This window comes from Cytobacillus kochii (genome assembly GCF_044790165.1).
Classification (GTDB): Bacteria; Bacillota; Bacilli; order Bacillales; family Cytobacillaceae; genus Cytobacillus; species Cytobacillus kochii.
This window is the reverse complement of the sequence record NZ_CP085254.1, coordinates 2,709,295-2,939,980: the sequence shown is the minus strand read 5'-3', so window position 1 is coordinate 2,939,980 and position 230,686 is coordinate 2,709,295. Positions and strand designations below refer to the sequence as shown.

At 36.1% G+C, this 230,686-nt stretch carries 230 protein-coding genes, 1 other RNA gene, 3 pseudogenes and 4 riboswitches (2 of these 238 running past the window's edge); of the genes and pseudogenes, 198 read left to right on the top strand and 36 right to left on the bottom strand.

Annotated elements, in window-relative coordinates; genetic code table 11:
- The 18 genes from LG276_RS15015 to LG276_RS14930 form a co-directional block, all read left to right on the top strand.
- Positions 1-341 carry the 3' end of a demethylmenaquinone methyltransferase gene (locus LG276_RS15015; protein WP_281202323.1) on the top strand. Its footprint begins 361 nt before the window's first position, so only the last 341 of its 702 coding nucleotides appear in the window; the start codon falls outside the window, past its left edge; it ends in the stop codon at positions 339-341.
- A 77-nt stretch (positions 342-418) separates the two neighbouring features.
- Positions 419-1,381: a heptaprenyl diphosphate synthase component II gene (gene hepT / locus LG276_RS15010; RefSeq protein WP_224937429.1), complete on the top strand. Its 963-nt coding sequence runs from the start codon at positions 419-421 to the stop codon at positions 1,379-1,381.
- Positions 1,382-1,492: 111 nt separating this feature from the next.
- The gene (gene ndk / locus LG276_RS15005; RefSeq protein ID WP_341106868.1) at positions 1,493-1,939 is read left to right on the top strand and encodes a nucleoside-diphosphate kinase; all 447 of its coding nucleotides are present in this window, start codon (positions 1,493-1,495) and stop codon (positions 1,937-1,939) included.
- A 429-nt stretch (positions 1,940-2,368) separates the two neighbouring features.
- Complete coding sequence (locus LG276_RS15000) at positions 2,369-3,166, top strand: protein-glutamate O-methyltransferase CheR (protein WP_224937430.1); 798 nt, start codon at positions 2,369-2,371, stop codon at positions 3,164-3,166.
- 135 nt (positions 3,167-3,301) lie between these two features.
- A complete protein-coding gene (aroC, locus tag LG276_RS14995) occupies positions 3,302-4,474 on the top strand; it encodes a chorismate synthase (protein WP_224937431.1) in 1,173 nt (390 codons plus the stop codon).
- A gap of 2 nt (positions 4,475-4,476) precedes the next feature.
- The gene (gene aroB, locus LG276_RS14990; protein WP_224937432.1) at positions 4,477-5,559 is read left to right on the top strand and encodes a 3-dehydroquinate synthase; all 1,083 of its coding nucleotides are present in this window, start codon (positions 4,477-4,479) and stop codon (positions 5,557-5,559) included.
- 2 nt (positions 5,560-5,561) lie between these two features.
- On the top strand, positions 5,562-5,936 hold the full coding sequence (aroH, locus tag LG276_RS14985) for a chorismate mutase (protein ID WP_095372762.1): 375 nt from the start codon (positions 5,562-5,564) through the stop codon (positions 5,934-5,936).
- A gap of 20 nt (positions 5,937-5,956) precedes the next feature.
- Positions 5,957-7,057, top strand: a complete 1,101-nt coding sequence (gene hisC, locus LG276_RS14980; protein WP_224937433.1) for a histidinol-phosphate transaminase — start codon at positions 5,957-5,959, stop codon at positions 7,055-7,057.
- A gap of 150 nt (positions 7,058-7,207) precedes the next feature.
- On the top strand, positions 7,208-8,314 hold the full coding sequence (locus tag LG276_RS14975) for a prephenate dehydrogenase (protein WP_224937434.1): 1,107 nt from the start codon (positions 7,208-7,210) through the stop codon (positions 8,312-8,314).
- Between the two features lie 26 nt (positions 8,315-8,340).
- Positions 8,341-9,636 carry a 3-phosphoshikimate 1-carboxyvinyltransferase gene (gene aroA / locus LG276_RS14970; protein ID WP_224937435.1) on the top strand — a complete coding sequence of 432 codons (1,296 nt, stop codon included), beginning with the start codon at positions 8,341-8,343 and terminating at the stop codon, positions 9,634-9,636.
- Between the two features lie 155 nt (positions 9,637-9,791).
- The gene (locus tag LG276_RS14965) at positions 9,792-10,691 is read left to right on the top strand and encodes a hypothetical protein (protein ID WP_224937436.1); all 900 of its coding nucleotides are present in this window, start codon (positions 9,792-9,794) and stop codon (positions 10,689-10,691) included.
- 21 nt (positions 10,692-10,712) lie between these two features.
- Positions 10,713-11,975, top strand: a complete 1,263-nt coding sequence (locus tag LG276_RS14960; protein ID WP_224937437.1) for a lipopolysaccharide assembly protein LapB — start codon at positions 10,713-10,715, stop codon at positions 11,973-11,975.
- 75 nt (positions 11,976-12,050) lie between these two features.
- Complete coding sequence (locus LG276_RS14955; RefSeq protein ID WP_224937438.1) at positions 12,051-12,593, top strand: ReoY family proteolytic degradation factor; 543 nt, start codon at positions 12,051-12,053, stop codon at positions 12,591-12,593.
- A gap of 401 nt (positions 12,594-12,994) precedes the next feature.
- Positions 12,995-13,459: a YpiF family protein gene (locus tag LG276_RS14950; RefSeq protein WP_224937439.1), complete on the top strand. Its 465-nt coding sequence runs from the start codon at positions 12,995-12,997 to the stop codon at positions 13,457-13,459.
- Positions 13,460-13,608: 149 nt separating this feature from the next.
- The gene (locus LG276_RS14945) at positions 13,609-14,106 is read left to right on the top strand and encodes a ubiquinol-cytochrome c reductase iron-sulfur subunit (protein ID WP_095372769.1); all 498 of its coding nucleotides are present in this window, start codon (positions 13,609-13,611) and stop codon (positions 14,104-14,106) included.
- A gap of 13 nt (positions 14,107-14,119) precedes the next feature.
- Positions 14,120-14,794 (top strand): menaquinol-cytochrome c reductase cytochrome b subunit, encoded by a 675-nt coding sequence (gene qcrB / locus LG276_RS14940; RefSeq protein WP_191810886.1) that lies wholly within the window; start codon positions 14,120-14,122, stop codon positions 14,792-14,794.
- Positions 14,795-14,830: 36 nt separating this feature from the next.
- Positions 14,831-15,598, top strand: a complete 768-nt coding sequence (locus LG276_RS14935) for a menaquinol-cytochrome c reductase cytochrome b/c subunit (protein WP_095372771.1) — start codon at positions 14,831-14,833, stop codon at positions 15,596-15,598.
- 75 nt (positions 15,599-15,673) lie between these two features.
- The gene (locus tag LG276_RS14930) at positions 15,674-16,279 is read left to right on the top strand and encodes a DUF1405 domain-containing protein (protein WP_251161924.1); all 606 of its coding nucleotides are present in this window, start codon (positions 15,674-15,676) and stop codon (positions 16,277-16,279) included.
- Positions 16,280-16,832: 553 nt separating this feature from the next.
- Here LG276_RS14930 and LG276_RS14925 read toward each other — a convergent pair.
- Positions 16,833-17,267: pseudogene (locus LG276_RS14925) on the bottom strand (IS1595 family transposase); the annotation flags it as partial.
- A 359-nt stretch (positions 17,268-17,626) separates the two neighbouring features.
- Here LG276_RS14925 and ypjB point away from each other — a divergent pair.
- Positions 17,627-18,418 carry a sporulation protein YpjB gene (gene ypjB / locus LG276_RS14920; RefSeq protein ID WP_251161923.1) on the top strand — a complete coding sequence of 264 codons (792 nt, stop codon included), beginning with the start codon at positions 17,627-17,629 and terminating at the stop codon, positions 18,416-18,418.
- A gap of 388 nt (positions 18,419-18,806) precedes the next feature.
- Complete coding sequence (locus LG276_RS14915) at positions 18,807-19,484, top strand: zinc metallopeptidase (RefSeq protein ID WP_095372775.1); 678 nt, start codon at positions 18,807-18,809, stop codon at positions 19,482-19,484.
- A gap of 65 nt (positions 19,485-19,549) precedes the next feature.
- Here LG276_RS14915 and LG276_RS14910 read toward each other — a convergent pair whose 3' ends face one another.
- Positions 19,550-20,419, bottom strand: a complete 870-nt coding sequence (locus LG276_RS14910; RefSeq protein ID WP_095372776.1) for a YitT family protein — start codon at positions 20,417-20,419, stop codon at positions 19,550-19,552.
- Positions 20,420-20,660: 241 nt separating this feature from the next.
- Between LG276_RS14910 and LG276_RS14905 the strand changes: the two genes are divergently transcribed.
- From LG276_RS14905 to LG276_RS14815, 19 genes are all read left to right on the top strand, one after another.
- Positions 20,661-21,011, top strand: coding sequence for a nucleotide pyrophosphohydrolase (locus LG276_RS14905; protein ID WP_224937442.1), 351 nt, complete (start codon positions 20,661-20,663; stop codon positions 21,009-21,011).
- Positions 20,998-21,798 (top strand): 4-hydroxy-tetrahydrodipicolinate reductase, encoded by an 801-nt coding sequence (gene dapB / locus LG276_RS14900; RefSeq protein WP_224937443.1) that lies wholly within the window; start codon positions 20,998-21,000, stop codon positions 21,796-21,798. Before LG276_RS14905 ends, dapB begins: the two co-directional genes overlap by 14 nt.
- 17 nt (positions 21,799-21,815) lie before the next feature.
- Positions 21,816-22,220, top strand: a complete 405-nt coding sequence (gene mgsA / locus LG276_RS14895; protein ID WP_224937444.1) for a methylglyoxal synthase — start codon at positions 21,816-21,818, stop codon at positions 22,218-22,220.
- A 2-nt stretch (positions 22,221-22,222) separates the two neighbouring features.
- Entirely contained in the window at positions 22,223-22,933 is a 711-nt protein-coding gene (gene bshB1, locus LG276_RS14890) for a bacillithiol biosynthesis deacetylase BshB1 (protein WP_404292258.1), read from the top strand.
- A 2-nt stretch (positions 22,934-22,935) separates the two neighbouring features.
- Entirely contained in the window at positions 22,936-24,075 is a 1,140-nt protein-coding gene (gene bshA / locus LG276_RS14885) for an N-acetyl-alpha-D-glucosaminyl L-malate synthase BshA (protein WP_224937446.1), read from the top strand.
- Entirely contained in the window at positions 24,075-25,271 is a 1,197-nt protein-coding gene (locus LG276_RS14880; protein WP_289434060.1) for a CCA tRNA nucleotidyltransferase, read from the top strand. Before bshA ends, LG276_RS14880 begins: the two co-directional genes overlap by 1 nt.
- Entirely contained in the window at positions 25,256-26,236 is a 981-nt protein-coding gene (locus LG276_RS14875; protein ID WP_289434059.1) for a biotin--[acetyl-CoA-carboxylase] ligase, read from the top strand. The genes LG276_RS14880 and LG276_RS14875 overlap by 16 nt, the downstream gene beginning before the upstream one ends.
- 254 nt (positions 26,237-26,490) lie before the next feature.
- Complete coding sequence (gene panB / locus LG276_RS14870; RefSeq protein ID WP_404292256.1) at positions 26,491-27,327, top strand: 3-methyl-2-oxobutanoate hydroxymethyltransferase; 837 nt, start codon at positions 26,491-26,493, stop codon at positions 27,325-27,327.
- Entirely contained in the window at positions 27,324-28,169 is an 846-nt protein-coding gene (gene panC, locus LG276_RS14865; protein WP_289434057.1) for a pantoate--beta-alanine ligase, read from the top strand. The genes panB and panC overlap by 4 nt, the downstream gene beginning before the upstream one ends.
- Positions 28,170-28,190: 21 nt before the next feature.
- Positions 28,191-28,574, top strand: a complete 384-nt coding sequence (gene panD / locus LG276_RS14860) for an aspartate 1-decarboxylase (RefSeq protein WP_095372786.1) — start codon at positions 28,191-28,193, stop codon at positions 28,572-28,574.
- Positions 28,575-28,845: 271 nt separating this feature from the next.
- Positions 28,846-30,216, top strand: coding sequence for a VWA domain-containing protein (locus tag LG276_RS14855; RefSeq protein WP_281202325.1), 1,371 nt, complete (start codon positions 28,846-28,848; stop codon positions 30,214-30,216).
- 224 nt (positions 30,217-30,440) lie between these two features.
- Positions 30,441-33,242, top strand: coding sequence for an ATP-dependent DNA helicase DinG (gene dinG, locus LG276_RS14850; protein WP_251161913.1), 2,802 nt, complete (start codon positions 30,441-30,443; stop codon positions 33,240-33,242).
- Between the two features lie 103 nt (positions 33,243-33,345).
- A complete protein-coding gene (locus tag LG276_RS14845) occupies positions 33,346-33,516 on the top strand; it encodes a YpmA family protein (protein WP_191810924.1) in 171 nt (56 codons plus the stop codon).
- 12 nt (positions 33,517-33,528) lie between these two features.
- Positions 33,529-34,008, top strand: a complete 480-nt coding sequence (locus LG276_RS14840) for a DUF5590 domain-containing protein (RefSeq protein WP_251161912.1) — start codon at positions 33,529-33,531, stop codon at positions 34,006-34,008.
- A gap of 77 nt (positions 34,009-34,085) precedes the next feature.
- The gene (locus LG276_RS14835) at positions 34,086-35,276 is read left to right on the top strand and encodes a pyridoxal phosphate-dependent aminotransferase (protein ID WP_251161911.1); all 1,191 of its coding nucleotides are present in this window, start codon (positions 34,086-34,088) and stop codon (positions 35,274-35,276) included.
- A 144-nt stretch (positions 35,277-35,420) separates the two neighbouring features.
- On the top strand, positions 35,421-36,713 hold the full coding sequence (gene asnS / locus LG276_RS14830) for an asparagine--tRNA ligase (RefSeq protein ID WP_224937644.1): 1,293 nt from the start codon (positions 35,421-35,423) through the stop codon (positions 36,711-36,713).
- 130 nt (positions 36,714-36,843) lie between these two features.
- Complete coding sequence (locus tag LG276_RS14825; protein ID WP_224937455.1) at positions 36,844-37,551, top strand: DnaD domain-containing protein; 708 nt, start codon at positions 36,844-36,846, stop codon at positions 37,549-37,551.
- Between the two features lie 18 nt (positions 37,552-37,569).
- On the top strand, positions 37,570-38,223 hold the full coding sequence (gene nth, locus LG276_RS14820) for an endonuclease III (RefSeq protein ID WP_224937456.1): 654 nt from the start codon (positions 37,570-37,572) through the stop codon (positions 38,221-38,223).
- 6 nt (positions 38,224-38,229) lie between these two features.
- Positions 38,230-38,709, top strand: coding sequence for a YpoC family protein (locus LG276_RS14815; RefSeq protein WP_251161910.1), 480 nt, complete (start codon positions 38,230-38,232; stop codon positions 38,707-38,709).
- Between the two features lie 123 nt (positions 38,710-38,832).
- On the opposite strand, the gene LG276_RS14810 is transcribed toward LG276_RS14815, so the two are convergent.
- Together LG276_RS14810 and recU are read right to left on the bottom strand one after the other, a co-directional pair.
- Positions 38,833-41,481 (bottom strand): transglycosylase domain-containing protein, encoded by a 2,649-nt coding sequence (locus LG276_RS14810; RefSeq protein ID WP_404292254.1) that lies wholly within the window; start codon positions 41,479-41,481, stop codon positions 38,833-38,835.
- Positions 41,482-41,508: 27 nt separating this feature from the next.
- Positions 41,509-42,129, bottom strand: a complete 621-nt coding sequence (recU, locus tag LG276_RS14805; protein ID WP_251161908.1) for a Holliday junction resolvase RecU — start codon at positions 42,127-42,129, stop codon at positions 41,509-41,511.
- Between the two features lie 325 nt (positions 42,130-42,454).
- Here recU and LG276_RS14800 point away from each other — a divergent pair, with 325 nt between their 5' ends.
- Positions 42,455-42,709 carry a hypothetical protein gene (locus LG276_RS14800; RefSeq protein WP_404409895.1) on the top strand — a complete coding sequence of 85 codons (255 nt, stop codon included), beginning with the start codon at positions 42,455-42,457 and terminating at the stop codon, positions 42,707-42,709.
- A gap of 80 nt (positions 42,710-42,789) precedes the next feature.
- A complete protein-coding gene (locus tag LG276_RS14795) occupies positions 42,790-43,152 on the top strand; it encodes a DUF1798 family protein (RefSeq protein WP_224937461.1) in 363 nt (120 codons plus the stop codon).
- 179 nt (positions 43,153-43,331) lie between these two features.
- Here the strand turns inward: LG276_RS14795 and LG276_RS14790 are convergent, their stop codons facing one another.
- Positions 43,332-43,544, bottom strand: coding sequence for a YppF family protein (locus tag LG276_RS14790; protein ID WP_095372800.1), 213 nt, complete (start codon positions 43,542-43,544; stop codon positions 43,332-43,334).
- Positions 43,545-43,842: 298 nt separating this feature from the next.
- Here LG276_RS14790 and LG276_RS14785 point away from each other — a divergent pair, with 298 nt between their 5' ends.
- Positions 43,843-44,418: a YppG family protein gene (locus tag LG276_RS14785; protein ID WP_251161907.1), complete on the top strand. Its 576-nt coding sequence runs from the start codon at positions 43,843-43,845 to the stop codon at positions 44,416-44,418.
- A 21-nt stretch (positions 44,419-44,439) separates the two neighbouring features.
- Here the strand turns inward: LG276_RS14785 and LG276_RS14780 are convergent, their stop codons facing one another.
- Positions 44,440-44,667 (bottom strand): tyrosine-type recombinase/integrase, encoded by a 228-nt coding sequence (locus tag LG276_RS14780; protein ID WP_404294437.1) that lies wholly within the window; start codon positions 44,665-44,667, stop codon positions 44,440-44,442.
- 365 nt (positions 44,668-45,032) lie between these two features.
- On the opposite strand from LG276_RS14780, the pseudogene LG276_RS14775 reads away from it, so the two are divergent.
- A pseudogene (locus tag LG276_RS14775) lies at positions 45,033-45,613 on the top strand (site-specific integrase).
- Between the two features lie 459 nt (positions 45,614-46,072).
- Complete coding sequence (locus LG276_RS14770; RefSeq protein WP_289434050.1) at positions 46,073-46,303, top strand: hypothetical protein; 231 nt, start codon at positions 46,073-46,075, stop codon at positions 46,301-46,303.
- Between the two features lie 195 nt (positions 46,304-46,498).
- On the opposite strand, the gene LG276_RS14765 is transcribed toward LG276_RS14770, so the two are convergent.
- Positions 46,499-47,161 carry an ABC transporter ATP-binding protein gene (locus LG276_RS14765; protein ID WP_251161904.1) on the bottom strand — a complete coding sequence of 221 codons (663 nt, stop codon included), beginning with the start codon at positions 47,159-47,161 and terminating at the stop codon, positions 46,499-46,501.
- Positions 47,158-48,378 carry a peptide ABC transporter permease gene (locus LG276_RS14760; protein WP_404292252.1) on the bottom strand — a complete coding sequence of 407 codons (1,221 nt, stop codon included), beginning with the start codon at positions 48,376-48,378 and terminating at the stop codon, positions 47,158-47,160. The genes LG276_RS14765 and LG276_RS14760 overlap by 4 nt, the downstream gene beginning before the upstream one ends.
- A 1,244-nt stretch (positions 48,379-49,622) precedes the next feature.
- On the opposite strand from LG276_RS14760, the gene LG276_RS14755 reads away from it, so the two are divergent.
- The 5 genes from LG276_RS14755 to LG276_RS14735 all read left to right on the top strand — a co-directional run bounded on the left by LG276_RS14755 (position 49,623) and on the right by LG276_RS14735 (position 54,613).
- Positions 49,623-49,730 carry a hypothetical protein gene (locus tag LG276_RS14755; RefSeq protein ID WP_404294434.1) on the top strand — a complete coding sequence of 36 codons (108 nt, stop codon included), beginning with the start codon at positions 49,623-49,625 and terminating at the stop codon, positions 49,728-49,730.
- Positions 49,731-50,249, top strand: a complete 519-nt coding sequence (locus LG276_RS14750; protein ID WP_404292250.1) for a hypothetical protein — start codon at positions 49,731-49,733, stop codon at positions 50,247-50,249.
- 357 nt (positions 50,250-50,606) lie between these two features.
- On the top strand, positions 50,607-50,861 hold the full coding sequence (locus tag LG276_RS14745) for a hypothetical protein (protein WP_404292248.1): 255 nt from the start codon (positions 50,607-50,609) through the stop codon (positions 50,859-50,861).
- Between the two features lie 574 nt (positions 50,862-51,435).
- Entirely contained in the window at positions 51,436-52,302 is an 867-nt protein-coding gene (locus LG276_RS14740) for an ABC transporter permease subunit (protein ID WP_404292245.1), read from the top strand.
- A complete protein-coding gene (locus tag LG276_RS14735; protein ID WP_404292243.1) occupies positions 52,295-54,613 on the top strand; it encodes an ABC transporter permease subunit in 2,319 nt (772 codons plus the stop codon). Before LG276_RS14740 ends, LG276_RS14735 begins: the two co-directional genes overlap by 8 nt.
- 28 nt (positions 54,614-54,641) lie before the next feature.
- On the opposite strand, the gene LG276_RS14730 is transcribed toward LG276_RS14735, so the two are convergent.
- Positions 54,642-55,088: an Hsp20/alpha crystallin family protein gene (locus tag LG276_RS14730; RefSeq protein ID WP_224937472.1), complete on the bottom strand. Its 447-nt coding sequence runs from the start codon at positions 55,086-55,088 to the stop codon at positions 54,642-54,644.
- A 174-nt stretch (positions 55,089-55,262) separates the two neighbouring features.
- Here LG276_RS14730 and LG276_RS14725 point away from each other — a divergent pair, with 174 nt between their 5' ends.
- Entirely contained in the window at positions 55,263-57,527 is a 2,265-nt protein-coding gene (locus LG276_RS14725) for a DEAD/DEAH box helicase (protein ID WP_224937473.1), read from the top strand.
- A gap of 16 nt (positions 57,528-57,543) precedes the next feature.
- Positions 57,544-58,800, top strand: a complete 1,257-nt coding sequence (locus tag LG276_RS14720; protein WP_289434042.1) for a ribonuclease H-like domain-containing protein — start codon at positions 57,544-57,546, stop codon at positions 58,798-58,800.
- A 24-nt stretch (positions 58,801-58,824) separates the two neighbouring features.
- Here the strand turns inward: LG276_RS14720 and LG276_RS14715 are convergent, their stop codons facing one another.
- Positions 58,825-59,238 carry a VOC family protein gene (locus tag LG276_RS14715; RefSeq protein ID WP_404292241.1) on the bottom strand — a complete coding sequence of 138 codons (414 nt, stop codon included), beginning with the start codon at positions 59,236-59,238 and terminating at the stop codon, positions 58,825-58,827.
- Between the two features lie 443 nt (positions 59,239-59,681).
- On the opposite strand from LG276_RS14715, the gene LG276_RS14710 reads away from it, so the two are divergent.
- From LG276_RS14710 to LG276_RS14660, 11 genes are all read left to right on the top strand, one after another.
- Positions 59,682-59,933 (top strand): CotD family spore coat protein, encoded by a 252-nt coding sequence (locus LG276_RS14710; protein WP_404292239.1) that lies wholly within the window; start codon positions 59,682-59,684, stop codon positions 59,931-59,933.
- 418 nt (positions 59,934-60,351) lie between these two features.
- Positions 60,352-60,915, top strand: a complete 564-nt coding sequence (locus LG276_RS14705) for a DUF1273 domain-containing protein (RefSeq protein WP_404292237.1) — start codon at positions 60,352-60,354, stop codon at positions 60,913-60,915.
- An 86-nt stretch (positions 60,916-61,001) separates the two neighbouring features.
- On the top strand, positions 61,002-61,310 hold the full coding sequence (gene gpsB / locus LG276_RS14700; protein WP_224937478.1) for a cell division regulator GpsB: 309 nt from the start codon (positions 61,002-61,004) through the stop codon (positions 61,308-61,310).
- Positions 61,311-61,387: 77 nt separating this feature from the next.
- Positions 61,388-61,775: RNase P RNA component class B (gene rnpB / locus LG276_RS14695), an RNA gene on the top strand.
- A gap of 178 nt (positions 61,776-61,953) precedes the next feature.
- Positions 61,954-63,102: a class I SAM-dependent RNA methyltransferase gene (locus tag LG276_RS14690; RefSeq protein ID WP_404292236.1), complete on the top strand. Its 1,149-nt coding sequence runs from the start codon at positions 61,954-61,956 to the stop codon at positions 63,100-63,102.
- 108 nt (positions 63,103-63,210) lie between these two features.
- On the top strand, positions 63,211-63,378 hold the full coding sequence (locus LG276_RS14685; protein WP_157733946.1) for a hypothetical protein: 168 nt from the start codon (positions 63,211-63,213) through the stop codon (positions 63,376-63,378).
- Between the two features lie 98 nt (positions 63,379-63,476).
- Positions 63,477-65,408 (top strand): ATP-dependent DNA helicase, encoded by a 1,932-nt coding sequence (locus LG276_RS14680; protein ID WP_404292234.1) that lies wholly within the window; start codon positions 63,477-63,479, stop codon positions 65,406-65,408.
- A gap of 165 nt (positions 65,409-65,573) precedes the next feature.
- Entirely contained in the window at positions 65,574-67,094 is a 1,521-nt protein-coding gene (locus LG276_RS14675) for a carboxypeptidase M32 (RefSeq protein ID WP_404292232.1), read from the top strand.
- Positions 67,095-67,120: 26 nt separating this feature from the next.
- On the top strand, positions 67,121-68,032 hold the full coding sequence (locus tag LG276_RS14670) for a DMT family transporter (RefSeq protein WP_404292230.1): 912 nt from the start codon (positions 67,121-67,123) through the stop codon (positions 68,030-68,032).
- A gap of 306 nt (positions 68,033-68,338) precedes the next feature.
- Positions 68,339-68,440: riboswitch (purine riboswitch) on the top strand.
- Between the two features lie 119 nt (positions 68,441-68,559).
- Positions 68,560-69,159 (top strand): xanthine phosphoribosyltransferase, encoded by a 600-nt coding sequence (locus LG276_RS14665; protein WP_251161891.1) that lies wholly within the window; start codon positions 68,560-68,562, stop codon positions 69,157-69,159.
- Positions 69,156-70,466 (top strand): nucleobase:cation symporter-2 family protein, encoded by a 1,311-nt coding sequence (locus LG276_RS14660; protein WP_224937483.1) that lies wholly within the window; start codon positions 69,156-69,158, stop codon positions 70,464-70,466. Before LG276_RS14665 ends, LG276_RS14660 begins: the two co-directional genes overlap by 4 nt.
- Positions 70,467-70,754: 288 nt before the next feature.
- Here the strand turns inward: LG276_RS14660 and LG276_RS14655 are convergent, their stop codons facing one another.
- Positions 70,755-71,369 (bottom strand): PH domain-containing protein, encoded by a 615-nt coding sequence (locus LG276_RS14655; protein WP_224937484.1) that lies wholly within the window; start codon positions 71,367-71,369, stop codon positions 70,755-70,757.
- A 379-nt stretch (positions 71,370-71,748) separates the two neighbouring features.
- On the bottom strand, positions 71,749-72,885 hold the full coding sequence (gene spoIIP, locus LG276_RS14650; protein WP_404292228.1) for a stage II sporulation protein P: 1,137 nt from the start codon (positions 72,883-72,885) through the stop codon (positions 71,749-71,751).
- 386 nt (positions 72,886-73,271) lie between these two features.
- Here spoIIP and LG276_RS14645 point away from each other — a divergent pair, with 386 nt between their 5' ends.
- A complete protein-coding gene (locus LG276_RS14645; protein ID WP_404292226.1) occupies positions 73,272-74,066 on the top strand; it encodes a hypothetical protein in 795 nt (264 codons plus the stop codon).
- Between the two features lie 516 nt (positions 74,067-74,582).
- Here the strand turns inward: LG276_RS14645 and LG276_RS14640 are convergent.
- Both LG276_RS14640 and fdhF read right to left on the bottom strand, forming a co-directional pair.
- Positions 74,583-75,065 carry a DUF1641 domain-containing protein gene (locus tag LG276_RS14640; RefSeq protein WP_251161888.1) on the bottom strand — a complete coding sequence of 161 codons (483 nt, stop codon included), beginning with the start codon at positions 75,063-75,065 and terminating at the stop codon, positions 74,583-74,585.
- Positions 75,066-75,086: 21 nt separating this feature from the next.
- On the bottom strand, positions 75,087-78,026 hold the full coding sequence (fdhF, locus tag LG276_RS14635; protein ID WP_251161887.1) for a formate dehydrogenase subunit alpha: 2,940 nt from the start codon (positions 78,024-78,026) through the stop codon (positions 75,087-75,089).
- A 446-nt stretch (positions 78,027-78,472) separates the two neighbouring features.
- Here fdhF and LG276_RS14630 point away from each other — a divergent pair, with 446 nt between their 5' ends.
- From LG276_RS14630 to LG276_RS14565, 14 genes are all read left to right on the top strand, one after another.
- Entirely contained in the window at positions 78,473-78,823 is a 351-nt protein-coding gene (locus LG276_RS14630) for a DUF2294 domain-containing protein (protein WP_095372820.1), read from the top strand.
- A gap of 14 nt (positions 78,824-78,837) precedes the next feature.
- A complete protein-coding gene (fdhD, locus tag LG276_RS14625) occupies positions 78,838-79,629 on the top strand; it encodes a formate dehydrogenase accessory sulfurtransferase FdhD (protein ID WP_404292224.1) in 792 nt (263 codons plus the stop codon).
- Positions 79,630-79,883: 254 nt separating this feature from the next.
- Positions 79,884-80,684, top strand: coding sequence for a formate/nitrite transporter family protein (locus LG276_RS14620; RefSeq protein ID WP_224937491.1), 801 nt, complete (start codon positions 79,884-79,886; stop codon positions 80,682-80,684).
- Between the two features lie 61 nt (positions 80,685-80,745).
- Entirely contained in the window at positions 80,746-80,868 is a 123-nt protein-coding gene (locus LG276_RS14615; RefSeq protein ID WP_263624244.1) for a hypothetical protein, read from the top strand.
- A 224-nt stretch (positions 80,869-81,092) separates the two neighbouring features.
- Positions 81,093-82,178 carry a type III polyketide synthase gene (locus tag LG276_RS14610; protein ID WP_404292222.1) on the top strand — a complete coding sequence of 362 codons (1,086 nt, stop codon included), beginning with the start codon at positions 81,093-81,095 and terminating at the stop codon, positions 82,176-82,178.
- Between the two features lie 5 nt (positions 82,179-82,183).
- Positions 82,184-82,735: an isoprenylcysteine carboxyl methyltransferase family protein gene (locus LG276_RS14605; RefSeq protein WP_281202333.1), complete on the top strand. Its 552-nt coding sequence runs from the start codon at positions 82,184-82,186 to the stop codon at positions 82,733-82,735.
- Between the two features lie 18 nt (positions 82,736-82,753).
- Positions 82,754-82,927 (top strand): hypothetical protein, encoded by a 174-nt coding sequence (locus LG276_RS14600; protein ID WP_281202334.1) that lies wholly within the window; start codon positions 82,754-82,756, stop codon positions 82,925-82,927.
- 194 nt (positions 82,928-83,121) lie between these two features.
- A complete protein-coding gene (locus LG276_RS14595; protein ID WP_404292220.1) occupies positions 83,122-86,772 on the top strand; it encodes a dynamin family protein in 3,651 nt (1,216 codons plus the stop codon).
- A gap of 28 nt (positions 86,773-86,800) precedes the next feature.
- Entirely contained in the window at positions 86,801-86,995 is a 195-nt protein-coding gene (locus LG276_RS14590; protein WP_251162026.1) for a hypothetical protein, read from the top strand.
- Positions 86,979-87,812 carry a sulfurtransferase gene (locus LG276_RS14585; RefSeq protein ID WP_224937495.1) on the top strand — a complete coding sequence of 278 codons (834 nt, stop codon included), beginning with the start codon at positions 86,979-86,981 and terminating at the stop codon, positions 87,810-87,812. Before LG276_RS14590 ends, LG276_RS14585 begins: the two co-directional genes overlap by 17 nt.
- A 210-nt stretch (positions 87,813-88,022) precedes the next feature.
- Positions 88,023-88,871 (top strand): 5'-3' exonuclease, encoded by an 849-nt coding sequence (locus tag LG276_RS14580; RefSeq protein WP_251162025.1) that lies wholly within the window; start codon positions 88,023-88,025, stop codon positions 88,869-88,871.
- A 190-nt stretch (positions 88,872-89,061) separates the two neighbouring features.
- Positions 89,062-89,310 carry a transcriptional regulator SplA domain-containing protein gene (locus LG276_RS14575; protein ID WP_224937496.1) on the top strand — a complete coding sequence of 83 codons (249 nt, stop codon included), beginning with the start codon at positions 89,062-89,064 and terminating at the stop codon, positions 89,308-89,310.
- Complete coding sequence (splB, locus tag LG276_RS14570) at positions 89,307-90,332, top strand: spore photoproduct lyase (RefSeq protein WP_224937497.1); 1,026 nt, start codon at positions 89,307-89,309, stop codon at positions 90,330-90,332. The genes LG276_RS14575 and splB overlap by 4 nt, the downstream gene beginning before the upstream one ends.
- A 76-nt stretch (positions 90,333-90,408) precedes the next feature.
- Positions 90,409-90,678 (top strand): DUF6123 family protein, encoded by a 270-nt coding sequence (locus tag LG276_RS14565; protein WP_224937498.1) that lies wholly within the window; start codon positions 90,409-90,411, stop codon positions 90,676-90,678.
- Between the two features lie 84 nt (positions 90,679-90,762).
- Here the strand turns inward: LG276_RS14565 and LG276_RS14560 are convergent, their stop codons facing one another.
- Positions 90,763-91,674: a DMT family transporter gene (locus LG276_RS14560; protein WP_404292217.1), complete on the bottom strand. Its 912-nt coding sequence runs from the start codon at positions 91,672-91,674 to the stop codon at positions 90,763-90,765.
- Positions 91,674-92,066, bottom strand: coding sequence for a reverse transcriptase-like protein (locus LG276_RS14555; protein WP_281202340.1), 393 nt, complete (start codon positions 92,064-92,066; stop codon positions 91,674-91,676). The genes LG276_RS14560 and LG276_RS14555 overlap by 1 nt, the downstream gene beginning before the upstream one ends.
- 200 nt (positions 92,067-92,266) lie before the next feature.
- Here LG276_RS14555 and LG276_RS14550 point away from each other — a divergent pair, with 200 nt between their 5' ends.
- Complete coding sequence (locus LG276_RS14550; protein WP_404292215.1) at positions 92,267-92,923, top strand: reverse transcriptase-like protein; 657 nt, start codon at positions 92,267-92,269, stop codon at positions 92,921-92,923.
- 15 nt (positions 92,924-92,938) lie between these two features.
- The gene (locus tag LG276_RS14545) at positions 92,939-93,118 is read left to right on the top strand and encodes a zinc-finger domain-containing protein (protein ID WP_095372834.1); all 180 of its coding nucleotides are present in this window, start codon (positions 92,939-92,941) and stop codon (positions 93,116-93,118) included.
- A gap of 40 nt (positions 93,119-93,158) precedes the next feature.
- Here LG276_RS14545 and cspD read toward each other — a convergent pair whose 3' ends face one another.
- Positions 93,159-93,359 (bottom strand): cold-shock protein CspD, encoded by a 201-nt coding sequence (gene cspD / locus LG276_RS14540; RefSeq protein WP_053476725.1) that lies wholly within the window; start codon positions 93,357-93,359, stop codon positions 93,159-93,161.
- A 387-nt stretch (positions 93,360-93,746) separates the two neighbouring features.
- On the opposite strand from cspD, the gene LG276_RS14535 reads away from it, so the two are divergent.
- From LG276_RS14535 to LG276_RS14495, 9 genes are all read left to right on the top strand, one after another.
- Positions 93,747-94,073, top strand: a complete 327-nt coding sequence (locus LG276_RS14535) for a hypothetical protein (protein WP_251161879.1) — start codon at positions 93,747-93,749, stop codon at positions 94,071-94,073.
- A 263-nt stretch (positions 94,074-94,336) separates the two neighbouring features.
- Complete coding sequence (locus LG276_RS14530) at positions 94,337-95,254, top strand: metal ABC transporter solute-binding protein, Zn/Mn family (RefSeq protein WP_224937503.1); 918 nt, start codon at positions 94,337-94,339, stop codon at positions 95,252-95,254.
- Positions 95,255-95,292: 38 nt separating this feature from the next.
- Positions 95,293-96,048 carry a metal ABC transporter ATP-binding protein gene (locus LG276_RS14525; RefSeq protein ID WP_224937504.1) on the top strand — a complete coding sequence of 252 codons (756 nt, stop codon included), beginning with the start codon at positions 95,293-95,295 and terminating at the stop codon, positions 96,046-96,048.
- An 8-nt stretch (positions 96,049-96,056) separates the two neighbouring features.
- The gene (locus LG276_RS14520; protein WP_281202399.1) at positions 96,057-96,968 is read left to right on the top strand and encodes a metal ABC transporter permease; all 912 of its coding nucleotides are present in this window, start codon (positions 96,057-96,059) and stop codon (positions 96,966-96,968) included.
- Positions 96,969-97,859 (top strand): metal ABC transporter permease, encoded by an 891-nt coding sequence (locus LG276_RS14515; RefSeq protein ID WP_224937505.1) that lies wholly within the window; start codon positions 96,969-96,971, stop codon positions 97,857-97,859.
- Between the two features lie 192 nt (positions 97,860-98,051).
- The gene (locus LG276_RS14510) at positions 98,052-100,202 is read left to right on the top strand and encodes a DNA topoisomerase III (protein WP_404292213.1); all 2,151 of its coding nucleotides are present in this window, start codon (positions 98,052-98,054) and stop codon (positions 100,200-100,202) included.
- Positions 100,203-100,398: 196 nt separating this feature from the next.
- Positions 100,399-100,821, top strand: coding sequence for a transcriptional regulator MntR (gene mntR / locus LG276_RS14505; RefSeq protein ID WP_095372840.1), 423 nt, complete (start codon positions 100,399-100,401; stop codon positions 100,819-100,821).
- Between the two features lie 118 nt (positions 100,822-100,939).
- A complete protein-coding gene (locus tag LG276_RS14500) occupies positions 100,940-101,620 on the top strand; it encodes a class I SAM-dependent methyltransferase (RefSeq protein WP_251161877.1) in 681 nt (226 codons plus the stop codon).
- Positions 101,621-101,624: 4 nt separating this feature from the next.
- A complete protein-coding gene (locus LG276_RS14495) occupies positions 101,625-102,317 on the top strand; it encodes an AIM24 family protein (RefSeq protein WP_404292210.1) in 693 nt (230 codons plus the stop codon).
- A 392-nt stretch (positions 102,318-102,709) separates the two neighbouring features.
- On the opposite strand, the gene metA is transcribed toward LG276_RS14495, so the two are convergent.
- A complete protein-coding gene (gene metA, locus LG276_RS14490) occupies positions 102,710-103,618 on the bottom strand; it encodes a homoserine O-succinyltransferase (protein WP_224937508.1) in 909 nt (302 codons plus the stop codon).
- 188 nt (positions 103,619-103,806) lie between these two features.
- Here metA and LG276_RS14485 point away from each other — a divergent pair, with 188 nt between their 5' ends.
- The 28 genes from LG276_RS14485 to LG276_RS14350 all read left to right on the top strand — a co-directional run bounded on the left by LG276_RS14485 (position 103,807) and on the right by LG276_RS14350 (position 132,850).
- Positions 103,807-105,489 (top strand): formate--tetrahydrofolate ligase, encoded by a 1,683-nt coding sequence (locus tag LG276_RS14485; protein ID WP_289434028.1) that lies wholly within the window; start codon positions 103,807-103,809, stop codon positions 105,487-105,489.
- A gap of 24 nt (positions 105,490-105,513) precedes the next feature.
- Positions 105,514-106,020, top strand: coding sequence for a hypothetical protein (locus tag LG276_RS14480; protein ID WP_251161874.1), 507 nt, complete (start codon positions 105,514-105,516; stop codon positions 106,018-106,020).
- 239 nt (positions 106,021-106,259) lie between these two features.
- Positions 106,260-108,143, top strand: coding sequence for an ABC-F family ATP-binding cassette domain-containing protein (locus tag LG276_RS14475; RefSeq protein WP_251161873.1), 1,884 nt, complete (start codon positions 106,260-106,262; stop codon positions 108,141-108,143).
- Between the two features lie 83 nt (positions 108,144-108,226).
- Positions 108,227-109,351 (top strand): conserved virulence factor C family protein, encoded by a 1,125-nt coding sequence (locus LG276_RS14470; RefSeq protein ID WP_251161872.1) that lies wholly within the window; start codon positions 108,227-108,229, stop codon positions 109,349-109,351.
- A gap of 442 nt (positions 109,352-109,793) precedes the next feature.
- A complete protein-coding gene (locus LG276_RS14465) occupies positions 109,794-110,144 on the top strand; it encodes a hypothetical protein (RefSeq protein WP_251161871.1) in 351 nt (116 codons plus the stop codon).
- 558 nt (positions 110,145-110,702) lie between these two features.
- The gene (locus tag LG276_RS14460) at positions 110,703-111,137 is read left to right on the top strand and encodes a BrxA/BrxB family bacilliredoxin (RefSeq protein WP_224937519.1); all 435 of its coding nucleotides are present in this window, start codon (positions 110,703-110,705) and stop codon (positions 111,135-111,137) included.
- Between the two features lie 98 nt (positions 111,138-111,235).
- The gene (locus tag LG276_RS14455) at positions 111,236-112,012 is read left to right on the top strand and encodes a class I SAM-dependent methyltransferase (RefSeq protein ID WP_251161870.1); all 777 of its coding nucleotides are present in this window, start codon (positions 111,236-111,238) and stop codon (positions 112,010-112,012) included.
- Between the two features lie 270 nt (positions 112,013-112,282).
- The gene (locus LG276_RS14450; protein ID WP_251161869.1) at positions 112,283-113,449 is read left to right on the top strand and encodes an LL-diaminopimelate aminotransferase; all 1,167 of its coding nucleotides are present in this window, start codon (positions 112,283-112,285) and stop codon (positions 113,447-113,449) included.
- Positions 113,450-113,474: 25 nt separating this feature from the next.
- The gene (locus tag LG276_RS14445) at positions 113,475-114,059 is read left to right on the top strand and encodes a YpjP family protein (protein WP_373370919.1); all 585 of its coding nucleotides are present in this window, start codon (positions 113,475-113,477) and stop codon (positions 114,057-114,059) included.
- A 90-nt stretch (positions 114,060-114,149) separates the two neighbouring features.
- On the top strand, positions 114,150-114,920 hold the full coding sequence (locus LG276_RS14440; RefSeq protein WP_224937523.1) for a TerC family protein: 771 nt from the start codon (positions 114,150-114,152) through the stop codon (positions 114,918-114,920).
- A 131-nt stretch (positions 114,921-115,051) separates the two neighbouring features.
- The gene (locus LG276_RS14435; RefSeq protein ID WP_251161867.1) at positions 115,052-116,263 is read left to right on the top strand and encodes an HpcH/HpaI aldolase/citrate lyase family protein; all 1,212 of its coding nucleotides are present in this window, start codon (positions 115,052-115,054) and stop codon (positions 116,261-116,263) included.
- On the top strand, positions 116,172-117,530 hold the full coding sequence (locus LG276_RS14430) for a phosphoribosyltransferase family protein (RefSeq protein WP_404292207.1): 1,359 nt from the start codon (positions 116,172-116,174) through the stop codon (positions 117,528-117,530). Before LG276_RS14435 ends, LG276_RS14430 begins: the two co-directional genes overlap by 92 nt.
- A 25-nt stretch (positions 117,531-117,555) precedes the next feature.
- Positions 117,556-118,641, top strand: a complete 1,086-nt coding sequence (locus LG276_RS14425; protein ID WP_251162024.1) for a cysteine protease StiP family protein — start codon at positions 117,556-117,558, stop codon at positions 118,639-118,641.
- Entirely contained in the window at positions 118,638-119,483 is an 846-nt protein-coding gene (locus LG276_RS14420) for a hypothetical protein (protein ID WP_251161865.1), read from the top strand. The genes LG276_RS14425 and LG276_RS14420 overlap by 4 nt, the downstream gene beginning before the upstream one ends.
- A gap of 436 nt (positions 119,484-119,919) precedes the next feature.
- Complete coding sequence (locus LG276_RS14415) at positions 119,920-121,551, top strand: YceG family protein (RefSeq protein ID WP_404292205.1); 1,632 nt, start codon at positions 119,920-119,922, stop codon at positions 121,549-121,551.
- 28 nt (positions 121,552-121,579) lie between these two features.
- The gene (locus LG276_RS14410; protein ID WP_373370918.1) at positions 121,580-122,674 is read left to right on the top strand and encodes a toxic anion resistance protein; all 1,095 of its coding nucleotides are present in this window, start codon (positions 121,580-121,582) and stop codon (positions 122,672-122,674) included.
- Between the two features lie 22 nt (positions 122,675-122,696).
- Complete coding sequence (locus LG276_RS14405; RefSeq protein ID WP_224937529.1) at positions 122,697-123,308, top strand: TerD family protein; 612 nt, start codon at positions 122,697-122,699, stop codon at positions 123,306-123,308.
- A 118-nt stretch (positions 123,309-123,426) separates the two neighbouring features.
- Entirely contained in the window at positions 123,427-124,137 is a 711-nt protein-coding gene (locus LG276_RS14400; RefSeq protein WP_251161863.1) for an anthrax toxin lethal factor-related metalloendopeptidase, read from the top strand.
- A 26-nt stretch (positions 124,138-124,163) separates the two neighbouring features.
- Entirely contained in the window at positions 124,164-125,144 is a 981-nt protein-coding gene (locus LG276_RS14395; protein ID WP_251161862.1) for a thymidylate synthase, read from the top strand.
- A gap of 133 nt (positions 125,145-125,277) precedes the next feature.
- The gene (locus LG276_RS14390) at positions 125,278-125,763 is read left to right on the top strand and encodes a dihydrofolate reductase (protein ID WP_095372864.1); all 486 of its coding nucleotides are present in this window, start codon (positions 125,278-125,280) and stop codon (positions 125,761-125,763) included.
- Between the two features lie 655 nt (positions 125,764-126,418).
- Positions 126,419-127,687 (top strand): threonine ammonia-lyase IlvA, encoded by a 1,269-nt coding sequence (gene ilvA / locus LG276_RS14385; protein WP_224937532.1) that lies wholly within the window; start codon positions 126,419-126,421, stop codon positions 127,685-127,687.
- A gap of 85 nt (positions 127,688-127,772) precedes the next feature.
- Entirely contained in the window at positions 127,773-127,961 is a 189-nt protein-coding gene (locus LG276_RS14380; protein WP_095372866.1) for a twin-arginine translocase TatA/TatE family subunit, read from the top strand.
- 199 nt (positions 127,962-128,160) lie between these two features.
- A complete protein-coding gene (gene tatC, locus LG276_RS14375; RefSeq protein ID WP_224937533.1) occupies positions 128,161-128,904 on the top strand; it encodes a twin-arginine translocase subunit TatC in 744 nt (247 codons plus the stop codon).
- Between the two features lie 86 nt (positions 128,905-128,990).
- Positions 128,991-129,245, top strand: coding sequence for a DUF2535 family protein (locus tag LG276_RS14370; RefSeq protein ID WP_095372867.1), 255 nt, complete (start codon positions 128,991-128,993; stop codon positions 129,243-129,245).
- 308 nt (positions 129,246-129,553) lie between these two features.
- Positions 129,554-130,399, top strand: coding sequence for a DegV family protein (locus LG276_RS14365; protein WP_224937534.1), 846 nt, complete (start codon positions 129,554-129,556; stop codon positions 130,397-130,399).
- Between the two features lie 155 nt (positions 130,400-130,554).
- Positions 130,555-131,130: an SCO family protein gene (locus tag LG276_RS14360; RefSeq protein WP_289434019.1), complete on the top strand. Its 576-nt coding sequence runs from the start codon at positions 130,555-130,557 to the stop codon at positions 131,128-131,130.
- Positions 131,131-131,440: 310 nt separating this feature from the next.
- Positions 131,441-132,256, top strand: a complete 816-nt coding sequence (locus LG276_RS14355; RefSeq protein WP_233435227.1) for an SGNH/GDSL hydrolase family protein — start codon at positions 131,441-131,443, stop codon at positions 132,254-132,256.
- 12 nt (positions 132,257-132,268) lie between these two features.
- Positions 132,269-132,850, top strand: a complete 582-nt coding sequence (locus LG276_RS14350) for a YpmS family protein (protein ID WP_251161860.1) — start codon at positions 132,269-132,271, stop codon at positions 132,848-132,850.
- Between the two features lie 83 nt (positions 132,851-132,933).
- On the opposite strand, the gene LG276_RS14345 is transcribed toward LG276_RS14350, so the two are convergent.
- Entirely contained in the window at positions 132,934-133,605 is a 672-nt protein-coding gene (locus LG276_RS14345) for a DUF4397 domain-containing protein (RefSeq protein ID WP_251161859.1), read from the bottom strand.
- 196 nt (positions 133,606-133,801) lie between these two features.
- On the opposite strand from LG276_RS14345, the gene msrA reads away from it, so the two are divergent.
- The 3 genes from msrA to LG276_RS14330 all read left to right on the top strand — a co-directional run bounded on the left by msrA (position 133,802) and on the right by LG276_RS14330 (position 135,705).
- A complete protein-coding gene (gene msrA / locus LG276_RS14340; RefSeq protein ID WP_251161858.1) occupies positions 133,802-134,347 on the top strand; it encodes a peptide-methionine (S)-S-oxide reductase MsrA in 546 nt (181 codons plus the stop codon).
- Positions 134,340-134,777, top strand: coding sequence for a peptide-methionine (R)-S-oxide reductase MsrB (gene msrB / locus LG276_RS14335; RefSeq protein ID WP_251161857.1), 438 nt, complete (start codon positions 134,340-134,342; stop codon positions 134,775-134,777). The genes msrA and msrB overlap by 8 nt, the downstream gene beginning before the upstream one ends.
- Positions 134,778-134,925: 148 nt before the next feature.
- On the top strand, positions 134,926-135,705 hold the full coding sequence (locus LG276_RS14330; RefSeq protein WP_224937541.1) for an IclR family transcriptional regulator: 780 nt from the start codon (positions 134,926-134,928) through the stop codon (positions 135,703-135,705).
- 11 nt (positions 135,706-135,716) lie between these two features.
- Here LG276_RS14330 and LG276_RS14325 read toward each other — a convergent pair whose 3' ends face one another.
- A complete protein-coding gene (locus LG276_RS14325) occupies positions 135,717-136,805 on the bottom strand; it encodes a DUF3500 domain-containing protein (protein WP_251161856.1) in 1,089 nt (362 codons plus the stop codon).
- Positions 136,806-136,883: 78 nt separating this feature from the next.
- Entirely contained in the window at positions 136,884-137,972 is a 1,089-nt protein-coding gene (locus LG276_RS14320; protein ID WP_251161855.1) for an SGNH/GDSL hydrolase family protein, read from the bottom strand.
- A gap of 206 nt (positions 137,973-138,178) precedes the next feature.
- On the opposite strand from LG276_RS14320, the gene LG276_RS14315 reads away from it, so the two are divergent.
- The 21 genes from LG276_RS14315 to LG276_RS14215 all read left to right on the top strand — a co-directional run bounded on the left by LG276_RS14315 (position 138,179) and on the right by LG276_RS14215 (position 162,365).
- The gene (locus tag LG276_RS14315) at positions 138,179-138,352 is read left to right on the top strand and encodes a YjcZ family sporulation protein (RefSeq protein ID WP_095372875.1); all 174 of its coding nucleotides are present in this window, start codon (positions 138,179-138,181) and stop codon (positions 138,350-138,352) included.
- Between the two features lie 182 nt (positions 138,353-138,534).
- Positions 138,535-139,509 carry an LD-carboxypeptidase gene (locus LG276_RS14310; protein ID WP_224937544.1) on the top strand — a complete coding sequence of 325 codons (975 nt, stop codon included), beginning with the start codon at positions 138,535-138,537 and terminating at the stop codon, positions 139,507-139,509.
- Between the two features lie 332 nt (positions 139,510-139,841).
- Positions 139,842-141,212, top strand: a complete 1,371-nt coding sequence (locus LG276_RS14305) for an aspartate aminotransferase family protein (RefSeq protein ID WP_251161854.1) — start codon at positions 139,842-139,844, stop codon at positions 141,210-141,212.
- Positions 141,213-141,271: 59 nt separating this feature from the next.
- On the top strand, positions 141,272-141,901 hold the full coding sequence (locus LG276_RS14300) for a CoA transferase subunit A (RefSeq protein WP_251162022.1): 630 nt from the start codon (positions 141,272-141,274) through the stop codon (positions 141,899-141,901).
- On the top strand, positions 141,886-142,548 hold the full coding sequence (locus LG276_RS14295; protein ID WP_224937547.1) for a 3-oxoacid CoA-transferase subunit B: 663 nt from the start codon (positions 141,886-141,888) through the stop codon (positions 142,546-142,548). The genes LG276_RS14300 and LG276_RS14295 overlap by 16 nt, the downstream gene beginning before the upstream one ends.
- A 116-nt stretch (positions 142,549-142,664) precedes the next feature.
- Complete coding sequence (locus LG276_RS14290) at positions 142,665-143,933, top strand: peptidase (RefSeq protein ID WP_251161853.1); 1,269 nt, start codon at positions 142,665-142,667, stop codon at positions 143,931-143,933.
- Between the two features lie 90 nt (positions 143,934-144,023).
- Positions 144,024-145,445 (top strand): aldehyde dehydrogenase family protein, encoded by a 1,422-nt coding sequence (locus tag LG276_RS14285; RefSeq protein WP_251161852.1) that lies wholly within the window; start codon positions 144,024-144,026, stop codon positions 145,443-145,445.
- A gap of 70 nt (positions 145,446-145,515) precedes the next feature.
- Positions 145,516-146,376, top strand: coding sequence for a putative beta-lysine N-acetyltransferase (gene ablB, locus LG276_RS14280; protein WP_251161851.1), 861 nt, complete (start codon positions 145,516-145,518; stop codon positions 146,374-146,376).
- 75 nt (positions 146,377-146,451) lie between these two features.
- A complete protein-coding gene (locus LG276_RS14275; RefSeq protein ID WP_306470008.1) occupies positions 146,452-147,876 on the top strand; it encodes a sigma-54-dependent Fis family transcriptional regulator in 1,425 nt (474 codons plus the stop codon).
- A 208-nt stretch (positions 147,877-148,084) separates the two neighbouring features.
- Entirely contained in the window at positions 148,085-149,500 is a 1,416-nt protein-coding gene (gene ablA / locus LG276_RS14270; protein ID WP_095372884.1) for a lysine 2,3-aminomutase, read from the top strand.
- 10 nt (positions 149,501-149,510) lie between these two features.
- Complete coding sequence (locus LG276_RS14265) at positions 149,511-149,801, top strand: YokU family protein (RefSeq protein ID WP_251161849.1); 291 nt, start codon at positions 149,511-149,513, stop codon at positions 149,799-149,801.
- 68 nt (positions 149,802-149,869) lie between these two features.
- Positions 149,870-150,088 carry a YozE family protein gene (locus tag LG276_RS14260; RefSeq protein ID WP_095372886.1) on the top strand — a complete coding sequence of 73 codons (219 nt, stop codon included), beginning with the start codon at positions 149,870-149,872 and terminating at the stop codon, positions 150,086-150,088.
- A gap of 683 nt (positions 150,089-150,771) precedes the next feature.
- A complete protein-coding gene (locus LG276_RS14255) occupies positions 150,772-151,578 on the top strand; it encodes a GntR family transcriptional regulator (protein WP_251161848.1) in 807 nt (268 codons plus the stop codon).
- A gap of 37 nt (positions 151,579-151,615) precedes the next feature.
- Positions 151,616-152,635 (top strand): tripartite tricarboxylate transporter substrate binding protein, encoded by a 1,020-nt coding sequence (locus LG276_RS14250; RefSeq protein ID WP_251161847.1) that lies wholly within the window; start codon positions 151,616-151,618, stop codon positions 152,633-152,635.
- Between the two features lie 71 nt (positions 152,636-152,706).
- The gene (locus LG276_RS14245) at positions 152,707-153,159 is read left to right on the top strand and encodes a tripartite tricarboxylate transporter TctB family protein (protein ID WP_251161846.1); all 453 of its coding nucleotides are present in this window, start codon (positions 152,707-152,709) and stop codon (positions 153,157-153,159) included.
- A 28-nt stretch (positions 153,160-153,187) separates the two neighbouring features.
- Entirely contained in the window at positions 153,188-154,693 is a 1,506-nt protein-coding gene (locus LG276_RS14240) for a tripartite tricarboxylate transporter permease (RefSeq protein WP_224937557.1), read from the top strand.
- Positions 154,694-154,771: 78 nt separating this feature from the next.
- Positions 154,772-155,941 (top strand): acyl-CoA dehydrogenase family protein, encoded by a 1,170-nt coding sequence (locus LG276_RS14235; RefSeq protein WP_281202373.1) that lies wholly within the window; start codon positions 154,772-154,774, stop codon positions 155,939-155,941.
- A gap of 27 nt (positions 155,942-155,968) precedes the next feature.
- Positions 155,969-157,558 (top strand): class I adenylate-forming enzyme family protein, encoded by a 1,590-nt coding sequence (locus LG276_RS14230; protein WP_404292199.1) that lies wholly within the window; start codon positions 155,969-155,971, stop codon positions 157,556-157,558.
- Between the two features lie 48 nt (positions 157,559-157,606).
- Positions 157,607-159,487, top strand: coding sequence for an alkyl/aryl-sulfatase (locus LG276_RS14225; protein ID WP_404292197.1), 1,881 nt, complete (start codon positions 157,607-157,609; stop codon positions 159,485-159,487).
- 94 nt (positions 159,488-159,581) lie between these two features.
- Positions 159,582-161,297 carry a SulP family inorganic anion transporter gene (locus LG276_RS14220; RefSeq protein ID WP_281202376.1) on the top strand — a complete coding sequence of 572 codons (1,716 nt, stop codon included), beginning with the start codon at positions 159,582-159,584 and terminating at the stop codon, positions 161,295-161,297.
- Between the two features lie 351 nt (positions 161,298-161,648).
- Entirely contained in the window at positions 161,649-162,365 is a 717-nt protein-coding gene (locus LG276_RS14215) for a hypothetical protein (RefSeq protein ID WP_251161841.1), read from the top strand.
- Here the strand turns inward: LG276_RS14215 and LG276_RS14210 are convergent.
- On the bottom strand, positions 162,340-162,510 hold the full coding sequence (locus tag LG276_RS14210; protein ID WP_251161840.1) for a hypothetical protein: 171 nt from the start codon (positions 162,508-162,510) through the stop codon (positions 162,340-162,342). The two genes, LG276_RS14215 and LG276_RS14210, sit on opposite strands and share 26 nt — an antisense overlap.
- A gap of 147 nt (positions 162,511-162,657) precedes the next feature.
- On the opposite strand from LG276_RS14210, the gene LG276_RS14205 reads away from it, so the two are divergent.
- Positions 162,658-162,840 carry a YozD family protein gene (locus tag LG276_RS14205; protein ID WP_095372896.1) on the top strand — a complete coding sequence of 61 codons (183 nt, stop codon included), beginning with the start codon at positions 162,658-162,660 and terminating at the stop codon, positions 162,838-162,840.
- 74 nt (positions 162,841-162,914) lie between these two features.
- Here LG276_RS14205 and LG276_RS14200 read toward each other — a convergent pair whose 3' ends face one another.
- Positions 162,915-163,793 (bottom strand): glycerophosphodiester phosphodiesterase, encoded by an 879-nt coding sequence (locus LG276_RS14200; protein ID WP_404292195.1) that lies wholly within the window; start codon positions 163,791-163,793, stop codon positions 162,915-162,917.
- Between the two features lie 185 nt (positions 163,794-163,978).
- Here LG276_RS14200 and LG276_RS14195 point away from each other — a divergent pair, with 185 nt between their 5' ends.
- From LG276_RS14195 to LG276_RS14150, 10 genes are all read left to right on the top strand, one after another.
- On the top strand, positions 163,979-164,287 hold the full coding sequence (locus LG276_RS14195; protein WP_224937564.1) for a YodL domain-containing protein: 309 nt from the start codon (positions 163,979-163,981) through the stop codon (positions 164,285-164,287).
- Between the two features lie 90 nt (positions 164,288-164,377).
- Positions 164,378-165,079, top strand: coding sequence for a purine-nucleoside phosphorylase (gene deoD / locus LG276_RS14190; RefSeq protein ID WP_095372899.1), 702 nt, complete (start codon positions 164,378-164,380; stop codon positions 165,077-165,079).
- A 354-nt stretch (positions 165,080-165,433) separates the two neighbouring features.
- Positions 165,434-166,291, top strand: a complete 858-nt coding sequence (locus tag LG276_RS14185; protein ID WP_224937565.1) for a D-alanyl-D-alanine carboxypeptidase family protein — start codon at positions 165,434-165,436, stop codon at positions 166,289-166,291.
- 498 nt (positions 166,292-166,789) lie between these two features.
- Positions 166,790-168,283 carry a S41 family peptidase gene (locus tag LG276_RS14180; protein WP_281202378.1) on the top strand — a complete coding sequence of 498 codons (1,494 nt, stop codon included), beginning with the start codon at positions 166,790-166,792 and terminating at the stop codon, positions 168,281-168,283.
- Between the two features lie 361 nt (positions 168,284-168,644).
- Positions 168,645-169,880 (top strand): multidrug effflux MFS transporter, encoded by a 1,236-nt coding sequence (locus LG276_RS14175; RefSeq protein ID WP_404292193.1) that lies wholly within the window; start codon positions 168,645-168,647, stop codon positions 169,878-169,880.
- 5 nt (positions 169,881-169,885) lie between these two features.
- Positions 169,886-171,091 carry an MDR family MFS transporter gene (locus tag LG276_RS14170; RefSeq protein ID WP_404292191.1) on the top strand — a complete coding sequence of 402 codons (1,206 nt, stop codon included), beginning with the start codon at positions 169,886-169,888 and terminating at the stop codon, positions 171,089-171,091.
- Positions 171,092-171,268: 177 nt separating this feature from the next.
- Positions 171,269-172,168, top strand: a complete 900-nt coding sequence (locus tag LG276_RS14165) for an LCP family protein (RefSeq protein WP_251161835.1) — start codon at positions 171,269-171,271, stop codon at positions 172,166-172,168.
- Between the two features lie 56 nt (positions 172,169-172,224).
- The gene (locus LG276_RS14160; RefSeq protein ID WP_224937570.1) at positions 172,225-172,587 is read left to right on the top strand and encodes a hypothetical protein; all 363 of its coding nucleotides are present in this window, start codon (positions 172,225-172,227) and stop codon (positions 172,585-172,587) included.
- Between the two features lie 22 nt (positions 172,588-172,609).
- Positions 172,610-173,539 (top strand): CobW family GTP-binding protein, encoded by a 930-nt coding sequence (locus LG276_RS14155; protein ID WP_404292189.1) that lies wholly within the window; start codon positions 172,610-172,612, stop codon positions 173,537-173,539.
- A 213-nt stretch (positions 173,540-173,752) separates the two neighbouring features.
- Positions 173,753-174,571 carry a hypothetical protein gene (locus tag LG276_RS14150; protein WP_404292187.1) on the top strand — a complete coding sequence of 273 codons (819 nt, stop codon included), beginning with the start codon at positions 173,753-173,755 and terminating at the stop codon, positions 174,569-174,571.
- Positions 174,572-174,663: 92 nt separating this feature from the next.
- On the opposite strand, the gene LG276_RS14145 is transcribed toward LG276_RS14150, so the two are convergent.
- A complete protein-coding gene (locus LG276_RS14145) occupies positions 174,664-174,906 on the bottom strand; it encodes a DNA alkylation repair protein (protein WP_095372909.1) in 243 nt (80 codons plus the stop codon).
- A gap of 100 nt (positions 174,907-175,006) precedes the next feature.
- Between LG276_RS14145 and LG276_RS14140 the strand changes: the two genes are divergently transcribed.
- From LG276_RS14140 to LG276_RS14110, 7 genes are all read left to right on the top strand, one after another.
- Positions 175,007-175,270: a hypothetical protein gene (locus tag LG276_RS14140; RefSeq protein WP_404292185.1), complete on the top strand. Its 264-nt coding sequence runs from the start codon at positions 175,007-175,009 to the stop codon at positions 175,268-175,270.
- A 74-nt stretch (positions 175,271-175,344) separates the two neighbouring features.
- Positions 175,345-176,319, top strand: coding sequence for a YncE family protein (locus LG276_RS14135; RefSeq protein ID WP_404292183.1), 975 nt, complete (start codon positions 175,345-175,347; stop codon positions 176,317-176,319).
- Positions 176,316-176,996: a response regulator transcription factor gene (locus tag LG276_RS14130; RefSeq protein WP_281202385.1), complete on the top strand. Its 681-nt coding sequence runs from the start codon at positions 176,316-176,318 to the stop codon at positions 176,994-176,996. Before LG276_RS14135 ends, LG276_RS14130 begins: the two co-directional genes overlap by 4 nt.
- Positions 176,993-178,396 (top strand): sensor histidine kinase, encoded by a 1,404-nt coding sequence (locus LG276_RS14125; RefSeq protein ID WP_404292181.1) that lies wholly within the window; start codon positions 176,993-176,995, stop codon positions 178,394-178,396. Before LG276_RS14130 ends, LG276_RS14125 begins: the two co-directional genes overlap by 4 nt.
- Before the next feature lie 479 nt (positions 178,397-178,875).
- Positions 178,876-179,751, top strand: coding sequence for a CAP domain-containing protein (locus LG276_RS14120; protein ID WP_251161829.1), 876 nt, complete (start codon positions 178,876-178,878; stop codon positions 179,749-179,751).
- Positions 179,752-180,096: 345 nt separating this feature from the next.
- The gene (locus LG276_RS14115; protein WP_251161828.1) at positions 180,097-180,741 is read left to right on the top strand and encodes a GntR family transcriptional regulator; all 645 of its coding nucleotides are present in this window, start codon (positions 180,097-180,099) and stop codon (positions 180,739-180,741) included.
- Between the two features lie 104 nt (positions 180,742-180,845).
- The gene (locus tag LG276_RS14110) at positions 180,846-181,616 is read left to right on the top strand and encodes an SDR family NAD(P)-dependent oxidoreductase (protein ID WP_224937579.1); all 771 of its coding nucleotides are present in this window, start codon (positions 180,846-180,848) and stop codon (positions 181,614-181,616) included.
- Between the two features lie 267 nt (positions 181,617-181,883).
- Here the strand turns inward: LG276_RS14110 and LG276_RS14105 are convergent, their stop codons facing one another.
- Complete coding sequence (locus LG276_RS14105; protein ID WP_404292178.1) at positions 181,884-183,338, bottom strand: flavin monoamine oxidase family protein; 1,455 nt, start codon at positions 183,336-183,338, stop codon at positions 181,884-181,886.
- 18 nt (positions 183,339-183,356) lie between these two features.
- Entirely contained in the window at positions 183,357-183,821 is a 465-nt protein-coding gene (locus LG276_RS14100) for an Hsp20/alpha crystallin family protein (RefSeq protein ID WP_224937581.1), read from the bottom strand.
- Between the two features lie 189 nt (positions 183,822-184,010).
- On the opposite strand from LG276_RS14100, the gene LG276_RS14095 reads away from it, so the two are divergent.
- Both LG276_RS14095 and LG276_RS14090 read left to right on the top strand, forming a co-directional pair.
- Positions 184,011-184,784: an SDR family oxidoreductase gene (locus tag LG276_RS14095; RefSeq protein ID WP_224937582.1), complete on the top strand. Its 774-nt coding sequence runs from the start codon at positions 184,011-184,013 to the stop codon at positions 184,782-184,784.
- A gap of 56 nt (positions 184,785-184,840) precedes the next feature.
- Entirely contained in the window at positions 184,841-184,996 is a 156-nt protein-coding gene (locus LG276_RS14090) for a DUF2639 domain-containing protein (protein ID WP_095372920.1), read from the top strand.
- A 21-nt stretch (positions 184,997-185,017) separates the two neighbouring features.
- Here the strand turns inward: LG276_RS14090 and LG276_RS14085 are convergent, their stop codons facing one another.
- The 3 genes from LG276_RS14085 to LG276_RS14075 all read right to left on the bottom strand — a co-directional run bounded on the left by LG276_RS14085 (position 185,018) and on the right by LG276_RS14075 (position 188,081).
- On the bottom strand, positions 185,018-185,578 hold the full coding sequence (locus LG276_RS14085; RefSeq protein ID WP_404292176.1) for a GNAT family N-acetyltransferase: 561 nt from the start codon (positions 185,576-185,578) through the stop codon (positions 185,018-185,020).
- 493 nt (positions 185,579-186,071) lie between these two features.
- Positions 186,072-187,199 (bottom strand): amidohydrolase, encoded by a 1,128-nt coding sequence (locus LG276_RS14080; RefSeq protein ID WP_251161825.1) that lies wholly within the window; start codon positions 187,197-187,199, stop codon positions 186,072-186,074.
- A gap of 102 nt (positions 187,200-187,301) precedes the next feature.
- Positions 187,302-188,081 carry an undecaprenyl-diphosphate phosphatase gene (locus LG276_RS14075; RefSeq protein ID WP_095372923.1) on the bottom strand — a complete coding sequence of 260 codons (780 nt, stop codon included), beginning with the start codon at positions 188,079-188,081 and terminating at the stop codon, positions 187,302-187,304.
- Positions 188,082-188,294: 213 nt separating this feature from the next.
- Between LG276_RS14075 and LG276_RS14070 the strand changes: the two genes are divergently transcribed.
- Entirely contained in the window at positions 188,295-188,618 is a 324-nt protein-coding gene (locus LG276_RS14070) for a DUF4870 domain-containing protein (protein WP_095372924.1), read from the top strand.
- 444 nt (positions 188,619-189,062) lie between these two features.
- On the opposite strand, the gene LG276_RS14065 is transcribed toward LG276_RS14070, so the two are convergent.
- Both LG276_RS14065 and LG276_RS14060 read right to left on the bottom strand, forming a co-directional pair.
- Positions 189,063-189,938, bottom strand: coding sequence for an NAD-dependent epimerase/dehydratase family protein (locus LG276_RS14065; RefSeq protein WP_251166473.1), 876 nt, complete (start codon positions 189,936-189,938; stop codon positions 189,063-189,065).
- A gap of 104 nt (positions 189,939-190,042) precedes the next feature.
- Positions 190,043-190,651: a TetR/AcrR family transcriptional regulator gene (locus LG276_RS14060; protein ID WP_251161823.1), complete on the bottom strand. Its 609-nt coding sequence runs from the start codon at positions 190,649-190,651 to the stop codon at positions 190,043-190,045.
- A 726-nt stretch (positions 190,652-191,377) separates the two neighbouring features.
- On the opposite strand from LG276_RS14060, the gene LG276_RS14055 reads away from it, so the two are divergent.
- From LG276_RS14055 to LG276_RS14040, 4 genes are all read left to right on the top strand, one after another.
- Positions 191,378-192,220: a patatin family protein gene (locus tag LG276_RS14055; RefSeq protein ID WP_224937588.1), complete on the top strand. Its 843-nt coding sequence runs from the start codon at positions 191,378-191,380 to the stop codon at positions 192,218-192,220.
- Positions 192,221-192,385: 165 nt separating this feature from the next.
- Positions 192,386-193,156 (top strand): hypothetical protein, encoded by a 771-nt coding sequence (locus tag LG276_RS14050; protein ID WP_224937589.1) that lies wholly within the window; start codon positions 192,386-192,388, stop codon positions 193,154-193,156.
- A gap of 79 nt (positions 193,157-193,235) precedes the next feature.
- Positions 193,236-193,808 (top strand): TlpA disulfide reductase family protein, encoded by a 573-nt coding sequence (locus LG276_RS14045; protein WP_224937590.1) that lies wholly within the window; start codon positions 193,236-193,238, stop codon positions 193,806-193,808.
- A 74-nt stretch (positions 193,809-193,882) separates the two neighbouring features.
- Positions 193,883-194,194, top strand: coding sequence for a hypothetical protein (locus LG276_RS14040; protein ID WP_095372929.1), 312 nt, complete (start codon positions 193,883-193,885; stop codon positions 194,192-194,194).
- Between the two features lie 51 nt (positions 194,195-194,245).
- On the opposite strand, the gene LG276_RS14035 is transcribed toward LG276_RS14040, so the two are convergent.
- Positions 194,246-194,992 (bottom strand): SDR family NAD(P)-dependent oxidoreductase, encoded by a 747-nt coding sequence (locus LG276_RS14035; RefSeq protein ID WP_251161822.1) that lies wholly within the window; start codon positions 194,990-194,992, stop codon positions 194,246-194,248.
- 205 nt (positions 194,993-195,197) lie between these two features.
- On the opposite strand from LG276_RS14035, the gene LG276_RS14030 reads away from it, so the two are divergent.
- The 14 genes and pseudogenes from LG276_RS14030 to dapF all read left to right on the top strand — a co-directional run bounded on the left by LG276_RS14030 (position 195,198) and on the right by dapF (position 207,547).
- The gene (locus tag LG276_RS14030; RefSeq protein WP_251161821.1) at positions 195,198-195,818 is read left to right on the top strand and encodes a TetR/AcrR family transcriptional regulator; all 621 of its coding nucleotides are present in this window, start codon (positions 195,198-195,200) and stop codon (positions 195,816-195,818) included.
- Between the two features lie 281 nt (positions 195,819-196,099).
- A complete protein-coding gene (locus tag LG276_RS14025) occupies positions 196,100-197,074 on the top strand; it encodes a LacI family DNA-binding transcriptional regulator (RefSeq protein WP_251162021.1) in 975 nt (324 codons plus the stop codon).
- A gap of 23 nt (positions 197,075-197,097) precedes the next feature.
- Positions 197,098-198,006: a ribokinase gene (rbsK, locus tag LG276_RS14020; protein ID WP_251161820.1), complete on the top strand. Its 909-nt coding sequence runs from the start codon at positions 197,098-197,100 to the stop codon at positions 198,004-198,006.
- On the top strand, positions 197,981-198,370 hold the full coding sequence (gene rbsD / locus LG276_RS14015; protein ID WP_224937594.1) for a D-ribose pyranase: 390 nt from the start codon (positions 197,981-197,983) through the stop codon (positions 198,368-198,370). The genes rbsK and rbsD overlap by 26 nt, the downstream gene beginning before the upstream one ends.
- A complete protein-coding gene (locus tag LG276_RS14010; protein WP_251161819.1) occupies positions 198,370-199,866 on the top strand; it encodes a sugar ABC transporter ATP-binding protein in 1,497 nt (498 codons plus the stop codon). Before rbsD ends, LG276_RS14010 begins: the two co-directional genes overlap by 1 nt.
- Positions 199,863-200,807 carry an ABC transporter permease subunit gene (rbsC, locus tag LG276_RS14005; RefSeq protein WP_095372933.1) on the top strand — a complete coding sequence of 315 codons (945 nt, stop codon included), beginning with the start codon at positions 199,863-199,865 and terminating at the stop codon, positions 200,805-200,807. The genes LG276_RS14010 and rbsC overlap by 4 nt, the downstream gene beginning before the upstream one ends.
- A 39-nt stretch (positions 200,808-200,846) precedes the next feature.
- Positions 200,847-201,779: a ribose ABC transporter substrate-binding protein RbsB gene (gene rbsB, locus LG276_RS14000; RefSeq protein ID WP_251161818.1), complete on the top strand. Its 933-nt coding sequence runs from the start codon at positions 200,847-200,849 to the stop codon at positions 201,777-201,779.
- Positions 201,780-201,922: 143 nt separating this feature from the next.
- Positions 201,923-202,483 carry a hypothetical protein gene (locus tag LG276_RS13995; RefSeq protein WP_224937597.1) on the top strand — a complete coding sequence of 187 codons (561 nt, stop codon included), beginning with the start codon at positions 201,923-201,925 and terminating at the stop codon, positions 202,481-202,483.
- 107 nt (positions 202,484-202,590) lie between these two features.
- The gene (locus LG276_RS13990) at positions 202,591-202,788 is read left to right on the top strand and encodes a hypothetical protein (RefSeq protein ID WP_095372936.1); all 198 of its coding nucleotides are present in this window, start codon (positions 202,591-202,593) and stop codon (positions 202,786-202,788) included.
- An 89-nt stretch (positions 202,789-202,877) separates the two neighbouring features.
- On the top strand, positions 202,878-203,342 hold the full coding sequence (locus tag LG276_RS13985; RefSeq protein ID WP_224937598.1) for a hypothetical protein: 465 nt from the start codon (positions 202,878-202,880) through the stop codon (positions 203,340-203,342).
- 932 nt (positions 203,343-204,274) lie between these two features.
- A riboswitch (FMN riboswitch) is annotated at positions 204,275-204,417 on the top strand.
- A 260-nt stretch (positions 204,418-204,677) separates the two neighbouring features.
- Positions 204,678-205,319 carry a riboflavin synthase gene (ribE, locus tag LG276_RS13980; protein ID WP_373370917.1) on the top strand — a complete coding sequence of 214 codons (642 nt, stop codon included), beginning with the start codon at positions 204,678-204,680 and terminating at the stop codon, positions 205,317-205,319.
- Between the two features lie 10 nt (positions 205,320-205,329).
- Positions 205,330-205,920, top strand: a pseudogene (gene ribB / locus LG276_RS13975) (3,4-dihydroxy-2-butanone-4-phosphate synthase); the annotation flags it as partial.
- Positions 205,921-205,961: 41 nt separating this feature from the next.
- Positions 205,962-206,429 (top strand): 6,7-dimethyl-8-ribityllumazine synthase, encoded by a 468-nt coding sequence (gene ribE / locus LG276_RS13970; protein WP_224938495.1) that lies wholly within the window; start codon positions 205,962-205,964, stop codon positions 206,427-206,429.
- 128 nt (positions 206,430-206,557) lie between these two features.
- Complete coding sequence (gene dapF / locus LG276_RS13965; RefSeq protein WP_251161815.1) at positions 206,558-207,547, top strand: diaminopimelate epimerase; 990 nt, start codon at positions 206,558-206,560, stop codon at positions 207,545-207,547.
- Between the two features lie 321 nt (positions 207,548-207,868).
- Here dapF and ligD read toward each other — a convergent pair whose 3' ends face one another.
- On the bottom strand, positions 207,869-209,074 hold the full coding sequence (gene ligD / locus LG276_RS13960) for a DNA ligase D (protein WP_251161814.1): 1,206 nt from the start codon (positions 209,072-209,074) through the stop codon (positions 207,869-207,871).
- A 111-nt stretch (positions 209,075-209,185) separates the two neighbouring features.
- Here ligD and LG276_RS13955 point away from each other — a divergent pair, with 111 nt between their 5' ends.
- From LG276_RS13955 to LG276_RS13910, 10 genes are all read left to right on the top strand, one after another.
- The gene (locus LG276_RS13955; RefSeq protein WP_251161813.1) at positions 209,186-210,091 is read left to right on the top strand and encodes an RNA ligase family protein; all 906 of its coding nucleotides are present in this window, start codon (positions 209,186-209,188) and stop codon (positions 210,089-210,091) included.
- A gap of 94 nt (positions 210,092-210,185) precedes the next feature.
- Positions 210,186-210,440, top strand: a complete 255-nt coding sequence (locus LG276_RS13950; RefSeq protein ID WP_233435229.1) for a spore coat protein — start codon at positions 210,186-210,188, stop codon at positions 210,438-210,440.
- A 194-nt stretch (positions 210,441-210,634) separates the two neighbouring features.
- Positions 210,635-211,495 carry a Ku protein gene (locus tag LG276_RS13945; protein WP_224938490.1) on the top strand — a complete coding sequence of 287 codons (861 nt, stop codon included), beginning with the start codon at positions 210,635-210,637 and terminating at the stop codon, positions 211,493-211,495.
- A gap of 66 nt (positions 211,496-211,561) precedes the next feature.
- A complete protein-coding gene (locus LG276_RS13940; protein ID WP_095372947.1) occupies positions 211,562-212,203 on the top strand; it encodes a phosphatase PAP2 family protein in 642 nt (213 codons plus the stop codon).
- A gap of 15 nt (positions 212,204-212,218) precedes the next feature.
- On the top strand, positions 212,219-213,709 hold the full coding sequence (gene glpK, locus LG276_RS13935; protein WP_224938489.1) for a glycerol kinase GlpK: 1,491 nt from the start codon (positions 212,219-212,221) through the stop codon (positions 213,707-213,709).
- Positions 213,710-213,746: 37 nt separating this feature from the next.
- On the top strand, positions 213,747-215,393 hold the full coding sequence (locus tag LG276_RS13930; RefSeq protein WP_251161812.1) for a glycerol-3-phosphate dehydrogenase/oxidase: 1,647 nt from the start codon (positions 213,747-213,749) through the stop codon (positions 215,391-215,393).
- 732 nt (positions 215,394-216,125) lie between these two features.
- Positions 216,126-216,208, top strand: a riboswitch (ZMP/ZTP riboswitch).
- 39 nt (positions 216,209-216,247) lie between these two features.
- Entirely contained in the window at positions 216,248-217,090 is an 843-nt protein-coding gene (locus LG276_RS13925; RefSeq protein ID WP_224938487.1) for a bifunctional 5,10-methylenetetrahydrofolate dehydrogenase/5,10-methenyltetrahydrofolate cyclohydrolase, read from the top strand.
- A 241-nt stretch (positions 217,091-217,331) separates the two neighbouring features.
- Positions 217,332-217,532 carry a cold-shock protein gene (locus LG276_RS13920; RefSeq protein ID WP_095372951.1) on the top strand — a complete coding sequence of 67 codons (201 nt, stop codon included), beginning with the start codon at positions 217,332-217,334 and terminating at the stop codon, positions 217,530-217,532.
- Between the two features lie 183 nt (positions 217,533-217,715).
- Positions 217,716-219,182, top strand: coding sequence for a DEAD/DEAH box helicase (locus tag LG276_RS13915; RefSeq protein ID WP_281202505.1), 1,467 nt, complete (start codon positions 217,716-217,718; stop codon positions 219,180-219,182).
- Positions 219,183-219,266: 84 nt separating this feature from the next.
- Positions 219,267-219,467: a cold-shock protein gene (locus tag LG276_RS13910; protein ID WP_095372953.1), complete on the top strand. Its 201-nt coding sequence runs from the start codon at positions 219,267-219,269 to the stop codon at positions 219,465-219,467.
- Positions 219,468-219,606: 139 nt separating this feature from the next.
- Here the strand turns inward: LG276_RS13910 and LG276_RS13905 are convergent, their stop codons facing one another.
- Positions 219,607-220,425, bottom strand: a complete 819-nt coding sequence (locus tag LG276_RS13905) for a GNAT family N-acetyltransferase (RefSeq protein ID WP_251161811.1) — start codon at positions 220,423-220,425, stop codon at positions 219,607-219,609.
- 132 nt (positions 220,426-220,557) lie between these two features.
- Here LG276_RS13905 and LG276_RS13900 point away from each other — a divergent pair, with 132 nt between their 5' ends.
- Positions 220,558-220,953: a cytosolic protein gene (locus LG276_RS13900; RefSeq protein ID WP_224938484.1), complete on the top strand. Its 396-nt coding sequence runs from the start codon at positions 220,558-220,560 to the stop codon at positions 220,951-220,953.
- A 42-nt stretch (positions 220,954-220,995) separates the two neighbouring features.
- Here the strand turns inward: LG276_RS13900 and LG276_RS13895 are convergent, their stop codons facing one another.
- Positions 220,996-221,289 (bottom strand): DUF6509 family protein, encoded by a 294-nt coding sequence (locus LG276_RS13895; RefSeq protein WP_224938483.1) that lies wholly within the window; start codon positions 221,287-221,289, stop codon positions 220,996-220,998.
- A 267-nt stretch (positions 221,290-221,556) separates the two neighbouring features.
- On the opposite strand from LG276_RS13895, the gene LG276_RS13890 reads away from it, so the two are divergent.
- Both LG276_RS13890 and LG276_RS13885 read left to right on the top strand, forming a co-directional pair.
- Complete coding sequence (locus tag LG276_RS13890; protein ID WP_095372957.1) at positions 221,557-221,760, top strand: cold-inducible protein YdjO-related protein; 204 nt, start codon at positions 221,557-221,559, stop codon at positions 221,758-221,760.
- A 223-nt stretch (positions 221,761-221,983) separates the two neighbouring features.
- The gene (locus LG276_RS13885; RefSeq protein WP_224938482.1) at positions 221,984-223,411 is read left to right on the top strand and encodes a sodium:alanine symporter family protein; all 1,428 of its coding nucleotides are present in this window, start codon (positions 221,984-221,986) and stop codon (positions 223,409-223,411) included.
- 280 nt (positions 223,412-223,691) lie between these two features.
- Here the strand turns inward: LG276_RS13885 and LG276_RS13880 are convergent, their stop codons facing one another.
- On the bottom strand, positions 223,692-224,135 hold the full coding sequence (locus LG276_RS13880) for an Rrf2 family transcriptional regulator (RefSeq protein WP_251161810.1): 444 nt from the start codon (positions 224,133-224,135) through the stop codon (positions 223,692-223,694).
- Between the two features lie 174 nt (positions 224,136-224,309).
- On the opposite strand from LG276_RS13880, the gene hmpA reads away from it, so the two are divergent.
- The 6 genes from hmpA to LG276_RS13850 form a co-directional block, all read left to right on the top strand.
- Positions 224,310-225,464 (top strand): NO-inducible flavohemoprotein, encoded by a 1,155-nt coding sequence (hmpA, locus tag LG276_RS13875; RefSeq protein WP_224938480.1) that lies wholly within the window; start codon positions 224,310-224,312, stop codon positions 225,462-225,464.
- Positions 225,465-225,727: 263 nt separating this feature from the next.
- Positions 225,728-225,910: an H-type small acid-soluble spore protein gene (locus LG276_RS13870; RefSeq protein ID WP_095372961.1), complete on the top strand. Its 183-nt coding sequence runs from the start codon at positions 225,728-225,730 to the stop codon at positions 225,908-225,910.
- Positions 225,911-226,053: 143 nt separating this feature from the next.
- Entirely contained in the window at positions 226,054-226,389 is a 336-nt protein-coding gene (locus LG276_RS13865; RefSeq protein ID WP_281202509.1) for a metal-sensitive transcriptional regulator, read from the top strand.
- 13 nt (positions 226,390-226,402) lie between these two features.
- Positions 226,403-226,612: a copper chaperone CopZ gene (gene copZ / locus LG276_RS13860; protein WP_224938479.1), complete on the top strand. Its 210-nt coding sequence runs from the start codon at positions 226,403-226,405 to the stop codon at positions 226,610-226,612.
- An 83-nt stretch (positions 226,613-226,695) separates the two neighbouring features.
- Complete coding sequence (locus LG276_RS13855; RefSeq protein WP_251161809.1) at positions 226,696-229,116, top strand: heavy metal translocating P-type ATPase; 2,421 nt, start codon at positions 226,696-226,698, stop codon at positions 229,114-229,116.
- Positions 229,117-229,645: 529 nt separating this feature from the next.
- Positions 229,646-229,826, top strand: a riboswitch (cobalamin riboswitch).
- Between the two features lie 164 nt (positions 229,827-229,990).
- Positions 229,991-230,686 carry the start of a ribonucleoside-diphosphate reductase subunit alpha gene (locus LG276_RS13850; RefSeq protein WP_251162020.1) on the top strand. Its footprint extends 1,512 nt past the window's final position, so only the first 696 of its 2,208 coding nucleotides appear in the window; it begins with the start codon at positions 229,991-229,993; its stop codon lies off the right edge, out of view.

The following is a 230,686-nucleotide window of genomic DNA, read 5'->3' as shown; positions in this document are numbered from 1 at the left end:
CAATTGGATTCGGCTTACGGAATGTTCCTGATTATATGCAAGTCTTAAAGGAAATGTATCGTGTAGTGAAGCCTGGTGGTATAGCTGTTTGCTTAGAAACTTCTCAACCGACAATGATTGGCTTTAAACAAGGCTACCGTTTTTATTTCCGTTTTATTATGCCGGCATTTGGTAAAATCTTTGCAAAAAGCTATGAGGAATATTCATGGTTACAAGAGTCTGCTAAAGATTTTCCTGGTATAAAAGAATTAGCGGGAATGTTTAAAAAAGCAGGTTTTCGTGATGTTGAGTATAAGCCATATACTGGTGGCGTTGCGGCGGTCCATATTGGACATAAATAATAATTTGTTCTGAAATGTAATTCATCATTGACAAGTATGAATGTGCATGAAGGATTTAAAGCTGGGTGAGTATCGATATGAAATTAAAGATGATCTATTCTTTTTTGAATGCTGACATCAATATTATTGAAAAAGAATTAGAGGACACTATACAGGCTGAATCGCCTTTGCTTCATGAGGCATCCCTTTCATTATTACAGGCTGGTGGAAAAAGATTACGACCCGTATTTGTTTTACTTGGTGGTAAATTTGGCAACTATGATATTAATAACATAAAAAATGTAGCAGTTTCATTAGAACTCATCCATATGGCGTCACTTGTTCATGATGATGTAATTGATGATGCAGATTTGCGTCGCGGACAGCCGACAATTAAATCTAGGTGGGATAACCGGATTGCTATGTATACCGGTGATTATATTTTTGCGAGAGCCCTGGATGTTCTCTCTAACATTAATAAACCGATTGCGCACCAAATTTTAGCTCACACGCTTGTGGAATTATGTTTAGGTGAAATTGAACAGATTGAGGATAAATTTCAATTTAATCAAAATTTGCGAAAGTACTTACGTCGAATTAGAAGAAAAACCGCTATACTCATTGCAGCGAGCTGTCAATTAGGAGCAATCGCAGCTGATGTAGAGGATGAGTTACATAAAAAGTTATATTATATAGGTTATTATATTGGAATGAGTTATCAAATTATTGATGATGTGCTTGATTTTGTAGGGACAGAAAAAGAGCTAGGGAAACCTGCTGGTGGTGATTTGAAGCAAGGGAATATTACTTTACCTGTTTTACTGGCTATGGAAACACCTGCCATTAAAGACGATTTAGTAAAAATAACTGACCATTCAACAGAAGCAGAAATTGAGCGAGCATTAGAATTGATAAAAAATTCCGATGCGATTGATCGTAGCTTAACATTAAGTGAATTATACCTTGAAAAAGCGCTAAATTTAATTGCTGAGCTTCCACAAAACCGCGCAAAAAATTTACTGCGAGATATTGCGAAAACAATTGGTAAAAGAAAGTTTTAACCGAAACGGTCATTTTATCAATTGGAAGTTGCTAAATTGTCAAAACAATGATAATATTTTTGATGGATTATGGATGATAAATAATACATAGAGCAAGAGGAGTGTTTGAAAATGGAACAAACTTTTTTAATGGTTAAACCAGATGGTGTACAACGTAATTTAATTGGAGAAATCGTTTCTCGTTTTGAAAAGAAAGGCTTCCAACTAAAAGGCGCTAAGTTAATGAGTATTCCTACTGAGCTTGCAGAAGAGCATTATGGGGAGCATAAAGAGCGTCCTTTCTTTGGTGAATTAGTAGACTTTATTACTTCTGGACCCGTTTTTGCAATGGTTTGGGAAGGTGAAAATGTGATTGCCACAGCTCGTCAAATGATGGGTGCAACTAACCCTAAAGATTCTGTACCAGGTTCTATCCGTGGTGATTTCGCAGTAACTGTTGGTAAGAATGTTATTCATGGTTCAGACTCAAAAGAAAGTGCAGAACGTGAAATCGGTCTGTTCTTTAAAGAAGAGCAAATTGTCGAATACAAAAAGTTAATCAACGATTGGTCTAACTAATCTATTCACTCTAAAAACGTCTGGCAATTGCCAGGCGTTTTTTTGTTTAAATAATGGCTCTATTAATTTTTGTGTTTATATACAGTTGAGGAGAAGGGATTACCGCGTCCATATGGAGTGAAAAAGAGAAAGATAGCTGAGCAAAAGGGATTAGTGTGTCCACATTTAAGAATAACTTCACCAAAAGGGATAAACGCATCCATCAAGAGTAAAAAAGAAAAAATTTGGCTGTGCAAAGTCGTTTAAGGACAATTCATTAAGCTACTCTATCAAGAGTAGAGTGAAAACGATAAACTCTCCCCTGAATTTTTGTACTTTTTATAAAGCAAATCGAATTATTTACGGCAATTCAAAAAAATTTCAACATTATTTGCACTTTTGTTTTATACTAGATAGAAAATGTAGCTTTATAAGGGAGGTGTACACCTCATGTACGAACATGAATATGAGCAATTTATTGAAAAGGTTAACCAATATACGGGCATTGATTTGGCTCAATATAAAGAAACACAAATGAAAAGGCGACTTCAAGCTTTCTATGATAAAAAGGGGTATACATCTTTTAACCAGTTATATCTTGCGATGGTTAAAGACAAAAAGCTGTTGGCTGAGTTTTTAGATCGTATGACGATTAATGTCTCTGAGTTTTACCGAAATCGAAAGAGGTGGGAAGTGTTAGAAAAAGAAATACTACCTCTATTGTTACAGAAGAAAGAGCCATTGAAGTTATGGAGTGCTGCCTGTTCAACAGGAGAGGAGCCATACACACTAGCGATGATCTTATCTAAGTATTTACCTCTTTCAAAAATCCGAATTTTTGCTACTGATATTGATGAATCTGCACTACTGAGAGCAAAAACAGGCATTTACCATGAACGATCTCTTCAGGAGATACCTGATGAAATGAAAAAGAAGTATTTTTTTCAAGAAGGAAAACAATATATTCTATCAGATGAGATTAAACAAACAGTAGTCTTCCAAAAGCAAAATTTACTTGCCGATTCTTTTTTAAAAGACTATGACTTAATTATTTGTCGAAATGTCCTTATTTATTTTACCGAAGAAGCAAAAGCAATGATTTATAGCAAATTTAGTAAAGCACTTAAAAATGGTGGTTACTTATTTGTTGGAAGTACGGAACAAATATTTAATCCCTCTCTATATGACTTGAAAAATCAGCAATCTTTCTTTTATAAAAAGACAAGCGGACTGCCGTTAATAAAATAAATAGGCTTTTCAACCTAATTAGTTACATATTTTTTATAGAAATAAAAGATTATTTTTAAATTTATACTATGTTTATGGATGTTCATATGTTATATTGATACATAATCCTTTAAAGCGTTGAAGGGGGAAAGAGTAATGAGATATTTAACTTCTGGGGAATCACATGGACCCCAATTAACAACAATTATTGAAGGCTTGCCTGCAGGGTTGCCATTACTAGAAACAGATATTAATGAGTCACTTGCAAGAAGGCAAAAAGGATATGGTCGTGGCCGTAGGATGCAAATTGAAAAAGATACTGTCCAGATTACATCCGGCGTTAGACATGGATATACATTAGGATCACCGGTTGGACTTGTCGTTGAGAACGATGATTGGAAGCATTGGACTAAGATTATGGGGCAAGCACCAATCGAACCGGAGGAATTAGAAGAAGTAAAAAGAAAAATAACAAGACCGAGACCAGGTCATGCGGATTTAAATGGTGCTGTAAAATACGGTCATAGAGATATGAGAAATGTATTAGAACGTTCATCAGCTCGAGAAACAACAGTAAGAGTAGCAGCGGGTGCAGTAGCGAAAAAGTTATTATCATCTTTAGGCATTGAAGTTGTGGGTCATGTTGTGGAGATCGGTGGAATCGTCTCAAATGTGAAAAGTTATTCTTCAATGGAAGAATTAAAAACAATAACTGAAGAGTCTCCAGTTCGTTGTTTAGACAGTGTAGCAGCAGAAGAGATGATGGCAGCGATTGACAATGCCAAGAAGAATGGTGATTCTATTGGTGGTGTCGTTGAAGTAGTTGTAGAAGGTATGCCTTCGGGAGTTGGTAGTTATGTTCATTATGATCGTAAACTAGATGCAAAACTTGCTTATGCGATGTTGAGTATAAACGCCTTTAAAGGTGTTGAATTTGGTATTGGCTTTGAAGCCGCTAAAAAGCCAGGTAGTCAAGTACATGATGAGATTGCTTGGAGTGAGGAGAAAGGTTATTATCGTAAAACCAATAATCTTGGTGGTTTTGAAGGAGGCATGACAACTGGTATGCCGATTGTTGTTAAAGGTGTAATGAAACCTATACCAACACTATATAAACCATTAGAAAGTGTAGATATTGATACGAAAGAACCTTTTAATGCTAGTATTGAACGTTCAGATAGTTGTGCAGTACCAGCGGCGGCAGTAGTGGCAGAGCATGTAATTGCTTGGGAGTTAGCAAGCGCGATTGTTGAACAATTCTATGCAGATCGCTTTGAGACGTTAAAGGATATAATTGCCGATCAAAAACGGTATGCAAAGGAGTTTTAAAGATGGTGCAGCTGCAAATTTCAACTCAACATCACTCTTATCCAGTCGTTATTGGTAGCGGCGCTATTCATGGTGTACAAGCATTCATTCAAGAAAATATGAAGGAAGTCACCAATATTGGCATCATTATTGATGAAAAGGTAGCGGATATTTATTGGAACGACTTAAAGGCAGCTTTTAATGAGCTGCCCTTCTCCGTTTACATTGCACCTAGCGGAGAAAATGCAAAGACTTTTGATGTCTATTATGACATTACCGGCTTTTTGCTTGAGAAAAAGCTCGATAGAAAATCGCTTATTATTGCTATAGGTGGAGGGGCAATTGGTGACTTGGCAGGGTTTGTTGCTTCTACGTTTATGAGAGGTATCCCTTTTATACAGATCCCAACAACCATTCTTGCCCACGATAGTGCAGTAGGTGGTAAAGTAGCCATCAATCATCCTTTAGGAAAGAATATGATTGGTGCTTTTCATCAGCCGGAAGCAGTTTTTTATGATTTAGAATTTTTGCAATCACTATCTTTGCAGGAAAAACGCTCAGGGTTCGCTGAAGTAATTAAGCATGGACTCATTCATGATGAAGTGTTTTATGCACAGATGCGTAGTGAACTCCATACGCTAGAAGAACTTTCTCCTACGTTACTTTCATCCTTTTTAACAAGAGGCATAGAAATAAAAGGAGAGTTTGTCGCAGCGGATGAAAAAGAAAAAGGTGTGCGAGCATATTTAAACTTTGGTCATACATTAGGTCATGCGATTGAGGCAGAAATGGGCTACGGCGGTTGGACGCATGGTGAATCGGTCGCAGTTGGAATGATTTTTGCTCTTAAATTAAGTCAGAAAAAATTAAATCTTTCATTTAATGTAGAAGATTTCACACAATGGTTACAGATTTTAGGATATACAACCACGATTCCTGTTCATATAAGTCATGAAAATCTATTAAAAAGAATGAAACAAGATAAAAAGAGTGTTGCAGGCCAAGTAAAGTTTGTGTTGTTAACCAGAATCGGGAAACCAGTTTTAGAGGATATTTCCGATGAAATCATACTAGAAGAATTGGCAAGCTTTCATAAGGGGGGATAAAGGTGATACGTGGGGTGAGAGGTGCGGTTACTGTTGAAAAGAATGAAGAAAAAGAAATAGTGGCAGCTACCGAGCAGTTGCTACGAGAAATGATTAAGGAGAATCATATAGATGCACATTCTGTCGTAAGTGTATTTATTTCTGTAACAGATGACATCACAGAAGCCTTTCCAGCAAAGGCGCTCCGGGCAATTGAGGGATGGACATATGTGCCCGTTATGTGTATGAGAGAAATTCCTGTTCCAAAAGGTTTAACAAAATGTATTCGGGTGATGATGCATGTGAACACGGAGATTGCTCAAGAAAAAATTTCTCATATTTATTTAGGAAATGCAGTATCATTACGACCGGATTTACAACAAGAATTAAATAGATAAAGAAGAGGAGTATGAGGAAAATGAAGTGGAAGCAGCAAATATTAAATTTGACCCCTTACCAACCTGGAAAATCTATAGATGAAGTAAAAAAACAATATGGACTAAGTGAAATAACAAAACTTGCTTCTAATGAAAATCCCTTCGGTTGTTCACCAAAAGCGTCAGAGGCAATTCAGCAACCTTCTGCATTTTTTGCTTTATATCCGGACGGATATGCTGCAAATTTGCGTGAAGCCCTAGCTAGTCATCTTGGTGTGAGTCAGGATCAATTAATCTTTGGAAATGGCTCGGATGAGACAATTATGATGCTTTCTCGTGCATTATTAAGTCCTGAAACAAATACTGTTATGGCTACACCAACCTTTCCTCAATATAAACATAATGCAATCATTGAAGGAGCAGAGGTACGTGAGGTACCGCTAAAAGAAGGGCAGCATGATCTAGAGAATATGTTAGCGCAAATTGATGAGCAAACAGCAATCGTTTGGGTTTGTAGTCCGAACAACCCAACTGGCACCTATATTCCCAACGATGAACTAGTGTCGTTTATTAGTAAAGTTCCTGAAGATGTATTAGTTGTACTAGATGAAGCGTATTGTGAATATACGACAGCAGAAGATTACCATGATTCCATTAAAATTGTTGAGGCTTTTCCACATGTCATCGCTCTTCGTACTTTCTCTAAGATTTATGGACTTGCTAGCCTACGTATTGGTTACGGGATTGCTCAAGCACCACTCATTCGCGCGTTAGAGCCAGTCAGGGAACCATTCAATGCCAACCGCTTCGGTCAAGAAGTAGCTATACAGGCGTTATCTGACGATGTGTTCATTGAAAAATGTAGACAAGAGAATCGTAGTGGATTAGCGCAATTTTATCAATTTTGTGAGGAAAACGGATTAGATTACTATCCATCCCAAGGAAATTTTATTTTAATTGACTTTGCTGTGGAGGGAAATCGCGTCTTTCAATCACTATTAGAAAAGGGCTATATTGTTAGATCGGGTCAAGCATTAGGTTTTCCTACAGCTGTTCGGGTAACAGTTGGATCGAAGGAACAAAATGATGGTGTTATACAAGCGATGTCTCAATTTCTATCAGAAATCAAGACAGTATCTTAATTAGGAATTTTTTATTTCAGAGGCGAAAATCGTCTCTGAAATTGTTTTACATGAAAAAGTATTTGTAGGGTAGTGGTATTTTTCTATTTAGCAATTTAACCTCATACCTTCGTCAATCAATGAGTTTTCTAACAAGAGGTGTGTTAAAACATGAATGGACAAGTATTTGTTATTGGTCTAGGATTAATCGGTGGTTCTATTGCACTTTCAATTAAGCATACTCATCTTGAAGCCAAATGTAGCGGTTATGATGTAAATAAAGAACAGTTAAAACTCGGTAAGATGTTGGGTGTAATTGATGAGTCAGTTTCAACTATTCGTGAAGGTGCTGAGAAGGCTGACCTGATTATTATTGCTACACCAGTAAATGAGACAAAAAGAATAGTAGAAGAGCTCGCATACATGGATCTTAAAAGAGATGTAATTATAACAGATGCGGGAAGTACGAAGAAAGAAATTATATCATCTGCCAATGATTTAAAACAAAAAGGTTTTACATTCATTGGTGGTCATCCGATGGCCGGTTCACATAAGAGTGGTGTATCTGCAGCCAGACGACTTTTATTTGAGAATGCCTTCTATCTTTTAACACCTGAACCGCATATTACGGAAGAGAAAATCGATCGTTTAAAAGAGTGGCTGACTAGTACAAAGGCAAAGTTTATTACAGTGACACCACATGAGCACGATTACTTAACAGGTGTGATTAGTCATTTTCCGCATATTATTGCTGCTTCTCTCGTTCGTCGAGCCGAAGAGAGTAGTCAAACACAAAAGCTGATTCCCCGCCTTGCTGCAGGTGGATTTAGGGATATTACAAGAATTGCTTCTAGTAGCCCAGCGATGTGGCGTGATATTCTCTTGCAAAATAATGAGGTGTTGTTAGATTTATTAGAAGACTGGAAGAAAGAAATGAACTATGTCTATGAAATGCTTACTACTGCGGATAATGAAGAGATCTTTCAATATTTCCAATCTGCCAAAACCTTTCGTGATGAAATGCCACAAAAACAAAAAGGAGCCATTCCGGCCTTTTATGACCTATTTGTCGATGTCCCTGATTATCCAGGTGTCATTTCGGAAATTACTGGATATTTAGCAAAGGAAGAGATTAGTATCACAAATATTAGTATTAGAGAAACGAGAGAAGAAATAACTGGCGTGCTTGTGATTAGCTTTCAAACAGAAGAGGATCGTGATCGTGCGATAGATTGCATAAATAGACAAACATCTTTTGAACATACAATTGGCATGTAACAATGTTAAAAAAAGGGTGATTAAGTGTGAGCGTAAAGAATTTGAATTTTACACATAATGGATTATCTGGTGAGATTCATATCCCTGGTGATAAATCGATTTCTCATCGGTCGATTATGTTCGGTTCAATTGCAAAAGGGAAAACAGTCGTTAAGAATTTTTTAGCTGGTGAAGATTGCCTTAGTACAATTGCTTGTTTTAGAAAACTTGGTGTTAAAATAGAGCATGAAAATCAAACAGTTATTATTCATGGTGAAGGTATGGACGCCCTAAAAGAACCAGAAGAAGTACTTGATGTCGGTAATTCAGGAACAACCATTCGTCTCATTATGGGTATCCTTTCTGGGCGCCCTTTTCATAGTGTTTTAATCGGTGATTCGTCAATTGGTAAACGTCCTATGACAAGAGTGGTTGGACCCTTAAAGGAAATGGGTGCTAAAATTGAGGGACGTCAATCAGGTGAGTTCACTCCCTTATCTGTTACAGGTGGTGAGCTTGAATCAATCACCTACACTTTACCAGTAGCCAGTGCTCAAGTGAAATCTGCCATCATACTTGCTGGATTACAAGCAAAAGGGACAACAAAAATTATTGAACCTGAAAAAACGAGAGATCATACAGAAAGAATGATCCATGCCTTCAGTGGAAAAGTGTCAAATGATAATGGAATGATTTCAGTTGAAGGTGGTCAATCATTTAAAGCAACGAATCTTATCGTACCAGGAGATATTTCCTCAGCTGCCTTTTTCCTAGCAGCAGGAGCTATCGTACCTAATAGTAAAATCGTCCTCAAAAATGTGGGTTTAAATCCAACAAGAACAGGTATCATTGATGTACTAAAAGAAATGGGTGCAAAAATGACGATTGAGCCTTATGAGAGTAACGGTCACGAGGAGCCTGCAGGTGATATTTTTATTGAAACATCTGAACTTAAAGGTGTCACAATTGATGGAGAAATGATTCCGAGATTAATTGATGAAATACCAATTATTGCCCTACTTTCGACACAAGCTACCGGGAAAACGATTATTAAAGATGCGCAAGAATTAAAAGTAAAAGAAACGAATCGTATTGATACAGTTGTGAATGAGTTGAAAAAACTAGGTGCAAATATTGAAGCAACTGATGATGGGATGATTATTGAAGGTCAAACTTCTCTATCGGGAGGAACTGTCGAGAGCTATGGTGATCATCGTATTGGTATGATGCTGTCCATTGCTTCATTAATTTCAGACGGGGATATAGAACTCTATCAGCCAGATGCTATCGCTGTTTCTTATCCAAGCTTCTTTGATCATATTGATCATTTATTAGTAAAGTAAATATAAATCATATCTATTCGCTTGTGGTACATGCCAATGATGACATACGGTATGCACCACAAGTTTTTCTTTTTGTGAGCGAAATGTAAAAACTAATCATATATTCTTGTTTTCATCATAGCTTGTCTAAAAAGATGAGATAAGGATGATGATAAATGGTATATATGATTGAGAACGTTTATCGACAGAATAAAAGCAAGGGCGCCTATGTTCCTACCTCTTACGTTATCGGTAATGAGAAAATCCTTTCCGTTAGAGAAGCACCCTTTAGGCAATATACGTATATGAAAATAGACGGAGATCCGTACGTGATTTCTCCTCCCCTCGTTAAGTATGTTGAGACAATACCTGACGATATGCCTAACTTCTTTCTTTCTGAGCTGATTTTAAAGGGATGTTTAGTGTTCATGACGAAAGTGGAAATAAGCTATAAACATCAATTAAAGTCAGCTATCCAACTGTTGGATGATAAGCTGAAAATTTCTCCAATTGATTATTTGTTAGGGGTGCAATTGCCATTGGCTTCACTGCAGCCAGACATGATAAGATTATTAAGAAAAGAAAAAATTCCTGCTGTTTTTGTGGAAATAACGGGAATCAATGATTTAGACGATATGCCATGGGGATGGGTGAAAGAAGCGTTCTTTCCTTACTTTAGTAACTTAATCCCTATTTTTAAGCATGTTGATAATGAAAAAGACTACCGTTTACTGCAACAAAAGTGGGTGTATTATATGAAAAAGCATCGCCTGCCATATGTGGCTCATCCATTGAAAAATGGTGAATTAATCAATGAGCAAACGCAAGCAACAATCGGTATATACCCTTTTAAAACACAATTACAACCTGGATTAGAAGCGAATTATAATTTTTACAAACGAGGCAGGGAAATCACAAATATTGAAGAATTAGATGTATATCATTATCATAGAGAGAGGCTGGTCATCTCATGTTTACGTGGGAGAGTCTTACGGGCAGGTGATTGGCATCATCCGCTTGAAGGATTTGGTAAGAGAGTCATGATTAAGACACCATCATACTACCAGCTATCATAATTGTATTGAAAGGATATAGATATGGATAAAGTAAAAAAGATTATAGCCTTGTTAGAAAATGGGTTACATGATGAGGCATTAGAAAAATATAAAGAAATACTTTCTCATGGTACACATGAAGAGAGGTTTGTTTTAGCGGAAGAACTGATGCAATATGGGTTTCTAAAAGAGGCACACCAACTAATAGAGAGGCTGTTAGATGCCTACCCTGAGGAAGGCGAACTGCTTGTAATGAAAGCAGAAATCTTCATTGATCTAGGAAATGAAGAAGAAGCAGTGCTCGTATTAGAGCAAGTAAATCAACAAGATGCTAGTTATCCACAAGCCTTATTATTGTTGGCAGACTTATATCAGATGGAAGGTTTATATGAGGTAAGTGAAAGAAAGTTATTAGATGCGAAAGCGATACTTCCCGAGGAGCCAATTATCGATTTTGCCTTAGGTGAGTTGAGTGCAGAACAAGGAAAATTTTTAGAAGCAGTTAAATTATATGAAAAAGTACTGACAAAAAAGGAGCTTATTGGCGGTGTAAACGTTAACCAAAGAATGGCTGAAAGTTTAAGTGCAGGGGGTGCTTTTGAAGAAGCATTGCCTTATTATGAAAAAGCGCTTGAAGAAAAGTTGGAAATACATACGCTATTTAGCTATGCATTCACAGCTTTACAAGCTGGTTATAATCAAGTAGCCATTGAGAAATTTAATGAGCTCAAAGAAATAGATCCAGAATTTCACTCGCTGTATTTACATCTCGCAAAGGCATATGAACGTGAAGAACAAGTTCAAGAAGCTTTAGCAACAGTAAAACTGGGAATTAAACAAGATGAATATAATAAAGAACTTTATTTTTATGGTGGTAAGCTAGCCTTGAAAATTCCAGATGAACAACTAGCAGTTGACCTCCTAAGAGAAGCGTTAGCGATTGATCCAGAATATATTGATGCTGCTATTGTGATTAATAAAGTTTTTATGAATAACGAGCGTTTCAATGATGTAATTGAAATTGCAGAATTAATGCAAAGCGCAGAAGTGATTGATCCACAACTATTATGGGATGCAGCAAAAAGTTATCAAGAAATAGAAGAATATTCACAGGCATTAAACAAATACAATGAAGCATATACTTATTTTAAACAGCAGCCGGATTTCTTGGCAGACTATGGATATTTTCTAATTGAAGAAGGAAAACGAAAGGAGGCTGCCGAACTTTTTAGTAAGCTTACTCGTTTGGAACCTCACAACGAAGAATATCAGGATATCCTGCAGCGGCTTTCAGATGAGTCGTAGAGGTTTGCATCATCAGAAAGTCTACCTGAAGCTTAAGTGAAAAAAATTAAAGCTGCAGCAGAGGAGGGAATCAAAATGACGGCCCCTGTATCTGTCAATGAAAAGAAAGACTTTATTCGTTGGTTTCTTAATCATTATCAGTTAAAAAGAAGAGAGTGTGTTTGGATTCTTAACTACTTAATGAGTCATGATCAATTAATGGAGAAGGTTCATTTTGTGGAACAGGCTCAGTATTGTCCGAGAGGATTAATTATGTCTACACATTGTGTCGATGAAGCGCCTTTTCGTTTTTACAAAGAGAATGTAATGACAACTGACGCAGAAAAGTCATTTCATGATATCCGCTTAAATAGAGAAGAAGATATATTTATTCAGTTGAACTTCCATGCTGCCAATAAAGCTCATCAATATGCAGCGGTGTTAGAAGAAAATCCTTTTATGCCAAAGACATTAAGAATAAGTGAAAAAGACCGTATGATAGCTGAAAGATTCTTAACAGAGAGCTTAGCGCGTTTTCAAAAGGAAAAATTACTCAAAGAAATTGATGAGGCATTAGATAAACAAGATAAAGAAAGATTTATTCTATTAACAACGAAATTGAATAAACTTCAAACATAGGTTTTTATTTATAGAAAAGTACAGACAAAAAAGATATGCTTCCTATTTTTTTAAGGGAGTCATATCTTTTTTTGATTTCATTATATGTTGAGACGGAAGAGGATGAAATGAAAACAGGGGACATATGATTCTTGTGAAAGCGAATAGGGAAGTCATAATATAGCACACCAAGCTTTTAGAGTTTAATTCTCACATTAAGAGTTTTAAAGTTTTAATTAAAATAATGGGCGTGACGAACCTCAGGAATATTAATAATACCTATACCATCTTCCTCTAAGTATAAAAAATATATTTAATGAATTCTGAAATGTTCAAAAAATAGACACTGTTGCTTTTTGATAGAAGGTCATTTCCGTGGTATGATAAATAAGGAATATTAAGGCGTAATTGGAGTGATTAGGATGAAGTGGCATACACAGGATATACAATTGTTTTTGAAAGAAAGAGATTATATTGATACAGTCATACTTCCTCTTTATCCGGTATCTTTTGCAGATGATATCCAGCAAACAGTGGCAATGACCGAATTTATTAACCTCTTATCTGGGCAACTTGAAAAGCAATTTAAAGGCAGAATTCTTATGTTACCAGGAATGAGCTATCTAAAGACCATTTCTGAGGAAAAACGGCTTGCAGATTTAATAGAATGGGAAAAAGAATTAATTTCTCAAGATTTTAAACATATTTTTTACATAACTTCTGATAGTGATTGGAAAACTGTAGAAGAACAGTTAGATGGAGGGTTAATTTGGATGCCTTCAATTCCGCTTGATAACATGGATGATCAGTACAAGCTTTCAATTTTAGAAGATCAGGTAAAACAATTACTGAATGTATTTGTGAAGAAATGGCAGAATAATGATTGAAGAGTCACATAAATCTCATAGTTGTGATGATTCAGTGAAGGATTATATTGACCTTCCATAAAGATTGATATATCATTGGTATGTCCTAGTTTTATATTGTGTTGAACTTTGTCCGTTGGACTTAACTTCATAATAGAGGGGGGAAAAGTATGAGCAAAAATCGTGTGACAAGACGTCAATTCCTTAATTACACACTCACAGGTGTAGGCGGGTTCATGGCAGCAGGAATGTTGTTACCTATGGTGCGGTTTGCAGTAGATCCGGTCCTACAAAAGAAAGGTGAAAGCGATTTTATTGCAACAAATCAGAAGGTTGCTGACCTAACAACAGAGCCTACTAGGGTTGACTATTCGTTTGAACAACAAGATGGCTGGTATTCTTCGGAAGAAACTGGAACTGCATGGGTTTACAAAGATGAGAATGATAAAGTTGTCGCATTATCACCTGTATGTAAACATTTAGGTTGTACAGTTAACTGGAATGGAGATAAGGCAAATGAAAATCATTTCTATTGTCCTTGTCACGGAGGTCTTTATACAAAAGATGGTACAAATGTTCCAGGTACACCACCAATTGCAGCACTTGATGTTTTTCCAACAAAAGAAGTAGATGGGTTCTTACACTTAGGTAAGGCAGAACCGCGATAAGGAGGCGTAATCATTGTTCAATAAAATTTATGATTGGGTTGATGAACGTTTGGATATTACGCCAATTTGGCGAGATATTGCTGACCATGAAGTACCTGAGCATGTAAACCCAGCGCATCACTTTTCGGCGTTTGTTTACTGCTTCGGAGGTCTAACGTTCTTTGTAACTGTCATTCAAATCTTGTCTGGAATGTTCTTAACGATGTACTATGTTCCAGATATCAAAAATGCTTGGGAGTCTGTGTATTATTTACAAAACCATGTAGCATTCGGACAAATTGTTCGTGGCATGCATCACTGGGGAGCTAGCTTAGTTATTGTTATGATGTTCTTACATACTTTACGCGTATTCTTCCAAGGTGCTTACAAAAAACCACGTGAATTAAACTGGCTCGTTGGAGTAGGAATATTCTTTGTAATGTTAGCACTTGGATTAACAGGCTATCTATTACCATGGGATATGAAAGCTTTATTTGCAACAAAAGTTACCATTCAAATTGTCGAATCAACTCCATTTATTGGTGAAATGTTAAAAACACTTATTGCTGGGGACGCATCTATTGTCGGAGCTCAAACGATAACACGATTCTTCGCCATTCACGTTTTCTTCCTACCAGCAGTATTATTTGGCTTAATGGCTGCTCACTTTATTATGATTCGTAAACAAGGTATTTCTGGTCCATTGTAAAATGAAATCTTCTATTAAAAGGAGGGGAATTATTACATGCATCGCGGAAAAGGAATGAAATTCGTAGGTGATTCCCGTATATCTGCTGAACGTAAGACTTTCATTCCGAAAGATTATTCGGAATATCCAGGCAAAACAGAAGCTTTCTGGCCAAACTTCTTACTGAAAGAATGGATGGTAGGAGCCGTTTTCCTAGTAGGTTTCTTATGTTTAACAATTGCGCACGAACCACCGCTTGAAAAAATCGCGGATCCGAGTGATACAGCTTATATTCCGCTACCAGACTGGTATTTCTTATTCTTATATCAATTGCTAAAATACACATATGCATCAGGACCATATAATGTTATTGGTGCATTTATTATTCCAGGATTAGTATTTGGTGCACTTGCATTGGCGCCATTTATCGATCGCGGTCCTGAACGTAGACCATCAAAACGTCCTTTTGCCACAGGTTTTATGTTACTTGCATTGGCGGGGGTTACCTTCCTAACATGGGAATCAGTTGCTCACCATGACTGGGAGGCTGCAGCAGAACAAGGAAAAATCGTCGCAGATGCTGAAGTCGATACCGAGGCAGAGGGGTATAAGCTCATGGAAGCGAATACTTGTTTAACTTGCCACGGTAATGAATTGCAAGGTGGTGCAGGTGCACCTGCTTTAATCGATGTTGAATTATCACCTGAAGAGATTAAAGATGTGATTCAAAACGGCCGTGGAGCTATGCCAGCAGGTATATTCACAGGTAGTGATGAAGAACTTGATAAAGTGGTCGAATTTATCGACAGTATAGAATCTGAATAAAGTGAAAAAGAAGCTGACCAGCAGTTGTCAGCTTCTTTTCGTATCGTACATAAAAAGTAGTAAGTGAGGTAGTCTATGAAACAAATATATACGATATTGGGTAATCGAAGCTTTTTAATTCTTCTATTAATCATCAATATTGCCGGGACTGTATATGGTTACGATTGGTATATGTGGCAATTAGTTGATACACCAGCAATATTCCTTCCATTTGTTCCTGATAGTCCAACTGCTAGTTTGTTTTTCGTTATTGTTCTTATTGCTTTTTTATTAGGTAGAAATTGGCCTATTTTTGAAGCACTCGCAATTGTTACACTTGTGAAATACGGTATCTGGGCAGTGGTGATGAATTTACTTGTGTTCCAAGTGACAGGTGAAGTGGAGATAACGGCACTCATGCTTATTATTTCCCATGGTGCTATGGCTGTACAAGGTGTGCTCTATGCCCCTTTTTATCGCATAAAAGCTTGGCATCTTATAATTGCTGCTATTTGGACTTTGCATAATGATGTGATTGACTACGTTTTCTTTATGTTACCGAGATATTCTGTACTTAATGAATATATTCCGCAAATCGGTTATTTTACTTTCTGGCTTAGCCTATTTTCTTTAGGTCTGACCTATCTATTATGTATTCGAAAAGGGCGATATCAGCTAAAAATGCCCTCCATTCATCAATAACCTTTTATCAATAGGTTATGTTAAAAATTAATGTTGATAGTTATAGAAAACAAAGGAACTTCCAAGTAATGGAAGTTCTATTGCTTAATGTTTGCTTCTTCTATTATCCCAACCGTTAATTAAACACTTGTTACCTTGTTAATTCTAAAAAAAATTCATAACGAAAGGGTATATGTATAGTAAAGTGAGAATAAAAAAAGCAATCAAGCCTATTACGGATATTAAAAACACCCAAACTTTTTTTATCCTTAACTGTACATAAGCAGATACCAACACAAGAAACATAAAAATACCAATCAATGAACCCCAACCCCAATTATAAATTGCGGCTCGGTCTGGGTCTGGTGCTGCAATGCTAAACATTGGACCTATACCAAAAAGAGCTACGAATATGAATATTAATAGGTGTACCAAATATACTGCTGACCTAAACAATGAAACCACCTACTCTCTCCAGTCTCAATTATTAGTAAAAACAATCCTTTCTCCCTTAATTGGCCGTTTGCCGAATGAAAATAATTTCTATATCGTGAATTACTTAACTTTAATGTACATTGTTTTGATACTGTATGCTTTCTAAGACTTGAAACCAAGTGAGATAATTTTCTGAATATTTGGTTGCCACACCGTTAAAACGTTGTATCAACCTTTTAGCATTTCTTGATAATTGTTTACGTTCTGAATGTGATAAAGACCTTTTGTGCGTACTTTTCCATCTGATTTGAATTGATATATTTCCATTCCCTTTTCATTCGCGTAAACTTTAAAAGCTCTCCAGGCATCAGTACATCATACATTACCTTTTGAAAGCTTATGCCCAATTGCTTTATCTAAATTCCCTTTGGTTATTCTATCCATACCCAATGTACGTGATAATTGCTAATTTATCACGATCTGTTGCGACTAGAACACATACTTGTTCTTTGCTTATGCCACGTTTCTTTGCAGCACCACCACGCTTACGAGGCTGTCTTCCTTTTATCTCCTTAGATGATGCAGTAAGTTTTTCAATTAGGTATTCTCTTAATCGGTGTTTCTCAGCTGGATTTAGTTTAGGAATTGCTTTTAAAATATCAGTTACCTTCACCTTCATCACCAACCTCGCTATTCATAGCTTATTCATAGCCTGTTTGTTCGATTATAACGAATATCAACAACAAAGATTAACATAGCCTATCAATAGAAAAATAAAGTTAGAACTTCCAATAGAAGTCTTCTGGTTTTATTTCCTCTTTATTGCCAATATTGCTTCTAGTGTTTCGTAGATAAATCTATTGATTAATGGTCTAACCTTGTCCACATCGTCATACAATGCTATTAGCAATCCGATAAGGAGGACAGGTACGTATGAAATGGAGAGTTGTGGCTATTATTTTAGTTATTGCACTCATTTTCCCTTACATGATAGTAGCAGAGACAGAAAATGACGATGGCATGATGAATCAATTGGATCTATTATCAGATGAAGTTCTACACTTGGTTAAAGCGCAAAAATATGAAGAGGCTAGTAGAATGTTGAATTATTTCACAGACCAATTTGTATTGGCTACAAGCACATCAACTGCGATAACGAGGGAAAGTTTGAGAACTGTCACATCTGTTCACCAAGAAGTAGTTGAAGAAATAAAGAAAGAACAAAGCTCGTATGAGTCGAAAGTACAAAAAGCAACCAAACTTCGGATATTAATGGACGCCCTATCTCCTGCAAAAGAACCGATGTGGCATGAAATGAAAGGACCGATGTTAAGTACACTTGGGGAAGTAAGGGAGTCAATAGAAGCGGGTGATAGCGAGAGCTTTCATACACAGTACAATACCTTTCTCTCTCTTTATGATACAATTTACCCTTCATTAAAATTAGAAGTAGAGCCAGCAACTATTCAACAATTGCATACACGCATTCAATATATTGATCAATATCGTCGAGATGTAATGGTGAAAGAAGAAGGTAAAAGAGAACTAGAATTATTGAATAGTGAGCTAGAAGATATTTTCGATACAATTACGGATGATGAAGCTGATCCATCACTTTGGTGGGTAATTATTTCAACTGGAAGTATTATTATATTAACGCTTTCGTATGTCGGTTTTAAAAAATATAAGGGCGGAAAGAAAAAAGAAAAAAATCCAGAGAGCTAAGGCTAAACGCTTGAATTGTCTTATAAGAAAAAGGTAAAATGAAATCAAAGCATAAACATGATAAGCTTTTCCTTAAGGTAGATTAAAGAAGGAAAAGGCAATGGGAGAATGAGATGGCAGGAAAAATGGACTTTCATCTTGAGGCATCTAGAGACGAAGCTACCCATTTTTTTTTGAATTGTTTGTAAGCAAGAATGTACCAATTATCAAGTTTTTTTTAGAAACAAGCATCCATGTAAAGTCGTGTTTTCACTATTTACAAAGCCATTCTGTCATACTGAGTGACTAACTAAAAGCTTTTAGCTTAGTATGTGAATATTTCTTCCAGTGTTTGTCTACATGATGCACATGTAGATGAGAAGCTTATACTTTATTAGGAGGTTCACCTATGTCGTTTTTGATTTACTTTATCATTATTATGATTGTCCCGATTGCTATTCAAATGTACTTGAAGAAGACGTATAAGAAACATTTACAAATATCTACTTCTTCAAATATGACTGGAGCAGAAGCGGCTAGAAAAGTTTTAGATGAAAATGGGCTTTATAATGTCTCTATCGAACCAGTAAAGGGGCAACTTTCAGACCATTATGATCCGAGGGATAAGACCGTGAGATTATCTGAGGATAATTATTATGGATCTTCCATTGCTTCCGTATCAGTGGCGACACACGAAGTGGGTCATGCCATTCAAGATGCTGAAGACTATGCTTTCTTACGCTTTAGACATGCGCTTGTTCCAGTTGCAAACATTGGCTCTAACTTATCCTTCTTTTTCATCTTAGGAGGATTGTTGTTTCAATTTACTGGTATGATGTTACTTGGTATCATTTTCTTTGCTGCAGCGGTATTATTCCAGGTAATTACATTACCGGTTGAGTTTAACGCCTCATCTAGAGCACTCAATGTTATGGTAAGCTCGGGTGTGATTAGAAATGATGAAGAGTCTGGCGCTAAAAAGGTATTAAATGCAGCAGCTCTAACTTATGTAGCGGCAACAGTTATCGCTGTTATGGAATTACTGCGTTTTGTTCTTGCTTTTATTGGCATGAACAATGATGATTAATATATTTTAAATGTAAAAGCAACTGCTCACTTGAGGTAGTTGCTTTTTGTTAGTTTTTAGTAATCTCAGCGTTCTAAAGGTTTTTTGTTTTCATCCAATGTGAATCCTTCTCCTAAGACATCGTGCACTTGTGATACGGTGACAAATGCATTAGGATCAACTGAATGGATAAGGTTCTTCAATTTAGTTAGTTCATTTCTAGCTACTACGCAATATAATACTTCACGATCCAGCTTAGTAAAAGACCCTCGACCTTTTAAAACTGTGACTCCTCTCTCCATTTCATAGAGAATTTTCGCTGATATCTCTTCATTTTTCTCAGAGATAATCATTGCACCTCTTGCAGAATAAGCTCCTTCTTGGATAAAGTCAATCACTTTCGCGCCAACAAAAACGGCAACTAGAGTATACATTGCCTCATAATATTTGAGATAAAAAATCAGTGATAATGCAATCACACAAAAGTCAAACACAAACATCGTTTTACCCATGGAAGTACCGGTATACTTATTAACAAGTCGTGCAATAATATCAACGCCACCCGTAGTTCCACCATACCTGAAAATTATACCGAGACCAACACCGATAAAAACACCTGCGAACAGTGCAGCTAAAGTAAGATCATTCTTTAATGGCATATGTATTTGATATCTTTGGAATATTTCAAGGAAAAGAGAAACGCCTAGCGTACCAATAATCGTATAGATAAATGCTTTTTTACCTAGTAGTTTCCATCCTATAAAAAATAAAGGAATATTTAATATCAAATTCGTATAAGATGGATTCCAATCAAATAGGAAATACAATAAGAGCGTGATACCTGTAAAGCCACCTTCTGCTAAGTTGTTTTGCATATTAAAGTGAACAATACCGAAAGAGAATATACTAGCGCCAAACAGAATAAGGATAATATTCTTAATTTTCAATCCAAACATTCACAGTGCCCTCCGAAATGATGAAATATATTACTTGCCATCTCATTATATAGATTCAATAGAGGATAAGCAATCACACTTGATAGGGGAGCAAGGCAGCACATTCTCTCATACATAGACTATTTTTATGGGACAGAAATAAAGAATTAAACGATAGGAATTGTAAAAATGGCTATGTTTAGCTAACATGGAGAGTGTGAATAAAATGATTTGAAAAGGTATGTATATGAGGTGAGAAGCAATGAGTAAGTCGATGGAAGAATTACAGAGGGAAGTAGATACCTATATTGGGCAATTTAAAGAGGGGTATTTTAGTCCACTTGCTATGGTGGCAAGATTGACAGAGGAATTAGGGGAGCTGGCAAGAGAAGTCAATCATACATATGGTGAAAAACCAAAAAAGAGTACAGAAAAAGAAAAGGCAATAGAAGAAGAAATGGGAGACATGCTTTTTGTTTTAATTTGTCTTGCTAATTCTCTAAATATAGATTTAGCAAAAGCGCATGACCAAGTAATGCACAAGTTTCAAACGCGCGATAAAGATAGATGGACACGTATTGAAGAAGGGGGAAAAAATAATGAACACAATTAAAATCGTGATTGCAGGTCCAAGAGGTAGAATGGGGAGTGAGGCAGTTAAGTTAGTTCAGAACAAAGATAATTATGAATTAGTAGCAGTTGTAGATCATAAAAATGATGGTGGCATTTTAAGTGATTTTAAAGGTTTTGAGGGAATCGATGTTCCTGTTTATTCTGATATAGAAAAATGTTTTAAAAATGAAGCGTGTGATGTTCTTATTGATTTAACCACGCCTGAAGTTGGTATGCATCATACGAAAACAGCGCTTACTTATGGAGTGAGACCAGTTGTTGGTACAACTGGATTTACCAAAGAGAACTTACAAGAACTAGAGGATTTATGTCATGATACCAGTTTAGGTGCGATTATTGCGCCAAACTTTGCTGTTGGTGCTGTGCTTATGATGAAGTTTTCTCAAATGGCAGCTAAGTACTTTAATGATGTAGAGATTATTGAAATGCATCATGATCAAAAATTAGATGCGCCATCTGGCACTGCTGTTAAAACAGCTGAGATGATTCGTGATGTAAGAGAGAGTAAGCAGCAAGGACATCCTAATGAAAAGGAAACGCTAGCTGGAGCTCGTGGGGCGGATTTTGATGGAATGCATATTCACTCCGTTAGACTTCCTGGCTTAATTGCACATCAACAAGTAATGTTTGGTTCTAGTGGACAAACACTGCAAATTCGCCATGATTCATACAATCGCGAATCATTCATGAGTGGTGTAGCATTAGCTGTCGATACTGTAGTTAAAATTGATACGTTAGTTTACGGATTAGAAAATATTATGGAGTAAGTATGGAGGCGGTGCCGATGAACATTGCATTAATTGCTCATGATAAAAAGAAGAATGATATTGTGAATTTTTCTAAAGCGTATCAAGTTATTCTTTCACAGCACCAATTATTTGCAACTGGTACGACGGGTTTAAGGTTACAGCAGGAAGCTAATCTAACTGTGCATCGTTTTCAATCTGGACCACTGGGTGGGGATCAGCAAATTGGAAGTATGATTGCGCAAAATAAAATGGATCTCGTCTTGTTTTTTCGAGACCCGCTCACCGCACAACCACATGAACCAGATATTACGGCGTTAATCCGATTATGTGATGTTTACGCTGTACCCTTAGCGACAAATATGGGCACAGCGGAAGTCTTAATAAAAGGACTTGAACGAGGAGATTTTTCCTGGAGAGAAATTATAAAAGAGAGTGAATAGAAATGAACGAAATAAAGCTTGATATCCTTGCTTTCGGAGCGCATGCCGATGATGTAGAAATCGGCATGTCAGGAACAATAGCGAAGTATGTGGAAAAAGGTTATAAAGTAGGGATTTGCGATTTAACAGAAGCCGAGTTGTCTTCTAACGGTAATCCTACTCTGAGGAAAACAGAAGCAATTGCAGCAGGGCGAATATTAAATGTGTCTGTAAGAGAAGGACTTCATTTAGGTGATAGACAGTTATTTTTAACAAGTGAGCGTATCAAACAGGTAGTAGAAATAATTAGGAAGTATCAGCCGACAATTGTCTTTGCACCATATGAAATAGATAGGCACCCAGATCATGCGAATGCAACGAAAATTGTCGAGGAAGCAGTCTTTTCTGCAGGTATTCGTAAATATCAAACGAATGAGTATCAAACGGATCATAAAGTGAAAAGCTTTTACTATTATATGATTAATGGATTTCACCAACCTGATTTTATGATAGATATTACATCAACAATAGACAAAAAGATCGCCAGTTTAAACGCTTACCAAAGTCAATTCACGAAAACGGAGGGAGCTGTCGATACTCCGTTAACAAATGGCTATGTGGAAATGGTTGAAGCTAGAGAACGCCTATTTGGACAGCAAGTTGGTGTTAAATATGCAGAAGGTTTTATGGTGAAAAAACCTTTGATGATCGAAAACGATTTATTTGGAGTGTAAGAATGAATAGAAAACTTAAAATAGGGATTACTTGCTATCCGACTGTTGGTGGATCAGGGGTAATTGCCACAGAACTCGGAAAAATGCTGGCAGAAAGAGGACATGAAATACACTTTATTTCTTCAAGCATTCCTTTTCGTTTAAATAAGATATATCATAATATTTTTTACCATCAAGTAGAGGTTAATCAATACTCCGTTTTTCAATATGCGCCTTATGACATCGCGTTAGCAAGCAAGATGGCAGAAGTCATTAAAAGAGAAAATCTTGACTTACTTCATGTACATTATGCGGTGCCACATGCGATCTGTGCCATATTAGGGAAGCAAATGAGCGGGCGGGATGTTAAAATCGTTACAACTTTGCATGGAACAGATATTACGGTTCTTGGTTATGACTCATCATTAACTGATGCAATAAAGTTTGGAATTGAACAATCGGATCGTGTTACTGCTGTTTCCAATGCATTAATTGCACAAACTTACGACTTAATCAATCCACAGAAAAAAATTGTTCCCGTATACAATTTTATTGATGAGCGTGAATATGTAAAAAAAGATGTAGATTACTTGAAAGAAGAATTTCAAATAGCTGAAGACGAGAAGGTTATTATTCATGTGTCTAACTTTCGTGGTGTAAAAAGGGTAGATGATGTCGTGCGTTCGTTTGCTAAAATTGCCGAACATATAAAAGCTAAGCTCCTACTTGTAGGTGATGGTCCACAGATGAGTGATATTTCAAAATTAGTAGACCAATTATCCTTAAAACACCAAGTCATTTTTCTTGGCAAACAAGACAACTTAGCGGAACTTTATTCCATTAGTGACTTGATGCTTTTATTGTCCGAAAAGGAAAGCTTTGGTTTAGTCGCACTTGAGGCAATGGCATGCAATGTACCATGTATAGGGACAAATGTTGGAGGGATTCCGGAAGTTATCCAAGATGGTGTGAATGGCTATATTTGTGAACTGGGTGATATAGAAAGTATTGCAGCAGTCGCATTAGATATTTTACAAGATGAAAAATTACATACAAAATTATCATTACAAGCAAAAGAATCTGTACTGACAAGTTTCCATGCCGATAAGATTGTTTCACAATACGAGCAGCTTTATTTTGATCTATTAAGTGAGGCGAAATGATGAAACCAATTTTTCAAAGAGCTATTCCGATTGTTGAAAAGCTTGAGGAAGCAGGTTATGAAGCTTATTTTGTCGGTGGTGCAGTGAGGGATCTTCTAATTGGTCGTGAAATAGCAGATGTAGATATCGCTACATCTGCTACACCGATTGAAATGAAAGCGATTTTTTCTAAAACGGTTGATGTAGGTATTGAGCATGGTACCATACTTATTCTCCTAAAAGGTGAAGCATATGAAGTAACAACATATAGGGCAGAGTCAACGTATAGTGACTTTAGAAGACCAGATGAAGTCCGTTTTATCCGTCATTTAAAGGAAGATTTACAGAGAAGAGACTTTACTATGAATAGCATTGCTATGGATAAAAATGGTGAATTAATTGACCCCTTCGCTGGAAGGGAATCAATTCAAAATAGAGAAATAAAGACCGTTGGTTCAAGTGAAGAACGCTTTAATGAGGATGCCTTAAGAATGATGCGAGCGCTTCGCTTTAAAAGTCAATTAGGTTTCCTGCTCGAAGAAGGAACATATGATGCATTAAAAAAGAAAGCCCATCTACTGCAACATGTGGCAGTTGAAAGGAAGCTTGTTGAATTTAATAAATTATTACAAGGAGACTATCGAGTAGATGCCTTGACGCTTCTGCAAGACTCAAACTTGCATCACTATTTACCAATGCTTTCGCAAAAGGAGAAGGGACTTGATCAGCTCGTCACTTATCCTCTTCAATCATTATCCTTGCTTGAAATATGGGTTCTGCTCTTAAAGGTTTTTCAATTAAATGAGCATGAAGCAAAGTTAGGATTAAAAGAATGGAAGATGTCAAGTAAAGACATGAAAGAAATACTCAATCTATATCAGTGGTTCCAAAAAAGACTTTCAACACCTTTTCAAGCTACTACAATTTACCACAGTGGTTTATCAGTAGCAGTGAGTGCTGAAAAACTTCATCAAGTATACAATCATGAAAGAGTAGAATATCCTGATCATTTAGTTGAAATGTATAGCAAATTGTCGATTACTTCAAGAAAACAATTAGCAGTCAATGGCAATGATATTATCACTTGGAGTCAACAATCAGCTGGCCCTTGGCTAAAGGAATTATTAGCAAAAGTTGAGGAAGCAATTATACTTGGAGAATTACAAAATAATAAAGAAGATATCAGGGAGTGGCTGTTTCAATGGAATCAGAAATAAGGAAGAAGTTATTAAATGCCTTCACGACTCACCAAGATGATTATTTGTCCGGGCAAGCTATTGCAGATTTACTCGGTTGTTCACGCACAGCAGTGTGGAAGCATATAGAGAATCTTCGGAAAGAAGGGTTTGAATTTGAAGCGGTGAGAAGAAAAGGATATCGCATCATTGCTACACCCAAAAAAGTGATTGCTGATGAAATACGTTATGGTTTGAAAACAAATGTACTTGGTAGTCATATCCATTATGAGGAATCAGTGGACTCCACACAAAAAGTAGCCCATCAATTAGCAACAGATGGTGCATGTGAAGGTACGATTGTAGTAGCAGAAGAGCAAATTAGCGGTAGAGGGAGAATGGACCGAAAATGGATATCCCCTAAATATACGGGTGTTTGGATGAGCGTCATTCTTAGGCCACAGCTTCCCCCTCATCGTGCACCCCAATTAACACTTATTGCGGCTGTTGCAGTTGTTCAGGCAATCGAGGAAGTGACCGGTTTAACAGCTGAAATTAAATGGCCTAATGATGTGTTGATTAATGGTAAAAAAGTAACAGGGATATTAACAGAGATGCAAGCAGATGCAGATCGAATCGTTTCTATAATTATGGGAATTGGTATTAATGTGAATCAGAAATTAGAAGACTACCCCGAGGAGATTCAACCTATCGCCACCTCCCTTGCAATTGAAAAGAAAGAAGAAATTTCGCGCGCACAAATTATTCAAACACTTTTATTCAACCTCGAAAAACTTTATCAACTTTATTTACAGAATGGTTTTCAACCGATAAGAATTTTATGGGAAAGTTATGCCATTAGTATAGGAAAAAATATAAAAGCGCGTACACTATCTGGTACCATAGCGGGTAAAGCGATAGGAATTACAGATGAAGGCATATTGCTTTTAGAAGATGAGGCTGGTGTGCGACATCAAATTTATTCTGCAGATATTGATTTAGAATAATAGATATTTTTTATAGAAAGTTAACACAATTATTGATATACTTTGTGTGGGCAGTATCGGTAAGAACTGCACCTGTTTGACCATCATTTATACGCGAAATCTGCCTAGATCCATTTAGGACCAGGACAGAGGGATGAGTTTAATAATGAGAACATACACTATCCTTCTGCACTTTTTTTGTAGAAGGTTATTTTTATGTCTTTCTCATTATCAGTAGATCATCACCTCTTCCTATTAAAAAAGGAGGAAGTAGGATGAAACAAACGACTGATTTTTTGAAAATGAAAAGTAAAGGTGAGAAAATAGCCATGCTCACGGCATACGATTTTCCACAGGCTAAATTATCAGAGCAAGCTAATGTCGATATGATTCTTGTCGGCGACTCACTAGGAATGGTTGTATTAGGTTATGATTCAACGATTCCGGTCACAATGAATGATATGATTCACCACGCTAAAGCTGTGAAGCGCGGGGCAAAAGACACTTTTATCGTGGTAGATATGCCGTTTATGAGCTACCATATTTCCATGGAAGATGCGCTCATAAATGCGAAAACCCTGATTCAAGAAACTGGTGCTCATGCAGTTAAGGTTGAGGGTGGAGATGAAGTAATAGATAAAATTGCTGCAATGACAAATGCAGGTATACCAGTTGTCGCACATTTAGGTTTAACACCACAATCAGTTGGTGTGTTAGGTGGTTATAAAGTACAGGGTAAAGATGCAAAAGCAGCCCAAAAACTAATCAATGATGCAAGAAAATGTGAACAGGCGGGGGCTTTTGCTCTTGTTCTTGAATGTGTGCCGCAACAGCTATCTAAAGAAGTATCATTAATCTTAAATATCCCGACAATTGGGATTGGTGCGGGTGTGCATACAGATGGGCAAGTACTTGTGTACCACGACATTCTCACATATGGCGTGGAGCGGGTACCAAAGTTTGTTAAGCGCTATTTAAATAGTGGAGAAATGATGGAAGAAGCCATTTCTGCGTATGTAAAAGAGGTTAAGAGTGGACAATTTCCAGAGGATAGCCATTCTTTTAATATGAAAGAAGAAGAACTTTTAAGTCTCTACGGAGGAAAGAAATGAAAAAAGTGACAAGCATCAAAGAAATGCAGAAAATCATCAAAGACTTCCAAAGAGAAGGGAAATCAATTGGGCTTATCCCGACTATGGGTTATTTGCATGAAGGCCACTTAACACTAGCTAAAAAAGCACGTTTACAGAATGATATAGTCGTCATGAGTGTTTTTGTAAATCCGCTACAGTTCGGAGAAAATGAAGATTTGGCCACTTATCCGAGGAATTTAGACAGAGATATGCAATTAGCAGCAGAAGTGAAGGTAGATTACCTGTTTCATCCAACAGCAGAAGAAATGTATCCGCAGAAGCAAGCGATAACAATGCATGTTGAAGAAAGAACAGAAAGACTTTGTGGTGCTTCTAGACCTGGACATTTTGACGGTGTTGTGGTGGTTGTTTCTAAATTATTTAATATTATTCAGCCGGAAAGAGCTTACTTCGGTAAAAAAGACGCACAACAACTTGCAGTAATAGATTTGCTTGTAAAAAATTTAAATTTTCCGATTGAACTCATTGCGGTGGATACGGTGAGAGAAAGTGATGGCTTGGCAAAGAGCTCAAGAAATGTATTTTTAACAGAAATAGAACGCAAAGAGGCGGCTGTGCTTTTTGAGAGTTTACAGGCAGCGGAAGCAATCATCACAGAAGGAGAAAGAAATACAGCTCGTATAATTGAAGTGATGAAAACAATGCTCCATGAGAAGACAAGTGGTGAAGTCGATTATATTGAAATTCTTTCTTATCCAGAATTACAACCAAGCAATGAAGTTAACGGTGTAATCATTATTGCGTTGGCCGTGAAATTTTCCAATGCCCGCTTAATCGATAATATCATCATTACAGCATGAGGTCATAGAGGAGGGTTTAATATGTACAGAACAATGATGAATGGCAAAATTCATAGAGCAACAGTAACAGAAGCGAACCTAAACTACGTCGGCAGTATTACGATTGATAGTGATATTTTAGATGCTGTTGATATGTTACCAAATGAGAAGGTACAAATCGTTAATAATAATAATGGAGCAAGATTCGAAACGTATATTATCCCTGGTGAAAGAGGGAGTGGTGTTATTTGTGTTAACGGCGCTGCCGCACGTCTCGTGCAACAAGGGGATATTGTGATTATCATTTCATATGCTCAAGTAGCGGAGGAAAAACTCAAAGGTCATCAACCAAAAGTAGCGATTATGGGAGCAGATAATCAAATAATTGATATGCTTCACCAGGAACCAGCTAGTACGATTTTGTGAAAATGCCTGAACTGTTTGAGAAAAATGCTTGATTGAATAAGCACGAACAAATTCTGTTTTAAAAAGGATTTGTTTGTGCTTTTTATTTTATTGTGTTTATCGACACAAATGGTTACTAATTTATTATTAGCCGAAAGGGGTCATTGCAGACTTGTTATTTTCATAGTTTCTTTTTGTACAAAATGACAACAGTTTTAGTTAATAATGGTAAAATAATTCGTATGAGTATGAAGGGATAAAGAGAAATAAACCATTGAAGGAGACGATCAAGGTGAAAAAAACCGCGTTTTTATTTGCATTAGCAGTGTTGTCGATATTTATCATTGTTGCATGTAGTAACGAAGAGACAAAAAAAGAAGAAGTTATAGATGAGGATAAATCAATTGAGGCTGTAGCAGATAAAGCAAATGATATAAAAGATGAAGAAAATCCAGTTTCTCAAACTTTGTTACCTATTCCCCAATCGTTTAAGGAATCAGTTGACTATGGTTACACAGGGGAATGGGCGATGAAGGAATTTTCCAATGAAGTAAAGTCGGCACTTGATCAGCTACCCTCTATTACGATGGAGGCTACAGAAGAAGAGATTGATGCCTATGAACGTGAAATCTTTTCCCTATTTAAAGAGAATTTAAGTATGCCAAATGTACCGATTAATCAATGGCAAGCAATGAAATTTGCAGATCCAACCGTTACTGAAGAGGAAAGCCAATTAAAGAAAAATTATAATGTAGCTATATTACTTGATGCTAGTGGTAGTATGGGTGCTCTAGAAAATGGAAAAACAAGAATGGGACTTGCAAAAGAAGCGATTAATCAATTTGTTGATAGTTTGCCAGAAAAAGCGAAAGTTTCATTAACTGTATATGGACATAAAGGAACAGGAGATGAAGCAGATAAAGAGGTTTCATGCAGTACCGTAGAACAAGTGTATTCTCTTTCAGCCTATGATAGTAAAGAGTTTACAAATGCCCTAGGTAAATTTAATCCAGCTGGATGGACACCAATGACAAAAGCAGTTGAACAAGCAATGGTTAATTTAGAATCACATGATGGTTCAGAGAATACGAATATTATTTATCTTGTGAGTGATGGAATCGAAACTTGTGGAGGAAATCCTGTACAGGCAATGGAAAAACTGAGTGATTCTAACTTAAGTCCAGTCGTTCAAATCATTGGCTATCAAGTTAATAACGATGGTTTAACGCAATTGAAAGAAATGGCAAGGGCTGCAAATGGACAGTTTATTAATGTCCAAAATCAAGAGGATCTAAAGGCAGAATTTAAACGAACCACGGAAATGGCTGAAGTATGGTCAGAATGGCATAGAAATAGCAATGATGCCATTAATAATCTTAATAAAACGGTGCAAAAACAATTAAATGACTGGCATCAAAAAGAGCAGGAAAAGATGAATAGAGAGCGTAAAAATCTACAATTGGCTATCAATTATTTAAATGAGGAAAACAAGATAGATACCGATGTTTTCTTACGCTTAGATGAAAACTATCGGGCATACTATTTACAAGTCGATAAAGAAGCACGTAATCTTTATCTTGAACTGGATCAACTGAACAGGGAATCATTTCTTGATAACTGGGAAGAGATTAGTGAGATATTCTTAAAAAATGTGAGTGAATAAGAAGATAAAATGTACAATTTGCAAAAGTATTCAGAAGAGGAGTAAATGCTCATTTGGTAGGGTGTAAATTGATAAGGTTATGCAAATTTATTATATTTATTTACTATAAACAAAGGTATTTTTTTGATGATTAAAACCCTCATTTGCGAAATAAAGAAAGATAACTTTCTCTTTTATCCTTTTTATGATAACGTTTTGTGTGACAGAATGTTCGAGGTGTAACCATGAGTAATAAATATGTTGTCGTAGATTTAGAAACAACAGGAAATTCACCTAAAAAGGGTGATCAAATTATACAATTAGCAGCAGTAGTGATTGAAAATGGACAGATAACTGAACAGTACGCTTCACTTGTACAACCAAGTCACAGTATCCCTCCATTTATAGAAGAACTAACCGGACTAACAGACGAAATGGTGGCCTCTGCACCTAAATTTTCAGAGATTGCCAAGAAAGTGGAGCAAATGCTTGAAGGTGCCTACTTCGTTGCACATAATGTCCTTTTTGATTTATCGTTTTTACAGGAAGAGTTTAAAATGGCTGGTTTAGCAGGTTTTTATGGCCCAATTATAGATACAGTTGAACTGGCAAGGATTTTTTTACCAAGTGAGGATAGCTATAAGCTATCTGATTTATCGCTAAACTTAGGGCTCTCTCATGAGAGACCACATCAAGCGGATAGCGATGCTTATGTAACAGCAGAATTACTTTTAATATTAGAACAGAAAATGAAAAGCTTACCATTGCTTACTTTGAAACAATTAAAAGAGATTTCCTTTGGCTTAAAAAGTGACTTAGATTTATATTTAGATGATTGGATTCAATGGAAAGAGGAGAGCCATCAATCCCTTCCTAGCAATTTAGAAATTAATCATGGGATCGCTCTTCGTAAAAGTCAAAACAAGCAAGTAGGGAAATTAAACAAATCTGGTATCTTGTATCCTTATACAAAAGAAGAAAAAGAAGCTTATTTGCAAAAAGTGTTCAAACCTTTTGAATCACGAGAGGGACAATATCAGATGATGGATGCCGTTTATAAGGCATTTATTTCCGAACAACATTCACTTATTGAAGCAGGAACTGGTGTAGGTAAATCATTGGCTTATTTACTTCCTTCGATTATTTTTTCTTTGCAGGAAAACGAAAGAATCGTGATTAGTACCTTCACAACTCAACTTCAAGATCAATTGCTTCAGAAGGACTTACCCTTACTAACGCAAATGATACCAATGCCCATCAAGGCAAGTATTCTAAAGGGAAGAAATCATTATATTAGTTTAGCAAAGTTTATTCATACACTTAGAAGTCATGATGATAACTATGATACATGCTTAACGAAGATGCAAATTTTAGTATGGTTAACAGAAACAACAACAGGCGATGTCGACGAACTTAATTTATCTAGTGGCGGTCAATTGTATTGGAATCAAATTAAAAATAACCGCATGTTATTTATTAACGACAAGGACTTTAGAGAAAAAGACTTTTATAATCGTGCAAAGAAGCAAGCTGAGTCAGCACAATTGATTATTACGAATCACAGTATGTTACTTTCTGATACAATCAGTGATTATGATATATTGCCATCATATCAATATGCAATTATTGATGAGGCTCATCATTTTGTAAAAGCTGCATCTCCTTATTTTGGACGCATGCTAGATTTTATGACTGTTCGGCTCACAATTAATAAATTAGGATTATTCGAACAAAAAGAGTGGATCTTTCAGCTTGAGCAATTGCTAGAAGAAGTCGGTGTTTCAAATGAGGTTATTCATTCATTTGAGGTCAATGAAATGATGGAGAGCTTACATAGAGAAATGGATGAGTTCTTTTACTTAATTTCGAAGCTTGTGCAAAAATCTAGTCCTAAGAAGAGTAAATTAGTGCGAGTGAAAATGAATGTCCAAAACCTAATCGCTAAATATGGGCGTCAAATTGACATCCAAGTGGAGAGGTTTTCTTCTATTCTAAAAGAGGTTATACAAATGTTGACAGCAAGGTTACATGCTATTCAGAATGGACCATCTCCTATTGCGGAGAAGTCGCAGCCTTTATTAGAGGATGTCTCATCTGCTGTAAGGGAATTAGAAGGTTATGTCAATTCGTTGCACTTCTTTTTTAAAAACAGCCAAAATTTCCCCTTAGCATCTTGGGTAGAAGTTGATTTACGTGCAATTCAGAATGTCACTTCTATTTATGCGGAACCATTAGATGTCTCTGAACGACTAAGTCAGTCCTTTTTTACCAAGAAAAAAAGCGTTGTTTTAGCCTCTGCTACAATGACCGTAAATCAGTCGTTTCAATATATGGAGAAAGAATTGGGCCTAGAAGGTTTACCTTGTACTAGTCAGCAAATCCCTTCACCATTTCAATATGAAAGACAAGTGAAAATGATTATACCGAAAGACTTACCAGATATAAAAACGGTGAAAATGGAAGAGTATATTGCCAGTATCGCAGAGCAAATTATTTCCATTGCTGAAGTAACCAAGGGACGTATGCTCATTTTATTCACTTCATTTGAAATGCTTAAAGAAACATATCAACTCATAAAGGAATCGGACTTTCTTAGTGATTATGCGATCTTTGCTCAAGGAATCTCAGGAGGTAGTCGTTCGCGATTGACAAGAAATTTCCAAAAGTTTGATAAAGCAATATTATTAGGCGCAAGTAGTTTTTGGGAAGGTGTAGATATTCCTGGAGAAGACTTATCGTGCTTGATTATCGTTCGCCTACCATTTGCACCGCCAGATGACCCTGTAGCTAGTGCGAAAGCCGCAAAGATGAAAAGAGATGGGGGAAATCCTTTTAAAGAGCTCGCCATACCGGAAGCTGTGATTCGTTTTAAACAAGGGTTCGGCCGCTTAATTCGTTCGAGTACTGACAGGGGTGTTGTGATTGTATTTGATAGAAGAATTAAAACCGCAAGTTATGGAAAAGCTTTTCTACAATCGATACCGTCTGTAGAAGCAAAAGAGTGTGATTTGAATGAAACGATTCATATCATTGAACAATGGTTATAATTTTTAAAAACTAATCGTCTAATATTTATGCAAACCACTTTTACTGGTATACTATTAGACGTAACAAAGAAAATGGGCCTTACTTGTCAAGGAGGAAATACAGATGGAAAGCAAGATTGAGATCTTATCAACAGTAACGATTCAAAATAGTCCAGATTTATACAAAATTGTTGATAGTTTAAACAGAACACTAAAAGAAAAAGATTTAATGTTCGGCTTAGCATTGGATAAGGATGATGATAGCAAAGCTGTTTTTACAATATATCGTACATAGGTAGTGAAAAGAATGAAAAAAATACTAATCATCGTACTAGCCATTATGGTTGTCATTATCGGTTTTTCGGCAAAAGTTTATATAAAAGCGATGGAGCCGATAAATCAAGCGGAAAAAGTGGCAAAAGAAAAAGCGGAAAATGAGGCGAATCTACAGACCGTAAAAAGAGTAACTCTATATAATGGTAATGAAACGTATTACATTATTGATGGAATTACAAAAGAAGATGAAGAGGTGTATGTATGGGTTTCAGCCGATTCTGAGGATGAAGTAATCATAAAAAATAAAAAAGATGGGATTTCGAAAGAAGAAGCAATCGAAAAGGTAATGAATAAAAAAAATCCCACTGATATTATTTCTGTCAACCTTGGAATGGAAAAATCTATCCCTCTGTGGGAGATTTCCTATAAAACTGGCGAAGGTCTTCTTAATTATTATGTAATAGATTATGAGACAGGTAACGAAGAATTAAAAATATTAGAAAATCTTTAAATAAGTGGTTCGGCTGACTATTCCATGGTCAGTTCATATATAAAATGATAGATTACACATTCTGGAGGATTAGGATAATGAACTTTGAACTAGCACAAAGAGTGCAATCACTGACACCATCTACAACTTTAGCAATTACAGCTAAGGCAAAAGAAATGAAGGCACAAGGAATTGATGTTATTGGTTTAGGTGCGGGTGAACCAGACTTTAATACACCCCAGCATATTATTGATGAAGCTGTTCAATCAATGAATGAAGGATATACGAAGTATACTGCAGCTGCAGGACTACCAAAACTCAAAGAAGCCATTTCTAACAAGTTTAAACAAGATCAAGGGATTGATATTCCAGCGTCAGATATTATTGTTACAAGTGGTGCTAAGCATGCGTTATACACTTTATTCCAAGTCATCTTAAATAAAGGTGATGAGGTCATTATTCCAACTCCGTATTGGGTAAGTTATCCAGAGCAAGTTAAACTAGCAGGCGGAAAGCCAGTATTTATTGATGGTCTTGAAGAAAATGAATATAAGGTCACACCTCAGCAGTTAGAGAGCGTTATAACAGATCGCACAAAAGCTGTGATCATTAATTCACCTAGTAACCCTACAGGCATGCTATATAGCAAGCCGGAACTAGAAGCGATTGGTGAGTTTTGTTTGAAACATAATATCTTAATTATTTCTGATGAAATCTATGAAAAGTTGACTTATGATGGACATCAGCATATTTCGATCGCACAAATCAGTCCAGAATTGAAAGAGCAGACGATTATCATTAATGGCGTTTCAAAGTCTCATTCAATGACAGGTTGGAGAATTGGTTATGCTGCCGGAAATACAGCCATTATAAAAGCAATGACAAACCTAGCAAGTCATAGTACGTCTAATCCAACTACTCCTTCTCAATACGGCGCGATTGCGGCGTATAATGGTTCACAGCAACCTGTAGAAGAAATGAAAAATGCGTTTGAAGAACGTTTAAATATTATCTATCAACAATTAGTAGCTATTCCAGGTTTCACATGTATTAAACCACAAGGTGCTTTTTATCTATTCCCTAACGTAGAAGAAGCAGCAAAGCTTACAGGTTATGAAGATGTTGATGCGTTTGTAAAAGGTTTATTAGAAGAAGCGAAGGTAGCTGTTATTCCTGGTTCTGGTTTTGGATCTCCGAAAAATATTCGTTTATCCTATGCAACATCACTGGACCTATTAGAAGCCGCTGTTCGTCGAATACATGAATTTGTGAATCATAAACTGCAGTAATCGTTAAAGGAAGTGGAGCCCTTCACTTCCTTTTCCCATGCAAGAGTTATGTATGATGAAAAGTTGCCTCGAGAATCAGAGAAGGGTATAATAAAGGCGACTTGAATCTAATTGGTAAATGTTTTTGGAAGGGGTATTAAATTGATTAAAACGACAATTGCTGAAACGTATAAATATGTTGATCAAGAAGTGAAAATTGGTGCATGGATTGCTAATAAACGCTCCAGTGGGAAAATTGCCTTTCTACAGCTACGTGATGGGTCTGGCTTTATCCAAGGTGTGGTCGTAAAAGCAGATGTATCTGAAGAAGTATTTAAAGCAGCAAAATCGGTTACACAAGAATCTAGTGTGTACGTAATAGGGAAAGTACAAAAAGAAGATCGTTCACCTTTAGGATATGAATTACTCGTTACAGGTGTAGAAGTGATTCATGAATCTACTGATTATCCAATTACACCGAAAAATCATGGAACAGAGTTTTTGATGGATCACCGCCACCTATGGTTACGCTCACGAAAACAACATGCTGTCATGAAAATTCGAAATGAAATCATTCGTGCTACATATGAATTCTTTAATGAAAATGGTTTCTCAAAGGTTGATCCACCAATTCTAACAGGTAGTGCACCTGAAGGGACATCTGAGTTATTTGCTACTAAGTACTTCGATGAAGATGCATACTTATCTCAGAGCGGTCAATTATATATGGAAGCTGCGGCGATGGCTTTAGGAAAAGTGTTCTCGTTTGGGCCAACATTCCGAGCTGAGAAGTCAAAAACGAGACGCCATCTAATCGAATTTTGGATGATTGAACCGGAAATGGCTTTTTATGAGTTTGAAGACAATTTGAAAGTGCAAGAAGAATATGTCTCCTATATTGTCCAAGCTGTTGTGAAAAACTGCCAAGTTGAATTGAAGACATTAGACAGAGATGTGTCTAAATTGGAGAAAATTCAAGCACCATTCCCAAGAATTTCATATGATGAAGCCATTACATTTTTACAAGAAAAAGGGTTTGATGATATCACATGGGGAGAAGACTTTGGCGCGCCACACGAAACAGCGATTGCCGAGAGCTATGATAAACCCGTTTTTATTACACATTACCCAACAAAAATCAAGCCTTTCTACATGCAGCCAGATGCTGAAAGAGAAGATGTTGTCCTTTGTGCGGATTTAATAGCGCCAGAAGGATATGGTGAAATTATTGGCGGATCAGAGCGTATCCACGATTACGAGCTATTGAAACAAAGATTAGCAGAACATGAATTAGATATGGATGCATACAAATGGTATTTAGAATTAAGACAATACGGTTCAGTTCCTCATTCTGGTTTTGGATTAGGTCTAGAGCGAACAGTTGCTTGGATTAGTGGCGTGGAGCATGTGAGAGAGTCGATTCCATTCCCAAGACTTTTAAACCGCTTATATCCGTAAGCTTTTCACAATAACAAACGAAAAAGAGTCATTTTGTGGCTCTTTTTCACTTTTTTACACCTTTTATTTGAATACATTTCTATACTTTTCTTAAAAGGGTTCATGATATACTTGTATGGAGGTGTGTATGATGCCAAAGAAGATATTATTAAAATGGTTACAGGAAAAAGACATTACAATTCCTGGAGCTTTATTAACGCAGTACAAAGCAATGAACCTAAAAGAAGAAGAAGTAGTCCTTATCCTCCATTTGATTTCAATTAGTGACAAGGGAAATGACTTCCCAACACCTTTTGAACTTGCAGAAGTAATGACTTATTCAGCAGAGGACTGTGCGGGGATGCTTCGCCGTTTAATACAAAAAGGGTTAATCACTATAAATGAGGGTTATAGTGAAGAAGGTATTCGCTTTGAAAAATACTGTTTAGATAGTTTTTGGGAAAAATTAGCAGATGCTTTTTTAATTGCAGATAAAAGAAAAGAAGCAAAAGAAAATCAGCAAGACGAAATTGATTTGTATTCAGTGTTTGAAAGTGAATTTGGCAGGCCACTTTCTCCTTTTGAATGTGAAACTCTAGCCCTTTGGTTAGATGATGACCATCATGAGGTGAAAATCATTAAGGCGGCCTTAAAAGAAGCGGTGATATCTGGTAAATTGAATTTCCGCTATATTGATCGCATCTTGTTTGAGTGGAAAAAGAATGGTATAAAAACAGTAGAACAAGCAACAAATCAAGGGAAGAAATTTAGACAAAACCAAGTGAAGAGAATGAAAAGTGTAGAGAATAGTGATAAGAGAAATGAGTCGCTACCTTTTTATAATTGGTTAGAACAATAGTTTGAATGGTGATGATATATGTTAAATAAGAAAGACATTAGATATTGTTTAGATAAAATGGGAGAAATGTTTCCCGATGCTCACTGCGAGCTCGTTCATAAGAATCCTTTTGAACTTGTCATTGCGGTGGCATTATCAGCGCAGTGTACCGATGTATTAGTGAATAAAGTGACGAGCAAGCTTTTTTTAAAGTACAAAACACCAGAGGATTATTTAAATGTATCCATTGAAGAATTACAACAGGATATCCGCTCGATTGGTTTATATAGAAATAAGGCAAAAAACATTCAAAAACTATGTCGCATGTTAATAGATGACTATGATGGTGTGGTTCCTGCTGATCGCGATGAATTAACAAAGTTACCAGGAGTCGGAAGGAAGACAGCGAATGTGGTTGTATCAGTGGCCTATAATGTCCCTGCAATAGCTGTTGATACACATGTGGAGAGGGTAAGTAAACGTCTTGGCTTTTGTAGATGGAAGGATTCAGTTCTAGAGGTCGAAAAAGCACTTATGAAGAAAATACCAGAAGAAGAGTGGTCTGTGACCCACCATCGCTTAATTTTCTTTGGGCGTTATCATTGCAAAGCACAAAATCCAAAGTGCCAAGAATGTCCAGTTCTTGATATTTGTAGAGAAGGTAAAAAGAGAATGAAAAGTTTAGGTGCGTAAAATAATATGAATGAGCGGTTAAAAAGATTACATCATCCTTTTTTTAATAATATACAGGATCAAGTAGGGGAGTTTGTCCCATTTTATTACGAAAGACAGTTGTATCAAGAAATAGCTTCTGAAAAACCCTGGGAAGAGTCAGAGCGATTCATCGCAATGATTCTTAAAGAATGGGATCAATTAAAGATCAGGCTAAAATCAGCCCATCAACAAAGAGATAAGCAGGAAGCAGAGCAACTCATGGTTTTGGGAGTTGCCCTTTTAGTTCAATATGTGTATTGGTTAAATGAAAAACCAGTATCACTGGATGAACAACAAATAGGTGATGGTTTGGTACATCTCCCATTCAACTTTGCCGATCGATTACAATTTATTATGGGGCAACCTGCACTTCATTTAGCTTTTATTCAATTAATAGAACTCATGAATGAAGTAATTAAATTAGATGCTAAGAATAGGGTTAGAAAAAAACACTCGAAGCAATAAAAATGCGAAGAGTGTTTTTTATTATGCAGAAGCTTTAGCAAATGCCTTCTTGAATATTTTGAAACAATCACACAGGTAAGATAAAAGGCAGAGAAGATAGCTTCTCTGCCTTTAACATAACGATTATTCCTCAGGGTTTTCATCTGGTGGTGATGGTGGTTGTTCTTCTTCAGGTGATTGATTTTCTTCTTCACTATTATCTTCATTACCATTCTCATTCTCATTACCATTACCATTACCATTGTTGTTATCGTTGCCTTCACCATTGTTATTTCCATTTCCATCGCCATTTTCGCTGTTGTTTCCGTCACCATTGCCATTCTCGTACTCATTGCCACCTTCTTCGTCTCCAGGTGGTTGTTGTTCATCACCTGGTGTTTCTTCGTCAGGTGGTTCGACTTCTTCTGGCTCTTCTTCATTGGCCGGTATGTCAACAGATGTTTGGGCAGCATCACTTTCCTTACCATCTTGAACCGCTTTGACGGTGAATGTATATGTGCTATCAGGTTCAGGATTTTCAATTGTAAGTGATGTTTCAGATGTTGTCGTGAGCTCTTGGGCACCGCCATCATTAATAGCGCCGGTCACCACAAACTGAGTATTATCTTTGTCTTTATGTTTCCATACGAGTTCGATCGTATTGGCTTCTTTATTATATTTGGCATTGAAACCATTCGGTGCTTCAAGTTTATCGAACTTTTCAGAGACTGTTTTTGGTGCATTTCCTTTGACAGCGTACTCTGTAATAATTTGATCACTTGGTGTATATTCGCTTGCTAGTTTTGCAGGGTTGCTACCTTTTTCAATCGCCACTTTTTCAACAGAGTTAGGCATTTTGAAATCAGCTGTTTCTTTCCCTTCTGAAGCATATTGCATAATGTTTTTAAAGAGCATTTGGGCAATCTTCTGATCGTAACCGTTTGATGGTAGGTAAGTCTTCCTACTTTCATATCCGGTCCAAATTGCCGCCGTATAATTCGTTGTATAACCAGCAAACCAGGCATCTGGTGTTGCACCGTTAGGGATATCATACTTTTGTTTTTCTTCTGCTGTATAATTTGTTGTCCCTGTTTTTCCAGCTACAGGTAATCCCGGGATATTTGCTGTTGTACCGGTACCGCTTGAGATAGCTGTCTTCAGCATATCTGTAATCATAAAGGCAGTGTAATCATTCATCACCGCTTCACTTTCAGGTGTGGTGTCAATTTTCGTACCATCACGCATTTCAATGGCTTTGACAGTATGAGGATCTGTATAGAAACCTTCATTGGCAAATGCGCTATAAGCACCTGCCATTTCCATTGGAGAAACGGCCTTTGTACCAAGTACAGATGACTCATAATATTCATCTTTAAAGTTAAAGCCTAGTCGATTAGCAAATTCCATTGATTGCTCAGTGCCCACTTCTTGAATAGCTTTAACAGCAGGTATATTCCGTGACTCTGCCAATGCTTGGCGCATCGTCATCGTCCCTTTAAACGAGTTATCCCAGTTATTTACTTCGGTTCCTTCACTGTATTTATATGGCTCATCAACAAGTGTATGATAAGTGCCCCATTGATTAAATTCAATGGCAGGTGCATATCCGGCGATCGGTTTAAATGTTGAACCTGCTTGACGTTTTTGGTCTGTGGCAAAGTTGAAGCCACGTTTTACTTCTTGATTCCGTCCGCCGCCAATCGCCCGAACTTCACCAGTACTTGAATCTAATAAAGTAATCCCTGCTTGGAATTCTTCATCAGGATATTGTATGACATCTTCGCTATTTAAGATATTTGAAACATATTTTTGGATATCTTTGTCTGCTGTTGTATGAATTGTTAAACCATCGGAAAAGATATCGAGGTCAGGATATTTTTCAGTTACTTCATCAATGACAACATCGACAAATGAATCATAAGGTGTATCATCTTCTATTTCTCTTTCACCTTCAGCAACTAACCCTTCAGTGACAGGAATGGATTGTGCTTCAGTCTTTTGCTCTTCGGAAATGAATCCATGTTGGTTCATTAAAGATAAAACAATGTTACGTCGTTTTTCGGCATTTTCTGGATGAGTAAACGGGTTATAGTTGTTTGGACTTTGCGGCATCCCTGCAAGTAATGCGGCTTCATGTAACTCCAGTTCATCCAAATCTTTACCAAAATATAAACGTGATGCTGTTAACACACCGTGACTATTTTCTGACATGTAAATTTTATTCACATACATTTCAAAGATTTCTTGCTTCGTATATTTTCGTTCCAATTGGAATGAAAGCCAAGCCTCTTGTGCTTTACGGCTAATTGTTTTTTCATTATTTAAGAATGAGTTCTTTACGACCTGTTGTGTAATCGTACTAGCGCCCTCAGAACCAAAACCTTTTGTTACGTTGGCGATAACTGCTCCACCTAATCGAATTAAATCCATGCCATTATGTTCATAAAAGCGAACATCTTCTGTTGCCAGAAAAGCATTTTCAACAAGGTCAGGTATATCTTCATATTCAACATAATCTAAATTTCCAGCACCGACTTCCGTAATTTTTTCACCATTTATATCGAGAAGTACCGACGGAATAGGGTCCTTTAATAGTGCTGGATCTAGCTCGGGAGCATCCTTAACCATAAAGGCAAATGTAGCTGCGCCTGCAATCATCCCAACAATACCGAGTGCAATTAATGTGAGAAAAATCTTCTTGAATAACGTTTTTCCTGATTTTTTCTTCTTCGGTTTAGGTGATTGCTGTTGTTGTTTTCGGCGCTCCTCCCTAGATTTATACTGTTCTGACATATAAGTCCTTCCTTTCTATCTCAAACCTTATGTTGAGCTATCAAGCTGATAAATGTTATCTAATATCTTAATATAATCAATTCTCGGTTGAAAGCCAAGTATTATGCGATGCCCTTTTTCTATCACTTCATCCTTTGTCATCGATTTCCTTCCGCCATTTTCCATGCGTTCCCAAAAAGCAAGTAATTCCTTAGCTTCTAGTAAAAATAACTCGTCAGTTGTCGAAAAGCGTAAAATGACAAAGCAAATGCCCCTTTGTTTAATGATGTTCCTCATATGTTCAATTTGATGCAAATGGAAGTTATTAAAAGGAAATGAAGTGGTGTTTTTAGTTTCCTTTGCTTCGAAATCAATATACTTACCCTTGTAAATGCCGTTATAGTCAGTTGTCGATGCCTGTTTAAAGTATGCTTCTTTAATGACGGCAGCACTTCTTGCAGGATAATCCACTTGAACAATCTGTACTGGTGTTGGTTTCTTGTGTATGACCGCGATCCCTTTATCTAAGTAATATTGGTTGCTGTCGTTTATATCGTCCTCCAATGTCATACCTCTTTTACCATATGACGGATTCTTGCGTTTTCTTTTTTCTAATGTGCTTTTTTCTGCAGGTACGTATTTCCTCCCGTTCGGGTAATGAAATGCCATAGACTTCACCTCACAAACTATACCTTATCATACCAGAAGCAAGATGTAATCGGGTGGTCAAAAAGCACTAATCCAACAAGGTGTACTTGTTTTGTAATATTTGACGTAATAGAAGGCAAAAATGTTTCATTTTCTTTTCAGTGTTGCCGTTTAGTCATATTTTCAAACGTTTATTCATATGCTGTCGAAAGAAGGTCATTATATAAAAAATCCTTCTTTCTTTGCCGAATCAGTTCTAGTTTTGTCAATCGCAAAGGAGAAAAAAATAGGAAAGCGAATGTACATTATATCAAAGACGCGACCTTAAAGGAGGCATGACTTGTCAATGAAACCCAATATGACAGAAAAACAAGAATTATTACTCATGCTAGAGGATATCTATAATCAATTGGAGGCTTTAGAGACAGCTGTGCAAAAGAATCTACAGCAATTAAAGTTCAATCAACAAGAAGAACAAATAGAAAAAGTAGAAGCGTGTCATAAAAAGTTAGAGGAATTAGAAAGATTTCCGATGGACGAGCTTCATCAACAAGATACGACGGATTCACATTTTGTGAAATACAAACTTGGTTATCGCTAATCATTTACGAGTAGTATTGTCGTAAGCTACAATAAGGTTAGCTCATCTATGATTTTACAGAATGACTGGAGATGAACATGATGAACAAGCTAGCCAAACACTCAAAAGAGATGTTAATGCATTTGGAATGGATAGAGAAGCGCTATATAGATGGTAGAAAAGAAAATAAGAAAGCGGATTTTTTCGGCGAAGTTAAGCCTTATGCAGACAAGGTGAAACAAGAGTTGGATGTATGGCAGGAAGAAGCACTTCATTTTTTACAGTCCAAAGCAACGAAGAAGCTGTGGCCGATGCAAATTAATTCCGCCTATGACCAAATTGAAACATGCTCCATTCAAGCCTTTTATCCTGAAACAAGTAAATCGAGATTTACAAATCAATTGCAGTCTGCAAAATATGTTGTTGAGACGTTGTTAAGAATCGTAGAAGAAAGTGAAGTGTGAACAAGACTAAGACTGAGGATTTAAAGGTCCGAACTTTGGGCGAATGAAGTAATCGAGCGACTTTTTCTTACACAGAATGAGTGGAAAAGGGAGAGCAAGCTTCAGTATAAATTATAGAAGGAAAAAGGAGTCACTAAAAAAGTGACTCCTTTTTCCTTCTGAGTTATGAATGTTTTTTCCTATTTCATAGTAATTAGGGATCCGTCTTTAAAAAAACTTTCAGGAATGACAGCACCTAATGATTCTAATTCACGAACAAGATTTCGATAATCCAAAATGGAAATTTCATTGTGGATATAAGCTCGTTTAGAGAAATCTAGTAGTTGGTTCGCGTGATCTGGCTTAACTTCCTTCACTTGTTGAAACTTCTGCTTTAGCTCGTGAATATTCATTTGAATCTTCCTCCCCCAAATAATGAAATAATCTTAAAAGGATACTCATCCAATCATGCGATGAAATATGAAGTTTTAAAGAAATGTAGGAAAAAACAAATCTTTAAATTTATAGTAACACGAAATAAATAGATTGTTTATTTTTCAAAAATTTAAACTTCCGACAAAGTTCAACAATTAATGACAGATTGAAAAGGAAGGATATCTTGTTTAAAATGCAAATATTATTGAGGATAATCACCTAATGCGCCTATTCATCATACAGTATAATGATGATGAATAAGGAGGATGTTTGCCCATGTTTGGCCGTAAAAGAAATGAGAAAAGTAAACGAAATATGCCTGTTGCATGGAGCTTTAATCCATATTATGCACCTTACCAATCTAATATGTCCTACCCTACTGAAATAAGACAACTGCCGGTAATGCAGTCCGTTCCACACCCAATAATGAATGGACAACAACAGCCATTATGGAATCAATCTCAAATAAATTATGCTTACACGAATAACTATCCCTATCAGACAATTCCATATGGGAATATGTATCCACCTCAACATGATGTAAATAATCACCAACCAAACTACCCTTTACAGGATAGTCCGAATTATTTTCACAATCCACTCGAGCCCAATGAACAGCCGGTAAATAAATCTTATAATATGCAAAGCCAATATAACACCATGAACCCGTATCCAAAACAATCTTTTGTTGCGAAACAACCTAATAATGTTCAATCGATTATGAATAGCTTTAAGTCACAAGATGGTTCACTTGATTTTAATAAGATGATGGATACAGCGGGACAAATGATGAATGCTGTAAACCAAGTGTCGTCAATGGTAAAAGGGGTCGGTGGTTTCTTTAAGGTGTAGGGTTTAAGCGCTCCTCAATACTTAGTTGCTCACAATTTGACCACTTTTCATAGCTTTCGAGAATTGGTCTGTTAAATTTTGTTGCATTTCTGGTAGAACATGAGAATAAGTATCTAGTGTAATCTTAACGCTAGAATGTCCTAACCTATCGGCCACTAGTTTTGGGTTTACGCCCATTTGTAGTAAAATAGTGGCATGGGTATGTCTAAGGTTTTGAAACCTAATCTGAGGGAGCTTGGACTGTCTAATGAAGCGAGAAAATAATTGGTTTACTGCAGTAGGGTGTTTATGAACTCGCCCGTTTCTTGTGCAAAAACCATATTATGTTCTCTGTAGACAGTCCCAAACTTCATCTTTTCAATGTTTTGTTTTACTTTTTGCTTTTTTAAAACTCTTATAAGATCGTCATCCATATATATTGTTCTAACTGATGAAGGTGATTTGGGAGATTGCAAGAGAAATTCTCCTGTTTTTTTATATAGTTCTATTGACTTTTAATTTTCTAGATTCAAAATCAACATCAACATCTTCCCAAGTTAACCCGAAAATTTCTCCCTTTCTCATGCCGGTATGTGCTGGAAGCCATAGAAGAATATTAAAAGGGAGTTGTTGCATTGAACACCGTTAAACCTATACGTGATTTAGAGAAAGTTGCTGCAATGAAAGAAGTCTTGATGAACCAGCATGAAAGGAATTACTTCTTATTCGTATTAGGGATTAATACCGGTCTTAGAATAAGTGATTTGCTTAAGTTGAAGGTAGGTGATGTGAGAAACAAAAACCATATCGTTATAACTGAGCAAAAGACTGGTAAATTGAAACGGTTTAAGATTAACAACGATCTAAAGCGCCATATTACGGATTTTACCGTTAAGAAAGAGGAAGCAGAGTATTTTTGTTTAAGTCCAGAAGAGGAAACGCCCGTATACACCCAGTGCAAGCTTGGAAGATATTAAATACTGCTGCCAAAGAGGTGGGCTTAGATGAAATCGGCAGGCACACCCTTAGAAAGACATTCGGATATCATTTTTATCAAAAGTATAAGGATGTTGCAGTTCTTCAACAGATATTTAATCATTCATCCCCATCTGTCACTATGAGGTACATCGGGATTAATCAGGACATTATAGATGAAGCTGTGGATGATTTAGTTTATAAAATTGTCCAGTTTCTAATTCAGGCGCGTTATATGTAATGTAAGTTATTTAAGAAATAGACTTTGTATTATGTTTCGTTAAGTAGTTGGAATAAAGTTCACGATTTTATCAATCCTTATCAAGATCATTCTTAAAAAAAGAATTAGAACTTATGTTATCTTCTTTAATTCCTAGTTTATCCTTTATCGTTGTTAGATCTCTTAGGATTTTATGAGTATTAATTAATGCAGTAATAGAGGCAAAAAAAGTTAATGCTAAGAAAATAATTAATATTATGTTGATCAAGTTATCGCACCTCAAGTTTTTAACTATATATTACCATATTTTGGTCTTACACCTTCTGAATTAGGTGAACGGATGAATGAAAATTGCTAAACAAGGATATAAAAGAGTGTTTCAAAGTAATATTGAATGGTATCAAGGAAAAGGAGAATGGGGAGTCATTACATTTGAATTAAACGAGGACTAATAAACGCGATAAGCAAGGAAGTGAACAAATGTCATATCTTTCGCAAATAGAATGGGTTTATGACCAATTACAATCTTTAAGTGCTGAAACATTAATTAAAATTATTGATGAACTAGAACTAGATATACCCAACAGTACGTATAAAGAAATAACAACAGATGTTTACAATAAAGCAAAATCAGGGTCACCCATAACTCATAAGCAGAAAAGAGTTTTAGTGAATCTTATTGGGCAACCAAGATTTTATAACCAATACTAAATATAACTCATTTAATGTGCTATATGTAATTATGATTCTTATTTAGGCCATGCTAGATAAACAGCAAAAAGTATGAGAATGATTCCTAGTACTAAAAAAAACTTGTATAAAAAATGCCGTTTTCTACGAGAAGTGCCAAGAATGGTGAAGAATATGCCAAGGATAAATGACATGATCATTGCAATGAACCCCATTTTATTCATTCCTTTCGAGAGTAATAATACGTTCATGCCGATTGGCTACATCTAAATCATGAGTCACTGTAATAACAGTAGTATTAAATTCTTTATTCATATCAAATAGTAGATTGATAATTTTCTCTTTATTTTCCGAGTCTAAAGACGCAGTTGGTTCATCTGATAAAATTATTTGGGGATTCATAATTACGGCCCTAGCAAAAACGGCTCTAGATCGTTGGCCCCCAGAACAATCAAGTGGTTTTTTTTTCAAAATGGGCTCAATCCCAATTTTATTAGTAATCCGTTTAAAGCGCTCTTGTACAGTTAGATTTTTTTCAACGTTACCATACATAAGCGGCAATTTAATATTATCCTCTATGGTCAAAGAATTAATAAGCGAGGACTCCTGGAGAACAAAACCAATTTTTTGATTACGCCACTCAGCTAGTTTATTTCGTGATAAATCCTTAACAGGTGAATCAAAAAGCCTATAATTCCCTTGATATTTTGTATCAAGTAGGCCAAGGATATTAAGTAAAGAAGTTTTTCCAACTCCAGACTCTCCTACAATAGAAAGTCTCTCCCCAGGTTTCACTTCCAAATCAAAGTCATTTAGAATAGAAAAACCTTTCTTCTTAAATGTTTTTTTCTGGATTTCTAGCTTAATTATACTATTCATTGTAACACCCCTACGGATATCGGAATACTTTTAATTTTTTTCATCGTAAGTTCAACAATCGCAAATGCAATAATAACATCTATAAAAAGAACAATAAGTAAAGCCATCCAATCCATGCTTATTAAGCCAAATATTCCGTAAGTAGCAAAAGTTGAATCGTTTCTTAACCAAGAGCCGTATCTATTATAAGCGGTTATCACAGATAATATGACTAGAATAATAGAGAACAATATTCCAAAATAGCTATAGAAAATTGCTCTTAGTTTGGAATAACTTAATCCAACTAATAAATTGATTGTAAAATCTCTTATCATTAATCGAACACTCACCAAATTATTCCATATAGCTAGACCTACAATGATTATAGTTAAAATAAGGGTGATAGTACAGATGATTATAAATGAATTTAAATAATAATCTTCAAAGAAATCAAAGTTTTCTTGTTGATTAAAAAAGTTAAACTCTAAACCTACATTTTCCTTGATATTTTCTCTTAAATTCATTGCTTCTTCTTTTGTCGAATCAAGAAGCACAAGGTCCATTAAACCATTAACGTGGAGGTCAAGACCCGCATTTTGAATAAATTCTTCATTAATAGGTAGAAAAATTGAAAAGTTATGATAATTCTTTGAGTTGGGAGCATAAAAATTAGAACTTTGAGTATTCTTCTTCAAGACTCCTTGAACTTTTAAATTAACTAGTTGTTGGGTCACAGGATCTGTAATCTCAATATTTGACCCTACAGGATATGTTGTGGCCAAACCTGCACCTACTAAAATAGGTATATCATCTTTATTAAATTTATAATTGAAGTTTAAGTGGTCTCCTTGAGATAATTTCAATTGATTTATCTTATAAGCCTCTTCATCGATATAATTGAAAGGAACTTCCATCTTATGTTCATTAGGTAATGAAGTAACAAAACCATCGACTCGCAGAGCATAAGTGTAATTGTTGTTTAAGTATTCATATACTTTTTGTGTATCTTCTATATTAATTTCATTGAAATCAGCTTCACTATCTGGGTCTAGATTAGCAATAATAGTCCCTTCTTGATTTAGATTTTCCATTTCTCCATAGCCTTGAAAAGTTGATATAACTGAACGAACAGTTGTAAAAGAAAGATAATTGGTTAAAAAAAGTAATGTTATCATACCCAAAACAAGTATCGGTCTTTTTAAAAATATTCTAAGTATAAAAAAACGTAAAATTCTCATTCTTTTTCCACCTTAGCTGCACTAATTAATATATATATAATAAAAATAAAAACTAAGTAGAGATTACTGGTTACATTCAACTCTAAATAGAAGTTTAATAAGAGTGACAGTAAAAAACTAAACACTAATATAGTTAGACTATTCAAGATATATCGAATTACAACATTTACCATTGCATCTCCTACGAGTATTCGGCAGGATATTTCTGTTTTCTTACGATTTAAAAATTGATAGTGAAATACTATCATAATAAATGTAAGAAAAATATTTATTACAATTTGATACTCTATAATACTTTCTAAAAAAGACTCTAAAATAAAAGAATCTCCTAAATCCAAAGTTTGTACATAAATAAATATTAAATTTGTAGAAAAACACATTAGATAGATAGCAAACGCCTCAATAACGTCGATAAATCTAAATAAAGAATATTTCAATAGTATCACCTTTTAGTTGACATCAACTACGTAGTTATTATTCATAATTAAAGTAATGCGGTATTTTATAAGATTTAAAAGTCGAATCGGGCCCTGTAGAAAAGTACCTATCAGGCCCGAACGATTTCCTATATTATATTGGATTTTTTCAAAAAAATTATGAATATTAAAATTATAGAAAATTATTTTTTTGCTCCACGACTCCAAGAAAATTTTGTAGTATACTTGTCTCCCCATCTTAAATCGTCCCAAACAGAACCTGTCACTTTGCTAGAATAGGCGGTTTTGTTTAGCAAAGTTTTACCATTTCGTGAGTATTTAAACGAAGTAGACTTATAAGACGAACTAGAGTAATTCCAGGCAGCCCCATTATACCTAATTTCAAGAACTTCTTTAGTAGAGGCTCCACTAGAAGAATTTCCGAAAGAGGCACCAAACGCTGTATTTGCACCTAGTCCAATTGAACCAACTGCCAATACCGAGCAAATAAGTTTTGTCATTTTCTTTTTCGTATTTCATCCATACTTTCCATTATTTGTTTATTACGAGTGTAAAAATAACATAATTTTCTTTAAACTACAATATTTGGTATGTAAAAAATATAATTTTTTACAAATAATATAATGATTAACAGATATCTTATTAATATGATGGAACTACAATCCACCAATCTTTGTAATTAATTATATATGATTCTGAGTATGAAAATGAAAGTTTTACCAATAAAAATTTAGCTAAAAAAAAGTAGGAGGAGTAACGAGATACGGAAAAACCGTATTTATTAAACGAACATTTTATACATTGCTGATGAATCAATCTGATAATATAGAGTTTTTTATCCTCGACTTAAAAGGTGGAATGGAGTTTGGTATGTACGAGGATATACCGCAAGTAAAACAGTCGCGAGTGATCTAGTTGAATCAGCAGAGACTATTATTCGGGATACTGGAACAATTAAAGCTTAAACAGAAGCATATGCGTTCTAAGCGTTATACAAACAGTGTAGATACTCCAATTAAACAACGGACATTTATAATTGTCGATGAAGGTGCCGAATTATCTCCCGATATTGTAGGTAGTAATACAGAAGCTAAACAATATGCGAAATTTTGTCAGGGTGCGTTAAGTGAGATTGCGCGTATTGGTGGAGCGTTAGGTTATAGATTAATATTTTGCACACAATACACCACTGCACAAGCGGTCCCCATGCAAGTAAAGATGAATATTGTTGCGCGATTATCATTTGTTGCTGCTGCCCAAATAAGTAGTCGTGTAATTTTAGATGATGTTGGGGCAGAGGAATTGCCAAGTATACCGGGCAGAGCTATTTATAAAGTTGAAAAAAACAGGATTGTTCAGGTTCCATATATTAATGACAGTTTTATGTTCAAACATTTGGAGGGGTTACAACATGTTATCATCAACACAAAGTAGGATTGAAAGTTTGTTAACAACAATTGATCACTTGTGTATAGTAAAAATAAAACATTTGCAAGTCATTCATGACTTAAAATCATATAGAAATGCTTGCAAAGTAGTTAAACAACTATCGCCATACATTAATGAGTCTTTTCATAATAAAGAAAAATAATCCACCTTAATAAAGCTGGAAGAGAATTAATTGGTTCTATAAAAGAAGAAAATAAAAGAAGTCTACTTGACCACACATTTCTACGAAATGAAGTATATATCTACTTTAAATGCCCACATGATTGGAAAAACGAATATTCCATTGAATTTGAAGAAAAGACAATTAATTCTTTTGGTATATCATTTGGAAATATGCCAGTAGTGTCTAAGCGTAAAATTATCGCTGACGCTGTATTTAATAGAAATGGGTATATGCATCTAATTGAAGTAGATAACCAGAGAAAAATGATCGATAACAAAAAGAAGATTCAACAATATAAGAAGTTATTACCCAGCATAAAAGAAAGTGTGCCTAAGTTATTGTTTTTTACCACCACCGAGGATAGAAAGAAAAAACTAAGTGTGATGTTATCTGGAATAAGGAGTGAAGTTTATACGTTTGATGAAGTAAAATAATCTCGCTTTTCTTCCATAAAATAAAAGAATGTGGTCAAGTCTTAAAATAATAAGCTTGACCACACAAATATCACGTACTCTAAACATTCACGAGAAAACAAACGAGTTTAATGCTTTTGTAGGTGATTAAATACAACGTAAGGAAACTTAAAGATATATTAATCAAGTGTCGTCAATGGTAAAAGGGGTCGGTGGTTTCTTTAAGGTGTAGGGTTTAAATGCTAATAAAATGATCATAAGGTTCATTGATGGATAAGTAAAAGGCAATGTTCTTTAAGGTGGCAATTATTAATTGGATTAATGCAGACATATACTTACTTTGGCCATGTGACCGCAAAAAATCACATGGCTTTTTATGATGACTCGTATCAGACATGACATCATAAAAAAGAGGTAATGCACAGTAATATTTGGCCGCCCTTTTTCTTCCATTTGAAAAGCTATTTAATAAATATAAATTTGAATGAAAAGTCCTTTATTCGGAAATGGGGGAATTGTCAAAAAAAATATTGACAATAATGGAGGAAAGATGAAAAATAGTTAGCATGACGAAAGAAGCAGAAGGGGGAAAGAAATGGTTCGTTATATCCAGCAAATGATTATCGTCATCTTTCTTATATTATTTCTAGCAACTTTACCATCAATCGTTTTAGTTGACCCTGCAAATGGTACGGTTAGTTTGAATTTTGCTCGATTTCCATCAATGGTAGGAAATTTCTTTAAAGAGTTGAGCACCGGCAGCTTAGGTACATATTATGTAGGGATGGAGCAAAGGTCGATTGCTTCAGAGATTGGAGATAATTTTTTCACTTCCTTTTATATTGTTTTTGTGGGTGTATTACTTTCAATTCTATTAAGTTTATTATTCGGTATTTTCTTAAGTCGATTCTACTTAACAAAAATTTTCCGTGTCATGATGAATATCATCTCAACCATCCCGGATTTTATTTTTATTATTTTTGCTCTACTCTTCGCGGTGAATATTTATAAATGGACGGGCTTTAGAGTCGTCTCCTTTTTACCGAATGGGGGTGCATTGAATATTTGGTTCCCGATGGTTCTTGTTGCGATTGCCCCTTCTATTTATCTATTTAAATTGATTTCTGAGAGGTACTTCTTAATAGCTGGAGAAGATTATATTCGTACAGCTGTAGCGAAAGGCTTGAAAGTTGATCGTATTAATTTTCAGCATGTGTATAAAAATATTGAGCCGTTTCTCACTGCTGACTTAGTGAAAGTATTATCCCTTGCCATCGGTAATTTATTTATTGTGGAATATTTGCTCAACGTCTCAGGTCTAACCAAGTTTGTTTTTCAAAGTTTTGGTGATCCTCAGCCTATTGCCATCGGGCTTTTTTGTATGCTAATTATTTCTCTACTTGTCTTTTTAGCTATTAGACTTTTACTTTATTTATTTAAACGAGGGTTTATTTATGAATAAGGTATATAATCGAAATTACGCATTGTATTTAGGGATAGTTAGTGTAACGATTGTCTTATTTTTTACGGTATTTGGTCCGAAAATAGCCCCACACTCCATCTTCATGGCTTTAGAGGTGAAGTATATTGATGGCGATGTCATTTCACCCCCATTAAAACCATTTGAATCAATGGCTTACCCTTTAGGGACTGATCGGTGGGGGTACGATTTATTGTCAATGATACTTTATGGTTTGCGATATACGGTGTGGATTGCCATTGCGGTTGCTACTATAAAAATGATAATCGGTACAGTACTAGGGATGTTTATTGGTACATGGAAAAAAACACCGTCTTTCATTATCGCTTTTGAAGGAGCTTGGAGTTATGTACCTGCATTTTTAATTTTATATTTCTGCTTGTTGCCTATTAATTTTGGTTCTATATTGGAAACACCTATTCTTATAGCGTATTTCATCGTTATTGCCTCACTTGTTGGTACTCCTAGTATCGTATCTTCTGTTAGGCAAAAAACAGCTGAAATTTATAAAAGAGATTTTGTTTTGGCATCAATGACTCTTGGTGCAAAGAGGTGGAGGCTGTTATGGCGTAACGTGTTTCCCCAATTAAAAGAATCATTACTTGTGATGTTCACAATGGAAATTGTTTATGTGATTACAATCATGGGACAGTTAGCTTTATTAAATATTTTTATCGGCGGAACGATTGTTAGAAATGATCCTGTTATCTATTTATCGGTTACAAAAGAATTATCAGGTCTTGTTGGGCAAGCGAGAGAGAATTTGATGGGCAATCAATATATTTTAATGGTGCCACTTATCATTTTGTTAATAACCACGATATCTTTTAGCTTATTAACCGCGGGGTTAAAAAATAAATTCCAAGCAGATTATGCTAGAATGCCTTGGATCAAAACTGGAATTAAACCAAAAGGGAGACCCACACGAAAAAGATTAGGAGAAAAGCGATTACTAAACTTTAGTTTACATAAAGTAGGTTTTGCTATCCTTTTTTTATTATTTGTTTTAGGGGGTCTATTTGTTAATCAATATAGTGATTCGAAAATTGGTGTAACAAATGAAAATAAAGGAGACTATTCTTTAGAGCTTTCCATGGTAAGTGAAAATGAGTTTACAGTGAAAGAAGAAGTGTCAGTTAAGAACGAATCAGAAGATAAATGGAAAGAGCTCATTTTTTTTGCACCGAGAAATTTAGCTCAATTAGAACTGAATGAAATCATTGTAAACCAGGAAAATCTACCATATGAAATAAAGGATGGCGTTTATTACATTACGTTACCTAAAAAATGGCAAGGCGAGAGTCGATTTGATGTGCAATTTAACTATAGCATGACAGGAATAGAGGATGCTGATATTTTCCAAGACTGGTATTTTGCATTAGCACCATATAAAAACGGAAGATGGGCAGAAGCGACAAAAGATAATCCATATATTCATCATCATCATGCATTATTGTCTTCATTTAAAGTGAGTTATGACCTTCAAACAGGATATACATTTATATCTTCTGCTATTGAGAATGACAAGGAAGAGGTTGCCATTGATGATGTGAAGAATTTCTCCTTTTCTATTGTGTCTGATAATTGGGAGAAAAATGAAAGGATTACACAGAAGGATACGCAGGTTAGCTTTTTGCAACAATCTCCATCACGGAAGGAATTAGCTGAAGAAGAGATTATAGCAGTTTTTGATTATTTTGAAGAGGCGATAGCACCTCTACCATTTAAGCAAGTAGATATTTTTATAAGCGATTCCTTGGAAACTGAGAGTGTGCCTGGGATGGTCATGCTGAATGCAGAAGGTGCTCAGAATCCATATATATTAGCTAAAGAGGTGGCTGCTCTCTATTTTGCATCGGCTATCAGTCAGGACCCTCAAAAGGATAGCTGGATTGGATCGGGTCTATCGCATTTAGCTGCTTATCAATACAGCGTTGATCAAGGTGAGGAACGTAAGCAACAGGCTTTGGCTTACCTACAAGAAGAATTAGGGGCATTAGAAGAGCATGTGAATGGAAGCCAAGTATCCAATACCAATATCAATGAGGTTGAACATGAAGCCACATTAAATGCACAACCTGCTTGGAAAATAATCGAATTAATCGAAGAACATTACGCTTATAGAGGGATTAGTCCCGAAGAAGTAGGTGAGAAATATTTATCTTCCTTTTACGAACAGTTTGCCGGAAGAGAAGTAGATACTGAAATTTTCCTTCAGTTTACACGAGACTACTTCAGTGTACCTTCAGGAGCTTTTAATCAGTGGTTAAATACAGAAGCAAGTAGAAAATAGATTTACTACTTGCTCTACAGTCATTATATTATTGTAAGTTGATCCTTTTACCTTTTGGTTTAGGCACTTTTACGATGAGTAAGCCATTAGTGTGAGAAGCTTGAATGGTGCTTTCATCAATAATAAAAGGTAAAGGGATCGTCCTAGTTGATTGTTGGAATGCCTGTTTTTTTTGATATATTTGCTGTAAGTCATCTTCACGCGTCTCAATATCGAGTCGGTGAATCGTAATTTTAATATAATTATTAATGGCATTCAATTCAATTTGTTCACGGTTTATGCCTGGCAGTTCCGCTTTTATAATATAATCTTCGGCGTTTTCATTTACTTCTACATGAAAAGAAGTAGCGAAAGGAAACGGATTTTTAAAAAAGTCGTCCATTGTCTGCATGAAGTTTTTTACAGGTTTATCATGAAAAAACTGATTCATGGATTTCATTAAATCTCCGAACGGCTCCTTTCTTTTTTCACTCATGTAACTCCCTCCCAAATCAATCAAACATTTCCTTTTATTCTATGCACTCGATAAAGTTTGGGTGATTTTAAAACTCAAATAGGCTAGATGGAATAATATTCTAATAAATAAATCGTAAAAAAACCTTTTTCTGCGAACGTTTATTCGCTAGAATAAAGTGATGAGGTGAAGAACGTGAAGGTGAAAAAGAATTTACAAGAACTGATTAAAGAGCTCAAGCAATCCGATAAATTTGGAGAACAAATAACGTATTGGCATACTTTGGAAGAGAAGGAAGCGCAAGTAGCGGATATGCCGATTGGACTAGATTCTCATTTAATGAGCGCCTTAGAAAAAAGAGGAATATCCCGTCTGTATACTCATCAGCGCTCAAGTTACGATGCTGTTATGGCTCATCAGTCCATTGTTGCTGTTACACCAACAGCGTCGGGAAAGACCTTATGTTACAATTTGCCGGTATTGCAGACTATCATTAATAATCCACAAGCAAGGGCCCTATATTTATTTCCTACAAAAGCACTTGCTCAGGATCAGAAAATGGAAATCAATGAATTGATTGAAGAGTCATCTCTTTCCGTTAATAGCTATACATATGATGGTGACACGCCTTCAAATATAAGACAAAAAGTGAGAAGAGCTGGCCATATTGTTATGACTAATCCGGACATGCTTCATTCAGCAATTCTTCCACATCATACGAAATGGGTATCATTATTTGAAAATCTTCGTTTTATTATTATTGATGAATTACATATTTATCGCGGTGTATTCGGTTCTCATGTAGCCAATGTTCTACGGAGATTATTAAGAATCTGTGAGTTTTATGGAAGTAAACCCGTTTTTATATGCACTTCTGCGACTATTGCCAATCCCCTTGAACTTGCAGAAGAGTTAACAGAAACAAATATGAAATTAATTGACAATAATGGTGCGCCGAGCGGCCGTAAACATTTTGTGTTTTATAATCCACCGCTTGTCAATCAGCCATTAAATATAAGGAGAAGTGCGACACTCGAGGTAAGAAGGCTAGCAAGTGAAATGCTAATGAACAAAGTGCAAACGATTATTTTTGCCAAAAGCCGTGTGAGAGTGGAAGTATTACTCAAGTATTTACAAGAGCTAGTCAAGCATAAGATTGGACCGAAAGCAATCAGAGGTTATCGTGGCGGTTACCTTCCATCTGAGAGAAGATCGATTGAAAAGGGTTTGCGTCATGGAGAGATTTATGGAGTTGTTAGTACAAACGCACTCGAACTTGGCGTCGATATTGGTCAGCTGCAAGTTTGTATTATGACTGGTTACCCAGGGACAATTTCTAGTTCTTGGCAGCAAGCTGGTAGAGCTGGGCGTAGACATAGTGAATCACTCGTCATTATGGTTGCTAGCTCAAACCCATTAGATCAATATATCATTGATCATCCTGATTATTTCTTTAAACGAAATCCAGAAACAGCAAGAATCAATCCGGATAACTTAATTATTCTCATCGATCATATTAAATGTGCTGCCTATGAATTGCCTTTTAAGAAAGGAGAGTCATTTGGTCGCTTTGAAACAGAAGAAGTATTAGAATATTTATCTGAAGAACAGGTACTGCACGAAAATCAAGAGAAGTATTATTGGATGAATGATTCTTTTCCAGCTCATAATGTCAGTTTACGGTCTGCATCGCAAGAGAATGTTGTCATAATCGATCAATCAGATGTGGCGAATGTGAAGGTGATTGGTGAGATGGACCGTTTTTCGGCGATGACATTGTTACATGATGAAGCCATCTACCTCCACCAAGGTACTCAATTTCAAGTTGAGTATTTAGATTGGGAAGAGAAAAAAGCTTTTGTACGAGAAGTGGCAGTTGATTATTATACAGACGCCAATTTAGCCGTCGAATTAAAAGTGTTAGAGGAAGATAAAACAAAGCGAATTGGAAACGAACAGATTGGCTATGGTGATGTGAGTGTAACGGCCATGGCAACGATATTTAAAAAAATTAAATTTGATACGCATGATAACATCGGCTCTGGACCCATTTCTTTACCAGAAGAAGAATTGCACACAAGTGCTACGTGGGTGACCTTTTTTGCAGAAGGATTGATGTTCGGAAAAGAACGACTGGAGCAAGGTTTAATTGGAGCCGCTCATGCCCTTAAAGCAATCGTGCCATTATTCGTTATGTGTGATCAGACGGACGTTCATGTCGTTCCGCAAGTAAAAGCTATTCATAATGAAAAACCAACCTTATTTTTCTACGATAAATACCCTGGCGGTGTAGGATTAAGTGAGAAAGTCTACGATGAAATTGATCAACTAATAAGAGAAGCCATCTCAATGATTGAGAGATGTCCTTGTGAAACGGGTTGTCCTTCTTGTGTTGGAACAGATCTTTCTTCTGAGACAGCTAAAGGTGATGTGTTAAAGTTATTTCAAACATGGCTATAAGGAGTAGGTGAGAAGTGTGTCATTAAAAAATAAATTGAATCGTTTACAATCACATATGTCTCATGCTACCGAGAAAAAAGTAGAAGTAGAGCAGAAGTCCCCATCCGTTTTCCCTTTCCAAGACGTATGGCAACAACACCATGTTTCTCCTTATCATGATATAGAAGGTAGTACTTGTCTCATTAGAGAAATTCATTACCCCCTAGATTATTTACATGGAAATTACCGCTTTCAAGAATTATACAAGGTCATTGAAAAATGGAACGAAACTACCGAGTGTCACCCGTTAACAGCGAGAGGCCATCAAGCAGAGGATTTGTTCTTTTTTGATACTGAAACAACAGGGCTTGGAGGTGGAGTGGGCAATACGATTTTCTTATTAGGGTATGCGAGCGTGAGTCGAAAAGGCGTCACATTAAAGCAACATATATTACCTGACCCTGGAGGAGAAATCGCTCTATATAAAAGCTTCTTAGAATCGATTGATTATACAACCATGGTGACCTATAACGGTAAAGCGTTTGATTGGCCCCAGTTACAAACACGGCATACATTAATTCGAGAACATTTACCCAAACTACCGCCTTTCGGTCATTTTGATTTATATCATGCTTCAAGAAGGTTATGGAAACATAAACTCGAGCGGACGAAGTTATCTATTGTTGAAAGAGAAGTATTAGGAGTAAAAAGAGAGGATGATATCCCAGGTTATCTTGCGCCGATGATTTACTTTGATTATTTAGATACTAAAAACCCTGAAGGCATGCTAGGTATAATGAAACATAATGAAATCGACATCCTCTCACTGATCACATTATATATCCACTTGTCTAACCAATTACTAGGGTTAGATAAAGAGCAAACCACAAGAGAAGCCTATGAGACAGCGAGGTGGTTTAGCTCTATTGGTGAAATCAAGAAAGCGCAAGAGGGGTATGAAGAATTAGCACAAATGAATGATGAAGCTGGTATAAAAGCGAAACATCAGCTAGCTTGGCAGTTGAAAAAGAAAAAGCAATGGGCTAAAGCAGCAGAGTTATGGCTGATGGTTTCCTCAGATGGCGATGACCAAGAAAAATTTAGCGCATGTGTTGAGTTGGCAAAAATATATGAACACAGGCTGCCTGATCTCATGAGAGCGATACAATTTACAGATAAGGCGTTTAAGCAAATAGAAACGAAAGAGAAATATAAAAAGCAAAAAGAGGGTCTGTATAAACGGCGTGAAAGACTCATAAGGAAATTACAGAAAAGGATCCACCAGGATGAATAATTGTCCCGGTGAATCTTTTTTTGTTTATATACCTGAAGTATTCATTAAAATGACTCCCCAGCCATCAGGGTCTGCAAATGTGAAACCCTTCTCCTCCCAGTACGGGTTCTCTGGTAAAACAGAGTGGTATCCCATGCCATGCAACCTATTTTTTATTTCTAGGATTTCTGATAATTGAGGAATATAAAAAACTAATAGGTCTTCTACTGTAGGCGAAGGAACAGGCTGTCCAGATTCGTGTTGGATTATCTCTAAGTGATAACTAGCATTTGGTAAACCAATCATTATACCTTGATATCCACTATGACCTTGGAAAGACCCTATCTTCTGTAACCCTAAACCGCTGCAATAAAACCGTTCTATTTCTGTTAGTTGATTTGTCGGACGTGCGACTCTTACTTGAGCAACAGCTGCGCCATTTGACCATATCTTTGTCATTGGAAAACCTCCATTTCTTTCTTCAATCCTATTATAGAAAGAGGCGAGGTTTTTTGTCGTCTGATTGTTGTCTGAAATTTTATAAGACTTTAGACTTACTTCGTTTGTGTCATTCGTATTTATATTTGTAAAAAAACACCACTAAAAAGGACAACTTTCTTAGTTGTTTTATAAGATATTTCCTTGTACAATATTCCGTGTATGAAATGAATGCTAATTGCGAGGATGATATTTAAATGTATAGAGCTATTTTATATATTTTCTTTTTTGTCGTTATTATTACTGCCGTGTTTATGACCACGATGAAGGATAGTTTTTATAGTTTACTATTTATATAATGAAATAATTTGGGTGCGATTATAGGTGTATTTCTCAGGGCAGATTTCCTAACTTCTCATAGAATGAAAAAAAAGGTTTTTTATCGATTGAGAGGAGAGATTTTTATGCACCAATTTTCACCTAAACCAAATGAGTTGCAACCGATTGTTCATCCAACTAATCATCATGTTAACCATGTTTATGAGACCATCATTATTCCACATTTTCATCCCAGTCATACGACAACAGTGAAACATATTAATTATCAGCATGTACATTTCAATCATCCTTCTTCAGAAGTACCGGCTTTACATGGGCAAGTATCGTATCGCCCTTTGCCAGTTCATCCTTTCAACAGAAGGTTTAGGAGATATTGAACATGAATCATTAAAGGGCTCATCATATTGTATGGGTCCTTTTTACTATTCGTTAATGCAATTGAAATAAGCGCGTGAAAAGAATATACAATATGTATTTGAAGGACATATCATGATTTGAATTTCGGTTAGTTATCCAAACTTTCGAACAATGAGCAAAATAAGGAAAGAAAGCTGAGAAACTTCCTCGTAAATAGACGATTAATCAAAGAATAAAGATAAAGCTGGTTTTACAAAGTTCACTTATTAGAAAAGATTGGTTCGAAATGTAAGCAAGAGAAGCTCTATCATTTCTAGGCATCATCACCTTAAAATGAAAGATACCTTGTCTTCCCTTTATAATCTTTCGATTTAAATAAGGGAATATGTTAAAATTAGGCTAATATGAATTTGAAATAGACGCAAGGAGAAGTTAAAATTGGTAAAAGTAACCACTGTATCAGGTTATAAGCCTTTCGAATTAGGAATTTTTAAAAAAGATGAACAAGCAGTGACGTATATCAAAAGAGCAATAAAAAAACAATTGCTTTCATTACTTGATGAAGGATTAGAGTGGGTGCTCATTAGTGGGCAGCTTGGAACGGAGCTATGGGCTGCAGAGGTCGTGTACGAGTTGCAGGAGGAAGGATTTGAACACTTACAGTTAGGTGTGATTACGCCTTTTTTAAATGTAGAGGGGAATTGGAAAGAAGATAATAAGGAATTGTATGAATCAATTGTAGCAAGTGCTGATTATGTTGATGCAGTTTCGCGTAAGCCTTATGAAAATCCTAATCAATTTAAAATGAAGAATATTTTTCATCTATCGAAGAGTGATTGTCTTATCCTTTTTTATGATACGGAAAAAGAAGGGTCTCCCAAATATTTATTTGAAGAGGCACTTAATTATCAAAATAAAGAAAATTACTCCATACATCAAATCTCGTTTTATGATATACAATTAATAGTAGAAGAAGATCAAATGACCCAAGATGGATTTTAACGCGTGAAACCGATAAATTAAATTGACAAAAGTGTTGTTATTTGAAAAAATAAAGAATACTATTGGCGATACTAGAGGTGAGTATAATGCTATCTGATAAAGTAAAATTAACGAGTAAGGATATATTAGAAAAAGAATTTAAAACCGCCATGAGAGGCTACAAACCTGAAGATGTAGATAAGTTTTTAGATTTAATTATTAAAGATTATGAAACCTTCCACGCTGAAATTGAAGAATTACAACATGAAAACTTGAAATTAAGAAAAGAACTTGAGGAGTCTAATAATAAAAGACCTCAAGCAGCTTCTCAACCAGCTGGTACAACAAATTTTGATATCCTTAAAAGGTTATCAAATTTAGAGAAGCATGTATTTGGGAGTAAATTGTACGATTAATTAAACATTAGTGACTTTCAAAAAAGCCCTTGCTATTCATAAGAATATTACATATAATATTCGTTGTATCATTAATAACGTTCGGGTAATCGCTGCAATTTTTTAAATTGTAGAGGAAAGTCCATGCTCACACAGGCTGAGATGCCAGTAGTGTTCGTGCCTGGCGAAGACATAAGCTAGGGCAACTTTAACAGTTGACGGCAGGGAAAATACCTAAGTCTTTTTAAAGATAGGGTATGAATACCTATAAAAGTGCCACAGTGACGAAGTCTTTTCAGAAATGAGAAGAGTGGAACGAGGTAAACCCCGCGAGTGAGAAACCCAAATTATGGTAGGGGCACTTTCCTAAAGGAAATGAACTGATAGGAAGGACAGGCGTATTCGTCTGTAGATAGATGATTACCACTATGTACGAGGCAATACATTGCCGTTTGTAGTACGTAGAACAAAACATGGCTTACAGAACGGAATTAATGTAAAAAAAAGAAATTATAGGCTCTCCTATTATAAGGAGAGCTTTTCTTTCAATTAAAGAATAGAAATCAGTTAATTAGGTGTACTTTAATAAACAAAATTATACGCTTAGACTTAATAAACTTTGTGTAAACTTGCTGTTAAGCGAGATCGAATAAGAGATAAAAGGATGAACGTTGTGTCTAAATTTCAATTGATTGCAACCTCTGCAATGGGGCTAGAGGCACTTGTAGCCAAGGAAGTTCGTGCGCTTGGCTATGAATGTCAAGTTGATAATGGAAAAATCACTTTTGAAGGTGATGCGCATGCGATTGCACGAAGCAATATGTGGTTAAGAACTGCTGATCGTATCAAAATCAAAGTGGGAGAATTTAAAGCAAAAACTTTTGATGAATTATTTGAGAAAACAAAGGCTTTACCATGGGAAGCATTTCTTCCGGAAAATGCAGAGTTTCCTGTTTCGGGTAAATCGGTTAAGTCCAAACTATTCAGTGTTCCTGATTGTCAAGGGATTGTAAAAAAAGCGATTGTCGAACGATTGAGGCATCATTATAAAACAGATGGTTGGTTAGATGAGAATGGCCCGTTGTTCAAGATTGAAGTGGCTCTTCTTAAGGATGTAGCAACAATAACAATCGATACGAGTGGAAGTGGATTGCATAAAAGAGGTTATCGAACTGGACAAGGTGAAGCGCCAATTAAGGAAACTTTAGCAGCTTCACTGATCATGCTTACTAATTGGCATCCAGACAAACCATTTGTCGATCCTTTTTGCGGGTCGGGAACGATTCCTATTGAAGCTGCTTTAATAGGGCAGAATATCGCTCCTGGTTTTAACAGAGAATTTGTTTCAGAAGGTTGGGGCATTATCCCTACTAAAGTTTGGGATGAGGTAAGAATGGAAGCGGAAGATCTTGCTAATTATGATCAACCACTAGACATTACTGGAACGGATATTGATCATCGTATGGTAAAAATTGCTGAAGAGAATGCTTTTGAAGCGGGACTTGGCGATCTTGTGCAATTTAAACAGATGCAAGTACGTGATTTTACAACGACAAAGGACTACGGTGTCATTGTAGGAAATCCGCCATATGGTGAGCGGTTAGGTGATAAACCAGCAGTCCAAAGAATGTATAAAGAAATGGGTGAAGCTTTGTCTTTACTTGATACATGGTCTATTTATATCCTCACTTCTGATGAAGAATTTGAACAAGTGTTTGGAAAACCTGCAACAAAGAAAAGAAAACTTTTTAATGGGTTTATTAAAACAGACTACTATCAATATTGGGGCAAGCGACCTCCACGCAATAATTAATGGACTCTCCATGAGATTTATGATTGTATTTCTCTTTTTAAAGCAGGTATATGATGCCATAAAAGTGAATAGAATACATATATCGAATGGTTCATGGAGGTCATGATAATGAAAGATACGCAAATTGATTTTCACAAAATAATGCAAGCAATTGATGGATCTATACAAGCGATATCAACAGATCAAATGAAAGATAGTGATGCACTAAAAAAATTGCAATCCGCCCAACAAGAAATTAGGCATGCATTATCGTATTCATTATCAAAAATAAATTAAAGAGATAGTAATCGCTTATCGAAACCTTGTATGATTGAGGGGTTTCGACTTTTTTTTGCTACAATAGGGTTCATAAAAGAAGAAAACGGGGGAACGTCATGCAACAGAGTCAGATGCCGTTTACGGTTGAAAAAACAGAATCATTCTACGAGAAACTAGGGGATTGGATTGGTGATGTATTCTATGATCTACTTCCAGAGAGTGGATTTGATATACGCGATGAACAAATTTATATGGCCTTCCAATTAGAAAATGCGATGAAAGATCGAAAGGTCGTATTTGCTGAAGCAGGAGTGGGAACAGGAAAAACCATAGTCTATTTATTATATGCCCTTTGTTACGCGCGGTACCGCCACCAGCCTGCGATTATTGCTTGTGCTGATGAAACGTTAATTGAACAGTTAGTAAAGCCAGAAGGAGATATTGCCAAGTTAGAGAAAGCTTTAAATTTAAATATCGATGTTCGTTTAGCTAAATCAAGAGAGCAATATTTATGTTTGAATAAGCTGGATAAACAGCTAGCATCGATTGATAGTGATGATATCTTTATGGATGTACACGAAAGCCTCCCATCCTTTGTTGAGGAAAATGTCTCCATGAAAAAGTTTACACCTTATGGTGATCGCAAAAGCTATCCGGAGCTGACTGATGAACAATGGGAGCAGATTGGTTGGGACTCTTTGCAAGATTGTTTCACTTGTGAAAAACGTCACCGTTGTGGGCAAACATTGCATCGAGACCATTATCGCCAATCAACAGACATCATTATTTGCTCTCATGATTTTTATATGGAACATATTTGGACAAAGGAATCAAGAAAGCGAGAAGGACAGCTACCACTATTGCCAGAAGCTTCAAGTGTTGTCTTTGATGAAGGACATTTGTTAGAATATGCTGCTCAAAAAGCTTTAACTTATCGACTAACTGAACAAATTTTAGAGTCTTTGTTAACGAGATTAATGGCAAACGATGTACGTGAAAAAACATTGCATACAATTGAAGATACAATTTACCAAAGTGAAATGTTCTTTCGCATACTATCACAAACGACTGAGAAAATTACAGGCTCTGAAAAACAAATGATTAAACGAGAGAAAGCTTTAATAGACGAAGCGAAAAAACTATTTGCCCATATTAGTCAACTAGAAGAAGAACTCGTGTTTGAGAGTGAAATGTATGTCATTAATGAATACGAACTAAAGGTTGTGGAAGAGTATCTTGAGCAGATTTCCTATTCTTTATCACTATTTATTAAAGACCAAAGTGGTATCGCCTGGTTTGAAGAAGAAAAAGAAGAAAGAACTTTAATCATTATGCCGAGATTGGTAGAAGAAATTATGAGAGAAGAAGTATTCTCTCAGGACATTCCTTTTATCTTTTCATCAGCGACTTTATCTGAAGAACAATCGTTTAACTATATTGCCAAAAGCTTAGGGGTCGATGATTTTCTTTCCTTCACAGTAGAATCACCATTTGATTACGAAAATAATATGACTGCCTTGGCACCATTCTTTGAGACAGGTGACCATCAGCAAAAAATGGATTATATGATTGCGCAATTAAATAAGATGCAAGGCGGTAGTTTACTTCTTTTTTCAAAGAAAGAAGAGTTAGCATTGTTTAAAGACTATGCAGAAGGAAAACTTAACTACCCGATTTATTTTGAAGGAGAAGCAGAAATTAGTACGCTCGTTTCAAAATTCCAAAATGAAGAGCAGTCCATTCTTGCGTCAGTGCATTTATGGGAAGGTTTGGATATTCCTGGTGTATCGCTTGAAAATGTCTTTATCTATTCATTGCCTTTTCCACCTAATGACCCAGTGTTCCAATCAAAAAGAGAACAAACAAGCAAGGCTTTTGAAGAGGTGGACATGCCTTATATGTTGCTGCGCATGAGACAAGGAATTGGCCGTCTTATTCGTACAAATGAGGATCATGGTAATGTGCATATTTTATTTGACGAAAATCATTCGGAAGAGGTTAAGGAAAAAGTATTGAATATACTGCCTGTGATGGTTAATAATGGTTAAAATGAAAGAGAGACTTCAATTTAGGTCTCTCTTTTATTATGGGCTAAATAAATACTTTGATTGTTATTTTTAATTATGTAGTAACTAATAAAGATAAATAAAACATCAGCTTTTATAGAATAGATTATGCTAAAATAAACCTAGTAATAAGAAGGGGGAATGACGATGGATGCGATGATTACTAATGTTGAAAATGAGTTTTTAGCATTTGTTAAAAAAGTGATGGCTTATAAGGAAGCAGTTTCTCTTATGCATTGGGATTTACGAACAGGTGCCCCGCGCAAAGGTGCTGAACAAAGAGCTGAAACGATAGGTATGTTGTCTTCTGAGATCTTTGCCATGTGTACGAGCGAAGAAATGGCGGCATACATAGGGAAGTTAAGTGATGAGCAGGCAAAAAATAAACTTTCAGAGCGAACGAATAGGTTAGTTGAAGTATGTAAAAAAGAGTATAATTTGAATAAAAAAATTCCTGCTGATGAATTTAGAGAATATGTATCTATTCAATCGCACGCTGAAACAGTATGGGAAGAGGCGCGAGAAAAGTCAGATTTCTCAATGTTTTTGCCGTATTTAGAAAAACTCGTCGATTATAATAAACGTTTTATCAATTATTGGGGTTACAAAGAACATAAGTATAATACATTATTAGATCACCATGAACCAGGGATGACGGTGAAAACATTAGACGAAGTGTTCGGTCAGTTACGACAATCAATTGTGCCACTTGTAAAAGAAGTTGCTCAATCACAAAGTAAACCAGAAACAGATTTCCTATATGCAACTTTCCCTAAGGAAAAACAAAAGGAATTTACAATCCAAATTCTTAATCAAATGGGCTATGACTTTGAGGCAGGGAGATTAGATGATACCGTCCATCCATTTGCAACTGGTATTAATTCTGGAGATTACCGCATCACAACGAGATATGACGAAAATGATTTTCGCATGGCAGTATTCGGTACGATTCATGAAGGTGGGCACGCGATTTATGAACAAAATATCTCTAAAGAGCTAGAAAATACCCCCCTCCATCAAGGTACATCAACAGGTATACATGAATCACAATCGCTTTTTTATGAAAATTTTGTCAGTCGTCATAAAGGGTTCTGGCAACATAATTTTGCACTGCTCAATCAATATGCACCGGATCAATTTGACGGCATTACATTAGATGAATTCTATCATGCGATTAATGAATCTAAGCCATCTATGATTCGTATAGAAGCAGATGAATTAACTTATCCGCTTCATATTATGATTCGTTATGAACTAGAAAAGGCATTATTTAATGATGAAATCGAAGTGAAAGATTTGCCGCAATTATGGAATGAAAAATATGAAGAATATTTAGGGATTACGCCTAAAAATGATGCAGAAGGTGTCTTGCAGGACGTTCATTGGGCAAGCGGAAGCTTTGGATATTTCCCATCCTATGCGTTAGGCTATATGTACGCAGCACAATTAAAACAAAGTATGTTGAAGAGTATACCTGAGTTTGATCAATTGTTAGAAGAGGGCAATCTTACCCCGATTAGAGAGTGGTTAACTGAGATTGTCCATCGCTACGGGCGTATGAAAGAGCCTTTAGAAATCATTCAATCGGCAACTGGAGAAGGCTTAAATGTACAGTATCTTATTGACTATTTAACAGATAAGTATCGTGCAATTTATCAACTAAACTAGATATCGCTAGAAACGGGGAGTGGAAGATGAAACGTATTCTGCCCTTTATAATGATTGCGGCTGGAGCAAGTTTATGGGGAATTATTGGCTTATTTGTGAAGGGATTAGCTTCTGCTGGTTTCACTTCAATGGAAATCGTAGCGATTCGCGCTATTTTTGCTGTTTTATTTTTATTGCTGATAGGTTTTATCCATTATCGCCAAGAGATGAAGTTACACGCTGTAGGTGATGTACGGTACTTCCTTGGTACAGGCATTTGTAGCATCGTGTTATTCAATTTTTGTTATTTCACGACTATGAGTGAGATGAGTATATCCATGGCAGTTATATTTCTTTATACAGCACCTGCATTTGTGACGATTCTATCATTTATGTTTTTAAAAGAGAAAATGACAATAAATAAAATTATCGCCGTTATTATGACAATGGCGGGTTGCATATTAATTGCAGGCTTAGCCTTAGGAGAGAGTCAAATAACCATTTTAGGTATAATTACTGGTTTAGGCTCAGGTATAGGTTATGCCCTTTATACAATATTTGGTAAATTCGCGCTCAACCGCTATTCTCCTTTTGCCGTAACATTTTTTACTTTTATTATCGCAGCTGTTGTGCTTATACCAATAACAAGTTTGTGGGAGAAAAGTACACTCTTTATGCAAACTGATGTCATACTTTTAAGTGTTGGCCTAGGGCTTATACCAACAGTACTTGCTTATATTCTTTATACAAAAGGGTTAGAGAAAACAGAAGGAAGTACAGCAGCAGTCATTTCCACAGTTGAACCTGTGGTTGCTACAATAATGGGTGTATTATTATTTAATGAAAGCCTTGTTTGGTTACAAGTAGTGGGTGCTTTGTTTATTGTCGGTTCAGTTGTTGTGGTGAACTTACCGCAAAAGAAAAGGAAGCGCTATACAAGCGATGAAATCACCCAATAATGAAGCTTATTAAGATATTTAAACATCTGAACCTATTCATTGAAGTAGGTTTAGATGTTTTTTTTGTTAGAAATGATATAGTTTGCAGAAATATCAAGAGTAAAGATGATTTTAAGAGAAGGGAACATTTTTATCCTTAAAAATGGTTATTTCTTTATATAAACGGAGTAACGGAAAATGAGATTTTAGAAAATTACCAATAATATACGAATGATAATTACAAGAAATTCTCTATTGTTCGTTTTTTCTATCATTATCCTATTGAATTTTTGAAGTCGCATGATATAATGATAGTAATTCAATTTAAATAACTTAATAGTTGTCATTCATATAATAGCGGAAATATGGTCCGCGAGTTTCTACCGAATAACCGTAAATTATTTGACTATGGGTGAGCAAGTGGAGGAGTAGTCTTTTATCTGCTCTTGTTTCCACACCTTTAAAACCTAAAGGTCCTTGCTGCACTCAAGTTGAAAGTGAAGCGGATGACTTTTAGGTTTTTTGTATTATAGCCAAGGGGGATAATTATGGAGCTGCTTAAAGAAAAAATCAAACAAGAAGGAAAAGTACTTTCAGATACTGTTTTGAAGGTAGATTCTTTTCTTAATCACCAGATTGATCCTGAGCTTATGTTAGAAATAGGCAAAGAATTTGCAGCTCGGTTTAAAGATGAAGGCGTGACGAAGATACTTACATTAGAATCTTCAGGAATTGCTCCAGCTGTCATGACTGGATTATATTTGAATGTACCTGTTGTCTTTGCTAGGAAGAGAAAATCTTTGACATTGGTTAATGATTTGTTAACTGCAGAGGTGTATTCATTTACAAAACAAGAAACCAATGAGATTTCAGTATCGCAAAAATTTATAAGTGAAAATGACCGTCTGTTGATCATTGATGACTTCTTAGCAAATGGGCAGGCTGCTCTAGGCTTAGCGGATATCGTGGACCAAGCGAAAGCATCTATCGCTGGTATGGGCATTGTCATTGAAAAGGGATTCCAAGATGGAGGAAAACAATTACGCGAAAAAGGTTATAAAGTTGAATCTTTAGCAATTGTTCAATCACTTGCGGATAGCAAGGTTACTTTTACACAAGTTGAAGAGATGGAGGAATCCTCAAAATGAATCAAAATCCGTTGAAATTAGCTTCCCTAGGAATACAACATGTGCTCGCCATGTACGCTGGAGCAGTTATTGTCCCATTGATTGTTGGTGGTGCCCTAGGTTTAACAGCAGAGCAATTAACCTATCTTGTATCAATTGATATTATGATGTGTGGGATTGCCACATTATTGCAAGTTTGGAAGAATAGATTTTTTGGTATCGGTTTGCCGGTTGTTCTAGGTTGTACATTTACAGCAGTAGGGCCGATGATTACAATCGGCGGAAACTATGGTATTACATCCATTTATGGTGCCATTCTTGTATCTGGATTATTTGTAATATTGGTTGCTACTTTCTTTGGTAAATTGGTTAGATTTTTCCCTCCTGTCGTAACAGGATCAGTTGTGACAATAATCGGATTAACTTTAGTTCCTGTAGCTATGAATAATATGGCTGGCGGGGAAGGTAGTCCAGATTTTGGTTCAACGGAAAATGTTATTTTAGCTTTTTCAACGCTTCTTGTTATCTTAGTTTTGTATAAGTTTACAAAAGGCTTTGTACGTGCTATTTCGATTTTAATTGGTATTATTGTTGGAACAATTATTGCTTCTATCATGGGGAAAGTGAATTTTTCAGCGGTTGGGGAGGCGTCATTCTTCCATATGCCACAGCCATTTTATTTCGGAATGCCTACCTTTGATTTGATTCCGATTCTTACAATGATTCTCGTGGCAATGGTCAGCCTTGTCGAATCTACGGGTGTATATTTCGCATTAGGTGATATTACGAATAAAAAATTAAAAGATAAAGACTTAGCAAACGGTTATCGTGCAGAAGGATTAGCGATCGTTTTTGGTGGTATTTTTAACGCATTTCCCTACACAACTTTTTCGCAAAATGTAGGTTTAATTCAATTATCAGGTGTAAAGACCAAAAATGTTATTTATGTTGCTGGTGCATTTTTAGTCATCTTAGGGTTAGTACCTAAAATCGGTGCCTTAACAACAGTTATTCCATCTTCTGTGCTGGGTGGAGCCATGCTTGCTATGTTTGGTATGGTTATAGCATCAGGAATTAAAATGTTAAGCAAAGTAGACTTTAACTCACAAGAAAACCTACTCATTATCGCTTGTTCTGTTGGTCTAGGTGTAGGGGTTACATTTGTTCCAACGATCTTTGCGAATCTACCAGAAAATATCCGTATTATTACTGAAAGCGGAATTGTGGTTGGGAGTTTAACGGCAATTATTTTAAATATCGTTTTTAATATGCTTGGAAAAAAGAGTGGAGTAAATGAAGAGGAAGTTGAGCAAGCGAAAGCTTCTTAATAGGTAATGAAAAGCAGCTGAATTCAAGTCAGCTGCTTTTCTTTGCTTTAAAAAAAGACGGTTCAAATCCGATTCATTAAAACTCGGTTTGATTGTTCATCTTTGATATAAAATGGATGATAGCAGTGGTAAAAGGATTTGCTCGTACATCTAAAGGAAATTCATCCAAGATATCCGAGCAAAACTCGTTTTATTAGATATGTACTACGAATTGCTGATACATAAGAAATTATAAACGACATACCTTTGCCTTTTGTTTCATCTATAATCGGCAAAAGCCTTTTCTGTTTAGTTATTAATGTATTTTTCGAACACTGAACCGAAGTCTTTTTCATGTAGTTGATTTTTACTTGAGTCAAGCCAATTAAATGAAAATTCTGTGAGGGCTTGGAATTGTTTTGCTAGATCTTGTTCACCGATTCTCGAATTATGTAGAACTTGCACAGCTTTATCAAGGCTATCATTGGCCATTTTTAACATAATTTTGTTTTCATACACTTTTTCAGCAATATATAATAAGGCCTTATATAAATCTTTCAATTCATCTACTTGTTTTTTATCAACATCAATACTGAATGGGACACTACCAAGATTAAATTTAATCTCTACATCTAAATCAATCTTACCAGCTGTTTCTAACTTTACGTCACTGACGTCAAATTGGAAGTAAGGATAACGCTTCATGACTCTTTTTGAAGAGATTGCGTTTTGCCCGTCAATATGAATTAAACCTAAGTTAGTAAAGCAATATTCATCACTTTTCGTCATGATAAGAAAATAGATTTTTTCATTATCTTCATGACGTACAAAATCATCTGATTGTGTTTTATCAAAATCCTCTGGTTTTATAATTTTTCCGATATCTGATAAGCCTAATGCATCTGAAGCAATTTTTTTAAACATTCTAATACGCCCCTCTGTTATATAATTAGTCGATTGTTTCCAACTTTCATTATAAGGGATATTGCATTATATTTGCATCACAGATTTGTAAAATTTTAAATAAGTATGAAATCAATTAAGGTAGAAAGAGAGAATGAAAGAAACTGTGAATGCTTAATAGCGATTTACTTAATCAACTTAATTAATAATTCGAGTTCGTTCCAGTTGCACCAATCGGGTTTGAATCTAATAATCTGTCCCCAATAATTAAGTTTATATCAATCCTACTATAAATTCCTTTGATCTCTTTATCTATATCAATTGTAAGTAGGGTGAAATGTAGCAGTTAAATATATCCCCAGTAAACAGCGACTACCCAAAATGAATAGTCGCTGTTTCATTACTGAGATTCTACTTCTTTTTGCTTCCAGTAATATTCACTAAATATATCGGCAAAGGCATCTGTACTATTATCAAGTTCTTCACGGTTATTGTCGACACCGCCGACTTCTAGGAGAATGGCGCGATCAGATAAGTCTTGGTTGTAGACACCATTGCCTACTGAGTAATCTTTCTTTAAGACTCCTCTACTTAGACCAGGGTATTTTTCCTCTACTGCTTTATTAAGATCTTCTGCCAGTTTTAAATTCTTTTCGTAATTCTTACTCTCTGCACCGACCACAAAGAAGAGTCGAGCATAACTTTTACCATTAATGTCAATAGTAGTGACATCTTTTCTCTGTGAATCTCGATGAATATCAATAATGTAAGATAAGTTTTTATTACTAGCCATTGCCTCAGAAACGAAATCTCTTGCCCTTGTATAAGCATCATTATGCTGTAATCCTTGACTATGCAATGCTTCTGTCATATTTGTTCTGTTATGTTCAACGCCGATACCCTCAGCATGTAAATCTTTTTGTAGTTTAGAACCAACTGAGATCACATTATACTTTTCATCATTACTTACAGCGTCGTCTGCTGTCTGTGCTTCTTTTATAAATGGAAGGTAAGATTCATAACTATGTGAATGATAAATATACACATTTTTTTCTTTAGGTGATGTTGTTCCATCCTGCCCGTCATCGTTATTATCATCATCGTTTCCGATAGTCTCTTTGTCTTTTAATAATTTATCCATTGGTACGTTTGTTGACTCAATTGGTAAAGTTGTATAATCTGTTCCTTTTCCAGCGATGTGAATTTTGCCATCGAAAAAGGAGAATAAAGGGAGTTCTCTACCAAGGAATGTCCGTGGATCCTCAGGCGTAATACTTGTTGCAAACTTAAAAGCAAGGTCAGAGATAGCCACTTCTTCAATCGCATCCTCACTAATAAAACTTTGGTTAGCACTTTTTAATAAGTGTAGATAAATGGAATGCGATTGAGGTCCATTGATGACAGAACTAGCAATATCAGAAGACATCTTTATTGTGACGAGTGCGACGGTACTTGCTAAAAAGATGCAAGCAATAGTAATGGAGAGAGCAGTAGTGTTAATAAATAGAAATAACTGATAGCCTTGTGATTTTTGCATATCATCCATCCTTTCTATTAAAATGCTTATGAAGAAAAAGAGAGAGATATGCTAAATTTAAGACTATCAATTTTGCCTTTTATAAAAAAATAACTATTTGTGGATATAAAAATAGAAGAGATAATGGAAGGTTACAAAACTGCCCTTATACCCAAGTTGGAATAAAAAATGGGTGTATCTTCTAAAGTCACTCAAAGTGAAAATGGAGTTGAGAGCCTCGCAAATTGGATTTGGACGTCAATAATGAGAATCAATTGGTGCGACTTAAAATGAACGTGAGCGTAAATGAGTAGCGTAAATCAATTTAAGCTACTAAAAAGAGGGGACGAGACAAGATGAGTAGTGCAAAATAAAGATAAGCTACTAAAAAGAGAAGAACCGACAAGATGAGTAGAGCAAAATCAATATGTGCTACTAAAAAGAGGAGAAGCGACAAGATAAGTAGGGCAAAATCAAAATGCGCTACTAAAAAGAGGAGAAGCGACAAGATAAGTAGGGTAAAACCAATATGCGCGACTAAAAAGAGAAGAATCAACAAGATGAGTAGGGTAAAATCAAAAAGCGCGACTAAAAAGAGGAGAAGCGACAAGATAAGTAGGGCAAAATCAAAAAGCGCGACTAAAAAGAGAAGAATCAACAAGATAAGTAGGGCAACCCCAAAAAGCGCTACTAAAAAGAGGAGAAGCGACAAGATAAGTAGGGAAAAATCAAAAAGCGCGACTAAAAAGAGAAGAAGAGACAAGATAAGTAGGGAAAAATCAAAAAGCGCGACTAAAAAGAGAAGAATCAACAAGATGAGTAGGGTAACCCCAAAAAGCGCGACTAAAAAGAGAAGAATCAACAAGATGAGTAGGGAAAAATCAAAAAGCGCGACTAAAAAGAGAAGAATCAACAAGATAAGTAGGGCAACCCCAAAAAGCGCGACTAAAAAGAGAAGAATCAACAAGATAAGTAGGGCAACCCCAAAAAGCGCTACTAAAAAGAGGAGAAGCGACAAGATGAGTAGGGAAAAATCAAAAAGCGCGACTAAAAAGAGGAGAACCAACAAGATGAGTAGGGCAAAATCAAAAAGCGCGACTAAAAAGAGAAGAATCAACAAGATGAGTAGCGCGAAATTAACCCCTGCTACTAAAAAGAGAAGAACCAACAAGATAAGTAGGGCAACCCAATTCCCGCTATAAAAGAGAAGAACCAACAAGATAAATAGCGCAAACCCCGTTTAGTATAAAACCTCCTTTTAGAAGGCCACCATTGATGTGACGGACCTTGACAAACATTTGAAGGGGATTGATTCCATATGAGAGAATCAGGCTTGAAAGCTTGATAGGGTTAGCCTTTTTTACGGGCTTGTTGAGGTTGCGTGGGGGATAACTAACGGTCGTATTTGATTAATGTTAGATCATCAACGCTGTACAAGGTAGATAATCTTAGCAGCATTTAGGAAAAAAACAGCAATGAAGATCGAGCACAAAATAGTCACTCATCTATGAGATTAAGTCATGGTATAAGAATAGCTTTAGGAAGTGAACGATTAACTAGAAAAGAAAGGAGGATGATGAAGTCCTCTATCTCGATAAGTTAGGTTTTATATATAGCCAGAGGAAGGGGGGAGAGTCTTTTTTGTATAATTTTTATATTGCTCAGGGTAAATGATAATGAAAAACCTCCCACAACAATCGAGTGGGAGGTTTACTGCATTATTTCTCTTCTTTTAATTCTTTACCCATGCCTTTAAGGAAATGAATACCGAATCCGATCGCGCGATTAATATCAGGGTCATTTAAAACTTTGGCCAATTGCATAATACCAATTTTCTTTTCTTCATGTAAAAAGTTTTTTCCTTCGTCCATGCCTGATACTGCACTTTTAATTAGTTTTGTTGTTTGTTCAGGGTCAGCTTGCATAAGTGCACCAGTTGCACCCATTAATGTGTTAATCAAGTTGGTTACAGGTTCTTTTGTTACTTGACCAAGTGCTACTTTAGCAATTTGCTCTTTCCCTTTTAACATGGAATTGGCTGCATCAAGCATACCTGCTTGTTGTAATTCGCCAATAAGAGCCATGATGCTTTGTACTGCTTGATCATTTTCAGTGAGTAATGATTTTAATTCGTTAAGCTTTTGCTCTTGTTCAAGGGCTTCATTTTTCTCACGATGAATCTCAGTAATAGGCGCTGCCATAATGAATCACCTCTCCAATCTTTATTGATCTGTTAAATGAACATAGCCTTCGCGATTCCATTTACGTTGAACTTCCACGCCGTTTTGTGGATTGCGTTTTTTATTACGCGGGTTCGTTTTTGGTAATGGTTTGTCCCCGGCTTTGTTATTTAAAATTTCCATACGAACTTTCGTTTGTTTATAAGCCGGTGTACGCGTTCGTTTATCATATAAAGGACCAGTTAAGAAATTGATAGCAGAATCCTTATCAACTGAATTCATTGGTAAGTACAGTTCGTTTTTCTTCACTCGGTCTGTAATTAGAACATTCAATTTAACTGCACCAAATGGAGAGACGAGTCTTACTGTCGAGCCATCCGAAAGTTTTCTTTCTTGTGCTAGTTCTTCTGATACTTCCACAAACACATCTGGTACTTTTGCATTCAGGCCTCTTGACTTATTGGTCATATTTCCTTCATGGAAGTGTTCAAGCATACGCCCATTATTAATATGGAGGTCATATTCTTCAGGGAAATATGCAGGTTCTGCCCAATCAGATAAGGCGAAACGCGCTTTTTTGTCTGGAAAGTTAAAACCATCTTCATATAACAATGGTGTGCTTGCTCCATCAAGACTTCCCCATAAGAAGCTACCCCAACCTTCTAGTACATCATAGCTTGCTTGAGAGAATAGTGGTGCAAGACTTGCCATTTCAGCAAAGATTTCACTAGGGTGTGTATATGTCCAATTTGCCCCTAGGCGATTAGCTACTTCTTGAATAATCCACCAGTCAGGTTTAGAGTCTCCTAATGTTGGTAACGCTTGGTACAATCTTTGTACACGACGTTCAGTATTTGTAAATGTACCTGTTTTTTCGAGCGATGGTGCGGCAGGTAAAATAACGTCAGCGTATTGAGCTGTGCGAGAGAAGAATATATCTTGAACAACAAAGAAGTCAAGACTAGAAAGTACTTTATCTACATGGTTCGCGTCAGAATCAACAAGTGCCATGTCTTCACCAACAAGGTACATTGCTTTCATTTCATTTTTTTCAATCGCTTGTAACATTTGAATATTATCTAAACCTGGTGTACCTGAGATCTCAACTCCGTAAGCTTTCTCAAACTTCGCACGAGCGATATCATCGGTAATATGTTGATAGCCTGGTAACCAAGTAGGTAAGGTACCCATATCACATGCACCTTGTACATTGTTATGTCCACGCAATGGATAAGCTCCAGCACCTGGGCGACGATAGTTACCTGTTGCTAATAACAGGTTAGAAATAGCAGCTGAAGTATCAGAACCACCAGTATTTTGCGTGACGCCCATACCCCAAAGGATACAAGTACCGTCAGCATCACGAATCATTTCGGCCATTTCGATGATTTGTGATTGTGATAAACCAGTCGTTTCTTCAGCATATGCTAACGTATATTTCTCTAAAACTTCATTAAAATCATCGAAGTAATTGACATTTTCCTTAATAAATTCAGCATCATGCCAACCTTGATCAATCATGTATTTGGTTACAGCCATCAACCAAACTTGGTCTGTTCCTTGTTTCGGACTGATAAATAAATCAGAACGTTCAGCCATCTCATTTTTACGCAAGTCTGCAACAATTAGCTTTTGACCGTGGTATTTATGCGCTCTTTTCACACGTGTAGCGAGAACAGGGTGACCTTCTGCTGGGTTTGCACCAACAATAATGACAAGACCTGCATCAGCAATATCTTTAATGGTTCCAGCGTCACCGCCCATACCTACCGTTCTAAATAAGCCATCAGTGGCTGGTGATTGGCAATAACGAGAGCAGTTATCGATATTATTCGTTTCAAATACTTGTCTAGCTAATTTTTGTAATGAATAGCTATCTTCATTTGTAATTTTTGAAGAAGAAATAAAGCCAATTGAATCTTTGCCGAATTCTTCTTTAATACTACCTAGTTTACTAGCTACTAGGTCTAATGCCTCGTTCCAACTAGCTTCTACAAAGCGACCTTCTTTTCTAATCAATGGTTTTGTAATTCTTTCTTCTGAATTAACAAAATCCCAACCGAATTTACCTTTGACACAAGTGGAAATCGCATTTACTGGTGCATCGTGGCTTGGTTGCACTTTCAAAATTTCACGGTCTTTTGTCCAAACTTCAAACGAACAACCTACACCACAGAAAGTACAAACGGTTTTCGTTTTTTCGATTCTTTCTTCACGCATCGCAGCTTCAACTTCTGATACAGCAAAAATCGTGCCATAGTTCGGTTCTACTTCTTTTACAAGGTCAATCATTGGTGTCATAATCTCATCATCAATCTTTGTCATGAAACCTGCATTACCGAGCATTGATTTTTCCATTAAGGCATTACATGGACAAACCGTTACACATTGTCCGCATGAAACACATGACGATTCATCAATGGATACACCTTGGTCCCAAATAACTCTTGGTCTTTCTCTTTCCCAATCAATTGAAAGTGTTTCATTTACTTGTAGACTTTGACAAATCTCAACACATTGGCCACAGGCAATACATTGATTTGGATCATAACGATAGAAAGGATGCGACATATCGACAGCCGATTTATCTTCTTTAGGCGTATAAGGATACTTTTGATGCTCAATCTCTAATAATTCAGCTGTATTATGGACTTTACAGTTGCCGTTATTATTATCACAAACTGTACAATACAGTAAATGGTTTTCTAAAATACGGTCCATCGCTTCTGTTTGTGCCTCTTTGGCACGGTTTGAACTTAAGCTAACGCTCATACCACTTTCTGCTACAGTCGAACATGAGCGCATAAGTTGACCATTTACTTCTACAATACATGTGTCACATGTTTGTATTGGGTCTACCTCTGGTAAATAACAAATCTGTGGATGTTCAATTTGATTTTGATTAATGATTTGGAGAATGGTTTGCCCCTCATGCCCCTCATAATCCACACCATTAATTGTAATGTTTACATTGGAAGTCAATTTTGTTTCCCCCTTACACTTGATCAAACAATGGTTTAAAGAGAATAAAGTGAGTGTTTCTGCTTAAACCAATAAAAAAACCACCATGTACTATACCGCTTACAAAAAGCGAGCATAATCCATGGTGGAATAGTTAAATAACAACGCTTGCTATTATACCAATCCATACCATTTTTAGTATGTAGAAAGTACCATTGATAGAGAGACAACATGAAAATATTACCCCTCCAACAATTCCACTAGTTATTATAGCGCTAAAAATTAAATTTAACAATAATGAATTTAATCTTATAACGATTACAGTTCAATAGGGTAATTTTGGTATTTTGAAACATTGAAGCAATCATCGTGCAATTTTTTTCCTATTCGCAGCCCCTTTCATTTTTTTTTTGCTTGTACTATGATTATACAATTGAGACAGAATCTTATATAAAGGGGTAAAGAAGATGTCAAAAATGGTGCATGAGTTTAATGATATCATTCGTAAATTAAGAAAAGACTTATTTGGTAAGGGACCGGAGAAAATCCACACAGTGTTTGTAGAGAATATGGCCGTTTCGACTTTATACGGTAATCTCACACCGACAGAACAATTTATTTCTCGTACAGAAGATGGCAAAGAAATGGTGCATTCAGCAAGAACAAAAATGATTCAAGATGTATATGCTGAAGGTACGCCAGAAGGAATGGAAGAACTGGTCGGCGCGACGCTGTTACATTTGTTTTCTGATATTAAAGTGGAAGAGAATATGGCGATATCTGTATTTGTATTCGATAAAAATATCATAGATTCATAGAAAGAGGCGAAAAGATGAAGCAAGTGGAAACGAGTCGTAAAATCATACGAGTGACTGGAAATAAAGTTGAAAAAATAGAAGATACCATTGTTACCGAATATGCTGTAACGGTTAAGCTGAATGGAGAAGAGCTAGTCACAATGGTATGTACACCAGAATATATTGAGGACATGGTTATAGGTTATCTTGCATCAGAAGGTATCATAAGATCTTACAAGCATATTAAAGATATATGGGTACAAGAAAAGGAAGGGTTCGTTCATGTTACAACTGATCGTACAAATCCTTATATACAAAACTTCCAAAATAAAAGATATATTACTTCTTGTTGTGGTATGAGTAGACAAGGCTTTGTTTTTGTTAACGATGCATTAACAGCTAAAAAAATGGAAGATTTTAACATTCAATTAACTGTCAATGAATGTAATCAGTTAATGGAACAATTACAAGCTTCTGCGACTACATTTAAACAAACAGGTGGTGTACATAGCGCTGCGCTTTGTGACAAAAATGGGATATTATTAAGCAGAATGGATATTGGTAGGCATAATGCGCTTGATAAGATATATGGTTATAGTTTACGAGAGGGTATCAGCATGAAAGGGAAGATCATTGTTTTCACAGGAAGAATCTCTTCGGAAATACTTTTAAAAGTAGCAAAGATTGGTTGTGAAATGATTCTTTCAAAATCTGCACCAACAGAGTTTGCTTTGCGCTCAGCAGAGGAATTAGGAATTACGACTGTTGGATTTATTCGTAATGGCAACATGAATATATATACTTATCCTGAACGAATCCTCTTATAAAAAAATACTTCGCTACACGAAAAAAATAAAAAATAGTCTAGTAAAAGTTTTTGTTTTTTGGTAGCATATAGTTTGCAATGGGTAAATGGAAGTAAGGCAAGTACTGTTTTATCTCTTTTTACAACAAACAATATAAATATGATGACTGATACTTCTGTAGGTGATTGCAGAAGGGTTAGGCAGCATTCTTTGAAATCCTTTACAAAAGTAGGGGGTGTCTGAGTGCTGCCTTTTTTATTTAGGGGGTAGTTAGAATGGGATTTAGTAAACCGCAAGAAATTATGGAACAGACGATTGCAACAGGTGTTGCAAAAACGAAAACACCACTTTTGTCGCTGTTGGTTTTAGGCTTTTTAGGTGGGGCATTTATTGCACTAGGATTTTTATTAGACATTCGTGTTATTGGGAATTTACCGGCAGAGTGGGGAAGTTTCGGATCGTTTTTAGGTGCAGCAGTTTTCCCTTTAGGCCTTGTATTAGTAGTATTGGCTGGGGCTGAATTGATTACAGGTAACATGATGTCAGTTGCGAGTGCTTTGTTCTCAAAGAGAATTAGTCTTGGGCAATTATTAAATAATTGGTTTTGGGTGTTATTATCCAATTTTGTAGGGGCACTGTTTGTTGCTTATTTCTTTGGACATGTCGTTGGATTAACAGAGACAGGTCCATATCTAGATAAAACAGTAGCGATTGCTGGTGCAAAAATTGATGATACATTCTTACAAACATTTGTTTCAGCGATTGGTTGTAACTGGCTCGTATGCCTAGCTGTTTGGTTAGCTTATGGTGCTCATGATTTTGCAGGTAAAATTTTGGCTATTTGGTTCCCGGTTATGGCATTTGTTGCGATTGGATTCCAGCACGTTGTTGCCAACATGTTCGTTATTCCAGCTGCGATTTTTGCAGGTTCGTTTACTTGGATAGATTTCATTGGTAATATCATACCTGCCTTTTTAGGTAATGTAGTTGGAGGGGCTGTTTTTGTTGGTCTAGCTTACTTTGTCTCCTATAAACCAAAAAATGAAACAAATGCTCAGTTGAAAAAAGCTTCATAATAGAAACACAATCATCATAGCTTACATAAAATAATCTATTAGAGATATTGGATGTGAGCAAATGCAGCAATATTATTGTGATTATTGTAAAACGCTATATAAAGAACAAGGGGTTTGCCGTGTTTGTGGTCAAATCATTGATAAAACGATTATCATTGATGTGCATAAGCAAGGCAATAAATAAGCAAATATAATTGGTAAAGTTTGCGTAATGCCAAGAGAGCCACTTTAAGATATGATAAAAGGGCACAGCAACTCCTTCAAAACACATCTTTCTGAGCCGAATGAGATAACTCATTCGGCTTTTTTTAATGCAAAAAATGAACGAGAAAGATTAAAAACCAATCAATGCATAAATATCCTTATTAAGGAAAAAATACCCGTACATAGATAGAAAGGGAGTTCCTTATGCCAGCTATTTTATCCATCTCAGAAGTACCCCCGCCAAATGAAATTGCTCAAAATGAAGTGGTAGCATTTGCACGCCACTTATTTGGGCAATCGTTCAAAGATATCGATCGTTTACTAAAAGTATTTCAAAATGGACAAATTGAAAAACGTCATTTTGCCAAAGAACTAGATTGGTTTAAAGAGGACCATAGCTTTGCTGATAAAAATGATGCCTTCATTGAAACGGGAGTTAAACTTGGGTGTGAGGCGATTGAAAAATGTTTAACAACGAGGGAGTTTCTAAATCAACCTATTAAGTATCAAGAGATAGATGCGATTTTTACGATTACTAGCTCAGGTTTAGCTACACCATCGCTTGAGGCAAGAATAATGAATCTATTACCCTTTTCTGAGCAAACAAAAAGGATCCCAATATGGGGTTTAGGCTGTGCAGGTGGTGCATCGGGTTTATCGAGGGCTTATGAATATTGCTTAGCTTATCCAAAAGCAAAGGTTTTAGTATTAACAATTGAATTATGCAGTTTAACTTTTCAAAGAAATGATCGCTCTAAGAGTAATCTTGTTGGTACTTCTTTATTTGCTGATGGTGTTGCCTGTGCATTAATCGCAGGTGATGAAAGTGGTTATCGAAAATATCAGAAATTGCCTGCCATCCCCCATATATACGGGACACAATCAACGACAAAAAAGGATTCGCTTGATGTAATGGGTTGGGACGTAAAGGATGATGGTTTATATGTCATATTCTCAAGAGATATTCCCACAATTATTGAAGGCTGGCTGAAGCCAAATGTACAGAAATTCTTAAATCAATTCTCATTACAAATAACCGATTTGCAACATTTTATTGCTCATCCAGGTGGAAAAAAAGTGATTGATGCTTATCAAGCGTCTTTACACATTCCTGCTGAGATGACCGCCACTTCATTAGATGTTCTAAGGGAGTTCGGCAATATGTCATCAAGCACAATATTATATGTCTTGCGAAGGTTTTTTCTACTTGGAAAAAAGGATGATATAGGTTTGGCAACTGCCTTAGGGCCAGGTTTTAGCTCGGAATTACTTTTATTAAAATGGAGGTGAATTAAATGTTTTTTTATTTTCTTCTATTTGTTATTACTCAACGGTGTATAGAGTTAATCGTCGCAAGATTCAATGAGGACTGGATGAAAAAAAGAGGTGGCATTGAATTTGGTCAAAGTCATTATCCACTAATCGTTATGGTACATAGTTTGTTTTTTATTGTTCTAACAGTTGAGGTAATTGTGTTCGGCAAAGGATTATCTCCTTATTGGTATTATTTACTGCCATTATTTATACTCACACAAGTAATAAGAATATGGGTGTTATCTTCCTTAGGGAGATTCTGGAATACAAAGATTATTGTTTTACCTCATGCAAAAGTGGTAACTAAAGGACCATATCGTTGGCTAAAGCACCCAAACTATACAGTCGTTGCCATGGAGTTTCTTATTATGCCTCTATTGTTTCAAGCTTACTATACTGCACTTGTTTTCACTCTGTTGAATTTCTTTATTTTAGCCATTCGTATTCCAGTTGAGGAAGAAGCATTAAAAGCATTAACGAAATATGAAGAAGCCTTTCCAATGAAGAGAGATGAAGAAATAGGAAAAATTTGAAAAAGGTTTATTTTAGTATTGAAAATCATTCTCGATTATGATAAATTATTAATTGAAGATGATACTTATTCTCAATTAATGAAAGGCGTGATACATTTGACAGCTCTTTTTGTGGTTGGCACTATCGCTGTATATGGTGCAGTAATGAAATATGTGTTGAATGGTGTTACAAAGTCTGAAGCAAATTCTTAAATTAGCGTTTACCCCTTTATTACATATAGGAAGAAGCCTTAGTGAGTGAGGCTTCTTCTTTTTTTTGGTGAAAATACCAATTTTCCTAACGAAAGGTTCACTTTACCCCATATTTATAATATATTAATACCTATATAGGAAAAAAGCTTGCGCAATTGTAATAGTAGTAAATTGATGTGACAAGGGGATTAATTATGGTTCAAACAGTGGGTAAACAACTTAGTCAAAATGAATTAATTGAAAGAATAGCAGCATTATCATTGTTTTTTGAACAAAATGGAGATAATGTTTCTGCTTCAAGAGCAAGAGACCTCGTCTATAAATTACGAGATTCACAATACGCGATTGCATTTTGTGGACATTTCTCTGCGGGTAAATCGAGCATGATAAATAAAATTGTGGGAGAAAACTTACTGCCATCCAGCCCTATCCCAACAAGTGCGAATTTAGTTAAAGTGAAATCTGGAGAGGATTATGCCAAGGTGTATCTAAAGGAAGGGATGCCAAAGCTCTATCCTGCACCTTATGATTATGAAAAAATTAAAAAATATAGTAAAGATGGCGACCTCATTCATACCGTAGAAATTAGCCATTCGGAAACAAATTTGCCAAAAGATACGGTTATTATGGATACACCAGGAATTGATTCAACAGATGATGCACATAGAATTGCTACTGAGTCGGCTCTACATTTAGCTGATATGGTCTTTTATGTGATGGATTATAATCATGTGCAATCAGAACTCAATTTCTTATTCACTAAAGACTTAACTGCAGCGGGTAAACAAGTATACTTAATTATCAATCAAATAGATAAACATCGAGAAGAAGAATTAAGTTTTCAACATTTTACTGAAAGTGTAAAGGATTCTTTCGCCTCGTGGGGCGTTCAACCTGAAAGAATCTTCTATACATCGTTGAAGAAACCAGAGTTACCACATAATGATTTTTCTGCTCTTCAGAAATTCATCTACGAGCAAATTGGCCAAAAAGATAGGCTCTTACCACAATCTGTTCTTCACTCATTACAGAAGTTAACTGAAGATCATTTTATCTACTTAGAAGAAAAAGACGCTCATGACATAGCAGCTAATGAGGAAATTTTAGCAGCTCTGCCTGAAGATGAACGAGCGCTCGTATTTGAAAAGATTGAACAATTACAGTCACATAAACAAGCATTGCAGCAAAAAAAATATCAGGCAGAAATTGATTTGAATCATGATATGGAAGATATCTTAAATAATGCTTATTTAATGCCGTTTCAAACGAGAGAATTAGCTGAGAATTACTTAGAATCGATGCAACCTGGCTTTAAAGTGGGCCTATTATTTGCGAAGGCTAAAACTGAACAAGAACGAAGTACAAGGCTAAGTCTTTTATATAACGATTTAAAGGAAAAAGTCCAATCGCAAATTGAATGGCATGTGAAAGAGTTATTCTTAAAAAAATTAAAAGATGATCACATACATCATAATGAGTTACAGTCACAAGCTCAAAACATTAATATCAATATACCAGAAAGCCTGTTAAAGACAGCTATTAAAGAAGGGGCGAGGCTCTCAGGTGATTATGTTTTGCAATATACAAGGGATGTGTCTGATGCTGTAAAAAAAGAAACGAAGAAACAAATAATCAACTGGAAAGAGTTGTATTTGAAAGAGTTAGAAGAGTTAGCTAATGAAAAAATTCTCGCAATGAAAGATGAATGGGATGCTTATGCTCGTTTCGGTGAGGCACTTAATATATTACAGGAAATTAAAGCAAAACAATCAGAGCAAAAAGCAGAAATTAAGAAGCTATTGGCAGGAGAGCTAGACCATAAAAAAGTTTCAGCTTCCGTCCAAGAGTTAATGAGACCAAAGGATGAAGATGTCCAAATTATTCGTGAAGGTGAAGAAGAGTTTGTTGATAATAAACAAGTAGTGACTACTCATTCAATTGTTGAAAAAGAAATGAACCAAGAAAATAATCATGAAGCTGATATCGAGGCACTAATTAGTAAGCTCGAGCATACCGCAAAAGAGTTACGAGATATCCCAGGTTTCCACAAAATATCAGCAGAGCTATTAGAGAAAGCTGACCGACTACAATCACGTAGTTTCACTGTTGCTTTGTTCGGTGCCTTTAGTGCTGGAAAATCTTCGTTTGCCAACGCATTAATTGGTGAAAAAATCTTGCCGGTATCGCCAAATCCAACAACTGCTGCCATTAATAAAATTATGCCTGTTACTGCTGAGTACCCTCATGGTACAGTTAAGGTATTTGTAAAAAGTGAAAAAGTCATGTTTGCAGATATTAATCGTTCACTACAAGTCTTTAATCAACAAGCGCAATCATTTAGTGAAGCCATAGGGAAGATAGATGTGATTTTAAAAGAGCATCACGACTTTGATGCACATGAAAAAACGCACTTTGCCTTTCTTGCGGCCTTTGGCAAAGGTTATAATAATTTTCAGGAAAAGCTTGGGAAAGAAGTGATCACAGACCTCACAGAACTAGCAGATTATGTTGCTAAAGAAGAAAAATCATGTTTTGTTGAGATGATTGAAGTATATTATCAATGTGATTTGACTGACAGAGGCATTACACTCGTTGATACTCCAGGTGCGGATTCCATTAACGCACGTCATACAGGAGTAGCTTTTGACTATATTAAAAACTCAGATGCCATTCTTTTCGTGACGTACTATAATCATGCTTTCTCCAAAGCCGATCGTGAGTTCCTTATACAGTTGGGCCGGGTTAAAGATGCGTTCGAACTTGATAAAATGTTCTTTATTGTCAATGCCATTGACCTTGCAAGTGATGAAGAGGAGAAAAACGATGTCTTGCAATATGTTCATGATCAGCTCATTCAATACGGCATTAGAAGACCAACATTACATGGGTTATCGAGTTTACAGGCATTATTCGAAAAACAATCAGGCGAAGAACATTCTTCTGGAATGAAGGATTTTGAAGAAAGTTTCTATCGTTTCATTAATCACGATTTGATGTCACTTTCATTATCTGCTGCTGAACTTGAGTGGAATCGAGTAATGAACCAATTGCGCACATTTATCGAATCTTCTAAAGAAAGTAAAGAAGCCAAGTTAGCAAAAAGAGAACTTCTGACGAATGAACTAGCGATTATTAAAGAGAAAATTGCTAAAGATGATCTTGATTTATTAACTCAAGCATTAAATCAAGAAGCGGATGAACTAGTGTTTTATATCAAACAAAGAGTTTTCTTACGATTTAATGATTTCTTAAAAGAATCTTTTAATCCAGGACAATTAAAAGAGGATGGCCGTGATATGAAAAAAGCGCTCCAAGTAGCTTTGGAGGACTTTTTACAAAGTTTCGGATATGATTTTGCTCAAGAATTACGAGCGACGACCATTCGTCTAGAAGTATTTATAGGAAAGTTATTACAACAAACCTACGAGAAACGAAGTAACCAAGTAAACCAATTGAATCGCGATGTAACCTTTAGTCGTCCAGAAAATCCTTCTTTTGAAGGGGTGAATTTTGAGTCTGCTTTCAGTAACGTGGATCGCACTACATTTAAAAAAGCAATGAGTTATTTTAAAAACCCTAAGAACTTCTTTGAGAAGAATGAAAGAAAATTACTAGCAGAAAGTCTTGAGGAAAGCTTGCAAGAACCAACAGATGTATATTTACATGAATCATCTAAACAACTCAAAGATTATTATGATGAAAAACTTTCAGCCGTTTATCAACAACTACTGTCTGATTTAATTGCTGAATCAGAAGAGTATTATAAAGGGTTGTTAGCAACATTATCTCAAGACTTCCCAATTGAACAGCTAGTTGCAACAGAAGAACGTCTGAGGGCCTATTAAGGCATTGGAGGTGACATGCTTGAAAGATGTGAATGCCTTTCATGTATGTGCAACTTGTGTAAACTTCTTAGCCGTTAAAAATGAAAATGGAATGAGATATTTTTGTGAACGTTTAGGTTATGAAACGATGCCTAATTACAAGTTTAATTGCTGGGAGCCTAAGGATCATGTGAAAAGACTTATTGAAAAAAGAAAGGGTGACGGGGATGAACAGCTTAGTTAACGTAGAATGGCTCTTCCAACATCTAAATGATGTGAGAGTGATTGATTGTAGATTTAACCTCGCTAATCCTGAAGAAGGATTTGAGCAGTATCGCACCGGTCATATTCCCGGCGCTGTTTATTTTCACCTAGAACAAGATCTATCATCAAAAGTAGAAGAGCATGGGGGTAGACACCCACTGCCTTTAGCAGAGCAATTTGTCCAGAAGGCAGAAGCGGTCGGAATAACGAATGATACAAAAATTGTCGTTTATGACAACGGGGAAGGGTCATTTGCTGCTCGTTGTTGGTGGGTGTTTCACTATTTTGGTCATGAGCAAGTATATATTTTAGATGGCGGCTTTAAAGAATGGCTAGCTTCAGGTCATCCTACTGAAAGCAAGGTTCAGTCATTTGGTCGCGGTGAATTCACAGCAACCATTCAAACGGACATGGTTGCCGATTACAAACAAGTAAAAGAAGCAATTGAGCATTCGAATAATGAAGTGGTGTTAATTGATTCAAGAGAAGAAAAGAGATATCTCGGTTTGATTGAACCGATTGATAAGAAAGCAGGTCATATACCTGGAGCAATGAATAAAGTTTGGATGGACACTTTAAGTGAAGGCAAGTTTAAATCAATTGATGAGCAAAAGCAACGGTTTTCAGAAATTGAGAAAGACAAGCATATTATAGTTTATTGTGGTTCAGGGATTACGGCCTCTCCCAATTATTTAGCATTAAAAGAAGCTGGTTACAAAAATGTAAAGCTCTATCCTGGTAGCTTTAGTGATTGGATTTCTTATGACGAGCATCCCATTGCTACGAAAGAGAAATAATTTTTATAGGGAAATCCGACCTCGTTGTCACCTTAACTGGTTGCGATGACAACGGATTTTCCTCTTTTTTTGCAGCAATAAATCCGTTACAGAGCGAAAACCATACATTTTTTATATCTATGTTATAATAATGATACTTTAGATGGAGGAGGAACAATTTTGAACGAAAATCAACAACCACAAAACCCGCGATTCCTTCTTGTAGATGGGATGGCTTTATTATTTCGAGCTTATTTTGCAACAGCTGTTACTGGTCAATTTATGTATAACTCTAAAGGAACGCCAACCAATGGCATATATGGATTTATGAAGCATTTCTTAATGGGTGTGAACCATTTTAACCCTAGCCATGTTGCCGTTTGTTGGGATATGGGCAGTAAAACATTCAGAACAGATATGTATAACGGGTATAAATCAAATCGACCGGAAGCACCGATTGAATTGGTCCCACAATTTGAGCTGGCGAAAGATATGGTCGCGAGCTTTGATATTCCAAATATCGGTGTGACAGGTTATGAAGCAGATGATTGTATCGGCACGCTTTCACAGGTTTTAAAAGAAGAAGCAGAGGTTGTGATTCTTACAGGGGATCGTGATATTTTACAGGTATTAGATAAGAATGTATCGGTTGCCCTTTTGAAAAAAGGGATGGGTAATTATGAAGTCCACACACCAGATAGCTTTTATGAAGAGAAAGGGATACAACCAAGGCAGTTAATCGATTTAAAAGCATTTATGGGTGACCCAAGCGATAATTATCCTGGGGTAAAGGGGATTGGTGAGAAGACTGCATTAAAACTCTTACAAACATACGAGCATATAGAAGGCGTATTAGAGAACATCGAAGCACTAACAAAAGGGCAAAAAACTAAAATCGAGCAAGATTTGGACATGCTACATTTAAGTAGACAATTAGCAGAAATTAAATGTGATGTTCCTGTTGAATGTACTTTATTAGAAGCTGAATGGAAATATAACGTAAATAAAGTTAATCAGAAGCTAGAAGAAATTGAACTAAGAGGTATTGCTAAATTACTGCGTCAACCTGCAGTGATTTAACGTTTAAGTCATTGGGAATAGTCATTCCTGATGGCTTTTTTTGTTATATTAAATTGCGTTTTCCACACCTAAACTTTCCGGTTCATCGTATATTGCACTTCCTCTCAATAAATTTACCAAAATTATTATAGCAAGTATTTAAGAAACTAACACAAAATGTATGATAGATCATTCATTTAAAGGAGACGTTATGATGAATTATAATGCTGGTGATATTGTTTATGTTTTTTATCGTAATCCGCATACACAAGATGTAGCTAATATTCAGGCTGCTGCGGTCGTCAATAACCCAGAGCGACCAGGTGAGTTAGCATTGTTTTTATATGAAAATTATTATCCATTAACAGAGGAAGTGGCTGTTTTCTCGAATGAAGCAGAAGCATATGAAACATATGGGAGCTATTTTAATGATACCCTCCAAGGAGGGATAGACGATTGAAGCCATTCGAGCCAAAACTTGTTTATTTTGAACCGAACGCGCTGGATTATCCACTTGGCCAACAATTAAAGAAGCGGTTTGAAAGTACGGATGTAGAAATAAGGTATACAACCTCCCATAATCAAGTCAGAAATTTACCAGGGGACAATGATTTTCAAAAATATCGTGTCGCTAAATCTACGTTAGTTGTCGGTATAAGGAAAACGTTAAAGTTTGATACATCAAAGCCCTCAGCAGAATATGCGATTCCATTCGCGACTGGATGTATGGGACATTGCCATTATTGTTATCTACAAACAACAATGGGAAGTAAACCTTATATTCGCACATATGTAAATGTAGACGAGATTCTAACTGCTGCTGATGAATATATGGCGGAAAGAGCACCAGAAATAACAAGATTTGAAGCATCTTGTACATCAGATATTGTTGGCATTGACCATATTACTCACACATTAAAAAGAGCGATTGAACATTTTGGGCAATCAGAATATGGTAAATTGCGGTTTGTGACAAAGTTTCATCATGTCGATCATTTATTAGATGCGAACCATAATGGTAAAACACGTTTTCGCTTTAGTGTGAATGCTGATTATGTGATTAAGTTTTTTGAACCTGGAACATCAAGATTGAAAGATCGTATAGAAGCTGCTGGTAAAGTGGCGAGAGCTGGTTATCCGCTCGGTTTTATTGTGGCACCTATTTATTTACATGACGGTTGGCAACAAGGATATTATGAAATGTTTGAACGGTTAGAAGCCGAGTTGCCGATTGAAGCAAAAAAAGATTTAACTTTTGAATTTATTCAACATCGTTTTACTAAGCCGGCGAAACGAGTAATTGAAAAAAACTATCCAATGACAAAACTTGAACTAGATGAGGAAAAAAGACGATATAAATGGGGAAAGTATGGGATTGGAAAATATGTTTATAAAAAAGAAGAAGAGGAAGATATAAAGGAGACGCTCTATCAATATATGGTAAAATTCTTTCCTGAAGCAAAGTTAGAATACTTCACTTAATATTGTAGAAACTTGTCGGAAAATAAGCTAAAATATAGGTATTGAGTAGGAGAAAAAGAGGGGACTGGCGCGACCATTGAAATCGTTAGAAGAATATTTATGCCATTTAGAAGGTAAAGGATTTCAGCTTGAAGAAGATAGTATAGGCTTTATATACTTCGGTAAACATTACACAAATGCACCAGATGAATTAGTTAATACAGCAATAGAGATGACATTAAAGGCGCAAAAATCATTTGATGGCAGTTTTTATTTATCACTGTTAGAGCGTTTTATGGGAAATAATATACCGAACCGCAAGGAAGCAATTAACTATATGAAAAAGAGTTTGCATATATCTATTTAAAACATAAAAAATGAACAAGCATGATGTGGAGGCTGAACTGCGCCCCAATTTTTAGACATATGAGCTAACAATTGGAGGTACAGTTCATTTTTTTTCGATTGAATTCTCAGTAAAACGTTCTTTTTGTGGCCACTCAGCTAATATCATACCAAGTAGGATGAATAGGCAACCAAATATGGCGATGATCGATAAACGGTCTCCAGCAAAGATATAGCCTGTCAGTGCAGCGAAAACAGGCTCCATTGCAAATATAATAGCGACTCTTGTTGGAGAGGTGAATTGCTGGAAGTGTGTTTGTGCTAAAAAGGCCAGCCCTGTAGCTAAAATACTTGTAATTAGTAAGGCGAATATAACCTCTTGCCTGAATAATAATTCACTATCGTAAGACCATCCCTCATAGAAAAAACCTGATAAAAAAGAGAGTAAACCCACAGTTGTTACTTGGATAATAGTTAAAATAATAGCTGAATGAGCCTGTGCAAATAGATTTGTTAATATGATATGCAAAGCAAAACCTAATGCACAAATGAATACAAAACCATCACCTTTATTAAATGCAGAGATATCTTGTGCTGTTAGTAAGTAAAGTCCTAATGTAGCGACAAATACGCCAATAACAGCATAACGAGTAATCTTTATGTTTAATATAAAAAGTGATAATATAGGGACAAGAATCACACTCAAACCAGTAATAAAACCTGCTTTACTAGAAGAAGTATAATGAAGCCCAATTGTCTGAAATGTATAGGCGATAAAGAGACATAAACCTAACAAGATACCTGCCATTAGTGTACGTTTAGTTGGTCTTTCCCACTGCTTCCTATAAAAAATAATCGCCATTATTGTTAAGAAAAATGCAGCAATAAGAAAGCGAATACCATTAAATGAAAAGGCGCTAAGAGATTGGAGAGCATTTTGTACAAGAACAAAAGTAGTTCCCCAAATGAACGCGACAAGTAGAAGAGAGAAGTCTGCCGTTTTAGTTGACTGCCACATTATTTTTTATTTCTCCGAATAGCCGCTCTTGCCAATTCGTCCGCCGTTTTATTTTGCATACTTGGTATCCACTTCATAAAGAAAAGATCGAACTGCTTACTTAATTCAAGTGCCTCATCAAGAAGGGGAGCAAACTTTTTATTACGGGCAAATTCCTTTTCAATACTCGCATTTACCACTTGTGAATCCGTGCGAAAGGAAACGGTTCGATAATTATTTTCTTTGCAAATTCTTAATGCTAAAATCAATGCTTGAAACTCTGCTTCATGGTTCTCCATATTTCCAAGTGGAATACTGTGCCTCTCTACATTTCCGTTCGCTTTTATAAATATACCTGCACCACTCGGACCAGGATTACCAGCACTTGCACCGTCTATATATACTTCAATCAATGCAATTCCTCCTTTTGTGATAAAATAGTGGGAGTTCTTTGTAATGCGATGAAGGAGAAATGTTCATAATAATCGTATAACATTAAAGAGATATTTTGCTACAGAAAGACATATGATGAAAAATACAAACTACAAGTAAGTGTAGCATACAAGCACCTTATTTTTGAATCATCATTTTATTAAAAGGCGTGTTAAAATAAATGAAATATCAATTGATTGCAGCTTATAAACTAAAAAATAACGAAAGCTATTTATTTTCTTCCGAATGGTTAGATGGTGAGTCTGCTCTTGATATGGGAGAAGAGTTTTCTCATCATCCTAAATGGACAGAAATAAAGTGTTTGGATGAAAACGGTACATCTTGGACCATAAAAGAATTAAATAAGCTATTAGAAGAAGTAGAAGAAGAACCGCATGATTTAGTGATTTATTTTGATGGTGGCTTTCATGACGAAACGAAGACCTCAGGCTCAGGGGCCGTTATCTACTATCGACAAGGAAAGAAAAAGTATCGTATAAGAGCCAATGAATGTTTTCACGAGTTAGAATCAAATAATGAAGCGGAATATGCTGCCCTTTTCTTTGCTCTTTCACAATTAGAAGAATTAAATGTCAGTCGGCAGACTTGTGAAATAAGAGGAGATGCAAAAGGACTATTAATGCAATTAGCTGGCGAATGGCCTTGTTATGAGAAAGTATTAAATGATTGGTTAGATCGGATTGAGGAAAAGGTGAGCCTACTATCATTAAATGTAACGTACACTCCTATTGTAAGAAAAGAAAATCAAGAAGCACATAAGTTAGCGACACAAAGTTTAAACGGGAAAAAAATCTATAGTAAAATGCAGTTGTTATAGGAAGGAAGGTTTATTGTGGATGAGAAAAAGAAATTAGTAAAAGAGGTTGATCAAGTCATTGATTTTTATTGTGAGGATTGTTTTTTATACAAATATCATCGCAAAGAATATGGACGAAACTTTGCTCACCGATTTTGTATAACCAAATGTACCGTAGGAGAAAAAATCCAAAGTATTGGCAAAAATTTTACATAATAAAAGGCTGGCAATTTTGCCAGCCTTGATTATATACAGATTAAAGTTTTACAACGTTAGCAGCTTGAGGTCCGCGGTTACCTTCAACGATTTCGAAAGAAACTTCTTGACCTTCTTCTAAAGATTTGAAGCCTTCGCCAGTGATAGCTGTGAAATGTACGAATACATCGTCTCCACCTTCAACTTCGATGAAACCGAAACCTTTTTCATTGTTAAACCATTTTACTTTACCGTTTTGCATGTGAACTTTTCCTCCTAAAACTTTGAAGGCTCCAAGCCTTCAGAAAAAATTTTCATCCAACATAAACATACTGCAATATTGTCATGGAATATAGGAAATATATTCTGTTAAATGATGTATTAAATATACAATACTAATCGAATTCCGTCAAGAAATCTGAAAGTTTTTTCTTTAAAATATTGTAAAAATTTCAGTTTTTTCAAAAGGGTGTTGATGAGCACTACTATGTTGGGTTATCAAATAGATATTTTGGTGATAGAAGTAGCTTTTTTTAGAAGAATATAACCATCCTAAATGATTGGTTGAAGTAAGAATGACAAGCTTAGATACATGTTTTGTATTATGCGTTATTAGGAAGAAAGTGTCATAATTAAACGCGGCATTCATATGATAGGTAAATCAATCAAAGAAGGTGGCCATATGTATCGTTTTCGCATCGATGAGAGGGAGTGGATTTTGCGTTTTTCTATTAATGTGGATGCTGATGATATAGAAAAGAATATTATTTTTCAATCGATTGTTAAAATGGGACATGAGATTTTACACTACAATCATGGGGATTCCTTTATTTTATATGACAAAGATATCGGTGCGATCATTTTTTCAATTGAGACGATCCCATCATATATCCTCACCGTTGCCAACATTATAAATGAAGTCGATTGGTTTCAAATAAAAAATGGAATCGTTTCGAGGAAAAAAGATCAGCAGTAGTGATACTTTAGTCTCTTATGAGAAAAAAATTGTTCCTGAAGTTGATAAACGAACCTTAGTTTGATGCAGTTAATAATAAAATGGAGAAACCCGCTGTTTGCGGGTTTTTTCTGTTTTGTCATGTTTACTTATTGACGATTTTTTCACCATGAGTTAAAATGTTGCACATAGGAAACTTTTATAGATTTAGTTAAAAAAGGTGTATCGATTAAAAAAGTATGCATATAATCAAATAAGGAATATAAAGGGAGAGAAGGGTAGAGATGAAAAGAATATTAGTTACTATGTTTAGTTTAATGGTGCTTACAGCTTGTTCAAGTAATGAAGCAGGAAATACCGAAAATGATCAATTAAAAGTAACAACGACTATTGCTCAAATAGCTGATGGTATTGAGCATATCGGTGGTGAACATGTGGAAGTAAATAGTCTGATGGGACCAGGCACAGACCCACATCTTTATAAGGCTACGCAAAGTGACATTAGTCTTCTTCAAGATGCAGATTTAATTATGTATAATGGCTTGCACTTAGAAGGCAAGATGCTTGAAGTGTTAGAGAAAATGGGCGAGAAAACCACTGTTGTGGCAGTAGGCGATTCATTAGAACCATCTAACTTACTAGCTGATAAAGATAATCAAAATGCGGTAGACCCACATATTTGGTTCGATATAGATTTGTGGATAGAGGCATTGACTACAGCAAAGGATGCATTGATTGAAGTAGATCCTGAAAATAAAGATGATTATGAAGCGAATGCAGAAGCATATTTTACAGAGCTGAGAGAATTAAAAGCATATGCTACTGAACAAATTCATTTAATTCCTGAAGAGAAACGTGTTCTAGTCACTGCTCATGACGCTTTTAATTACTTTGGTAATGCTTATGATATGGAAGTTATGGGTTTACAAGGGTTAAGTACAGACGCTGAATATGGTTTAGGGGATGTGCAACATTTAGTGAATACAATTGCTGATAGAGAAATCAATGCCGTTTTTGTAGAGTCAAGTATATCCGAACGTTCAATTAATGCAGTGATTGAAGGAGCGAAGGAAAAGGGCCATACGGTAAGTATAGGGGGAGAATTATACTCTGATGCTATGGGAGAAGAGGGCACTGAACTGGGCACTTATGTTGGTATGTATAAACATAATGTAGATACGATTGTTCAATCATTAAAATAAAGATTGTTTTTATGTAAGTGTATATAGGAGTGATTAGAGTGACAAATCCAATAGAAATAAGAAATTTAACTGTAGCCTACGATAAAACAGCAGTACTAAAGGATGTTCAATTCTCAATACCAAAAGGCAGTTTAACTGGAATTGTTGGACCAAATGGTGCCGGAAAATCCACTTTAATTAAAGCGATATTGGGCCTAATTCCTAAAGTGTCAGGTGAGATTAAAATATACGGAAAACCTTACAAAGCAAAAGATCGTCTTGTTGGTTATGTGCCCCAACGAGGGTCAGTGGATTGGGATTTTCCAACAAGTGCATTAGATGTTGTCTTAATGGGAAGGTATGGCCATATCGGTTGGTTTAAACGACCAGGTAAAGAGGATACGATACTTGCAAAAGAAAGTTTGAAGAAAGTGGGAATGGATTCTTACGCCAATAGGCAAATAAGTCAATTATCCGGGGGGCAACAGCAAAGGGTATTCTTAGCTAGAGCGCTCGTTCAAGACGCACAAGTTTACTTTATGGATGAACCCTTTGTCGGTGTGGATGCAGCAACAGAGAAAGCGATTATACAATTATTAACAGACCTTAAAGATCAAGGGAAAACGGTCATTGTTGTTCATCACGACCTACAAACAGTTGAAGAATACTTTGACCATTGTATTTTATTAAATAAAGAAGTCATTGCATCTGGTGTCACTGAAGAGGTTTTTACAGTAGAACAATTACACCAAACATACGGGGGCAAGCTAGCTTTTTTAGATAAAGGAAAAGTAATGGTGGAACAAAAGAGGTGACATGAGTGATGGAACAAATAGGGCAAATGCTACTAGCAGCAAATACGCAGTGGGTGTTAATTGGTACGCTTCTTCTAGGGTTAGCTAGTGGTATTTTAGGGAGTTTTGCCTTACTAAGAAAACAAAGCTTAATCGGAGATGCTGTTGCACATGCTGCATTACCAGGAATATGTATAGGGTTTATGTTAACAGGAGAGCGGTCGCTCATCATCCTTTTAATAGGAGCAACCGTTACAGGTTTAATAGCTGCTTATTGTATTCAATACATTGCCTCCGCGTCTATTTTAAAAGAAGATACGGCCATTTGTTTAATTCTATCCACGTTTTTCGGCGTAGGTATTGTCTTACTAACGAAAGTACAGCAAATGCCTTCTGGCAATAAGAGCGGTCTAGATTCTTTTATCTTTGGTCAGGCAGCAGGAATGGTTAGTAGTGATGTGAAATTAATGGCAGGGGCAGCAGCATTATTACTTATGGTGACCATTATTTTCTTTAAAGAATTTAAACTAATTACCTTTGATGCGGAATTCGCTAAAGGCTTAGGTTTACCGGTTAGCGCGTTAAACTTTTTATTTATGACCCTTTTAGTAGCTGTTGTTGTAATCGGTATCCAGGCAGTCGGTGTCATTCTGATGGCGGCATTACTTATTACACCTGCAATATCCGCCCGTTATTGGACGAATTCACTTAGTAAAATGGTCATAATTTCTGGCATATTCGGAGCGATATCAGGTGTGATTGGAACTTTAATTAGTTCACTAGATAGAGGGATTCCAACTGGCCCCTTTATCGTAGTAACTGCTACGATTATCTTTTTTATATCCATTCTGTTTGCACCTGCCCGTGGTATCATCACGCTTAAAATCAAACGGAGAATGACCAATCAAAAGCTTCTTCGTGAACAAGGGCAGGTGAAGTAGATGAGTTATGAAATTTGGATTATTATTGTCGCATCATTAGTGGGCATTACTTGTGGTGTAATCGGCTGTTTCCTTATTTTACGGAAGTTGGCGATGCTCGCTGATGCAATTAGTCATACGGTCTTGTTGGGGATTGTGCTTGCTTTTCTAATCAGTCAATCAATGAATGGAATTTATATGCTCATCGGTGCTGCAATAGTTGGTTTATTTACGGCTATGCTTATCCAATTTCTTAATCATAAAGGCATTCAGGAAGACGCATCAATTGGCGTCGTGTTTACCTTCTTTTTTGCTATTGGCGTGATACTTATTACAGTGTTTGCTGATAGTGTTCATTTAGATGTCGATCATGCTTTAATGGGTGAAATTGCCTTTGTTCCATTCGACATGGTGGAAATCGGTTTTTTACCACCGCTTCCAAAAGCATTCATCATGTTATTGAGTATACTGATACTAAATATTATTTTAATGATGTTATTTTATAAAGAACTAAAAATTACATCTTTTGACCCTGCCCTTGCAGCGGCTATTGGTATTCCAGTTATGTTTATTCATTACTTATTGATGGGCATGGTTTCAGTATCAACTGTCGCTTCATTTGATAGTGTCGGTGCCATACTTGTCGTAGCGATGTTAATAGCACCAGGTGCTTCTGCTTATTTATTAACCAATAAACTAAGTCATATGCTGTGTTTAAGTGCATTCTTCGGAGTACTAGCAGCGATTAGTGGTTATTATGTAGCTACCTGGATTGACAGTTCAATCTCTGGTTCAATGGCGATGATGAGTGGGGTTCTATTCGCGCTCGTGTTTATCTTTTCACCAACAAAAGGACTGTTAGGTAAAAAGATGAATCATAAACGTTTTCGATCAGAATCTACTGCCCCTTAAATCGTGTTCATATGTGAGAAAGGCTGTTATTTAAAATAGCAGCCTTTATTCTACTTTTGTTATATAAGAGTTTACGAACGGGAATGTAATAAATAGTAATCCCTCTTAAGTATATCGTACTCTTACTTCTTGCTTTCTTCACATTTTTTAGTAAGATAGAAACATAATATTTTGATAGAAAAGAGAGTAAGAATGAAACTAATTATTGCAGAAAAACCAGACCAAGGAGCTACACTCGCTTCCGTTTTCCCCAAAAAGAAACACCAAGGCTATATCGAAATTCTTCCTAATCCAATTTTGACAGATGGTGGCTTTATCACATGGGCTATCGGGCATTTATGTCAACTCTCTCCTCCTGAAGTGTATAATACAACTTGGAAAAAATGGACATTAGATACACTCCCTCTTCTACCTAACCAGTTTCAGCACGAAGTCTCCAAAGATAAAATAAAGCAATTCCAGGTTATTAAAAAGCTCTTATCACATCCAGAGGTGAATGAAGTCATTCATGCGGGAGATGCAGGGAGAGAAGGGGAACTGATAATAAGAAACATATTGCGTCAAGCAAAATCAAATTTGCCAATGAAGAGATTATGGATTTCTTCATTAACGCCGAATGCCATTAAAAAAGGCTTTCAACAGTTATTAAATGAAGAAGAAACGAGAAACCTTTTTTTCGAAGCTTATACAAGATCATGTGCTGATTGGGTTGTCGGAATGAATGCTTCTAGATTATATACGTTATTATTACAACAAAAAGGATTCTCAGATGTATTCTCGGTTGGTAGAGTACAAACACCTACATTAGCATTGATTGTAAAAAAGGAGCTTGAAATTGAATCATTTGTTTCTGAACCTTTTTGGGAAGTAGAAGCAACCTTCAAGATCACCGGGAAAAAATATAAGGGGAAATGGGAAGATAAGGGTAATAGTCGTATTATGGACAGCGCATTAGCTGAGAAAATTGCTTTGTTTTGCCAAGGGAAGGAAGCAACAATAGCAGATATAAAAAAGGAAAAGAAAGAATTCCTACCGCCTCAATTGTATAATTTGTCAGCACTTCAAGCAGAAGCGAATCGGCGTTTTAAATTCTCACCTAAGAAAACACTTGATATTGTTCAAAAGTTATACCAAAAAGGATGGGTTTCTTATCCTCGTTCCGATTCAAGGCATATTACCACGGAGGAAGCAAACACATTACCACAAATTTTGGCTCGTTATGAAAAAATAAAGGATTTTGAGGATTTCTTTCCTTTACCGTTTTCCTCCATCGTTCAGAATAAACGCTATGTGGATGAAAAGAAAGTCACTGACCATTATGCCATTATTCCGACTGAGCAAATTCCAGACTTCTCCAAACTTGCATCGGAGGAGAAAAAACTTTATGACCTAATTGGGAAAAGTGTCATCGCAGCCCACCATAAGAAAGCAATAATCGAGTACTCGACAATTAAAACCTTGGTTGATGAGCGAGCGATGTTCATCTCTAAAGGAAAAGTAATTGTTGATCAAGGCTATCGCCAAGTGATTTCTCCAGTTGAGAAAGATAAAGATGTGAATCTCCCCTTATTAGATAAAGGAGATAAAGGAATAACAGAAAAAACAGAAGTAAAGGAGAGTAAAACACAGCCTCCTAAAAGGTACACTGAAGGTCAATTAATAACGTTGATGAAGACAGCAGGAAAACATATTGATGATAAAGAACTGGAACAAGTATTAACACAGACAGAAGGACTTGGAACTGAAGCAACAAGAGCGGGCATTATTACGATGCTAAAAGATCGTGGTTATATTGATGTAAAAAAGAATATGGTCTATGCTACTTCAAAAGCCAAGGTTCTCATTATTGCGGTTGGTAAAGAGATATTAGCGTCTCCTGAAATGACGGCGAAATGGGAGCAACGCTTAAAGCAAATCTCTAAAGGAGAGGCATCACCTAAACAATTTATGGATCAAACAAGTCAAATGGTCCATCATTTAATTGCGGCTACGAAGGAAGTAACGAATGAATGGATATTCTCTGAAGAAGATAAACAACAATTTATCCCAAAAACATTTAAGAAAAAGCGACAATCCCCATTAGGCAATTGTCAATTATGTGATGGTCAAGTGATAGACAAGGGTAAATTTTTTGGTTGTAGCAACTATCAGAAAAAGAATTGTACATTTACCTTATCTAAGAAAATTCTCGGTAAGTCAATGACACAAAAAATAGTGAAACAACTATTGAAAAGTGGTGAGACTGATGTGCTGGAAGGTTTCCAAGGGAAAGACAAATTGTTTGCAGCAGCATTGATGTGGGATAAAAAGGAAAATAAAATTAAATTTAAGTTTCCAAACTAACTCTTTCCGTCTATTCCCATATCTTCCTTGTTTCATGAGGATTCTTATAGTAATATTTTAAGTAGTGGTTTTTCATTTGCGTTATAACAGCTTATGAAACCACTATCATTATGCTTTTTTTGAACAAGTAAGCGGCTATACTGTATGTAACAAATATCGTTTATCATAGATGTTAGCCTTTTTTGGGAGGATCCACATGCCAACACCTAGTATGGAAGATTATATAGAACAAATCTATTTATTAATTGAAGAAAAAGGCTATGCACGCGTTTCTGATATCGCAGAAGCACTATCTGTCCACCCTTCTTCAGTCACTAAAATGGTGCAGAAATTAGATAAAGATGAATATCTCGTATATGAAAAATACCGTGGTTTAGTATTAACGACAAAAGGAAAGAAAATAGGCAAACGCCTCGTTTACCGCCATGAGTTATTAGAGCAAATGCTTCGAATTATTGGTGTGAAAGAAGAACATATCTATGAAGATGTTGAGGGAATTGAACATCATTTAAGTTGGGATGCTATTGACCGCATTGGTGATTTAGTACAGTTTTTCGAAGAGAATAAAGATAGAGTAGAGTCATTAAGAGTGGTACAACGAAAAAATGAAGAAGAATAAAAGCAGAGTTATGGAGGGTGGATAACTCTGCTTTTTTTACATTAATATAGACAGAAAATTAAATTTTTTATATCACATAATGTAAAAATAGGTATAAAGAGAGTTAGGTGAATATTTGATGGCTGAATTTGATTGGAAAAAGGCATCAGCTACAGAATGGGATAAGCGGTCGGATAGTTGGCATAAGAGATCAGCAAGTATGTGGAATGAAGGGAGCCGCAAGGAAATTATCCCTTTCTTCCTGCAGTACTTAAAGGCGAATAATCATGTATGTGACCTTGGTTGTGGTGACGGAATGGGGGCTTATAAGCTTTCAACACATGCCATCAATGTAGTCGGGGTCGACGTATCTGATGAAATGCTTATAAAAGCAAATCGGGTGAACCAAACGAATGATAACCAATTCATCAAAGGGGATTTAACAGAACTCCCATTTGTTGAGCATCATTTTGACGGGGTGTTGGCAATAAATTCTATGGAATGGACAGAAAATCCGTATAATGCAGTGAAAGAGGCTGTGAGAATATTGAAGCCGGGTGGTTATGGGTGTTTTGGGATACTGGGACCAACTGCAGGACCTAGAAACAATAGTTTTCCTAGATTACTAGGAGAAAAGGTCATTTGCAACACGATGATGCCATGGGAGTTTGAACAGCTAATGCAAGGGCTCCCAATGAAAAAAGTGGCAGAGCAAGGTGTTTATAAAAAGGCTGCAGAGTCGTTACCTAAAGGAGGATTACCTCTTCCATTGCAGCAAGCATTATCATTTATGTGGATTTTTATTTTCCAAAAGGAGTGAGCTTATGAGTAGGTACTCATTATCAGAGTTTGTTGAGAAAACAGAGCAAGAAGATAGAGGTCAGGGATTATTTGAGTTAGAAACGGATCGGATATTAGAAGTGAACTTACAACAGCAGATTTGGGCAAAAGCTGGCTCCATGATTGCGTATGAAGGTCAAATCAAATTTGTTCGCGAAGGGATTTTAGAACATGGAATTGGGAAAATGTTTAAACGTGCTTTCTCTGGGGAGAGCACAGCTCTTATGAAAGCAACTGGCAGGGGGAAACTCTATTTAGCGGATCAAGGAAAGAAGATTTCTATTATTCGCTTTCATAATGATACATTATGTGTGAGTGCCAATGATTTATTAGCGTTTGAGCCAAGTTTGAAGTGGGACGTCAAGCTTATGAGAAAAGTAGCAGGCATCGTTTCAGGTGGGTTATTCAATATTCGCTTAGAAGGAGAGGGAATGGCTGCAATAACGACTCATTATGAACCACTAACACTTAAGGTAACTCCTGATAAACCGGTATTAACAGATCCCCATGCAACGGTCGCTTGGTCTGGCCATTTGCAACCGGAATTCGTTGCGGATGTCTCATTCAAAACATTTGTAGGCCGTGGTAGCGGTGACTCAGTGCAAATGAAATTTTCAGGCGAAGGTTTTGTCGTTGTCCAACCGTATGAAGAAGGTGGCTATGTGCAGCAGAATTAGTTTACATGCAATGGATGTTTGTATAAGGGTATTTAAAAGGGCCTCAAAAGAGAGGCGCTGCTCATGGGCGATGAAAGTGACAATAGGGAGTAGTGCAAAAAGGGGAAAACACCGCTTTTGATAAGGAAACTGACCTGATCATAATGCAATAATGAATCTCAGTTCTTAAACTACTGTTTCCCAAGGGGAGGAATTAAGAATCTCTCAATAATAGTTCTCCTATTGCACGAAACGGAGTAATCAAATTATTGCCGAGATGCTGTTTTGACCGTTTTTGTCAGAGTAGAATCCTCTTAATTGTCAACGGCATAGTTCTTCAAAATCAATTCCCATTCACAATGTATGCAACATAAAAAAGTAGCCAATCCGTATATTCTACGGATTGGCTATTTTTAATCCCATTCATAAGGTGTTTCTTGATAAACATAATAATTTAACCAGTTGGAGAATAATAGATGGGCATGCGAACGCCATTTGTTTTTTGGTGTCTTGGTTGGGTCATCATTGGGATAATAGTGATTCGGAATGGTTATGGGCAATCCTTTTGCTCGATCTCGCTCATATTCTTCAGCAAGTGTCGTTGCTTCATATTCAAGGTGACCGGTAATCATAATTTGTTTACCTTCATTGGCGCTCATAATAAAAGCACCCGCTTGAGGTGATGCAGCAAGAACCTTGACCTTACTATGATTCTTTAACTCTTCTAATGATATATCCGTATGCCTTGAATGGGGCGCGACAAAAGAGTCATCAAAACCGCGTAATAAGTTTTCTGACCAATTTTCTACATCATGGTCAAACACGCCGAAACATTTTTCCGGTAGCTCAAACTTATCAATATTGAAATGATGGTAAAGTGCTGCTTGTGCGCCCCAACAAATATGGAGTGTACTCGTGACATTGGTTTTTGTCCAGTCCATTATTTCTTTTAACTCTTCCCAATAATCGACTTCTTCAAAGGAAAGTAATTCAATCGGAGCACCCGTAATAATCATACCATCAAATTTTTTTTGTTTGATTTCAGAAAATGTTGAATAAAACTGCTCAAGATGTATGTGGCTTGTATTTTTTGATTGATGTGTAACTGTTTTCAACAAGGTAATATGAACTTGAAGCGGTGTATTACCTAATAACCTTAATAAATGGGTTTCTGTTTTTTCTTTTTGCGGCATGAGGTTTAGTATAAGTATGTTTAATGGGCGAATATCTTGCCCCTTAGCGCGACCTTCATCCATAATGAATATTTGCTCTTCCTCGAGAATTTCCCGTGCTGGAAGTCCTTGTGGAATGGTAATTGGCAAGTGATCATCCCCTACTGTGTGAAATTTCAATAAACTTATTATAAAGACGTTTAACTTATTGAGCAACCTGAAAACCTTAAAATTATAATTAATTTGAAAATTTCTCGTCACATATCATTATTTAGATTTAGGAAGTGATACAATAGTAACGCTTGCAATGACAACTGGTATAGAGGAGAGGAAAAGCGATGGGGAAATATGTGAAGTCAGATATTGAAATTGCTCAAGAAACAACGATGAAACCAATTCACCAGATTGGGGAAAAGCTCGGACTTACAGCCGATGATCTAGAGCAATTTGGTAAATATAAAGCGAAACTTACAGCCGAAACACTTAAAAGAGTGGAAGATAAGGAAAATGGGAAATTAATTCTTGTTACAGCCATTAACCCCACACCTGCAGGCGAAGGGAAATCTACTGTTACTGTAGGTTTAGGTGATGCATTAAGTCTGTTAGGGAAAAAGTCGATGATTGCCATGAGAGAACCCTCTCTAGGTCCAACAATGGGCATTAAAGGTGGTGCGACAGGAGGGGGATATTCACAAGTCGTACCGATGGAAGATATTAACCTTCATTTTACAGGTGATATTCATGCGATTACTACAGCAAATAATGCCTTATCTGCCTTAATCGATAATCATATCCAACAAGGAAATGATCTTAAAATTGACCAGAGAAGAATTATTTGGAAAAGAGTGATGGATTTAAATGATCGTGCGCTAAGAAATGTCATTGTTGGTCTGGGGGGACCTGCTCAAGGTATTCCGCGAGAAGATGGTTTTGATATTACAGTGGCCTCTGAAGTAATGGCAGTACTATGTTTAGCGAAAGACCTACATGATTTGAAGAAAAGATTAGGCAAAATGATTATTGCTTATAATATTAACAAACAACCGGTTACGGTGGCTGATTTAGGTGCTGAAGGTGCTTTAACCCTTTTATTAAAAGAGGCGATAAAACCTAATTTAGTACAAACTCTTGCACATACACCTGCACTTATACACGGTGGACCATTTGCGAATATTGCACATGGTTGTAATAGTGTGATCGCGACAAACACGGCATTGAAGTTAGCTGATTATGTTGTAACAGAAGCGGGATTTGGCGCCGATTTAGGAGCAGAGAAATTTTTACATATAAAAGCGAGAAATATGGGTGTAAGTCCTGATGCAGTTGTCATTGTGGCGACGATTCGTGCACTTAAGATGCATGGGGGCGTCGCTAAGGAAAATCTCAGCTCAGAGAACACGGCTGCACTAGCAAAAGGATTTTCTAATTTAAAAAAGCATGTTGAAACAGTTCAGAGTTTCGGATTGCCTTTCGTTATTGCACTTAATCGCTTTAATGGTGATTCTACAGATGAAATTGAGACTTTTAAAGAGTTGTGTGAGGAGCAAAATATACAATGGTCACTAACAGAAGTGTGGGCAGAAGGAGGAACTGGTGGCTTACAGTTAGCAGAGAAAGTGTTAGAGCAAATTGCAAAAACAGACCAATCGTTTACGCCACTTTACCATTTACATGACAGCTTAGAACAGAAAATTGAAACAATTGCTAAAAATGTGTATGGTGCAAGTGGAGTTGAGTTTACATCGAAAGCAAAGAAACAATTAGCCGATTTTGAACGCTTTGGCTGGTCTCATCTCCCTATTTGTATGGCTAAAACCCAATACTCATTATCCGATGATGCAGCAAAATTAGGTCTTCCTTCTGACTTCACAATAACTATAAGAGAATTAAAGCCCTCTGTAGGTGCCGGTTTTATTGTGGCATTAACAGGAGCGGTTATGACAATGCCTGGGTTACCTAAAGTACCTGCAGCGATGCAAATGGATGTGGATCAACAAGGACAAGCGAAAGGATTATTTTAATCAATATAAAGGGGAACTGATACATTGTTTGACCCAATAGCTTTTGATAATATGAAGGTTGTTTTAGAGGGGCATATTTATGATTTTGATTTAACGGGTGAAATGAAGATAATCGATCGAAATGATTGGATGAATCTAGCGAAATTTAGCCGACGCTATGACATCACATTTACGGATACAACCGTTACTAGCACTTTATCAGCAAAAATTACCTTACAGGCCAATTTGCAGCAAATTACGGCAGAGTTGCAGCCTGCGCACCCATTTACAAATGAAATCGGTGCTCATCTATCCATCACTTTTATCCTGCAAAAACAGGAAAAAAATAAGTTAGAATCAGCTTACGAGCAAGTCGTTAAACAATGGGGGAATCGCCGTACCGTTCAACAACGATTAATAAAGGTAGAGAATGAATGGACGCAAGAGATAGTGGTCAGTTTTGACAGACTGATAACAGAAGATCAATTAGAAGACTTACTTGATTTAATTGACCACACACAACAAACATTAATAGTATTAGATCAATATTAGAGGTTTGAGACAATAGGTGAGATGGTATTCTTACATGGTAACGCTAAAAAGCGGAGCTTAGTAGAAAAATCCAGTTCCTAATGTCTCGACTTTTTTTTATAAAAAATTGTATGAGTAAAGTTGATAAGCATGAATATATCACGGATCGCCATTTTTCATGTTACAATTAGCTATTAGAATAGTTAATAGCCTAACCGCAATATAGCTGGATTAGATAGATTAATGAATGGATGGTCGAAATGAAAAATATATCTTTAGAAAATATAACAAAAACTTACGGTGAAAAAGAGCTATTTAAGCAAATTAATTTTACTATCGGAGAAAATGACCGCGTCGGCTTAATTGGTGTAAATGGAACAGGAAAGTCATCACTGTTAAAAATCGTCGCTGGTATTGATTTGCCTGATGCTGGAGAGATTATTGCGCCTAAGGATTATTCAGTCTCCTATGCTGAACAAGAACCTAAATTAGACGAACAATTGACTATACTTGAACAAGTATTTGCAGGCGATTCTCCTTTACTCGTTCTTTTAAGAGAGTATGAGCAAGCATTAATCGCTTTGAATGAACATCCAGATCATAGCGAAGTACAGGAGCATCTTTTCCAATTACAAAAAAAATTAGATGCTAATAATGGATGGGAAGCAAGTACAAATGCCAAAACCATCCTAACAAAACTAGGTATTGCCGATTTTGAAAAAAAAGTTGGTGAATTGTCAGGCGGACAAAAAAAACGGGTAGCGTTAGCACAAACGTTGATACAAGATAGTGATTTATTAATTCTCGACGAGCCAACGAATCATCTTGATCATGAATCGGTTCAATGGCTAGAAGAGCATCTTACCCGATACCGGGGAGCGATTCTGCTTGTGACACATGATCGCTATTTCCTTGATCGTGTGACAAACCGGATGTTTGAACTTGATGCGGCACAATTATACAGTTATAAAGGTAACTATGGAGCATTCCTTGAGGCGAAAGCGATCCGAGAGGAGAATGAGGCGGCTGTAATCGATAAACAACGGAATTTATATCGTAGAGAGTTAGAGTGGATGAGACGCGGTGCCAAGGCGCGAACTACCAAACAAAAAGCGCGCATAGATCGTTTTGATCAATTAGATGAAAAATTGACAAATGTTACTTCAAGTGAAAAATTAGACATGTCTTTAAGTGGTAGTCGTTTAGGAAAGCAAGTATTTGAGTTGAAATCAGCGACAAAATATTATGGTGATTTAGCCATCCTAAAAAACTATGACCTGCTAGTGAAACCAGGTGACCGACTAGGCATTATTGGTCAAAATGGGACAGGAAAAACCACTTTTCTAAATATTTTAGCCGGCAAGTTACCGTTAGACAAAGGTGAGAGAATCATCGGTCAGACGGTTAAAATCGCTTATTACACACAGGAAAGTGAAGAAATGGATGAGAGCAAAAGAGTGATTGAATACTTAAAGGAAGCGGCCGAAGTAATCGAAACCACTGACGGAAAAACGATATCTGCTGCACAAATGCTTGAGCGTTTTCTGTTTCCACCTTATATGCATGGTACATTAATTAGAAAACTTTCAGGTGGAGAAAAACGTAGATTATATTTATTGAAAATCTTAATGACTTCACCGAATGTGTTGCTTTTAGACGAGCCGACAAATAATCTTGATACACAGACGTTAACGGTGCTAGAGGATTATTTAGAAAGCTTCGCTGGTGTGGTGATAACGGTTTCACATGATCGTTATTTTCTCGATAAAGTCGCCACTCAATTACTTGTATTACAAGGAAATGGGGAAATAACTAGTTATTATGGGAATTATAGTGAATACCTTGAAAAATCAAAACAAGCATCAAGTAAAAAAGCGGAAGAGAAAAAGATAGTAGAAGTAAAGGAAGAAAGTAAACCAAAAAAGAAAAAGCTTTCCTATAATGAAGCAAGAGAATGGGAGCAAATCGATGACAAAATGGAAGCGATTGAAAGTCGTTTGAAAGAAATCGATGAGGATATGAACAATATTGGTAGTGATTTCGAGAAAGCTCAACAGCTCATGGATGAACAAAAAAAGCTAAATCATGATTTAGAATATCTAATTGAACGTTGGAGTTATCTGTCTGAATGGGCAGATGCTTAATCAATGTAGATAAATGAAAGTAGACGATGATTTATGTTAGAATAATTATCATGAGAGAATAATTAAAGTAAAGGGTGATTTCATTGATTATAAAAGCGATTGAACCTACACCAAGTCCAAATACGATGAAGGTGATCTTAGATAAAGAACTGCCTATGGGGACAAGCAATAATTACAAAGTAGGTCAGGCTGAAGGTGCGCCGGAAGTTATTGTTGATATCTTAAAAATAGATGGGATTAAAGGTGTCTATCATGTAGCCGATTTTCTTGCAGTCGAACGAAATGCGAAATTCGATTGGAAAGATTTACTTCCTCAAGTGAGAGCAGCCTTTGGCGAAGAAGCTGAGAGTGCTGGGGGAACGGAAGTTAATGAACATTTTGGTGAAGTACAAGCTTTTGTGCAAACGTATAAAGGCATACCGATGCAAGTGAAATTAACAGATGGTACAGAAGAAAAGCGCTTTGGCTTACCGGAACTTTATGTTAAAGCTGTAGGTGATGCACAAGCACCTGATGATAATGTAGTCATGGTAAGAAAGTGGAAAGAACTAGGAGTGCGTTATGGTGAATTCGAACAAGTAGGTAAAGAAGTAGTGGATGAGATTCTAGCTGCATACCCAGAGGAAAGAGTAAAAACACTCATCACTGCAGCCCAAAGTCCAGAATCAGAAGAAGCATTGGCACCAAGAGTCCGTCTTAAACTTACTCCAGATGATTTAAAAGAGGAGGACTGGCGTATACGCTATCAAAAGCTTGAGCAAATGGCTGATCCTTCCTTAGATGATTTAGATGTACTTGACTTTGCCCTTCAAGATGAAAAAGCGTCTGTGCGAAGATTAGCAACTGTGTACTTAGGGATGATTGAAGACGTTCAAGTGCTACCTTATCTATATAAAGCGCTAACAGATAAATCGGTCACAGTGAGAAGAACGGCGGGGGATTGTTTATCAGATCTAGGCTTCCCAGAAGCTTCTGAAAAAATGATGGAAGCATTATCTGATAAAAGCAAGCTGGTTCGCTGGCGTGCAGCAATGTTCCTATACGAAGTAGGCGACGAAAAAGCGCTTCCTGCCTTAAAAGAAGCTGAAAATGATAATGAATTTGAAGTAAGTCTGCAAATTAAACTAGCAATTGAAAGAATTGAGCAAGGCGAAGAAGCAAAAGGATCTGTATGGAAGCAAATGACAGAATCACGAAAGAATGGATGAGTTAGAAGGACACCTGCATGCGCAACATGCAGGTGTCCTTTTTCAATCATTATCAGTATACGATGAAGAGTAGTTAAATTTTTTGTGTTAGAACTGAGCATAAGCAGGGTTCAGTACAAAAGAAACGAGATCAAAAAGTAGAGATAGAGACATAGATATAGAAGGTTTTTACATCAGCAGGAATAGTGTTATGTCGAGTTGTGTGCGTGCCTGCATGAGTTGAGTGAAAAAGAGTGGGTGAACTGGAATTGCACGTCGACCAGGTTTGAAAAAGGGAATGAGAGCTATGCAAACAGGTTTTGCAAATCACTCAGGCTCGCAAATAGGGTAGAGAGCAGTGCAAACAGGTTTTGCAAGTCACTACTCAGGTTTGCAAGTGAGGTTGAGCGCTTTGCAAATTGGATTTGGAAGTCACTCAGATTCGCACATAGGGTAGAGAGCAGTGCAAACAGGTTTTGCAAGTTACTCAGGTTTGCAAGTGAGGTTGAGCGCTTTGCAAATTGGATTTGGAAGTCACTCAGATTCGCAAATGAGGTTGAGAGCAGTGCAAATTGGATTTGCAAGTCACTCAGGTTTGCAAGTGAGGTTGAGCGCTTTGCAAATTGGATTTGGAAGTCACTCAGATTCGCAAATGAGGTTGAGCGCTTTGCAAATTGGATTTGGAAGTCACTCAGATTCGCAAATGAGGTTGAGAGCTATGCAAATTGGATTTGCGAGTCACTCAGATTCGCAAATGAGGTTGAGAGCAGTGCAAATTGGATTTGCAAGTCACTCAGGCTCGCAAATAAGGTAGAGAGCAGTGCAAACAGGTTTTGAGTAATGAGAGCTGTTTCAAATATGATTAGAAATATATCTGAACGTCTAGGGTTTAAACAAGAAGGTATAAACTGTGACGCTGTGTTCATCAACGGATGTTCTAACAGTACTGTCCATTATAGTTTGCTTAGAAAAGAGAGGAAGGGCAATCAATAGTTACTTCGGCTAGTTGCAGTTTTTATGGCTAATTGACTAACCTCAGGCAAAATTTATAGTAAGACTATTCAAATATGGGTTCTTTCGTTTGTTAGTTAATTAATGTGTCTGGGTATGCCTCCCTTTGAGACGTGCGATACCACCGCACTTTTGGTGTTATCTGAAAAAAACACATACATCAACACCTCAAAAAAGGTGGAATCCAGCCATAGACTTAGAAGCATCCGCCCAGTCATAAATATCTTGGATTTCCAATTATTCAATCGTCTATCGTCTACCATGAGCTATTCCTTTTATATCGGAGAACGATAACTTTGCAATATAGGCTTGAAATATAGTATGCTTACTGTGCAATCATTAGTAAAGGAGGGAAATATTTATGTCTATGGCTTATGAAGAGTATATGAAACAAGTTGTGAAGCCGATGAGAGCTGAGCTTGTTCAGGCCGGTTTTAGCGAATTAACAACTGAAGAACAAGTAAACGATTATATGGAGCAAGCAGAAGGTACAACATTAGTTGTCGTGAATTCTGTTTGTGGCTGTGCAGCAGGATTAGCAAGACCAGCAGTGACTCAGGCTGTATTAAATGCAGAAAAGAAACCAGACAATTTAGTGACAGTTTTTGCTGGTCAAGATAAAGATGCAACAGCGAAAATGCGTGAATATTTCACAGGTATTGAGCCGTCTTCTCCATCTATGGCCCTTCTTAAAGGGAAAGAAGTGGTACATTTTATTCCACGTCATGATATTGAAGATCACTCTATGGAAGAAATTATGCACAATTTATTAGCAGCGTTTGATAATAAATTATAAAAAGGATCACACGATAAAAGGTGATTGAATGCAGCAGTTAGGAGCACTCTTATCCTGACTGTTGCTTTTTAATTTCAATAAAATAAGTAGGTGTTTTGATGTTTGTTACAACATCAGCAAGGACAAATCCTGACGAAACCAATAAGGCAAAACAGGTAGCAATGACGCTGAACCTTCCCTTTTTACATAGAAGAAAAAGAACAATAAAGAGTATGGTCAATCAATACGAAACGAACGGAATTGTCGTTGGAAAAGGGCGAATGGAACTATATAAAGTGGGTGAGGAAAGACCTTTTTTCTTTCATCCTAGTTCAGCAATGTTCCGCCTTAAGCGTTTGCAAAAAGGTGAACATGATCCTTTGATAGAAATTTGTCAACTAAAAGCGGGTTCTTCTTTTCTTGATTGCACACTTGGGCTAGCTTCAGATAGCATTGTGGCAAGTTATGCTGTAGGTGAGACCGGGAAGGTAATTGGGTTAGAAGCAAGTAAAGTGATAGCGTATTTCGTTGGTCAAGGTCTGAAAGAATGGCCAAATGATAACGTAATCATGAAAAACAGTATGGAAAGAATCGAAGTAGTTCATGATTTAGCCATCGATTACTTGAAATCTGTAGCTGATTCTTCCTTTGAATGTGTCTATATTGATCCCATGTTTGAAACAACGATAAAAGAATCGTCTAATATCAATGCATTACATTCGATTACATACAAAGGTGATTTAACTGATGAAATGATTATTGAGGCGAAGCGCGTGTCTAAAGAGAGAGTGGTATTGAAGGATCATTTCCGTAGTGAAAGATTCCAAGCCTTTGCATTTCAGCAAATCAAACGTAAATCAGCGAAATTCCACTACGGTGTGTGGGAAAAAAGATAAAAAGATTGCTGTTGCCTTCCTAATGGCTACAGCAATCGAAACTAATAATGGTAAACGTTTTTTAATCAGTGATGCACATATAAACAAAGTAAGCAAGTAGTACTAAACCACCAACAAGCGCAATCCAACTAGAATCCATTATGTACCTTCCCCCTTCTTATATTCTTATTTGTATATATCCCCCAAAAAAGCAGCAATTAATCATGAACCAATGCCCAAAAAGTGATAAAATATGGTAGAATAAAAGAAAAATTTTGTGAGGCAATGAACATGAATATTCAAATGGCAGCGAGAATGGAGCAATTCCAAGAGAGTATTTTTTCGGAACTAGCTGAAATCAAGCAACGGAAACTAGAAGAAGGCATAAAAATAATCGATCTTAGTGTCGGTAGTCCCGATTTACCACCTCCTCCCATTATAACAAAGATGATGGGCGAAATGGCAAGTGATCCAAAGCTTTATGGTTACACATTAAAAGGGATTCCAGAGTTTCATGAGGCAGTGGCGAATTATTACAGTAGAAAATACGGCGTAACCCTTGATGCGAAGGAAGAAACCACGTTACTGATGGGCTCACAAGATGGTTTGGTCCATTTACCAATGGTGCTTTGTAATCCTGGTGATATAGTACTCGTTCCAGATCCTGGTTATACAGCGTACGAAGCAGGTGTGAATCTTGCAGGAGGGCAAATGTATCGTATGCCGTTAAAAGAAGAGTATGATTACTTACCTTCTTTCGCTGATATTCCAAAAGAAGTTAGTAAAAAAGCAAAGTTAATGATTCTAAATTATCCTGGAAATCCGGTTCCTGCCCTGGCGACAAAAGAATTTTTTGGACAAGCAATCGATTATGCGAAAGAAAATGAGATTGTCATTCTCCACGATTTTGCTTACTCTGAATTATATTTTGAAGAGGCGCCAATTAGTTTTTTATCAGTGGATGGTGCGATGGATGTAGGGATTGAAATGAACTCGTTATCTAAAAGCTTTAATATGGCAGGGTGTCGTGTGGCTTATGCTGCAGGAAATCGTAAAGTTATTTCTCTTCTAAGTAATCTAAAGTCTAACCTTGACTATGGCGTTTTTTATCCTATTCAAATGGCTGCTGTACAGGCGTTAGCTGATGATTCGTCCTTTTTAGATGAATTGAGAGCGGTCTATAAAAAAAGAAGAGATTCTTTTGTTCTTGGATTACGAGAAGTAGGTTGGGATGTGGCTTTACCTAAAGGGTCGATGTTCGTATGGGGGAGATTACCGGTTGGAATGAAATCTAAGCCATTCGCACTTGAATTAATTGAAAAAGCAGGAGTTGTTGTAACACCTGGAATTGCCTTTGGTGAATGGGGCGAAGGTTATGTACGCATGGGTATTGTCCAATCAGAAGAAACATTATTAGAAGTTGTTTCCCGTATTGAGAAAAGTGGCATTTTTAAATAAATAATGAAAGTCATCTGAGGAGGAGATACACTTGCCGAGTTGGTTAAGAAAATCATTAGTGGTGATGGTGACAATCTTTACATTTGGATTGGTGACACCAACGAGTTTATTACCTATTCAGCATGATGAAGATAAGTCGCCAAGAAAAGCAGTTTTAGCTGAAAGCTTACCAGATGTAAGTGTAGAAGAAACTTCACAAGTTTCGAGGGAGGATTTTATAAAGGAAATGGTTACTTCCGCGGAAAAGCATTCATTCGAAAAGTTTGGTGAAAAAATTAAACCGGTCATTGAATCAGAATTTCAAATCGTCATACTCCCTAATATAGAAAAGGCGATTTCAGAAGTTGCAGAGCAGTATACAGAGGAGAATCTGCATCATTTGAGTATCACTGAAACGGCCTCTGCGGGCGTTTCAGAACGAATTTTTCATATAGCAGATGAGACAAAGCAAAAAGATGTCATTCGTTTTCATGTCAGAAGAGATCATCCACCGCAGCAAGGTTATTGGTTTAATTTCCATTATCATACTGCCTATGATCAATTCCAAACTCACCATGAACTTGGATCCATCTATTGGGATAAAAATACCCCGCCAAAATGGATGAGTTAATTTCAAAAATTGAAACTTTTCTAGTACATATTCGTATATACTAGGTGAGGAACGATAGTATATAAAGTTGATCAGGGGGAAAAATTCACTATGGAAATTATCGATGGAATCCTACATACCTATTCTAGTTTCTTTGATTGGGATATGTGGGTTGAGGCATTATCTCGACCAGATGCATGGGTGCTGATTGGCACATTGGTCATTTTAGAAGGCTTGCTTTCAGCCGATAATGCGCTTGTCTTAGCAGTAATGGTTAAGCACCTACCACCAAAACAACGAAAGAAAGCACTTTTTTATGGGTTACTTGGCGCTTATTTCTTCCGTTTTTTAGCGATAGGTGTAGGTGTATTTTTAATTAAATTTTGGTGGATAAAAGTGTTAGGAGCCGCTTACTTAGGCTGGTTAGCTATTAAATATTTTATCGACAAAAAGAAAGCAGAAGAAGCAGAAGACGAAGAAGCGTTGGAAGGAATCAATCAACGAGGCTTATTAATTCGTCTGTTCGGGACATTTTGGGGAACAGTTATTGCCGTTGAATTAATGGATATTGCTTTTTCAATTGATAGCATTTTAGCAGCACTAGGTGTGAGTCAAGAAATATGGGTACTTCTTGTTGGTGGTATGCTAGGTATCATTATGATGAGGGGTGTTGCAGGAGTATTCTTAAAATTAATTGACCGTGTACCTGAACTTGAAACAAGCTCTTATATTCTTATTCTATTAATCTCTTTAAAGATGTTGTTAAGTGCAGGAGGTATTCACATTGATCATATGTATTTCTTTGGTGTACTTGTGATTGTTTTTGCAATTACTTTTATTGTACATGCGAAGAGAAAACGTACTGAAGCAGCAGGCTCATAAGAAAAAGGGATGAATTGCTTCATCCCTCTTTTTTCACTCCATCAATCTCTTCCAATATCTGATAATAATTGCAATTATTTCTGGGTCCCCTCTATTAAATTTTTTCCGAAATTAAAAAAAGGAGTTGGCGTATGAGGTTATTTACAGATTTATCTCAAGCTGCACTAGATGAGTACTTTTTTAAAGAACCGACGACATTTAATAAATACACACCGAAGAATGAGCTTGCATATGCATTAGCAGCTACCCTTTATATGCCTGCAACACGTCCTGCTATCCATCAAGATTTGATTAATAAAAAGCACGCTGGTCTAACATCAGTTGTCATTTGTTTGGAAGATAGTATTGGTGATCTGGAAGTGGAAGTAGCGGAAAGGGGGTTGCAGCATTCATTACATAAACTTCGACAAGATATTTCTAGAGGCTTTATTACATTAGAAGAATTGCCATTGCTTTTTATTCGTATAAGAAATAAAGAGCAGTTAGTCCGGTTAATCACTTTATTTAAAGAGGAATGGCAGTTACTAACTGGTATTGTCATTCCAAAATTCTCTTCAATCGATGGTGAAGAAATGCTGCAACTCGTAAGTGATTTACGAAATAGTGGCCATGAATTATATGCGATGCCAATCCTTGAAACGAAAGAAGTTCTATTTAAAGAAACAAGAATGGAAGAGTTAAAAAAACTAAAGGGAATATTCGATAAGTACGCTCATTTTATTTTGAATATCCGGATTGGGGCGACAGATTTTTGTGGACTATTAGGAATAAGAAGAAACACATCCACTTCAATATATGATATTGCTGTATTGAGAGATTGTTTAGCAGACATTATGAACTTTTTTCAAAGGGCACCTAATCATTACTTACTTTCTGGACCTGTTTGGGAGCACTTTGTTTCTAAAGAAAAAGTTAACTTACTAAGTAATCAAACGGAGCAAATCATGGAATCCTCGTCATTTATGAACAAACTGCCGAAAGAGATGAGAGGATTCATAGCAGAAATATTGCTCGATATTAGTAATGGTATCATCGGAAAAACGATTATACATCCCACGCAAATTACGCCGGTACAAGCTTTAAACACTGTGACTTATGAAGAATACAATGATGCAATGGATATATTAAATCATTCAAATGGGGCCCATGGTGTGATGAAAAGTGCCAGTCAGAACAAAATGAACGAAATGAAGCCCCATTATGATTGGGCAAAGAAAATAGAGTTAAAATCAAGAGTTTACGGGGTGCTAAATGAACAATACAACACAATTGATTTCTTCCAACAGTTATCACATGATAGACGTCATCGAGCCCATGCAGGTGAAGCTAAATATCAACTATAATCCTTACCATTTTAAATTCGATGAATTATTCCAGATGGCAGCAAGAAAGAATAAAAAAAGATCCTTTTTATTCGTTAGTAAAGTGTTAGGAAAACATCTGCCTATCTCGCCGGCAAAAGGATTAGCAACGGGACTGTTATTAGCAGAAAGCTACCTAAAGGATGTGGAAGGGAAAAAGCTTTCGCCGTCATCACCCTTTGTGGATGTACTGAAAAATAAGCAAACGAAATTTAGTGATACAGCATTTATTGGCGATCAATATTCTCCCATCATTATTGGTTTTGCAGAAACTGCGACAGCGCTCGGTCAGGCATTTTTTCAAGCGTTTAAGAATGCAGATTATTTTCATACAACGAGAGAAGATCTTTTAAGCGTTGAATCGATCATTCATTTTGAGGAAGAGCATTCACACGCTACTTCTCATCGTTGTTATATCGATGCCAATTTGTTGCAAAATAGTCGGGAAATTATATTAGTAGATGATGAAGTGACGACTGGAAAGACAGCGCGAAATATTATCACATCATTACATGATAAGTTTCCGAGGAAGCATTATACTGTTGTTTCTATTCTTGATTGGAGAAATGAGACCAACAAGAATGCATTTATTGAATTAGAGGAAGCGTTAGATATCACTATACGTCATATATCCCTTCTTGCTGGCGAGGTTGAAGTAGATGGGAACCCAGTTATTAAGGAGGAAGAAAGTGTAGACCTGTACCATCCATCTACAGAAATGAATGAAATTTACATAGAAAAAGAATTACCTATGCTGTTTGCTTCTAAGTATTATCCTACGACAAATCAAAAGTCTCCCTTCCACACTGTTCCTTATATTGCTGAGAGTGGTCGATTCGGTTTGGATAGTAAAGTGAACGTTTTATTAAATTCAAAAGCAGAGAAGGTTGCAACATTTCTTGATCAAAAAAGAAAGGGTAAACATATTTTATGTATCGGCACAGGTGAGTTTATGTATTTGCCAATGAAAATAGCTAGCTTAATGGAGGGGAGTGTAAAGTATCAAAGTACAACCCGTAGCCCTATTCATGTCCATAATAAACAATCCTATGGTGCACGCTTTGGTATGACTTTTCCTAGCCCTGAAATGGAAGAAGTGGTGAACTATATCTATAATATTCCACCGGAAACATATGATGAAGTATTTATCTTTTTTGAAAGATTAGTAGATGAACAGGTTTTAAGCAAGTTTTTACAACAGATAAAGATACCAAGTATTCAAGTCGTCTTTTTGAAAGGAGTGAGGTGATTTGACTATTGTCGCCAGGCAGCCTATGTTTGGGTCATATGACCCGAGAGAGGTCACCTTTCTTTTAAAGGATTTAAGTCATATCCGTTTAGAAGATACAACAGAAAACAGAGAACACGCCATTCAATCAGGTGCTCATTATAGTGAAACCTTACCAATAGAATACCAGCCACCAAAAGCGTATATCGACCTTTTCTTTCGTTCTTTAGACGAATTTAAAGAGAAAGTGGCTATAAGTATAGCTGTTGTAGCAGAACAGATTTATGCAGCTAAAGGCAAACAGACAGTTTTGGTTTCACTAGCGAGAGCAGGTACACCAATAGGCATTTTAATTAAAAGATATTTGTTTTTTAAATACCATGTAGATTTGCCACATTATAGTATTTCTATTATTAGAGATAGAGGAATCGATGAAAATGCCCTTCACTATATTTTAGAAAAACATTCAAAGGGAATGATTCAATTCGTAGACGGTTGGACAGGAAAAGGTGCCATTTCGATAGAATTAACAAATGCATGCCACTTATTCTTTCATAAATATGGGGTGAAAATTGATGATACATTGGCTGTTTTAGCTGACCCTGGCCATTGTACAACCGTATTTGGAACGAGGGAAGACTTTTTAATTCCGAGTGCTTGCTTAAATTCGACTGTCTCTGGACTTGTCAGCAGGACGGTCTTAAATAATCAATGGATTGGTGAAAAGGATTTTCATGGGGCGAAATATTATCATCATATGATTGATGAGGATTTATCAAACATCTATTTAGACACAATAACTCAGCAATTTCAAAAAGTTGTTTCTATAGCAAAGCAGGAAGCAAGTAAAATAGTGGATGGAAATTACGGAGCGACCTTTTCAGGTATGAATGAAATACTAAGAATCCAAAAGGAGTTCGGGATCGAATCTTCTCATTTCGTTAAACCAGGTGTAGGTGAAACGACGAGAGTAGCTTTAAGAAGGGTACCTTGGAAAATACTGATTAAAGATAAAAAGAGTCCTTATCTAAAGCATTTGTTTGCACTTGCTGAGGAGAGAAAGATTGAATTGGTTCATTATCCACAAATGAGCTATACATGTTGTGGGCTAATTAAGAAGGTTATCCAATGAGAGGAGGAATTTTTGCCTCAGATTTAGATCGGACATTAATCTATTCAGAGACAGCGATATCGCAATTGGAAGAAATTCCAAGTAAAACTGCAACCGTTGTTGAATATAAAAATAATAAAGCTTTATCTGTGATGAGTGATCGTGCCATAAAATTATTACAACAAATTCGCAATACCCTTCTGTTCGTGCCAATTACTACACGAACACGGCAACAATTTGAGCGGATTGAATTTCCTTTTAGCCATCGTTATGCAGTTGTTGCCAATGGCGCACAAATTCTATATAATGGTCAGCCTTTGCTTAATTGGGAAGAAAGTATCAAGCGAGAAGTCTATGATAAGAGTGGAACGAAAGAGAAGCTATTGAATCATTTATTCCCATTTAAGATAAAGGGTAGATTGCGTGAAGCAGATGGTTGGTTTTTCTACTATGTGCTAATGGAAACATTGTCAGATTGCCAATTGGCTGAAATACGCCTAACTGCAGAAGGGCTTGGATGGCGTATTTCTTTGCAAGGTAGAAAATTATATTTTATACCCAATGCGATTAGCAAAGGTAGGGCACTACAGTATATCGTAGAAAATGAAGGGGCCCAATATTTATTCGGTGCAGGAGATTCATTATTAGATTATGACTTTTTAAAAATTTGTGATGAATCATTTGTTCCTGCTCATGGAGAACTGGCTCAACATTTAAAAAAGTCTTCTCATTGGTTAACAAAGGAAAAAGGGATACTGGCAACTGAAGAATTTCTTACTAAAATACTTCAGACAGTTACCAATCCTGCGGACCAGAGCGAAAGATCCGATTTACAACAGAAAATACAACCAATCCAGCTGTGATAAAGAAAATAAAGATCATGCTCGTGTAGAAAATGGACTGGTGAACTGTATAGGTGAATAATGAAAGAAAGGCAGCCAAAAAGAGTAAATCAAGCATTATAAATATTGAGGAATTTAAAGTTTGTTCTAGTATTTTTAATTCTGAATCGATATTAGGTAACTTGGAACGCTTCGCTAACATTCTCATTTTTAATCCATCCTTTGATTACATTTATCCTTTCGTTTGAAGCAAATACAGGTATCCTTAGTAATGCAACTATATGCATAACCACAGTAAATGGTGAAAATGGCAGAAGCCCTTATTCAATAGCTTCATATCGTAACTAATTATGTTAAGATGAAATGGATACGTGTTTATAATCATTGTTTCTAAAACAACAATATATATACAAATTGAACCTGTAAGACGAATGTATTAAAGGGAAGGGATCAGTCAATGAATGTCACTCATAGTCATGTGAAAAATATCCGAATGGCAGTTACATATGAAGGGTATAAAGAAGCATTAAAAACGCCACTAAATGAAAGGCCGATGTATGAGGTGGCCAATCGTACACTTACTTATAATCAAATCTTTCTCCGGTTATTAGGTGTACCATTAGACGAGGATGCCTATTATAATGAACTGTTTGACCTAGCTCATGATCCAACGTTCGATATTTCAGTAATCGGTGAAGACCATTTAGACAAATCGATGAATAATGAACATTTTAAGTCCATTCAAAAGGTTATTAATATCCATAGAGATCAGCAGCTTTCAATTAATCGATTTGTGGCATTTTTAGATGGGGAAGGATTACTACTTCGTTCAGAACTACCAGCTATTCAGCGTAAAATCCGCGAAGCATTAATGGAAACATTACAACTTTTCTCTGATAAAGAGGAAGGTGGGCTTAAGCATAATGATTTGCGTAGAATCTTAACAGATCTTATTAAATGGTCTCATAACCATTTGGGAGAAAGCTTAACCAACGCTGATTTAACAGTAAAGCTCCCGAAATTTATTTGGTATGGACCTTATAAAAAAACGCATGCTTACTTTATTTACTATTTACTTTCGCTCGGTTGTGATGTGATTTACATATCACCTAGTGGAGAAGATGCGTTTGCCTCGTTTCAATTAGATTGGGCAAATACTCCGGTGCATCATTTTCAAAATAAGAATGAGGCTGAACCTTTTCCAACTGAAAAGCGACAAAGAAAATCGACCGTTGCCTATCGTGCATCAAAAGAAATAGAATCGATACTTAATCAAGATGGATCAGGTATTTTTAAGCCATGGCAATTACGAGAATATTTGCCCGCGTCGCTTACGTTGAAAACAACTTATGATGAACTTTTTCTACTTGTTAAAGAAAAGGCGATGATTCGCCCTAATTTTGAAGTGGCAGGCAAGGTTGTGAAAATTCCGCACGTATTTGCAAAAATTCAAGGTGTCAGTAGAGACCGCAAAGAATACTGGGAAAGGCTTCACACACTTGAGGAAAACGATCATAGTTATTTAATCCGCTCTTTTCCTTTTTCAAAAGGGGTGAGCAGCGATTATCGCTACCATTATCGTAATGCACTTGATCAAGACGGATTAGTTGATCCAGATAAAGTGATGAATGCTCATTTTTGGACTTACAAGCATTTACCTAATGGCTTACAGCAAGGGATAGCCTATGCGATAAGAAAAATTTGTGAAAAATCATTATTAAAAAAACAAGCAAATGAATCTGAAGAAGATTTAAAGGTTTATATTTTCGCTCAAAGTATGCAACTCCAAGGTAAGATGCTACAACTCATTCAACGTTTTGATTATTCACAAGATGTACCTAAGCTTATCTTATATAACAACGAATTAAATGGCTTAATGAGTCGCCATGATGCCGTATTGCTACTTTTAATGAATCAGTTCGGTGTGGATATCACTGTTTATAATCCAGCAGGACATAATGATATTGAGAATTATATTGATGAGCGTTTATATGATGTTCATTGGTTGGAAGATGTCATTTTTGAATTAGAGTATAAAGAACCATCTTTCATAAAATCTGCACTAACTAAAATTTTCAAGAAGTTATAAAGGAGTGAAATAAATGAATTCATCTGGTATGCAAACGAATTTGGATGTCATTTCAACAAACCCAGAAGACAAGTTAACAGAAGCATCTGCAAGTCAAATTAAACTAGCTTTAAGAGAAAATAAAGAGGTTCAACAACTCTCTGCCTCAATAGACGAGCGCGATCAAATTCAAATTTTAGAATTTGGTAAAGAACCAGCTGAGGAAATATCCAAGTTTTCTGATCAAATTCTCGGCAATATGAGAACAACAAAAGTAGAGGATTCCGGAGAATTATTGAAACAGCTAGGAAAAATTATGGATCAGTTTGACCCGAAAGATTTTGAGAAAGAAAAGCCAGGTTTCTTTGATAAACTCTTCAAAAAGGGCGAAAAACTCATTGAAAAGCTGTTTGGAAAATACCAAACAATGGGCAAGGAAATCGATAAAATTTATGTTGAAATCTCTAAATATCAAAATGAAATGGTTGAAGCAACTACTACGTTAGATAGGATGTATGAGGAAAACTATCAATATTACCTTTCACTTGAACAGTATGCTGTTGCTGGTCAGATGAAATCTGATGAACTGAAAGTCAATCAATTGCCACAATTAGAGCAAAAAGCAATTGCAGGTGATCAAATGGCCTCTATGCAATTAGATACTCTAAGAAATGCAGTCGAATTATTAGATCAACGAGTGTATGATTTAGAAATGGCGAAAATGGTTGCATTACAAACGGCACCACAAATCCGCATGCTTCAAAGAGGGAATACGAAATTAATTGGGAAAATTAATTCAGCTTTTGTGACGACGATTCCAATCTTCAAAAATGGTCTTATTCAAGCGATGGCAGCGAAAAGGCAAAAGCTCGTTGCTGATTCGATGAGTGAATTAGATCGCAGAACAAATGAAATGTTAGTTAGAAATGCGCAAAATATATCACAACAAAGTACAGACATTGCAAGACTTGCTGGTGGACCAAGTATTAAGATTGAAACAATTGAACAGTCTTGGGATATCATCATGAAGGGGATGCAAGAAACAAAGTCGATTGAGGAAGAGAATCGCAAATTAAGAGAAGAAGGAACGAAAAAATTAGAACAATTACAAGATAATTTTCGCAATATGAAGAACAAGAGATAAAAAAACAAAGGGGAGATAAACAATGGCGATTAGTTTACAAAAGGGACAAAGAGTAGATTTAACAAAAGGGAATCCAAGTCTTTCAAAAATACTTGTTGGTTTAGGATGGGATCCAGTAAAGCAAAAAAGTAGTGGTGGACTATTAGCTGGTCTCTTTGGAGGCGGTGGGGGTGTCGATATCGATTGTGACGCTTCGGTTATTTTGCTTGGGGATAACGATAAATTACGTAGCAATAAAGATGTCATTTATTTTGGTAATTTAAAAAGTGGTGATGGAAGCATACAACATACCGGTGATAATTTAACAGGCGATGGAGATGGTGATGATGAACAAATCCTTATCGATTTGAGTCGTATTCCAAGTCATATCCATAAACTTGTATTTGTTGTTAATATTTATGATTGTGTAAAACGAAAACAACATTTTGGAATGATTCAGAATGCTTTTATTCGCATTGTCAATTCAAATAACCATCAAGAGTTAATTCATTTTAACTTAACGGAAAATTATGATGGGAAAACAAGTTTAGTTGCTGGTGAGATTTACCGCCATGGTCAAGACTGGAAATTTGCAGCGGTAGGGAATGGTACGCAAGCTGCTAGCTTAAGCGATATTGTTCGTTCTTATTCATAAGTGTGCGAGATTAAAAGGGCTGATCTTTGATTAGTCCTTTTTATATTTAATGAAAATCTATGATATAATTAATAGACTAGTAATGATACGATTAATGATAGAAAAGGGAGGAACAGCTATGAAAAAGTGGATATTTACAGGCTTATTTTTAGTTGTTTCCTTAACATTAATGGGAAGTTCACAAGCCGATATCGGTGCGATTCAGTTAAAGAACTATTCATATTCTTCAGACCTAAAGCAAGCAGTGGATCTCACATCAGAAGATTTGTTAGGAGAGATTGTCTTATTACCAACAGAATCTTTTGATGAAATAGAAGCAGCTGCCATCATATCCCGCTTGGACCAATTACCTTCTACCTTATTACAAAAAATAGACAATCAAAATATTAAGATTAAGCTTTTTTCAGGCAGGTTGACAGAGAATCCTAGCGTAAGACATCTAACTGGAATGATTCCACGTGGATATACTTCATCAACGACATGGGATCAAGTTCCAGGCATTGGTGGAGGGAAAACAGTGCTTGTAAAAATAGGCTATAGTGACCAAGGGATGGACCATGGCTCCGTTAATTTGGAATTGCATGAGCTGGCACATTCCATTGATCGTTATATCTTTGAGGAAATCCGTTCGAATAGCCAATTTATTCGTATTTGGCAAGAAGAGCAACCAAGATTATTTCCAAATGATTCCTATTTCTCTACGTTTTCCGAAGAATATTTTGCTGAGAGTTTTGCCCTTTATTTTTTGAATGTAGAAACGAGAAGTTACTTGTATGAAAATGCGCCAAAAACGTTTTCTTTTATTAGACAAATGGCCCATAATCATTAAGATATAAAGTTTAAGAGGTGAGTATCATGGAGAAACATCCAGAACAGGCATATTTAGACATGCTACAACATATTTTAACAAATGGACAAAAAAAACAAGATCGTACTGGTACTGGAACTTTAAGTGTTTTTGGCTATCAAATGCGTTTCGATTTAAGTCAAGGATTCCCATTATTTACAACAAAGCGTGTACCGTTCCGTTTAATTGCAAGTGAATTACTCTGGTTTATTAAAGGTGATACAAACATTCGCTATTTATTGCAGCATAATAACCATATTTGGGATGAATGGGCATTTAAAAAATGGGTTGAATCAGATGAATATAACGGTCCTGATATGACAGACTTTGGTAGACGTTGTTTAATTGATAGCGAGTTTAATGAAATCTATCAAAAAGAATTACAACAGTTTTGTGAAAGAATCCTTACTAACGATGAGTTTGCAGAAAAATACGGAGATTTAGGAAATGTATATGGAAAGCAATGGAGAAAGTGGACTGCTTCAACTGGCGAAGAGCTTGACCAGTTAAAAGATGCGATAGAACAGATAAAAAATAACCCTGACTCAAGACGAATCATTGTGAATGCATGGAATCCTGAAGATGTGATCAATGCAGGTGGAAAAGGAAGCAAAGCCGCATTACCTCCTTGTCATGCCATGTTCCAGTTTTATGTCATAAATGGTAAGTTGAGTTGCCATCTATTACAACGCAGTGGCGATACCTTCTTAGGGATTCCATTTAATGTGGCTTCCTATTCGTTGCTCACTCATTTAATTGCTCATGAGTGTGGTTTAGAGGTTGGTGAGTTTGTTCATACAATCAGTGATGCGCATATTTATTCGAATCATCTTGAGCAAGTACAGGAACAATTATCAAGAACACCAAAGGCATTGCCGCAACTACGAATTGATAACAATAAAACCTCGATTTTTGATATAGAAATGGAAGATTTAGCAATTGAAGGCTATGATCCTCATCCAACAATTAAAGCCCCAGTTGCCGTTTAAGTAGAAAAAGCACTCTTCATGGTATGAGTGCTTTTCTTTTGCTGAGAAGCTTTATTATTGGATTTTCTTTTCAAGTGCAGAGAATTATATTAAACTTATAATTAATTGCTAGTGCCGATTGGAGGATATGAAAATGATTTCATTAATTTGGGCAATGAGTGAGAATAGAGTGATAGGAAAAGATAATCAGTTACCGTGGCATTTACCAGGGGACTTGCAGTTTTTTAAAGAGACGACGTTAGGTCACCCAGTTGCTATGGGGAGAAGAACATGGCTCTCACTTGGAAGACCACTACCAGGAAGAGAAAATATTGTCATTACTAGGAATACAGATTTTTCTCCAGAGCAAGCAACAGTATTAAATTCGATTGAACAATTAATTACATACAGTCAAGAAAAACAGCAGGAAGTTTTTGTCATTGGTGGAGCGCAAATTTATCAATCTACTTTACCTTATGCAGATAAGCTCTATATTACTAAAATTCATGCTGAAATCGAGGGTGACACAAGCTTTCCATCATTCGACCTCACTGAATGGAAACAAGTGTCCGTCGAGAAACGAAGCAAAGACGAAAAAAATGCTTACGATTACGAATTTCAAGTGTATGTTAGAAAATAAAATAGACGGCTTCTTTATGGAGTCATTAAAAACACGAAGAGGCTTCGTGTTTTTTTCATGGTCTCCTATGAAGTGTTTGCTCTTTATCTATTTGCCTACCCTAAAACAGGCAGGGAGTAAGAAAATGCATTATGCGACGTAACTATAAACGTTAAGCTATCAATCTTTTATTTTGATTATTTAAGAATGTCCAAAAACAATTATGTGTTATGGGTGGGTACGCCTACAGTTTTCTTTTTTCTGGTGATTCTTGTAAGAAAAAATGATTTGTACCAGTTGTCTCCTTTTTTCTTCTGACTCTTGCACGTAAAATGACATTGCCAATTTGCTCTTATACCATGAATAACGAGAAAATCACACTTGAAAAAGCGTTTATCCAGTTTTTACTTCTAAAAAGGCGTGCAACCCATTATTGCTCGGTAACAATTTTAAGTGTATGTACTCCATGTCTTATGTCCGATTCACTATAATCTCCTCATCAATTTTTTTCTAGGAAGTAAATGATTAAACCTCCATTTATTGGAAATTAAAAATCAGAAATAAAGTAACCGTTTTCATTTTTAAAAAAACATGAATTTTTAAAAAATTGTGCATCAATCTATTATTCTCATGTTATAATGTACAAATTACAAAAGGAAAAGGGATGAGTTGACAAATGGAACAGAGAGCAGTGAAAGAGAAAATGGTGCAATTGGAGGATATCTTGATTGCGTACCAGCACTTAAAGGATATCGTTGCCCATACACCGCTGCAAAAAAATAATCGCTTGTCTGAAAGATATGAGTGCAATGTGTATATTAAACGGGAAGATTTGCAACATGTACGCTCTTTTAAACTAAGAGGTGCCTATTATTCAGTGATGTCATTACCAGAGGAACGTATAAAGAACGGCGTTGTTTGTGCGAGTGCAGGTAATCATGCACAAGGGGTGGCCTATGCTTGCCATCGATTAGGTATTAATGGGAAAATCTTTATGCCGGCAACTACACCTAAACAGAAGGTAAGCCAAGTTGAATTATTCGGCAAAGATTCAATTGAAATTATACTTGTAGGCGATACATTTGATGATTCATTCGCAGAGGCTCAGGCGTGCTGTAATCAGGAAGGTCGCACATTTATTCATCCCTTTGAAGATGAGCATGTGATAGCTGGCCAAGGAACTATTGCTGTTGAAATGCTTCATGATTGCGATGAACCAATTGATTATGTTTTCGCAAGTATTGGCGGGGGCGGATTGATGTCTGGTTTGTCTACGTACATTAAAAGTGTGTCACCTTTAACGAAAATGATTGGTGTCGAGCCTGAAGGAGCTTCTTCGATGAAGGAATCCGTTCAACAAAATCAAGTGGTGGCTCTAGATGAAATTGATAAATTCATCGACGGTGCAGCAGTGAAAAGAGTGGGCGAGATGACATTTGATATTTGTAAACGATATGTAGATGACATTATTAGTGTCCCAGAAGGAAAAGTTTGTACAACAATATTAGAATTATACAATGAGCATGCAATTGTTGCCGAACCAGCAGGAGCATTATCAATTGCAGCTTTAGATTTTTATAAAGAGGAGATTAAAGGAAAGTCAATTGTATGTGTTTTAAGCGGTGGAAATAATGACATTGAAAGAATGCAGGAAATTAAAGAACGATCCTTATTGTACGAAGGATTATTGTATTATTTTATTGTTAATTTTCCACAAAGAGCAGGGGCATTACGAGAGTTTTTAGATGAGGTGCTTGGTCCTACGGATGATATTGTAAGATTTGAATATACAAAGAAGAACAATAAAGGTAGTGGTCCAGCTCTAGTCGGTATTGAGCTAAAGAATCGACGCGATAATCATAGTTTAATCGAGCGCATGAATAGAAAAGGATTCTCTTACCAAGAAATTAACAATGATGAAAATTTGTTTCATCTTTTAGTCTAATGATTGTTAGGAATTAATTGACTTTTCTTTTAAAATAACGCTATAATGGGGATGGCTTGAACAACAGTTTAAGGGGATGTTTTTCATGTTTTCAAACATAGGTTTTCCAGGACTTATTCTTATTCTTGTGCTGGCACTCATCATCTTCGGTCCAAAGAAATTACCCGAAATTGGTCGCGCGCTTGGTGATACATTAAGAGAGTTTAAGAAATCTACGAAAGAATTAGCCAATGACGATGATGCTGAGAGAGAGACAATGAATAAAAAGGCCTAATCGATAGGGCTACATATAGTTATGAAAATGAATAATTGTGAAAATTAGAAACATGTATTAGTCAAGGTAATCAACTACTTTTGACCTAACCACATGTTTCTCGTTTTTTGTGTGGGTTTTCCATTTTGTTCGTCTTAAATAGTGGACAGAAGTGAAGCAAGATTCAACAGGTTAAATGAAAACGAAGCAGGAGTAGGTTATGAAACAAGAAGAATTGAATTATATTGAGCATCTAGAGGAATTAAGAAAGCGGTTAATTCTTTGTATAGTGGCATTTGTATTGTTTTTTATTGTCGGTTTTCTGTTCGTCGATCATATTTACCAATGGTTTGTCCGTGATTTGAAAGAGCAGTTAATTGTACTTGGTCCGAGTGATATCATTTGGGTGTATTTTACGATTGCTTCTGTTATTGCCATAGCTGGGACAATACCAGTTGTAGCATTGCAATTATGGCAATTTGTTAAACCTGGACTTGTGCCTAAAGAGAGAAAAGTTACATTAGCTTACATTCCAGCTCTTTTTGCATTGTTTTTAGTTGGGCTAAGCTTTGGTTATTTTGTCATTATGCCTACATTGTTTAACTTTTTGACGGGGTTAAGTGAAGGTATGATGGAAATGAGTTTTACGGTAGATAAGTATTTTCAGTTTATATTTCATATGACGTTGCCTTTTGGAATACTATTTGAATTGCCAGTTGTGGCGATGTTTTTAACATCCCTCGGGATTATAAACCCATACGTGTTAACAAAAATCAGGAAATACGCTTATTTTGTTCTTGTAGTGATTTCTGTTATTATTTCACCACCTGATTTAATGTCAGATATTATCGTTAGTATTCCGCTTCTTGTCCTATATGAAATCAGTATTACCTTATCAAAAATCGTTTATCGCAGAAAGTTAAAGAAAGAACAATTAGAAGCATTGGAAAGCTCCTCATCATAATTTCATTAAGCGCAAAAAATCTAGAAGAATTATTAAACGAAATGATGTATAATACGATTAAACGGGTGAAAATGAGGATTGATATTTTGATATGTAAAAGCCTAGAGTTCAGAAATGTATTTGGACAGAAGGTGAAGATTACAGAGATTCCTTTAGTGGATAAGGATAGTCCTTGTTTTTTCTTAGTACACATTCGACTACAGCAGTTTGTAACGAAAATTTATCATACGGAACATTGTAAGACAACTGTGTACTCATTTAAAGAGTATTTAAAACGTGTGATGAAGTGGTCAGATGTTGAGATGGTATTTCAAACAAAAGAATTAAAAAGCAATGCATGATAGATCCCGTAAAGGGGTCTTTTTTTAGTGTAGTGAACAAGTTGAGAAAGTTATAAAGAGGGTCCACATAGATATAAAAGCTAATATGCCTTTCAAAATCATGTATTTTTGTTAACATTTATTTTGAAATCTATTGTTTTGTTATTGATTATTTGTCCAGTTTACCTAACTAAAAAAATCATAAAATAGATGTAATAATCTTTTTTATTGTAATTTTGACAGTATAAAGACGTTTCAACATAAATCTTTTAATCGTAGTGATATACATGTATAATGAAGGTTGAATTGCTATGATAGGACGTGAATGAATGACTAGAATAAAAATTGTAACGGATTCAACTGTTGACTTATCAGCTGAAATGATTACAAAGTTAGATATAGCTGTTGTACCATTAACAATCAATATTAATGGACAATCTTATGAGGACCGTGTCGATATTACGCCCCAAGAATTTCTGGATTTAATGCGACAGTCTGATGAGCTTCCTAAAAGTTCTCAACCTGCAACAGGGACATTTGTAGAATTGTATGATCAACTAAACAAAGATGGTTACGATGAAATTATTTCTATCCATATGACTGGAGGAATGAGTGGGACAGTTGATTCTGCTCGAACGGCCGCAGACATAACAGAGGCCAATGTGACTGTTATTGATTCTCGCTTCATTTCAAAAGCGTTGGCATTTCAAGTCATAGCTGCTGCTGAACTCGCAGATAAGGGAGAAGATTACAAGCGTATTATCCAGAGAATTCAAGAAATTCAAGAAAATACGAAACTTTATGTTGTTGTAGACACTTTGGAAAACCTGATTAAAGGTGGAAGAATAGGCAAAGGAAAAGGTTTAATCGGCTCTCTATTAAATATTAAACCGATTGCATCGTTAGCAGATGGCGTGTATACACCCATAACAAAGGTACGAAGTCACTCTCAAGTGATAAAGTTTTTATCCAAACAATTAGTAGAAGATGCAAAAGGAAAGACGATTAAAAGTGTAGGAATTACCCATGCGGGTGGGTTAGAATTAGCAAGAAAACTGAAAGAAGTAATCAGTGAATTAACAGGATTTAATCATGTAACAATAGAGGATACAACACCAATTATTAGTACCCATACCGGTGAAGGCGCAATTGGTTTTTGTTATCACATCGAATAACCTTTAAGCAGTAAATGCCTCTTCTATTCGATTATTAGAAGAGGTATTTGCATTATTTTCCTTTGTTCACATAGATGTCATACTTTTTTCTTCATTCAAACAATTTCGTTTGTTACATTAATGTTGAATTGATAAATACATAAAAGCAGGTGACAGTGTTGAAAAAATTAGTCGCGGTTATTGGTCTTTTTACAATTATTCTAGCCGCTTGTGGCCAGAGTGGAATAGAAAATGCACTAAACTATGATGTGGAAGATTTTAATTATACTAATCAAGACAATCAAGCTGTAGGTTTAAGTGATTTAGAAGGGAAAGTTTGGATAGCTGATTTTATTTTTACTAGCTGTGAAACGGTCTGTCCACCAATGACATATAATATGAGTCAATTGCAAGATAAGGTTAAAGAAGAAGGGATTGAAAATGTAGAGTTTGTTTCTTTTAGTGTGGATCCAACTGTGGACAGTCCTGAGGCATTAAAAGATTTTGCGAACAACTATGAAATAGACTTTTCAAACTGGCATTTTTTAACGGGCTATACCCAAGAAGAGATTGAAAGCTTTGCTGTTGATTCTTTCAAGTCATTAGTAAAAAAACCAAAGAATGATGATCAAGTCATTCATCAGACTTCAATTTATTTAGTCGATCAAAATGGTGTGGTTATGAAGGATTATGATGGTGTATCCGATGTTCCTTATGAAGAAATCATTGCCGATATAAAAAAAATACAATAATTTCATTAAACAGATCTTAGAAGCAAGTCCAAGCCTAAAGTGTAAACTCAAAGCTTGTTCTTGCTTCTTTTTTTGTGCTAATATATTTACCTCTTTAAGTATTGCTTTTAACTTTATTTCATAAAATTATCAAGTGAAAAAATGTCTCTTCTGGTCCCATAGATAGTATTTTATTTAAATTATTCTCTTCATTTAAGTTTAATAGTGGTTAAAAGAGTATAATTTAATATTATTAAGTAATCACACTTTTTTATGTGAATACCACAACATGATATAATGAAACATACTTTAATAAAGAGGTGAGAAAGAATTGAAAAGAATATTCACCTTATTACTATCAATCATGGTTCTATTGGCGGGTTGTAATACCAATGCGATGACAAGCGATAATGAGGCCGCTGAAGCAAAACAAATGGAGGATTTAACTAAACAAGATATTCCTGCAGAATTTTTTCCCATCGATTTAAATGTCGTATCAATCGGTGATTCATTGACCCAGGGTGTAGGCGACACGACTGAAAGTGGTGGGTATATACCCTATTTGGAAAAGCTCTTAGAGGAGCATCGGTCGATTAATTATACAAGTTTTATTAATTATGGTGTAAAAGGGAATCGGTCAAACCAATTATTAGAACGGCTTAATATGGACAAAGTAAAAAATGCGGTAACAGAATCGGATCTCGTTATTATTACTATTGGTGGCAATGATATTATGAAGGTAGTCCGATCTAATTTTACTAAATTAAATGTCGCTGCTTTTGAAAAAGAACAAGATGTTTTTGAAGATAATTTAAATACAATTCTACATACCATTCGAGAATATAATCCGAAGAGCACAGTTTTATTAGTGGGATTATATAACCCTTTTTTAGAATGGTTTTCGAGTATTAAAGAGCTAAGTTTGATCATGCGTCAGTGGAATATAGCCAGCCAACAAGTACTAGGTGAGTATGAGAACATGTACTTTGTAAATGTGGATGATATTTTTGAAACGAGTGAAGAAAATCTACTATTCACAGATCATTTCCATCCTAATGATCGAGGATATGAATTAATGGCAGGTAGAATTTATCAAGTTTTAGATCAAATAGGAATTAAGTCTGTCATTGAAAATAAAGAGAATTAAGGGGGAGCTTCATTGAAGGGGAATAAATGGAAAGTGCTTTTCTTAGGGCTACTGGGTATAATCATTCTATTTGCGCTTATTTTATTTATTATGGTTAGTATTCCAGCGAAGGATGACCCTTATGAAAGTGTGCAATTAAATGAGGCGGATTACGCTCCATTTCATATATCAACAAATAAAAATGATTTAAACCTCTTAATTAATCATTACTTAGAGGAAGAAATTTTAGACGGAGGACTGGACTATGAAGTAAGGTTAGATGATGAAGTGAATCTATACGGCACCTTACCGGTATTCAGTCAACAGTTGCGTTTAAGAATGTCTTTTGAACCCTCTGTATTACCAAACGGGGATGTTGTATTGGAACAAAAGGATTTATCCATCGGCCAAATGGATTTACCGATATCCTTCTTACTCAAACTCATTAATAATCATTATAAAACACCAGATTGGGTAGTCATCCAACCAAATGAAGAGAAAATCTATGTAGCGTTAACAGAAATGGATCTAAAAAGTGATATAAAAGTAAAAGTGAATGACTTCAATTTAGAAGAAGATGATATTGACTTTACCTTATTAGTACCGGTAAAGTAAGCATTAACCTGTAGCGAGTACTCTTATTGAGTAATATACCTGCTACAGGTTTTTATATGAACGAATAAGAAAAGTTCTGGCAGTTATTGAATAAGTACCATGAGTTCTAATGGTGGATCTCCTGTCACAGAACCAAAGATATAGATAAGATGTTGCTTTTGAGGCTGTAGGGGAAAGCGAAACGAAGTGAGATAATCTCTATAAGGGTAACCGTAAATACAGCCTTGAAGCATACTAGGCGAAAGATTCATCCATTTACTCGATTGCTTGTATTGTATGAGTGGCAATTCCTCACTTTTAGGGGCTAATATTACCGGTTTGAATGATGGACCATCAGCTACCAGATGAATAAATTTTGCATTGAGTGAATTTGGTATGGAGATACTAGTTGGTGTATCCGTATATTTCATGTCATTTGCTTCACCTGAGAGTGCGATATTATGCAATGTTTCGGGGAGGACTTCAATTTTTCTACTAAGTAAAGATGAGACCATGACGTCTGTTGGATAAATATCAATATGGTAACTAGAGGCAGGTAATGCGAGTTTATTAGTCAATTGTTTATAAGAAATTTGTTTGTATATCTTGACACCATTTATAAAGATATCTATCATTTTGCTACTTGAAGAGAGATGAAAGAATTGGATATAGCCTAATGCATCTAAGTTCTGATTCAGTAGTTGATTGGCAGATGACGACATTTTTTGTAAGACCTTTTGCTCTGAAGTTGATTGCTGCACCATTAAATAAGCCAACCTCCTTACTTATGATTTTTCATTATTGTATTCATCGATATGTTTAATGCGATAAAAAATTATCGCGAAGAGGATTTCGGAGAACATAAGTAGTAATTGAAGGTTGTTTATTTGCATCTACATCCACTTTTCTTTATCTTAGTGTTACAAGCTATTTCTTTAAGAGCTAAGGAAAATAAAAATGAGGTGTGACAAGATGGCGAATAATAATGAGGAAAAAGCGACATTTGCCGGTGGTTGTTTTTGGTGTATGGTCAAACCATTTGATGAGTTACCGGGCATTAAAGCGGTAATATCTGGTTATACCGGCGGTGATAAAGAAAATCCAACTTATGAAGAGGTTTGCTCGGAAACGACTGGTCATTATGAAGCGGTGCAAATCACGTTTGATCCAACGATTTTCCCGTATAAAAGATTACTTGAACTGTATTGGCAACAAATTGATCCAACCGATACTGGTGGTCAATTTTACGATCGAGGCCAATCTTATCAGACGGCTATTTTTTATTATAATGAACAGCAGAAACAATTGGCCGAAGCTTCAAAAGAAAGATTGGAGAAAGAGGGGCCTTTTAAAGATCCAATCGTGACAAAGATATTACCAGCAAAAGCTTTCTATCCTGCAGAAGAGTATCATCAACATTATTATAAGAAAAATCCAACTCATTACCAGGCCTACCATCAAGGCTCAGGTAGAGCAGGATTTATTAAACAAAATTGGGGTGGGAAAAAAGATGAGTGAGAAAAAAGATTTGAAGAATAAATTAAATGAGATGCAATTTTATGTCACACAAAATAATGGTACGGAACCGCCATTTAGAAATGAATACTGGGATGAATTTAGAAAGGGAATATATGTTGACATCGTCTCAGGTAAGGCATTATTTAGTTCAACTGAAAAGTATGATGCAGGCTGTGGTTGGCCAAGTTTTACCAAACCAATAGAAGAGAAAGAAGTATTAGAAAAAGAAGACTACAGTCACAATATGGTTCGAACAGAGGTTCGCAGTAAGGAAGCTGATTCTCACTTAGGTCATGTGTTTAATGATGGGCCAGGTGAAAATGGATTAAGATATTGTATTAATTCGGCCTCTTTAAAATTCATACCCTATGAAGACATGGAGAAAGAAGGCTATGGGCGTTATCTGAAATTATTTGCTGAAGATGCTTAATATAAGTGTATTTAGACCAAGGAGGATTCACTTTAGTTGAATCCTTCTTTTTCATTTCCCAAGAAATCTTTTTCCGCTTGTGGAAAGGTTTTGAAAATGGTAAATTTATTGTAAAGTAAATATTATTTAAGAGGTGATGGATGCATCCATGAATGATCAAATGTTTAAAAAGAACTATTCGATGCAAACCTTACATAAAGCATTACAAATTCTACGATCTTTTTCTTATGAGCATAAAACTTTGTCATTAACAGAATTACATAAACGTACGGGCCTTTCTAAACCTAGTTTGCAAAGATTGCTTTCTACACTTGTTTATGAAGGCTTATTACATAAAAATTCAGAAACAAAAAGATATCAGTTAGGATTAGAGTTATTGTTTTTAGGTCATTTAGTAGAAAAAAACACAAGTTTTTTAAACATAGCCGCCCCAGTAATGAAAGAAATGTGGGTAAAAATAGAAGAGTGCATTAGTTTAAATGTGATTGAAAATGAAAAAAGAAAGTGTATAGATTTTATCGCAAGCAGTCATCAACTACAAACGATGATTACGGTGGGACAAGAATCACCACTATATGCAGGCGCTTCAGCAAAGATACTATTGGCTTATTTCCCAGCAGACATCCAAAAAGAGTATTTAGCAAAAATCCAATTCGAACCTCTTTCAAGTACGACGATTATTGATAAAGATGTCTTATATGAGGAGCTACAATCTATTCAACAAAGAGGATATGCCAAAAGTAATGGTGAAAGAGTGAAAGGTGCGATTTCATATAGCGCACCGATATTTAATCCTCAAAATGAAATTTTAGCAAGTATATCTATTACCATCCCGTCTGTTCGTATTGATGATTATGAAGAACAAGAGCTAGTTGAAACTGTCATTGAAGGAGCCAGGATTATAACAGGTAAGATACAGAAAAATTAGACTGATGTTATTTATTTCAATATCCCCCCATAATCATTTAATTTATCGCGCCATATAGAATGTACATGTGCTTGTTTTTTATTGGCAACTCCCTCTTTACTATAGATTTCTATCCAAATTTGCGGCCCATCAATACGAAAGTAACTACCCGGTCGCTTGATTGAAGTTGAACCAGCCCAAGCAATCGTCGTTTTCTGTAGTTGTTCCTGAGATAAATACGTGTGTAGCAATGCCTTTCTTGCTTCATAAGGTGCATGAGCGACCCATTCCTCAATCATGTGTTTTACTTGTATTTGTTGCTCCGTGTTTAGATTTTTTATAAGTAAACCTTCCTGAGTGGGGAACGATTGGTCATATCCGGGGCCTAGTAAAATGTCGTTAAACTCGTCATTAAGTTTACTTTGCTGTTTTTGCTCATTACATAGAGATAATAAGAGTGCATGGACAGCATTTACTTTTGCATTCATTGGATGATACGTACGATTATTTATTTGAAACATACGAGGTTGCGTCCCCGTAAACTCAGGGGTAATCGTTGTTTTAGAACGGTTAATGAAAATATTCTCTGCAAGATGATGCCCTGTTAGTTGAATCATCCAAGGTTTTGTAAAGGAAGGGTTTCCGTGTATAGAGAAATAATATTCTTGTGCCCCCCATTTAAATGGAGGGTTCTTTATTGTTGTTGATAAAAAGTAATCAGCTTTAATGATTTCTGTCATATGTTCAAAGCCAAGCGGACTGAGATTTGCTTGAAGTAATAGCATGGCGAGTATAAAACTTTGTGTATTTAGTTCAGATAAGGGGACGCCATTTCTACTTGCTTGATTAATAGGTAAATTAGACCATTTATGTGCAATTGCCTTATTTAGTGGAAGAATCATCTCTTCTTTTTGTTCTTCATTTAAACTTTCGAAAAGTTGATGTGCAAGTTCAACTGATTCTTCCTTACTCGTGATATGGGGTTCATCTAAGATATGGTTGAGTTGTTCAAGAATGTAATCTTGTTCTTGTAATTCTGCTGCTGTTGGAGAAAAAGAGGCAAGCACATGATTGGAATATATGAAGGCTATGAAAACGAGTAATACTAAACATCGATACATGAGAAAAACTCTCCCTGTCCTTTTTTTGTTAATGTGTGTAAAGGAAGGAGAGCTCATTCACTTATTTTGAAAAACGGTCTAGTTCGTACCCTCGGTTATGATCGTTGAAAGAAATATTTCCGCTTTACCTGATTCATTAAAGATGGATTTTTGCTTGGATACAGTAAATGTAACTTGATGAATACCTTTCTCTAAACCGCTTGATATATATAGATGTCTTTCTTTTTCTAAAGGCCACCACGTTGATAATGTTCGTACAGGTTGACCGTCAATATAAATATCTAGCATGCCTCCTGCAGGGTGACTCTTCACCTTCATCCCGAGAAAAGTTCCGGAGAAGGAAAATTTGATTGTTTCTCCAGCATTTTCACTGTACCAGTAAATACCTTTATATGGATGGCTGGCATGTGTGTAGGCAGAAGATTGTTGTAAGGCGATATTCACGTCATCATGAAGAGGAGCAGCTAGAACAGCTATTTGCGTATCCTGATTCATCAACTTTTGTGTTTCTTGAAAAATCGCTTCGGCATAAAGTTGATAGCCTCTATCGTTTGGATGTACAAGGTCTGTGGTTAATTCAAAAGCAGAATAAGTTGATTCACTAAATACGGGGCGTAAATCAATATTCTTAGCTAAATAATGGGCTGAGATGTCTGTGATCTTTTGAATGAATAATTCATTATCTAAAGGTGATTCCGTTAATGTATATATTTCTGTATCAGGATAATCTTTCTTTACTTGTCTAAGAAGTCCCTCATAAAATTGGGCAAACTGCTTTTCGTTCATATATTTTCGGTCATTTTCCCCGAACACAATAAAAGTTAAATCGATGCTTCCAAGGTGCGGAGTGGCGTTCAGCTTATTTAACCCTTCAAAAGCAGTGCTTCCGCTTTGTACAACCATATGACGCTTAAAATCAACATCATATGTATCTTTCATTTTATTTTCCCATATTTGAAACCATCTTTTATTTGGCTCTGATGCTCCTGATCCTCTACCAATACTATCACCAATGATTAAATAGTTAATTGTTTTTTCGCTTCCTACTTTTTCATAAAAATTCTCTACTGATTGATCTCCCTCCACTTTAGGTTCTTGAAAGAATTGAAATAAAAATATAAATCCAATACATAACATGGAACATAGGAGGAGTGATTTTCTTTTCATTCTTTGTACTCCTTTAAATATGACAATTTTAGATTACCCAATTTATCTTGTAATTAAATTGTATGAGATGAAAACGCTTTACGTCTAGAGGAAAAAGAAAAAAACTGACATTCTAAAAAAATTGGGCAAAAACACATGCAGGACAAGAACCTATGTCATATGATGATTTTGAAAATGCCTAAAACAAAAAGAGGAGTGGAATGATTATGAATTACGGATATGGATGCGATCCTTGTGCTCAACAAGTTCAACCTTATTATAGTTATCCAGTAGGTGGATACGGTGGTTGTGGAAATGGAGCATTCGGTGGCTTTGCGTTAATTGTAGTATTATTTATCTTGTTAGTAATCATCGGTGCTAGCTGGTGCGGTAACTGGTAATAATAAAGAATAAAGAATAAGGAGGGGCTTTTAGGAGTCTCTCTTTTTTTTTCATCAACATATTTGTCAGTGAATAACAAATGGAAAATCGTTGAGCGATTATTAACAAGATTTCATGTATCTTGTCGAAATGAGATGAAAATTACGGTAAAATAGAAAGAAAAAAGTGGATGTGTACATAGATGTTTCCTAAAAGATTACAATCAGGAGATGAAATCAGAATCATTGCTCCTTCAAGAAGTATGGCTGTCATAAAGGGTGAACAAAGAAGATTAGCAGAAGAACGGTTAGCTAATTTAGGATTTAATATAACATATGGTCAATATGTCCTCGAACATGATGATTTTTTTAGTACAAGTATTGAGCAAAGAGTGGCAGATATACATGATGCGTTTGGTGACCCGAATGTTAAAGCGATTATAGCTGGTATAGGCGGTTATAATACCAATCAATTATTAAAATCAATTGATTATTCATTAATTAAAAACAACCCAAAGGTTTTTTGTGGGTATAGTGATATAACAGCATTGCTAGCTGCCATTCATCATAAGACGGGCTTAATTACATACTCCGGCCCTTTCTTTGCTGATTTTGGTATAAAATATGGGTTTGAATATACACTCAATAGCTTCCTTCAAGCAGTAACGACTGATGGCATGTATGAAATTGAGCCTGCGGATAAATGGAGTGATGATCCATGGCATCTGGAGCAAGATGAAAAGCAGTATATAGCATCCGAAGGCTATCTTGTACTTCAGGAAGGAGAGGCAAGCGGAAAATTAATAGGTGGAAATTTATCAACATTAACGTCATTACAAGGGACAGAATATATGCCTTCATTGAAAGATGCGATTATCTTTATTGAGGATAATGAAGAATCACATCCCTTTCTTTTTGAACGGGGGCTGCAATCTCTGCTACAGCAAAAAGAGGCGAATGAGATAAAAGCGATTCTTATCGGGAGATTTCAAAAGGAATCACAGGTTACTGAATATTTCTTAAAGAAAATGATTGAATCGAAAAAGGAAATGAGCGGCGTTCCAATTATTGCTAATATTGACTTTGGACATACAAATCAAGCTGCGACGATTCCGTTTGGATCGTATGCCACCATTAAAGCGGAAAAAGAAGATGTGGAGATTTTTGTAGGTGAATAGATAGGGAAAACAGTGTGCCCATGAAATTGGGTATACTGTTTTTTTAATCGTTAAGTCATTAATACACAAATCAAGCTGACTTCACACTTAGAGCCTTCATCAAATCCCTCATTTCAGTTCATAACAATGGCAACTAAAATATTCTTTTAAATCTTTAAGAAAGTTTTACATTTCTCAAACATACAATTGAAATAAAAACATAAATCAATCTGATTCGCCCGCTCCAAAAAAATAATAATACTTCATTGCTCGTTTACCTCACATGTTATTGGTAGGTTTTAGCGGGTTTTCTTTATGTACTTTTGAATGCTCGATTAGTAAGGGGGATGGGGATGGACCGCACATATTTAATCAAACCTGTAATAGATGCAGAGTATCCAATGATTGATTATGGCAAAGGTGTATATTTGTACGATAGTGAGGGGAAGGAATATCTCGATGCTTCATCTGGAGCGATTACGGCAAATATCGGTCATGGAGTTCAGGAAATTATTGATGCAATGACAGAACAGGCTAAGCGAGTATCTTTTGTATATCGCTCACAGTTCACAAGTGAGCCAGCTGAAAAGTTAGCCAAGAAAATAGCTAGTTTATCCTTCCCAGAGTTGAATTGGTGTTTCTTTGTCAATAGCGGGTCGGAAGCAACAGAAACGGCCATGAAAATTAGTATTCAATATTGGCAAGAAAAAGGTGTGATGACCAAGACAAAGGTTTTATCTAGATGGATGAGTTATCACGGAATCACATTAGGTGCACTTTCTATGTCAGGGCATACTGGGAGAAGAGCGCGGTTTATTCCCCTATTGGAAGATTTTCCAGTGATTCAACCTCCTTATTGTTACAGGTGTCCGTACAATAAAGAAGCTCCTGAGTGTGGTTACCTCTGTGCAAATGAGTTAGATAATATTATTAGAAGGATAGGGAGTGAGCATATTGCTGCTTTTATAGCGGAGCCGATCATTGGGGCATCGGGGGCAGCTATCACTCCACCGCAAGATTATTACAAGATTATTAAAGAGATTTGTGAGCGCCATCAAATCTTATTTATTGCAGATGAAGTAATGACTGGATTTGGACGCACAGGCACAATGCTCGCTTGTGAGCAGTGGGGTGTTGAACCAGATATCGTTACATTAGGTAAAGGGATGGGTGCGGGATACACGCCGATTGCTGCTACTTTAGTCGGTGATCATGTGATGGAACCGATTGTTTCAGGTTCTAAGACAATTATGGGGGGGCATACATTGAGTGCTAACCCTCAAGCCTGTGCCGTTTCACTCGCTGTCATAGAATATTTAGAAAAGAATAAAATTATACCTGAAGTAAAGAAAAAAGGTGAATATTTAAAAGCAAAGTTGTTACAACTACAAAAAAGTTTCTCATTTATCGGGGATATAAGGGGAAGAGGTTTAATGCTGGGGATAGAGTTTGTCCAGAACTTTGTAGAAAAGAAGCCATTCCCTAGGGCGATGAAAGTAACCGAAAGTATGATTAGTATTGCTCAACATCATGGGTTACTTGTTTATCCTGCTGGTGCAGGTTCAGACGGTGTGAATGGGGATGCAATTATGATTGCCCCCCCTTTGAATATTACTTATAAAGAAATGGATGACTTAATTCAACGCTTGCAAGAAACCTTACAGCAATTTACGAACTTTTATTTAAACGAAGTCGAGTTAAAGTTAGAAGGTGATGAAGAGTGAAACAGGCACTCAATAAAGTTTCATCTATTGAACAAGTGGATCACTTATTTTTTGATGGTATGACATTAATGTATGGTGGTTTTGGTGGGGTAGGATCACCGCCGACACTGATTGAAGCGATTAAGCAAAAAGGGGTCTCACAGTTAAAGCTTATTGGTAACGATACTGGGTTTCCTCATATTGGTATTGGAAAAATCGTTAGCCTCGGCCGTGTATCTCACATCATTACTTCTCATATCGGCTCTAATCCGATTGCAGGCCAATTAATGACAGATGGGAGGCTGGCGGTTGAATTTTCTCCACAAGGGATACTGGCAGAGCGTATCAGAGCAGGCGGTATGGGGTTGCCAGGAATTTTATCAGATATTGCCATCGATAATGATATCGTACAAAAGGGCAAGGTTTTTTGTGAAATCGGTGAAAAGCGCTATATGGTTGAAACGGCGTTAACAGCGGATATTAGTATCGTTTATGCTAAGAAGGCAGATACATTTGGTAATCTCATTTTTGATAAAAGTGCAAGAAATACGAATCCACTTTGTGCGATGGCAGGAGACATTACCATTGCTGAAGTAGAAGAAATTGTTCCAGTTGGAAGTTTACAGGCAGAAGAAATCATTACGCCTGGTGTATTTGTTGATTATATCATTCAATCTGAGGGGGTGGACTGGAAATGGGCTTGGCAATAGAAACGCGTAATCGTATGGCCAAAAGAGCAGCTGCAGAAATCCAATCTGGAATGGTTGTGAATCTTGGCATAGGTATACCCTCATTAGTACCTAATCATCTCCCTCGAGATTTTGCCGTCATGTTTCATGCAGAGAATGGCATTATTGGGATGGGACCGAGCCCAATCCATGGTGAAGAAGATGAAAACTTATGCAATGCCGGTGGATTTCCTGTTTCTTTAGTTGCAGGTGGTTCTTATTTTGATAGCGCACTCGCTTTTGGCATGATTCGTAGGGGTAAGGTGGATTTAACCATTTTAGGATCATTACAAGTGAGTGAAACCGGTGATTTAGCTAATTGGATTGTCCCGGGTAAAAAGGTACCGGGGATGGGGGGGGCGATGGAGCTTGCCCAAAAAGCGAAAAAAGTGATTGTCGTCATGAATCAAACGGATAAACACGGTCAATCAAAAATTGTGCAAAAATGTAGTCTTCCTTTAACCTCAACTGCTTGTGTCAATATGGTTATTACAGATATGGCAGTTTTTTTGGTTGAGAAAAATCGTGGATTAGTTCTTCATGAGGTCTTTAAACCTCATACTATTGATGAAGTATTACAACTTACTGATGCCACTGTGTCACTCCATGACAAGATTATTTTTTCATAGGGCAAAGGAAAATACTTAGCATTAGCGAATAACTGAAAAGAAAGCACTTTTTTCCTTCTTATACATGATTCAAGCTTTTTCACCATCGACGATATCTTTAAAGGAGTGGGGCTTCGATGAATGAAGATTTAAAACTCAAAGACTGGTTAAATGAAAATCGAGCGAGGGGTACACGTTTTTTACAAAGGCTTGTTCAAGAAAAGAGTACGCGTGGACACGAGAGTAGTGCACAAGCAATTATTATCGAAAAATGCCGTAAATTAGGGCTTGCCCTCGATATATGGGAAATTGGAGATGAAGAGCTGCTTAAACATCCTGCTTATTGTTCTGATAGAAAGGATTATAGTGGTAATCCGAATGTAGTCGCTGTTCTAAAGGGCAAAGGAGACGGCAAATCAATCATTTTAAATGGTCATATTGATGTTGTACCAGAAGGGGATATAAATGACTGGACAGATGATCCGTATAGTGGGCATATCCAAGAAGGTAAAATGTACGGTAGAGGTACAACAGATATGAAAGGTGGAACAGCCGCATTACTACTCGCTTTAGAAGCGATTATTGCTTCAAATATTAAACTGAAAGGTGATGTTATCTTTCAAAGTGTGATAGAAGAAGAAAGTGGAGGAGCAGGAACATTAGCAGCTGTTTTACGAGGTTACCAAGCGGACGGCGCGATCATCCCAGAGCCTACTAATATGAAAGTATTTCCAAAGCAACAAGGCTCAATGTGGTTTCGTGTATCTGTGAAAGGTAAATCAGCACATGGTGGCACCAGATATGAAGGAATCAATGCCATTGAAAAATCGATGTTAATCATAGAAGGACTTCAGCAGCTAGAGAGAGTGCGAAATGCGAGAATTGACGATCCTTTATATAAAAATATACCCATTCCTGTGCCAGTGAATATTGGCAAAATTAAGAGTGGAGATTGGCCATCCTCTGTACCGGATATAGCTATAATTGAGGGCAGAATCGGTGTAGCTCCTCATGAGAGAATGGAAGACGTAGAAAAAGAATTAGAAGCGGCCATTGATGAGGTGTGTGTGAAAGATGGATGGCTATCAGAAAATATCCCAAGTATTGAATGGTTTGGAGGTAGGTGGCAACCGGGGAATCTAGAAAGTGATCATCCATTAATCACTACTGTCGGTAAAGCTTTTGAAAGGGTGACAAATAAAGAAGCAATCATTGAAGCATCTCCGTGGGGAACGGACGGAGGTATCTTATCAAACGTTGGTCATACACCGGTTGTTGTCATTGGTCCAGGTGTCACAGCTTCTGCTCATGATGCTAATGAATATATTTTTTTAGACGACGTATTTGAGGCTGCTGAGGTCATTGCCCTCTCCATTGTTTCATGGTGTGGCATGGTTGAAGAGTAAATAGATAGTTGCTTAGGTTAGTTGTTGGTTGCAGTAGGGTAAATAATAGATAAACAAACATTATTAAAAGATTAGTAGGAGGCAATTTAGATGCAGCAATTATTATGGATTAACGGAAAACATAAAAATACGCAAACATTAAAAGCACTAAAAAGTCCTTATAACCAAGAGGTAATAGCAGAAATCGCTCAAGCTTCATCAAATGAAGTAGAAGAGGCGATAGAAGCAGCAAATGAAGCGGCGAAAAAAATGAGAGAAATGCCTGCTTATCAAAGAGCAGAGATATTAGAATCAGTTGTTGAACAATTAAAGGCGCAAAAACAAAATTGTGCTGAGATTATTGCAAAAGAAGCAGCCAAACCGATAAAAGCGGCATTAGCAGAAGTAGAGCGGACCATTATGACCTATCGATTTGCCGCTCAAGAAGCAAGGAATATCCAAGGTGAAACAATCCCTATGGATGCGGCTCCAGGAGGAGAGGGAAGGGTGGCTTACACCGTCCGCGAACCACTTGGGGTTATTGCTGCGATTACCCCTTTCAATTTTCCTATGAATCTTGTTGCTCATAAGGTTGGTCCTGCAATTGCAGCTGGAAATGCTGTTGTGCTTAAACCAGCAAGTCAAACTCCGCTATCAGCCTATAAAATCGCCGAAATGTTTCAAGAAGCAGGTCTTCCAGCAGGTGCGCTCAATGTTGTTACAGGGAGCGGGAGTGTAATCGGCGATGTTTTCACCAGTGATGAACGAATTGCGATGATTACTTTTACGGGCTCGCCTGCAGTTGGAAAATCAATTAAAGAAAATGCTGGTTTAAAAAGGGTGACGCTTGAATTAGGATCCAATTCAGCTGTAGTTGTTGATGAACATACAAATATTGAAAGAATCGTACCTCGGATTGTTGCTGGAGCTTATAATTTTCAAGGTCAAGTGTGTATTTCCGTACAAAGAGTCTTCGTTCATCAAAATGTTTTTGCTTCTTTTGTGAAAGCCTTTGTCGCTGAAACCAAAAAGCTTCATTTAGGAAACCCCCTCGATGACCGAACAGATGTATCAGCTTTGATATCTGAAGACGATACAGTGAGGGCTTCAGCATGGATTGATGAAGCGATAAGGAATGGTGCCGAGTTAGCATATGGAGGAAGAGAAGAAGAGGGTGTACTGCAACCAACTGTATTATTAAATACAAGGTTGGATGATAAAGTTTCTTGTGAGGAAGCCTTTGCCCCTGTCGTTCATATTAATGAGTTTGCTTCATTTGATACTGCACTTGATTGGGTGAATCAATCTAAATATGGATTGCAAGCAGGTGTGTTTACAAATGACTTGCAAAGAGCGTTTCAGGCTGCGAAAAAGCTGCACGTTGGCGGTGTGATGATTAATGATTTCCCAACATTTAGAGTAGATCATATGCCATATGGAGGCGTGAAGGAAAGTGGAACAGGTAGAGAAGGAATAAAATATGCGGTGGAAGAAATGACTGAAATGAAACTAGTAAGCTTTCGCTTAGAGTAGGGAACCAAATGAGTAACAGAATATGAAGGCTCGGCGAAAGCCGGGCTTTTTCTATAATGGAGGGCGAAAAATGGTTAAAATCATACAGGAAAAACTGTGTACAAATCATTACGTAATGGACGTTGTAAAGGATTTCTATAATAAACGAATAAGGATTGATGATTATCGTGGTGATATGTGCGCAATCATAAAAAAAATAACTGAAGTTTCCGATGAACATGAGATTGAAAAGGTAATAATTAAAGCAAGAAAGGAGGATTTTGAAACGCTGATACAGAATGGTTTTCTATGTGAAGCTACCATAAATCGCTATTTTCTTGGGTCTGATTTATTCTTCTTCTGTAAGTATTATCAAACAGAAAGAAGAAGAAGCGATGACTGGATAAAAGAAGATGAGATTGTTGAAAATGTTTCTAAATTGTCAAAGGAGTTTCAAGTAAATATCCCACCCGCAGACTATCAATTAAGAAGAATGACAGAAAATGATGCCAAAGGGTTGGCTACACTTTATCGGGCTATATTTGAAGTATATCCAACGCCTCTTCATGACCCCGAGTATATTAAGAAAACAATGAATGATGGTACGATTTATTTTGGTTATGTTTATGCAGATGAAATTGTAAGCGCTGCTTCAGCAGAAGTAAATAATGATTATAAAAACGCAGAGCTAACGGATTGTGCTACTTTAGTGGAACATCGTAAGCATGGATTAATGAAAGTGTTATTACAGAGATTAGAGAAGGAACTTGCAAATGATGGGATCTTTTGTGCTTATTCGATTGCTCGTTCTTTATCCTTTGGTATGAACGCAGCCCTACACCAATTAGACTACGCCTATCGTGGAAGGTTAGGAAAGAATTGTTATATTTTTAATAAACTCGAGGATATGAATGTTTGGGTAAAAGATTTATCAACAACGATTTTAAAATAATTTGCCCAAAAGTTGGCAATGTATGACAAGTTTTCGGCACCTCATCTGTATTTATGGAATAGAGGGGGAATGAGATTGACAAGCGAGTACGGTATTTCTAAAGAGGTCTTATCAGCAATTTTAAATAGCATAGACGAAGGGATTCATGTTGTTGATCAACATGGCTATACTATCTACTACAATGAGATAGCTGCCAAACATGATGGTTTAAAAATAGAAGAAGTGTTAGGGAGACCACTTTTAGACGTTTTTCCCTCGTTAAACAAAAATACGAGCACATTGTTTAATGTCATGCAAACTCAGCAACCAATGATCAATGAACAGCAAAGTTATGTAAACTTATATGGAAAACAGATTGAGACCGTCAATACTACTTTACCAATCGAGCTTGATGGGAAAGTTGCTGGTGCGGTTGAAATTGCGAAAGATTATTCGCGAATTAAAGAACTGAATGATAGTTTGATTGATTTAAGATCAAAAGTAAAAAGTAAAAGAAAAACAGCAACAAGTCATTCACATGCAACCAAATATACCCTTGATAGCTTATTAACAGAAGATGAGAAAATGATAGCGGTAAAAAACGAAGCAAAAAAACTAGCGCGTTCACAGTCACCGATGCTTGTAATTGGGGAAAGTGGAAGCGGAAAGGAATTATTTGTTCAAGGAATACACGATGCATCACTCTCGGCAAATGCTCCCTTTATTGCACAAAACTGTGCTGCTATTCCAGAATCTTTATTAGAAAGTGTCTTATTCGGGACAACGAAAGGAAGCTATACTGGTGCCATGGATCGGCCAGGATTATTCGAGTTGGCTGATGGAGGCACATTATTTTTAGATGAAATTCATGCGATGCCTATTGAGCTACAAGCGAAGCTATTACGTGTGTTAGAAGATGGTCAAGTGAGGAGACTAGGAAGCACAACAAACACATATGTGAACTTTCGCGTCATTGCGGCAATGAATATTCACCCTCAAATTGCCCTAGCAGAAGGGAACATACGAGCAGACTTATTCTACCGTTTAAATGTACTCACGTTTGAATTATTACCTTTAAGAGAAAGGAAAAAAGACATTGTTTTCTTAACTGAACATTTCATTAAGCAATATAACGAGCAATTTTTAAAAAATATTACTGGTCTACACCCACAAGTACAGCAGTTTTTTTTCAAGTACAAATGGCCAGGAAATGTCAGGGAACTTAAGCATACGATCGAATATATGATGAATGTGTGTAATGGACCAGTCCTGACTATTCAAGATCTCCCTCTAATGCTTAAACAATATGTACAAGAAAAGAAAGACACTACTAAACAAACTGACTTTGCCCTGCGTCCCGCTTTAGCCAAATTGGAGAACCAATTAATAGAGGAAGCCATCAACCAGACAGAGGGAAATATATTAAAAGCAGCTAAATTGTTACAAATTCCAAGGCAAACGCTTCAATATAAACTACAAAGGCTTGAAGTGATATCAGGTGCTAAAGATGATATGGGATGACTAAGCTTTGACATAATAAATATTCTTCTTAAAGTGCCGAATAGTCGGCATTTTTTTTATGACCACCATTTGTTAAAAGCCCTTCTATAAGCTGTTCCTTCCATTTGTATCCACCGTGTAGGTGTTCGCATATCTTATTCTTAGAATGAAATAGTTGGCATGGCTTTTGCATATTAAAATTGACGACTACTTTGAAGGGGGAAATCATGTGAAACAGTTTTTGTATAAGCCAAAAAGGCATTGGAAGGATATCGAACTTTGGAAAGATGTACCTGAGGAAAAATGGAACGATTGGTTATGGCAACTAACCAATACGATAAGAACGTTAGATGATTTAAAAAAGGTAATTGATTTAACGCCTGAAGAAGAAGAAGGCGTTAAAATATCAACGAAAACCATTCCATTGAATATTACACCTTATTATGCCTCACTGATGAGTCAAGATGATCCACGCTGTCCGATTCGCATGCAATCAGTACCCATTTCAGAAGAAATTCATAAAACCAAATATGATTTGGAAGATCCACTTCATGAGGACGAGGATTCGCCTGTTGCTGGATTGACTCATCGTTATCCAGATCGTGTCCTCTTCTTAGTAACTAATCAATGTTCTATGTATTGCCGTTATTGTACAAGGAGAAGGTTTTCTGGTCAAATCGGCATGGGTGTGCCGAAGAAACAATTAGATGATGCAATTGAGTATATTAGAAACACACCTGAAGTTCGTGATGTCCTCATATCTGGAGGAGATGGTCTATTAATTAACGATAAAATACTTGAGTATATTTTAAAAAGCTTGCGAGAAATTGATCACGTGGAAATTATTAGAATTGGTACAAGAGCACCTGTCGTATTCCCGCAAAGAATCACGGAGAATCTATGTAATATTTTGAAAAAGTATCATCCAGTCTGGTTAAATACCCATTTTAATACATCGATTGAAATTACTGAAGAATCGAAAAAGGCTTGTGAAATGTTAGCAAATGCTGGTGTGCCAGTAGGGAATCAATCAGTTATTTTGGCAGGAATCAACGATAGTGTAGCAATTATGAAGAAGCTGATGCATGACTTAGTTAAGATTAGGGTAAGGCCGTATTATATTTATCAGTGTGACTTATCTGAAGGGATTGGCCATTTCCGTGCACCTGTTTCAAAAGGGTTAGAAATTATTGAAGGCTTGCGAGGTCATACTTCAGGATATGCTGTGCCAACCTTTGTGGTCGATGCGCCAGGAGGAGGGGGGAAAATTTCTCTTCAACCGAATTACTTGATCTCACAAAGTGCTGATAAAGTAGTCTTAAGAAACTTTGAGGGAGTAATTACGACTTATCCAGAGCCTGAAAACTATGTCGCAGGTAAAGCTGATGATTATTTCCAAGGTGTATATGGAGATATGGAAGATATGAAATCAAAAGTAGGAATTGCTGGCCTATTGAATGATGAAGCATTTAATCTTGTCCCAGAAGGATTATCAAGATTAAATCGTCGTGATAATTATGACCATGATCCATCTCATAGTAATTTGAAGAATCGTAGGGAAAAACGTGACGAGTTAAAAGAAAAGAAATACCAAGCAGAACAAAAGAAAAGGTCAGAGTCGGAAACGGCAGCTTCGAATGAGTGAGGTGATAACAATGCAAAGCCATTGTACATGGTGTGATAGTAAGCATATTGAAGAGACAAAAGCCAGTGTGTTTTGGGAGCTCCCAGATGGCACAAAAGCAATAGAAATTACCCAAACACCATCTATTTTGTGCCAAGACTGTGATATGGAATATCAACCTGATGAACAAGTTAAAGAAATTGAAGATCAACTTTTTTTAATTGATACGAAAACAATAGATAAGGAGATTTCTTTTGCTGAATTGATGGCTAGACCACGATTGCTTAAGAGAAATTATTTTGATTTCTCTCATTTAGATTAACCTAATGCTTGATTTGTTATTAACTTTCCTTCATGATGTAGAAAAACGGATTAAAGGAAGTTGGTACGATGGCAAAATCTTTTTATCATTTTTTAATGACCTACCGCCATCCTGAACCAAAGGATGAAATAAGTATTTTTGCAAACGATGCTTACCTTGATCATAGTTTTCCTAAAATGTCTAAGAACTATCAAGAAATCAGTTCTTACCTTGAGTTAAACGGATCTTATTTAGCAACGATGACTGTCTTTGATGAAGCGTGGGAACTATATAATCATAAGGGATAAATGCTTAGTATTACCCAATTCCTTCGCCTATGATTCTATTAACAATGGTGTAGACTTACGTTTCATATAAGAAAGTAGGAAGTAAATATAAAAGTACCTTATAGAGTAGATACGTAAAACAATCTACCTAAAGGTGCTTTTTATTTATCATTGACTTGGGTAATGACCACCATGTTTTATACCCCGAGCAAGTAACATAATATCTTTGATAGCATCAAGGACCATAATCATCAAAAGAAGTGAAGGATATGTTTATTTAATGGATTGACTCATAATAAATGCAAATATAATATTAAGAATAAATTGACAATTACAAATAGTTTTAATAAAATGTTAGTTAATAAGCTATGCATACACCCAAATCTTCGTTAAGAGGGGTGATAGGAAAGAGATATTTTTAGAAAAAGGCTGTAGGAATAGGTTGATGTCTAAACGCCCGTTTGCCATACCCTAATCATAAGACGAATAGATTAGTATTTTTTACCTTGTTATATAACGTCTACATACATGTATAAATGTATGGGGGAGTTTGAAGTTTCTAAACCGTAAAAGAAGGTGGGAATTTAAACTAAGGGTGAATGAAACTTATTATAGAACTTATCTCAAGAGTTTTCCCGAAAGAATATTTTTTTTAAGTTTATATATAACATCTATATACATGTATATATGTGAGGAGAGTTATGATGACTATTAATCGTGAAAGTTATATCCCTTTGTATAAACAAATTGCTCAAGACCTTCAAAGGAAGATTGAGAATAACATCTTTGAGCCAGGTCAGAGATTACCTAGTGAACATGAATTAACGGAAGAATATGGGGTAAGCAGATTAACGGTTCGTAAATCAATAAAACTTTTATTGGAAGAAGACCTAATTATCATTCAACAAGGAAAAGGTATGTATGTTAAATTTCCAATCATTCAGACGGACATTATGAACGATGTATTGGACGTGCAAAACTTTAGAGGGTTTTATGAAACTTTAACAGTTCAAGGTCTAAATGTGAAAATAAAATTAGTTAAATACGGTGAAGAAAAGATTTCAAAAAATATTGCCGAAGCACTAGAATGTTCGATGGATACTAAGATACGTACAATATACCGAATATTTTACTTAAAAGATATGCCGATCGCTTTTAACATTACCTATTTATCTCCTGAATTAGTTTTTACAGAAGAGATGATTGAAGAAGTGGAGGACCAACCATTAAGTACATTGTTAAAAACAAGCAAAGATAATTCTCAGCTAGGTCTTGAGGAAATAAGATGTTCAATAGGGGTACGTCCTGTTACGAAGGAAATAGCAAATAGGCTAAACGTCCCTAATAACCAACCTCTAATGACATTAAGCAGAGTATTTTACTATAAAGATGCTTCTCCTCTTGTAGCAGGGCTCATGTATCTAAATACAGACTGTTATCAATTCACCATTAGAAGTAACAGTAAAGATAATAATGATAAGCCGACTTTAGAGATGTTATCAATTTACTAAAAAAAATAAATTTAAAATTAGGGGGGAATATTTTAATATGAAAAAAATGAAAGCGCGTTCATTCTTTGTTGTTTTGCTAGTTACATTAGTAATGCTAGTTTTATCTGCGTGTAATTCATCAGATGTTGCATCTTCGTCTGAAAAAGCAAAAGGAGAAAATGATGGCTTACCAGAGAATTATCCTCATAAATCTATTGATGCACTAGTTGGTTTTGCTCCTGGTGGTGGTCAAGACCTAATTATGCGTACAACAGCACAAATTTTAAATGATGCAGAGATAATAAAACAATCTTTTGTCGTCACAAATAAAACAGGCGCTGGAGGTCGTATAGCAAGTGAAGAACTAGCGAGGCAAAAAAGTGATCCTTACAAGTTAATAGTGATTCCTGAATATGGACCAGGTTGGGACCCTAGACTTAGTTTAAAGTTTTCTGATTTTCAACCCATTGCTTCCCTGGCTACTAGTGAACTATTTATCTATGTCCATAAAGACTCTCCATATGAAACGATAGAGGAGTTGTTAAGTTCATTAAAATCGGAAAAAGATGTAACGATTGGTACGCTCGGTCCAATTGATGGTGGTGAAGCCTTTAAATGGGATCTAATCAAACAAGGGGCAGGCATTGATAAATTAAACTTCGTTCCAATGGAAGGGGCTTCTGAAGGCTTGACGGCTGTACTCGGTGGCCAAATCGATACAACCTTAGGTGTACTTCCATTAATTAATGACTATATCAAAACAGGTGAAGTGCGAGTGTTAGCTGTCCTTTCAGAAGAACGCTCCAAAGATTTACCAGATGTCCCTACTTTAAAGGAATCGGGAGTGGAGGTTGCTTTCCATCGATATACAGGAATATGGACAGGTGGAGACGTTTCAGCTGAGGTTGTTAATTATTGGGCAGAAAACCTAAAGAAAATGACTGAAACAGATACCTGGAAAACATTCTTAAAGAACCGTGGTTTGTCTCCTTATTATCTAAATACAGAAGAATATACAAAATTAGTTGAAGAAGAAGGGATGGAGTTTAAAAAATATTTGGAAGATTTAGAAAAATGATTTCAGTTCTAAAAAGAATTTGAAAGTAAGCAATTCAATATCATTTATCATTCCTCTAAAGGAGGTTTCGTATGTTCGTTGAGCGCTATTTTGGTTTGTTTTTATTGTTTATTAGTATTGTTTTTCTCATCATGTCGTTTGGTTTACCAGTATATTCGACTAATCTGGGAGCGGTTGGAGCAGGCTTTTTTCCACGAATCATTTCCATATTAATATTCCTGTTTCTTTGCTTCCACCTTATTCAGGTAATGAGACTAAAGAAAAAAGAGTCAGAAGAAGAAGTGGATAAAAAAATCCGATTTCAACAAGTTTTCCTTATCCTCCTTCTTGCAGTGACGATTGGATTATCGTACTTCATTGGAATGCTAGCAAGTATAGGGGTTTTTATGTTCACCATTTTAGCATTTGTACAGAAAATACCTTGGTTTAAAGCGTTTACCTTTACCATTGTCGTTTTGATTTTGATGTATTTGATTTTTGAATTGTGGTTAGATAGTCCGCTGCCATTGGGTATTTTTGGATGAAAAATAATTGATTTCTGGGGGTGAGATTTTGTTATCGGAATTATTAACTGGATTTACAACGATGCTTTCAAGTCCAGAAGCAATGCTGTGGTGTTTAATTGGTGTAACTTTAGGCACAATCATCGGTGCATTACCTGGCTTGGGTCCTATTACCGGCATGGCCCTTCTGTTACCTTTAACGTTTAAGATGGACCAGTTAAGTTCTTTAATTTTATTAATGAGTATTTATTTAGGATCGATGTATGGGGGACGGATTAGTTCAATCTTAATCAACGTACCTGGTGATGGTGGCGCCATTGTGACAACATTCGATGGTTACCCATTGGCGAGAAAAGGAAAAGCCGGGTATGCCTTAACATTAAGTGCGATTGCTTCATTTGTTGGGGGCGTTTTTGGATTTGCGGGTATGGTATTTTTAACCACCATCCTTGCTAGATATGCACTCATGTTTGGACCCACGGAATATTTCTCACTCATCTTATTTACGTTAATTGTAGCTTGTGGGTTAACGCAAAAAAACCCATTAAAACCAATTATCGCTACATTGTTAGGCCTATTACTATCAACTATCGGAACAGATATGGTTACAGGTGAGGAACGTTTAACTTTTGGCTTTGTGGAATTATGGGATGGAATGAATATCGCTGTCATCGGTATTGGGCTTTTTGGTATTTCAGAAGTACTGTTTAGGCTTGAAGAGAAAGTAACTACAAGAGGGATGAAGACAGATATAAAATTCTCCTCTTTATTTCCAAAAGTAAGTGAGGTTGTTAGTAACACGGGTTCGATGATAAGAGGATCAATTATCGGATTTATCGTAGGGGTTTTGCCGGGACCCGGTGGTCTTCTATCCACGTTTTTGTCTTATACTGTCGAGAAAAAACTGTCGAAGAAACCTGAGGAGTTTGGAAAAGGTGCCCCTGCTGGATTGAGTGGTCCAGAAGCTTCCAATAATGCGTCAGTAGGTGGTGCACTTATTCCTACATTTGCTTTAGGTATACCTGGTTCCGCTTCTGCAGCCATATTGATGGGGGGACTCCTTATGGTTGGCTTACAGCCTGGGCCGCTATTATTTGAAAATTCTTCAACCATCGTGTGGGCATCTTTTGCAGGCTTTTTCATTGCAAATGTATTGCTGTTAGTATTAAACGTTGCTTTTGTGCCAGCCTTTGCCTTTTTAATCCAAAAAATCGAACTGTTCCTAGTTCCATTTATTGCTGCATTTTGTTTTATTGGTGTTTATATGATTAATTATAGTTTTTTTGATATCTGGCTTATGATTATTTTTGGACTGCTTGGATATTTTTTTAGAAAAACGAATTTCCCTTTAGCACCGTTCTTTTTTGCATTTATTTTAGGACCAATGCTTGAGGACAATCTTAGGAAAGCAATCTTGACTGCCACAGGTGATTTAACCGTATTCTTTAAAAGCCCGATCTCACTATTTTTCCTAATAGCAACAGCTATCGTTCTAGTACTTCCACATATAAGGAAAAATAAAACAGAAATAGATTCTTCTTCTAAAAACATGTAAATAGAATTAGGAATCGTCATCGTTTGGTTTTATATAAGATGTATATAGATGTCTACACATAATTAGGAGGGAGTATATATGGTGATAACGAGTGAATCACAAGAATTACTAACTAAAATGCGTGACTTTATTTATAATGAGCTGCTTCCATATGAAAAAGCAATGAATATTAAGACGGAAGAGGTCATTCCGACCGAAGCTATTCGATGGGTGAGAAATAGAGCCATTGAATTAGGTTTTTATGGGATTACTCTACCACACGAATATGGTGGTCAAAATGTAAGTTTAAAAGAGTTATGTTTACTGAAAGAAGAACTAGCTCGGTCAGGGTCTGCTTTATGGGGATTTGTTTTAGGTGAAAAAGGCGGTGTCCTAAGAATTGGGCAGATGCTTGAGTCATTCACAAAAGAACAGATTGAGAAGTATGTCAATCCATTAATTAGAGGGGAAACGAGTTGCTGTTTCGCTTTAACCGAGCCAGGAGCAGGTTCAGATGCAAGAGCAATCCAAACGACAGCCGTAAAAGATGGAGATGGATACATCTTAAATGGTATCAAGCACTTTATTAGTGCAGCACCGTATTCAGATTTTGCTATTGTCATCTGCAAAGAAGTCGTTGAAGAAAAATTTGCTGGCATAACGGCCTTTTTAGTTGATAAAAAAACAAATGAAAAACCGGGTTATGAATTAGGTGAGACACAAATTCCCATTTCAGGAGAACGTGGAACAGGTGAACTGATTTTTAATAATTGTCGAGTACCTTCTGAAAATATTCTTGGAGCATCAGGGAAAGGATTTTTACTTGGAATAAAAAGGATCAGTCAAAATCGAGCCATTTGGGGTGTTACATATATTGGGGTGGCTCAAAGAGCATTAGATCTATCGATTGAAAGAGCAAATGAACGAAAGCAGTTCGGACAGTCAATCGGTGAGTTTCAAGCTATTCAACATATGCTAGCTGATATGGCGACAGAAATTTATGCTGCAAGGTGTATGGTGTACGATGCTGTCGACAGAATGGAGAGCGGGGAAGATAATCGAGCAACTGCCTCAATGGTAAAACTGTTTACATCTGAAGTGGCTGGACGTGTGTTGGATAAAGCCGTGCAAATCTTCGGCGGCCAGGGGCTTTTGAAGGGCCATCCAATTGAACAAATGTATCGCACCGTAAGAATGTTTAGAATTTTAACTGGTACTTCTGAAATTCAGAGGAATACAATCGCGAAAGAATTGTTACAGACAAAGTAAAAATAAAATAAAGGATAGGTGATTCTGATGAGTATAGAGACTATTCAAGGTTATATGAATAAAGCATTAAAACGATTTGAAGAACATCCTGCAGTAACATTCATGTCAACAAATGAAATTTTAACCTACCGTGAATTACGTAAAGAAATAGACAAAATTGCCAGTTTTTTAGTCCATTTGGGTGTGAAAAAAGGGTCGCACGTTGCTTATCTCATTCCAAATAGTATAGAATTCGTTCTATTTAGCCAAGCTGTTGCTCGCTGCGGTGCAACTTCAATTCCAATGGGGGTTAAGTTAGGCGTTCGTGAGGTTGACTTTATTTTAAATGATTCTGATACGGATTTTGTCATTATGGCAACGGAAATGCATATGAAAACAGTATTGAAATATGTCAATGATAAAAAAGAGCAGCATCAATCCGTAAAAGTAATAGGATTGGCGGATTTTAATCTACAATACCCTGAAGAATTTACTACGGTAAGCAGACAAGAGATTCAAAAGGTCGAAAATGTGTCGTCATTCCCAGACATGTTACCGGAGGATATCTCTATGATTTCCTATACCGGGGGGACAACAGGCAGACCAAAAGGTGTTATGCACTCTCAAGGAGGGAAAGCTGCTGCACTTATTGCAAGCTTCATAGAGTTTCCAATGGATGATCGCGATAAAGTGTTATTGACGACCCCGCTTCAGCATTCAGCTGGAAGTTTAATGCTACGGGCTTTAGCTGGTGGAGCGCATATTTATATTGATACTTTTAAGCCGGACACATTTTTAAAGACGGTACAAGACAAAAAAATTACAGTTACTTTCACGGTGCCAACCATCATTTACAGAATCATCGACAAAGCGAAAAAGGTGAAATTCGATGTTAGTTCTTTACGAAGCATTCACTACGGTTCTTCGCCAATTTCTTCCGAAAGATTAAAAGAAGCGATGGAGCTGTTTGGACCGGTATTTGTTCAGCAATATGGAGCAACTGAAGCGAACGTTCTTATCACAAGGATGCACAAATTCGATCACGTACGAGCATTAGAGACAGGGGCTAAGTTTCTCCAGAGTTGTGGAAAACCTTGTTTAATGACCGAGATTCGAATAATAGACGAGGAAGGTCAAGATGTTAAAGCATACGAAAAAGGTGAAGTGATTTTAAAATCACCGTACTTAATGGAAGGCTATTATAAAAGGCCCGATTTAACATTAGAAGCAATCAAAGATGGCTGGTTTCATACAGGAGATATTGGCCAATTCGATGAAGAAGGTTTTTTGTATATCGTTGATAGAAAGAAAGATATGATCATCTCAGGTGGAATGAACGTCTATTCTGTTGAAGTTGAAAAAGTTGTTAATCAACATCCTGCAGTTGTTATGAGTGCATGTATTGGCGTACCTGACCCAGATTGGGGTGAACTAGTAACAGTTTTTGTTGTTTTACGAGATGGGGAGAAGTGTTCCGAAGAAGAAATTATTGAGTTCTGTAAAGCAAGGACGTCTAGTTATATGGTTCCTAAAAAAATCTATTTTAAAGAAAATTTACCATTAACTCAAATAGGGAAAATAGATAAAAAGGAATTGAAAAAGGACTTCTGGAAAGATAAAGAAAGACAAATAAATTAAAAAGTATGAGAAATCATATCTCATCCTTTAATCTAGGAGGTATATTAAATGTCAGGTACTGTTCCGACAAGTCATTTATCCAAGCTCCCAAAGAATGCTACTCCTGTAACAAAAAAAGCCAACAAGGATTTTTTTGAATCACTAGATTTTGAAAACAAGCAAGATTATGAAGATGCAGATAGGGGTCTAATTGCTCCGTGTGAAAATAGGATAGAAAATTTAAATATCCAAAATCAGCCATCTCCTGATACTGTAAATCCAAGCTTGTGGAGAAATGTACAATTACAGGCAAAATCAGGTCTTTATAAAGTCGTTGAAGGTGTGTATCAAGTTCGCGGACTTTCGTTAGCTACAGTGATTTTTGTTGAAGGGAAAAGGGGAGTCATTGTCATTGATACTTCATCTAGTAACTCTGCTGCAGATGCGGCCATTGAATTATATTTTAGTCATCGACCTAAAAGGCCAGTTACTGCAATTATCATCAGCCAAAGCCATGCTGACCATTTTGGGGGTACACATTCAATTCTTCAATATGCTGAAACATCTACAATTCCAATTATTGTCCCTGAACATTTTACACAAGAGATGTTCAGTGAAAATGTCCTATTAGGTCCAATAATGTCTAGGCGTGCATCCTATCAGTTTGGTATAGGGTTACCAGTGGGAGAACAAGGGTTTTTATCCGCAGGCATCGGAACTGTTTTCCACTCAGGTAATGGTTTTGAAATGCCCAATAGAGAAATAAAAGAGGAGATTGAGCAATTAACTATAGATGGTATCAACTTCGAATTCCTGTTAACACCAAATACGGAAGCACCTGCAGAAATGCACTTTTATATTCAGGATTACAAAGTATTATTTGTATCAGAAAATGTTAATAAAACAATGCATCAAATTTATACGATTAGAGGGGCAAAAACTCGCGATACGCTAGAATGGGTGAAGGCAATCGATAAAACCATCGATCTTTCTATAAGTAAAGAGATTGATGCATTAGTCATGGCGCATGCCTGGCCAGTATGGGGAAAAGAGCAAGCTTTTGAACATTTAGTGTTACAACGTGACCTTTACAAATATATCCATGATCAAACCATTCGCCTAGCCAATCACGGGTATACAATGGAAGAAATAGCAGAAGAGCTCAAGCTTCCTGAGCCGTTGGACCAATATTGGGGTAATCGAGGATACTATGGTACTTTAAAGCATAATTCTAAAGGGATTTATAATTTCTATCTAGGATATTATAGTGGCCATCCTTCTGATTTGGATCCACTTCCGCAAGTTGAATCAGGTCAAAAATATGTCAGTTACATGGGTGGCTCTGCTCATGTGGTCAAACAAGCGAAAGCTGATTTTGAAAACGGGCAATATCGTTGGGTTGCTCAAGTATTAAAACATGTAGTGATGGCAGAACCGGATAATAAGGAAGCAAAAGAGTTATTAGCAGACACTTTTGAACAATTAGGATATCAGGCCGAATCAGCTAATTGGCGTAACTCTTATCTTATCGGTGCGTCAGAACTAAGAAATGGGACTAGGAAGAAGGGAGCAATAGCAAAAGGTCATTCGGGCATGATGCTTAAAATGCCGTTTGATGAATTCTTTAAATTACTTTCTGTAAGATTAAATGGTCCGAAAGCAGCAGATAAAAAAATGATCATGAATGTTTCTCTATCAGATGTAGAGGAGAAATACACCATTTATCTCGAAAATTGTGTATTAAATAAGAGCAATAAACTAGATGATAATCCAGATCTTTCCTTCATTAGTAATAAGGCAACATTTTATGCGATTGTAAGTGGAATCCTTGACCCAAGGGAAGCCGTTACTTCAAACAAACTAGAATTATTTGGAGACCAAACAAAATTGGATGAATTTTTAAACCTACTCGATCATTTTGATCAGTTTATAAATATTGTAACTCCTTAATGGATAGGGCAGAAATGCCCTATTTCTTATCTTAGGCAGTACCAAGGTATCTCTCTAATCTCATTTATAGAAAGCTCAAAAAGGATAGGTTGATATGTTAGATAAAAAATATAATCCTTTCATTTCGATTAGATCATACAAATTACAAACACTAAAAAAAGATTTCATTTCAGCAATGACTCTTTTTGTCATGCTTGTCCCCCAAGGAATGGCCTATGCGATGTTAGCGGGCCTCCCATTAATAATGGGTCTATATGCATCAACCTTACCATTAATCATATATGCAATATTTGCTTCTTCTAGGCATTTATCCGTTGGACCAACTGCGATAACCTCATTACTGGTTTTTTCAGGCGTATCTTTACTTGAAAAACCGGGCACCTATGAATATATCACTCTTGTAATCTTTTTAGCTTTGATGGTTGGGGTTTTTCAGCTTCTCTTAGCTGTGTTGAAAATGGGGAGGATTGTTAACTATATTTCTCCGTCGGTTTTGGGAGGCTACACCTCTGCCGCTGCCATTATTATTGGATTAAGTCAATTAAAGCATTTATTGGGAATAACATTAGGAACTTACCTACAAATACACTTAATATTTATAGATTTAGTCAATGGGATTCCGAAGATACATTTTTTAACACTTTTGATTGGGGGATGTAGCATAGTATTTTTACTTGTACTAAAAAAAATAAATGCTAGAATTCCGGGTGCGTTACTATTGATTGTTTTTTCTATTATAAGTGTCTATGCCTTTGATTTACATGAACGAGGTGTTCAAATTGTGAGAGGGGTACCAAGTGGCTTGCCGATTCCGGTTTTTCCAACAATCACGCTAGATGCAGTTAGGCAATTAATCCTTCCTGCACTTACCATTGCGCTATTAGGGTTTATGGAGTCACTTTCTATAGGAAAAACAATTGCAGAAAAAGAAGGTTATAAAATAAATCCTAATCGAGAGCTAACCGCTTTAGGATTTGCCAATTTTTTCGGGTCCTTTTTTCAAATATTACCAATTAATGGTAGTTTTTCAAGAAGTGCAGTAAACTATCAAAGTGGTGGAGTTACACAAATGGTATCCATATTTACAAGCGTACTCGTTATAATCGCCCTCCAATTTTTTACTTCTTATTTTTATTATCTGCCTAATGCAGTATTAGCTGCAGTTATCATTGTAGCGGTCTATAAATTAATAGATTTCAAGCAAATAAGGAAATGGTTTAATATAAAGGCAGTTGATGGTTGGAGCTGGTTAGTTACTTTTACTGCGACATTAGTTATTGGCATTCAATGGGGAATAGTTATTGGGGTTGTTTTTAATTTCAGCATTTTATTAATTAAGATATCTAGACCTAGGGTCATAGAAATGGGATATTTAGAAAAGGAGAAAGTATTTCGAGATATAAAACGATTTCCAAATGCAAAAACGCGAGATGATTTGATTATCGCACGAATAGACTCTTCTATACATTTTTCAAATATTTCATATTTAGAGTATAAATTAAATGAGCTTTTATTGATAAAACCTAATGCTAAATTAGTCATTGTTGATTTTTCGGGAGTAAATGATATAGATGCACACTCTTTTAAATCTTTAGAAGAAATGATAGAACAATTAAAACAAGAAAAGGGGATTTCTTTATACTTTGTCGGTATGAAAGGACCAATCAGAGATACGGCAGCAAAAGCAGGATGGACAAAGAAATTTGCCAAGGAGCTTAGTTATTTCTCTATAATACAATTACTTGAAGATAAACAAATAAAGTTTTATGCTCAACGAGAAAGTGGTGATTCTTTTCTCTATATGAGGTGAAAGACTGTTCATCACATGTGAAGAGGCTAAATAAATATGGACTTTAATCAAAACAGTATAATCTTCTTTTGTTTGCCCTAGACGCTGGGAAACAAAAGATAAGAAAAATAGAAATGGTAATAAGGTTATAAACTTGAAGTAGATAACAAATAGGTAGTAGTGCAATTCAAAATAGATGAAGAAGAAAAAACTGAGTGAGGTAAAATCTTATTCAGTTTTTTTGCGTAAATAAACATATGATGAGGATTGCCCTAAAAAAATTTGGACGGCCCTGTATACGAGCGAAAATGCTTTTTCATGCATATACTATCTTAATTAAAAGTCACGACTATATTGGAAAGGATGAGGGCAATGGTTAATCGTAAAAAACCGAAATATGAAGTTGGTGATACAGTCGTGATTACAATATATGGAACGGTAGGGAAAGTAACAGATGTAAAATGGCTTGATGGTATGTATGTTTATGAAGTGAATAAAAGTGATGGTCTCTATTTGGAGTCAAGTTTACAGCCTCTTTCAGAGTTTGAAGGAGATGTAAGTGATAAGGAGCATGTAGATATTGAGTACCAATACTTTTTTGGGGACCTCGTCCAAGTGAAAGGATATGGTACTGAGATTTTTAAAGTAGTCGGCTTCCGTACCGAGATTTGGCGTTATAAGGAAGATGCATGGGAAGACGTCATTTATGAGTTATCTCGAATATCTGACGGAGAGTGGCTTGAGGCTGGTGAAGAGGAACTATCCTTATTATCTGATGCCGAACAGGCTGACGAATTTATAGAAAAATTAGGGATGTTGTTTCTTATTAACCAACAAGCAATGAACGAAATAAAGAATTCTGAGGATGTTTGTTATCAAGATGTTGAATCAGGTCTAATGGATCGTACTAACGAAGAGAAACAAATCATAGATGGTTTGCTAGACATATATAATGACTATTCTTTTTTGTACAACTTTTTTCAAGATGAAGAATATAAAAAAGCAATGAAAATCATTTTGAAAAAACTAGAAACCATCACGACAAAAGTAAAAAAAGTTAATCTTACAAAAGATGAAACAGTTGAATAGTTGCCACCGACATGACAGGAATGCCTACTAGTAAAACAGCGATGAATAAAGAATGTAATAACCGATCAAATAGTTGTAGACATTTTCCTTCTTCATTATTTACATCTTCTACAAAACGATCGCAGACTGCTTTGAATTTTTCCATCTAATCAACCTTTCAAAACTAGTGATAGAAAATATTTATGTACTTTTACTAGATTTAATGACAAAAGAATAAAAAATATTTTTCTATTGAAATGTTGCATGTTTCATTAATGCGTCACATACAATTTGTACAAAGGGGGAGTCGCATATGAAGGAAATTGAAGTTTTTATTGATACTGAAGAAATTGCTGAATTTTTCTTTCATGAGTTGACTAAAAGAGGGTTCGTTCCTGTAGAGCAAGAAGTAGATGAATTAGCTGATATTACATTCGAATACTTAATCAAAAAGTGTATTATCGATGAAGATGTAAGTTTTGATTCGGAAGAGTAAGAAACAAGATAAACAAAAATCCAACCAACTATTCATGTTCCTTTATGGAACTATAGTTGGTTGGGTTTTTATATTTATACAAAGAATCTTTCTAGTAGTCTATGACCTTCTATAAATGATTGTAGAAATGCATAATATCTATTCTCTTCTCTCTGCTCCAAACTATTCGAAATAATTCCATCTACACCTAATAATTGCATTTGCTTGAACTGTAAGGGGGTAACTATCGTCCAGGCATAAATCGTATATCCATAATGTTGTGCTTGTTGAATAAATGAATGTGTTAAATTCGTATAATGAATCGATAAAAAACTAATATCTGTCTTATACGTATACATTTGAATAAGATTAATAGGCGCGGATAAGACAAGGCCAATGGGAAAGTCAGGAGCGCGTTGTGTAAATTGCTGTAATGTATCAATATGAAAGGATTGGATTTGTAACATTTTTTCAGGGACACCAGCATCTACAGTTTGTTTTAGCTGAGTTGCCAATTGGTCTACAATTTCTGGTGTTTCTGCGCCAGGTTTTATTTCTATTAACAGAACGATCTTTCCAGCAAACTCATCTAACACTTCTTGTAATAATGGAATTTTCTCTTCAGAAAAACGTGGACTGTACCAACCGCCCGCATTGAGTTTTTGTAACTCTGATACTGTCATATCTCTCACTAAACCTTCACCATTTGTAGTCCGGTTAACAGATGAATCATGTATGACGACAATTTTTTTATCTTTACTTAAATGGATATCTAATTCGATAACGTCAAAACCATTGTTTAGTGCAGAATGAAAGGCGGCCATTGTATTTTCAGGTGCTGAAGCAACGTCCCCACGATGGGCAATTTTTGTATAGTTTTTGTATGGGAATAGCCAATGTAATGAGCTGCATATGATGGAAATACAAACAAACAACAAAAAGAATTTATGGAATTGAATCTTCTCTCGTTTCAAATTATCCCTCCCTTTTGTACCATCACTATGTTTAATACTAGTTTATGAAAGAAAAATAAAATTGTAAGCGTTTTCATAATAAAATTTCTCTTTAATCGACAAAAATAGGCGAATTTCTTTGAAGGAAATAAACGTAGAAAAAGCTAATATATTGTTTAAAATAATCATTTATTGGAGGGGTATCTATGATCAAGACTTTTGTAAAACCAAGAACAAAAGAATATGATGTTACCATTTTTCAAACTCCAAAATATAGAGAAACACGGGGCTATCGAGAAGTCTACCGAACACTTATTGGAGGTGCAAATCATGAAGAATGTTTATCAAATGTATTTAAGCAATTTAATGTCCTTGATCGCATGCCGTTTGATTTCCAAGGGAGATTTTTATCAACGGGAGATATTTTATATATTGATGAAGGGAGAAGAGGGCAATATTATTATCAATTAAAGTCGGGTGGTTGGGCCTTAGTGAACCGAATAATGGTTAGGTAATAAAATGTATGTTCTTCCTTTTTCATTTCCATCATCACTCATCCTATGCTATATTTTAGATAATGAACGATTAATAGATGGAGGAATATGATGAGTGTACATATTGGAGCAAAAGAACATGAAATTGCAGAAACAGTTTTACTACCAGGTGATCCATTAAGAGCAAAATATATTGCAGAAAACTTTTTAGAAGATGTAAAGTGCTATAATGAAGTCCGCAATATGTTTGGTTATACAGGCACTTATAAAGGTAAAAGAATATCTGTTCAAGGTACGGGAATGGGCGTTCCTTCCCTTTCTATTTATGTGAATGAACTGATTAATAGTTATAATGTAAAAAACCTGATCCGTGTAGGTACATGCGGAGCCATCCAAAAAGATGTGAAAGTAAGAGATGTGATCCTTGCGATGACTGCTTCTACGGACTCACAAATGAATCGTTTAACTTTTGGTGGAGTTGATTATGCACCTGCAGCTGATTTCGATCTATTGCGCAAAGCTTATGACAGTGGAGTAAGTAAAGGATTGGAATTGAAAGTTGGGAATGTTTTTACAGCTGATATGTTCTACAATGATAATGCTGAACATGAAAAATGGGCACAGTACCAAATTCTTGCTATCGAAATGGAAACAGCAGCACTTTATACGTTAGCAGCTAAGCATGCAAGAAAAGCTCTTTCTGTCCTTACAGTGAGTGATCACATTATTACTGGTGAAGAAACTACATCTGAAGAAAGACAAACGACTTTTAATGAAATGATTGAAGTAGCATTAGAAGCAGCAATTTCATAAATCGTACATGTTAGCGAGTGATTATTTTTTTCATAGTCACTCGCTTTTCTATTGCCTTAAGATAAAAGTTAAAGCAAATGTATCATCCGTATGAAGGGATGTATTTTATAAAGACATTTTCTCGGTGAAACTTAAATCATGCTGAATGTGTTAGTCACTTCTCTTACTAAGAATTGTTATTTCCCTCGTTTCTCTAGTGATCTGTAGCTACTTAAAGTGGTCCTCTTCTCATTTGTTATTGGTAGAATCACTAATAGTAAGGTTCATAGACTATGCCTTTCTCTTCTTTCGCAATTTATCATATAAAGTGTTATGATAGACGATGACATAAAGAAAGAGAATAGGGGAAAAGTAATGAAGAAAGTACTTGCAGGAACAGTTACAGTTGCTCTTTTTCTTGGAGGCTGCAGTCAATTAGATCCTTATTTAGAAAAAATACCTTTTCTATCTAATTCGGAACCAACTTCAGTAGATGAGCCTGTAGAAAAAGAAGAGGACAATCAGCAAGAAACAGAAAACAATCCAACTGAACAACCTCCCGAACAAGATGAACAAAATGAAGATGACCTAACATTAGCTTCTCAATTTTTTAATCAAATTGAAGATGTGGATGGAAAACCAACAATAGCAAACCCAACAAACTTGATGGTAATGGTGAATAAAGACTTTGCTTTACCGGCAGATTATGCTCCTGAAGACCTTGTTCGTGCAGATGTTGAATATTCTTTCGGAGATCAAGATATTGAGAAAAGTTACCTTAGAAAAGAAGCCGCAGATGCATTAGAAGAATTATTCTCTGCAGCTAAAAAAGAAAATATAGCGTTATTTGCTGTTTCTGGGTATCGTTCATATGATCGGCAGGAAGCAGTTTTCCAAGCAGAGGTAAATAGCGTAGGTGAGGAAAAAGCTTCAGAAGCAGTGGCTCTACCTGGAAGTAGTGAACATCAAACAGGATTAGCGATGGATATTTCAAGTCCTTCAGTCGATTACACGTTAACACAAGATTACGAAGATACAAAAGAAGGTAAATGGCTAAAAGAGAATGCACATAAGTACGGATTTATTTTACGTTATCCAAAAGGAAAAGAAGAAATAACAGGATACAAATTTGAACCTTGGCATTTTCGCTATGTTGGAAAAGAAGCAGCGAAGGTCATTTTTGAGAAAGATCTAACATTAGAAGAATACTTTGAGTCGGTAAAAGAAATTTAAGTACGCTTCTTCATAAAAATGTACCAAAAAGCGATTAATGGAATAATAGGGAAAAGAAAAAAGTATTGAAAAAAATGATCAATACGAAATAAATAACAACTCAATGGCAGGAATAAAACGAAACTTAATAATGCTTGACCATAAGAATGATTAAATATTCCTGAGATAAGAAAGATAATAGATAAAGCAAAACAGCACCATAGTAATATACCAGGAATCATGCATTCATTCTCCTTTCATCATTTATGTAATGATTATGTGGGGTTTGGGGAAATTAGAAGTGAACAAATGAGATTCACTTTGTAGAAGGAGACTTTCCCCATTTAATCGATACATAATAAAAGAAGCTTGAATTCTTAAGATGAAAGGAATACATAAGAAAATTCTTCCTCTTTTCCAAAGAAATAAGATATAATTTTCAGTACAGTAGTATAGTTATTGATACCGATAACGCCAATATAAAATCTTAAACTTGAGTAAGCATCACAGCTTACAGTGATGAAAGTGGTGAAAGGGTTGTCTAATGAAGTAAATAATGATGAAGAAAAACAGGAAGTAAAGGATAAGCCTAAGCTAATAAAAATGAAGTTATTCCCGTTTATTATGCTTGTATTCATCCTTGTTTTTGTAACAGCTGGAATCACCACATTAGCATTGTCTTTCGGTGACGAGAAGGCCGTAAATGTAGGAACGAATGAAAGAAGTGAATTTTCAAAGTTATATAAAGCCTATGATTCATTGAACGAAAATTATTTCCAAGAAATTGATTCGGGTGAATTAATTAATGGGGCCATCAATGGGATGCTAGATTCACTAGATGATCCATATTCTGATTATATGAATGAAGATGAAGCTGCTAATTTCCATCAAAGCATCTCCTCTTCTTTTGAAGGAATTGGCGCAGAAATTACAGAACAAGACGGACAAATTGTCATTGTTTCACCATTAAAAGGTTCACCTGCAGAAGATGCTGGTCTACAACCAAATGACCAAATTGTATCTGTTGATGGAAAGAGCTTGCAAGGAATGAGTTCTTCAGAAGCAGTCCTATTAATAAGAGGCGAAAAAGGTTCAAAAGTAGAACTGGAAATTGGTCGTGGTGGTAACAATGAACCGATGAATGTAACAATTACGAGAGATACAATCCCTCTTGAAACGGTATATGGCGAAATGTTAGAAGATGATATTGCTAAAGTCCAGATTACTTCTTTTTCTGAAAATACAGCGCAAGAACTCGTTGATGTATTAAGCGATTTAGAGGAAAAAGGAATGAAGGGTCTAGTTTTAGATTTAAGACAAAACCCTGGCGGATTATTAGATCAAGCAATTGAAATTTCGAGCTTATTTGTACCTGAGGGAGAAATCTTATTCCAAATTGAAGATCGTAATGGGAATAGGGAGGCCGTGCAAGCTCCTAATGGAAAGCAAATGGAGACGCCTCTAGTCGTAGTTATTGATGAAGGTAGTGCTAGTGCTTCTGAGATATTAGCAGCTGCCGTTCATGAATCAGCTGATGTAAGTCTAGTCGGTAAAAAGTCATTTGGTAAAGGAACTGTACAACGTGCTCAAGATTTTACTGACGGCTCAAATATGAAATTTACAACAGAAAAATGGTTAACGCCAGATGCAAATTGGATTCATGAAAAAGGTATTGAGCCTGATTATGAAGTTTCCTTGCCTGAATATGCTTCCTTGCCTTATATTAATCCTGAGAAACCATTAAAAAAATCGGAATCATCAAGTCAAATTAAGGCAGCACAGCAGATGTTAGAGGCACTGGAATATGAGCTTGATAAAAATGATGGATTCTTTGATGAAGAGACAGAAGCTGCAGTGAAAGCATTCCAAAAGGATAATAAATTGGAAGAAACGGGTGTCATCGAAGGTGAAACAACCGTGAAACTAATGGAAGCTTTACGTGAAAAACTACTAGAGAACGATACCCAAATCAAGAAAGCAATAGAAGTTTTAAAAGAAGAAATGAAAAAATAACTCGTTCTAGTTACCTAAACAACATATGAAAATCGTTTAAGCGACCTTATCCCTATAATTTATAGGGTTAAGGTCGCTTCTTTTTTTTGAGAGATGTTAGTTTTGACAGTTAATTTTCAGGCTGGGAGAGAGAGTATGATGAGTTTACGCAAAGAGGGTTTACATGTCATTCAGATAACCCGAGATTAGCACTAAATAGAAAATAGCAAACGGAGGCTTTAGTTATTGAGCTTTAGTGTAAATTTAAAATATTTATTTCGATTGACGAATTTATTTGAAAAAGACTGATGTTTTTTTAAAGGTTTTATGGTAAATTAGCAATATTCTAAAATTGTATTGAAGATGGAAAGAAGGATGAGTGATGTACGAAACGAGTGAATTAAGTAACGATAAGGAGGAAAGTAGAAGTAAGCGTCTCATGCTGGCCGTTATTCTGGGATTGTTATCTGCTTTTGGGCCACTATCCTTAGATATGTATCTTCCGGCATTACCTAATCTAGCAGATGATCTGCAAACAAGTGCATCCTATGCACAATTAAGCTTAACAGCATGTATGGTTGGTTTAGCTTTAGGACAAATTTTTGCCGGGCCAATTAGTGATATGGTTGGCCGTAAGAGGCCGTTAATAGTTGGACTTATTTTATATTGTCTCATTTCAGTTGCCTGCATGGCCTCTCCAAACGTTGAATTGTTCATCATATTAAGGTTTATTCAGGGATTAGCCGGGGCTGTAGGAATTGTTATATCAAGAGCCGTAGTTCGAGATTTATACAGTGGCACACAATTAACTAAATTTTTTGCCACACTTAGTTTAATAAACGGGGCAGCCCCTATTTTAGCACCCGTTTTTGGTGGCCAACTATTAGCGATTACCTCTTGGAGAGGTGTATTTTTTGTTTTAACATTAATCGGGTTTCTTAGCTTATTACTGGTTATCTTTTCATTACAAGAAAGCTTGCCTGCTGAGAAAAGGTTAAATGGAGGCGTTTTTGTTTCCTTTAGCCGTTTCGGAAAAATCGTAAAAGACCGTAAATTTATGGGATACGCTTTATCTCAAGGTTTTGTTGGTGCTGCAATGTTTGCTTATATTTCTGGATCTCCCTTTGTATTGCAAAACATTTATGGTCTTTCTCCGCAAATGTTTAGTGTTTGTTTTGCAATGAATGGAATTGGCATTATTTTAGGCAGTCAATTAACGGGAAAACTTTCAGAGCGAATACATGAGGGAACTTTATTACTCGGTGGATTGATGATTGCTTTAGTTGGAGGGGTTACATTACTTCTAAGTGAAATTTTTCATCTAGGTATTTGGGGTGTTCTTATTCCGTTATTTTTAGTTGTTTCTGCTGTTGGGGTTGTTAATACATCAACTTTTTCGTTGGCAATGGCTTCACAAGGCGAAAATGCCGGTAGTGCTTCAGCCTTAATTGGCTTAATGACGTTCTTGCTTGGTGGTATGGCTGCTCCGTTAGTTGGAATAGCTGGTGAATCTTCTTCATGGCCAATGGCATATATTATTGCTAGTGCAGAAATCTTAGCTCTATTATCTTATTTGTTTCTAGTTAAAGGGCGTATTGTAAAAGAATCGAAAGGATAACCAACATGATTAAACGATTACAAGATTATTATAATCAGTTTCATCGCACGATATGGATTTTACTAGTTGGTACAATCTTATCTCGCGGGGCGGCATTTATGACGTTGCCCTTTTTATCTATATATTTAGTGAATCAGGACTATCATTCGTTTTTAATTGGCCTCATTATCGGGATGGGCCCATTAATGTCGACAATAGGTGGTTTTATAGGGGGGCATTTATCTGACCAATTTGGAAGAAAGCCGATTATGCTTGTTGCATTAATTGGTACAGCAGCCGCTTATTTTGGCTTTGCTTTGTCCACCTCAGCTCTTGCTTTTTTGCTACTCAATGCTTTACTTGGTTTGTGTAATTCCTTTTTTGAACCAACTGCACAAGCATTGATGGCCGATTTAACAAAAAAGGAACAAAGAATGAAAGTATTTTCCTTAAGATATGTCGCAATTAATATTGGGGCAGCTGTTGGTCCATTAATCGGGGCTGTATTAGCATTAACAAATGCGTCTCTCACTTTTTATATTACTGGTGGTATTTATTTAGCATATATGTTCATTTTATTGTTTACGATTCAGCGTGTTCCTCGTTTGGAGAATAAAGAAAATGTGACCTTACCTGTTGCCTTTCACATTGTAAGGAGGGATAGGTCACTATTGTATTATATTCTAGGTGGTATTTTACTTGCGATAGGTTATTCGCAAATGGATTCAAACTTACCACAACACTTTGATAACCGATTGGAGAATGGCGTCGTCATTTATTCATTTCTTTTATCCATTAATGCCATCCTTGTAATTATATTACAATTACCTTTTGCAAAACTGATGGAAAAGGTTCGCCCTTTAAAATCTATGATTATTGGTTCGGCTCTTGTAGCTATTGGGTTATTCTTTTTTGCTATATCCACTCATTGGATAATGGCAGTTATCGGTGTAATCTTATTCACCTTTGGAGAGATATTATCGTTTCCAGCAAGTAGTATATTAATTGATCAATTAGCTACAGAGGAATTACGTGGCACGTATTTTGGTGCTGCTCAGTTCAGGAATACAGGTAGTTTTATTGGCCCAATGATTGGTGGATACTTGATTGGTATCAGCGGGGGAACGATTGCCTTCTTTGTGATCGCCGTCATTTGTTTATGTAGTATCATTTTCTTTTCAGCAGGAATTAAAAAAGAAGTGATTGTGACAGTTGAAAAGAAATTAAGTTAAGCACCGAACAAACTAACAACACGCAATAATGGGTTGTTAGTTTGTTCTTTTTATATGAGAAAGCACCCTTACGCTAGGTAGGCAAAAATGTAAAAAACTATTTCCTCTTTTTTAAAGTATAAAGTTGTTCATCTATCCCTACAATGAATGAATAAGGAAAAATAAGGAGGATGAACCATGAGAAAATATGTCATCATTTTGTTAGCTTTGCTATTAGCAGCATGTTCATCTGGCATATCTGAGAAAGATAACCGTCAAAAGGAGAAGGGAACAACATGGAACAATTCAGATCCAAAAACATTTTTACTTGTTGGTGTTGATTCTAGAGGAGAAGCAGATTCAAGATCTGATACAATTATGTTAGCTCGGTATGAACCAAAAGAAGAAAGAGTTAAACTAGTCTCTATTATGCGTGATAGCTATGTAGAGATCCCGAATTATGAAAAAGGATACCATAAATTGAATCATGCCTATTTTTTAGGAGGAACGGAATTACTTTCACAAACAATCGAAGAAAATTTTCAAATAAAGATTGATCATTCAGTTGTCATTGACTTTAAAGGATTTGCAAATATCTTAAATATTGTTGCTCCAAATGGACTGGAAGTAGATGTTCCTGCAGCAATGATTGAAGATATGAATATGAACATTGAGCCAGGTAAAAACTTTTTGAATGGTGAGCAACTATTAGATTACGTTCGATTTCGTCATGATGATGAATACGATTATGGAAGAGTAAAGCGACAACAGGAAGTGCTTGCTTTATTAAAGGAAGAACTAAAAAACCATATGACATCTATTGAAGGAATCGCCAAATCACCTGAAATGATGAAAATGATTATGGCAAATGTTGATACAGATTTACATATTGATCAGATGTTTGCGATGGCGACCTCTGTATTATTGAATCCAATAACAGATATAGAAACAATGCGGATTCCGGTAGACGATTCATTTGTTGATAAAAATTCTCCGCATGCTGGCGCTGTGTTAGATATGGATTATAAAGAAAATATCTCCGCCCTCAGGCAGTTTTTTAAAGAGAAGAATGTTACGGAGGTCAATGGGCGACCGTAATATTTGTGCCATTCTCTTCTATCCTTTACAATGGTTCAATGAAAGAGGTGGTTTCCATGAGGCAGATTGTTCAAATGAATGATAAAATGAAGAAGGAGGTCGTTCAGGTCGAACAAACTTGTGAAATGTTAATCGCTGAAATGCTCAGACATTACAAACAACATGAACACTTGGTGATTGAATTCATTCGCTGTAAAAAAGGAAAAGAAGCACAACATGATCAATGTTTAGAAAGCGACTACCAATCTTTTATTGAAGTAGGATTAGAAGAAGAGGATGAATATTTCCCACATGGATATATTCCCGTATGGAAATGTAAGCAAGAAGAGTTCCAAAAAATAGGCTATATCACCGACGATACGTATGAAATAATAAAAAACAAACTCAGTAATATGATTGAAGAGACAATTGCAGAATAGACTTTAAGGGGAAAAAATAAACATGAGTACAGAGATCTATATATTAGCTGGATTTTTAGGGAGTGGAAAGACAACACTGTTAAAGCAGTTGCTACAGGATGAAAAAGAGAACGGTAGAAAAGTGGCTGTATTAATGAATGAATTAGGAAAAGTATCAATTGATTCAGATGCAATAGATGAGGATATTCCGTTAAAAGAATTATTGGATGGCTGTATTTGTTGTACCATTCAAGACAAATTAGAGGGACAATTACAAGGTTTATTAACGGTTGAAAAACCAGATGTCATCTATATTGAAGCGACAGGAGCGGCACATCCAGTGGAAGTGTTAGATGCTGTGCTTTCACCACTTTTTGCTAACTCAATTGTCCCTAAAGGTATTATCTCAATCCTTGATAGTGCAAGATGGTTAAACAGAAAAGAATTGACACCGCAAGTGCTACAGCTTTTAGTTGAGCAAATTAGACATGCAGATTGCCTACTTGTTAATAAAATTGACCTGTTATCTGAAGATGAACAAGCAAATGTCATCCAAGAAGTTCAAAGTATTAATTCGACAGCTTTTACATTGTTAACAAAAAATGCAAAAGTACCAATTAAACGAATAAGAGAATTGTCCTTATTGCCGAAAGAAAAACAATCTAGTAGCAGGATTGGCACAGATTTACATTTGAGCACCTTTGTTTATCAATTTAAAGGAGCTGTAGATCAATCTGCTTTTGAGGATTTTTTGAGGGAATTACCTGACACGCTCTATCGAATGAAGGGATATATTAAGTTCTCATCTTTAGCCTATCCACAGCTTTTCCAATTTTCATACGGGATGCCTGTATATTTTCAAGAAGAAATGAATATTCCTTTAAACATGGTATTCATCGGAGAAAATATTGATTGGGATAAAATCGAAAGCGGACTACAATCTCTAGAAAAACCAAAAGAATATATTGATTAAAAATAAACTGAGTAGGATTTTGTTCTTACTCAGTTTTTTTTGCGGAAAACCATCCAAGCCTTTAGCTGTTAACAAGTCGAGAGGCGTTATTCTAGAAGCTACTCTCCTTATTGTGTTTCAGATGGACAAATCCACCCAAAAGTTACTATACATAAAAATGCTCATGTTTAGGCAAACTTTACGATGAAACCTAATAAAGAAGAGTGATAAAAGATGAAAAAGTGGTGCATTGTCTCCTTGTTTTTAATGCTTTATTTAGTGTCCCCTGCAAAGATGTATGGTATGGTGGATGATGAAATTGGATTACCTATCCAGATGTTGCCTTGGAAAGAAGCGAAAGAACATTTACCGAAGTTTAAGAAGTTTACTGTGCTAGATGTCGATACTGGTAAGCGATTTGATGTCCAACGAAGAGCTGGTAGTGAGCATGCAGATGTTCAACCATTAACGAAAGAAGATACAAAGACAATGAAGGAAATTTATAATGGAAAATGGAGTTGGAAGCGAAGAGCAATTATCGTCATTAGTGATGGAGAATGGATTGCTGCTTCCATGCACGGGATGCCACACGGGGCAGGTGCTTTATCGAATAATTTTCCAGGTCATTTTTGTATTCATTTTTTTGGTAGTACGACACATCGTACCAATTCAATGGATTTATCTCATAAATTGATGATTCTCAAAGCTGCAGGTAAACTTGATGAGTATATGGCTATATCTGATCCGGAAAAAGTATCAGCTGCCTTTATAGCAGGCTTGAAACAACAAGATGCTTATCTCCTGTCTCTTGTCGCATTAAACAAGACAGATGACAAAGCGATCCGTTCGATTGAAAATGTAAAGTTAACTTCAATTGGTCACTTAGAGAAAGGAAATACGGCATTAGTAGTTAATCTTCCCATTCAAGTGGATTGGTATATAAAGAGTAAAGGCAAGAAGAGCTATCGCGGTTCCATTCGTTTAGTAAGATTCTCTCCACTTGATCCATGGCAGGTCGATGCTAAGAATTTTTTGTTGAAAAATCGCATTTGACTTTAAATGAGCTAGGCAAATGACAAGATAAAAAAAGGCGTTCATGATCGTATCGATTTTGAACGCCTTCTTCATTACTACACCCTTATTTTTTATTGGTTTTCTCCAAACTTAATAAACGTTTTTTCATCTTCTATTAGGCCACATGCACCGCATTGAATTCTTACTGTTGGACCATTATATTTTAAATGGAAAGCTGTTAAATTTTCTGCTGCGTATTCCTCCAGTACAGAGCCTGATTGTGGGTCAAGCTTAACTGAACGCGGATGTTGTTCAATAATATTAAAGCGTGAACGATTTGTTTTACATGATGGACAGCAATATGGTGTAGTCATAGACTAGCCCCTTCCTATTAATGAATTACTTTTATTTTTAACGTTCAATTGAAATTTATGTATGAATCAAGTAGATTCAATATGAGAGGAGTGAATTAAAATGAATAGTAAGGATCTTTTACAAAGCTACCGTTCATTATGGAAAAATAGAGCACTGGCAACAGGTGAAGGAAATCCGGATATTGTGTTAATGATAGCAATAGAAAAAGAATTAAGAGATGAACATGCTCACCCACGAGTAAGAAAAGATAAACAAAAAAAGTTAATTGCTGCGATTAAAAGAATTAATGACTCCTCCCTTTCTTCTGATATGAAAGTCGCACTCATTGATATACATTTTGAAATTTTCGATACAATCGATTGAATGTTTTCACACTTTTAACACAACCATCCGGTATCCTTGACTTATAAAACATTAAAACTGGGGAGAAACTTTATATGCGTTATTACAAGGCGTTCATATTTTTCTTACTGATTTCTTCTTTCTTAACTGGTTGTAGACAAGAAGAATTCACTAATATACCAGCTGATCGGGATATTGCGATAACAGTAAATATTAAGGAGATGAGCCTATCATTTATAGACATACAGGCGCAAAATACCATCGGTTCATGGAAGGTCAATAAAGCATACACAGGAGGAAGTGTACTATCAGATGGCGACACTCTGTTACTGTATGGTGAAAAGTTAAACACGATTGATCTTTATTCATTATCTAAAGGGGAACTGATTCATCAGTGGACGATTGGTGAGGGTGTTGTAGATGTTGAGGAACTAAGACCTGATACAATAGTTGCTTTAGATGAAAGAAAAAATAGCGTCCGTTTTTTTAATAGTAATGGAGAAGAAACAAGTCATATTGACATCTTTGATCGACCACTAGAGATGAAACATGATGAGGCTCGTGATGAACTCATCATTATAGGGTTTGATGAAAATCTTCTTACAAGTATTGATTTGGAAACAATGGAGATAAAAGAAAACTATGAAATACATACACATGCAACAGGTTTGTTCTCATTAGATAACGAAATATGGGTTGGTGGACATGGTGAAGGATTAGATATTGAAAAATATGTACATGTTTATGATAGAGAGACCGGAAAAGCATTAAGGAAAATTAGTGTTCCTTCGATGCCAGTCGATTTTACCAAAGCTGATGAGTCGATATTTGTTGTGAGCCATGGAACCAATTTGCTGTATAAGTTAAATGAGGCTGGTGAAGTAATAGGTGAAATGAGCGTAACAGCTAACCCTTTCACAATTGAAACCTTTAGCGATATAGTATTAGTCGCAGGGTATGATAGCTCTGAGTTACAATTTATCGATTCAGAAACAATAAAACTGAAAGGATCAGTAGAAGTAGGCGAAGGTCCGTTTCAAATTTTGCTTAGGGAGAACGAGGATTCATGAGAAAAGTAAATATATTAATTATTGATGATGAACCAGATATGAGAACATTGATTGAGATGTATTTGGAGAATTCGGGATTTAAATGCTATACAGCTGAGAGTGGTGAAGAAGGCTACATGATATTGAAGGAAGCTGAAATTGATTTAGTCATTTTAGATATTATGATGCCAAATGAAGATGGATATGAAGTTTGTCAAAAAATACGTACTAATTCAGATATTCCAATCATTTTTCTTTCGGCAAAAGGAGAAGAATGGGATAAAGTGAAGGGGCTACAATTAGGCGGGGACGATTATATTGTTAAACCACTTAGTCCAGGAGAGCTTGTTGCTAGAATACATGCAGTCCTTCGGAGATCTGGAAAAGTGAAACAAGAATCAGAGCAAATAAAAATAGGAAAGTTATCAATAGATAAAAAAGCGCGGAGAGTCCTTGTCGAAGAGGAAAAAATATCTTTAACATTAAAAGAGTTTGAAATGCTTTCTTATTTAATTCAACATGTTAACCAGGCTCTTTCAAGGGAGCAGCTCCTTGAACATGTGTGGGGAATTGAATATGATGGTAGCCTACGAACGGTTGATACCCATATTAAAACATTAAGGATGAAATTGGGTATAGCAGATTACATTCAAACCGTATGGGGGGTAGGTTATAAACTAGAGGTACCAGACAAATGAAGTACCTTACCGACACATTAGCCAAAAAGTTATGGTTAACGGTGACGATAGCGATACTTATCACAATTCTTTATTCCTACATATTATCTTATCTGTTTTATGAGAAATTATATGTCGAAAATGTAGAAGATACATTATTAGAAGAAGGATTAGCCTTAGCGTCTGATTATAAAGGTGGAGAAATAAGTACAGACTTAAAGGAAAAAGTAGCTTGGTACAATGATAAATCAGAAACCGATATCATCATGGTAGATAATCCTAGGGAATTGAGCGCATGCTTTCCATTTGAAATGAAATATGATTCGCTCATTAACGGAGAAGAACGAGAGCAATTATTAAAGGGAAATCCAATTTACAAAACGGGTTTTGAAGAAAGGTTTGATACTCGTATTATGGGTGTCATTATCCCGTTATTAGATGATAATCGCCTCGCTGGTATTATATATGTCTATTTACCGTTAGAGAAAATTTCTGATATTACACAGGATTTCGCTTATCTTTGGATGCTTGCCGCGCTCATCTTTCTTCTATTCGCCATTATGACAGGTACTTTCCTCATTAAAAGAATGACTAGCCCGTTAATGGAAATGAAGTTAGCAGCTGAACAAGTGTCTAGAGGGAATTACAATGTCCACTTATCGACAAATCAACAAGATGAAATTGGTGAACTGGCTAGTGCTTTTAATTCAATGGCCACATCTATTCAAAAAGAAGATGATAGAAAGAGAGAATTTCTTGCTAATGTGTCTCATGAATTAAGAACACCGATTAGTTATGTCAAAGGATATAGTGATGCACTAAAGTCTGGTCTTGTAACAAATGAAGAAGATCAAGAAAAATATCTTGCTCTCATTTATCGGGAAGCAACTCGGATGGAGAGACTTGTCGGTGATTTATTAGATTTGTCAAAACTTGAAACAGATGACTATCGTTTGGTGAAGGCGCCAATACCCTTAGCCCAGCTTTTGGAAGATGTCGTGCAAAAGTATAGTCCGCGAATTAAAAGAAAAGGCTTATCTATAGAAGTTGATCTCGATCCTGATATTATTATTATTGCGGATGAAGGAAGAATCGAACAAATTATGCAAAATATTTTTGATAATGCGATTAGGTATACTGATGAGGGCACTTTATTACTTGATCTTTTCCAAACAGATGATGGCTGTTGTATTCAATTGGAAGACTCTGGGATTGGGATACCTGAAGAAGACTTAGATAAAATCCGGCAAAGATTTTACCGAGTAAATAAAGCCAGGACAAGAGCTGATGGAGGTACAGGGCTTGGTTTGGCTATTGTGGAGAAACTCGTTCATTTACATGGAGGGCGCTTGCTTATTCAAAGTGAATACAATATTGGGACAACGATACAAATTATACTTCCGATGGTAAATGATCATTAATTTTTAAAGGCTACTCTTTCTATAAAGAAGAAGAGTGGCCTTTTATGTAGAAGGATAAGGATGTATTTCCCTTCCTTTTCATAGGCAAATGAAAATAGGTTTATATGCTACAAACCGCCTTACATCAAGGTTTTTAGCCTTTGATATCATTTCATTATAGTTGCATAATAAATATCACGAATGTTACCTTCATGTAATAAACGTAAAAGAGAAAAAGACTTTTTTAAGTTGTCAAGTATAGTATTCTAGTATATAAATGGAAACACGATAGTGTCATTACCAATTAATGATAAAAAAACCTATTCTCTAAAAATCAAAAAAACCTACTAATCATAACGTTTTTTCTTTCTATTATTAGATAGATCCATGCAAGAATGATTCATTGCTATTTCCTCCCAAAAATATTACAAAAAAACCTATGATATGATTATGTCACAGCAAGAAACAACAAAAAACATCCATTAGGGAGGAAATAGATTATGAGTAAGAAAGTTATTTTTTCAGTAGCAGCAGCAGCTGCATTACTAGTATCAGCACCAGGTTTAAACAAGGCAGAAGCGGCAGAGCCAGCTCAGGTAAAAGTAGATACAAAGGCTTTTGTCTATCAAACTTCTAATATGTTAAACCAAGATTATATTAATAAAGTGATGCAAGATTGCATGGGTAAATATAATGTGAATTGGAATCAAGAAGATATTCAAAATATCTTAAGTCAAGCGAAAGAAAAAGCACAAGCAGCATTAGAACAAGGTAAAGCGCATGCAGCACAACCAGAGCAAGCGGAACAGCCAGCTAAAGAAGCAGCACAACCAGAAAAACAACCGGCTAAAGAAGCAGCACAACCGGAAAAACAACCAGCTGAAGAAGTAGCACAACCAGAAAAACAACCAGCTGAAGAAGCAGCACAACCAGAAAAACAACCAGAGCAAGAAGTAACTGAAGAAGCACAAGCACCATCAGAAGAAGCTTCATCTGAAGTTAGTGCATATGAACAACAAGTCCTTGATTTAACAAATAAAGAGCGTGCAAATGCTGGTCTTCCTGCATTAAAACTTGATGTGGAGCTTAGTAAGGTAGCGCGTGAAAAATCTCGTGATATGCAAGCAAAAGGGTATTTCGATCATAACAGCCCAACATATGGTTCTCCATTTGATATGATGAAACAATTTGGTATTTCTTATACTTCAGCAGGTGAAAACATTGCCCAAGGTCAACAAACACCAGAAGAAGTAGTACAAGCATGGATGAATAGCCAAGGTCACCGTGAAAACATTCTTAACTCTAGCTATACTCACCTTGGGGTAGGTTATGTTGAGAACGGTAATTACTGGACTCAAATGTTCATCGGTAAATAATAATCGGATAAATATGCTTAAAATTATCCTTCAAGATGAGCAACACCTGTATCATATGATGCAGACGTTGCTCATCTTTTTATTATTCCTTTATAAAAACAAATACATATTCAGACTTTATGATTTGACTTATTGTAGCAAAGTGAGGTTTATTTATGAATATCTACCAATATAGTTTGAGTTTATGTGCATGAATTTGATGGATACCAAATTAATTTTTACAACCATCTGTTACAACTATATACCGGACGGCTTACTCATCCAATTCTGATTAAATTTCCAAATCGTTCTAATTAAATGATATAATGTATAAATAAAGAGTAATTAAACATCGGAGTGAATGGTTTGAAGGATTTTTTATTTAATAATGAACAGCGATTTGGTGAATCGCTTCCTGAACAAATTGCCAAATACATATTAACGAAAATCATGGAAGGTTCTTATATTCCTGGAGATAAAATTATTGAAGAGAAAATAGCAGAAGAGCTAAAAACAAGCAGAGCTCCAGTGAGAGAAGCATTATATTTACTTCAAGTAGACAATATTGTCGAGCGTATTCATCGAAAAGGGACAGTTGTAAAATCCTTTACGACAGAAGATATTAAAGAATATACACATGTCATGGTTGGACTCATTCAAATGGCACTAGATATGACTTCGAATCGATGGCATGATGAAACGAAAGATACGTTAAAATTAAAACTCAATGCTGTGGAAGAAGCGTTCCTTGCAGGTGATCTCATTGGTTATCAAATGAAATCCACGGGTTTAACAACGTTCTTTTTTGAAGTGGCGAATAATAAAGCACTATCTAAATTTTATTATGAATCTGTTTATATATTAACGGTGTTTGCCCAAGTGAAATGGACAATGAATACGATGAATCGTTTTCATCCGAAAATGAAATTAATTACCAAAAATCTAATGGAAAATAAGATTACTGAAGCGAAGGATGTAGTTCCAGCTCTTTTATTAGAAACGTTAGAATAAGGATGCCACTTTTTGGGCATCCTATTATAGCAAACAAAATTGTCGACAATATACAATTTTAGTAGTATGATTATTTTGTATGAAACAAAAGGGAGGAATATCAGATGAATTTTGCCAACAAAGTAGTACTAATTACTGGTGCCGCAGGTGGTATTGGAATAGCAGCAGCTAAAGCTTTTGCTAAAGAAGGTGCTAAGCTCGCACTAGTAGATTTATCTAAAGAAGCATTAGAAAAGGCAGCTGCTTCTATTGATGCTGAGGAGATTTTACTATTATCAGCTGATGTAACAAAAGAAGAAGATGTAAAGAAATATGTTGAAGATACGCAACAAGCATTTGGTCGTATCGATACATTTATAAATAACGCTGGAATCAATGGCGATTTTGCCATCTTAGATGAGCAAACAAAGAAAAATTTTGATGCAGTATTTGGTGTAAATGTTTACGGTGCGTTTTTAGGATTAAAATATGTTTTACCTGTGATGAAAGCTCAAAAAGGTGGGGCTATCGTTAATACGGCTTCAAACGGTGGTTTATTAGGTGCACCAGGTATGGGACTTTATGTTGCATCTAAACATGCGGTAATCGGGTTAAACAAAACGGCTGCATTAGAAGCGGCAGATTATGGTGTCAGAGTAAATGCGGTTGCACCATCTGGTGTAGATACACAAATGATGAGATCCATTGAAGCAAACGCCATGCCTGAACAAACAGAGAATGCACGTACACAATTTGAAAGCTCTGTACCAATGAAAAGATATGCAACAGCTGAGGAAATTGCTGATCTAATGGTATTTTTATCATCAGAAAAAGCTTCATTTATTTCAGGTTCATATTATCGTATCGATGGTGGACAAGGTGCTACATCGGTTTAATTTGTAAAAAAAGAAAGAGGAAAATGATAAACTTACGCGAAAAATATCATCACGAGTGGTGCAACAGAGATTGGCTATGGAGCTGTCAAGGCATGCAGTGAAAAAAGGTGCAAACGTTGTCATCGCTGAGGTGAGCGTAAAGATGGGTAAAGCTTACTTACGGGTCAACCTGTAACAGTTGACGGTGGATTTACTGTCATTTAAATAGCATATACGGTGAAAAGGTCTTTGTATTATTTATGGCTTTTTCACCGTTTTTTATTATGACTATTCCCTCATGTGAATTTCTGCTGCTGCACGGATCCCTGACTCGATTGCTCCTTCAATCCAGCCAGGGAATAAGGATGCATGCTCCCCAGCAAAATGAAGTCTGCCGGAGGGTTTACTTACCTCCTCACCGAAATGCTTTTGTTGACCTGGTGCATATAACGTGAAACAACCTGCAGAAAATGAATTTCTGCTCCAATTAAATGTAACGGTTCTTAGGTATTCTTTATAGACAATATTGCCATATACTTCACTTAAGCATTTCAAGACTTCCCTCGTAATATCTGATTGTGACAAGCTATTCCATAATAAAGCGTCACTGCCCCAACTATAACTTGCAAGTAAAACTGCTGGTGCATCATTATTTACTCTACTTGGAATATAGCTAAAACGAATCGGTAAATCAGTTATGACATGACCAAAGTTGTACCTTTCCCAAAAAGGGCTACTAAACTCAATTCCAATTTTCATTGAAGAAATGTTTTGCAATTCTCTAATGGCCTGCCATTTTTTTTGACTAATGCTATTTTTGGGTAGTAAATCTATAAATTGAAGTGTAGTAAACGGTAAGGTAATAAGACAATAATCACCTGTATACGTTTTAAAAGTATGTTGATATGTATCATGGACATATATGTATACTTTGTTACTACCTTGTTTGATACTTTCTATTTTTTGATTGTAAAATAGGTTCGATGCTAATTCCATTTGAAAGGAGTAGGGAAGTCGATCATTCCCACCTCTTATTTCAAAATATTTGATATCAGGTTGAAAGAGTGGGGAGAGGACACTAGATAAAATCGACATAAATGATAATTCTTGAAACCCTTCAATACCTAAGAGAATACTAATTAATCTGATCGCATTTGAAGATAAAGGCGTTGCTAAAGGGTTATATTTTAAAAAATCGACCATGGAATATTTGTCGTATTCTGAGACCATTTTTTTCTTTTCTTCTTCTGTACTATTATTATAGAGTGTGATAAATGGCTCTACCGCATCTTGTAATAGTGTAAAGGCTGTCTTTCCTTGCTCATTTTTATTTAAATGAAAATCAAGTAAGTTTGGATTTTCTTCGTATTGTTTTCTTGAAATTTTCCTATTATTAATATAAATAATATCGTTTGGATGACTATTAATAAAAGGCGATAATGGCAATTGAAACTTTTCTATATATTTTAATACGAGTTTATGTGTATGAGGAATTCTCATCGCACCCATATTAAGATAATTCCCATTTGTAAAAGGGGACCTAAGCGTGTAGATTCTACCTCCTATACGGTTATTCCCTTCTAGGACAGTGACAGTATGCCCCGCTTGTTTAAGGAGTGAGGCTGAAACTAATCCAGCCATGCCTGCACCTGCAATCAAGACATTCTTCTTTCTTTTTTTTATATTTGGTAATCCATTTTTGATGATGGAAAGCATGTCGTTAGGGTATTTAGGTAGTAACATACTTTTTCCCCCTCCTAACTAATGGTCATCGACATGTATTTCAGATAATTGCCGGTCAATCAACTTATAAAGTTGGATTTCTAAAATGGCATCTTGGTAGTCTGCTTTAGCGCCTTTTTTATTTACAAGAGTCGGTAATGTAATAAGTGTTTGGTCACTGTCCTTTGGAATATGTTCGAGAATGAGTTGATTGGTTGTATGATACATTTTTAATTGCTTTAACCATTCTCGTTTTTGGATTTCTATTCGCACAAAAACATATTTATGTGTCTCCAAGACACGAAATCTTAATTTACTTTGTGATTGACTATTTTCTGTTGTATGTTGAGTTTCTTCTTGTTTTTGCTCGTTTGAATATTGAAGGTCATTCGGAAAGACTTTTCCGAGCATCCCTTGTACATACTCATTGACTTCTTTTTGGTTTAATTTTTCGAATTTGGCCTTCATTTCTTTATTAAATGGGAATTGATTCCAAGGGAACATACACTTTTCACCCTTCCAAAAAAAGAGATGATCTTTCCGATGATGATAATCGCCTATTCATTAATTTATGCAACATTTCTATTTTCGTTAAAAAAACATCAATTCAAATCACTTGCAACATTACTTTATAGTGATTAGTATTAAAATTAAATAATAATTTTAAAAATTCTAACTAAAAGGGGTTGTTACGTGAATACAAAGACAGCGTTAATTACTGGTGGGTCAACCGGTATCGGTAGCAGTATTGCTTGGAAAGTAGCAGAGCAAAATGTAAATGTGATTATTAATTATAGACATAGCGAACAAAAAGCAATTGAACTTTGTGAGGCCCTTACTAAGAAATATGGGACAAAAAATATTGCCATTAAAGCAGATATTACGAATGAAGATGAATGTAATTATCTCATACAGCAATCATTAGCGAAAACAGATTCAATTGATATCTTGATACATAACGCAGGCCCATATATTCATGAAAAAAAGAAAATGATTGAATACTCTTTAGATGAATGGTCTTATTTAATAAATGGAAATCTACAAGCTTTATTTATATTAGGCAAAGCCATAATTCCACTCATGAGAAAGGGGAATTGGGGGAGAATCATTACAATAGGTTTTGATCGCGCCGAAACTGCCCCAGGATGGATGTATCGTTCGGCTTTTGCTGCAGCAAAATCAGGTGTAGTCTCATTAACAAAAACGCTTGCCTTAGAAGAAGCGGAAAATGGCATAACAGTTAATATGGTTTGCCCAGGGGATATAATTGGCAAGTGGAAAGAGAGTGATATAGACGATGCCTGTACAGTAAAAGATGATCGAACTCCTGTAGGGCGCCCTGGCACAGGGGAGGATGTGGCGAGGGTGATTGCTTTTCTTATTGAACCTGCATCTAGCTTTATCACGGGTAGTGTCATCCCAATAACTGGAGCAAAAGATGTGTTAGGAAAAAACCTTCATCAATAAGCATGTCTCCGATTCTTATCACATATATTGTTAAAAAGACTGTGGGAGAGATGAGAATGGCTTATCAAGGTTCAAAAGGCTGGTATATTGCAAAACTAAAAGAATTTGGTGTCAATAGACATCCAATAGAGTTGCGGAAATTAGAACTTTACAAGACCTATGAAGTCAGAAAAATTTATCAACAGGTTTTAGCGAATAAAAAACAAGGGTAGCTATTAAGCTCCCTTGTTTTTTTAAGCTTCTTTTAGATGCGTTGTATCTTCTACTGTAAGTCCTTCTCTAAGCATATGAAGAGAATAAAGATCTTTAGGGATTTCAAATAAATCGTAAATTTGGCCAGTTTCATTTATTTTTTTATACAAACTTTTACGTGATTCATTGGCATAAATGGCATAAGGTAGTTTCTGGGCAGCTTTTAATGAACGAATATTTTCTTTTTTTATGCGCATAAAAATGGTTTCAATATTTAAATCATAAAAAAGTTCATTAAAGAAAGCATCTTTGGCTAATTGATTATAACCTTTACCATGATAAGGTTTACCGATCCATGTGCCAAGAAAACCAGCTTGGTTTTCAATGTCATATAAGCTAATTGTGCCTATTGGATTATTCCATTCATCTGTAATGGTGCGAGAGATGAGTTTTTCTTGTTCCTCAGCTTCGAGCGTTTGTTTCGTAATAAATAACAGTTCTTCATAAGATTGAGCTTTATGACGCACAAAAGGGAAGACATCGGGGTGCGTCATCAATTCGAATAAAACTTGACAATCATTTAGGTCACGTTTTTTCAGCATTGGTTATCCCTCCACGTGAGAGTAAACCTACTCCATGCCAAAAAGACAGAAAAGGCCCACCCTCGAAATTTTTTGTAATGTAACTAAAAAATTTCGGGGTGGGAATCGAACCCACTAGAACCAGTAAACTGGTGGCGCACCATTTGCCTTCCCAATATCCAAAAACAAAAGATATTATCGACTAAAAATATTATTTTATGAAAGTATAATACTAAAAAAATAGCAAAAAGGGAATAGATTTTTTACCTTATTTTTAAGATTATTTTTCGCCAAATTTCTCCATTTTTTGCATGCCTGATTCTAAAGGTAAAATGGCAAAAAGCAATCAATAGGTGAGAAGGTGAAAAAAGTACGATTCATTGAGGTGAAGTGAGGTAGGGTCATAAAAAAAGTTTAATGATTGGAGATAAATGGTGAAGAAACCTTATCATTATTTAGACAGAGTTAGGAGACGGAAATTCTAATTTAAAGATAAATCTGTCTCCTTATCATGTTATTTATCCACCGCATTTGTATATGCCCAATTGCCTGAGACCATTGTCCATTTTGGTTTTGCTAGAAAATGAAAAGGATGGTGGCTCCAGAGTACAAGATCAGCTTCTTTCCCTTCTTCAATGCTTCCTACGATATGATCAATTTTTAAGTTTTTAGCGGCAGCGATCGTTATTCCCTCCAATGCTTTTTGTTCGGATAATCCTTCTCGAACAGCAATACTTGCGCAAATGTTTAAGTATTGAATAGGTGTATAAGGGTGATCGGTGGTAATTGAAACGGAGACACCTGCTTGATCGAGGATTTTATAAGTGTCCCACGTCTTGTTTTTTAACTCTACTTTTGATCGTCTTGTTAAGGTTGGTCCAACGCTCACTTGGAGATTCTTACCTAAATAAGGAGTAATTAAATGACCCTCTGTACAATGTTCAATTCGTATATCTAAATGAAACTCTTTAGCAAATCGTAGTGCAGTTAAAATATCGTCTGCTCTATGGGCATGGATTCGTACAGGTATTTCTTGTGTAAGTGCTTTAATAATAGGGGATGTGCGCAGGTTTACTTCATTTGGATTAACATGAACATTATAAAACGCTTCTCTTAACATCCCCATAATGCCCATTCTAGTAATTGAATGATCATTGCTATGACTATGAACTTTTTTAGGGTTTTCTCCAAGAGCAATTTTTAATCCAGCAGTTTCTTTAACAAGCATTTCTTCAACACTATTGCCGTACGTTTTCAAGATGGATGTGGTGCCACCAATAATATTCGCACTGCCTGGCATTACATGAACAGTAGTTATCCCAGCTTTAAGTGCATCACGAAAGGCAGGGTCAAAAGGGTGGATGCCATCGATTGCCCGAATATGAGGTGTTAATGGCTGTGTTGTCTCGTTCGCATCATTACCAGCCCAACCAGTCCCCTCGTCATATAATCCAATATGTGTATGCACATCAATAAAACCAGGTAACAGAAAACCATGAGAACAATCAACGACTTGTGCATGCAAATCTTGAATATCTTTTCCGATCTTTTTCACTATACGATTTTTTATTAATACATCTCCGTGGAAAGGCTTTGAAGTAATGGGATAGACAATGGCATTTTTAAAAAGTATCGTCGACATCAGCATCCAGTCCTTTTTCTAATAAAATTCATCCTTAGCAAATACACTGTTAAAGTGACAAAAAAGTGAGTAGAAATCAAGAACCTACTCATGAGAATAAATTTAAAAAATGCCTGCCATTTGCATAAATAGGATTGTTAATCCTAAAATCCAAACATAAACGGCAAATATCTTTAGTGATTTTCTTTTTAGAAAATTAATCATCCAAACAACGGCAATATAACCGAAAATGGCTGATGCAAGTGTGGCAATTAACATACTGCCAAAGCTAATAGCTTCAATATGACCCGCATATATTTCTCCAAATTGCAGTACAATGCCTCCTGCTATGGTCGGTATAGATAGTAAAAATGAAAAGTATGCAGCTGTTTCTCGATCAAGTTTACGGATGAGCCCTGCAGCGATTGTTAAACCTGATCTTGAAATAGCAGGGAATATCGCAATTGCTTGAAAACTACCAATAAATAATGCATCACTATAGCTAATATCTTTCATCTTTTTCGCACCATTTTTAATACTATCTGAGAACCAAAGAATGATTCCGGTAATAATAAATTCCCAACCAATGGTGACGCCGGTTTTTGAGATTGACTCAAATAGATCATTAAATAATAAACCAACAAAAACAGCAGGAATCGTACCAATGACAAGCAGCATAGATAACTTTCCGAATGGATTTTTTATGATTTCTAGTAACTCATTTTTATAAACAACAAGGACAGCTAATAGTGTACCAATATGGAGCATAGTATCTAAAAATAATCCTGCTTCATCAAGACCAAATAAATGTCTTCCAAGATACAAATGCCCAGTGCTTGAAATAGGAAGAAATTCTGTTATACCTTGAATGATTCCGAGAATAAATGCTTCAATTTTTGACATCATATAAATCACCTATTTGTTTATTTTTTTCCTAGTAGTAAAATAAGGGGAACTCACGATCAACTTGTTTTCTCTCTCGTTTTTTATAAATGTATTCAAGTTGTCCAATTGAAGAACCGAAATTTGAAAATAAAAACTTTGAAACTTTTTATAATAATCTTCGTAAAATAGGTATATAGTACAAGAAGGAATAAGAGAAAGGGGAAAACAACAATGAAAGATTCACAAACAGACAGAATACTTGCTGCTGGCATTTATATTATTAGTTTCTTTACTGTATTTATAGGACCACTTGTTATTTGGCTCATAAAGAAAGATAGCTCAAAGCTTGTAGACTATCATGGTAGACAGTATTTTAACTTCCTCATTACTTACTTTGTTTATGGAATCATTAGTACGATCTTGATGTTAGTGCTTATTGGTTATTTATTAGGAGCCATATTTGGCATTGCGTTTATCGTATTTACCATTATTGCAGCCGTTAAGGCGTTTGAAGGGGAAGAGTATCGCATCCCGTTTATCATCCGTATCCTCTAATAATTAAGTAAGTATAAAAGACCAAAAAGAAAACGCGAATAATAATTCGTGTTTTCTTTTTGGTCTTTTTATTAAAAGCCGGATTATTGGCTTATAGAATAATATATTTACCAACTAGGAACAAAGTAAATGATTGTTTCATTTATAGAGGAATGGTTATTTGGGGATTCTTTGATTTAAGTAGGTTTGGGTGTCAATGATAGGGTAGCTGATGTATAGAGATAATAAAGACGTTTAATTTTGAAATAATAAACAACGATTTATTGTAGTAAGGATTTTTTTAAGTTGTTTGATACTTATTAAACTAAAGCACCCTATAGTTTAAATATATTCGTTCACAATTTTTTACTAATTAGTTTCTTTTATTACAAGCAATCTGTGATTCTTAAAACAAAATTATGCTCCTTTAATAAAGGACAGCAGCTATCATTTTTAATTATATTTTTAATTATTATCTTTATACCATTTTATTGTCTTCTCAATTCCATCTGTAAAAGAATGAGAATGTGAACCAAAAATTTTCTCATACTTCGTTGAGTCAACAATAAAATCATATTGATGTTGATAAATTAGTTCTTTCATGTCCTTCATAAATGGATTAAATATAGCCCCTACATTTACTATTAAGTTATTAGCAATCCGATACTTTGGTTTAACACTTAATTTATTTGCAATCATATTTACAATTTCTTGGTTTGATTTTGCTTCTACATGAGGTAAGTGCCAAACTTCTCCTTCAGCTTGAGGCTCATTACAGAGCTTTACTAGTCCTTTTGCAAAGTCTTCTATAAAAATATGAGAATGCCTTACTTTAAGGTCTCCAATTAACTCAACCTTCTTCCCTTCTATTAAATGTTTAAAGACTCTTTCGCCTAGAATTGAATTTCTAACCCTTGGTCCATAAAAATCAGAACCTCTCCCAATTGTTGCTATTACTTTTCCAGCTTCATGTGCTTTCATAAGCATGGTGGATACTTCAGCCCTTACTCTTGTTTTTTCACCTATCGGATTATAGGTTAATTTCTCATGGAAAGGCTGTTTTTGAGGCCCATATGCATAGAGGTTATCTGCATATACTATTTTCGCTTCCACTCTAGAGGCACTTTCGATTATATTGTCCATAATTATAGGTAATTTTTCTTTCCATTCCTTATATGGCAATCCTATACAATGATAAATCGAACTTGCATTTTGACATACTTTCACCACATCCTGTTTATTTAGGGCATCACATTTTTCAACTGCTACATTGGATATAGGGGCTTTACCTGACCGATTTACTAAAATAAAATTCCTTCTACTTTTTTTCAATTCATTCATAACTGCTAATCCAAGAGGTCCTGTTCCAAAAATCACATCATATTTGCTTTCCATTTAATATACCCCCATTCTTATTTTGAAATAAAGCTAGTACATAAATAAAGTTATTTTTTTAGTCCTATTAAAATACTTTCCATATAATTTCCTATAAGTACCTCATTTGGTATCCAGGAAAAGTTTTGATATGAAATTAATAAAGAAGTAATTCCATGCAATTGTCCCCAAATAATTTGGCTAACCAACATTTCATTAGAGTTTATAAAATAATGGTGTTTATTGCCCTCGCCTGCTAATGACATCAAAATAGAAAATGCCTTAGCTTTCTCATTTTCACATCCCATTAAGGAATCGTCACTATCAATGTTCATCATAAACATCAGTTTATAATAATCTTTATTTGCTAGTCCAAACTCAATATAAGCACGAAATACTTCTTTCAATTTTCTATCAAAATTTTCTTTTTCATTGTCTTTGCGTGCCGTGTCAAGAGAATGATAAAAAAGTTTATACCCATGTTTTAATAATACAAACAACAATTCATTTTTATTTTTAAAGTAGTTATATATAGTCGTTGGTGAATATTCAATTTTTTCTGCGATTTTTCTCATGGAAACATGTTCATACCCATAAAGAGAAAAGAGTTCCGTAGCTGTATTTACGATTTTTTCTTTAATAATTTCCTTATCTCTGTTTTTACGCTCTGAAATACTCAATATTCAAACACCTCAAGCTAAAAAAAATAACACTGTTATTTAGATTAACAGTGTTAATTTAAAAAATATACTAATTTGCACATGTTGTCAATTATAATACAGAAAATTCTTTGTTTTTTTAATTATTTGTATTTTATTTTTAACCTTTTGCTCTCTTGTATCAATCAGCGGACTTTACACTTAAATAATCTTGCACCGTTAGTCCCTTAGTTTATGATTTTGCATATTTTTTTATTTGACACAATATAACAAAATATATCTTTGAGGAGTTAGCGAACTAAGTTCAAAAATAAAAGAGTGACCGAATTAATATTATTTACTGTTATTAGTGCAATAGTTTCCATTTTAAACACACTATGGCTAAAATCTTCCTTTTAAAAAGGAAATAGAAAAAATCGCAAATTATCAATACCTTATTGCACTAACCTGCCCCGTTAGTTCAAGAAGAACTGACAAGATCACGATGAATGCTCTTCATCTTTAAATAACTTTATTGTTTATTAAACAACTTTATTATTCGTGGACAGCTGACCGTGTTTAATAAAAGTATTGGGGTAGCTTCTTAGCAAACTTTTTTATATGCATTCACTAGGACAGAGTACGCCATGCTATTTTCGTTTTTATCACATTTTTATCATTCATCGCATACCTCTCTTTCGTAGAATAGACAACTCAAGCTTGTTATAATAGAACAAGGACTTTAATAAGAAAGGATTCGTTGTGAGAATGAATGTACATCAAACAGCCCTTGTATTAGAAGGTGGAGGAATGAGAGCGGCATACTCTGCTGGTGTAATGGAATTATTTTTAGATAAAGGTATTACTTTTCCATATGTAATTGGTGTTTCTGCAGGAGCCGCGAATGCTGCTTCATATTTATCGAAACAAAAGGGCCGTAACAAGAAGGTAAGTGTGGAGTATGTATCTGATCCTAGATACTTCTCCTTGCGAAATTATCGAAAATCTAAACAGTTATTTGGTATGGACTTTATTTTTGATGAAATTCCAAATAAGCTGGTTCCCTATGATTATGAAGCGTTCTCTCACGGGAAAAGTGAGTTTATTATTGGTACAACCGATTGTCTGAGTGGAGAAGCTGTTTATTATGGGAAGAAAGACTATGGGGAAAACTTGTTGCTTCTTTTAAAAGCGTCAAGTTCATTACCTTTTATTGCACCTGAAATTTCTTTTAATAATCGAATGTTACTTGATGGTGGTATTGCTGATTCCATACCAATAAGAAAAGCACAAGCAGATGGATATGATAAAGCTGTTGTTGTTTTAACACGACCCAAAGGTTACCGAAAAAAACCATCAAGAATGAGTTTTTTATTGCGAAGAAAATATCCACAATATCCAGGGCTTCAAAGAGCAATGATGAATCGTTACAAAATGTATAATGAAACCGTTGAATATTTAGAGGAGCAAGAAAAAAAAGGACAAGTGATGATTATTAGACCTGAGAAGGTAGATGTGGGAAGAATGGAAAGAGATTTAAAAAAATTATCTGCCTTTTATGAGCAAGGCTATAAAGATGCAGAAGATAGTTTAACAAGATTTATATTTTAATTGAAAGTTTGGTGAAAAAAGATCATTCTCTTCTCTCATAGAAGAGGAGAAATGTCTTTTTTCTTTTGGTTTTTAGCGGTAAAAATGAATATTACTCATGATTTCCTTCGTTCTATAATAGATTGGTAGTAATACATTTATTGAGAGAATCGGGGTAGGAAGTTCATGAATATTCAGCAATATTATCAGCAATCAGCACAAGCCTCTCTTAATGGTAGTTTAGTTGCGTGTATACCACTATGGATATTAGTCATATATCATAGTTTCTTTCAGGAGATTAGCGGGCTTCTTTGGTGGTGTTTACCCTTTGTTTTATATAGTGGGATGTCTTATCAAAGCTATGTGTTAGCAAATAATCAAGCAAAGATAAGTTCATATGCATCAACAAATAGCAAGCAAAAAAATATATTTTCACAAAGGGAATTTCTTATAGGTTTTTTACCAGCACCGAATTTAAGATTATTATTATTTAATAGAGATGGTAGAACGGCTGCTGAAATTCGTGATTTAGCTTTTCATAAGTGGCGCTGGTTTTTGCCTACATTTGTCGACCGCTGGATTTATAGAAATCGCTATGCTTTAGTTGTTGATCAAAGGGTGCTTGCAATAATTACAGTGCGGAAACACAATATCCAAATTGATTATAACAGTAATACGATTCTTCTCCACAATGACAATAATAAACGCTTTATTTGTCAAAAAGATAGCCGAGCTTATACGCTAAGGTATGAACGGACTTTTATGAATCTATTGGTTCAATCTGAGAATGGAAGGGAGCTTGGGAAATTACAAAAAGGATGGATTCCGAGAGAATGGATGGAATCGTTCAAGGTAAACAACACACCCTTTTTAATGATGAATCAACCTTTGCACGCTGATGAACAATTAATTTTTTATAGTTTATTAATCATGTATGTAAAAAACATTCAACATTGAAGTAAAAGATTCGCTAAAGCTGTCTCAACTATAGTATGATTAAGACAGTTTTGAAAAGTGTTCTAAGTTGAGGTGTTCTATGAGAAAGTTTTTAATCATTGCGGCTTCATTACTTATTATTTTATTAATCGTAGATCGGACCATTCTAAAGGACAAAGGTTTATTGTCACAAGTACAAATTGACCAATATGAGGAAATAGAAAACCCTGAAAATGTAGCTGTTGGCCTGGAAATTGGTCAGAAGGCACCTGAAATCCAGTTGGAAACACTGGATGGTGAGTCATTTCAACTAAGTGACTATGAAGGAAAGAAAATATTACTTAATTTTTGGGCAAGCTGGTGCGGACCTTGTGAAGAAGAAATGCCTTATATGGAAAAAGTTTATAAAGAATATAAAGATGACGGATTTGAAGTCATAGCTGTAAATATGACCAAAACGGAAAGAAACGAAACAAATGCCGCTGATTTCGTGAAAGCGAATGAACTCTCCTTCATCATACCAATGGACCCTGAAGGCGTTGTCTTAGATAACTATGAGGTGATTGCCTACCCAACTAGTTACTTCATTGATTCGGATGGGATTATTCGAAATAAAGTATTAGGTGCGCTAAATGAAGACTTCTTGGAAAAGGAAATTTTACGTTTACCATAGAGGATGTTTTCTAAAACGAATGTGTGGGTATAAATGTATAATAATATTAGATTAAGCAATAAGGATGTGGCAAATTGAGTACATCAACAATACTAAAATGGATAACAGGTGCATGTGAAGCATTTCTTGGCATTCCTTTTCTAGGAGGAATTTTTATCCTCGCAAATGGATGGGTGCCACTCATTGTTATGTTTTTCCTTCATGTAATCACACTTGTACTATCCGTAAGAGCTGGAGAAAACAAGTACGGTAGTATCACAGGTATCATTACTTCTATTATTGGTTGGATTCCGGTAGTCGGAATGATTATGCATATCATTACAGCGTTGTTATTATTTGTAGATGCTGGTCTTAGTTCAAAACAAAATAAAACAAAAGTATATTAAATGAAACGAGCCGATGAAATAAGTCACGGCTCGTTTTTAGATTAGGCTTTATTATATGGCAGTCCAACCGCCGTCAATCACTAACTCTGTACCTGTAACAAATCTTGCCTCATCTGATGCTAAGAAAAGGACACCGTAAGCAACATCTTCAGGGTTGCCGAAATAAGGCAACTGCGTATAAGTTTGATAGAACGGTAAGGCAGATTCCATTGAAGGAGCTGTCATTGGTGTCGAAATAATCCCAGGATGTACAGAATTGACTCGAATATTTTCTTTTCCATATTCTATTGCTGCAGATTTGGATAAGACTCGTAATGCCCCCTTAGCGGCTGTATATGGACTTGTTCCTGCCATGCCAACTATACCGCCGATGGAAGAAATATTGACAATGGAACCGCTGCCATTTTTCTTTAATTCGGGAATGACATATTTCATGCCGATCACACAACCATTTAAGTCGATATCCAAAATTTTATTCCATTCATCCATTGACATATCCTCTAGAGTTTTGGGAGAAGCGACACCAGCATTGTTAATCAGGATATCTAGTTTACCAAATTGTTCAATGGTTTCATTTATAACTGCTTGCCATTGCTCTTCAGACGTCACATTATGGGCAAGGGCAATCGCCTCACCACCTGCTTCTTTTATCTCTGCAACCACTTTATTTAAAGTTTCCATTTGTAAATCAGTCGCTACTACTTTAGCGCCTTCTTTCGCGAATAACTTTGCTTCTGCTGCACCCATCCCGTTAGCTGCTCCGGTAATAATGGCTACTTTTCCTTCTAACCTTTTCATGATATACCCCCATTTGGTAAAAACTTAGACAATATCGTACGATTTTTAATACAACTAGTTGCTTTATCAACAATCCGTTGATAATCTGATTATAACAACTGATGAAAAAATGAAGCAATGAACAAAAAAGTTGAGATCGTTGTATACTCAACAGTTCATACAAATTTGTTTAAAAATAAGAATAATTAATACAAGGAGCAGAAAAATGTCGAAAAAAGAAAAAGTCGATCCCCGTGTAGTAAGAACAAAGCGAATGTTAACTGACGCCCTTATTTCTTTAATAGAAGAACAAGGTTTTGAAAAAGTAACGGTGCAGGCAATTACAAAAAAAGCGATGCTGAACCGCGCTACTTTTTATCTCCATTTTACAGATAAATACGATTTGCTTGAGCAAAGTACAGATGACATGATTGATGAGTTAAAAGAAGCAATGAAGACTTCTTTTGTAGCAAGTAAAGGGACGTATGATACTGAATCATCAAATGAAAGCTTTATTCAATTATTTGCGCAAATTGGCACATATGATTACATATATAGAGTGTTGCTGTCTGAAAGTACAATGCCTCATTTTCGTGATAAACTAACAGCTGTGTTGAGCGAATTTATTGCAGATGGAATGACCGTTATGCAACCAGATGATGACTTATTGACCATACCAAGAGAAATGGCTATACGCTTCTACGCTTCTGCGTTTTTAGGTGTGATTATATGGTGGTTGAAAAATGATTGTCCGTATACCGCTAAATATATGGCTGCGCAACTCATGAAAGTTACCATTCAAGGACCGTATAAACAAGTGGTGATAGAACAGAAATCCTCTCTATAAAAAGGAGGGATAAAATAAAGTTGACAAAATTTTAATAGATGGTAAACTAAATTTGTGTAAACGGTTACAGATGAGTGTGTAACGCGTTACATATCAAATAAAATAGCAATTAATAGATTTTGTTTTTTTCTGAAATATGTAACCCGTTACATGCCTTTCCTAGTCATGAGAGAATAACGCTTCAGATAGTAAGTGAGTGTCTAATATGTAACGGGTTACATACTACCTTTTAATATAAGTTTAATAATAACAGTATTAACAAATGTAAGGTGATGATTCATATAGCCACAATTAAAGAAGTAGCAAAGTATGCAAATGTTTCTGTTGCGACTGTATCGAGAGTGATAAATAAAAAAGGATATGTCCAAAAGGAAACGCAAAAAAAAGTGGAAGAAGCGATCAAAGCACTTAACTACCGACCTAATAATGTAGCGCGTAGCCTATTTAAAAAGCAGTCAAAAATGATTGGGTACATTGTCCCTGATATTACAAACCCATTCTTCCCACAACTTGTCCGCGCTGTGGAAGATGTGACAGTAGCACAAGGGTATACTACTTTTCTATGTAATAGTGATGACAATTTAGAAAAGGAACTGATGTATTTAAATAAAATGGCGGAAAACTATATTGATGGCGTAATCATTGTATCCAATCATATGAATGAAAGCCATCTCGCCAATTTACAGATCCCGGTAGTTGCACTTGACCGTGTGTTCCATGAAAGTATTCCCTCAGTGACGATAGATAATTATCAGGAAGCGAGAAGGGCAGTTATGCATTTAGTTGAAAATGGCTGCGAGAAAATCGCCCATATTAGTGGACCAGAAAACATTATCAATTCCCAACTGAGGAAAAAAGCTTACCAAGATGTCATGATGGCACTAGAAAGACCTGTGTATATAAGTGAAGGTCATTATCAAATGAAAACAGCCCAAGAAGCTACATTTCGTCTCCTGCACGAACAGAAGGACATTGATGCTATTTTCACTGGTAATGATGTGATGGCAGTTGGTGCCCTAAAGGCATGCACAAAGCTCGGGATTAATGTACCGAAAGAACTTCAAATTATTGGTTTTGATGGAATTGAGTGGACGGAAACTGTTTCACCAGAAATTACAACCATCGCTCAACCAATATATGAGATGGGGAAAAAAGCAGCAACCATGCTTTTGAACCGTATCAACGGCAAGGAAGAAGGTCAGGATCATATTGTATTCCCGACCGAACTAAAAATAAGAGAAACAACAACGCATTAAAACAGAAGAAGGAGAGTGATTAGATGATTACAGTAATCGGAAGCATCAATATGGATCTAGTCACGGTAACAAGTATAGACCCGTCAATGGGAGAAACCGTGATGGGAGAATCATTTTTTACTGTGCCAGGTGGTAAAGGAGCAAACCAAGCAGTGGCTGCAGCTAAGCTTGGAGCGAATGTGAAAATGATTGGTAAAGTCGGCGATGACCCTTTTGGTCAAGAGTATATGAATTATTTTAATGACATGCATATCAATACGGAAAGTATCCAAATAGAAAAATCTGTACGTACTGGAACAGCAAGCATAACAGTGTATAACCATGATAATAAAATTATTGTTGTACCTGGTGCCAATCATTTAATGACAAGTGATGTTATAGAAGCATATCGCGATGATATTCTAGCGAGTGAATGGGTGCTTCTGCAATTAGAAATTCCATTGTCTGCCGTAGAAAAAGTACTAGAGATTGCGGCAGAGGGCAATGTGGGTGTCATTTTAAATCCAGCTCCCTTCCATCATATTCCTTCTCATTGGTTTGAGTTAGTAACCTACCTCACACCGAATGAATATGAAGCGAAACAGTTATTCCAAGCATATGCAAATGATACTGAGGCAACGGAACTACTGAAAAAAAAGCTTGTCATTACAAAAGGAAATGAAGGCGCCGCTTTCTTTAAGAACGGGGAACTTATGACCATTCCTGCTGTTAAGGTAAAGGCGGTTGATACGACTGGAGCAGGAGATACTTTTAATGGCGCTTTAGCGGTTGCCCTTGATGATGGCTTAACAATAGAACAGGCAATTACGTTCGCGATAAAGGCTGCAGGTTTATCTGTAACGAAAATGGGTGCACAAGTAGGGATGCCGACAAAAGCCGAAATTGAAAAAATGGAAGTGAATCATCATGAAGAAACAAGGAATGCTGAATAGTGATATAGCAAAAGTCATCAGTGATATGGGACATACAGATACAATTGTTATTGCTGATTGTGGACTACCTATCCCAGATGGTGTAAAAAAAATTGACCTAGCTCTAAAGCTAGGGACACCTTCCTTTTTAGACGTCTTAAATGAGCTTGAAAAAGAACTAATGATAGAGAGTGTCACATTAGCAACTGAAATTAAAACAGATAATGAACCGTTATTTTTAGCAATTAAAGACAAGTTCTCTGATTGTAGCTATGTCTCGCATGAAACATTTAAGAAAAAAACGGAAAAAGCAAAGGCGATTATACGAACTGGAGAAGCTTCCCCTTACGCTAACATCATTTTAACGTCAGGAGTGATATTTTAATGAAGCAATCATCAATAATAGAAATGAAGAATATTCATAAATCCTTCTATTCGGTGGAAGTACTCAAAGGCGTTGATTTTGACTTGAGAGCTGGCGAGATCCATGCGCTTATGGGTGAGAATGGGGCAGGGAAATCGACCTTAATTAAAATCCTTACAGGCATCCATGAAAGCAATCAAGGTGAGATTTATTATAAAGGAAATAAGGCCGTATTTTCTTCACCGAAAGATGCAGAAAAAAATGGCATTGCTGTCATTCATCAAGAGTTAAATATTATTCCTTATTTAACAGTTGCTGAAAATATGTTCTTAGGTAAAGAATTAAGTACTTTCGGTTTATTAAAGACGAGAGAGATGAATGTAAAAGCAGAAAAGTATTTAAAGCGCTTAGGCATTGAAATGGATGTAAAACAGCCTGCTGGAGAACTTTCCGTTGGACAACAACAAATGATTGAAATTGCAAGAGCAATCGCTGCCAATTCTGAAGTTCTTATCATGGATGAACCAACAGCCGCTTTAACAGATAGAGAGATTGATACATTATTTACCGTTATCGATCAATTGCGAAAAGAGAATGTGGCAATCATTTATATCTCTCATCGCATGGAAGAGATTTTTAAAATGTGTGACCGTATTACGGTTTTACGAGATGGTCAATCAATAGGAACGAAATATACCACAGACACCTCATTCGATGAAATCGTGAAAATGATGGTTGGTAGAGAAATTGGTGAGCGTTACCCAACTCGGACGGCCACAATTGGTGATGTTTTTTTCAAAGTCGAGAACTTAAGTATGAAAGATCATTTTTCTAATATATCATTTGATGTTAGAAAAGGTGAGATACTTGGCGTCGCCGGTTTAATGGGAGCTGGTAGAACGGAGATTATGGAAGCGATTTTTGGGTCAAAAAAGAAATCGTCTGGGAAGATATTTTTGAATGGTCAAGAACTACACATTCGTGCACCAAAGCAAGCCATTGCTGCCGGTATCGGTTTCATTACAGAAGACCGTAAAGATGAAGGTCTTATACTTGGATTAAGTGTAAGGGAGAATTTAGCCGTTCCTAATTTAAAAGCGCTTTCGCAAAGTGCCATTATGTCTACTAAAAAGGAAAAAGCTTTCTCCAAAGAAATGATAGACAAGTTAAAAATTAAAACAGCTGGTCCAGAACAAGAAGTTAAGAATTTAAGTGGTGGGAACCAACAAAAAGTGGTCTTTGGAAAATGGCTCGGAATCGATCCAACACTGTTAATTTTGGACGAACCTACACGTGGTGTGGATGTAGGAGCAAAAAAAGAGATATATACGATCATGAATGAAGAAACAATGAAGGGCCATTCCATTATTATGGTCTCATCTGAGTTACCAGAGATACTAGGCATGTCTGATCGTATTATGGTGATTCATGAAGGGAAAGTAGCCGCCATTCTGGAAAAAACAGATGCGACTCAAGAAAAAATTATGGAAGCAGCAACAGGAGGGAACAAAGCATGAACAAAATTAGTAAAGGCATCGGCTCCATACAAAAGCTAGGACCGGTTTTAGGCTTACTGCTCATCATTATTATTTTATCGGTTATGAGTCCAAGCTTTACAACAGCTGACAATATACTGAACGTATTAAGACAAGTTTCAATCAATGCTTTAATTGCGTTTGGAATGACATTTGTTATCTTGACAGGGGGAATCGACTTATCTGTCGGTTCGATTTTAGCGTTATCTTCCGCACTTACTGCAGGTATGTTAGCTAGTGGTATGGATCCGGTAATTGCGGTTCTTCTCGGTTTATTAGCAGGTGCTTTAATGGGACTTGTCAACGGCGTAATTATTGCAAAAGGTAAAGTCGCTCCTTTTATTGCAACATTAGCGACAATGACAATTTTCAGAGGGTTGACACTTGTTTATACAGAAGGTCGACCAATAACTGGTCTATCTGATGCTTTTAGCTTTCAAATGATTGGTAAAGGTTATTTTCTCGGCGTACCATTTCCTGTTGTTACGATGCTGTTAGCTTATTTATTTTTATACTTCTTGCTCAAGAAAACAACTTTTGGTCGCGGTGTTTATGCGATTGGTGGGAATGAAGAAGCCGCTAAGCTCTCTGGTTTAAAAGTGGATCGCTTGAAAATGGGTGTTTATGCAATTTCAGGATTATTTGCTGCTGTTGCCGGAATTACGTTAACTTCTCGTCTTGACTCTGCACAGCCAACAGCTGGTACAAGCTACGAATTAGATGCCATTGCGGCAGTTGTACTTGGTGGGACAAGTCTTTCAGGCGGACGTGGATGGATCTTTGGTACATTAATTGGTGCTTTGATTATTGGTGTACTTAATAATGGTTTGAATTTATTAAATGTATCATCTTTCTACCAACAAGTGGTGAAGGGCGGCGTCATTCTATTAGCTGTACTAATTGATAGAAAGAAAGCTGCTTAACATATATGATTTGCAAACCTATGAAGGAGGAATACTCAAATGAAAAAAATATGGAAGCTTCTTACTTTGGTTTTAGTAGTCGCTTTATTAGGTGCATGTTCATTAAATAATGGGGCTGATGATAATGAAGCAACTGATAATGATGAAAAAGCATCAGGAGAAAAAACAATTGGTCTATCGATTTCTACATTAAATAATCCTTTCTTTGTTACATTACGTGATAGTGCAGAGGCGAAGGCAAAAGAGCTTGGTTATGCGATTAAAACAGTAGATGCACAAGACGACCCAGCAACACAAGTAAGTGATATTGAGGATTTAATTCAACAAGGTGTTGACTTATTAATTATTAATCCAGCTGATTCAGCAGCGGTTGCTTCTGCCATTACATCAGCTAATAATGCAGATATCCCTGTTATTACTGTTGATAGAAGTGCTGAAGGTGGGGAAGTTGTCGCTCACGTAGCTTCTGATAATGCAGAAGGCGGTAAAATGGCAGGAGAATTCATCATCGAAAAACTTGGTGATGAAGGAAAAGTGGTAGAACTTGAAGGAATCCCTGGTTCATCGGCAGCACGTGAAAGAGGTGCAGGTTTTAACGAAGCAATTGAAGCTTCTGACAATGTGGAAGTGGCTACAAAACAATCGGCGAATTTTGATCGTGCTGAAGGTTTAACAGTAATGGAGAACATCATCCAAAGAAATAATGATTTCCAAGCAGTATTTGCTCATAATGATGAAATGGCACTTGGTGCTTATCAAGCACTAACGGCTGCTGGTCTAAAAGATGTCATTGTTGTCGGGTTCGACGCAACAGATGATGCCATCGCTGCAGTTGAAGGTGGCGATATGGCAGCAACAGTCGCTCAAAAACCAGACAGAATGGGCGAGCAAGCTGTAGAAACAGCCAAAAAAGTACTCGATGGTGAAACGGTGGAAGAATTTATTCCTGTTGAGTTAGAGTTAATTAAATAAGGAAAATGATTGAATGAAGCACGTGTCGATTCTGCTTAAAGGTAGAATGAGCACGTGCTTTTTTATTTTCTAAGTGAACGCAGGTTATGGAAAGAAGTGTGAGAAAAATATATAAGCGGTTAGTAAGAAATGAGTGTATAATTATGGTAATCATTATATTTTGTGAAGAAGCGAGTGGTAGAATGATCCCTGCAAATACTTTCGGTGTTGATATGACGAACGCCGCAACGCCTTATTTTCAAGTAGTGAAAGACAATCGAATTCGGTTCGGTTTAGAGACATTCAGGCAACATCCAGGTTTAGCGAAAAGCTTATTTCATCATCTATTTCCTATAGAGGAAAAGTTAGATATGACGTTTATTTCTGGTTATCAAGATATTGATAGCACAAGGGTAAGGAGAGAAAAGTTAAACTTACGGCGGTTTTTTAAAATAAATAATTGGTCTAATGAAGTAGTTTGGCAAGAAGAGATGAGCAGTTATTTTGTCTTTTCAACAGTAAAGAACGTGAAATCATCTGCGTTTTTTCGCTATACCCTTAAAATGATTGATGGTCACACGTCACTCTATATTTGTTTTGTGCATCGCGATTGTTTATTTTATATTAGTTCTGATGTACTGGATATTGTTGCAAATGCGCATACGATAAGGAGATTAAAAGATCTATTCCCTGAAATGTATGATACTTTCTACGAAGATGAGTAATCTTCTGTAAGACGGATTAGCAAATAGTGTTACCGTCATTAAGAAATTACCGAAAAAACGGTTATATGTAATTAGATGTCCAACAATTAAAGGATAGGAGAAAAATGATGAACATAAACAGGAAAGATTTACTTAATGCTGCTTGGATTATTGGAATTTGCTTTATACTGGGATCGTGTACTATTGCTGGTGCGATTGAGAGTCTACTAGATAATAGTTTAGGGAATGATGGTCATTATGAACAACAAAGATTCAATGACAATTTTGAAAGGTATATTGAGATACTTGAAAACAAAGGAGAATAAAAGGTCAAAAAGAAGATGTTTGACTGAAATATCGCCGGTAGATTGTGTGCTTTCCACAGGTAAAAGAAAAAAGTAAAAGGGGTGATAAGATGTCTAGCGATCTAAATAGAATAAATACTTTGTTTGCCGAAAAAGCAGAATACTGGGATTTAGATGATTTACAGATTGATTATATAAATGAAACCATAACATTAAAATTACTTAGTTGTCATAAACAACAGATTAAGAGAACTTACATCTTCATAAAGGAAGTGATGTCGTTCTTTGTTTATCAAGAGGCTAATGTAGGAACAATACGCTTAAATGACCGTAATTTTACTGATGCGAATTTATTAACCGAAATTAGTTATCACAAGAATGGATTTGGTCATATAAAAATTGAAAGCTTAGAATCAGATTTGAAAGAAATCGAGAAATTACATGCTAAAACTAATTTTTATTTTCAAGTAAATAATAAGGACTCTTTTTTTATTGAAGCCAATAGTGTGCAAATCAATGATGAACGGTTTGTAAACCTTCTTGCAGATAGTAGAACACTGAAATATTGTGAATGAAGCAAACTTTATGGAGTGTGATGAATTTACAATAGAAAGAATTGGAGCTATTTTCAGATAAAAATACTGTCAGCAATATTAATAGCGCTATTAGCTTTATGCATAATGTTAATATTGTTAAAACGGTAAGATGAAAAAGCGTTTCTTTCGTTCTAGTTTTATTTCCTCATCAAATTCCTTATTTTCGTATGTCCATTTAATTTGTAAAGAGTAATTCGCATCCAACGGGGCGCCTTCGATACTGACAAATTCAATAACATCTCCCTGAGGAAAATCACTTAGCTTATCGAATAAAGTGACCGCTTCCTTTCAGGTTTAATCCCTCCTAACCAAATGGCCTCTCCTTTCCACATCCCTTTTAGGGTTAGGAAAATGATAAGGTCTATATTCCGCTATCTAAGTTCCATTCAAAGCTCTTTCCTTTTTTTACAACTGGTTGCTTATAAGAATAAATCACCCAAGACACTAAGAATTAAAGGAAAGATGAAAATAATAATTAATTTTCTATTTAGATGGACCTCCTTTTATAGTTGGATTTTGTGATTGTTTGTTATCTGTATGTCTTGATGAATAGTTATTTACAAAAGGGTACCTTCTATTATGTGTAATTTAATGGAATAATGTATTTAACTGTATATTATATTAAGTATAGTTGAATAGACATCTATAAGGTGTAAAGAAAAAAATTAAGGTAGGGTTTTGAAATATAATATTAGATATTTAACTAATATCCTTTTTCTGGCTCGTATGTTAGGGAGATGGTTTATTTTAGTTTTCTTTATGTATAATCTCCTATTTAACATTCTTTCTATTGATTAATTACTTATTTACATTTATCCTATATTTAGATACTTTAATAAGAGCAGGAGAATCTTTATTTATTTAAAAGTAATAGATACTGTTTGTTCTTTATAGTATCAACAATTTAATAGAATATCCTTCGGGGCAGGGTGAAATTCCCAACCGGCGGTGATGAGGGTGACCTCTTAGTCCGTGACCCGGGCTCAGGAATGAGAACGGTGGATTTGGTGCAATTCCAAAGCCGACAGTATAGTCTGGATGGGAGAAGGATGCGTGTGTGTAAAAACGTTCAAAAACAGGTGATTTTGACGTTTATTTGGCCATGATTACTTTTCCCGTATACGTATTCGTATACGGGTTTATTTATTCATGAGTATTTTAAAAAGGGTGGTGATGATATGGGATAACGATAAGTGTGAGTCCAACTCTTTTTGTAATTTTCAACAAACTCTCCCGATACCGCGTATTTGCCCCGAGCGGAAAATTCCAACTTTTACTTAAACGAATAAATCTTATGCAGAGAGGTTGATCATTCTGTTTACAGGTATTATCGAAGAAATTGGTACTGTACAAAGAACGATTCATCGTGGATCTACTATCCAATTAGTGTTAAATGCTACAAAGATTATGGATGATATCCATATCGGTGATAGCATCGCTGTAAACGGTGTTTGTTTAACAGTGACCGAATTCCAACAAAGAAGTTTTACAGCAGATGTGATGCCAGAAACTTTTCATGCAACATCGCTTTCCTTTTTAAAAGTAGGAAGCAATGTGAATTTAGAAAGGGCGATGTTAGCAGGTGGAAGATTTGGCGGCCATTATGTAAGTGGTCATGTGGATGAATCGAGAAAAATTCTTAAAAAACAAAGACAAGAAAATGCGATTTATCTTTCAATTTCACTATCCGAGCAGTATCAGCATTTAATTCTACCTAAAGGATCTGTTGCTATTGATGGCACTTCATTAACAGTGATGGAGGTAGGGGATGGTTATTTTACGATTGCGTTAATTCCTCATACAGCTGAAGAAACGGTGATTAGTGAAAAAAAGCCAAATGATATTGTCAATATTGAATATGATTTATTTGCTAAATATGTATTTGCCTTTTCAGACACATCGAAACGTGAAAGAAATTTTGAACAGTTATTAGAAAATAATGGATTCTTAAGTTAGGAGGGAATATATGAGTCACTCAATTGAAGAAGCGATTGCTGACTTGAAAATGGGAAAAGTGATTATCGTTTGTGATGATGAGAATCGTGAGAATGAGGGCGATTTTATCGCTGTTGCCGAGTATGCTTCAGCTGAAACAATCAATTTTATGGCGACAGTGGGAAGAGGGCTCATTTGCGTGCCGATTGAGCAGTCAATCGCCAAAAAATTAGACTTGCATCCGATGGTAACTAATAATACAGACAGCCATCAAACTGCTTTTACAGTAAGTATTGATTATAAAGAGACAACGACTGGTATAAGCGCATTTGAACGGTTTTTAACCGTAGAAAAAATGTTAGACGACAAAACACAAGCATCAGATTTTAATCGTCCAGGTCATATTTTCCCCCTTATAGCGAAGGATGGTGGCGTCCTAGAGCGTTCAGGCCATACGGAAGCGGCGGTAGATTTAGCGAAATTGGCTGAGGCAAGTCCGGTCGGGATTATATGCGAGATTATGAAAGAAAATGGTGAAATGGCTAGAGTAGCAGAGTTAGAGAAAGTAGCAGAAAAATATGATTTGAAGATGATTACGATTGAACAATTAATATCTTATAAGCAATCACAATTATTATTAAACTAATATAGGAGTGAAGTAGAATGAATACAATACTAGAAGGACATTTAATTGGAACGGGAATGAAAGTAGCCGTTGTTGTATCACGGTTCAATGAGTTTATTACAAAAAAATTATTAGATGGTGCATTAGATAGCTTCAAGCGTCACGATGTGGCTGAAGAGGATATTACGGTAGCGTGGGTACCAGGTGCATTTGAAATTCCCTTAGCGGCGAAAAAACTTGCGGAAAGTGGCAAATACGATGCGGTTGTTGCCCTTGGAACAGTCATTAGAGGGGCAACACCACATTTTGATTATGTGAATGCAGAGGTAGCCAAAGGAGTGGCAGCGACTTCATTACAAACGGGCATTCCAGTAATTTTTGGTGTGTTAACAACTGATTCTATTGAACAAGCGGTTGAGAGAGCGGGTACAAAAGCAGGCAACAAAGGCTGGGATGCAGCTGTTAATGCGATTGAAATGAGTAATTTTAATAAACATTTTCGTTAAAAATTAATTTTCTTTGCTCCCTCTTTCTTTTTCTCGTTATAATAATATTACGTTTATATTCACATGAACAATGGTAAAAACATGTATAGAAGATAAATGAAGAGCCTAAAAGAGAAAGAGGGTTTATGATGAAATTAGAATTAATTAAATGTCACGGTTCGGGAAATGACTTTTTTATTATTGATGAAATGGAGCAGTCCTTTGGCTGGAGTGATGAAGAACGAGCGAATTTAACGATTAGTCTTTGTAATCGTGGCAGTGAGCTCGGTGCGGATGGGATTTTATTTATATTAGCCAGTGAAGTTGCTGATGCAAAAATGCGCGTATTTAATGCAGATGGTTCAGAAGCTTCCATGTGTGGTAACGGTCTTCGTTGTGTCGCGAGGTATGTTTGTGAGAAATTGAAAATCAAAGAGGCGACAATTGATACGATGAAAGTAACCCTTCATGTTAGTAAAGAAAGCGATATTTATAAAGATATCCCTACTTACAAGGTAGAAATTTCACCAGTATCATTTGATGTTGCTACTTTACCACTTCACATCAATCAGCACCAATTAGTCAATGAAAAGATAGAAGACCTTTCAGAAGATATCGCTTTTACTGCTCTTTCTGTACCTAATCCCCATCTTGTTGCTATTGTCGAAAAAGAACAGATGCAATCAGATATTCAAGAAGAAATAAGTTTGTATGTCAACGGAGAAAATGATTACTTTCCTGATGGTGTAAATGTGAGTTTCGTCAAACCTCTTCCAGAAGGTGGGATTTTTGTTCGTACGTATGAAAGAGGTGTGGGCTTTACGAATGCATGTGGGACAGCGATGTCGGCTTCAAGTTTAGTCACATGTCTGCAAAGGATCAATACCTATGAGCAGCCGATTGAAGTTTATAACAACGGTGGTAAGGTCCGTTGCGTTGTTCATAAGCAAAATGATACCTTTACAATCGACCTTATTGGTAATGCTAGCTTTGTCTATCAATGTACAATTGAAGTAGATATAAATCATCCAGGGACATTTACCGTCGATAATAGCGAAGAATATATTGAAGAAATGATGCAATATGCGAAGTTGCAACAAGAGGCTTCTGCTTTTTTAACTAAGCAATTAAATGCTTAAGAAATGTTTAAGAAAGAAAATGGGTTTTGGACCGAAACGACACTATGAGTAAATAGTGTTGGTTCGGTTTTTTGTTTTTTTCATCTGAATAACGCGTAGAAATGGCATTAGCAGGTCGTTTCATAGTGTTTTCGCTCCTTGATGTCGTGCAAACTGAATGAGCAAAACGTTCAAATCAGTTTACTTTTTGAGTGATATGCAAACGGAGAAGGCAATCGTTTAAATGCGTTTTGGCTTTGGATAACGTGCATATCACATTTGCTTAGCTTTCACTTCCGTCACAAAAAAATCGCATAGGCTAAAGTTTCGTTTGTGTATAGTCTATTCTTTTAATGAATCTATAATTTTTGCGATCGTGTCATTTTTGGTTTCGAAAAAGGTTGCCATTGGACAGCAATCAGTTAAACGATACTTGCGGATGTTGTCTAGTGAAAAATTCTCTCGCTGCAGTTGTTTATTTACTTCATCCCAATAGAGTGGGGCTGCTACTATCGCGCCTTCTCTGCCTCTAGGAGAGTATGGAGCAATCATCGTTTTTCCTTCTGCATGTTGTATATAATCGATATATAACTTTTTCCCGCGATTCTTTTTCATTCTTTCTGTCGTAAATAAATCTGGGTTTTTCTCAACTAAATAGGATGCTATGAACGAAGTAAACAGTCGGGTATCTTCATAAGAAAAATGATGATGCATAATTGGGATATGTACTTGTATACCCTTACCTCCAGTTAATTTTGGGAAGCAGATAATATTTAATTCTTCGAAAATCTTACTTAGTTTCTGTGCAGCATCAACAGCTAGTAGAAAGTGTGTTTCATCTGGTGGGTCAAGGTCGAACACAATATCTACCGGATGGTCGCTGCCAATTGTTTCAAAAGGGGTATGATACTCTAGTGCTAATTGATTACCTAGCCAAACAAGGGTAGATAAATCATTACAAAGGATATAGTCGATTTCGTCTTTTGTAAAAGAATTCACAAATGACGGTGCATAATCAGGTTTATTCTTCTGATAGAAAAATTCTTTCCCGATATAGCCATGTGGATAGCGAATGGTTGTTAACAATCTATTCTTCACAAACGGTAACAACCGTGGAGCGACGGAAACAAGATAAGCAATGAGCTGCTCTTTATTGATCTTTGGGTTGTCCCATAACGGTTTTTCTGGGTGGGTCACTTCTATAGAAGAATCGATATTTGCATTTTCTATCAATAATCTCTCCCAAGTACATGTTTCCCATTGCTCATTCGGTAAGAATTGCATAAATTGAGGGAGGCTCAAGGTATCCTCAATTATGTCGCGAAAGCAAAGTTGAATACAAATGCTTGGGGAGATGCTGTATTTTACTTGATTTACTTTTTTTCCATTCTTTTGAATCAAGCTGACTAAAATAGCCAATTCTTGTTCATTTAGACCTTCGGAAAATTCGCCCATTGCCTTTACTTTATTTTGATATACGATACTATATTCAAACTGATTAGTTGTAATATTCCAGCCAGTAATAAAGAAACGACCTTTTTTCCTCATATGACCTTCAACCATCCTTTTTCTACATTTTGGTTTACATTCATAAAACCTATTACACATGGTCATAGTATGGTTAGATTGAAAAAAGACATACAAGTGAGGATCGATCCAATGAAGCCAATTATTCCTTTTGAACCAAAAATGACAAATGAAATTCCAAATGGCGATCAATGGATAGCGCAAGTAAAGTGGGATGGTACAAGGATATTGACTTATTATGAAAAAGAGAATTTAAGGATTTTTAATCGAAAAGGAAATGAGCGCACCATCCAATATCCGGAATTACATCAATTACCCTCATTAATTAAGGGGAATTCCTTCATTTTAGATGGAGAGGTAATCGCTTTTCAAGACGGTGTTCCCTCTTTTTATGATGTGATGAGAAGAGATCGGAGGAAGAATACGGTAACAATCAATCATTTACAGACAGAAATTCCTATTACTTATATGATATTTGACCTCTTATATTTTAACGGTAAATGGCTGATTGAAACCCCGTTATATAGACGCCAGGAGATGTTAATGGAAATCATCCAGCCAACAAATGAGATTCAAATCGTCCAAAGTTTTAGAGACTGTCAATCATTATATGATGCTGTCATAGAGCAAGGATTAGAGGGCATTGTTTGTAAGGATTTATATAGTGCTTATCTATTAGGAGGAAAAGATGAACGCTGGTTAAAAAAGAAAAAAGAACAGGACCTTATTGCTGTTGTTGGAGGGGTAACTTATAATGGAGCACTTATTCGTTCAATTGATTTAGGTATATATAATGAAAAGGGTGAGCTGATTTATATCGGTAGTGCAGGCTCGAGCAAGCTTACTTTAAAGGATTGGCGTGAAGTGACTGAAGTGACTAACCAAATTCTTCAGGGAGAAAGTCCGTTTCATAATTATAGCGGATTATTGAAAAATCATGAGTGGCTATCTCCGATTTTAAAAGTGAAGGTTACATTCTTAGAGTGGACAAAAGATCATACAATGAGGCAACCAGTTATTCAGTCTTTTGTTTTTTAAATCGTTTTCGGATAGGTTTTTGCCTACAGCAAATTTAGGTGTTTTACATAGTTTATAAGGAGTATATAAAGAGAACGACAGAGGAGGTTATAGGGTGAATCAACACTTTTACCCGGCATATACACAGACTCACTTATATAGAAGGCCTTATGGTGGTCGTCCTGGTTTTGGGGGAGGTCCCGGTTTTGGAGGTCCCGGCTTTGGGAGACCTGGTTTTGGTTTTGGTGGTCCATTTTTAGGTGGGGTAGCGGCAGGTTTATTAGGTGGCGCATTATTAGCACCTCTGGTGTACCCGCCTTATCCACCATATCCTGTATATCCACCATACCCACCTTATCCGGTTTATTAAAAAAATGGCTCAGATTTCACAAACACCACAGATTTAGCTGTGGTGTTTATTGTTTTTAATGCTTGTTTTTTTGTAAAGACAGTGTTAAATGAAGAGATATAAAAGAGATGTAGCTAATCTTACCAACATTGTACGTGTATATGAATAATCCTCAGAGAAAAAATACAATTAATAAGAATGGAGGAGGTTTTCTGATGCACACAATGTGGAAAGGAAGCATTAGTTTCGGTTTAGTCAATATCCCGATCAAATTGCATGCGGCAACTGAAGATAAAGATATTAAATTGCGTAATTTGCATAGTAAGTGTCATTCGCCTATTAAGTATGAGAAAGTTTGTCCTGTATGTGATGAACCTGTTGAACAAAGTGATATAGTGAAAGCATATGAGTACACGAAAGGGAAATTTATCGTACTTGATGAAGAGGAATTACAAGCGTTAAAAAAAGAAAATGAAGATAAAGCAGTGGAGATTTTAGATTTTGTCAAAATCAATGAAGTAGATCCGATATATTTTTCTCGATCTTATTATATATCTCCAGGAGATAGTGGATCGAAAGCGTATGCCTTGTTAAGGGAAGCTTTGAAGGAGTCTGAAAAAGTAGGGATAGCGAAAATCATCATTCGCGCAAAAGAACAGCTAGCCCTTCTAAGAGTTTTTCACAATACTTTAGTAATGGAAACCATCCATTTTCCTGATGAGGTGAGAAATTTTGCAGATGTGCCTAATATTCCTGCAGAAGAAAAAATAGCCAAAAAAGAATTAGACACCGCATTGTTATTGATAGACCAACTAACGACAACATTTGAACCTGAGAAATATACAGATGAATATCGCCAAGCACTTTTAGAACTGATTGAAACAAAGAAAAATGGGGAAGAGGTAGTAATAACAAATCAACAGCAACCAAAGACATCCAATGTTACTGATCTTATGGCTGCATTGCAAGCATCCATCGATCAAACAAAACCAACACAACCGAAAAAAGAAAAAACGACGACGAAGTCAAAAAAGAAAAAATCAACGAGTGCTACAAAGACAAAGAAGGAAGCATAGTTTTGTTTATTCAATTGGAGAAGTCTAGACTTCTCCAACTTCCTAAAAAATATAAAGGAATGGGCAATGAAAAAATCAACCTTATACATAACGACAAACATCATACTATTCATTCTATTTTTAGGTATGTTTTTGTTTATCGTTTTCGATTACACAAACAATGATCTTGCTTGGTTTGATATGGAGGTCATTCATATTGTCCAGCAAAATGTAACTCCTGCATTAACCACATTTATCGATCGTTTTACTTTCCTAGGTTCTGTGCTGTGGTTTGTCATAGCCACAGTTGTTGTAATAGTCCTTCTTGTCTTAAAAAAGAAGTATGCATTAGCTATTTATATTTGTTTGACATCGGGAGTAGGGGCTCTTTTAAATTGGACTCTTAAGCACTATTTTAAAAGGGAAAGGCCAGATATCCTTCCATTAATTGAAGAAACTGGCTATGCCTTTCCAAGTGGACATTCAATGGGCTCGTTTATATTCTACGGATCGCTCGCTTTTGTCATCATTCATGTAGCTAAAAAGACAAGTATGAAATGGGCTGTAGCAATCATCATGGGGTTACTGATTTTGTCGATTGGGTTAAGTAGGATATATTTAGGTGTCCATTACCCTAGTGACGTAGCGGCTGGTTTTTTGGTCGGAGCGATTTGGTTAATGCTTTCAATTATGGTTTTTCATATGTATGAGCATATATTTAATAAATAAAAGGAGAGGAAAATGTTGGAAAAATATATTCTTTCATTAGATCAAGGAACAACGAGCTCTCGAGCAATTTTATTCAATCATGAAGGGGAACCAGTACATAGTGCGCAAAAAGAGATTAAACAGTATTTTCCGAAACCTGGATGGGTGGAACATAATGCGAATGAAATTTGGGGAAGTGTACTGTCAGTGATTGCTAGTGTTTTATCAGAGGCAAATGTTACTCCCATTCAAATTGCCGGTATAGGTATTACGAACCAACGAGAAACAACAGTTTTATGGGACAAAGAATCAGGAGACCCCATCTACCATGCCATTGTTTGGCAATCTAGACAAACGAACGACATCTGTAAAGAGCTTAAGAAAGACGGATTGGAAGATAAGGTGCGTCAAAAGACTGGTCTATTAATTGACCCTTACTTTTCTGGAACAAAGGTGAAGTGGATCCTAGATCATGTGGAAGGTGCACGTGAAAAGGTGAAAAAAGGGGAAGTATTATTTGGGACCATTGATACATGGCTTATATGGAAATTATCCGGTGGCAAAGCTCATGTCACGGACTATACAAATGCGGCAAGAACTCTAATGTTTAATATTTTTGACCTGAAATGGGATGAAGAACTGTTAGATTTATTTGGGGCAAACCATTCTATGATGCCTGAAGTGAAAAGTTCTTCAGAGATATATGCAGAAACGGCTCCTTATCATTTTTTCGGTCAGTCAGTTCCTATAGCCGGCGCAGCAGGTGATCAACAAGCTGCCTTATTTGGTCAAGCATGTTTTACTGAAGGTATGGCAAAAAATACGTACGGTACGGGCTGTTTTATGCTCATGAATACAGGTGAAAAAGCAGTACATTCAGATAATGGTCTCTTAACAACGATAGCATGGGGGATAGATGGTAAAATCACCTATGCGCTTGAGGGGAGTATTTTCGTAGCCGGTTCTGCTCTTGGATGGTTACGAGATGGTTTGAGGATGTTAAAGCATGCGGAGGATAGTGAAGATTACGCAACAAAAGTACAATCAACAGAAGGTGTGTATATGGTACCTGCATTTGTTGGTTTAGGTACACCTTACTGGGATAGTGAGGTAAGGGGAGCTATTTTTGGATTAACTCGTGGAACGGAAAAGGAACATTTTATAAGAGCCACTTTGGAGTCACTTGCCTATCAAACGAAGGATGTATTACAAGCGATGATTGAGGATTCGGGGATTGATATCACTTCTTTACGGACGGACGGCGGTGCAGCAAAAAATAACTTTCTCATGCAATTCCAAGCAGATTTACTGGATACAGTTGTTGAACGGGCAAAGATTAATGAAACGACAGCTTTAGGAGCAGCATATTTAGCAGGCTTGGCTGTTGGTTTTTGGGAAAACAAAAAGCAACTTACCAAGAAATGGGATCTAGATAAAGAATTTCAACCAGAAATGGATGAAAAAGAAAGAGATAAACTGTATCAAGGCTGGCAAACAGCAATCAACGCAACAATGGCATTTAAGTAAGGTACTTCACCATTTGAAAAAACAGGAGGGTACGAAAATGAAATTTTCTGTGAAAAATCGTTCTACTACCATTCAGCATTTAACTAACAATGAGTATGATCTCGTTGTTATCGGTGGAGGTATTACAGGAGCTGGAATTGCCCTTGATGCTGTGACAAGAGGGATGAAAGTAGCTTTAATTGAAATGCAGGACTTTGCTGCAGGAACGTCAAGTCGCTCAACTAAACTTGTGCATGGTGGTCTACGTTATTTAAAACAATTAGAATTTCATGTCGTTTCTGAAGTAGGAAAAGAACGGGCGATTGTGTATGAAAACGGCCCTCATATTACAAAACCAGAATGGATGGTCTTACCTTTTTATCAAAAAGGAACTTTCGGGAAGTTCACAACATCAATTGGGTTGAAGGTCTATGATTTCCTTGCGGGAGTTAAAAGAGATGAAAGAAGAGAAATGTTAAATAAAGAAGAGGTGCTAATAAAAGAACCATTATTGAAAGAAGAAGGTTTACTTGGTGGTGGTCATTATGTGGAATACCGGACTGATGATGCACGGTTAACTATTGAAGTGATGAAAGAAGCCGCTCATCGAGGAGCTGATGTGATTAATTATGCTAAAGTAACTGACTTTATTTATAGGGATGGAACGATTATTGGTGTTGAGGTGCAAGACCAACTAAGTAATGAGTCTTTTCAAGTTTTCGGAAAAAAATGCGTGAATGCAACCGGTCCTTGGGTGGAACAGCTTTTAGATAAAGATGGGCAAATGAAAAATAAATCTTTAAAACTAACAAAAGGTGTTCATATTGTCATCGATCATTCTATTTTCCCATTAGAGCAAGCTATTTACTTTGACAGTGAAGATGGTCGAATGATTTTTGCCATTCCACGGGAAGGGAAAACTTATGTTGGAACGACCGATACCTTTTATAAAGGTGATCCTGTGCATCCTTCGATAACAGATGAAGATAGGCAATATTTGCTGAACGCAATTAAAGGGGTTTTTCCAAATGTGAAGGTGACAGAAGCAGATATCGAATCTAGTTGGTCAGGTGTGCGTCCACTTATTCATGAAGAAGGAAAGTCACCGTCAGAAATTTCGAGAAAAGATGAAATCTGGGTGTCAGAGCACGGTTTAATTACGATTGCTGGTGGTAAATTAACAGGTTACCGAAAAATGGCCGAGACAATTGTAGACAAAGTTTCGTTTATGTTAAAAGAAGAATATCAACTATTGTTTTCAAAAAGTATGACAAAACATCTACCGTTGTCAGGTGGAAGAGTAGGTGGAGCGAAATATTTCCCTACTTTTATCGAATCAAAGAAACAGGATGGGATAAAAGCTGGATTAAATGGAGAAGAGTCTCTTTATCTCTTAAGGCGTTATGGTTCAAATGCGCCGGTTTTATTCTCTTTGGTTAAGCAATATCATAAAGGAGAGCATCTAATCCCACGAGTCTTATGGTTGGAGCTAAAATATGCACTTGATTATGAAATGGCTGTTTCGCCTGTAGACTTTTTTTTCCGCCGGACAGGCGCATTGTTGTTTAACATTAAGTGTGTGTTCACATATAAAAAGGCGATCATTGAGATCATGGCAGATGAGCTTGACTGGACAGTTGAACAAACACAATCATATACGAACGAACTAAATGAAGTGATTGACTGGGCGACAAACAACGGGTAAAAAAAATCGTGGGTGGCGACGGGATATAGTGAGTCTCTCTCATATCCTGTCGTAAAAAACCAATGAATTTGACATGTATCTACCAAAGTACTATAATAGATTGTGGTATTTGAGATAGAAAGATAGTCGGTAGTCATACGGCTTTTCTTGATGTGAAAGTTACTCTTTAGAGTAAAGTTCGCTAAGCAAGGTTTATAATTAAGAACTATTTTGTGGACAACTTCATAAGTAAGTTGAAATTCTTCTTAAATCATCTTCTATTTACCCATAAATGAACTTTATATGGTTACTTCAATAATTAAACCCCAATATACAATTCAACAAAGAGTTACTTTTCTCAAGAACAAATGAAGATTTAACCTGATTCTCACTGGCGCAGCTTCGGGGTTGCAAGGATGGAAGAGAGGTAGGGCTTTCGTTGTTTTAGGTAAAGAACTTATTGAAATTTAATAATCTCAAATATAACCAGCGAACCGTCATTGAAGCGGTTCGCTTTTTGATTTATTCCTTATAATAGAGATAACGTCGTATAGCGTTGATTAAGATATATTCCCCATCCTTTATGTGGTTCTCAGCATTACTTTTGATTCTCAACAAAAATTATGCAATAATCAACCAATAATCAAATGTAGAGTAATAAAATAGCCTATGACGTAAATTCAAAAAGGCGAACAATAAGCGCATTTTTTATTGAAACATATGTGTTTTCTGTTATAATAAAAAGGAAGCTGAAGAAATCGCAGTAACTGACGACATTGCGGAAATAACCGCTGGGGAGCTGCGTCTATGTTTAGCCGGTCGTCTGGGCAGAGGTGAGTTTTCCTTATCTCTTTTTTATTTCGGAGGGAATGGACATGGAAGAAAAAACGATACTAGACGGACAAAAAGTTTCGAAAGATGTAAAAGAAAACTTAAAAGAAAGAGTATTAAAATTATCGGCACAAGGAGTAACGCCTTGCTTAGCTACTATTTTAGTGGGAGATGATCCATCTTCTGCTACGTATGTACGCATGAAAGGCAACGCCTGTGAAAAACTGGGTATTCTATCAAAGAGAATACATCTAGATGCAAGTATTTCTACTGAAACACTCATAGAAACGATTCAGGATTTGAATAATGATAAAAATGTACATGGTATCCTATTGCAACATCCAGTACCTGCACATATAGATGAAAGAAAAGCATTTGAAGCGATTGACATCGAAAAGGATGTGGATGGTGTCACCAGTCTGGGGTATGGTCAAACAGCACTTGGTTTTGGTGTTTATCCATCTTGTACACCTGCTGCTATTATGGAAATTATTGATTATTATGACATTCCTGTTGAAGGGAAAAATGCAGTTGTGGTTGGAAGAAGTCCTATTTTAGGGAAGCCTGTTTCTGCATTACTACTCAATCGTAATGCAACTGTAACGACTTGTCATTCTAAAACAAAGGATTTAAGTGAACATTTAAGCAAAGCTGATATTGTTGTTGCAGCTGTTGGGAAACCTAATTTTATTCAAGGAAGCTGGCTAAAAGAAGGGGCTGTAGTGTTAGACGCGGGATACAACCCAGGAAATATTGGCGATGCTCATTATGATAGCTGTTATGAAAAAGCATCTGCCATTACCCCTGTCCCTGGTGGAGTAGGCCCTGTAACGATATCTATGTTATTAAAACACACTGTAGCTTCAGCAGAGAAAACGGTTCAGTGAGAAATAACTATTGACATTTAGCGACAAAACAATGTATTATAAAATATACGCTGTAAAGTTCGTTATATATTATTTGGATAAGTGGTCGTAACTGCAAGAAATGTAGGCGATTGTACTCTTCATTTCTTGTAGTTACGGCCTTTTTAACTTCATAAGAAAATTAAAGTACGAGGCATTCCACTTTTCTCTATAAGCTTATATAATTATGACTTTTTAGTGATTATTTTTTGGAGGTATTATCATGAATAACGGTAAAGTAAAATGGTTTAACGCAGAAAAAGGTTTTGGTTTCATCGAGTCTCAAGAAGGACAAGACGTATTCGTACATTTCAGTGCGATTCAATCTGAAGGTTTCAAAACTCTTGAAGAAGGTCAAGAAGTTACTTTTGAAATCGTTGATGGCGACCGTGGCCCTCAAGCTGCAAACGTTGTAAAAGCATAATAATGCGGTGATGCATGGCCTTTCATGCATCACCTTTTTATGTGAACTACTCCCCAACCGTTCTTATACCGTTACAATGATTTTACTTTTATTGCTTATAAATTGATAAAAATTAATGGAAACTGGATACACTCATACTATAGATTATTTTGAAGTATGTTTGAAATACAAGGAGGATTTATCTTGGTAAAATTTTCGGATTTTGGTTTAAGTACAGAGCTAGAAAAAGCTCTTTCTAATATGGGTTTTGAAGAGCCAACACCTATTCAAGCACAATCACTACCAATCGCATTAGCTGGTGCGGATATGATTGGTCAAGCTCAAACAGGTACTGGTAAAACAACGGCATTTGGTGTCCCAATGTTAGAGAAAGTAACGAAAGAAGATGGCATTCAAGGTTTGGTTCTTGCCCCAACAAGGGAACTAGCTGTGCAAGTGGCTGAAGAATTAAATCGTATTGGACAAGTGAAAGGAATCAGGACTTTACCGATATATGGTGGTCAAGATATTGGCAGACAAATTCGCGCACTTAAAAATCGCCCGCAAATTATCGCTGCCACACCAGGCCGTTTAATTGATCATATTGAAAGAAGAACCATTCGTCTAAACAATATTAAATCAGTTGTTCTAGATGAAGCGGATGAAATGCTAAATATGGGCTTCATTGAAGATATTGAAAGAATTCTTGGTGAAATTGAGCATGAACGCCAAACGCTTCTTTTCTCAGCAACAATGCCTAGACGTATTCAAACTCTAGCTGAGAAGTTTATGAATGATCCACAAATTGTTCGTGTAAAAGCAAAAGAGTTAACAGTAAAAAATATTGAACAATCTTATATCGAAGTGCATGAAAAACAAAAATTTGATGTGTTATGTAGCTTATTAGATATTCAATCTCCTGAACTTGCGATTGTATTTGGTAGAACGAAAAAACGCGTAGATGAAGTGGTAGAAGGATTAATTAAACGTGGATATTCTGCAGAAGGTATTCATGGTGATATTCCACAAGCAAAACGTGATCAAGTTATTCGTCGTTTCAAAGACCAAACAATCGATATTATGGTAGCAACAGATGTTGCCGCTCGTGGACTAGATATTTCAGGCGTTTCACATGTCTACAACTTTGATATTCCTCAAGATCCTGAAAGCTATGTGCACCGTATTGGACGTACTGGGAGAGCGGGGAATAAAGGTTTAGCTGTTACATTTGTTTCTCCACGAGAAATCGATCACTTGAAAATTATTGAAAATGTAACAAAGACAAAAATGAAGAAAGAACCAGTGCCAACGTTTAAAGATGTTGTTGCAGGTAACCAACGTGTGACGATTAATCGTTTAATGAATACGATTGATAAGAAAGACTACGATGAGTATAAACGTATTGCAGAATCGTTGTTAGAAGATACAGATTCAGTGACAGTATTGGCAGCAGCATTAAAATTATTAACAAAAGATCCAGATGTCACACCTGTAAAAATTACAGCGGTTGAGCCACTTCGTTCGAAAAAACCTAAAAATAGAGATGGGCGTAATCGTAGTCGCTTTGGTGATCGTCCGAGATCTGGTGGAAGAGATCGTAAAGGGGGCGGACGTGACTATAAAGGTCGCGAAAGACGTCGTGTAAAAAATAATAATAAAGGCCGCGATTGATTAAAATAAAGTAAATTGTGGTATATTAGGAAATACAGGAGATTATTCCTGTGAGTTTTCAAATGTTTAGGAGGAAAAGAAAAAATGGCAACAGGTAAAGTAAAATGGTTTAACGCAGAAAAAGGATTTGGCTTCATTGAACAAGAAAGTGGAGATGACGTATTCGTACATTTCTCTGCAATTCAAACTGAAGGCTTTAAAACATTAGATGAAGGACAAGAAGTGTCTTTTGATATAGAAGAGGGGCAACGTGGCCCTCAAGCTGTAAATGTGACAAAGCTATAATACAAATGTTCAAACAAACAAAAAAGATCATTCCATTGAGGAGTGATCTTTTTCTTTTATTCATGGTTAATAGTACTCCACCGCTGTATTTGATGAGGACTAAATAGAAATCCATTCGGATGACAACGAATGTGAGTACCTATCTATGGTTTTTATTGAAGTGATAATAATCCTGACTGCCACACTCTGTAAATCCGCACTTTTTATAAAGCATGAGTGCCCGGTTATTCTTAACCTCAACCTCTAAGTGAATGGAATAACGAGCTTCGTATTGTTCAATGATTAGACGCAATACTTCACTTCCTAACCCTTTACCTTGTTCATTGGGATGAATCGCGAACCCGTATATCCATAAATGATGATCCTTTATTTGGAGACGTATCTTACCGACTCTCTGATTACCATCGCAAATGACTAGTAATTGATGATCTTGTCTATGTAAGTTGAAATCACCATTGATCGCTTTAGCATCTTCTTCTGAAAGGTTAAAACATAGTTGATCGAGTCGGTTGCAGAAAGTAGAATCTGCTAATTCTGCGATTCTGAGATGAATATTTCGTTGCTCTTGTTTTGTCGGTTGACCCCCTTCATAGACCATTTGATATTCTGTGTAAGCATACGGTTGTTTCCATGCAGACATAACGGTCGTACCCGTATGTGATTGACCTGGTATATTAATTAGTACTTCTTGATAGTGGTCAATCATCGGCAAAGCTTCCGTAAATAATGAAGAGAATATTCCTTTTCTACGATAATGAGGATGGACCATACCACATATTTCAAGCTTGGACCCGAATGGATAAAGTGCAACAAAACCGATAAGTTGACCATCAATATAGTGCTTGTACAAAGGTGTTTCGGTTTGGGTATTCTCTATCATATCAAAGTTTAATTTAAGTATGATCTCATCATGTTGTTCACAAATTTTTTGCAACTGATAGATCTCATGTTTATCCATTTTCTTCGCACTCCTTTAAGCTATTATATCTGTAAAAATTAAAATGAAGAAGTTTCTTTTTTATTACGAAGGTAATAATAGGATAATACAGGTGTTTATGCTATCATCATATAGAGAAAGTGAGGGAGATGTATGCAATCATTTAAAGTACAATTCCATAAAGAAGATCAAGTGGATGAAATGAATGTAAACAAACTATCAGAGGAAGATTTTAACCGAATGACAGAAGGTGGAACAAGACACCTGTTTGAATTAGATACGAATATTGGCTTTTTTGTTTACTTTGATGGTCTTAATAAGGATGGACAAGAGTCGTATATGGTTCTTCATTATGAAGGCGAAGAAGAAGAGCCAACCGCTTGTTACAGTTTTTCATTGCCGGATTTTTACCAGTTTGTTGCCTTGCATTTAAATGATTTAGAATTTAACGAAGAAGAGCAAGAGGATGAAGAAGTGTATGGTCCAATACATCACCTTGCCCATTTAATGTATCATATCATTGAAGAAGGTAAAGAAGTAGAGGAATAATCATAAAAAATGCCTAGGGGCTAACCCTAGGCATTTTATGATTTATTCTTCATTTGCATTGAGATGTTGACTACAGAATTTAGTCACTAATATTTCTTCTTCTTCTTCTAATCCAAATTCCAAAATCTCTTCATTATTATTCTCTTGGAAGTGATAATTAAGTATCTTCATTTCGTCTTCACCTTTATAAAATAACACGCGCAAGCGAATACCTTGTTCTAAATATAATTCATCATCTTCATCAACATCAATATCTAAAAAGAATTCGTACCTCTCTCCAGACAGTATACCAGTTGGATCATTGATTTCTTCCACCGTATAACTAGAAATATGCAAATGTCTTCATCCTTTCTTTAAAGCAATCAGCGTCTCTATTATACACTTTTTCCACTATAATTCATACATAAAGGTTGTTTTTTATAGGACAACATGTTAAAGTGAAAGTTTCCTTGTTTTGACAAGGATAAAAAAATGTGCTATACTAATATTTGTTAAGTAAAAAATATCACACACACTTGTTATAAAGGACCATACTGGTTTGGCATAGCGAGTGATTTTTATTTTTTTCGGATGATATGTTCTACCTTTAGGAGGTGCCTGATAATGGCAATGGGATTTGGAAGAAAGAACATGGAAGAAGTGAAGACTGAAGAGATTAAAATTTGGGAATGTTCCTCAGAAACATGTAATGCTTGGGTGAGAGACAACTTTAAAAGTACACCAAAATGCCCAATTTGTGAGAGTGAAATGGTAGCAACAACAAAAGAATTACAAGTAGTCAATAACAATAGTCTTTATAACAAATAATATTCTTCTGTTATTTTTTGGCTTCTGTTAAGTCAAGGGATAATTGAATGAACAGGATAAGACGAGTGGTTGTTTGATAACCACTCTTTTTTATTTTATTTAAAAACTTTATCAATATAGGTTTATTTATTGTAAGAACGGGTATGTAGATATCTTAAGGGGGTGAAAAGACAGAATTTTTAATAAATATGGTAAGTATTCATTTATATTAAAGGGGGATTTGATGGAGTTTATTGAAAACATTGTGAATATGAGTAATGAGGTATTATGGGGTTATGTTCTTATCTTTGTGTTAGTGATTGCAGGGCTGTTTTTTAGTATAAGAACAAAGTTTGTTCAAGTCAGGCATATTGGTGAGATGGTTAGGTTACTGTTTGTTAAAGAAACCGTTACAACAGAGTCTAAAAAAACTATTTCGCCTTTACAAGCGTTTTTTGTTGGTGCAGGAACGAGAATAGGTACAGGTAATATTGCCGGAGTAGCTATTGCGATGGTATTAGGTGGTCCTGGAGCAATCTTTTGGATGTGGTTAATTGCAGTTATTGGTAGTGCTAGCTCATTTGTAGAAAATACGTTAGCGCAAACTTATAAGGTTAAGACTGGTGTAGGCTTCAAAGGTGGGCCGGCATATTATATCAAGAAGCAATTAAAACTTCCTTGGATGGCTGTGTTATTTTCCACAATGATTATCTTATCGTATGGTACGACATTTAACGCTGTACAAAGTAATACGATCGCTGTTGCAATGGAGAATTCATTTGGCATTCAGCCTGTTTATATTGGTATCATTCTTGTTTTCTTAACAGGATTAGTAGTATTTGGAGGAATTAAGCGAATAGCAGATATTTCTTCTTTAATCGTGCCGTTTATGGCTTTTGGTTATATTCTGTTAGCTTTATTCGCAGTTGCTTCAAATATTACTGAGTTACCAGCAATGTTTGCTCTTATTTTTAAAAGTGCATTCGGATTTGAGCAGGCTATTGGTGGAGGGATAGCTGCTGCTATTGTTAATGGCATTAAGCGCGGATTATTCTCCAATGGTGCAGGAATGGGGGGAGATCCGATTGCAGCTGCAACAGCGACTGTATCTCATCCAGTAAAACAAGGCTTCGTTCAGGCTCTAGGGGTATTATTTGATACTTTATTGGTTTGTTCTGCTACTGCTTTTATCATTTTATCCTCCGAAAGCTATGCTTCAGGCTTAACAGGTATCGAATTGACTCAAGCAGCGATGTCGGAACACTTTGGTACAATAGGTGGAATGTTTCTCGGTATTGCTATTTTTTTATTTGCTTTTACTTCTATTATCGGATCATATTATTATGGTGAAGCAAACTTGAATTTCATTCATAAGAGTAAAATATTTCATCATGCTTATAAGGTAGCTGCATTAGGAATGGTCATGTTTGGTGCAATTGCTAATTTAGAAATTGTTTGGGGAATGGCAGATTTAACAATGGGTATCATGGCGCTTGTCAATTTAACCGCCATTACGATGTTATCGCCTATCGTAGTTAAGCTGTTGAAAAACTATATGCAGCAACGGAAAGCGGGCTTGGAACCGCAATTTTATCAAGAGGATATCCCTGGTCTAACAGGGGTAGAAGCTTGGCCTGTCAGAGAAAAGGAGAAAAGAAAGAAAGCGATGTAATGGAAATGAGCGAATCCTAATTTTTAGGGGTTCGCTCATTTTTTGTGCGAGGAACAAGGTTTTACTCTGTATTAATTTTTTGTGTAAGTCAGCTAATTGAGGAACTGAGCCGATAATTGTGAATGTATCTCATCTCGGATGCAATGTGATTGAAATTGCTATCAATGTTAATTTCGCTTCAATTTAGCGTTAGGTTCTCGATTGTAATAAAAATAGCGGACTAAAGGCCGCTATTTTATTATTTCATCTCCCTACTTGGTAGGAGAGAATGCACTGCTATCTAAAATTTATTTTTAAATAAAAAGTCTGCTAATGCCGATTGATTCTTCGTTAGATCAGCTAATGTATATTGATCTAGTACTTCTAAATACGCTTTTAATGCTTTATTTAATACATGTCTTAGACCACAAACAGGTGAAATGACACAATGATTGTTATTAGTATCAAAACATTCAACTAAATGAAAATCTTCTTCGGTTTTTCTGACCACTTCACCAATATTAATTTCTTTAGGTGACATCGCTAAACGAATGCCGCCATTTCTTCCTCTTATCGTCTCAACATATTGATTTTTCCCTAATTGATAGATGACTTTCATCAGATGATTCTTAGAGATTTGATATGTGTCTGCAATTTCTTTAATATTTGTCAGCTGGTCTTTTTCAATTGTTGCTAAATATATGAGAACTCTTAATGAATAATCCGTGTAGTTGGTAAGACGCATTATGAATCACACCTTTTTTCTATTAATAGTTCTATTATACATATTGCTTGATATGGAACCAATTGTGACAACTTTTTAAAAGATGTATTTAAAATATTGCTTTAAATTTGGAAACGGTATATTTTAAAGATGTATTTAAAATATTGCTTTTAAATTGAAAGGGTGGAGATATTAATGTTAAAACAAGAGACGATTAAAATCATCAAATCAACCATACCCGTATTAGAAATTCATGGAACCGCTATCACAACGCATTTTTATAAACGATTATTTGCTGAACATCCTGAACTACTTAACATTTTTAATCATGCTAATCAAGAGAAGGGAAGACAGCCTAAAGCCCTCGCTAATGTATTATTTCAAGCAGCTAACCATATTGAACATTTAGAAGAATTAGCGCCGGCAGTTGCTACAATTGCTCATAAGCATCGAAGCTTAGGGGTTAAGAAGGAGCATTATCCAATCGTCGGGGAACATCTATTAGCAGCGATAAAAGAAGTTCTAGGTGATGCAGCAACAGAAGACATTATTACGGCGTGGGCAGAGGCTTATGAAGTGATTGCCGGTATCTTTATTTCCACAGAAGAAGAGTTATACAATGCATCAGCATGGGCTGGATTTAAATCTTTTAAAGTAGTAAATAAGGTACCTGAAAGTGATCTTATCACTTCTTTTTATATTGAGCCAAATGATGGTATGACTTTACCAACCCACCAACCTGGCCAGTATGTAACGATTCGGGTAAATATAGCTGGCGAAAAGTACGACCATAACCGTCAATATAGCTTATCAGGTAAACCATCAGAAAAGACGTATCGTATATCTGTCAAAAGAGAAGAACAGGGTAAAGTCTCAAACTGGTTACATGACCATGTGCAAATAGGAGACAGTTTGGATGTTAGTGCACCAGCTGGTGAATTTGTATTATCATCCCAAGCAGAGACACCCGTGGTATTAATCAGTGGTGGTGTTGGAACCACACCATTATTGAGTATGCTTCATGCATTAGAAGGGACAAAGCGAGAAGTAAGTTTCCTTCATAGTTGTAAGAACAAAAACGTACATGCGTTTGAAGATGAAGTGAAGCCGTTGATAGCAGGAATTGAAAAGGGGCGTTTCCTAGTAAAATATAGTGATGACGTGGGCAGATTAGATAGTGAGGATTTAAAGCAACATATTAGTCAAGAAGCAGAGTACTATCTATGTGGTCCTATCAATTTTATGGAAAATATGAAAGAACAATTATTGATGTTAGGTGTGGAAAATTCGCATATTCATCTTGAACTGTTTGGTCCAGCCGTTCCTCTAAAAGAAAAGATCAATATGTAAAAGAAGAGCTTTTGAAATATTTCAGTAGAAAAGAGATGAAAACTCATCTCTTTTCTGTTTATTCAATTTTGCCTTTTCCCTTTCAACTTACACGATATAAGGGAATAAATTAAAATCAATCCATTGTTAAGACCTTTCATCTCTTAGTAACCTTAATTGTATATTGTCGAGAAGTCCTTCATCAACAAATGAGTTCCTTTCGAAATGTATAAAAAGGCTAAAATGTTAAAGAATATATTTATCAATTATGAGAGGTGAATCATATGGAAACAAAGAGGATAAAACAAATACTTTCATCATCGAGTGATGTAGAAGTTCAATACAATGGAACTTCTGTATGGATAGATAAGTTACATGAAGATGATAAAACAGTTACAGTTCATTTAAGAGGAATTCCGTTAGAAGAAAGAACAGAAGTAGATATTTCAGACCTTAATGAAGTGTAATTACAATTCAACATGTTAGAGTGTAGGTAGATACTGCTACCTACCTTTTTATTTATAGTGGAGAAATGAACCATATTTAAAATTTCTTTCACTTTACATAGGGTACCGGGGTATAATATAATGTGTGTAAGGGAGGCGATTCAATGGGATATGAAGAAGATAAGGTAAAAGAAGAAACAATGTGCCTAGAGCATGCAGATAGACGCAGTCATCATTCAGATAAAGTAAAAAAGAATTTAGTCACTCGATTGAATCGTATCGAAGGACAAATTCGAGGTATTAAAGGTCTAATTGAAAAAGATACGTATTGTGATGATGTGATTACACAAATATCCGCAACACAATCTGCCTTAAATAGTGTCGCTAAAATTTTACTTGAAGGTCATTTAAAAGGGTGTGTCATTGATCGGATAAATGAAGGTGACGAAGAAGTGTTAGATGAATTTCTTATTACAATTCAAAAATTAATGAAAAAATAGGAGGATTTTAAACATGGAAAACGTAATTTTACATGTAGAAGGAATGTCTTGTGGTCACTGTGTGAAAGCGGTAGAAAGTAGTGTTGGTGAACTTAAAGGAGTAGACACGGTCAAAGTAGATTTAGATAAAAAAGAAGTCAAAGTTGCCTTTGATGCTTCATCTGTAAAGCTTGATCAAATTAAAGAAACAATTGATGATCAAGGTTATGAAGTTAAATCTTAATCGTGCAGCTTTGCACGATTTATTTTAAGTGTTTGTATAGGGTAGTAGGGTATAGTATTGAAAGAAAGGTGTGGTAGGAGCATATGTCTAATCAAGACGATTCTCACCAAAAAATTCATTTGCCAATTACGGGAATGACGTGTGCTGCCTGTTCTGCTCGAATAGAAAAAGGGTTAAGTAAAATGGATGGTGTAAACGAAGCGAATGTGAATCTCACTTCTGAAATAGCAACCATTTCCTATAACCCTCAAAAAGTAGGAGAACATGCATTTCAGCAGAAGATTAAAGATCTAGGCTACGAAGTTGTTTTAGAGAAAGCTGAGTTTGATATTACAGGAATGACATGTGCTGCTTGTTCGGCGCGAATAGAAAAAGTTTTAAATAAACAGCCCGGTATTGCGCAGGCAAACGTGAACTTAGCTTTAGAAACAGGTACTGTTGAATACAATCCTGAACAGGTTTCAGTTGAGGAAATCATTGCAAAGGTAGATAAGATTGGGTATAGCGCTTCGCTAAAAACAACTGCCAGCGCAAATGATGTGAGGGAACAGCATATTAAAAAGCAGCAAAGGAAATTTATCGCTGCTGCTATCCTTTCTCTACCATTACTTTGGACGATGGTTGGGCATTTTGAATTCACCTCATTCATTTTTCTACCAGATTTTTTAATGAACCCTTGGATACAGTTAATTTTGGCGACACCTGTACAATTTATTATCGGTTGGCAATTTTATACTGGTGCATATAAATCATTGAAATCTGGTAGCGCGAATATGGATGTACTTGTTGTATTAGGTACTTCTGCAGCTTACTTTTATAGTTTGTTTCTAACATTACAATCGATGAATGCAACATATGGTCATCATGTTGAGCTCTATTATGAAACGAGTGCGATTATTATTACCCTTATTTTGTTAGGGAAATTATTTGAAGCACGTGCAAAAGGAAGATCATCAGAAGCAATAAAGAAATTAATGAATTTAAAGGCTAAAAAAGCCGTTGTAGTAAAAGAAGGGAAGGAAACGATTGTCCCAGTTGAGCAAGTTATGCAAGGCGATAAGGTTATCATTAAGCCTGGTGAAAGAATTCCTGTAGATGCAGTAATCATTGAAGGACATTCAGCTGTTGACGAATCAATGTTAACAGGAGAAAGTGTGCCAGTTGATAAGAAAGCTGGTGATGAAGTAATTGGAGCAACTGTAAACAAAAATGGCCATTTAACCGTTGAAGCAACAAAGGTTGGAAAAGATTCAGCGCTGGCGCAAATTATTAAAGTAGTCGAGCAAGCACAAGGTTCGAAAGCACCTATTCAGCGGTTAGCCGATAAGATTTCGGGCATCTTTGTTCCCATTGTGGTAGCTATTGCCCTTGTTACCTTCTTTATATGGTTTCTTTTCTTGCAACCGGGTGATGTAGCTAGTGCGTTAGAAAAAATGATTGCTGTGCTCGTTATTGCTTGTCCTTGTGCACTAGGATTAGCGACACCTACTTCAATTATGGCAGGGTCTGGCCGTTCAGCAGAGATGGGTGTTCTATTTAAAGGTGGAGAGCATCTCGAGATGACACATGAAATTACAACTGTTGTGGTTGATAAAACAGGTACTGTTACAAATGGTCAGCCTGTATTAACCGATATCATAGTCGAGCCTGGAACAAATGAGGCCCATTTTCTTTCCATTGTTGCTGCGAGTGAGAAGTCATCTGAACACCCTCTTGCTGAAGCCATTGTGAAAGGGTTAGAGGAGAAAAATATAGAAAAAATAAAAAGTGAATATTTCGAAGCGCTACCAGGTTATGGTATCTCTGCGAAAGTTACAGGAAAAGATGTACTGATTGGTACAGTTAGATTAATGGAAGAGAATGGGATAGACTCCTCTTGGTTCTCGAAACAAATGAAAGAATTAGAAGGTGAAGGAAAAACAGCAATGCTTGTGGCTATTAACGGTAGAGCAAAAGGCCTTCTTGCTGTAGCTGACACGATAAAAGATTCATCAAACGAAGCGATTCAAAGGCTACATGATATGGGGTTAGAAGTTATTATGATGACTGGAGATAACCAGTTAACCGCACAAGCTATTGCTAAAGAAGTAGGTATATCAAAAGTCATTGCAGAAGTCTTACCAGAAACGAAGGCAGAAGAAGTAAGAAAGCTGCAAAGTCTAGGGAAAAAGGTAGCGATGGTAGGAGATGGTATTAACGACGCCCCAGCATTAGCAACTGCCGATATCGGCATGGCTATTGGTACAGGAACAGATATTGCCATGGAAGCAGGAGACATTACACTTATGCGTGGTGATCTAAATAGTATTGCCGATGCAATCATGATGAGTAAAAAAACCATTCGTAATATTAAACAGAATCTTTTTTGGGCGTTTGGTTATAATACAATCGGTATTCCTATTGCAGCTGCGGGTTTCTTAGCACCATGGTTAGCAGGTGCTGCGATGGCGTTTAGCTCTGTGTCCGTTGTATTAAATGCACTTCGTTTGCAACGTGTAAGATAAAGATGACAAGTTACGTATGAATTTCTATAAAACATTCTATCAAAAAACTGATTGAGAAAAACAAGCTAATTAAATAGTTAGTTTGTTTTTCTCTTTTTATAGAAGGTATGTAGGAGATGGATAAAAAAATTTGTCCCTTGAGGTAAATTATTTTCTTTTTAATATGGCATATACTTATATAGATTTTTTGACCCACAACTTTACCACCATTGAATTTATTTCAATACTTCTGCGATTTTTTAATTTATTTACCAAAAAATTATTACTTTTCTGGTTTAAGCTTACTCGTTTGAAGGTAAAAAAGTAGAGTTGGTCAGCTTGAACAATTTTTAATGGATTTCAAGACTTTTTTACACAAATAAGAAATGCTATTATTTATTATGGTCTCAAATTTACCGCTAAAAGAACGAAACGTATATTTTAAATTTAGATAAAAGAAATAAATTGTATTCTATGAAATGATGTGATATGATTACTCATACAATCTCAGATACAATATATAGTTATTTTTTTACTTCTCGACAACTACATATAGTAATTGGTTGAAGGAGTCCAAATGGACTTAAAATGGGAATCCGGATAAGCCGGAGCTGTACCCGCAACTGTAAGTGTGACGAAAAGAGGAAACCACTGTTCTTTTGAAAGAATGGGAAGGCTCTTAGTAGATTGATACACAAGCCAGGATACCTGCCTTCTTAATCATAAGTTTCAATTCTTCGGGGCTTGAGAAGATGAAACGACAGTTGATGAAAAGAGTGTTATTGTACACTTGTATTTATACTGTCGTTTGATCCGCTCAAGGTGTAACTGGGGCGGTTTTTTTTATGCCTAAATTTGATAGAAATAGTTTGAAGGAGGAAGAAATTTGAAAACAATGATTGATACGACAGTCAATTTTGAACAATTATATCAACAATTCAACAACTTACCAATTAGTGCGTTAGAAAAGCGTGCGGAACAATTAAATCACTTAGAGTTAGATAGTTTCTATGATCAGTTAATACTAGAATGTCTTTCTTACATAAATGTTAATGAACCTGATTGGACATATGTGGCTGCCCATTTATATTTAAAGAAGATTTATCAACAAGCAGCGGAGAACCGAGGGTACAGTGGCCAGGCCTATGGTGATTTTCATACTTTAATTCAACAATTAAGTGATCTTGATATTTATAGTCCTATTTTATTATCTAGTTATACAAAAGAAGAAATTGATGAATTAGGCAAAGAAATTGTCCCTGAAAGAGATCAGCTCTTTACTTATCTCGGGATTAAAATGCTTACCGATCGTTATGTAGCGAAAGATCGCCAAAAGAGAATTTTTGAGTTGCCTCAAGAACGCTGGATGGTTATTGCAATGATTCTTATGCATCAAGAAGAAAAAAATCGGTTGCAATTAGTAAAAGAAGCTTACTGGGCAATGAGTAACTTATTTATGACTGTAGCTACACCAACTTTATCCAATGCAGGTAAGAACTGGGGACAACTATCTAGCTGCTTTATCGAAACAGTTGATGATAGTCTAGATTCGATTTATGACAGTAATACAGACATTGCTGCACTATCTAAA

Coding starts and splice junctions, on each gene's coding strand:
- hepT (WP_224937429.1), top strand. CDS start 419: ATGAAATTAAAGATGATCTATTCTTTTTTGAATGCTGACATCAATATT.
- ndk (WP_341106868.1), top strand. CDS start 1,493: ATGGAACAAACTTTTTTAATGGTTAAACCAGATGGTGTACAACGTAAT.
- LG276_RS15000 (WP_224937430.1), top strand. CDS start 2,369: ATGTACGAACATGAATATGAGCAATTTATTGAAAAGGTTAACCAATAT.
- aroC (WP_224937431.1), top strand. CDS start 3,302: ATGAGATATTTAACTTCTGGGGAATCACATGGACCCCAATTAACAACA.
- aroB (WP_224937432.1), top strand. CDS start 4,477: ATGGTGCAGCTGCAAATTTCAACTCAACATCACTCTTATCCAGTCGTT.
- hisC (WP_224937433.1), top strand. CDS start 5,957: ATGAAGTGGAAGCAGCAAATATTAAATTTGACCCCTTACCAACCTGGA.
- LG276_RS14975 (WP_224937434.1), top strand. CDS start 7,208: ATGAATGGACAAGTATTTGTTATTGGTCTAGGATTAATCGGTGGTTCT.
- LG276_RS14965 (WP_224937436.1), top strand. CDS start 9,792: ATGGTATATATGATTGAGAACGTTTATCGACAGAATAAAAGCAAGGGC.
- LG276_RS14960 (WP_224937437.1), top strand. CDS start 10,713: ATGGATAAAGTAAAAAAGATTATAGCCTTGTTAGAAAATGGGTTACAT.
- LG276_RS14955 (WP_224937438.1), top strand. CDS start 12,051: ATGACGGCCCCTGTATCTGTCAATGAAAAGAAAGACTTTATTCGTTGG.
- LG276_RS14950 (WP_224937439.1), top strand. CDS start 12,995: ATGAAGTGGCATACACAGGATATACAATTGTTTTTGAAAGAAAGAGAT.
- LG276_RS14945 (WP_095372769.1), top strand. CDS start 13,609: ATGAGCAAAAATCGTGTGACAAGACGTCAATTCCTTAATTACACACTC.
- LG276_RS14935 (WP_095372771.1), top strand. CDS start 14,831: ATGCATCGCGGAAAAGGAATGAAATTCGTAGGTGATTCCCGTATATCT.
- LG276_RS14930 (WP_251161924.1), top strand. CDS start 15,674: ATGAAACAAATATATACGATATTGGGTAATCGAAGCTTTTTAATTCTT.
- ypjB (WP_251161923.1), top strand. CDS start 17,627: ATGAAATGGAGAGTTGTGGCTATTATTTTAGTTATTGCACTCATTTTC.
- LG276_RS14915 (WP_095372775.1), top strand. CDS start 18,807: ATGTCGTTTTTGATTTACTTTATCATTATTATGATTGTCCCGATTGCT.
- LG276_RS14910 (WP_095372776.1), bottom strand. CDS start 20,419: ATGTTTGGATTGAAAATTAAGAATATTATCCTTATTCTGTTTGGCGCT.
- LG276_RS14905 (WP_224937442.1), top strand. CDS start 20,661: ATGAGTAAGTCGATGGAAGAATTACAGAGGGAAGTAGATACCTATATT.
- dapB (WP_224937443.1), top strand. CDS start 20,998: ATGAACACAATTAAAATCGTGATTGCAGGTCCAAGAGGTAGAATGGGG.
- mgsA (WP_224937444.1), top strand. CDS start 21,816: ATGAACATTGCATTAATTGCTCATGATAAAAAGAAGAATGATATTGTG.
- bshB1 (WP_404292258.1), top strand. CDS start 22,223: ATGAACGAAATAAAGCTTGATATCCTTGCTTTCGGAGCGCATGCCGAT.
- bshA (WP_224937446.1), top strand. CDS start 22,936: ATGAATAGAAAACTTAAAATAGGGATTACTTGCTATCCGACTGTTGGT.
- LG276_RS14880 (WP_289434060.1), top strand. CDS start 24,075: ATGAAACCAATTTTTCAAAGAGCTATTCCGATTGTTGAAAAGCTTGAG.
- LG276_RS14875 (WP_289434059.1), top strand. CDS start 25,256: ATGGAATCAGAAATAAGGAAGAAGTTATTAAATGCCTTCACGACTCAC.
- panB (WP_404292256.1), top strand. CDS start 26,491: ATGAAACAAACGACTGATTTTTTGAAAATGAAAAGTAAAGGTGAGAAA.
- panC (WP_289434057.1), top strand. CDS start 27,324: ATGAAAAAAGTGACAAGCATCAAAGAAATGCAGAAAATCATCAAAGAC.
- panD (WP_095372786.1), top strand. CDS start 28,191: ATGTACAGAACAATGATGAATGGCAAAATTCATAGAGCAACAGTAACA.
- dinG (WP_251161913.1), top strand. CDS start 30,441: ATGAGTAATAAATATGTTGTCGTAGATTTAGAAACAACAGGAAATTCA.
- LG276_RS14845 (WP_191810924.1), top strand. CDS start 33,346: ATGGAAAGCAAGATTGAGATCTTATCAACAGTAACGATTCAAAATAGT.
- LG276_RS14840 (WP_251161912.1), top strand. CDS start 33,529: ATGAAAAAAATACTAATCATCGTACTAGCCATTATGGTTGTCATTATC.
- LG276_RS14835 (WP_251161911.1), top strand. CDS start 34,086: ATGAACTTTGAACTAGCACAAAGAGTGCAATCACTGACACCATCTACA.
- LG276_RS14825 (WP_224937455.1), top strand. CDS start 36,844: ATGCCAAAGAAGATATTATTAAAATGGTTACAGGAAAAAGACATTACA.
- nth (WP_224937456.1), top strand. CDS start 37,570: ATGTTAAATAAGAAAGACATTAGATATTGTTTAGATAAAATGGGAGAA.
- LG276_RS14815 (WP_251161910.1), top strand. CDS start 38,230: ATGAATGAGCGGTTAAAAAGATTACATCATCCTTTTTTTAATAATATA.
- LG276_RS14810 (WP_404292254.1), bottom strand. CDS start 41,481: ATGTCAGAACAGTATAAATCTAGGGAGGAGCGCCGAAAACAACAACAG.
- recU (WP_251161908.1), bottom strand. CDS start 42,129: ATGGCATTTCATTACCCGAACGGGAGGAAATACGTACCTGCAGAAAAA.
- LG276_RS14800 (WP_404409895.1), top strand. CDS start 42,455: ATGAAACCCAATATGACAGAAAAACAAGAATTATTACTCATGCTAGAG.
- LG276_RS14795 (WP_224937461.1), top strand. CDS start 42,790: ATGAACAAGCTAGCCAAACACTCAAAAGAGATGTTAATGCATTTGGAA.
- LG276_RS14790 (WP_095372800.1), bottom strand. CDS start 43,544: ATGAATATTCACGAGCTAAAGCAGAAGTTTCAACAAGTGAAGGAAGTT.
- LG276_RS14785 (WP_251161907.1), top strand. CDS start 43,843: ATGTTTGGCCGTAAAAGAAATGAGAAAAGTAAACGAAATATGCCTGTT.
- LG276_RS14770 (WP_289434050.1), top strand. CDS start 46,073: ATGTCATATCTTTCGCAAATAGAATGGGTTTATGACCAATTACAATCT.
- LG276_RS14765 (WP_251161904.1), bottom strand. CDS start 47,161: ATGAATAGTATAATTAAGCTAGAAATCCAGAAAAAAACATTTAAGAAG.
- LG276_RS14760 (WP_404292252.1), bottom strand. CDS start 48,378: ATGAGAATTTTACGTTTTTTTATACTTAGAATATTTTTAAAAAGACCG.
- LG276_RS14755 (WP_404294434.1), top strand. CDS start 49,623: ATGAATCAATCTGATAATATAGAGTTTTTTATCCTCGACTTAAAAGGT.
- LG276_RS14740 (WP_404292245.1), top strand. CDS start 51,436: ATGGTTCGTTATATCCAGCAAATGATTATCGTCATCTTTCTTATATTA.
- LG276_RS14735 (WP_404292243.1), top strand. CDS start 52,295: ATGAATAAGGTATATAATCGAAATTACGCATTGTATTTAGGGATAGTT.
- LG276_RS14730 (WP_224937472.1), bottom strand. CDS start 55,088: ATGAGTGAAAAAAGAAAGGAGCCGTTCGGAGATTTAATGAAATCCATG.
- LG276_RS14715 (WP_404292241.1), bottom strand. CDS start 59,238: ATGACAAAGATATGGTCAAATGGCGCAGCTGTTGCTCAAGTAAGAGTC.
- LG276_RS14710 (WP_404292239.1), top strand. CDS start 59,682: ATGCACCAATTTTCACCTAAACCAAATGAGTTGCAACCGATTGTTCAT.
- gpsB (WP_224937478.1), top strand. CDS start 61,002: ATGCTATCTGATAAAGTAAAATTAACGAGTAAGGATATATTAGAAAAA.
- LG276_RS14690 (WP_404292236.1), top strand. CDS start 61,954: ATGAACGTTGTGTCTAAATTTCAATTGATTGCAACCTCTGCAATGGGG.
- LG276_RS14685 (WP_157733946.1), top strand. CDS start 63,211: ATGAAAGATACGCAAATTGATTTTCACAAAATAATGCAAGCAATTGAT.
- LG276_RS14680 (WP_404292234.1), top strand. CDS start 63,477: ATGCAACAGAGTCAGATGCCGTTTACGGTTGAAAAAACAGAATCATTC.
- LG276_RS14675 (WP_404292232.1), top strand. CDS start 65,574: ATGGATGCGATGATTACTAATGTTGAAAATGAGTTTTTAGCATTTGTT.
- LG276_RS14670 (WP_404292230.1), top strand. CDS start 67,121: ATGAAACGTATTCTGCCCTTTATAATGATTGCGGCTGGAGCAAGTTTA.
- LG276_RS14665 (WP_251161891.1), top strand. CDS start 68,560: ATGGAGCTGCTTAAAGAAAAAATCAAACAAGAAGGAAAAGTACTTTCA.
- LG276_RS14660 (WP_224937483.1), top strand. CDS start 69,156: ATGAATCAAAATCCGTTGAAATTAGCTTCCCTAGGAATACAACATGTG.
- LG276_RS14655 (WP_224937484.1), bottom strand. CDS start 71,369: ATGTTTAAAAAAATTGCTTCAGATGCATTAGGCTTATCAGATATCGGA.
- spoIIP (WP_404292228.1), bottom strand. CDS start 72,885: ATGCAAAAATCACAAGGCTATCAGTTATTTCTATTTATTAACACTACT.
- LG276_RS14645 (WP_404292226.1), top strand. CDS start 73,272: ATGAGTAGAGCAAAATCAATATGTGCTACTAAAAAGAGGAGAAGCGAC.
- LG276_RS14640 (WP_251161888.1), bottom strand. CDS start 75,065: ATGGCAGCGCCTATTACTGAGATTCATCGTGAGAAAAATGAAGCCCTT.
- LG276_RS14630 (WP_095372820.1), top strand. CDS start 78,473: ATGTCAAAAATGGTGCATGAGTTTAATGATATCATTCGTAAATTAAGA.
- fdhD (WP_404292224.1), top strand. CDS start 78,838: ATGAAGCAAGTGGAAACGAGTCGTAAAATCATACGAGTGACTGGAAAT.
- LG276_RS14620 (WP_224937491.1), top strand. CDS start 79,884: ATGGGATTTAGTAAACCGCAAGAAATTATGGAACAGACGATTGCAACA.
- LG276_RS14615 (WP_263624244.1), top strand. CDS start 80,746: ATGCAGCAATATTATTGTGATTATTGTAAAACGCTATATAAAGAACAA.
- LG276_RS14610 (WP_404292222.1), top strand. CDS start 81,093: ATGCCAGCTATTTTATCCATCTCAGAAGTACCCCCGCCAAATGAAATT.
- LG276_RS14605 (WP_281202333.1), top strand. CDS start 82,184: ATGTTTTTTTATTTTCTTCTATTTGTTATTACTCAACGGTGTATAGAG.
- LG276_RS14595 (WP_404292220.1), top strand. CDS start 83,122: ATGGTTCAAACAGTGGGTAAACAACTTAGTCAAAATGAATTAATTGAA.
- LG276_RS14585 (WP_224937495.1), top strand. CDS start 86,979: ATGAACAGCTTAGTTAACGTAGAATGGCTCTTCCAACATCTAAATGAT.
- LG276_RS14580 (WP_251162025.1), top strand. CDS start 88,023: ATGGCTTTATTATTTCGAGCTTATTTTGCAACAGCTGTTACTGGTCAA.
- LG276_RS14575 (WP_224937496.1), top strand. CDS start 89,062: ATGATGAATTATAATGCTGGTGATATTGTTTATGTTTTTTATCGTAAT.
- LG276_RS14560 (WP_404292217.1), bottom strand. CDS start 91,674: ATGTGGCAGTCAACTAAAACGGCAGACTTCTCTCTTCTACTTGTCGCG.
- LG276_RS14550 (WP_404292215.1), top strand. CDS start 92,267: ATGAAATATCAATTGATTGCAGCTTATAAACTAAAAAATAACGAAAGC.
- cspD (WP_053476725.1), bottom strand. CDS start 93,359: ATGCAAAACGGTAAAGTAAAATGGTTTAACAATGAAAAAGGTTTCGGT.
- LG276_RS14535 (WP_251161879.1), top strand. CDS start 93,747: ATGATAGGTAAATCAATCAAAGAAGGTGGCCATATGTATCGTTTTCGC.
- LG276_RS14530 (WP_224937503.1), top strand. CDS start 94,337: ATGAAAAGAATATTAGTTACTATGTTTAGTTTAATGGTGCTTACAGCT.
- LG276_RS14520 (WP_281202399.1), top strand. CDS start 96,057: ATGGAACAAATAGGGCAAATGCTACTAGCAGCAAATACGCAGTGGGTG.
- LG276_RS14515 (WP_224937505.1), top strand. CDS start 96,969: ATGAGTTATGAAATTTGGATTATTATTGTCGCATCATTAGTGGGCATT.
- LG276_RS14510 (WP_404292213.1), top strand. CDS start 98,052: ATGAAACTAATTATTGCAGAAAAACCAGACCAAGGAGCTACACTCGCT.
- mntR (WP_095372840.1), top strand. CDS start 100,399: ATGCCAACACCTAGTATGGAAGATTATATAGAACAAATCTATTTATTA.
- LG276_RS14500 (WP_251161877.1), top strand. CDS start 100,940: ATGGCTGAATTTGATTGGAAAAAGGCATCAGCTACAGAATGGGATAAG.
- LG276_RS14495 (WP_404292210.1), top strand. CDS start 101,625: ATGAGTAGGTACTCATTATCAGAGTTTGTTGAGAAAACAGAGCAAGAA.
- LG276_RS14485 (WP_289434028.1), top strand. CDS start 103,807: ATGGGGAAATATGTGAAGTCAGATATTGAAATTGCTCAAGAAACAACG.
- LG276_RS14475 (WP_251161873.1), top strand. CDS start 106,260: ATGAAAAATATATCTTTAGAAAATATAACAAAAACTTACGGTGAAAAA.
- LG276_RS14460 (WP_224937519.1), top strand. CDS start 110,703: ATGTCTATGGCTTATGAAGAGTATATGAAACAAGTTGTGAAGCCGATG.
- LG276_RS14455 (WP_251161870.1), top strand. CDS start 111,236: ATGTTTGTTACAACATCAGCAAGGACAAATCCTGACGAAACCAATAAG.
- LG276_RS14450 (WP_251161869.1), top strand. CDS start 112,283: ATGAATATTCAAATGGCAGCGAGAATGGAGCAATTCCAAGAGAGTATT.
- LG276_RS14440 (WP_224937523.1), top strand. CDS start 114,150: ATGGAAATTATCGATGGAATCCTACATACCTATTCTAGTTTCTTTGAT.
- LG276_RS14435 (WP_251161867.1), top strand. CDS start 115,052: ATGAGGTTATTTACAGATTTATCTCAAGCTGCACTAGATGAGTACTTT.
- LG276_RS14430 (WP_404292207.1), top strand. CDS start 116,172: ATGAACAATACAACACAATTGATTTCTTCCAACAGTTATCACATGATA.
- LG276_RS14425 (WP_251162024.1), top strand. CDS start 117,556: ATGTTTGGGTCATATGACCCGAGAGAGGTCACCTTTCTTTTAAAGGAT.
- LG276_RS14420 (WP_251161865.1), top strand. CDS start 118,638: ATGAGAGGAGGAATTTTTGCCTCAGATTTAGATCGGACATTAATCTAT.
- LG276_RS14415 (WP_404292205.1), top strand. CDS start 119,920: ATGAATGTCACTCATAGTCATGTGAAAAATATCCGAATGGCAGTTACA.
- LG276_RS14410 (WP_373370918.1), top strand. CDS start 121,580: ATGCAAACGAATTTGGATGTCATTTCAACAAACCCAGAAGACAAGTTA.
- LG276_RS14405 (WP_224937529.1), top strand. CDS start 122,697: ATGGCGATTAGTTTACAAAAGGGACAAAGAGTAGATTTAACAAAAGGG.
- LG276_RS14400 (WP_251161863.1), top strand. CDS start 123,427: ATGAAAAAGTGGATATTTACAGGCTTATTTTTAGTTGTTTCCTTAACA.
- LG276_RS14395 (WP_251161862.1), top strand. CDS start 124,164: ATGGAGAAACATCCAGAACAGGCATATTTAGACATGCTACAACATATT.
- LG276_RS14390 (WP_095372864.1), top strand. CDS start 125,278: ATGATTTCATTAATTTGGGCAATGAGTGAGAATAGAGTGATAGGAAAA.
- ilvA (WP_224937532.1), top strand. CDS start 126,419: ATGGAACAGAGAGCAGTGAAAGAGAAAATGGTGCAATTGGAGGATATC.
- LG276_RS14380 (WP_095372866.1), top strand. CDS start 127,773: ATGTTTTCAAACATAGGTTTTCCAGGACTTATTCTTATTCTTGTGCTG.
- tatC (WP_224937533.1), top strand. CDS start 128,161: ATGAAACAAGAAGAATTGAATTATATTGAGCATCTAGAGGAATTAAGA.
- LG276_RS14365 (WP_224937534.1), top strand. CDS start 129,554: ATGACTAGAATAAAAATTGTAACGGATTCAACTGTTGACTTATCAGCT.
- msrA (WP_251161858.1), top strand. CDS start 133,802: ATGGCGAATAATAATGAGGAAAAAGCGACATTTGCCGGTGGTTGTTTT.
- msrB (WP_251161857.1), top strand. CDS start 134,340: ATGAGTGAGAAAAAAGATTTGAAGAATAAATTAAATGAGATGCAATTT.
- LG276_RS14330 (WP_224937541.1), top strand. CDS start 134,926: ATGAATGATCAAATGTTTAAAAAGAACTATTCGATGCAAACCTTACAT.
- LG276_RS14325 (WP_251161856.1), bottom strand. CDS start 136,805: ATGTATCGATGTTTAGTATTACTCGTTTTCATAGCCTTCATATATTCC.
- LG276_RS14320 (WP_251161855.1), bottom strand. CDS start 137,972: ATGAAAAGAAAATCACTCCTCCTATGTTCCATGTTATGTATTGGATTT.
- LG276_RS14315 (WP_095372875.1), top strand. CDS start 138,179: ATGAATTACGGATATGGATGCGATCCTTGTGCTCAACAAGTTCAACCT.
- LG276_RS14310 (WP_224937544.1), top strand. CDS start 138,535: ATGTTTCCTAAAAGATTACAATCAGGAGATGAAATCAGAATCATTGCT.
- LG276_RS14305 (WP_251161854.1), top strand. CDS start 139,842: ATGGACCGCACATATTTAATCAAACCTGTAATAGATGCAGAGTATCCA.
- LG276_RS14300 (WP_251162022.1), top strand. CDS start 141,272: ATGACATTAATGTATGGTGGTTTTGGTGGGGTAGGATCACCGCCGACA.
- LG276_RS14295 (WP_224937547.1), top strand. CDS start 141,886: ATGGGCTTGGCAATAGAAACGCGTAATCGTATGGCCAAAAGAGCAGCT.
- LG276_RS14290 (WP_251161853.1), top strand. CDS start 142,665: ATGAATGAAGATTTAAAACTCAAAGACTGGTTAAATGAAAATCGAGCG.
- LG276_RS14285 (WP_251161852.1), top strand. CDS start 144,024: ATGCAGCAATTATTATGGATTAACGGAAAACATAAAAATACGCAAACA.
- ablB (WP_251161851.1), top strand. CDS start 145,516: ATGGTTAAAATCATACAGGAAAAACTGTGTACAAATCATTACGTAATG.
- LG276_RS14265 (WP_251161849.1), top strand. CDS start 149,511: ATGCAAAGCCATTGTACATGGTGTGATAGTAAGCATATTGAAGAGACA.
- LG276_RS14260 (WP_095372886.1), top strand. CDS start 149,870: ATGGCAAAATCTTTTTATCATTTTTTAATGACCTACCGCCATCCTGAA.
- LG276_RS14255 (WP_251161848.1), top strand. CDS start 150,772: ATGACTATTAATCGTGAAAGTTATATCCCTTTGTATAAACAAATTGCT.
- LG276_RS14250 (WP_251161847.1), top strand. CDS start 151,616: ATGAAAAAAATGAAAGCGCGTTCATTCTTTGTTGTTTTGCTAGTTACA.
- LG276_RS14245 (WP_251161846.1), top strand. CDS start 152,707: ATGTTCGTTGAGCGCTATTTTGGTTTGTTTTTATTGTTTATTAGTATT.
- LG276_RS14235 (WP_281202373.1), top strand. CDS start 154,772: ATGGTGATAACGAGTGAATCACAAGAATTACTAACTAAAATGCGTGAC.
- LG276_RS14230 (WP_404292199.1), top strand. CDS start 155,969: ATGAGTATAGAGACTATTCAAGGTTATATGAATAAAGCATTAAAACGA.
- LG276_RS14225 (WP_404292197.1), top strand. CDS start 157,607: ATGTCAGGTACTGTTCCGACAAGTCATTTATCCAAGCTCCCAAAGAAT.
- LG276_RS14220 (WP_281202376.1), top strand. CDS start 159,582: ATGTTAGATAAAAAATATAATCCTTTCATTTCGATTAGATCATACAAA.
- LG276_RS14215 (WP_251161841.1), top strand. CDS start 161,649: ATGGTTAATCGTAAAAAACCGAAATATGAAGTTGGTGATACAGTCGTG.
- LG276_RS14210 (WP_251161840.1), bottom strand. CDS start 162,510: ATGGAAAAATTCAAAGCAGTCTGCGATCGTTTTGTAGAAGATGTAAAT.
- LG276_RS14205 (WP_095372896.1), top strand. CDS start 162,658: ATGAAGGAAATTGAAGTTTTTATTGATACTGAAGAAATTGCTGAATTT.
- LG276_RS14195 (WP_224937564.1), top strand. CDS start 163,979: ATGATCAAGACTTTTGTAAAACCAAGAACAAAAGAATATGATGTTACC.
- deoD (WP_095372899.1), top strand. CDS start 164,378: ATGAGTGTACATATTGGAGCAAAAGAACATGAAATTGCAGAAACAGTT.
- LG276_RS14185 (WP_224937565.1), top strand. CDS start 165,434: ATGAAGAAAGTACTTGCAGGAACAGTTACAGTTGCTCTTTTTCTTGGA.
- LG276_RS14180 (WP_281202378.1), top strand. CDS start 166,790: ATGAAAGTGGTGAAAGGGTTGTCTAATGAAGTAAATAATGATGAAGAA.
- LG276_RS14175 (WP_404292193.1), top strand. CDS start 168,645: ATGTACGAAACGAGTGAATTAAGTAACGATAAGGAGGAAAGTAGAAGT.
- LG276_RS14170 (WP_404292191.1), top strand. CDS start 169,886: ATGATTAAACGATTACAAGATTATTATAATCAGTTTCATCGCACGATA.
- LG276_RS14165 (WP_251161835.1), top strand. CDS start 171,269: ATGAGAAAATATGTCATCATTTTGTTAGCTTTGCTATTAGCAGCATGT.
- LG276_RS14160 (WP_224937570.1), top strand. CDS start 172,225: ATGAGGCAGATTGTTCAAATGAATGATAAAATGAAGAAGGAGGTCGTT.
- LG276_RS14155 (WP_404292189.1), top strand. CDS start 172,610: ATGAGTACAGAGATCTATATATTAGCTGGATTTTTAGGGAGTGGAAAG.
- LG276_RS14150 (WP_404292187.1), top strand. CDS start 173,753: ATGAAAAAGTGGTGCATTGTCTCCTTGTTTTTAATGCTTTATTTAGTG.
- LG276_RS14145 (WP_095372909.1), bottom strand. CDS start 174,906: ATGACTACACCATATTGCTGTCCATCATGTAAAACAAATCGTTCACGC.
- LG276_RS14140 (WP_404292185.1), top strand. CDS start 175,007: ATGAATAGTAAGGATCTTTTACAAAGCTACCGTTCATTATGGAAAAAT.
- LG276_RS14135 (WP_404292183.1), top strand. CDS start 175,345: ATGCGTTATTACAAGGCGTTCATATTTTTCTTACTGATTTCTTCTTTC.
- LG276_RS14130 (WP_281202385.1), top strand. CDS start 176,316: ATGAGAAAAGTAAATATATTAATTATTGATGATGAACCAGATATGAGA.
- LG276_RS14125 (WP_404292181.1), top strand. CDS start 176,993: ATGAAGTACCTTACCGACACATTAGCCAAAAAGTTATGGTTAACGGTG.
- LG276_RS14120 (WP_251161829.1), top strand. CDS start 178,876: ATGAGTAAGAAAGTTATTTTTTCAGTAGCAGCAGCAGCTGCATTACTA.
- LG276_RS14110 (WP_224937579.1), top strand. CDS start 180,846: ATGAATTTTGCCAACAAAGTAGTACTAATTACTGGTGCCGCAGGTGGT.
- LG276_RS14105 (WP_404292178.1), bottom strand. CDS start 183,338: ATGTTACTACCTAAATACCCTAACGACATGCTTTCCATCATCAAAAAT.
- LG276_RS14100 (WP_224937581.1), bottom strand. CDS start 183,821: ATGTTCCCTTGGAATCAATTCCCATTTAATAAAGAAATGAAGGCCAAA.
- LG276_RS14090 (WP_095372920.1), top strand. CDS start 184,841: ATGGCTTATCAAGGTTCAAAAGGCTGGTATATTGCAAAACTAAAAGAA.
- LG276_RS14085 (WP_404292176.1), bottom strand. CDS start 185,578: ATGCTGAAAAAACGTGACCTAAATGATTGTCAAGTTTTATTCGAATTG.
- LG276_RS14080 (WP_251161825.1), bottom strand. CDS start 187,199: ATGTCGACGATACTTTTTAAAAATGCCATTGTCTATCCCATTACTTCA.
- LG276_RS14075 (WP_095372923.1), bottom strand. CDS start 188,081: ATGTCAAAAATTGAAGCATTTATTCTCGGAATCATTCAAGGTATAACA.
- LG276_RS14070 (WP_095372924.1), top strand. CDS start 188,295: ATGAAAGATTCACAAACAGACAGAATACTTGCTGCTGGCATTTATATT.
- LG276_RS14065 (WP_251166473.1), bottom strand. CDS start 189,938: ATGAATGAATTGAAAAAAAGTAGAAGGAATTTTATTTTAGTAAATCGG.
- LG276_RS14055 (WP_224937588.1), top strand. CDS start 191,378: ATGAATGTACATCAAACAGCCCTTGTATTAGAAGGTGGAGGAATGAGA.
- LG276_RS14050 (WP_224937589.1), top strand. CDS start 192,386: ATGAATATTCAGCAATATTATCAGCAATCAGCACAAGCCTCTCTTAAT.
- LG276_RS14045 (WP_224937590.1), top strand. CDS start 193,236: ATGAGAAAGTTTTTAATCATTGCGGCTTCATTACTTATTATTTTATTA.
- LG276_RS14035 (WP_251161822.1), bottom strand. CDS start 194,992: ATGAAAAGGTTAGAAGGAAAAGTAGCCATTATTACCGGAGCAGCTAAC.
- LG276_RS14030 (WP_251161821.1), top strand. CDS start 195,198: ATGTCGAAAAAAGAAAAAGTCGATCCCCGTGTAGTAAGAACAAAGCGA.
- rbsK (WP_251161820.1), top strand. CDS start 197,098: ATGATTACAGTAATCGGAAGCATCAATATGGATCTAGTCACGGTAACA.
- rbsD (WP_224937594.1), top strand. CDS start 197,981: ATGAAGAAACAAGGAATGCTGAATAGTGATATAGCAAAAGTCATCAGT.
- LG276_RS14010 (WP_251161819.1), top strand. CDS start 198,370: ATGAAGCAATCATCAATAATAGAAATGAAGAATATTCATAAATCCTTC.
- rbsC (WP_095372933.1), top strand. CDS start 199,863: ATGAACAAAATTAGTAAAGGCATCGGCTCCATACAAAAGCTAGGACCG.
- rbsB (WP_251161818.1), top strand. CDS start 200,847: ATGAAAAAAATATGGAAGCTTCTTACTTTGGTTTTAGTAGTCGCTTTA.
- LG276_RS13995 (WP_224937597.1), top strand. CDS start 201,923: ATGGTAATCATTATATTTTGTGAAGAAGCGAGTGGTAGAATGATCCCT.
- LG276_RS13990 (WP_095372936.1), top strand. CDS start 202,591: ATGAACATAAACAGGAAAGATTTACTTAATGCTGCTTGGATTATTGGA.
- LG276_RS13985 (WP_224937598.1), top strand. CDS start 202,878: ATGTCTAGCGATCTAAATAGAATAAATACTTTGTTTGCCGAAAAAGCA.
- ribE (WP_224938495.1), top strand. CDS start 205,962: ATGAATACAATACTAGAAGGACATTTAATTGGAACGGGAATGAAAGTA.
- dapF (WP_251161815.1), top strand. CDS start 206,558: ATGAAATTAGAATTAATTAAATGTCACGGTTCGGGAAATGACTTTTTT.
- ligD (WP_251161814.1), bottom strand. CDS start 209,074: ATGAGGAAAAAAGGTCGTTTCTTTATTACTGGCTGGAATATTACAACT.
- LG276_RS13955 (WP_251161813.1), top strand. CDS start 209,186: ATGAAGCCAATTATTCCTTTTGAACCAAAAATGACAAATGAAATTCCA.
- LG276_RS13945 (WP_224938490.1), top strand. CDS start 210,635: ATGCACACAATGTGGAAAGGAAGCATTAGTTTCGGTTTAGTCAATATC.
- LG276_RS13940 (WP_095372947.1), top strand. CDS start 211,562: ATGAAAAAATCAACCTTATACATAACGACAAACATCATACTATTCATT.
- LG276_RS13930 (WP_251161812.1), top strand. CDS start 213,747: ATGAAATTTTCTGTGAAAAATCGTTCTACTACCATTCAGCATTTAACT.
- LG276_RS13925 (WP_224938487.1), top strand. CDS start 216,248: ATGGAAGAAAAAACGATACTAGACGGACAAAAAGTTTCGAAAGATGTA.
- LG276_RS13920 (WP_095372951.1), top strand. CDS start 217,332: ATGAATAACGGTAAAGTAAAATGGTTTAACGCAGAAAAAGGTTTTGGT.
- LG276_RS13910 (WP_095372953.1), top strand. CDS start 219,267: ATGGCAACAGGTAAAGTAAAATGGTTTAACGCAGAAAAAGGATTTGGC.
- LG276_RS13905 (WP_251161811.1), bottom strand. CDS start 220,425: ATGGATAAACATGAGATCTATCAGTTGCAAAAAATTTGTGAACAACAT.
- LG276_RS13900 (WP_224938484.1), top strand. CDS start 220,558: ATGCAATCATTTAAAGTACAATTCCATAAAGAAGATCAAGTGGATGAA.
- LG276_RS13890 (WP_095372957.1), top strand. CDS start 221,557: ATGGCAATGGGATTTGGAAGAAAGAACATGGAAGAAGTGAAGACTGAA.
- LG276_RS13885 (WP_224938482.1), top strand. CDS start 221,984: ATGGAGTTTATTGAAAACATTGTGAATATGAGTAATGAGGTATTATGG.
- LG276_RS13880 (WP_251161810.1), bottom strand. CDS start 224,135: ATGCGTCTTACCAACTACACGGATTATTCATTAAGAGTTCTCATATAT.
- hmpA (WP_224938480.1), top strand. CDS start 224,310: ATGTTAAAACAAGAGACGATTAAAATCATCAAATCAACCATACCCGTA.
- LG276_RS13870 (WP_095372961.1), top strand. CDS start 225,728: ATGGAAACAAAGAGGATAAAACAAATACTTTCATCATCGAGTGATGTA.
- LG276_RS13865 (WP_281202509.1), top strand. CDS start 226,054: ATGGGATATGAAGAAGATAAGGTAAAAGAAGAAACAATGTGCCTAGAG.
- copZ (WP_224938479.1), top strand. CDS start 226,403: ATGGAAAACGTAATTTTACATGTAGAAGGAATGTCTTGTGGTCACTGT.
- LG276_RS13855 (WP_251161809.1), top strand. CDS start 226,696: ATGTCTAATCAAGACGATTCTCACCAAAAAATTCATTTGCCAATTACG.